This is a genomic window from Cellulomonas sp. NEAU-ZC6, from assembly GCF_056844425.1.
Window position 1 is genome coordinate 1718739 of the sequence record NZ_JBXFYH010000001.1, and the last position, 226041, is coordinate 1944779.

The window sequence follows — 226041 nt, forward strand, 5'->3', positions numbered from 1 at the left end:
CGATCTCGTCCAGCACCCGGGTCTTCAGGTCCCGCAGGGTGCGCACCGGCGCGAGGTCCGGGTCGGCCGGGTCCTCGTGCGCCGCGGGTGCCGTCGGGTCCGCCGGATGCTCCCGGTCGGCCGGCTCAGGGCCGGCTTCCGGGTCGGCCTGCGTCGCCGCCTGCGCGGCCGCCCACGCCGCCCAGCGGGACCGGTAGAACGCGAACGTCGCCCGCTCGGCGGGGTCGTCGTCGGGCAGCGGCCGGACGCGCTCGAAGACCTGCTCCAGCCGGTCGACGGCCGGGCGGCGCATCAGCGTCGCGAGGTAGGCGTTGGCCCGCCCCAGCGTCGGGTCCTGCAGCCACTCCGCCCGGCGCGCGGCCTCCTCGGCCGTCGCCCGCTCGTGCACGAGCGCCGTCAGCTGCGCGGCACGGCCGGACTTCCCGCTCTCCCCCGACGGCGTCGCGAGCAGCGCGACGCTCGGGTCGTCGGGGGCGGTCGCCGCGGACCTTGGCCCGCCGTGCGCCCGGACCCGGTCGACCAGCTGCCGCCGCCGGGTCGGGTCCAGCCGCTCGCGCAGCGCCCGCGCCAGCACCGGTGGCGAGACCGCCAGCACCTCCCCGGATCCCGACGGGTCGTGCCCGACCACGCGGCCGCACTCCTCGAGCTCGGCCAGCACCGCCGGCCCGACCAGGCTCGCGGCGACGTCCGCGGGCACCGGGCCCGTGCTGGCGAGCACCTCGAGCGCCTCGACCAGCGGGCGCGGCATCCCGGACAGGAACACGTACGCGACCGCGCCGACCGGGACGTCGGTCAGCGTGCCGTCCTCCACCCACATCCCGTCCTGCCGGCGCAGCGCCCCCGCCGCCCGGGCCGCGTCGACCAGCGCCACCGCGGCCTTCGGGTTGCCGGCCGTCTGCGCGGTCACCGACGAGGTCAGTCCGGCGTCGGCGGGCGCGCCCAGCACGGAGGCGAGCAGCACGGACACCGCCCGGAAGCCGAACGGCGGCACCCGCAGCTCGGCCGGGGCGCGGTCCACCAGCAGCTCGCGCATCCCCGCGGTCGGGGAGCGCAGGGGGTCGACCGTGCTCGCCGCGACCAGCACGGCCGGGGTGCGGGCGAGGACGCGGCGGACCACGCCGAGGCTGGCGGCGTCCACCCGGTCGACGTCGTCGACCAGCAGGATGCTGCGCCGGGCCCGGAGCTCGTCGGCCAGCCACTCGGTCAGCACCGGCTCGTCGGGAGACCGCACCGACGCCGAGGCGTGCCCGACCAGCGCGGACAGGTCCTGCGAGCCGCAGGACCGCAGCAGCAGCCCGGTCACCCCGCGCCGCGACGCGTCCGCGAGCAGCCGCTCCAGCACCGTCGACTTGCCCGACCCGCGGTCGCCGCGCACCAGCACGTCCCGCCCCAGCGGCAGCCACCGCTGCGCCGCCGCGATGGTGAGCCCGAACCCCTCTGCGTCCACCGATCCTGCCCCGTCCCTCGTCCGCGTCGCCCTGCCGGGTAGGCACTCTGCAGGGCGTGCCAGCACTCAGTGAGCGGCCCGTGACCACCTACGCAGACGCGCGCGAGCGCGAGCACTGTGGTCGCGCGGGCGAGGCCGGGCCACCTACCCAGCGCCGCCCGGCCACCTCCGGCTCACCTGCGGGGCGCCCGCTCGGCCGCACTCCCGCCCGCGCCGCCGCGCACCCGCCCACCGCGCGCCCGCGCCGCCGCGGTGCCACGCTGGGAGACGCCCAGCGGGAGCCTGGCCAGGTCCCCGCGCCCGGGACCGGAGGGACCCGCGATGTCGTACACGATCGGCTACTTCGTCGGCAGCCTGTCCAGCACCTCGATCAACCGCACCCTGGCCGAGGCGCTCATCGCGCTGGCGCCGGACCAGCTCGAGCTCCGGGAGATCCCGATCCGGGACCTGCCGCTGTACAGCCCGGACTACGACACGGACGACCCGCCGCCCGCGCGCGCGCTCAAGGAGGCCATCACCGCGTCGGACGGCATCCTGTTCGTGTCGCCCGAGTACAACCGGTCCATCCCCGGTGCGTTGAAGAACGCCATCGACTGGGGCTCGCGGCCGTGGGGCAGCAACGCGTTCGCCCGCAAACCCACCGGCATCGTCGGTGCGTCCATCGGCGGCATCGGCACGGCGGTGATGCAGTCGTCGATGAGGAGCGTGCTGAGCTTCCTCGACGCCCCGCAGCTCAACGCGCCGGAGGCGTACATCCACTTCCGGCCCGAGGTGTTCGGTCCCGGCGCGCCGTGCGCGACGAGAGCACGGCCAAGTTCCTCGGTCACTACATGGACGAGTACTGCGCGTTCGTGCAGCGGGTGCTCGCGGCGAACGCACCCGGGCACATCGGCGACCCGGACGCGATGCCCACGGCCTGAGGCCGGTCTAGGCCCGGGGCTTGAGCCGCTGCCCCGGGATCACCGGCGCGGGCAGCGGCGGCTGCGGGTGCCCGTCGACGCGGCCGAACCGCGGGCCGCCGCCGTCCGGCGAGGCGATCTCGGCCTGCCACTGCTCGCGCGCGGCGAGCACCTCCTCGTGGTCGCGGCCGATGAAGTTCCACCACATGACGATCTTCTCGCCGAGCGGCAGGCCGCCGATCAGCAGCGCCCGCACCTCGGCGCCGCCGTGCGCGGTCAGGGTCAGGGTCGTGGCTCCCGGCGCGCGGTAGCGGAGGTGGTGCACCGGGGCGGGCTCGCCGTCGACGGTCAGGTCACCGGCGTCGACCAGCACGCCGTGCTCGAAGGCCGGGTCGACCGCGAGCGTCACGGACGCGCCCGGCCGGAGCCGCAGCTCGGCGCCGACCAGGGGCGAGAACGTCGGCACGGGCGACGTCGATCCTGCCAGCGAGCCGAGGAACACCCGGGCCTCGCCGCCGTCCAGGGGCACCACGGGCGGCACGTAGTGGTCGAACGCGGGGTCGACCTCGCGGTCCCGCTCCGGCAGCACGGTCCACAGCTGGACGCCGTGCAGCACCGTGGTCGCCGCGGTGGAGTCCTCGGAGTGGCTGATACCGTGCCCGGCGGTCATGAGGTTGAGCTCCCCCGGCCGCACCAGACAATGCGTGCCGAGGCTGTCGCGGTGCTCGATCTCCCCGGAGAACAGCCAGGACACCGTCTGCAGCCCGGTGTGCGGGTGCGGCGGCACCCGCATGCCGCCGGTCGCGGCGACGTCGTCGGGGCCGTAGTGGTCCAGGAAGCACCAGGCGCCGATGAACGACCGCGCCCGCTGCGGCAGCGTGCGGCGCACCGTCATCGCGCGGATCCCGCCGAGCGGCACGTCGCGTGGCTCCAGCAGCTCGCCCGCGCCGGCGGCGACCGGGGTGCACACCCGCTCGCCGGCCGCGACTTCCAGGTTGGTCATGCGCCCGAGCGTAGTTCGCGCCCGCCCGGGCACGGCGAGAGCGCAGGACACGCCGGTGCGGGGTGCCCGCGCACCGGCGTGTCCTGCGCTCTCGCGGGTCGGCCTAGCGGAGGGCCTTGCGGATCGCCCCGACCGCGATCGCGGCGCCCAGGATCCACGGGCCCGCGACCAGGACCACGTCCAGCGGCTGGTGCCGGACGTCGACGCGACCCCGGCGGGACGCGATCGGGTGCCGGCGCGGCTCGGACAGGATCCCGGTCTCGGTGATCGGGTTGTCCGGCCGGGTCGTCGCGAACGACTTGAGGTGCTCGGTCGTCGACTCGACCCGGTCGGCGGCGATCAGCAGCAGCCAGTGTGCGGCGCGGCCCTCGCTGAACCGGTCGTACGCGTAGCGGCGGATGGCGCCCGCCGGTCCGTGCAGCGGCTGCGCGGTGCCGAACACCGGCGGCAGCATCGTGTGCTCGATCGAGCGCTCGCGCGGGTACGTCTCCGGCTGGCGGTCGGGGAAGTCCCAGTGCGCGCCGGTCGGCAGGTCGCGGCGCTCACGCGGGTAGGACGGCCGGTCGGCCGGGTCCAGGTCGGCGCCCCAGCCGGGGATCCGGGCCCGGAGCTGGTCGGAGGTCTCCGGCAGCGCCGGCTTGTCTGCGCGGTACGGCATGGTCGTGCTCCTCTCAGTCCGCGTCCGGGATGATGACCGGCTTGATCATGCCGTCCAGCTTCGACGACATCATGTGGTAGCCCTCGGCGATGTGCTCCAGCGGGATCCGGTGCGTGATGATGTCCGACGGCTTGAGGTAGCCGTTCCGGATGTGCTCGAGCAGCCGCGGCCACTGCCGGGCCACCGGTGCCTGGTTCATCCGCAGCGTCAGGCCCTTGTTCATCGCGTCGCCGAACTTCACCGCGGAGAAGATCGGCCCGTACGCGCCCATCACGGACACGGTGCCGCCCTTGCGGACGCCGTCGATCGCCCAGTTGAGCGCGACCGGCGACCCACCCTGCAGCTTCAGCTTGGCCGCCGTGACGTGCTGGATCAGGTTGCCGTCCGCCTCCGCGCCGACCGCCTCGATCACGCGGTCGAAGCCCAGGCCGTCGGTGGCGTACTTCATCTCGACGACGATGTCCTGGTACTCGGTGTAGTTGCGGGTCTCGGCGTGCGCGAACTCCTTCGCCTTCTCGAGCCGGTAGTCGAGCTGGTCGATCACGACGACCCGCCCTGCGCCCATGAGCCAGGCCGACCGCGCCGCGAACAGCCCGACCGGGCCCGCCCCCAGCACCGCGACCGTGTCGCCCTCGCGGATGTCCGCGAGCTGGGCGCCGAAGTACCCGGTGGACAGCGCGTCGGTCATGAGCAGCGCGTCCTCGTCGTCCAGCCAGTCCGGGATCCTCTCCGGGCCGACGTCCGCGAACGGCACGCGCACGTACTGCGCCTGACCGCCGTCGTAGCCGCCGGTCGTGTGGGAGTACCCGTAGATGCCGCCGACGGCGGTCGCGTTCGGGTTCACGTTGTGGCAGTTCGAGTACAGGCCCCGGGCGCAGAAGAAGCACGTCCCGCAGTAGATGTTGAACGGGACCATGACGCGGTCGCCGACCTGCAGGTTCTGCACCGACGACCCGACCTCGTGCACCACGCCGATGAACTCGTGGCCGAACGTGTGCCCGATCCGGGTGTCCGGCATCATCCCGTGGTAGAGGTGCAGGTCGGAGCCGCAGATGGCCGCCCGCACCACCTTCACGATCGCGTCGTTGGGATGCTCGATCGCCGGGACGTCCTTCTCCTCCACGCGGACCTTGTACGGCCCGCGGTAGACCATCGCTCGCATGAGGCCTCCCTCGAGGGTGTGCTGGGTTGCATCTAGCCTGCGGACCTCCGGCGGCTCCCGCATCCGGAGGCGGTCCGGCCGCTGCCGCGCAGCCCGGCGGATGCCACCATCGACCCCGTGACCGCTGCTCGTGCTCTCGCCGGCGCGCTCGGTGCCGCACTGCTGGCCGTCCTGGCCTCGGGCTGTGCCGCACCGGCGAACCCCGCACCCCTGCCGCCGACGCCGACCGCGCACGTCTCGGGGCGGTCGGCACCGGACGTCACGGGCGTCGTCGCGGTGCGGGACGGCGGGCCGGTCCTGACCCAGGCCTCCGCCCCGTCCTTCGAGGGCATGGCCCTGTCGACCGACGACCCCGCCGTGGTGTCGGACGCCGGCGCGGTGACCCTCGACGACCTGGCCGACGGGGACGCCGTCGAGGTGTGGCTGGCGCCGGACGCGGCGTGCGCCGAGTCGTCGCCGGTGCAGTGCGCCGTGCTGACGATCCGCGTCACCGGCTGAAGCGGGCCACGGGCGCCGGGTCGCCCCGGGCGGCGTACCCGCCCGCGCCGTAGCATCACCGGCAATGACCAGCGCCCCCGCCACCGAGCCCGGCGCCCCCGCACGGGCCCTGCTCGACCGGCACCGGGCCCTCGCCGCCACGGCGGCGGCCGTCCTGGACCACGTCGACGGCGCCACCGTCCGGATCGCCGCCCTCGTCGAGCAGGACCGCGAGGCGCGGGTCCGCGCCGAGCTCGGCGTCGTCCCCGTCGACCAGCTCGGCGCGATGACCGACCGCAACCTGCGGCTGCGTGCGCTCACCGACGCCGGGTACGCCACGGCCGCGGACCTGCTCGGCGTCGACGCCGCGGTGCTGGACCAGGTGCCGGGCGTCGGCGCGCAGACCGCGCGGAGCGTCGTCGCCGCCGTCGACCAGCTGGCCGACGCCGTGCGCGCCGGCGTCCCGGTGCGGCTGGAGATCGACCGGTCCGGCCGGCCCGACACCGCGACCACCGTCGAGCTGCTGCGGCTGCTCGACCGGCTGCTGCGGCTGCGGCCGGTGGCGGAGCCGCACCGCGCCGCGCTGACCGACTACGCGTCGTCGGTCGGCGTGCACGCCGCGACCGCCGCCCCCGCGGGGAACCGGCTGCGGTTCGCGTTCTCCCGCGGCGCGACGAAGGAGCGCGTCCGCGGCGCCCTGGCGGCGCTCGACGGCTGGTCGACGGTCGTCGACGAGGGCCTCGGTGCCACGGTCGAGCGCCTGGCGGCTGCGTGCGCCCGGCCGGACGCGGACGCGACGGCGCTGTGGGACGCCTTCGAGCGGCGCAGCGCCGAGTTCTACACGGTGCTGGGCAGCATCGTGCCGCTCGCCCAGGACGTGCTCGCCGCCCGCGGCATGCTCACCGCGGAGCTCGCGGAGCGGGTCGCCGCGCGGCCGCTCGACCTGTCGCTGATGCGCGTGCCGCTGCGCGGGTACCAGGAGTTCGGCGCGAAGTTCGTGCTGAACCAGGGCCGTGCCCTGCTCGGCGACGAGATGGGCCTCGGCAAGACCATGCAGGCGCTCGCCGTGATGGCCGACCTCGCCGCCCGGGGGGGACACGCACTTCCTGGTCGTCTGCCCGGCCGGGGTGCTCGTGAACTGGCTGCGGGAGGTCGACGCCCGCACCGCCCTGCGCGGGCACCGGCTGCACGGGCCCGACCGGGACGGCGCCGTCGCGCGGTGGCAGGCGGAGGGCGGCATCGGCGTCACCACGTTCGAGGCGCTGCCGCACGTCCCGCCGGACGGGCCGGCCGTGGCGCTGCTGGTCGTCGACGAGGCGCACTACGTGAAGAACCCCGGCGCCCGGCGGTCGCAGGTCGTGGCCGCGTGGGCCGCGCGGGTCTGGCGGGTGCTGCTGATGACGGGCACCCCGCTCGACAACCGGATCGAGGACTTCGTCGCGCTGGTGCGGCTGCTGGACGCCGACCTCGCCGCGTCGCTGCCCCGGCACCTGGGCCTGGTGGGCGCCGACACGTTCCGGCGCGACGTCGCCCCCGTCTACCTGCGGCGCAACCAGGCCGACGTGCTGGTCGAGCTGCCGGAGCTGGTCGTCGTCGACGAGTGGGAGGACCTGTCCCCGGCGGGCGAGCGCGTCTACGCCGAGGCCGTCGCGAGCGGGAGCTTCATGGCGATGCGCCGCGCCGCGTACATGACCGACGACCCGGCCGACTCCACCAAGCTGGCGCGGCTGGTCGAGCTCGTCGCCGACGCCGGCGCCAACGGGCACCGCACCGTCGTGTTCTCGTACTTCCGCGACGTGCTGGACCGGGTCGTCGCCGCGCTGTCCCGCGAGCCCGGCACCGCCGTCCACGGCCCGCTGACGGGTGACGTCGCGGCGGACGAGCGGCAGGCGGTCATCGACGCGTTCGGTGCCGGCCCGCGGCACGGGGTGCTGGTGGCGCAGATCACCGTCGGCGGCGTCGGCCTCAACCTGCAGGCCGCCTCCGTCGTCGTGCTGTGCGAGCCGCAGCTGACCCCCGCCGCCGAGGCGCAGGCGATCGCGCGGCTGCACCGGATGGGCCAGGTGCGGACCGTCGTGGCGCACCGGCTGCTGACCGAGGACGGCGTCGACGAGCGGATCGTCGAGCTGCTGGCCGGCAAGCAGCGGGTGTTCGACGCCTACGTGCGGGAGTCGTCGGTCGCGGCGGCAGCGGTCGCGGCGGTCGACGTGACCGAGGCCGGGCTGGCGCGCGAGGTCGTCGCGATGGAGCAGGCGCGGCTCGGGTACGGACCGGTCTGGGACGAGCTGGCACGCGGATGAGCACCGCGATCGTCTCCCGTCCGCCCGCAGGTGGCTACGCTCGACGGGTGAACGCGACCGACCGGCACCACGTCCGCGTCTCCGGCGTCCCCGGGGCGCAGCCGATCGTGTTCGCGCACGGGTACGGCTGCGACCAGCACATGTGGCGGCTCGTGGCCCCGCACTTCGAGGACGCGTTCACCGTCGTCACGTTCGACCACCTCGGGGCCGGCGCCTCGGACGCCAGCGCGTACGACCCCGTGCGGCACAGCACGCTGCAGGGCTACGCCGACGACGTCCTGGCGCTCCTCGACGAGCTCGGGCTGAAGGACGTCGTCCTGGTCGGGCACTCCGTGTCGGCGATGATCGCCGTGCTGGCCGCCGTCGCCGAGCCCGAGCGGTTCGCGAAGCTCGTGCTGGTCGGCCCGTCGCCCCGCTACGTCGACGACGACGGCTACACCGGCGGCTTCACCGAGGACGACATCACCGAGCTGCTGGACTCCCTGGACAGCAACTACCTGGGCTGGTCGCGGTCGATGGCCCCCGTCATCATGGGCAACCCGGACCGACCCGAGCTCGGCGCGGAGCTGACGGCGAGCTTCTGCCGCACCGACCCGGACATCGCGCGCCGGTTCGCCCGGGTCACCTTCCTGTCGGACAACCGCGCCGACCTGCCGCACGTCCCGGTGCCGACCCTGGTCCTGCAGTGCATCCAGGACGTCATCGCGCCGGTCGTGGTCGGCGAGTACGTGCGGGACGCGATCCCGGACGCGCGGCTCGTGCTGCTGGACGCCACCGGCCACTGCCCGCAGCTCAGCGCCCCCGAGGCGACGACGGCCGCCATCGCCGCCTTCGTCCGGTGACCGCCCGGCCGGCCGGGACGCCCCCGACCCCCGTGGCGCCCGACGACCCGGCCCAGCTGTACGACCGTGCCCCGTGCGGGCACCTGTCGACGCGCCCCGACGGCACCATCGTCGGGGTCAACGACACCTTCCTCGCGTGGACCGGCTACCGGCGCGAGGACCTGGTCGGGCGCCGGCGGTTCGTCGAGCTGCTGCCCGCCGGGGACCGGATCTACCACGAGACCCACTACGTCCCCACCCTGCACCTGCAAGGCACCGCCCGGGAGATCGCCCTCGACGTGATCGCCGCCGACGGCCGGCGGCTGCCCGTGCTGATCAACTCCGTGCTCGACCGCGACGAGACGGGCCGGCCCACCGGGATCCGGACCGCGGCGTTCGACGTGACCGAGCGGCGCCGCTACGAGCACGAGATGCTCGCCGCCAAGCGCCGCGCCGAGGAGTCCGAGGCCCGCGCCCTCGAGCTCGCGCAGACCCTGCAGCAGACCCTCATCCCGCCGACGCCGCCACAGATCCCCGGCCTCGACGTCGCCGCCGTCTACCGGCCCGCGGGCGACGGCCGGCACGTCGGCGGCGACTTCTACGACGTCTTCCAGGTGGCGGCCGACGACTGGGTCGTCGTGCTCGGCGACGTGCAGGGCAAGGGCGCCGAGGCCGCGGTCGTCACCGCCCTGGCCCGGTACACCGTGCGCGCCGCGTCGGTCGACCACGACGACCCGGGCGCGGTGCTGCGCACCCTCGACCAGGTGCTGCGCCGTGCCGAGACCGACCGGTTCTGCACCGCCGTGGTCGTGCGGCTGCGCCGGTCCGGCGGCACCTGGCGGGCGACCACCGCGTCCGGCGGGCACCCGCTGCCGCTGCTGCGCCGGACCGGGCAGCCGCCCGTCCCCGTCGGCGAGCACGGGCACCTGATCGGCATCCTGCCCAGCGCCGACTTCCCCGACACGGACCTCGAGCTGCAGCCCGGCGACGCCCTCGTGCTGTTCACCGACGGGGTCACCGAGGGGCGGCGCGGCGGCGGCTTCTACGGGACCGAGCGGCTGGTCCAGGTGGTCGACCGGCACCGCGGCGGCGCCGCCGACGTGACCGACGCGATCCTGGCGGACGTCATGGCGTACCAGGCGGACGACGCCCGGGACGACATCGCGGTGGTGACGGTGGCGGTCGCGGCGGGGTAGTCCGGGGGGATGCTCGGGTCGAGTGTCCAGAAACTCGGACGGTGTGTCCCGATATGTCCGCGGGTTTCTGGGCACTCGTCGCGTCGGTGGAACCCTGTGCTCGTCCGATGGCGCAGGGCCGTCAGCTGGCCGCACCGCCGGTCGGAAGCGGTTGCATCGGCCACGGGCCGACGAACTTCCCCGGCACCGCGACCGGGGTGGCGCCCGCCCCCAGTGCCTGCTGCACGAGCCGCACCACGCGGGACGCGAGCTCGTCCAGGGTGTCGCCCCACTCGGTCGGAGCAGGAGTGGTGCCGGACGGGTCGAGCTCCTCGAGCACGAGGAGCGGCGTCCTGAGGCCCGTGACCGACACCTCGATCAGCGGTCGCCAGACAGACCCCGGCCGCACGACCACCTCGCCCTCGCCCGGCTGCGCTGACAGCTCCGCGATGCTGCGGCCGGTGCGGTTCAGCAGGACGAGGACCCGGGCGGCGGTGAAGTTCTCCGAGGCCACCCGCACGTCGCGGGAGGACGCCAGCACCCCGGCCACGACGCCAGGTGCCGCTGGCTCAGGGTCGCCCGCGCCCAGCCCACGGAACGTGATGCCGTTGAACTCCGGGAGCTTGGCGATCGCGTCGAGGAAGTCACCGAGCGCGGTGCTCATCGCTCGTCCTCCCGGCGTCCGCGTGCTCCACGCTCTTCCGGGGTCGAGACGATGCGGGTGATCGTCGGCATCTGCGCCTTGCGCTCGCTGATGTCACCGGGCCCCAGCGTCCCCAGTCGGCGCCGGCTCTCCTCGATCGCCCGCGTGACGAGGCCCTCGATCTCGTTCCGCTGTTCGTCGTCCGTCATGCCCGCAAGGACGTCGGAGTTCCACGTCCGTGCGTCGGGCCGGGGGTCGCGAGGGTCGTCCACCCGGCTCATCGTGCCACCTCGCGCCCGACGAACGCCCAGTAGCTGCCGGCACCCGTCCCGAACTGCTGGGCACCGCGGACCTCGAACACGGTCCCTGGCGGCATCAGGATCTCCGCTTCTCTCCCGTAGTGCGACAGCGGTTGCACGTCGACGCCGCTCCGGCCCTCGACAGTCACGAACGCGTTGCCGTTGGTCCGTCGCCGGAACTCGTCGGCGATCCCGGCGTCGTTGGACGTGCTCCAGAACGCGCGGTCACTGACGTGGTTGCCCGGTTGCTGCCACTGCTGCAACACGTCCGGCGGCATGTTCGTCCCCCGGAACGTCGTGCCGTCGGTCGCTGGCAGCTTGCCCATGCCGGACACCGCGGAATCGACCTCTGCCTGGATCCGGAGTGCTGCGTCATCGGGGTACGACGACGGGTTCCGCAGGAACCCGTTCATCTCCGTGTATCCCTCGTCGGTGGTGTAGCGGTAGATGTTCCGGACCTCGTCCGGCGTCAGCGTGGGGTGTCGCCCGGCGACGGCGTCGGCCCACTGGTCCAGATCGCCCCCGTCCTTGGGGTGAGGGAGGTCGCTGAGGTCCGGCAGCGGGGAACGCGCCGGCGCCGAGGGTGCCCGCGGCGGGGTCGGCGCCGGCCCTGCACCCCCGCCCGGCAGCCGCCCCCGCACGCCCGACGCCAGCTGCGCCAGCGCGTCCTTCATCGCCTCCAGCAGGTTCTTCAGCGACTTCCCGGTCGAGATCACGTCGATGACGGACCGCCCCACCCGGGTCGCGATCGATGACACGCGCGTCGCCACCTGCGACGCCACGTACGGCGTCGCGAGCCCGGCGGTCACTACGAGCGTCGACACCCAGGAGATGATCGAGCCGACCAGCTGCGCGAGGGTGTCCCGCACCAGGTCGTGCACGACCTGGACGACGGTGGAGCAGGTGCGCAGCGCCGACGCCATCGAGGACGCCGACGTCCCCGCGGCCCGCACCCGGTCGGCCAGCCCGTTGGCGTACGCGCCGTAGGCGACGATCGACGCGCCCGACATCGCCTCGAGGTCTGCGGTGACGATCCGGTGCAGCTCGTCGCCCGCGCCGTTCATCGCGGTGGCGACGTTGTCCCACGTGCCGGCGAAGCCGAGCACCGCGCCGGCGTCACCGGTGAGGTCGTTCAGCCAGCCCTTGAGCGGCTCCAGGTGCTCCATCAGCCAGCCCAGCCCCGCCGCGATCAGCGAGCCGAGCGGGTCGACCGCGGTGGCGACGGCGTCCAGCGCGACGCCGACCCCGGACAGGCCGGCAGCGACCCAGTCGCCGGACTCCAGCGACGAGCTCAGCTGGGACAGGGAGTCCAGCAGCATGGCGCCGCCGAACGCCGTCGACGTGTCGACGGGCCCGACGACCAGCGGGTTCGCGGTCACCCGAGCACCCGGGCGATCTGCTGCATCCGCGACTCGACGGCCCGGTCGGTCTCGTCGACGGAGCGTGCCATCGCGCCCAGCTCGGCCACCATGCCGTCGGTCGCCTCGCGCACCGCCGCGATCGCGTCCTTGGCGGCGGCGTCCGTCCCGCCGATGATTCCCGGCAGGAACCCGCACAGGACGCCGAACGCACCGCCGTGCAGGTCGGCCGACCCGGCCGCCGACTCGGCCGTGCCGAGGTCGCCCGCGACCTGCTGCACCCGGGCCGCGTGCTGCCGCAGCACCCCGGTGTCGATCTGGAAGCCCCCGCTCACGCGATCACCGCAGCCGGCTCGCGAGCTCGTCGCGCAGCTGCGCGGTGACGGGTGAGGTCTCGCCGAACGCGTCCGCGGCGACCGCCAGCGCCTGCCGGCCCGCGTCCTGCGCGGCGGCACGGACGGTCTCGACGATGAGCGCCGACAGGTCGCGCGCCACGATGGTGGTCGCGTCGTCCGCCAGGTGCAGGTCGACGAGCTGGCCCGACGGGTCGACCTCGGCGGTGACCTCGCCGCGCGGGCTGCGGGCCCGGCCGCGGAGCCGGTCGAGCGTCTGCTTGACCTCGGCCGCCTTGACGGCGCGCTCCTGGGCTGCGGCGATGTCGGCCTGGACCCGCTCGATGGCAGCGTCCGGGTCGTCGAAGTAGGACGTCACGGACGGCACTGTAACCGGCCCGTCCGGCGCGCTCCCGCCGACTGCCCGAACGCCACCCGGTCGGACCTGGCCTCAGTCTGCGTCCTCCGGCGACGGGTCCGGGATCTCCCCCGGCCGGTACCGCGGCAGCCGGCTCGCCGGCAGGATCGCGGTCGCGCTGATCCCCGCCAGCACCAGCAGCCCGAGCCGCAGCGTGTTGAGCCGCGCCTCCTCGTTCAGCGCCACCGCCGCGTCCACCTGCACGTCGTCGGCGTCCGTGCCGGCCAGCACCTCGCGCAGCTCGTCGTTGCTGACGAAGTTCACCGCGTCCAGGTCGACCTGCTCGACGAGGTCCGCGGGCAGGTCCGGGTGCTCGACGACCGCGCGGCCGACGTTCACCGACAGGATCGTGACCAGCAGCGCGCCGACCAGCGCGGTGCCGACGGCCGACGCGAGGTTCTGCGTGGTGCCGCGGATGGACCCGACGTCGCCGGCCAGGCGCTTCGGGACGGCCGTGACCAGCACGTTGAACACCAGCGTCACCAGGGCGCCCTGCCCGACGCCGAACACGAACAGGCCGAGGATGGTCGGCAGCGTCTCCCAGTTGTTGGTGACGACGAACGCGAGCCACGCGAGCGCGACGGTGGTGAGCGTGAACCCGAAGACGCCGATGGTGCGCGGCGGGAACCGCCCGTAGAACCGCACGACCAGCGTCGCGGTGACGAACACCGTGAGGTTGAACGGCATCATCGCCAGCGCGGTGTCGAACGGCGTCCGGCCCTGCACGATCTGGATGTACAGCGGGACGGTGAAGTTCAGCGCCGCCTCCAGCGCGACGACGATGAACATCGCGTACACCGCGGCGCGCTCGCTCGACGCGCCGAGCACCCGCAGGTCGACCAGCGGCATCTTGCCCGAGGCCGCCCGGCGGCGGGTCCACCAGAAGAACGTCTGGCCCAGCACGATGCCGAGCACCACCAGCACCGGCGCCGGCGACACCCCCGCGATGCTGAACGGCGCGTCCGGCGTCGCGACCAGCGGCCCCCACGCGTTGAGGTTGTTGAACCCGAGGGTCAGCAGCACGACGGCCAGGCCGATCAGCGCGGCGGCGACCAGGTCGATCCGGACCTCGCGGTTGCCGCCGTCGGACCGCAGCCGGGTGCTCAGCACGAGCACCGCGACCGCGAGCGCCAGCACGACGCCGAACACCGGGCGCCAGCCCACCAGCGTCCCCAGCGCGCCCCCGACGAAGAACGCCGTCACCCCGGAGATCGCCCGGGCCGAGCCGAGGGAGCCGATCGCGGTGGCCTGCTGCGCGCCGTGGTAGTTCTCGGCGATCAGGGCCACCAGCGACGGCACGATGATCGCGGCCGACGCCCCGGCGACCGCCTGCCCCGCGATGGCCCAGCCGACGCTCGGGGCGAGGATCATCATCAGCGCCGACCCGGCGAACGCGGCGATCATCACCCGGAACATCACGACCCAGCCGATGCGCTGGCCGAGCTTCGCGCCGGTCATCACCAGCGCGGCGACCGTCAGCCCGTAGACGACGATCGTCGAGCTGACGACCGTCGGCGGGACGCCGAAGTCCTCGACCATCCCGCCGAGCGACACGGGCAGCGCCGCGACGTTGAACGACATGAGGACCTGCGCGAGGAACAGGCCGGCCATCGGCACCCAGGAGCGGCGCTCCTCGGCTGTGGTCGTGGCCGGGGACTGCGTGCTGGTCATGCGCGGGCTCCCGTGCGCTCGGGGACGTGGACGGCCGACGCGAACACGTTCAGGCCGAGGGTGCGGCTCAGGTGGGCCGTGGCCAGCCGGCCGCGGACGCTGTTGCCGGCCGGGTCGAGCGGCGGGGAGAACGTGCCGATCGCGCCCTTGCCCGGCGCGATCGCGACGATGCCGCCGGCGACGCCCGACTTGGCGGGGACGCCGATCTCGAACAGCCACTCCCCCGACCGCTCGTACATACCGGTGGACGCCAGCACCGCCAGGGTGTCCCGGCAGACCTGCGCCGAGACCACCCGCTCGCCGGTCAGCGGGTGCACGCCGCCGTCCGCGAGCGTCGCGCCCATCAGCGCGAGATCCCGGGCGCTGACCCGCAGCGCGCACTGCCGCGTGTAGACGTCGACGATCTCCAGCGGGTCGGACTCGATGCGGCCGTAGCTCTCCAGCAGCCGGGCGATCGCGCGGTTGCGCTGGTTGGTCGCCGACTCCGACTCGTACACGACCTCGTCGACCTCCAGCTCGCGGCCGGCGAAGCGGCTCAGCCCGGCGACCAGGTGCCGCCACTGCTCGTCCGGGGTGCGTCCCGGCAGCAGGGCGGTGGTCGCGATCGCCCCGGCGTTGACCATCGGGTTCATCGGGTGGCCGTCGTTCAGCTCGACCGCGATGACCGAGTTGAACGGCAGCCCGGTGTTGTTCACGCCGACCCGGTCGAGCACCACCTCGTGCCCGTGCACCTCGCACGCCAGCGCGTACACGAACGCCTTGGAGATCGACTGGATCGTGAACCCCACGTCGGCGTCGCCCGCGGCGTGCAGGTCGCCGTCGGTCTGCGCCACGCAGATGCCGAAGAGGGCCGGGTCCACCTCGGCCAGCACCGGGATGTAGTCGGCGACGACGCCCTCGGTCCGGTCCCGGTACCGCACGTGCGCGTCCCGGACGAGCTCCTCGACCCGGTCCCAGCCGGGCAGCGAACCCGTCGAGACCGCCTGCTCCACGCCGCTGATCTCGGTGCTCACGCATCCTCCGCCCGCCGTCGCCCCCGCGGCGATCGTGTCACGCGAGGTGGAGGGCGTACAGGGTCAGTTGGTGCGGTTGGTGCGCCTCCTGCACGAGCGCCGTCGCGTGACGCATGGCACGCGCGCGGTCGTCGGGGGTCAGGATCCGCGCGTGCGCGACGCCGACCGGTTGAGCAGACGCCGCAAGTCGGTTCCCGCCACGGTGAGCGCGTCGTCCCGCCAGGACCCGACCACGGGCTCCGCCCCGGCAACGAGCTCGTCCAGGTGCGCGCGGGTCACCGTGATGGTCTCGAGGCGGTTGCCCGACCAGGCCAGCACCTGCGCCTGGAGCGCCCGCAGCTGGTCCTGCCAGGCGTCGGAGTCCGTCTGCGCGGAGTCCCGCACGACCAGCAGCAGGTCGACGTCGCTCTCCGGCCCGGAGTCCCGCCGGGCGACCGACCCGAAGACCGCGGCGCTGACGACCGCGGGCCGCAGGCTCGCCGTCGCGTCGGCCAGGCGCCGCAGGAAGTCGTGGCGCGCGGCGAGGGCGCTCGTCACGGCGGGGGCCAGCACGTGCTCCCGGTTCAACCGGTACTGGTGGCCGTGGTTCGACGGCTCGGCGACGACCAGCCCCTGCCCCACCAGGCGGTCCAGCGCGAAGGCGAGGCCGCGGCGCGTGCCACGCGGTGCCAGCCGGTGGATCTGGGACTGGCCCAGGGCGCTCTCGGTCCCCGCCAGGACGGTGAGCACAGCCGACTCCATCGACGGGATCAGCGACTGCAGCGGCGAGGACAGGTCCATGCCCCCATGGTGTCGTCGCGCGCTCGGCCTGGCAATATCTTTCCAGGTCGGCATGATCTTTCCAGCAACGGTGCTCATGCGACGACGCTAGGGCCGGCCCCACGCTGTGAGTGCGAGCCGAAGGTCCCGTGCGACCCCTCAGCCGAGGTGGCCGCCGAGCGCCCCGGCGCCGCCGGCCTTCGCGGCGGTCAGCATCCCGGTGGTGATCAGCCGCGCGAGCGGCGAGCCCGCCACCGAGCCGCCGGCCTCCAGGTGCTCGGCCTGCTTCCGCAGCGCGACGGCGACCGAGCGAGCGCCGCCCGCGCGGTGCCGCTCGACGGTGTCCGCGAGCAGGCGCAGCAGCTCGGGCGGCTGCGACTGCTCGATGTGGTCCGTGCGGGAGACCAGGGGCACGAACAACCGTCGTCCCCGGCGCGGCTTCACCGCGAGCAGCAGCGTCCCGCCGCCGTTCGGCACCAGCGCCACGGACGTGCCCGGCTCGAGCCGGAGCTCCCGGCGCCAGAGCCGGCACCGGACCTGCAGCACCGTGCCCGCGGCCGGGTCGAGCCAGGTGGACCGCCAGAGCAGGACGACGAAGAACAGCGCGAGCGCCGCGACCCCCGCCCCGCCGACGACCCGGTTCTGCGGCTGGGTGACCAGGAGGTAGCCGGCGACCCCCAGCGCCACCACGGCTGTCCCGATCAGCCACCACCGGAAGGACCGCGACGACAGCCCCGGGAGGCGCACCAGCCCGGGCGCGGCGGTCACGGCGCCCCGACCGCCGCAGCGACGACCGCGGCCGCCGTGCCGACCGCGCGGTCCGCGAGGTCGCGCACCCGGACGTCGAGCTCCGCGCGGCTGGTCGGGCTCGCGACCACCGCGGAGCCCGACCCGGCACGGGCGTCCAGCACCCACGCGCCGCCCGGCCCGGTGAACAGGCCCAGCAGCTCGGGCTCGCGGTCGTCCGGCGTCCGCACGACGACGTCGCTCCGCACGAGCGCGTGCCCGAGCGCCTCGACGACCTCGACCGGCGGGTCGGAGGGGTCAACGACCTCGATCTCGGGGCCGGCGCCGTCGCCGGTCTCCGGGTGCATCACCGCGTCGAGCAGCAGGTCGCCGAGCGCGTCCGCGGGGGCCAGGGAGAACCGGTGCTGCCCGTCGGTCGACACCTGCTCGACCAGCACGACGTCGCGGACCACGTGGGCGTACCAGAAGTCCTGCCCCACGACGGTGGACCGCGCGACGCACACGACGGCGGACGCACCGCGGCGCAGCGTCACCAGGGACAGCACGTCCTCGCGGACCTGCAGCTCCACGGTCGGCTCGCCCACCGCGGCGGCCAGCGCCTCGACGGTCGGCGGGTCGACCACGCCGCGGGCCAGCAGGCCGCGGTAGGCGGTGCGCAGCGCGACCTCGCGGTCGGCCTCGGCGAGCGTCGCCAGGTACGGGGAGACGACCAGGCCGCCGGGGCCGGCGAGGATCGCCAGCTCCTCGTCGGTCAGCACCTCGACCGGCACGGCCACGGGGGTGTCGGCGTCGCTCATCCGAACAGCCCGAACGACACGACGTCGAGCGCGCCCTTGCCGAAGTCGGACACCGCGTCCTTGGCCTTGTTCACCTGGTCTCCCGCCCAGTCCGCGGCGTCCGACACCGCGTCCTTCGTCCAGTCCACCGCCGTCGCCCCGGCGTTCCACACCGTCTTGCCCGCCGACCCGAGGAAGTCGCCGATCGCCTCGCGGTTGTCCCACACGAGGTTGCCGAGGCTCCACGCGCCGTAGGCGAGCACCGCGCCCCCGGCGACCGCCAGGCCGACCGGCCCGAGGCCGAGCGCACCGGCGGCCAGCAGCGCACCGGCGCCGCCGGCGCCCGCGAGTCCGAACCCGCGCGTGGCCCAGCCGCGGGCGCCCTCGTAGCCGCCGCCGGTGACGACGTCGGCCAGGCCGGTGACGACCGTCAGCGGCAGGAACGCCTTGCCCGCGGTCCGCAGCGCGCCGACGCCCTTCTGGCCGAGCAGCTTGGTCATCCACTCGGCGGCGGGCTTGCCGTTCTTGAACACGTCCATCGCGGCGTCGGCCTTCGCGAAGTTCTCGACCATCGCCGCGTAGTGCGTGATCGGCGCCGACGACGCCTTGAGGAAGTCCAGGAACGCCTTGCTCTTGCCCGCCGACTTCATGACGCCCTTGATCACCTGCGCCAGGGCGATGCCACCGGCACCGACCGAGCCCAGCGCGCCGATCACGTCACCGCTGGCGAACGCGCGCTGCAGGTAGGCGTCGACCGCCGATGCCAGCGTCTGCGGCACCTCGACGGCAGACAGGTTGTCGGCGACCCGCTGGTCGGTGGTGGCGACGTCCTGCAGCGCCGTGGCGATCGCGTCGGCGTGCACCTGCGCGTCGGCGTTCAGCGCCCGCTGCTCGGCGTCCCGCTGCGCACCCGCGCCGTCGGGGTCGCCCGCCGCCGTCATCACCGGCGGCAGCGTCGGCGCGGTGACCCGGCCGTCGCCGTCGACCCGGAACCCGCCCGCGACGGCCGTGTCCACGGTCGACAGCACCGCCGACTTCGCGCGGGACAGGTCGGTGGCCCCCGAGGCGAGCGCGGAGCGCGCCGACTCCAGCGCGTCCGCCAGGGCGAACCCGGTCGTCGCCTCGCTCGCCATCCGCTGCGCTGCTGCCTGGGCGGCGTCGCCCTGCCAGTGGTCGGTCAGCCGGGTCATCGCCGCCTTGGCCGCGCGCACCTGCGCGTCGACCGCCTCCTGCGCCGTCCCGACGCCGGTCGCGGCGTCCGCGAGCGCCTCGGGCCGCCAGCTGCGCACGACGTCCAGGGTCAGGGCCGCCATCAGAAGGCCCCCATCGCACCGAACCGGCTCTGCACCGAGCTCTCGGCCGTGCGGTAGCCGTCCGCCGACCCGGACGCACTGGCCGACATCCCGCGGATGTTCTCGCCGAGCACCTGCACCGCCGCGCCGACCCGGGTGGAGACCCAGACCGCCGCGTCGGGCACGGCCGACCCGGGCAGCGCCGCCTCGATGCCGGCGAAGGCGCCCGCGACGTCCAGCGCCTGCAGCTCGGTGGCCACGGTCTCCAGCTCCGTCGACGCGGTGTCCAGCGCCGCGATCGAGACGTCCACGCTCATGGGTTCCCTGCCTTCGTGATCGTGCCGTGCGGGTTCAGAAGTCGCCGAGCGAGCTGAGGATGCCCCCGCCGCCCAGTCCCATGTACCGCCCCAGCGGCGACGACGCCACCGGACCGCCCGCGTCGAGGTGCTCGGCGTGCGCCCGCAGCGGCGCGATGACCGCCGTGGTCTCCCGCGCCCCGCGGCCCTCGAGCTCGTCCGCGAGCGCCCGCGCCACGTCCGCCGGGATGCCCACGGCCGCGCCGCCGTGCACCTCGATCAGCGGGAGGAACACGCGCTTCCAGCCCCGCTCCGCCATCAGCCCGGTCCGCTTCTTGCTGGACGTCAGCGCGACGAGCACCTTCCGGTCCAGGCTCACCGGCTTGGTGCGGAGCGTGCGGCGCTCGGGGTCCAGCACGCCCGCGGTGCGGTCCAGGCGGGCGACGACGGCGCCGCCGGCCGCCGGGTCGAGCGCGCGGACGAGGACGACCCCGCCCTGTGCTGCGGTGCTGCTCACGTTCGGAACTCCCCTGCTCGACCCCGGGACACGCCGCGTCACGGTATCAAGCGGGGCGGTCGCCGCACGGGCGGGGGTCACGACCCTCGCCCGTCCGGCGGCACCCGCTAGGACGACGCACGCGCGGTGGCGGCGCCGGGCTCTGCGGACGGCATCACGGTCGCGCCGCCCGCCTCGACCGCATGCAGCGTCCGCAGCTGGACACCCTTCCCCACGTGCGCGGACACCCGTCCTGCGCCAGGATCAGCGCACCGCACCACCTCGCCGCAACCCCTCCGCCGAAGGAGTCCCGGATGAGCACCATGCGCTACAAGCCCAGCAAACCCGGAGCGATCCTCACCGTCGTCATGGGGATCGGGATGATCGTGTTCGCCGCGACGCAGTTCGCCGACGCCACCGGGGCGACGCTCGCGTTCTTCATCTTCTGGTGCGTCGCGGCCATCGCGATCATCGGGTTCACCGTGTGGGCGGCGTTCGCGAAGAAGGGGTCGGTCGCCGACATCGTCACCGACGACGAGCCCCGCCGATAACGGTGTCCTGGCGGGCGCTCGTCCGCGGGGGTGGACGGTGCCCGGCCGGGACGGCATCACGAGTCCGCCCGGCGTCCTGACGGGACCCGCGTTCGGAAGCGGACGACCTCGGCGTCGACCGACCGCGCGGCCCGCTTCGCCGTCGACGGTCGCGAGAACGTCCCCCGCAGCACCACCGCACGACCCGACCCCCGCTCGACGACGAGCATCGACAGCATCCGGGAGTCGCTGAACCCGTTGCCGAAGCCCGAGTAGCCCACGACCCGTACCGCCGTCACGCAGTCCAGAGGCACGCGCCGGGTCACCAGCCAGGACACGCACCGCAGCTCCCCGGCGTCCATGTACACGCCCATGACCGACATCCGGAGCACGAGCGCGATCCCGAGCGCCCCGACGACGGCGGACCAGACGGGCAGCTGCTCCGCGGACAGCCCGACGAAGATCGCGCTCATCCCGACCCAGTAGCTCCCGAGCAGCCAGCCCAGGGGGCCGGTGCGCGTGAGACGACGTCGACGCGTCTCCACCACCTCGGTCCTCCCCCCCATCTGTCGTGCCCCGCACCGTAGGGGATGTGCGCGGCTCGGCGGGAGTTCGTCGACTTCCGCTCGTGCGCAGGCGCCTCGACCGCCACCTACGACGAAGCGCCGGAAAGGCCTGGAACCCCGCCCCGACCGGCTGTGAGGATGCGGTGGTGCGATCGTTCGAAGAGCTGGTGGCCGAGGCGGAGGCCGCCGACGTCGGCGGCTGGGGGTTCGGCTGGCTGGACGGCCGCGCGACCGAGGAGCGCCCGCCCTGGGGCTACGCCCGGCTGCTGGCCGCGCGGCTCGGTGAGGTCGACGCGGCGCTCGACCTGGACACCGGTGGCGGCGAGGTCGTCGCGGAGGCACCCACGCTCCCGCCCCGGATGGTCGTCACCGAGGGGTGGCCGCCCAACGCCCGCCGGGCCCGGGAGCTCCTCGGTCCGCGCGGCGTCGAGGTCGTCGAGGTGGCCGGGGGCGAGCGGCTGCCGCTGCCCGACGCGTCGTTCACACTGGTCAGCTCCCGGCACCCCGTCGCACCGGACTGGACGGAGATCCACCGGGTGCTCCGTCCCGGCGGGACCTACCTCGCGCAGCACGTCGGCCCGCGCTCGGCGTTCGAGCTGATCGAGCGGTTCGTCGGACCGGTGCCGGGGCCCGTCGCCCGTGACGCCGACGACGAGGCCGCTGCGGCCGAACGAGCCGGGCTGGTCGTCGAGGACCTGCGGCGCGCGACCTGCCGGATGGTGCTCCTCGACGTCGGCGCCGTCGTCTGGATCCTCCGGAAGTGCGTGTGGTGGGTGCCCGACTTCACGGTCGCCCGGTACGAGGGCGTGCTCCGCGAGCTCGACGCCGAGATGCGCGCCGGCCGGCCGCTCGTGGCGCGCTCGACGCGGCACCTCGTCGAGGCCCGACGTCCCGGGGTGCGCACCGCACGAGCCGATGTGTGCTGATGGGGCTTCCTCACAGTTGTCCCGGAACTGTAAGTAGCGGACTTGCTGGCCAACACGAGTCCTCGCGGCGGAACCGGGCGCTATCCCGGCGGCGCTTCGGTGCCGCTGCTGGTTCACCACGAGGGGGCAGTGCCACGATGACCGGCATGGGATCGCGCAGCAGGACCACGACGCTCGCCGTCCTCGGCGTGGCCGCCGCGGCGCTGCTGCTCGCCGGGTGCGCGGCCGGGGCGAATCCGGCGGTCGGGATGCCGGTCCCCGGATCGGCCGACCCCGCCGGGTTCTGGCTCGGGCTGTGGCACGGGATGATCCTGCCGATCACGTGGATCGTCTCGCTGTTCACCGACACCGTGACGCCGTACGAGGTGTTCAACAACGGCAACTGGTACGACGTCGGGTTCGTGCTCGGGATCTCGATCGTGTTCGGCGGGCCGTTCGGCGCGCGGCGCGCTGCGCGCCGCTGAGCCGTCAGCCCTCGGGCGGGAGCCGGAACGGCGCCAGCTCGACGCGCACACCGGCGTCGTCGGGGAGCACCAGCACCCGCGCGTCCCCCGAGCGCGTCCACCCGGCCGGCAGCAGGAACCACGCCCCGTTGGCGTGCACGAGCGGACGCAGCCCGTCGTAGGCGTACCGGTACGACCCCGGCACCTCCCCGAGGTCGGACACCGTGACACCCGGTCCCGCCAGCCGCAGGTCGCCCTCGCTGTAGACGACGACGGTCGGCTGGGCGGCCAGCGTCTGCTCGACCCGCCGTGCCTGCGCGGTGCCGCTGGCGTACGCCTGGACGGTGACGACCCAGAGCAGTGCGAGCGTCACGAACGCCGCGACGAGGCCCTGGCGCAGCAGCGTCGTCGACCCCACGAGCTCCGCCGTCCGCGGCGGCAGCGTGCCGGACGTCATGCCCATCCACAGGCCGTACTCGACCGCCAGCGCACCGAGCGCCAGCACGACGGGCACGACCAGGTCCCGCACGGACGCGAGCGGCAGCATCGCCAGCCCGACCAGCAGCGCGGCCACCCCGCCCACGACGGTGGCCAGCGCCGACCGCTTGGCGCGCTCCGCCGGCGCACCGCTGAGCGCGCGCGCCACCAGGTGGTGCCCGACCAGGACCACGACCAGCACGACCGGGAGCACGATGAGGCCGCGCGCGTACCGGGGCAGGCTGTTGGCCGCCCGGAGCGTGAAGGTGGTGCTCGACTGGTCCAGCGCGCTGATCGCGACGCCGAAGTACTCGTAGAACGCCTGCGCGCTGACGTAGCCGAAGAACAGGAACAGCGCCGCGAGGACCGGTGTCGGCAGGAGCAGCGGCAGCAGGCTCGTGAGCGAGCGGCGCGTGCGAGCTGGTTCCGTGCTCGACGTGCCGGTCATGGGGCCGGGGTCGGCTCGACCGTCGGCTCCTCGGTGGCCGGCGGGGCGGTGGGCGGCGGAGCGGTGGTCTGCTCGGGCGGCGACGTCGTTCCCGCGGGCTCCGTGACTTCCGGCTCCGCATCCGCGAGCGTCGCCGCCACGTCGGCGGCGCGCAGCGTGACGCCCGCGCACAACGTCGGTGCCCGCTCGCACAGCGTCGGGTCGTCGGCGGTCGGTGTGGCGGTCAGCACGGCGTCGACACCGTTGCGCACGTCGACGGTGATCGGGACGCACCGCTCCTGCGGGCTGCAGGGCTGGACCCGCAGGTACGTCACGCCGCCGCAGGTCGCGCTGAGCTCGTCGTCGCACGCCTCCTCCAGGGCGGGCAGGTCCTCCTCGCTCACCTGCACCTGGTAGACGCCCGGGTCGACCTCCGCGTCACCCAGGTCGTCGCCCGCGCTGCCGCACGCCGCCGCCACCAGGGTGGTCAGCGTCGCGAGCACCACGGCGACGGCCGTCCGGACGATGTCGGCGACCGGCACGACTCGCCGGGCCGCCGCTGCGCCGTCCATCGTGTCCCCCTGTCGACGGTCGGGGTCCAGCGTCCTCCCCCGTGCTCGCAGGGCCGGCTTCCCGTCGGGCCCGTGCCGAGCCTGGCGACGCCGCACGTCCGGCTCGATTTGCCGAGGACCTACGACCCAGTCGTAGGGTCGTCGGCCGTTGGCACGATTCCTCCCGGAGTCGGACTGGACGAACGAGGAGCAGCAGGGTCATGCGCAGGATCGCCGTCGCAGGCATGGTGGGAGTCGTCGCACTCGGGCTGGTGGGGTGCGGGAACCTGACCATCGAGCGCACCGGGTCGGCGCACGCCCGGGAGAGCGCCGAGGAGCGCGCGGCCGCGACCGAGTAGTCCGCGCGCGGCTCTGGAGCGCTCCTCGGCCGATCCGCAGGTCAGCGCGCGGGATCCAGCGACATGCCCCACCAGAGGCAGCCGAGCAGCACGGCGACCGCGAGCAGGCCCCACCCGGCGACGGCCAGGTGACGCCTCGGGCTCGGGTCGTCGACCGATCGCGCATCGGCCCTTCCGAGCGGGAACGACAGCAACCAGCACCCGAGCAGACCGAGCCCCGAAACCACTCCCGGCGCCCGCGCACCGGACAGGGCGGCCACGCCGAACACGGCCGACGGCGACGTCACCACCGGCCAGAACCACGCCTTGCGCAGCAGGGACTTCACAGCACTCCGTTCCCACGACTCAGGTCTCAGGGTCCAGCGACATTCCTAGGGACAGCCGCCGACGATGACGGCCACGGTCAGCAGCGCCCATCCGGCAGCGATCAGCTGGGCATGGGCCTCCGGTCGGCCCGCCAACGCTGCTCCGCCGCACCGAACGGCAGCGTCACGCGTCAGCGGAGGACGAGTGCGCCGCCTGCGACCAACCGGTGCACACCACCACCGACAAGGCCTCGGTGCCTACCGGGCGTCCGCCGACTCCCCGGAACCCGCGTCACCTGGAGCCGACTCCTCGGCGAGCATCGCGAACAGGGCGGCCCGGTGGCCCCGGTAGGCGCGTCCACCGTCACGGGTCATGGCGTACGTCGTGACCGAGCCCGGCCCACGCCCACGCTTGGTGACCTTGACGTAGCCGGCCGACTCCAGCGCAGACATCTGCTTGGACAGGTCCGAATCCGTCACGCCGAGCTGTTCCTTGAGGAACGCGAAGGTGGCGTACTCCGAGTTCGCCAGCACGGCCATCGCCATCAGCCGCTTGGGTGCGTGGATGACCGGGTCGATGTCACCCAGGCTCATGCCAGCCGCCTCCGCACGACGGCGGCCGCGCGCTCGTAGCGCACCTGGTACAGCCGCAGCCCGGCCGTCACCAGGACGAACGCGGTTGCCGAGGCGGCCCCGACGCCGGCCCACCACCACACGCACGCGACCAGCCCGACGATCACCACCGCACCCACGGCGTAGTGCCGGTACTCCCGCCGGATCTCGGACGGCGGTGTGCCGCGACCGGGCATCGGCAGCGCGCCGTACCTCCGGGTCAGCCACCCCAGCAGGCCACCGACGCCCGCAGAGAGCACGATCATCACGACGATGAACGCCAGCTGGCTCTCACGCCAGAACGCGAACGCCGCGACGTACGCGGCGAACCACGCGCCGAAGAACGGCGGCACCCACCAGGGCGCCGGAGGCATCCCGACGTACGGGGCCGCCTCGGCGCGCTGCAGCTCGCGGACACGCTCGGCCGGATCGGGAGAACTTTCCATAGCGGCAACCGTACGGAGTGCTTTCCACTTGTGCAAGTGTCAATTCCATGGATCGGTCAGCGCGCCCGGGTCGAGCACCGCCCTGTCAGACCAGGTCGGAGGCAGCCGGGTTCCGCCTCGGCGGGGGGGGGCGGAGAGGGTCAGCAAGCCGACCCGGTTGCGGCGCCACCCGCGCTCAGCCCAGGTCGACGTCCTCGCGTGCCGCCTCGCGCGGCACGCCGTCGCCGACGTCGAGGCCGTCGCGCTGCCCGGAAGCCCCGCCGATCGGGTTCACCTGGACGTCAGTGACGCCGGCGTCCTCGAGGGCCGCGACGAGGTCGTCGGTGTCCGCCTGGGCACCGGTGGCGATCACGGTGACGGTGTAGCGCCTGCGGTCGACGATGCCGTCGCCGCCCATCTCACGTCGCGTGGGTCCATCCGCCCACCTTCCATCCGGTCCTCGACCACGTCGTCGAGCCGTGCGAAGCGTGGACGAGCTTCGTCTCGGCCTGTCGGACGGGCGCGGCGGCGCGCCGCTCCGCCGCCTACCCACCTCGAGCAGAGCCGAAGGCGCTGCCATCCCTGGGCCAGCCGCGTCGGTCTCGCGTGACGCCGACGCCTGAGACGGTCGTGGCCGCCGCCGGCGTGGAGACGACGCCGGGGTGGGACGTGGTCGTCAACACCCTTCGCCGTCCTCGAGCACGACCGTGGCAGTCCGTGGCGACGACCTGGAGTCCGGGACCCGCGACGACAGACGGCTTGGACCGGGAGCGCGTCACTCGGTCCGGATCGCTCGGCTCACCAGCTCGTCGACGCCCACCTCGCCGGCCCGGTTCGGCTCACATCCGGCCAAGGGCGATCGTGTACGTGACCCCCGCCGAGCGGACCGGCCGCACGACGGTCCACGCCGCGCCGGTACCCATCCCCCATGCCAGCGCGGCGATCCCGGCCAGCACCGCGACGTTCCCCCAGCGGTAGGGCTCCGTCGGGTCGACGGACTCCCACCGGAAAGGCCCCCACGGACTGTGCACGAACGTCGTGCACGCCGCGGCGACCCATGCCGCGACCCAACCGAGAACCAGCACCTGCCATTTGAGCCCGACCCCGCGCAGGCCTACCGCCGCGACCGCCAGCACTGGTGCGCCGACCACCACAGCGGGCATGACGGCGAGCAACGCCACCCACAGCACGACGTACCAGGTCTCCCCCGGTACGCCGACGTCACCGGTCTCCACCGCCCCGGCCACCAGGGTACCGAGCACGGTGCCGGCCACCGATAGCGCGAAGGCCAGCGGCCAGACGGCGAGTACACGCCACCACCGAACGGTCATGTCGCGATGATGGCACCGCGGGCGCGATCCGTACGGGCGCTCGCCGGTGACCGTTCAGCAACGCGGATGGCGGTGGGAAGCCGGCCGTCACGAGATTGTGCAGGTCCGTTGCCGGTTCGACGACTGGCTCGGTGAAGATCTCCGGAGGCGCGGGCGACCCCGGTGAGCCGGGTCGTGCCCGGACTCACCCAGGGCTGGTCACGCACCCTGCCGCAGCCGGTCCAGAACCGTCCCGACGGCGTCAGGGAGAAGCTCGAGGCCGACGTTGTGACCAGGGTTCACGACAATGCCGTGCCCGCGCGGCATGCGGAGCACCAGGTCGCGTCCCGTCATGGTGATCGCGTACTTCGCGAGGTGTGTGACGTGCTTGGCCAGCTCCAGCGACGTGAACACGGCGAGCATGGGTGTGCCGTCTCGGTCGTACAAGACGGGGACGAAGCCCTCGAAGTTCGGGCCGATGTCACCGCCGCTGGGGACGACGATCGGAGTACGGAGCAGCGCCTCGATGACGTCCAGAGATTCGCCGGTCATGGCTCGCGCGATCAGCTGCTCGAGGTCGGTCCCGGGCACCTCGTCACCCTGCGTCATGTGCAGCGTCCCTCTTCCTGTCCGACTCGGTTTCCGTGCGACGACCGTTCACGTCCAGGTACTCCACGACGTAGGGGCCGAGGTCGCACCACCACGGGGAGGCAGGATCGATCAGGACTCGGCGCCGTCCACTGGTCCATCTCAGGCGGCGCGCCACCGAGCCCCACGAGAGCGTCGCGGGATCACGACCATCGGCGACGGCTGCGTCAGCGTCGCTGTAGAGGACCACGGCGCTCGGATGTGACGCGTCTGTGTCCGTACCCAGGAGGTCGTGATGCATGATCGCCAGTCCGAATAGCTCGTCCCCCAGAAGTCCCGCTCGATACTGCTGGAGCAGAACGCGCGCCGTCGTGCTCGCGAGCCAGTGCGCACGCTCCCGCCAGCCCGGCGCCTGCGCGTCCGCATCGGACTCTCCGACCGGAGCCGCGATCCGGTCGCCCTCGATCCACAACGTCCCGCACCGGGAGCAGCGCCACATCCTCGTCCACGTGGGGACGTCGTCGACGAGGAAGGGCTCGTGCCTTCCCTCGCGCGCGGTCCTGAGGCAGACGGCGCACGGAGCCTCCTCCGTCATGGGAACCTCCGCAGCGGTAACCACGACCCTTCCGGCCCGAGCTGGAACACCACGCTGTCCCGGGGGACCAGTGGCGCCCCGTCGAGCACGTACTCCCTCGTCGAGTTCACGACGAACCCGCTAGTCCCGGGTTCACCCGGTAGGTCGTCGTACTTGACCGCGGTGTGGCCTCCTTCGAGGAAGTGCGGGTGCCCGCCCGCGTCGGCGGCCGTGGGGACGCGCGGGGACATGTCGTCCCGGGGGAACGCGATGCCGTAGATCTCGGGCCCCTCGGGTCCAGGACTCGTCAGCACCGCGCGCTCGATGCTCGGCGCGTATCCGGTGTGGACCAGGACTTCGTTGGGCGTCTCCAGCCGCATCGCGTCTTCCGCTGTCATGTGGAAGAAGGCGCCCTTCCCGCTGCCCAGTGTCGAACCATCCCCTGTGTAGAACCTCAGGATCTCTCTGTCGAAGAACGACGCCCCCCAGTCGGGCCCGATCGGGCGATATGTGGGTTCCGGAACGCTCAGCCGCATCGAGAATCCGCGTAGTGCTCGCGACCCTGCGACCGCACCACCCGCAACGGTCAGCGCGATGTCCGGGGCTAGCTGGCCCCACCACTCGGCCGGACGGTCCCGGAGGAGATCGAGCTGGGCGAGCTGCTCCGCCGTCCCGAGGGGATCGTCTACCAACGACGCATAGGTCTCGATGCCGTCTTCCAGCATCACCGCTCCGTCGCGCACCATGCCCTCGGTGTCTACCAACCCGCGGATGGAGTTGAACTTCCAGAGCACGTCGGTGATGCCGGTAACCCACGACCACATCCCCTGCGCGAAGTCGCCGAGGTGCCACCGGCCATCGGGCAGTCCCCTGGACAACTCGTCGAGCATCGCTGCCGCCGCCCGCGCCGACGTGGCGACCTGGTCACGGGCGGACGCCAGGACGCTCTCGGCCAAGTCGCGGTGCCCCGCCCCTGCATCGGCCGCGGCACCTCCTCGGGCTGCCAGGAGGGCACCAGAGTGCCCGAGCTCGGCGTCGCGCAGGCTGCAGCCCCGTGCGTACAGGCGCACGGCGACGTCCGCCCTCGCCTGCCCCCATTCGAGCGTGCCGGCGTGCAGCAGGAGCGCCGAAGCCGCCGTGGCGTGGATCTGCGACACCGTCTCGAGCGTCTGGGCGAACTGCTCGCGGCGAGCCGCCCAGCCGTCAGCTGCCGTACCGGTCCACGTCGCGGGGTGCGCCTCCCTCAGCTCACTGGCCTGCTGAGCAAGCGCTCGCGACTGCTGACCCAGCTGGTCGGCGTCCCCGCGGAGCGCGCTGATCGAGCCGGGGACCAGAACCTGCGGGTCCGAGCAGGTGGCGAGGGTGGCGCCGAGAGCTGCCGCACTCACCACTCGGCTCCGCCGAGGCTGGTGCCGAGCCGACGTGCGCGCGCCTCCGCGGCGACGTCAACCTCGGTGTAGGCGTCTGCCGTCCCGCGCAGCTGGTGCCCTGCGTGCTCGACCTCGTCGGCGAGACCGTCGAGCAGATGCGAGAACCGATCGGCCCAGCCGGTCGCAGCGGCAGGCAGCACGTACCCGTACTCCTGGGCCGCCGCCATCGCGCGGTGCTCTCCGACGGAGTCGACGCGGTCAGCTAGGCCCAGCACGACGTTGGCCGTGGTGCGGAGAGAGTCGATGTTCACCGTGTACCCGCCGGCTGACAGGACGTCTCCGGACGAATCCGCGCCGGAGGACCCACCACCGAACGCCATGTTGCCGCTCATCGCTGCCCCTTCCGCTGAACCCGATGGGATCCTACGGGGCGTTGACCTGCACAGGTGGGCCATCCGTCACCCGTGAGGCATCGGCACTCCCGCCCCCACGTTGTCTCTCACGTCCCCTGCATCACCGCCACCGTCGCCAGGTGGTCCGCCACGTCCGGGTCGGGTTGCTGCCCTCGACAGGCGCCCGAGCAGGTCAGGAAGTAGACCCCGGTCCGGCGCCACCCGCGCTCAGCTCAGGTCGACGTCCTCGCGGGCCGCCTCCCGCGGCACGCTGTCCCCGACCTCGAGGTACGGCCCGCTGACGCTCACGCTCATGTCGCGGCCGCCGGGGTCGGAGCCGCCGACGTCAAGGCCGTCGCGCTGCCCGGAGGCCCCGCCGATCGGGTTCACCTCGACGTCGGTGACGCCGGCGTCCTCGAGGGCCGCGACGAGGTCGTCGGTGTCGGCCTGCGCGCCGGTGGCGATCACGGTGACGGTGTAGCGCCGGCGGTCGACGATGCCGTCGCCGCCCATCTCGAACTCGCCGTAGGCGTCCTGGACCTGCGCGCCGAGGGCGTCGACGACGCCGGGCAGCACCTGCCGGGCGGCGTCGAGCACCTCGTCGCGGCTGGCGTCCAGGTCGTCGGAGCTGGCCCCGCCCTGCCCGCACCCGGACAGGGCGAGCGCGGACAGCACGACGACCACCGCGGCCGCACGCACTCGACGGTTCACCACTCCGGCCTCCTGCCGTCGAACGAGCTCGGGTCGCGGGTCGCCTCGGGGTCCACCGGGCCGTCGTACCAGGGGTCGTACGAGTGCTCGGCGCCGAGGACCTGGTCGTAGTCGCCGACGACGATCTGCCCGATGTTGTAGAGGGACTCGGTGCCCGGGTCGAAGTACTTGGTGTGGTCGCCGAAGTTGCGCACCGAGTCGGCACGGGTGGTGGACTCGGCCTGGAACCGGTTGGCGCCGAAGTCGTCCTCGACGATGTCGTTGCCGAGGCCGGCGCCGCCCAGCATCCAGCCACCGGCCCACCCGTCGTCGGCGAGCGCGGCGACCAGGTCGCGGCTGTTGTTGCCCGCCCAGACGTGGTCGGCGCCGACGCCGAGCTCGGAGGCGTGCTCGACGCCGCCGCCGGCGCCTGGGCTGCCGACGAGCACGATGTCGTCGGCGGCGAGGCCGTGGTCGGTCGCGCCGTGCGCGGTGGTAGTGGAGCCGTAGCTGTGGCCGATCACGGTCAGGTGCGCAGGCTCGCCCTCACGGGACGCGCGCAGGCCGTTGATGTAGCGGGACAGGAGCTCGCCGCCCTCCTCGGCACGACCCTCGGTGGCCACGGTGGCGGAGTCCCAGTCGCTGGGGGCGTCGTAGCCGATCCACATGATCGAGGAGGCGGTCGAGTACGGGTCCGAGAGCCGCGCGGACTCGTAGATGTTGTAGGCCGCGTCGGCGTTCCCGCCGGCCTCGGTGCCGCGGCTCGTCAGGCCGGGGACCATCACGGACACGTGGTCGGCGGTGTCGGGGTCGCCGAACGCGATGGCGACCTTCCCGTCGCCGCCGAACGCGGTCGCGTCGTACAGGTGCAGCAGCGGCACCAGCGGCTCGCCGGTGACGGGGTCGACCCTCTGCGCACCCTCGTCCAGGGCGGCCTGCGCGGCGCGCGCGTTGTCGAGCGCCTGGTAGTCCTCGAACAGCCGCTCGCCACGCTGCTCGCGCAGCTCCATCGCCTCGAGGTCGGTCTCGAGCAGCAGGCGGTTCGCCTGGTCGCGGGCGAGCGCCGGGATCCCGTCGGTGTTGCCGATCAGCTCGGGGCGGGCCGCCAGGACGGCGAACTGCTCCTCCTCGGTCAGCGACGCCCACCACGCGGCGACCTGCTCCGGGGTGCCGCCCTGCGAGGGGGACCCCGGACGACCGAGGGCGTCGTCGGCGAGGTCGATCTGCCCGGACACGGCGGCGCGCGCCTGCGCGAGCGTCGAGTAGGCGGAGAACGCGTCGAGCATGGCGCGCTCGGCGGTCCCGAGGTCGCGCACCAGGGCGTCGACGTCGGCGACCACGCCGTCGCGGCGGGTTGCCAGCGACGCCGCGCGGGCCTGCAGCTCGGCGACCGCGGCGTCGTCGACCTCGCCGGCGTTCCGGATGTCGGCGTCCAGGTCCTCGCGGGCCTCGTGGTACGACGACCGGGCCTCGACGAGGTCGGTCCGCCGCCGGAGCAGGTCGGTGAGCGCGTCGGCGTGGTCGTCGGCGGCGCGGGCGACCTGCCGCAGCGCGACGCCCATCGCCTGGGCGTCGGCGCCGGCGGCTCGGACGTGCCGGCCGTACGCGGTGGCGGCGTCGCCGGTCCAGCCGTCGAGGGTCGCGGAGTCGAGCGCGAACGAGTCAAGGTCGTCCAGGTTGACCGCGCTGGCCAGCAGGTCCTGGGCGAACGCCGCCACGACGGCGGGGTCGCCCTGCACGGCCGGGATCGCGTCGACCGGGGCCGGGATGTCGATGGTCACGGTGGTCACGGAGTACCTCCGAGCCAGCTCTGGAAGGTCTCCTGGGCTGCGATGTCGGTGACGGCGTACGCCTGCTGGGCGTCGCGGAGCTGGGTCCCGATCTCCTCGGCGCGGTCGGCGACGTCGCCGAGGACGGTGCCCCACGCGGACGTCCACGTCGCGGCCGCACCGGACACGGCCGAGGTGAAGCCGGAGGTGGAGGCATCGGCGACGCGGTCCCGCGCGGTGCGCACCCGGGACCCCTGGTCGGTCCAGTCGTCGGCGGACAGCCCGAGGGTGTACGGGTCGACCTGGATCTCGTCGCTCACCGGTCGTCCTCCGTCCCGGAGACCAGCGCGCGGGCGGTCGCGGTCGCGACGGGGAGGTCCCGGCCGCGCACCGTCACCAGGACGGCGTCGTCGAGCCACGCGACGCGTACCGAACGGTCGTCGAGCGCGGCGAGCAGCAGCGGGGTCGCCCCGGTGCGCTCGAGGCGGCCGTCCCAGCCGTCGGCGCGCAGCCGGGCCGAGACGGCCTGGCCGACGGCGATGCCGGCCTCGGGGCCGTCGATCGGCAGCCGCGCCTCGACCACGGGGGCCACGTGCGACGCCGGTGCGCTGCGCCAGGTGGTGCGCGGTGCCGCGTAGGCGCGGTCAGCGCCTGCCGCCGCGAGCAGCTCGGCGACGACGGCTTCCACCCGGGAGCGCTCCGCGTCCAGCGCGGCGTCGGTCACGGGGACCGGCGCGTCGGCGGGCTCGGGCGCCGGCGCCTCGGGCGGCAGGACGACGACGTCGACATCCGGGTGGCGCTCGTGGACCACGCGCAGCAGCGGGGCCTGCGCGAGGGCGTCCTGCGGGTCGGTCACGGCGTCACTCTAGGGGGACTCGGGCGTCGCGGCACGAGACGGGCGCCGTGCATGCGGCGGCCTCCCCGCAGGTCGGGGGCTGCATGTCGTCGAGGCCGCGCCAGCAAGCCGACCGCTCAGGCGGCGTCATCTGCGGTCATCCCGCGCCCCGGGCGGGGCGTTCGCGATCACGCGCGGACTGTCCGGGCCTGAACGCGGGTGGTCACGATCGGTGATCGTCAAAGCACGACGAACGCCGACGGCCCTGATGACCCGCAGCTGCCGCGGTGCGACAGACCGCCGTACCCCAGAGAGCCGACTCCCTAGTGGGTCCTGACCTCCAGACGGTTCTCACTCTTCCGGGGGCCGCGCACGGTGGTCTCCCATCATTGCGGTGCGTTGCCTGCTACTTTCGCCCGGGACGACAGCAGGGGGAACAGTGAGCGACGAGCACGGTGGCACACCAGCGCATCTGCTGGTCGACACAGACGAGCTCCGTCGAGCTGGGAACGCCACGCTGGCCGATTCCGACCACATCGAGACGGCGAGCCACCACGTGCACATGGCCGGTTCGTCCTCGTACGGTTCCGGCTCGTTGAACACCGCAGCGAGGCAGTTCTCCGACCGCTTCTCGTACGCGCTTCGGCAATTGGCCGAGGACACCGACGAAGCCGGCAGGAGCCTGCGCGGGACAGCGCAGGCCTATGACTACATGGACACGTCTGCTGCCGACCAGTTCAGCGAGATGGGCAACTTCGGGTGATCTCGGTATCACTGGGTCAGACCTCGGACCCGGAGGAGCTGCTCCCAGGGTCTGTCTCGACTGTCCAGCGCGATGCCGTGACCTCGTTCGGCAAGCCGAGTCGATCGAGTCGATCGGTATCTCGATCGGCTCCCGCAACGTCCCGCAGTGGGAAGGCAACGCAGCAGACGGGTACACCGGCAGGCGAGACGAGCTCGCGGCTCGCCTTAGCGCCGTTGGGCAGGTGTTCCGTTACGGAGCGGATGCTCTGCTCTCCTACGCGGACGTGCTGTCCTGGGGTCAGGGTCGCGCCTCCTACGCTGCCGAGCTGTGGGCCCGCGGTACGCAGCAGTCCGTGGTGGCGGCGCGGCAAGCCGGTCGACTCGTCCTCGGCGACCGAGTGGTGGGCAACGCGATGCCCACCACGAGCAGCTCTGACCCAGGCCTCGCGACGAAGCAGCTGGCGGAGTCCGTGCTCGCGGACGCCCGCGCGGTCGTCGCCGCCGCCGGCGAAGCGACAGCCTCGGTCCTCGCGCAGATGAGTGAAGGACTTCCCGACGGGAAGTGGCACGCATCGTCATTCGCGAGCGGCGTCTGGTCCTGGCTGACGGGCATCGTCTCGATGGCCTGGGACTTCAACCTGATCCGCGTCGTCGTCGATCCTGACGGGGCCGCGAAGAGCGCTGTCGCGGTCTGGGACTCGGCTACCAGCACGTATCGACTGATCACGGACGACCCCATCGGTGCAGTCGACATCCTGGCGGATGGGCAGACCCGCCGGGACGACCCAGCACGGTGGTGGGGGCAGCTCGCACCCGATATCGCACTCACCGCCGTCGGCGGAGCAGGCGTCGCAGCGCGCGTGGCCGCTGGAGCCCGTGCCGGGTACCGCGTCGAGGGTTCCCTGACCGCCGTCGAGCGCGTGACCGTCGGACGCACCGGCTACACCGCAGACGAGCTCATGACACCCACGCCCGGGGACGGCCCGATGTCGTTCCAGTTCAAGAGCACGTGGGACCCTGACCAGCTCCTCAACGCCTCGGAGCACCTCGATCTGGCCAACGCCGCACGTCTGCGCGGCGAGCTCGCACCGGACGGTCGCGTCTCGACGACCGGAGAACTCCGAGACGCCGCCGACTACGCCGCACGGCAGGAACGCCTGCGCGCTGAGCGCGCCGGTGATCCATACGGCGACCAAGTGGCGGGACACGGCCCGGACACCACGTGGACCGGCCAGCCGGAACCGCCGTTCTGGCAACGTCAGGACTCGTCGGTAAACTCGTCGTTCGGCGCGCAGGCCCGAGGGTTCCCTCTGGGAGCCACGCCCACGATCTTCGAAGGACGCCTTCCGGATGGCACCCTCATCCGCGGAAGCTGGGATTGGAGCCCGCAATGAGCCAGACCCTCTCGTGGGGCGTGCTGGTCGGCGAAATGCTCGCGCGACGGCTGTCGATCTCCCAGAGCGCACCCGCCATGTTCCCCGAGACGCTTCCGGGAGTACGTGCGACGGATGCTGATCTCGCTGACGCGCGGGGACGCCTCGGCTTCGACCTCGATCCCCAGCACGAAGCCGTCCTGCGGGAAGGCAACGGATGGGCGGACGCCTTCGCGTACGGGGACATTCTCGCCACGTCGGACCTGGGCGCGGGGCCGCGCTGGAAGCGAGCGGATGCTCTGCTCGCGAGTTACTACGAGGACGGCCCTGCTGCTGGATTCCCGCCACGTGAGCACGTCTACCCGATCCACGTCGCCGACAACGCGGTCTTCGTGATCGACAGGTCCGGGTCGGTGACAGACGGCGGACAGCCGGTGTTCTGGCTCTCCGACGAGCTGCTGGGGGAATGGCCCAACGTCTACGAGTACTGGCTCGCAGGCCTCACGATGCTCGAGCGGCTGGCTGCGCGAGTCGCAGCGGACGCGCGCGAAGGACGGATCTAGGCCCGTCCCCTCTCTTCGGCCGACGTGGGGACGGCAGCTCCGATCTGGAGGAGGGTCCCGCCCCTGGGCTCCTTTCCCGGCTGCAGACCGGGGTCGCGGTCGTAAAAGCGCACGCCACGGAGGAGCCGCAGCTGCTCTTCGGTGATCGCCTCGGCATGGAGCGCGGCCGCCAGACGCGCGCCGGCCTCGGCTGCGCTCACGGCCGGGCGCACACCCTCGAGCTCGAGGACCGACCGCAACCCATCGCGCTCCACAGCTCCTTGCGGGGTGTTCTTTCCTGCACGCTTACGCACGGAGGACAGTCGCAGGCGGGCTGTGACCAGCAGGGGACTGATCCTGGCGTGCCACCACGCTCTGAATCGTGGCGCCTCCGCGTAGATGAAGATGCCGAGGCGGACCAACATCTCCACCAGCTCGGCGATCTCCTGAGCACTGATCTGCTCGCGACTGTCGCCGGCGCGCTCGTAGACCGGCTGGGTGTAGGCCGCGAACGGTTCGTCGCCAGGCTCCGGATCCCTGAGCGTGGCATGACCCAGCTTCTTGTCGCCGTCCCGGGTGAGCGGGCTGTACGACCCGGGCTTGGTTCGTGACCGGGACAGGTGCGCTTCGTCGTCCCACTCGACCCACATCAGCTTCTCGGGCACTTCAGCGCTCCTCCAGGTCCGTCCGTTGCTCCGGTTTCACCACCGCCGTTGGATGCCGTCACGGGACGAGACCGGCCACCAGACCCGTGCTCGCGTCCTCGATGGTCCCGACCACGGTCACCCTGTCCAGGTACACGTTCCGGTGCTCGCAGCTCGTCTCCGGGAGAAGGAGGCACGCGTGGCACGCGGCGAGGTTCAGACCGTCAGAACCCGACGGTCCCGACTCGGAGCAGACCGGATCGTTCGAGCACCAGCCCGCGCGGCTGACCGCCGCCGTGAAGGCGTGCGCGAAGCGACCGGGCTCTGCCAGTGCGGCGAGCCCTCCGAGGCTGCCCGCCGCGTCCGACGACGCGGTGTAGATCAGGATTCCGGCCTGACCCTCCTCGGCGTACACCCGCTCTCGCAAAGAGCTGACCGGGTAGCCGGCGTCGAGGCTGAGCTCCTGCAACAGCGCGTGGGCGAGTGAGTGGATCGCGAGGAACCGGGCCGTCGGAGGTTCCGGGGCCTCGGCTCCCGACTCTGCCGCGCGTCGCTCCACCGACCGTGCGAGCTCACTTTGCCGCTGTACCGCTGCCGCCGTCCCCTCCCACCGGGCGACCAGGCTCTCGTCCAGACGCATGAAGATGCCTTCGCCCAGCACCTCCGTCGCGGGAAGCCAGTCGCGGTGCTGCAGGCTCAGCCGGGCGGTGCGCGGCGCGGTCTGCTCGGTCGGCATCGAGGAGACTCGGGTGAACCCTTCGAGCGCCCGTACCTCGCGCAGTCGGGTCGCCTTGGAGACCTGGGCCACCTGCCCGCTCAGCGCAGCGTCCACGTCGACCGCTCGGCACTCGAAGTTGTCGTGCGAGCCCTTTTCGTTCCCGGTGATGAGGGCCTGGTACTCCTCGGCCCTCAGCTCGGCGTCCGTCGGAACGTGATCCGGGTCGAGCCCCTTACGTCGTGCGAGGACGTCGAGGACGTCCGCGGCGGTGAGCCCGGGTGCCTTCTGCCCCTTGATCGCCGAGTCCACGACGGCATCGAGCGCGACATCGGGGATGTGCTCGAGCACCGCCCAGTTCTTGGTCACGAATCGGGCGGCGGGGCTCGACCACGGCGGGATCGAGATGCTGGAACGCACCGAGGCGAACCAGACGTTGGACGAACCCCGCTGGAGCACACGCAGCGGCTTCTCGCACGACTCGTCGTCGGCCCCGATGAGCCACGGACGCTTCCCTCCGCAGCTCTTGATCTGGCGGAGGGCTCCGGCAGAGAACGAGCCGTCCATGTCGTGCGGAGCGACCCCGCAGGAGCACGAGATGACGATGTCCGCGAGGGAGGAGGAGGCGCCTCGCGTCGTGAGCTTCATCCGGTGAGTTCCGCCGACGACGCCGCTCCCCCGGTGCACCCACTGGAAGTACGGGAACTCCTCGATGTGCCCGTTCTCGCAGCACGCGACGAACCGCGACGGCGTCAGATCCAGCGAGCAGTCCGTGCACTGCATCTTCTTGGCGTCGAACTTCCAGAAGTAGTCGAGACGCCGGCAGTTCGGACAGTAGTGGTACGCCGGAAAGCGCACGGCAGGTACGTCGCCGGACTTCTTCCCGGTCGCCGGCGCTCGGAACGTGTTCACGGCGAGAGACCGCGCGAGCCTCGGCTCGGCGATCTCCGCGCACGAGTTCTCCTCCCACTCGTCGATCCCGCAGATCATGAAGCTCTGATCACCGGCAGGGAAGAGCGAGCCGACGCCGTAGGTCGTGACGAGCTGGCTCTGCCGGGCCTTGGGCTTGTCAATTGCCGCCATCGTCGGTCCCTGCCTTCGCCTTCTTCGTCGGGATGATCCGGAGCGTGCTCTCTCGGTCCACGTTCCTCAGAGACGTGAGAGTGGGCCACGGGGTGTCGACGGGAGGGAACGACTCCGCCAACGGCTCCCCGGCCTCGTCCGTCCGCGAGGTACCCGCGGGGACCATCAGCGCGTTGACGGACGACAGGCCCTTCCAGTTCGCGTACTGGATCGGTTCCCCGTCCTCCCACGCCTCCCTGAGCTCGCGGAGCGCCTGCTCGACGGCGCGAGCCGTCTCCTGCCCTGCAACGGCGGCGGCACGGTCGGTGATGACACGGGCGACGTCATCGAGGGCATCCGAGTCCACCGGCACCTGAGCCGACTTGTCCGCGGCCGCCCCGGTCGTCGTATGGCGGGCCAGAGCGACGAGCAGGCCGTGAAGGCCCCGGTCGAGCGCACGAGGCGCGAACGGCGTGGCGCCTGTCGCCTCCACCTGCTTGTACAGCGCGCGGTGGTATGACGTGAAGGACTCGAAGTGCGAGAGATCCCGAGACCTCGCCGCGTTGTACAGCGTGAACACGAGACCCGGGTACCGACGGCCGACGCGGCTCGTCGACTGGATGTACTCCGAGGTCGTCTGCGGCTGTCCCATGACGGCCATCAGACCGAGACGGTCGACATCGACGCCGACCGAGATCATGTTGGTCGCGAGGACGACGTCCGGGCTGTCCGAGTCCGGGTACGAGGTCTGGAGACGCTCGAGCTCGAGCGGGATCTCGCTGGAGCGCTTGCGGGACGTGAGCTCCCTGGGGTCGCGTGTCTTCCGCGGCTCACTTCCCAGGCGTTTGGCCACGACTTTGATCCGGTCCGGGACGTCGTCGATGGACTGGATGTACGCGGCACCCAGCACGCGCAGGCTGTTGAAGTACCCGAGCAGGGTCCAGTAGGCGTCCCGGACCTCGTCCGACGCATCGAGGTCGTCCGCCCCCTGGAGCACCGCGGCGTAGGTCCGGACGAGCAACGTCGCGTGGCTGGTGCTGGGCGCCATCAACCCGACATAGCGACGAGTGCCCTTCTCCTCGGCCGACGCGTCGACGGCGAAGAAGGAATCGTCGGCGTCGATTCCCGCTGGGGGGAACTGGTTGGCCACGCGGTTGAACACGGAACCGACCTGCTCGGAGGCGCGGCGGATCGTCGCCGTCGACGCCACCAGCTTCGGGCGCGCGTGGGTGTCGGGATCGGTGGCGAGGGAGTCGATCGCCGTCTCGTACAGCCCGACGAGCGTGCCGAGCGGACCCGAGATCAGGTGCAGCTCGTCCTGGACGATGAGGTCCGGCGTGGCGTCGGTGCTGCTCGCGCTGCCGCGTCCGAAGAGGCGGCCGCTTGCCTCGTTCCATGCGAGCATCGCGAACTTGTCGACGGTGCCGATGATGAGAGACGGACGCTCCCGGTACACATCCTCGTCGACCAGGTGCACCGGCAGGCCCGATCCCTGGTGGAACCGGCACGAGAGGTCGGGGCAGCGGACGGTCATCCGCCCGGCCTTCGTGTCCGCGTCGTAGTCGGCGTGGCCGAGTCGGTGTCCGCACCACGGGCAACGCAGCAGCTGGACCGGGTTGCCGGCGTCTCCGGCGTCCTCGTTCCTCGCGAGCTTGCGCAGAGCCTTGGCCGCGTTGTCGACCGAGTTCGGCGTCGCTCCCTGGCCGACCCAGAGACCGATCGAGAACGGCGCCTTGCGGGCGAGGTCGTCGTCGCGCTCGCGCAGGTCCTCCAGCGCGCAGATGAGCCCGGCCGCGCGCTCGAACTGTTGCAGGGTGAGGAGCCGCAGGGTGTAGCGCATGAGCACGCCGACACCCGCGCCCATGCGGTCGTCGCCGTCCGCGCGCAGCCGTCGGTGCACGAGTGTGAAGGCGATCAGACCGAGGTAGGCCTCCGTCTTGCCTCCTCCGGTGGGGAACCACAGGAGGTCCGCGATGTCGCGGTCCTCGCTCGCGGGATCCACGAGACCCTCGAGGTTGAGCAGGATGAAGGCGAGCTGGAACGGACGCCAGACTCCGATGGCTCCCGGCTTGCCGGTGCGGACGAGCTCCTGCTGCGCACGCTGCTTCTGCATGACGTCGTTCATCGCCTGGAACGACTTCCGCGCCATCGCGTCCGACTCGAGCAGCGCGATCCCGGCGTGCATCCGACCCGCGGCCCTTCGGGCGTCGTCGAGGTGACGTCGTGCGGTCTCGACGTGGTGGGCGGGCATGCCCTCGTCCCGCGGCTTGCGCTCCTGGGTGACTATCCACCCCTCGTAGACGTCGACCAGTTCGCGAAGCGGTCGGACGAGGGAGGGGACGTCCGCGGCACCGGCTAGCTCCCGCATCTCCAGCCCCGGCACGTCGTCGCGCTCGGCCTTCGCCAGTCGGAGGTCGTGCTGCGGGAAGAACGTGGTGGAGACCTGGGTGACCTCCTCGCCCTCGTCCCAGGCGACGGCCACGCCGTGTCCGACGGCGAGGTGGCGCTGCTCCCGGTAGAGCAGCTCGCCGCTGCGCTCGTCGTCGTCGAGGTAAGCGAGCACGTGGTCCGGGCGCCGGTCGGTGAAGGCGCCCTCGACCGTGCGGACGCGGATCTCCGGTCGGAACCAGCAGAGGTGGTCGACGCGTCCCTTCTCGGGTCGAGGCGTCGAGTTCACGAGGACGAGCGTCACGTTCACGACCCTGTCACGGGCGGGGCGGACGACCGATCGGAGGACGAGCCCCTCGGCCACTGGGTGCGTCGTCGATCGACCCGGGAGCACGGGGATCTCGATGTCGATCTGCCCGGTGGGCACGCGGCGCCACCGCCCGATGCGCTGGGTGCGAGCGCGCGTGGCGGGGCCCTCGTTCGAGTCACCGCCCTCCTCCGTCTCCGCCGGCTCGTAGCGATCCGCAGAAACGCCCACACGGAGTGCGTGGGTCGACTCCTGCAGACCGAACGTCAGCCCGATGGTGGACGGATACCGCAGGTGCGCGAAGGCGACGCCGGGGTCGTAGTCGGCGTCGGGCGCGGCACCGGACTCGACCTCCGGCGTGTCATTCGCATCCTCCACCGCCGCACCGGGCCCTGCGCTCGCGCGGGGGTGCAGGATGCCGACGATGAACCGCTCGAGCGGCTCCTCGTTCAGCAGCTCGTCCGCAGCACTGCCGTAGAGGTCGGCTCGCACCGACGCGACCATGTGCTCGCGCGCCTGGTACCAGGGGTCGAGGTCAGCCATCGCTCTCTCCGTTCCAGTCGATCCGCAACATCCCCGCGCACACAGGTGACAACCAGAGGCCGTGACGGCCCGTCCCGCTCGGCTGCAGGTCACCGGAGACGGTGGCGACGCTCTCGACGCGTGCGCCGCTCAGTCCCGGCCACCCGCGCTTCTTCTTCTCCAACGTGCCGACCCGTGCGACGAACGACTCGCCGAACACATCCGAGGTCCGCCCGACGGCCAGCCCTCGGTGCCGGAGCTCCCACACCGGGAGGTGGAGAGTGGACCGGGAGAGATCCAGCACGAGGTCCAACGGGTCGCCCGCGTGCACCGACCCGGCGATGTAGTCCTGAGTGGCCTGTCCGTCGCCCGGAGGAGCCGTGCGATCGAGGTCGTCCACTTGCAGCTCGAACCCGAGGGTCATCCACTTCGACCGCCCGCCCAGGTACCACCGCCGTCGCCCGTCGCCACGCGGAGTGAGACTCCGGAGCCCGCGGTCGTCGGGGCCGCCGGCGCGGGCGAGCACGTCGCGAGCCCTCGACAGAGCGACGAACAGCGTCCGGAGCTCGCCGGCACGGTCGGTGTCGGCGCCCGCTTCGAGCCAGGGCTTGTCCGGGAAGTCGACGTACACGACATTATCGAACTCGAGCCCCTTGGCCCGGTGCACCGTGGAGGCGATGAAGCGCGCGTGCGTGGGCTCGATCAAGTCCGGCGCGATGGGCCGCGGCCGCTTCAACGCCCGGGCGAGCCCGGCGATGTCGACCTCACGGCCCCGTCCCCCGGCGACGGACCGGAGTGCACGCCACAGGACCGCCGGATCGACGTCCGGCGCCCTCTCCGAGGCCAGGCTCTCGAGCTCGTCCGACGTGATGCCCGCGGTCGGGTGGTCGGCGAGCAGCCGCGCGATCCAGCTCGCGAGCACCCGCTGCTGAGCACTGCGCCGCACCTCCACGGGCGCCTCGGCGTCCGCGACGGCACCCGCCACCAGGAGCGCCTGACCGTTGTTGGCGGTGAGGAACGCCGTCGTCCCGGTCCAGGACCGCGCGTGCTCGACGACGTCCACGACCGAGGACACGGAGACGAACCCGGCGAACAGCTCCTCCAGCGGGGACGTCCCGACGGAGGCGAGGACCGAGCTGCGCAGCTCGACGACCTTGCGCGCGTCGCGCGAGCTCGCGCGGTACTGGCCTGTCAACTCCTTGCGCCGCACGTCGTCGAGGTCGGCTGCCCACGCCAGAAGCTGGGAGGACGTGGTTCTCGACGCCGCGGGGCCGTCCACGGCGAGCTGCCAGTCGTAGATCCCCTGGGCCGGGTCCCCCAACAGCGTGAAGCCGGCCTCGGCCGGGAGCCGGCGCAGCAGCTCCATCAGGAAGTCGGCGCGGACGCCGACGACGTCCTGCACCTCGTCCACGACCAGGTGCTCGAGGTCGTCGAGCCGGTCCCACCCCTCGGTGGCCAGCAGCCGGGTCGCGAGGGCGACCCGGCGGTCGAAGCCGAGACTTGCCACGTCCTCGTCCCCGAGGTCGCGGACGATCTCCCCTGCGAGCGAGTCCATGGTCTGCACGCCGACGGGCCCGACACCGTGTGCTCGGAGGCGCCTGTCGGCGGCGAACACGGCCGCGTTGGAGAACGAGATCACGAGGATGCCGTCCGTCGCGTCGACGTCCTGCTCCTCGGCGAGGTGCTCGATCAGACGTGAGACGACCTCCGTCTTGCCCGAGCCGGGGCCGGCGATGACGACCTGGCGCTCACCCGGTTCGATTTCGGCCGCGTCACGCTGCGCGTCGTCCAGCTCGAGGTCGCTCACCGGCGGTTCCAGAGGTACTCGAACTCGTTGAAGGCCAGCAGATCGCCGTACTTCTCGAAGTTGTCGCGCACGTTGACGATCAGCACCTCCTCGGACCCGCCGTTCCTGGGTCCGCGCAGTCCGCGGCCGATCATCTGCTGGTACACGTTCGGGCTAAAGGTCGGTCGTGCGACGAAGACTGCGCGCACCTTCGGCGCGTCGAAGCCCTGAGTCAGCACGTTGTAGTTGGTCAGGACCCGGATCCGGCCGGCCTTGAATTCCTCGATGTAGTGCCGACGCGCCGCCGGCTCGGTGTCGGCGGAGATCGAGACAGCCGGGATGCCCCGGTGCGAGAGCAGCGCCGCGAGGACCCGGGAGTTCTCGACGGAGGGGGCGAACGCCAACGTCGTCCAGTCCTCGGGCAACGCCGCGATCGCGTCGACGACGCGCTCGGTGCGGGCGAGGTCGGCGCCGAGCCGTGCGTTGACCGCGGCGGGCAGGCGTCGGAACTTGTCGATCTCCGCGACGTCCTCGACCGTCAGCTCCACGTCGGTACCGTCGACCACCTGGTGGCGTACCTGGGCGAGGACGCCCATGTCCTGGAGCTCGCCGTACGGGTCGTCCGCGTTCCGGAACGCCCCGCGGTCCAGCCGGTTGCCGTCGTAGCGCCTGACCAGCCGCTCCGTCTCCTCGGACGACGTACCGCGGAAGGGGGTCGCTGTCAGTCCGATCAACGGCTTCGCGCGGGCCGTGTCGCGCGCACGACCACCTCGTCCCATCCACTCCAGGACCTGCGTGTACTTCGGCGCGATGGACGTGTGGGCCTCGTCGATCACGACGACGGACGGGTCACGGAGCCACTCGTACTCGTCGCCGGTGCGCTTGGCGATCGAGTCGAGCTTGTCGATCGTCGCGATGATCAGCTGGAAGACTCCCGGTTCCTCCGGTACCTCGTTGTCGGCCCACAACCTCCCGAGGCGCATCGAGGCCGACCGTCCGATCGCCCTCCACACATAGGTCCAGGTCTCTGCCGCCTGCTCGCACAGCTCGTCCGTCTGAGCGATCCAGATCAGCGGACGCCCGGTGTCCACCGTGTCCGCGTTGATCTCATTCACCAGCGCCTCGACGGTGACGCGGGTCTTCCCGGCGCCGGTGGGCAGCGACACCATCCCCCGATCGCTGCCGACGCCCCGCAGCATCGCCGCGATGTTGCGGGTCACCTGCTCCTGGTAGTCGTGCAGGTCGCCGAGGACGGCCGGCCCGTCGATCACCTCGACGGCGGGCCGGTCGGACGAGGGGAAGCCCGCCCACTCCGCGGGGAAGCCCAGTGACATGACCCACTGGCGTGTCGTCCGACGCCCGCTCCACTCCCGCGGCGGTTCCAGTCGGGCGTCCTCGAGCGCGCTCCGCAACTGCTTGAGGACGGCCACGCCGTGAACGGCCCGCGCCAGAGCCGCGACCTCACGCGGCTCGGTCTCCTGCGGGCGTTTCTCCAACGCCTCCAGTGCCTGGGCGGGCACGATCCGCCGGAGCGGCTCAAGCCCGACCGCGGTCAGGAGCCGCTCGTCGTCGTCACTTGCGATTTTGACCCGGTGTCGGAGCTGGTTGGTTGCGGTCTCGGCCATCTGCTCGAACACGCGCGCGATGTCCTGCCGGGAGAGACCGAGTCCGAGCGCATCCGAGATCTGCTGCAGCTTGCCCGCGGGGTCGCTCGCGGTGACGAGGATCGTGTCCCCCTCGCGACGCGCGGCGATGCTGCGAGCCTTCTGGCCCTGCGGCGTCGCGATCATCCGCTCGAGCCGACTGCACGGCTGGAGCATGACCTCGCGGTCCTCCATCGCCAGTCGCAGCTTCAGCGGCGGGTACAGGTCCGTCAGGTACTCGGCCTCGCCCGAGGTCTCGACGGCGATCTCCTCCTGGAGGAGATCGCGGCCGAGCGGCATCTTCCAGTTCTCGACGAAGATCTGCACGTCTTCGTCGTCCACGACGCGAAGCGCCGGAATCTGCGCCTCGAGCATGGACTCGTAGACGCCGTCGTCGTCGGTGATCCCCACGTTCTTGGGCTCGACCATCACGCGACGATGGCCCACCCGGACCAGGATCGTCTCCGGCCGGAGAGAGTCCGCGGTCCAGACGTAGAACGCGGCCCGGCGACGATCGTCGGACTCACCGTCCGACCAGGTGTCGGCGATGCGCTTGAGCACGTCCCAGTCCTCCGCGGTGACACTCGCAGGGTCCTTCTTCAGGCCGAGAGCGGATGCGAGCTGTGCCGAACCCTCGTACGCGGGGAGGACATCCGCATCCACCTCGTCGCTCGCGACGAGGACGTTCCGGGGCCGCATCGGGCCGAACGAGGTCGGGAGGAGCCCGTACTTGCGGAGGAACCACGTCTCCGGCGAGATCACCTTCTTGACGCCGTAGCTGGCGTTGCTCCGGTGGCGCACCGTCCGCCCCGCAGGAAGCCCTTGCGCGATGATCCGTGCGGTCGCCGCGACTCGAGCCTCGGGGGTCATCTCGGTGAGGATCTGCAGGGGCCAGAGCGGCTCTCCACCCTCGACGACGACGTAGTCGCGATCCGGCTTCGAGCCGGCCTGGTCGGCGATGAACCTGCCCTTGACGTCGTCGCCGTACGCCGAGAACCAGTCCTCGCGCGGCATCTCGACATGACGGAAGGTCGGTGCCTCGACCGCACCGATCTCGCGGAGGATGTCCGAGTCCTCCCGGTGGTAGCCAGGGTCGATCAGGTGGTCCCGGTCACGGGAACCGTCGGCGGGGACGATGTCACCGGCCAGGAAGGCCATACCGGGGTACACCCACCGACCCGACGCCGTTCTCACCCGCATCTTAAGGGTGAGCTCGCGCGAGTCCCGGCAGTTCAGGTCCGCGCGCAGGATCGACAGCGCGGTCTCCTGCGGGATCTCGCGCAGGATCTCCCAGATCTGCGGCCACACCGTCTTCGGCTCCCGAAGCGCCCCGGGCTGCTGCGCTCGTGCGAGGAGCTCATGCAGCTGACCGGTGCGGTCCATCAGGACGACGCCCAGTCGCGCCAGGCCGTCCTTGACCCCCGGCCGGACGACGAGATCGGGGTCGACGAAGTCGACGCCGGGCCGGTCCTCGCCGTCGACCCTGACGAACACCCGGCCGCGGGTCGCTGCCTTCAGGGACCCGTCCTCGAGCCGGACGATCTTCGCGCGCGGGATCGTCCCTCCGATCACGCGCGACGCGTCACGATCCGAGAGGTGCTCCGCCTGGTCGAGGAGCCACGCAGCGAGCTCGATCGCGGCGGCGCACTCGTCGACGGTGCCGTCCTCGACCAGGTCCTCCAGCCACGTGTCGACTCCGGCAGGACGAGGCGCTTCCCGAAGACCCGGCGCGCTCATCAGACGCTGCACCTTCAGGCGGCGCTCCGGGGTCGTGTACACGAGCGGGTGCGCCCAGCGGTCGAGGTGACCGCCGGCCTCGCGCCACCGCTCGAGCCACGCCATCGGCACGGGAGAGTTACGTCCGAGGGTGTCGCCGCCGAGCCATCGCAGCTCGCCGGCGACTCTCAACGCACCCGTGCCGTCCGGGAGCGCCGGCTCCCTGCGCAGGTGGTCGAACACCGGGCGGTTGATGATGTCGTCCGCGTCGCTGCGCGGCTCGTCCCCTCGTGCGGGCATCGCGTCCAGCACCGCCGCGATGCGATCCGTCCCCTGGAACGCCCGGAACGCCCGCGAGACCAGCGTCGGGAGCACCTGCGTCAGCAGCTCCTCGTTGAAGGCCCCTCGCAACAGGTGCTTCCGGTCGTCGGACAGCTTCCACGGAGCATTGACGATGCCGGAGAGCGTGGTGGCATCCGCCGTCGGGAAGTAGGCCCAGAATTGTCCGACGTCGTACCGGTCCGCGGTCAGACAGACCGCATACGACACCTCGACGGTCTCGCGGCCCGCAGCGTAGGAGCCTTCCGCGCGCGCCCGGACACTCGGCGTGTGCGATGTCCGAGCCACGGCCCAGTCGACGGCATCGTCGTTGACCTGCACGCGGTAGACGCCAGGACCCATCTCGCTGACGCCGAGGCGACGCCTCGGCGCGGGCTGCTTGGCCTGCAGGAGCTTCGACTCCTCGGGCGAGAGACCGAGCCCGCGAAGCTGTCGCGCCTCGTCGATCGGGATCTGGTGCTCGTTGCGCAGCGCGGCGCGGGTCACGTGCGGGGAGAACAGGACGAACTCGTCCCGGAACAGGTCCAGACGAGCCGAGAGGAGACGGTGGGCCTCGTCGTCGCGAAGCGGAAGGACCACGATCGTCGAGGCCCAGTCCTTGAGCTCGGCGAGGACCGGGTCCGAGTCGAGCTCGACGGTGGGGTCGAGCACGCTCGCCGTCCGCATCGTGGGGTAGGCCCGGGACTCGAAGCCGGCGGCGCGGAGGATCCCCTCCGACTCGTGCTTGTCGAACCCGAAGGACACCGACGTGCTGTAGATGCGCGGGCTGTCCGACACCGCAAGCACCGACTTGAAGCCGATGCCGAACCGGCCGACCTGCGCCTCGTCCTTGGACGAGATGTCCGACGCCATCAGCGCACGAATGCCCCGCTCGTCGAAGGGCGCGCCGTCGTTCGCGACGTACAGCGCGCTTCGACCGAGGACGACCTCGATGCGGTGACCTCCGGCACGCGCAGCATCGACGGCGTTCTGGACGAGCTCCTCGAGCTGCCGGGTGCTGTAGCCGCCCGACGAGATCTTTGCCTCGTTGTTGGCGTCCTCGAGGATCCGGGCCGGATCCTCGCGGTAGACGTTGAGGCAGGTCTCTGTCTGTCCCTCGACCACAGCGGCCAGGATCGTCCGTCCAGGCATCCAACTCGGCACCGCTGCGCTCCCGATGATCGTCATTGGTCAGACGCCCCGATGAGCGCCGTCGACTGGATCGGACTGTAGGTCTCCCCACCGACACTCATCGGCGACATGCGGGCTTGCTCGAACGGAGCAGCGCTCAACCCGCGTTGATTTCACCCGCTTGGGCTACACCCAAGTCAGAGAACCTGCGCCAGGTGCGTCCCGATCGCTGCTGCCAGACGGACCGGAACCGCGTTCCCAATCTGGCGAGCGATCTGTGCGCGGTCGCCGACCCATCGGTAGTCGTCGGGGAAGCCCTGGAGCCGCGCGGCTTCCCAGTGGGTGATCGCACGGTGCTGGGTCGGGTGGAGGAACCGGCCCTTCTCGGGTTTGAAGAACTCGGTACGGATCGTGACCGACGGCTTGTCCCATTCGAGCCTCCCCATCACGTCGCTGGCGCTTCGAGGGTTATTGCGCCAACAGTCCATGCTCAGGTCGTCAGGGAGATCGAGCCGGCTACCCCCATACGGGACCGACCGAAAGCGCTGCAACGAGAGCTCGCTCCAGGCGCGCGTGATGTGAAGGTCAGCCCCCTTGAATGGCCCGGGGAGCCATCCTCCCCGGAACGTGGTGCGACGCGGCGGGAGAGCGAGGTCTCCCGCGAACGGCCGAATGCCGTCGAGCGCCTCACGCACGGTCCGCCGTGGCCCGATCCGAGCAGGCGGGTGCCCAGGATGCACGACATCTCGGCGCACCCCGATCACGATCACCCGCTTACGCACCTGTGGAGCTCCGAAGTCGGAGGCGTTCAACACCGCCGCCCGGATCTCGAAGTCCGCGAGCTCACCTCCGGCGAAGGTCTCGACGAACGCCGCGTACTCGCCCGACTTGAGGAACGCAGGGACGTTCTCCATCACGAACGCACGCGGCATCGCCCGCCGCACCACCTCGACGTACGGCCGCCACAGTGTGTTCCGGAGGTCCGACGGGTCGCGCTTGCCGATCATCGAGAACCCCTGACATGGGGGCCCGCCAAGAACGACATCGGCCGAGGGCGTCGGCTCCTCGTCGAGCCATCTCTCGATGTCACCTGCGAAGACGACATCGCCGAAGTTCTCCGCGTACGTGGCGGCTGCGGCCCGGTCCAGCTCCACCGCGCGAACGGTGGCGAATCTGTTGCTTCCTTCGTGGAAGCCCTGGGTCAGACCACCGGCGCCGGCAAAGAGATCGAGCACCGAGAGTCGTCTGGCCTCAAGACCGTCCTCATCCTCCGGAACCCTTGAGTCGGCTGGGTGGGCTCTCTGCACGCCGCGATCGTATGAGATGGCAGCCCCATGAACTGGGTCGGACTCGCCGCCAGCGCAAAGCACATCGCCAATCACACGGCCTCGATCTCGGCCACCAGCTCGTCGTAATCGCGAATGCGCCGCTGCTCGACGAGTCGATGGAAGAGATCGCGACCAGCCGTGCGCTTCGGGCCGACGTACACGGTCTCGACCGCAGCCGTCAACGCGGGCAGGTCGAGGTGATAGACGCAGTCGACATCTCCGGACCCGCCGCCCAGCAGGTTGAGCATGTAGGGGCGAGGTTCCATCGTGACGACGCCGAAGTGTGGCATCCGACCTCTCCGGAGCGCCGACATCTTGGCACCTTGCGATCGGCAGTCCTGCGCTCGGTCTGTACGCAAGGACCACTTGAGCGATAGACCGACGGCGAGCTGCGGTCGCCTGGGCTTCTCGACGGCTCGAGAGACGGTCAGGTCGAGCCCGAGCAGGGACTCGTCGCCCACCTGGGCCAGCAGGCTGGTCAGGTGCTCGGCCTCGTTGTCGATCACGGACTCCACGTCTCCGATGAGAGTCTCGATACGTGCCAGCGCGGCGCCGGTCGCGCCCTCCCGCGCCTGCCGTGTCAGTCGACTCCAAGCTCTGACAAACTCCGTCGACCGCCCTGGCTCGAAGCCGCGCAATGCTCCGACGTGTCGGTACTGGTCGAACTCGAAGAGCTTGCGTTCGGGGAGGACAACTGTCCCGGACTCCAGTGGGAACCTCGACGCCAGGTCGGCAGCGACGCAGCGAGCGAACTCACCTCCGGTGGGGACGTCCTTCCCTGCACTGCGAGCGGTGCTCACACCCAGCACTCGGAAGAGCTCCTCGCCCACAGCAACGCTGAGCTTGTCACTAGCGTCCGACGTATTGGGCTTTCCGTTGGCGCGAAACTTGCAAAGGTCTTTCACGAATGACGCGGGCACGTCTCGACCGTAACCCCACAGGCCGTCACGTCTGCCGCTTATGTGTGCTTCGCGCCACTGACGTCACCCGGATGGCTTCCGCCTGCGTCAACGCCGCCTCGACGCGATCGGACGCGTCCGCGGCGGACTCGTGCTCCCAGACACGCACGACTTGCCAGCCCGCGCGGTCCAGGTCCAGATCGGCTTGCCGGTCCCTGGTGACGTTCCGGGCGAGCTTCTCAGCCCACCACTCGGAGTTTGTCTTGGGCCTTGTCGCGTGCTCTGGGCACGAGTGCCAGAAGCACCCATCGACGAAGACGACGACGCGGAGGCGCGGGAAGACGAGATCTGGCCGGCGGCGCCCGGGGAGCACCGCTCGTTGGACGAAGAAGCGGCGACCGCGTCGATGGAGCTCGCGCCGAACCGCCATCTCTGGCGCCGTGTCGCGGTTCCGGACTCGCGCCATCCGGGCGCTCGTCACCGCGTCGGTCTTCATGGTCCCATCGTCTCGCGGTCTCTGTCCGATACGGTCCAGTCGTGACGATCCCGCCGACGCCAAAGGCGCCTCTGGCTGCACCTGGACATGTCTGCACGCCCGACCCGCGGCCGGGAAGGGAACGAGCACCCCACGTTCTCGTGGCACCGGACGAGGACATGCAGCTGCAGCAGGTTCTCGCGTGGCTCGCACCGTCCCCGCTCGAGGGCGCGTTCACCCGTGCCGTCGACGATGCCGTGAAGTACGTGCTGGACGGCTCTCGGACCGGCCGCTTCGACTTGATGAGCCCCGATGTCGACTCCGACGAGCGCGCCTCGGTCGGGACCAAACTCCAGTACCGCGTACTGAACGAGTTGAAGCTCGTCAAGGAGCCGCCGCTCGACACAACGATCGTCGGAGTTCCCGTAGAGCTCAAGGCAACCGTGCGGTCGGGTTGGATGATTCCCACGGAGGGGCAGTGCGAGATCTGCGTGCTGCTCCAGGTCGACGCGGGGAGGGCACGGCATAGGGCGTTCCTCATGCGCACCCATCGAGCCTGGCTTCGAGAGGGAGCGAATAAGGATGGGAAGCGCGGGATCGTCAGCGCGGCGCTCACTCATTACGCGATCCCACTGCTCGGCTGGACGCCACTCCCGCCGGAGCCGCTCAAACGACTGACGCGCTCGCAGCTCGACATCGTCTTCGCCCCGCGGGTTGGTCAGACCGAGCGCTTGACCGAGCTCTTCGGCTTCTTGCCCGACGTCGTCATCCCGCGGTCATCGATCGAGACGGTGTGCTCCGGCAATCGCGATCCCATGCGCCGAGCTCGTCAGGCCAAGCCGCTCGTATCGCAGCGGCACGGCCTCACGCTGCTGTGCGGTACGTGGAAGGAAGACCTCGAGACCGCGGCCGCTCGCGGCTTCGACATCTCTGGTGATGCTTGGGTGGCGCTGACTCCTGCCGCGCTCGCGAACGGCTCAGATCAGGTACGGCTTGATCCGACGAGCGATCGCTCGGGCCAGCCCTCCAGGCACGGCGTTGCCGATCTGCCGCGCGATCTGGATCTTCGTCCCCACCCACTGGTAATCCTTGGGGAAGTCCTGGATCAGTGACGCCTCGTAGTGCGTGATCACGCGGTCCACGCTGCGGGACAGGTCGCCCTTGATCCACCGCGATTCGGGGTCCTGGACCGAGGCCGGCTCCCACTGCGGGTGGAGGTACTGGCCCTTTTCCGGCTTGAAGAACTCGGTCCGGATGGTGACCGACGGAGCGTCCCAGCGCCCGCGCCCCATCACGTCCGTGGTCCCCGTCGGCTTCTCCCTCCAGCAGCGCGGCAGCAGATCCGTCGGCACATCGAAGCGTCCCCCGCCCGGCGGCACGTACGAGTAGCGCTCTCGGCTCTTGGGAAGCGGGTTGCGCTTGATGTGGATGTCGCGCGCCTTGAACGTGCCCGGCATCGGCTCGCCGAAGAACGTCGTCGTCGACGCGGGCAGCTCGGTCGACGCGGGGTCCAGGGGGAGCCCACCGATCACGTCGCGAAGCGTCCGCCACGGAGCGAGCCCGCTGCCGTCGACCGGCTTCTGCGCGTGAGTCGGCGTCGGCATCTCGATCTTGCCGACTCGAGATCCGATGACGATCGTTCGCTTCCGCCTCTGCGCAACCCCGTAGTCCGCCGCGTTGAGCACGGCGTGGGTCAGCTCATAGCCCTGGAGCGCACCGTGGTCCTGCTCGGCGAGCAGCATCTGGAACTCGGGGCTCTTGGAGAAGCGATCGACGTTCTCGATCACGAAGACCTCAGGGTTGGCGGCGGCCACGAAGCGCATGTACTCGCGCCACAGCTGGTTCCGGGGGTCGTTGAGATCCTTCAGCCCTAGGTTGCTGAACCCTTGGCAAGGCGGGCCACCGATGACGACTCGCGCCTCGGGGATCTGCTCGGTCGGCACCTGGGCGATGTCGCCGGCGATCACGTGATCCTCGCCGAAGTTCGCCGCGTACGTGGCCGCAGCTGCTCGGTCCCACTCGACGGCGAGCAGGGGTTCGAACCCCTCATCGACGAACCCCTGAGTCATGCCGCCGCAGCCTGCGAAGAGGTCGATCATGGGGATGCCGGTCATGGTGACGATCGTACGTGGCTCCACCAACACGTAGAGGTGCACACGCGTCGCTCTCCGCCTCCGAAGAGCCAACGGCCCCCGTCGCGACCTGACCTGGATCGCGCTCCCGATCGGGTGGTACGCCGACCCGATGCAGCGAGGGACCTGGTCGGAGAGGGACTGGCGCCACCGCCCAACGGGACGGGCGAGGCGGCGCGATGACCCGTCACGCGATCGAGTGAACATCTGAAGCTGGTGATCGAACTTGCTCGCCGTGCGATTTCCCGCTGGTACACCAACCAGGTGCGCTACCAGAGACCGCCAGCTTGGCGCTACTACCCGCAGCCGAATCGGCCTCGCCCTGAGATGCGGCAGCTTACCGACGCCTTGACGTCGCTCGGTCCTTGGTTGCGTGACGAATGGTGGCCCCGCGAAACCACCGACACCAAGGCGATCACTGCGGCACTAGAACCATTCTTGACACAAGCGCTGGTTAGCGACTCCGTTGAGCGCGCGCGCATACTACGCCCAGGTTGGAACCTCGAAACGCGGGAACAATACGCCGCAATGCCATACCTCTACGGCGAAGGCGACGAGAGCATCAAGAGTGTTCGGCCTGACGCGGTGTACATGGATGACGATGGCCGACTCACTCTCGTTGAGATCGAGGGCGGCGGGGCCGAGACCAACTATCGCGGCATGAAGGATATTGTCGAATCCCTACTCCTGCCAGAAGTGGACTATCTCGCGCTCGTGGTGCCTTTTCGCGCACACCACACGAAGCCGTACGACACTTACAATAATCTTGTCACGTCCATGTATGCTCAGCAAGTAATCCAGGGACACTTGAATGGACTGCTCATCCTCGGATACTAGGCGCGCGATCCCACTCGGCCTACTCCGCGCGATCGAGCCACGCAGGCGCCGACGCGGCCAGGCCCGGAACGCCCCGCTGGAGCGTTCCGGGCCTGACCGCACTGGTCACGGCAGGTTCAGCGCCGCCCGCGCGACAGGTCGAACACCGTCGTCGTGTCGTACGTCTCCCCCGGCCGCAGTGTCGTGCTCGGGAACTGCGGCTGGTTCGGCGAGTCCGGGAAGTGCTGCGTCTCCAGCGCCAGCCCGTCCGACTGCCGGTACACGTGACCACCCGTGCCGACGAGCGTCGCGTCCAGGAAGTTGCCCGAGTAGAACTGGATGCCCGGCTCGGTCGTGTACATCTTCAGCGTCCGCCCGGAGTCCGGGTCACGCAGCTGTGCGGCGAGCGCGAGGCTGCCGTCGTCGGGCCGGTCGAGCACCCAGTTGTGGTCGTAGCCCTGCCCGTACAGCAGCTGCTGGAACGGCTCGCGGATCCGCTCACCGACCGCCGTGGCGCGCCGGAAGTCCATCGGCGTGCCGGAGACGTCGGCGAGCTCGCCCGTCGGGATCAGCGTCTCGTCGACCGGCGTGTAGCGGCTGGCCGGCAGCGTGAGCTGGTGGTCCAGGATCGAGGATGTGCCCTCGCCCTGCAGGTTCCAGTACGTGTGGTTCGTCAGGTTCACGACCGTCGGCGCGTCCGTCGTCGCGGTGTAGTGGATCTCGAGCCGCTGGTCGCGCGTCAGCGTGTAGGTCACCTGGACGTCGAGGTTGCCCGGGTACCCCTCCTCGCCGTTGACGCTCCGGTAGTCGAGCTGCAGCCCCACGCTGCGGTTGCCCTGGATCGGCGTCGCGGTCCAGACCTTGGTGTCGAAGCCCTTGAAGCCGCCGTGCAGGCTGTTCGGGTCGTTGTTGATCGGCAGGTTGTACGTGTTGCCGTCGAGCTCGAACTGCCCGTTCGCGATGCGGTTGCCGAAGCGGCCGATCAGCGCCCCGAAGTACGGGCCGGGGTTGTTGTTGTCGAGGTAGCCCTTCAGGTCGCTGAACCCGAGGACCACGTTGACCGGGTTGTACCGGCGGTCCGGGATCTCGAGCGTCTGGATGATGCCGCCGTACGTGAGGATGCGGACGGTCATGCCCTTGTTGCTGAGCGTGTACCGCTCGACGGCGGTCCCGTCCTCGGTGGTGCCCCACGGCTCCGAGGTGATGGTGGCGCTGTCGTGGTGCCCGCCGCCCTTGTCACCGCCCCAGCGGTCGGTGGTGTCGTCAGCGCCCTGGGCGACAGGGCTCCCGGAGACGAGCAGTGCGGCGACCGCGAGCGGGGCGACTGCCCCTGCGAAGCCGCGACGGAGTGAACGCATGCGCATGTGACTCCCCCAGTCCACGTCGGCCAGCGTCGCCCCCGGGACGTCAGTGTCCCGTGACGCGGCGACCCTGACGCGTGACGTGGATGGGGTCGGAGGCCCGGAGGGGCGATGCGGTCGTGCTCGACGCTATGACCGGGCCCACACCAAGGTCAACAACCCGCACCAAGCCGCGGGCCAGCCCTGTCACTCATCCGCCACGAGTAGGCACCGCAACCACACCGCGATCCTACAGACAGTTGCACGACGGTCGGACGGTGCACACCGTCCGCACGCCACGCTCCCGCCAAGAACCTATGAGCCCCGGCCGATGCCCACGAAGCTGACGACCCTGCAGCCCGTTCACCCCCTGAGGTTCCCCGCCGCGGCGAAGTGTGAGGTGTCGAAGGCAAGCCGAGACCAATATCACGCACCTGTGGCTCGCGAACGGGTGAGGAGACCCAGGAGCAGCCGTGACTGTCCCTGGTGGGAAGTACGCTACGACCGTCTTGGAGCGCCTGGCCGAGGACCGCCCCGGCGCCGCCCGTCCGCCTTGCACGAACCCGCATTACAGAGGAGCACGCTTAGTGGCGACGTACGCCGTCAAGCTCGAACGCTCGACGCCGCTTGTTCTCTCACGGCATCCCGACGCCCCTTCGGACGAGGAGTTCGCCGAGTGGTGTGAGTCGGAGCGCCTATCCGGGCGCCCTCTGGCCATTGATCTCTTTGCCGGAGCCGGCGGGCTCGGAACTGGAATCGAAAGTGCCGGATGGACGATCGTCGCCGCGGCCGATCATGACCCAGCGGCACTCGAAACACATGGTGCGAATTTTCGCGGTCCAGCGCACAAAGTCGACATGTCAGACCCCGATGAAGTGCGCGCGCTCATCGAGCGACTGGGTTCGATCCAGATCGACATGGTTGCAGGCGGGCCGCCGTGTCAACCGTTCAGCAGGGCAGGCTTGGCAAAGATTCGCAATCTAGTCGACAGTGGACAACGCGACGCAGTCGACCCTCGCAAAGAACTTTGGCGATCCTTTGTTGACGTCGTGTTGCAGATAAAGCCTCGCGTGGTCCTGATGGAGAACGTCCCAGACATGGCTATCGGCGACGATCTCGTGGTCATCCGGGAAATTGCCGACACGCTTGAACGCGCCGGATATGCCGTCGACTACCGGCTAGTGGACGCGTGGCGTCACGGAGTTCCCCAGCACCGAAAGCGGTTTATCCTCCAGGCTCGAAATGACGGAATCGCACCTCAGTGGCCCGAGCTAGATTCCTCAAAGCCGACTGTACGGCACGCAATCGAGGACCTTCCCCGCCTGCACGGCACGACGGGTGCCCGCGAACTTCCGTATGAGAGCGAACCGACACACGAGTTGGCGAAACTGCTTCGCGGAGACAAAATCGCTCGAACGATTCATGATCACATGACTCGCCCAGTTCGAGACGACGACCTTGAAGCGTTCGAACTTATGGACGAGACGACACTCTACGCCGACCTTCCGGAACGGCTCAGAAGGTACCGATCCGACACCTTCAATGACAAGTACAAGCGCTTGGGATGGGACGATCTCAGCCGGACAATCACCGCGCACATTGCTAAGGACGGATATTGGTACATCCACCCGAGCGAGCATCGTACATTGACGGTTCGCGAAGCAGCTCGCATCCAGACTTTCCCTGACAACTTCCGATTCGCTGGATCCCGTAGCGACGCGTACCGGCAGATCGGTAACGCGGTTCCTCCTCTGCTCGGATTCGCTATTGCGTCGTCGATGAGGCGCGGTATCGGCCCGGCGATTCTGGCGCATCGACCAACATCAACCCGGCGAACGTTGGAGCAGTGGGCAATTGCCCGACGCGAGGACCAGTGGTGGATGTTCCCTGGGCCGGACATGACGCTCCTCGCGTCGGCGTTGGCCGCGCTACTCGAAGTCCACCGTCTAGGTCCCCTACAAGCTGAGTCCGCTCTGGCGCCAGTCCGCGCCATCACTGCGGTCACAGACCAAGTCGCCGCAGCTATTGACGAGAGCGAGTTCACCCCGGCGCGCGCACGCCTCGTGCGAGCCTTTGTCGAGTCGACGCATGGGAAAGCCGAGCCCGATGCAGTATCGGCCGCGATGAGATTACTTCAGCCCAATCAATCCCAGACCTGCCGCATGCTGCAGGGAGCGGGAGAGCTCATCATCAGTGAACGCACCGCCGACAACGTCGCTCGATTGCTCAACCTCCCCCCGCAGCAGCGCGGCCAGCGCACGGACATCAAAGTAGCAATGGCTCAACTCGTCGGCACGGGGGAGGGCGCAGGCCTGCGAATGGCCGCGATTCGAGCCATGACCTCGGCTGACGCCGACAGGGTCGCTGGCCTCCGCATCAGTCAACGCGATGAAACGAGGGGTGTGCATGCATAGCGAAGAAACACCGGGACCTGGGTTCCGGCCTCGAGCGCGGCTGCTCGAACTTCTCGGCGACCAGTTGATCGGCAGCCCGCGCCTGGCGATCTTTGAACTGGTGAAGAATTCGTACGACGCAGACGCAACGAGTGCGGTCGTGACGATGTCCCGGCTGAAAACGGATACGGCGGCAATCGAGGTCCGAGACGACGGCGACGGGATGTCGCTAGAGACGCTTCGCGATGTCTGGCTCGTACCAGGACATGACCACAAAGCCAAAGCCAGATTGGGCGGCAAGCGCACAGCCAAGGGCCGGATGCCACTTGGTGAAAAAGGGGTCGGTCGCTTCGCGGTACACAAACTGGGGCGCCGAGTCTCGGTCATCACACGCAGAGAACACGGGCCGGAGTTCGAGCTCACTATCGACTGGGACGCGATCGCGGCCAATGAGTTTCTCGACCAGGCTCAAGTCGTAATAGTTCAGCGACCGGCGCCTCTTGTGTTCACAGGCGATTCAAAAGGGACCGTTGTCTCGGTGACCGAGTTGCGGGGCAGCCCCTGGACCCGCGGCGAGGTCCGACGGCTCTTTCGTCAGATCACATCGATCTCATCCCCATTCTCTAAGCGCACCGACGAGTTCGCCGCCTCGCTGCGGCTTCCGGACGATGCTCGATGGCTGGACGACGTACCTGATACAGAGACCCTCCTCGATAGCGCACCTTGGCGATTCACGTTCGAGCTTGTCGACAACAGAATGAAATGGCACTACGAATTCAAAGGATTTAAGGGCGTACTCGCCGGGCGCTCCGCACGCGGCGAGGAGATGGGAGTTCTTCTCGACCTCAAAGACCTCCCCGAAACCGACCAAGAAGTATACGCGACGGGCGCGAAAAAACCTCGAGCTGTCCGGAGCCGTGTCGAATACCAGGAAGGCATCGGGCCGATTCGCGGTACGTTGCTCGTATATGACCGGGACAAGGACGTCATCGAGAAGATCGGCAACAGCGCCTCGCTGCAAGAGTTTCTGAACGAGAGCGGCGGGTTGCGCGTGTATCGCGACGGAATTCGCGTATACAACTATGGGGAGCCGGGAGACGACTGGCTCGGTCTGGATATTCGCCGCGTCAACTCGCCAACCAAGCGAATCAGCAATAACATCGCGGTCGGGGCAATTGACCTGTCCCTTGCATTGAGTCCCGGTCTCGAAGAGAAGACCAATAGAGAGGGATTCGTCGAAGGCTTGCGCCTGGCGCGGCTTCGCGCGCTGATCCGTGGAGTTCTCGCGGTTTTCGAAGCGGAGAGGAATAAGGACAAGCAGCACCTCAGACGGCTTCTGCGCAAGCAGCGAGACTCGCTCTCCGGCGGTATCGAGAAGCCGCTCAAGCAAATCGGTCGACTCGCGAAGAAGCACAACCTGTCGACGCAAATCGACCCGCTGATCGCCAAAGCTCAGAAATCCTATGACGACATGCGGGAAATCATGCTTCGCGCCGGCATATCAGGTATGTCACTAGTCATCGTCTACCACGAGATCGACCATGGCGTCCGCCTTCTGCACACGGCCCTCCGGGCCGGCGCGAACCCGGAAAAGGCAATGCAGCAGGCTCGCGATCTCGTCAGCGTCTTGGACAGTTTTGGAGACCTACTGCGCAAGGGCGAGTCAACGACCCAAGACGTGCGTTCGCTAGCGGAACGTGCTGCCGACTTGAACTCGGTAAGGCTCGGGAATCATGACATTGTTCTGGAACTGCGGGTAGACAGAAGCGCATCAAGCGAGACACCGATTTCGCATTTTCCTTTCGGTCTCGTCCTCGGCGCCGTCACGAACCTGATAGATAACAGCGTGTACTGGCTATCTTCGCGGTGGCCGGACGAGTCAACTGCGCTCGAGCGGAGACTTTTGATTTCTGTCGATACAACAACATACGAGGGCCCTGCGCTGGTGATCGCCGACAACGGTCCCGGGTTCGCCGACGATCTGGAGGACGCCACTGAGCCGTTCTTCACAAGACGTCCCGACGGGATCGGTGTCGGACTCTACTACGTCAATTTGATTATGCAGACCATCGGTGGATCGCTGCGCATGGTCGATCCGGACGATACGTTCGTTGGACCTGAGTATGACGGGGCAGCGCTCGCACTTGTCTTTCCGAGGGGTTGAAGTGTTCACGCCGCCAAGATTCGTTGTCGTCGATGACAACCCGAAGCATCTCGATGCGATCGTCGAGACTGTGCAGTCACTCGGCTCAGTGTGTGCGCGAGTCTTGTACACGCCGGAGGCCGACGTTCCGATCGAGCTATTTAGTAGCGTTCGCGCGATATTCATTGATTTGCAGCTCCAGGATCGCACGGCGAGTAGCGATTTCAACCGACACTTCGCGGAGATCCAGCGGATTCTGACCCGCGTTATTACACGCACTGGGGGTCCGTACTTGTTGGTGCTGTGGACCGACAAGCCCGAACGCGTGTCGGAGCTTGAGGCGTATCTGAGCAGGCGGTTCTATGTCGACACCCCGCACGCTCGCCCCATAGCCATCATGCCACTCTCTAAGAGCGACTTCATCGATGACACCTCCGGTGAACAAACGGGCGGTAATCTGCGCGAGAAGATCCGCGAACACCTTCTCCTGCATCCAACGATGAACACGCTTGTGCAGTGGGAGGCCGAAGTCATGGGTGCCGCTGGGCGCGTGCTCGCTGACGTCACCACAATCGCCTCTGAGATTGAAAGCGCGAACGCCTTACCGACACTGCTCAGGCGACTTGCCGTGGAGTCCGTTGGCGAACCCAACGCTGATGCGGATCGCCGCGCAGCGGTCCAAGCCGCACTACTGCCTCTCCTGCAAGACCACCTCCAGAACGCGCCTTTCGTTCAGGCAGACTGGGCGGGCTCATTCCAGGGCGCCGACACGCCCGCGCCGCCCTTGTCAAAGACGCAAGCGAGCCTGCTGAACACCAAACTGCACATCGCACGGCACGATAGTGATCACCGTGTGGCTCCGACCGAGTGGGGGGCGATCTGCGAGCTCGAGCCATCCTTCGATTGGTCTGAGTTCGGCTTGAAGGATGAAGGCGAGTTTCGTGGTTTCGTTGTCGAGAAGGGCGTGCAAGCCGACTGGAAGAAGTACCGCGCCGGGGTTTCGGTCGCGCAAATTCGGATCGGCGCGGCTTGTGATTACGCGCAGAAGACTTTCGGCCCAATCCCATTCGCGCTTGTCGGAGTCATCCCGTGCAAAGAGGGTGTCAACACGCACAGCCTCACGCCGACCTCCAGTTCATGGATTTCTCCTGACTTGCTAATCAACGGTGAGATCGTTCAGCTTTTCGTCGATCCTCGCTTCGTTCGTGTCCGCGGGGAGGCCGCGGCCGCTGCGTTCACGCCGATCGCGCGAATGAAGGAGCAGCTGTTGCTAGAACTTGTGTCCGCCGTATCGCGGCATGGTTCTCGGGCAGGCATTGTCCGGTTCGCGGCCAAGGGAGATAAACCGATTGGGTGATAGTCCATGGGCGACATGGAACTCGAGCGCATTGGTCCCATCCTGCACGCTCCGCCGTCGGGCAGCGAGCAAGGATGGCTGGCATCACGTCCCGTGCGCTGGCCCTGACGCCCGCGAGCCGCAGCGCCAAGAGCGCAGTCGGACGCGGCCCGGTCCATATCCGCCTGCCACCCACCAGCCGGAGCGTGTGTCGCTTCTTCGCACGTGCGACGTTGTTACGATTGTTGCCGAGCAGAAGACTGTGGATTCGCCAGCAGGTTCCCGGCCTCAGACGAGAGCGAACGGGTCTGCTGTATGACTGGTGACGGATCCTCTCAGGCGACCAGTGTGATGTGAGTGGTCATGATTTGCTCGCACTCGGAGAGGCGTCAGGCGGCGAGGCGGGTCGGCGTTGTCGGTGCGTTCGTTCCACCCCATCATCGAGGACGCGGCGATAGGCCGAGGGCTGCATGTCCAGGTGGCCGACACGATCCCGAGTGGACCGAGCCTCCGGCGACGTCGTCACCTCGGTGGGCGACCGCCAAGGCAAACTCGTCAACCGCGGGCAACGTCGTTCCGGTCGCTGATCGAGTACGCCACGATCCGATCGAATTCCATGTCGTTGATTTGGCAAAGGTGGAGCGTCGCTTCAGTCGCGACGGGTTTTCAGAGATGTCGGTCGACCACTGTTCGTTTGGTCGTGCCGCGCTGAAGTCGCCGCCCACGGGTCGTGGGTCGCTACCAAGGCGCTCGCCGGTCTCGGCGGGTTGCTTGCCGAACGCTCTCCAACACCGGCCGTTCCGTCGGACCGTGAAACCGCACGAGCGCAAGCCCGGTGGCCCCGCTTTTCGGGCCTCGCCGCGAGCAGGGGGGCCGAGCCTCGGCGAGAGCAGCTAGGCGCGGATCGGCGCAGCCTGGCCGTCCGGCACCTGCCGGAAGATCACCTTGAAGATCGGGAAGAACACCCAGAACGACACCGCCGCGTTGATGATCATCGTCACGAAGTCCGCCAGCGTCTCCCCGGTAGTGCCCCACCCCCACGTCTCGATGAACAGCTCGTAGATCGGCGCCTTGTACAGCCCCTGCAGCGCCGCAGCCACCAGCGTGATGACGAGGTAGGCCAGCGCGTACCAGGACGCAGCCCGCAGGATCGACGAGTTCGATTTGAACGTGATCGACCGCTGCGCGAAGAAGTTGATCACCTGCGCGATGAGCAGCGTGATCTGCACGGCGAGGAAGTACGCCAGCCCGCCGCCGCCCGCGGGCAGCGCGCCGGCGGCGTAGTCGAACACGAAGTACTGCGACCCGTCCGGGTTCGACCCGACGGGCCACACCTGGAACGTCGTGTCGATCAGCGAGGTTATCCCGAACAGCCACCGGATCGCGGGCATGAGCGCCAGCTGCAGCACGGTGACGCCGTTGCTGAGGATGAAGAACATGGCGAACTGTGCGAGGCCCGGCCGCGCGGTGGCGAACCGTCCCCAGGCGTCCTTGATGCGGGTGATCATGCGGAGTGCTCTCTTCCAGGGGCGGCATGCAGCTCGCGGGCGGTGCGGCGGTTGGCGCGGCGGTTGCGGACGTACCCACGCAGCACGGTGCCGAGCCCCGCGAAGAAGGACCCGTTGACGATCCGGACGATGCCGTCGACCATCTCGGCGCTGACCGCGCCGCCGGTCATCTTCTGCATGGCGCGGAACGGCATATTGAGCAGGAACAGGGTGTTGAGGTCGGGCTTCCCCCGCCGCTCGGCGCGGTCCCGTCGACGCGCCAGCACCCGGTACAGCAGCCGCCCGACCGGCGACGGCGCGGACGCCAGCCGGCACAGCGCGTCGTTCGGGCCCAGCGGCGCGCGGGTCCACCGCGCGGGCGGCAGCGCCCGGCCGAGCAGCGCCGCGAACTCGGTGTCCGGCACCGCCTGCACGGCGCCGGTCCGGTAGCAGGTCGGCATCGTGCACTCCGAGCCCCCGACCCCCGGCACGTCGACTGACGCCGACAGCGGCAGGTCGTCCACGTCGGAACCGACGAGGACCTCGTACGTCCCGCGCTCCACCACCCACGCCCCGGCCCCGACGTCCCAGTGCCGGAACGCCTCCTGCCCCAGCGGCACCGTGACCGTCTGGGACTCCCCCGGCTCGAGCGACACCCGGACGAACCCGGCCAGCACCCGAGCGGGTCGCGCCACTCCCGGTGACGCCCGGTGCACGTACACCTGCACCACGTCCGCCCCGGCGACCGACCCGGTGTTCGTCACCGTCACGGTCGCCGCGGCCACCGTCGCCGAGAGCCCGCTGTACGCGAACGACGTGTACGACAGCCCGTACCCGAACGGGAACGTCACCGGGACGTCGGCCGTCGTGTAGTACCGGTACCCGACGTACAGCCCCTCCCGGTACTCCGCCGACCGCTCCTGCCCGGGGAAGGAGGCGGCGGAGGGGGTGTCCGCCAGCCGCACCGGGACCGTCTCCGCGAGCCGGCCCGACGGGTTCACCGCGCCGGTCAGCACGTCGAGCAGCCCGCCGGCCCCGGCCTGGCCTGCCAGGTAGCCGTGGACCAGCGCCTTCGTGGACGCGAGCCACGGCATCTCGACGACGCCGCCCGCCGACAGCACCACCACGACGTTCGGGTTCACGGCGGCGACGGCCGCGAGCAGCGCGGTCTGCGACGACGGCAGCGCGAGCGTCGACCGGTCCATGCCCTCCGACTCGGCGATCTCGTCCAGGCCGAGGAACAGCAGCACCACCTCGGCCGACCGCGCGGCCGCCACCGCCTCCGCGTGCAGCCGCGCGTCGGCCGCGCCGCCGCGCTCGAACCCCTGCGCGAACCCCACGACCTCCAGCGCGCAGCCGTCCAGGACGTCCAGCACCGAGTCCAGCCGCGTCGGGTTCACCGCCGACGACCCGGCGCCCTGGTACCGCGGCGTCTGCGCGAAGTCGCCGATCACCGCGACCCGGGTCCCGGCGGCCAGCGGCAGCAGCGCGTCCTCGTTCTTCAGCAGCACCGCCGAGCGCGCCGCGACCCGCCGCGCCAGCGCGTGGTGCGCGTCCGCGTCGACCACCGGCGCCGACCCGGGCTCCCGCGACGCACCGACCAGGGCCAGCATCTCCGCGACCCGGGCGTCCAGGTCCTCGACGGCCAACGCCCCCGACTCGACGGCGGCCACCAGCTGCCGCGCCGACTCCAGCCCCGCGGCCGGCATCTCCAGCGTCCCGCCGGCGGCGGCCGCCGTGACGACGTCGTTCGACCCGCCCCAGTCCGACACGACGACCCCGTCGAACCCCCACTCCTCCCGCAGCACGGATGTCAGCAGGTAGGGGTTCTCGTGCGCGTAGACACCGTTGACCCGGTTGTACGCCGACATCAGCACCCGGGGCTTCGCCGTCCGCACGACGATCTCGAACGCCCGCAGGTAGATCTCGCGCAGCGTCCGCTCGTCGACCACCGAGTCCGACACCATCCGCAGCAGCTCCTGCGAGTTGGCCGCGAAGTGCTTCGGGCACGCCGCGACCCCGGCGGACTGGATGCCGCGCACGTACCCGGCGGCCATCCGGCCCGCGAGCAGCGGGTCCTCGGAGAGGTACTCGAAGTTCCGCCCGCCCAGCGGCGAGCGCTTGATGTTCAAGCCCGGGCCGAGCAGCACGTCGACGTCCTGGGCGGCGGCCTCGGCGCCGAGCGCGCGGCCGACCTCCTCCGCCAGCGCGGGGTCCCACGAGCTCGCCACCGCGGCGGCCGTCGGGAAGCAGGTCGCCGGCTGCGACTCCGCGAGCCCGAGGTGGTCGGCGGAGCCCGTCTGCACCCGCACGCCGTGCGGGCCGTCCGCCAGCCACAGTGAGCGGATGCCGTGCCGCGGCAGGTCGTGCGTCTCCCAGACGGACTTGCCCGTCAGCAGGACGGCCTTCTCCAGCAGGGTCAGGTTCTCGATCATCGACGTCGTCCCTCGGGCGTACGGGCGTGTGGGCAAGCGGGCGTGCGGGACCGCCCGCCGGACCGGTGGTGGTGGGCGCCACCGGTCCGGCGGCTCGGTCGGTGCGGACTACGCGGATCCAGCGCCGGGGCGGTGCCGCAGCACCCGCCGGGTCACGAGCACCGTGCCGGTGAGCACCAGCAGCCCGATGACGGCCGTGCCGATGATCTGCGCGTAGACCCACGTCGGCGGGGTGTAGGCGACCGTCGCGCCGGGGGCGAGCCCGTTCATCGCGTTGGAGTTCGCGACGGTGAACAGGACGTGGTGCGTGGCGTTCCGGATGTCGGTCCGGGCCTTCGCGGACGTGGTGTCCGTGAACGACTTGGACGGCTGGAACGTCAGCGTCAGGTCGGTGCCCGCGTGGATGCCCTCGTTGGGGTTCATGTACGGGTAGAGGTTGAAGTCCGAGATGGCGAAGCCCTCGAACCCCCACTCGTCCCGCAGCACCGTCGTCATCAGCGCCGGCGAGCCGCCGGCCCAGGTGGCGCCGATCCGGTTGAACGAGCTCATGATCCCGCCGGCGCCGATCGTCGTCTCGACGATCGTGCCGTCGTCGTCGGCCACGTACGCGACCGGCATGACGATGTTCTTCACGGCCATCTCGAACGGCTTGAGGTACAGCTCGCGGATGGTCTGCTCGGTCGCCCAGGTGGCGATGCCGTTGTTGACCCGGTTGGTCTCCTGCTCGTTCAGCGCGTAGTGCTTGATGAGCGTGTAGACGCCCTTCTCCGCGACGCCGTTCGCCACCGCGGTGAGCAGCGCGCCGGACAGGTACGGGTCCTCCGAGTAGTACTCGAAGTTCCGGCCGCCGAACGGCGAGCGGTGCAGGTTCACCGCAGGGGCGTACCAGCCGTTGATGTCCTTGTGCAGCGCCTCGTTGCCCAGCATCCGGCCCATCTCCGCGCCGAGCTCGGTGTCCCAGGTCTGCGCGATGAGGTCCTGGGACGGGTAGGCCGTGCCGTTGATCGACGAGTTGATGAACGACGAGAAGCCGGCCGGGCCGTCGGGCTCGGAGGTCTGCGGCTTGGCGATCGAGCCGATCGCGGCCGTCTGGTACGCGCCGTTCAGCAGCATGTCGGTCATGTCGCCGACCGACAGCGAGTCGAGCAGCTCGTCCCACCGCGGGTCGTCCTTCGGCAGGCCGCGCAGGTCGACCAGCGCCAGCTCGGAGCGGGCGTCGGTCGTCGGCATGTCCCCGTCGAACTCGGCGGCCGCCGCGTCGTCGTCCCAGGCGGCGAACCCGGCGATGACAGCGTCGTCGGCGACGTAGAGGTCCGGGGTGGGCGCCGTCGGGAACGTCCCGGCGAAGTCGGCGCGGGACATCGCGAGGATCCTGCCGTCCTCCGGCTCGGCGCTGAACTGCGCCGACACGTCGTCGAACTGGTTGGTCACCTCGGCGCGGTCCGACGCCCGGTGGTCGTCGCCGGCGTAGACGACGTCCGCGTCGACCGTGAACATGATCGGCTCGGTGGCCGGCGCGACGGTGTGCGAGTCGGTGCGGACGCTGAGCAGGTAGTCGCCGGCCTCCAGGACGTACGCCCGGTGGTCCAGGTGGTCGTAGGACGCCAGGTCCTCGACCGCGACCTCCAGCGTCACCGTCTCGCTGGCGCCCGGGGCGAGCAGCGCCGTCTTGGCGAAGTCCGCCAGGACCACCTCGGGCTTCTCGATGCCGCCGGGCGAGTACGGCGCCGTCGAGTACAGCTGGACGACGTCCCGGCCCGCGACATCGCCGGTGTTGGTCACCTCGACGGACACCGCGACGGTGCCGTCGACGTCACCGGCCTCCGTGCCGACGACGTCCCAGGCGAAGGACGTGTAGCTCAGCCCGTACCCGAACGGGTAGACGACCGCCTCGTCGTAGTCGAGGTAGCCCTCGGCCGCGGCGGTCTCGTAGTACCGGTAGCCGATGTACAGGCCCTCGGCGTAGTGCACGAACGGGGCCTCGTCGGTCACGGTGGCGTTGGACGCCGCCCGCTCCACGGCCGGCACCGGGTAGGACACCGCCAGGTCGTCGTACAGGAACGCCCCGAAGTTGACGAAGGTCGGGTCCGCGGCGAAGTCCGCGGCCCACAGGTCGGCGGTGCGGCCGGACGGGTTCACGTCGCCGGCCAGGATGCTGCCGAGCGCGTTCAGCCCGGTCGCGCCGGGGGAGCCCGCGAGCAGCACCGCGTCGATCGCGGGGTCGGCCTGGACGTCGCCCAGCTCGAGGGTGGTCGACGCGTTGACCACGACGACGACCGTGGAGAAGTGCGACGTGGCCAGGTCGAGCAGGTCGCGCTCGTCCTGGTTGAGCTGCAGCTGGTGCTGCCCGGGCACGGCGTGGTCGTCCCAGCCGGTCATGTCCTGCGTGAGGTCGCCGCCCTCGCCCCCGGGCCGGCCGATCACGACCACCGCCGCGTCCGGGTAGTTCGCGAACGACGCGGCCTGGGCGTCGTAGTCGGCGACGGGCAGCTCCCCGATGTCGTAGGTCGACTCCTCGGGGTTGTCCATCTCGATGTAGCCGCGCGGGTGCTCGTCGGCGAACGCCTCGATGACGTCGAGCACCTCGCCGTTGACCTGGAACCCGGCGTTCTCCAGCCCGGCCCGCACAGTCACCGCGGCGTTGGTGTCGACCGAGCCGGAGCCGGAGCCGCCGAACACGGGGTCGGCGGCGGCGCGGCCCAGCAGGGTGACCCGCGCCCCGGTGGCCAGGGGCAGCGCGTCGTCGGTGTTCTTGGCCAGGACGATGCCGCCGGCGGCGATCTGCTCGACCAGGTCCTCGGCCGCCGCGTCGACGTCCTCCAGCGAGGCGAAGTCGGACGTGTAGTAGTCGAGGTCCCAGCCGGCCGACTCCTCGGCGTTGGTGAACTCGTAGGTGCCCGAGCCGAGCTGCGAGGCGACCCAGCCGCCGGCGACGTCGAGCGCGATGTTGCCGACGACCGTCAGCGCGGTGACCGCGCCGAGCACGGGTGCCCAGATCCAGAGGAGCTTCCGGTTGGACAGCGGCGGCCTGGTCGTCCCGCTCACCCCGTCACCTCGGTGATCGTGCCGTCCTGGTCGATCTGCCAGGTCCGGTCGTCGGCGGCGGAGTCGGCCTCGATCGTGTACTCGCCGTCGTCGATCGTGACGGTGCCCTGCACGCGCGACGCGGCGTCGGAGAAGGAGTACGGCACGACCAGCAGGCCGTACTTCACGGTGGGCGAGTCGACGTCGCTGGCCAGCATGATCTGGTCCCAGCTGTCGTCGTCCGCGAGCGCGTCGGCGACGGCCTGCCGGGCGTTCTCCAGGTCCTCCGCGACGTCGACGTCAGCCGTGTCGGTGGCGGACGAGCCGCCGCCCTCGCCGCTCCCGCTGCACGCCGCCAGGCCGAAGGCGCCGGTGAGGGCGACCGCCAGGCCGACGGTCGTGCTGAGGGTCCTGCTGCGCTTCATGTGCTGCTCCTGTCGGTGGTGTCAGGTCGCGGGCCCACCCCGCGACCGGTCGACCGGGTGGCCGGCGGCATGCGCCGGCCACCCGGGGTGCTGCGTGCCGTCAGCCGTCCAGCGGCCCGGTCCAGCCGAGACCGAAGCCGAATGCGTAGGCGTGGCCGGCGGAGTCGACGTACGGCTCCGTGTCCTCGCCGACGTCCTCGAGCTGCGCCTCGACCGCGTCCATGGAGGCGGGGAAGGCGATCGGCAACCGGCCCTGCGGCTCGTGCAGGCCGAGCGCGACCTCCATCAGCGCCTGGTCGCTGGTGCCGAACCCGACGACGACCGCGTCCGCCGCGGCCTCGAACTCGGCCGGGACCGTCGGGTTGGTCGCCTTGAGGACGACGATCACGGGGATGTCCCGGCCGGACGCCTCGACGGCGGCGACGGCCCGCTCGAACGCGTCGAGGTCGGCCTCGTTGGCGATCCGCGAGGTCTGCCCGAGGTAGGACCGGTTCTCCCGGGTGCCGTCGTCCAGCAGGTCGCCGGAGATCGACACCGGACGGACGTGCTCGCCGTCGGCCGTGTACGGGCGGTACTGCAGGGACAGCGGGTACCAGGTGTCCGCGTCGGCGTCGCGTCCGGCCGAGCTGAAGTTGCTCCCGTTGTCCGGGCTGCTCATCCCGACCAGGACCACGTCGACCTCGCTGAGGTCGGGCGCCTGGTAGGAGGTCACGACGCCGTCGGCGTCCTCGGTCGCCTCGTCCGTGACCACCTCGGCGACCAGCTGCTCGGCCGACTCGAGGTCGAGCGACGGGCCCTCGGTGTACTCGGCCTCGCCCCAGGCGCTGGCGAACCCGGTGTTGCTGGTGCGCGGGACGTACGCCGTCTTGTCGGCCCAGTCCGCGGCGTCGGCCGCCGCGATCGTGCCGTCGTTCTTCAGCAGCACGACCGAGTCGAGCTGCGCCTGGTAGCCGGCCTCGACCTTGTCGGTGCTCGCGACGACCGCGCGCGACTCCTCGAGGTCCAGGTACGGGTCCTCGTACAGGCCCGGCTGGATCAGCATCGTCAGCACCCGCCGGCCGGTGTCCCGGAACCGGGTCTCGGCGTCGACGCCGACCTCGCCGGCCTCGTAGTCCGCCTGCCACAGGTCGAAGGCGTCGAGCACCGGGCCGGCGTCGTTGTTGCCGCCGAACATGTCGTGCCCGGTGCGCAGGATCGCGTAGTGCCGCTCGGCCTCGGTCAGGTCCTCGGCGCCCCACGCCATGTTCCCGGTGACGCCCCAGTCGGTGACGATCACGCCGTCGTACCCGTGGGTGTCGCGCAGCAGGCCCATCCGGCCGGTGTCGTACGCCGCGCCCATCCGGTCGCCGAGCAGCGGCTCGCCCTCGCCGTCCAGCGCGATCGAGTACGCCGTCATCGTCGCGGCCGCGTCGAGCGAGCCGAGGAACGCCGCGGTGTGGTCGTCGAACGCGCCGCCCGGGTACACGCCGTACTTGCCGGCGTTGGTGTGCTCCTCGCGGCCGCCCTCGCCCGGGCCGTCCCCGGCCCAGTGCTTGATCATCGCGTTGACGGACTCCGCGCCCCAGCCGTCGGTGCCGGGCGAGCTCTGGAACCCGGCGACGTACCCACTGGCCATCTCGGTGTTGAGGTCGACGTTCTCGCCGAACGTGCCGTTGACCCGCAGCCAGCGCGGGTCGGTCGCGAGGTCGATCTGCGGGCTCAGCGCGGTCGTGATGCCCAGCGCGCGGTACTCCGCCGACACCATCGTGGCGAACGCGTCCATCGTGCCCGGGTCGAACGTCGCGGCGAGGCCCAGGTGCTCCGGCCAGCGCGAGATGTCCGCGCCGTCGGCGTTGTACGAACCGCCGAGCTGCGCGGCCGTGCGCGGGTCCGAGCTGAAGTTCACCGGCACGTACGGCAGCTCGTCGGACGCGAGCGACTCCGCGTACGCCTGCATCGCGTTGGACCAGGTGACGTTCGCGTCGACGTCGTTCGGGCCGGCGTTCAGCACGTTCCGCAGGTGCGACTCCGCCAGGTACTCCTCCTGCGCGGAGGTCAGCCCGTCGGCGGGCGAGCGCTCGTGCGAGCTGAACAGCATCAGGCCGGCGATCTGCTCGATCGTCATTTCCTCGGCCAGCGCCGCCGCCCGGGTCGGCGCGTCCTCGCGCCAGTCCTCCCAGACGTCGAGCTCGCCGTTGCCGTTCATGTCCTTGAAGGCGTGGTCGACGCCGTCGATCTGCTCGGTCAGCAGCTCGACGCCGCTGTCCGGGCTGTACGAGAGCGTGGGGGCGCCGGCGGGGTTCTCGACGACGGTGAACGTCGTGGTGCCGTCGGTGACCTCGCGGGTGGTGAAGCCGCCGGCGGTGTCGTCCTCCTCGTCGCCGCTGGAGCAGCCGGTCAGGACCAGCGCCAGGCCTGCGAGCACCGCGGTTCCCGTCACGGACGCCGACCTGGTGCGGCCTCGTCTGGTGCGTGTCGTCGTCGTCATCGGCCCTTCCTCTGTCGTCCGGCGAAGGCGTCCGGGGCGTGCGACTGCGCCGTCCTGGCGCGGGCCGTCGGAGTCGTGCCGCACGCTGCAGTGCGTGCTGCTGCTACCCCGATCGCGGTGTCGTCACCGCCTCGGTGCTACTGAAAAGTAGCGACGCCGGGCAGGCCTGATCCGGGTCAGGACACGACCCGTCGAATCCTGCGCACGACCGGTCGACGGGCCGCCCGGCGACCGGGTCAGCAGACCCGTCCGCCCAGGTGGTCGGTCATCGCCTCGAGGAAGTCACGCTTGCGGGCCCGGCTGATCGGCACCTCGTACCCGCCCGCGACGACGCAGGCAGACCGGTGCACCGCGACCACGTGCCGGAGGTTGACCAGGAAGCTGCTGCTCGTCCGGAAGAAGTCGTCGCCGGGCAGCATCGCCTGCACCGCCTTGAGCGTGCCGGTGAACGTGTACGCCGCGTCCCCCGCGTGCACGGTGATCCGGTGCTTCGCGCTGCCGACGTGCGTGACGTCGGCCGCGTCGACCCGCACCGAGCCCCGCGCGGCCGGCAGCATCACGTGGGTGCCGGCAGCCCGGCGCACCCGCCTCAGGCAGCGGGTCAGCTCCGGCGCGAAGGCGGCGTAGCCGAGCGGCTTGACCAGGTAGCTCAGCGCCCCGACCTCGTAGCCGCGGATGGCGAGCTGGGCCATGCGCGTGACGAAGACGATGACGACGCGGTCGTCCAGCTCCCGGACGGCGTGCGCGGCCTCGAAGCCGCCCATGCCGGGCATCTCGACGTCGAGGAAGAGGACGTCGAGGTCGGCCGGGTAGTCGCGGACGAGATCGGCGCCGTCGCGGAAGACGCGGACCCTGAACCGCTGGTCGTGCTCGTCCTGGTAGCGGCGGAGGTGGTGCAGCACGAGGTCCCGGCTGCGCTCGTCGTCGTCGACGATGCCGATGTGGAACATGGCCGTCCCTCCGTCGTGAGGCGTCCGGGGCGGGGACCTCCGCAGACATCCAGCGACGATAGGGACGGTGGTGCCGCACCTAGTGGCGCCCGTGCGGACGCCGCGCAGAAGTGAGTGGTGCCTGCGCCCCTAGGGTGCGTGCCAGGACACCCGTCGGCACGGGACAGCGCCTCGGCCGCGTCGAACCCGGTCGTGCACCTGATCCGCAGACACGTCGCGCCGGTGGCCCGGGGGTGCACGAGTCACCCGATCGGCTGCGGATGTCCTGGTAGGAGGCGCGGGCGCCCTAGCATCGGGTGACGCCGGACATCACAGGGGGAACGATGGCAGCAGGCATCGACGTCGACACGAACGAGTTGGACACGGCGGCGATCCTCGTCCGCCGGGCGGTGGAGCACGGTGAGGCCGAGGACGCCTGCTACCAGTGGTCCTTCGACTACGGGCACGACGGGCTCGCCGCGGCAGCTCAGGAGTTCCTGGGCGACTCGGACCGGGCGCTGCAGCAGCAGCTCGCCGTCGGGCGGAGCATCGCGGACGGCCTGTCCGAGCAGGCGGCTGCGTATCGGGCCGTCGACGACGCGGTGCAGCGACGCGTCGCCGGCCTGTCCCAGGTCGCGACGACCGGGTCCCCGTCTCTCGTGAACCGGCCGGTCTGATGGTCTCGCTCGCCGACACGACCGATCCGCGAGCCCTGGTTCCGGGAAACGCGGCGGTGGTCCACGGCTTCGCAGCAGCGTTGTCCGCGCGAGCCACCCGCGCGGAAGAGGCAGCCTCCAGCCTCGCCGGGATCCGCGTCCCGAGCTGGACCGAGGAGTCGGCGGACGCGTTCTGGGAGGTGATGAACGCCCAGCCTCGCTCGTGGCGCATCACCGGGGACGCGTTGAGCTCAGCAGCCGGTGTGCTGACGGGCTACGCCGACGTGCTGGTCGACGCACAGGCCGATGCTGCGACGGCCATCGAGCTGTGGGCCCAGGCGGAGGCAGCGACGCAGGAGGCTCACGAGACGTACCGGAGGGCCGCCCGCGACTTCCAGCAGGCGGTCGCCGCCGGCCGTAGCGCGATCACCCCCGACCCGTTCGTCGACACCGGAGCCCCGTTACGACGTGAGGCGCAGGACCTGCTCGCCGCGGCGCGGACGGCGGTGGAGAACGCGGGCGCGTCGGCGGCGCGTGCCATCCGAGGCTTGCAGGTGACAGACCGCTGGCTGCTCGACGGCGGGACGTCGTCGGAAGCGCTGACCGCTGAAAGCAGCACGTCCGGCTCGGTGTTCTCGTGGGACCCGCGGACGGGCGAGGCACGGTGGGGGCTCGGGACGGCCACGGGGGAGGCGTGGCTGTGGAAGGGCCGCGCCTGGGGCGAGGCCACCAAGGGCGGGACGACCCTCTCCGGTGAGGTCGAGGGCGGCATCGGCGCCACAGGAGAGGCGAAGGCCGGGGTCGAGGACGGGCAGCTCCGGCTCGGGGCGTCCGGGAAGGCAGGCGTGCTCCTGGAAGGCACCGGTCGCATCGCCAACGAGGGCGGGTCCGCCGAGCTGGGCTTCGACGCGCTCGCGGGCCTCTCGGGCGAGACCGGCCTGACCGTAGGAAAGGACGGCGTGAGCGGGAAGGCGGAGGCCTTCGCCGGCGGCAAGATCGGTATCGACGGCGGGGGCACGGTGGGACCTGTGGACGTGACCGGTCGGGTCGAGGCGTGGCGTGGGTACGGCGTCACCGCGGACTACGAGGTGGGGCGTGACGAGGACGGTCGCTGGGTGCTCGGGGGCAAGGCCGGCTACGCACAAGGCACCGGCACGGCGCTGTCGGTCCGCATGACGGTGGACCCTGCCGACCTCTGGCGCGCCGCGCAGGAGATCCTCCCCTTCATCCGCGAGACCTCCGCACGATGACCGCCGGCAACGACGTGGTCGACCTCCGCCTACCCGCCGGCTGGGACCTGATCCCGCTGGATTCCGCCGGCGCGTCCGGGCTCGCGGCGCTCGCCGCCCGGCGCGCCCCGGTGGCGTCCGGTTTCACGCCCACGATCTCGCTGGCGCTGCACCACGACGTCGACGCCGAGCAGGTCGCACGCGTGGGGTCCGAGACGGTGCGCCGGCTCGATTCGCGAGCGGACGACGTCCGCATCCGGCGCCGCGAAGCCATCGGCAGCGGCCGGACGGAAGGGCTGGCGCAGGAGCTGCGTCTCACCACGATGCTGGACGGACGTCCGCTCGAGGTCGCCCAGCTGCTGCTCGTGCTCGTGCTGGCCGAGGGCGGCTCCAACCGCATGATGGCGTGGGCGATCACGGTGACGGCCGCGGCTGAGGAGCTGCCGGAGGTGCTGCCCGACGTCGAAGCCCTCGTGGCGAGCATCGGCACCGATCCGGCGCCTCGCGGCTAGCGGACCAGCAGCGCGACGGCGAGGATCACGACCGACAGGACGGCGCCGGCTGCGCCGGCGACGGCCACGATCGTGGCGGTCCGCTGAACGGTGCCGACGCGCTCCTCCCAGCCGAGGTCCGTGGCCACCTCCCGGACGTGCCGGAGCGCCTCGTGCGAGTCAAAGCGCTGCTCGTCGACCACACGTTTGCCCGGTGGCTCGCTCGGGTCCCAGGTCCGGCGGAACGACACCTCGCGGACGCGCCCACCTCGGCGCTCGACCTGGACGGCGCCGAGCACCGGCTCCCGCGAGCCCGGCACGGCGCCGGCACGCCATGTGACGTCGACCTGCTCATCCGTGACCGTCATGACGCGGAGCCGCTCGTCGAGCACCACATGGTGCTGGACGAGCGTCTGCACCGCACGCTCCCGACGGGGCTCGAACACGTGCTGGTCCGTCAGGTCGGCGCGGACCAGGAACCCGTCCGCCGTGCGCTCGACGACGTAGGCGGACGCGGCGAGCCGCTCGCTCACCGCCGCCACCAGCTCGTCCTCGGGGCTCAGGACGTCGCTCCGTCAGGAAGCAGCTCGTCATCGACCTCGATGCCGAGCACCACGTTCTCGCCCTCCACGGAGTTCACGGTGACGCTGGCGCCGAGCAGACCCTCCGGGATGGTCAGCGTGCACCGCACGGACGCGCCCACCTCGGCCGGCATGCCGTCGGGGCAGTCCACGTCCTGAGGCAGCTGGCCGAGCTCCCGCTCGATCAGGTCGTTGACGCCGCTCTCGACCTCCCCCGGGGTCAGCTCGACGCTGCCCGTGGAGGCGGCACATCCGGCGGTGAGAAGCACGAGGCCGGCGCAGGCCCGTGCGAAAGCTGCTCGCATGCGCGACATCCTGGCACGAAGCACGGTGCCTCCGACGCGCGAGTCCCGAGTGCGCGTCAGCCCCCGGTCCACGTGCCGGACGGTCTGCAGCCTCCGAGCGCCTACCGGTGCTCGTTCTCCGGGTGCTCGGCGTCGTAGTCCAGCCGCGCGGCCCCGATCGCGTCGCGATGCGCCAGCGACCAGTCGGCCAGCGCCTGCACGAGGTGGGTGAGGCTCGCGCCCGTCTCGGTCAGCCGGTAGTCCACCTGCGCCGGAACGGTCGGGTACACGGTGCGCTGCACCAACCCGTCGCGCTCCAGCCGTCGCACGGTGAACGTCAGCATCCGCTGGGAGATGCCGTCGAGCGCCCGCTGCAGCTCGCGGAACCGGCGCGGGCCGCCCGCCAGCTCCACGATCACGAGCACCGACCACTTGTCCCCGATCCGGTCGAGCACGTCGCGGATCCCGCAGTCGGGGTGCTCGGGCTGCCCGCACGGCTCCAGCGGGGCGGGGCCGGCGGTGACATCGGTGTGCGTGAGTGACACGGAACTGCCTTCTTGTGGGCGACCACGGGCCCGCACAGGATCGCACCCGAGAGCTGAGCGGCGACGACGAGGAGATCCACCGACATGATCATGGTCACGGGAGCGAGCGGGATGCTGGCGTCGCTGATCCTGGACGAGCTCGCCGACCGGGGCGCTCCGGCACTCGGCGCGAGCCGGAACCCCGGGAACGGGATGCGGCGGCTCGACTTCGACGACCCGAGCAGCCTGGACCTGCGCGGTGTCTCGACGCTCGTCCTGGTGTCCGCCGGGTACGCCGAGGACGACGTCGTGGTGCACCGCCACGAGACCGCCGTCGCAGCAGCCGCCCGGGACGGGGTGCGGCACGTCATCTACACGAGCCTCACGAGCGCCGGGGACCACCTGGGGTTCGCGCTCGCGCACCGCGCGACCGAGCAGATCGTCCGGAGCAGCGGGATGGCGTGGACGGTCCTGCGCAACGGCCTGTACGCCGAGCTGTTCGGCGGACTGCTGGCCCGGTGTGACGGTGCGCTCGAGTCCGCGTTCGGGACGGGCGCCCTCGCCGCGGTCACCCGGCGGGACCTCGCCGAAGCGGCGGCCGTGGTCGCTGCCGCACCGGCGTCGCACGCGGGCCGGACGTACGAGCTGGTGGGCCACCCGGTGACGGCGCAGGAGGTGGCCGACGTCCTGGGCGTCCAACACCGCACCATCAGTCTGGGCGAGTACCGCGCCCGCCTGCTCGGTGACCCGGACCTGCTGCCGTTCCAGCCGCCGATGCTGGTGTCGATCGCCAGCGGCACCCGCCACGGTCTTCTCGGCTCCACCGCACCGGACCTGGAGGTGCTGCTCGGGCGGCCGGCTTCGGACCCCGTGATGGTCGCCGCCCAGGTCGCGGCGGCCGGCTTCCCGACGTCCTGAGCGCGAGGCGACACGGTCTCGCTCTCCGGCACCGTGCACATGGCGAACCGCGACGGGCACACCGTGGGCGTCCGGGCCACGACGCCGTTCGGCGAGAAGAAGTGGACCGGCGTCGCGGACGGCACGGCGGTGTACCAGGGCTTCGAGTCCGGGGCGCGGTCGATCCCGGCCGGGACGGCGAGCCTCGCGGCGTACGCGTACTACGACGGGGTGGGTCACCACCAGGTGCGGACCGTGCCGTACGAGGCGGTGAGCTGCTGACCATCCAGCGCCCTGCGGTGCGGTGAGCGCGGCGAGCCACCCCGACCCGGTCGGGGTGGCTCGTCCTCCGGCGGATGCTGCGACCTGCCTGCACCGCTGTCGGCCTCGAGGTACGCGGTCGATCGCCACCGGCGGGCGGAGCACGCCTCGTCCAGAGCGGCGCCCGTCAGCAGCCTCGCCGGGCAGCGCACGCCGTCAGCGCGGCGCCCATCGTCGCGAGGCACGCGAGCGCGCCCGCTGCCCGTGCCGTCACAGCAGCGGCTCGGGACGACGCGCCCCGAGCACCAGCATCAGCCCCGCGTCGGACCCCAGACGCGCGGCCACGGCCGGCTCCGCGCACGACCGCAGCAGCCCGACCAGCTCGGTCGGGTCCAGCGGCAGCGCCACAGGCCGGATGGGGATGCCGCGGAGCTGCGCGCGGAGCTCCGCCTCACGGCGCTTGCGGGCGACGACGGTGACGTCGTCGTCGTCCCAGGCCATGACGAACACGGTGCGGCGGGGACCGTCGGCGTCCGGGATCCAGCGCACGTCCTTCCACAGCACCCGGCTGGTCACGTCGCGCTCGCGCACGACCAGAGCGCTCGGGGTCAGCCAGATGCCCGAGCGCAGAGCTCGTCGCAGCTGACCGCCGACGGTCAACCCGACCGGCACGAGCAGTGCGGCGAACAGCAGGACGCCGGCGACGACCTCGCTCGCGCTCGGCTCCGCCGGAATGGTTCCGATCAACAACGCGACGAACGGCGCGGTCGTGTGCGCCGCGACGACTGCTCCGAAGACGTGCCGGATCGGATGCGCATGCAGCACCGTGGCGGGCTCCCCGTCGAGAGCGCGGGTCACGAGACGGCTGCGCGGACCGGTACCCGCGGCCTCGCGGTCGCGCAACACCCGCCCCACCCACATCAGCGGCCCGAAGACGGCGATCCACACCCCGAACAACGCCACGCCCGGGTGCTCGGAGGCGACACCCCCTGCCAGGAGCGCGCCGAACGCCGTCAGGCCGATGATCGTGGGCATCTCACGACGCCTCGCGGCACGTTCGGCGCGCTCCAGCGTGGCCAGTACGTCGGTCTCGGAAGGGGGCACGACCCGAACGGTACCGACCGGGGGTCTCCTACGATGAGCCGCATGGCCGGCCTCGAGGACTCCGTGCTCATCGGCGCGGCCGTGGCCGTGCTGCTGGTGGGCGCCGCTGCGGTGGTCTGGGCACGCACCCGCCGACCGGCAGGCGGGTTCGTCCCGGTGCTCGCGCCGCTGGTCTCGGTCCTGCTGCTCGCACTCGTCCTCGCCGCGGGCGGTGGTGGGGTCTGGATCGCGGTCGCGGCAGCAGCGTTGTGCGCAGCCGTCGCTGGGCTGACCCTGCTCGCGCGCGGCCGCGCCCGCGCTGCCAGCCTGGGCTATGTGGCGCTCGTCGGGCTCGCTCTCGTGGCCACCTGGGGCACAGCGACGGGTCGGCTCGCGTTCGACGCTCCCGGCGCGGCGTCCAGCCTCACGATCGACGACGTGTCTGGCGTCGGGGACGCGCACCACCACCTCGCAGCCCGCCCGCGGTAGTCGGACCTCGCCGCGACGTCGCCGGTGACCTCGTCGAGCGGTGGGTCCGTGCTCAGCGACGCACCGGGGGCGTACGCGTCCGTCGGCGCCGGACCGAGCGACGTGCCGCGAGCACCGCTCCCAGGACGACCCCGGCGCCCACCACCGCTCCGGTGGCGATCGTGACGCCGGTCGACGGCTCGGCCGGGCCGCGCCGGACGCTGACGCTCGCCCGCACCGGAGGGCCGTCCTCCCGTGCAGAGAGCGACACCGTGGCGACCAGCCGCCCGTGCCCCGCCCGGACGTCGCCCGTGACCGCGGCGGGGTCGACGGCCCGGACCTCCCACCCGTCGGCTCGCAGCTCGTCGGCGACGTCGCCGAGCGTGATGACGCTCCAGGAGCTCGCGTCGACGTGCGCGACCCCCCGCGTGAAGGACGGTGCCCACGCGCCGCTGATCACGGGTTCCCCGATCGGGGCGAAGCCGTCCGGCGTGACGACCGCGGCGGCGGCCAGGAGCTCGTCGTCGCCCGGTTCGACGACGTGCCAATGCAGGATCAGCGCGGCGACGATCCCGATGACGGCCCCGAGACCGCCCGCGAGCGTCGGCGTGACCGCGTGCGACAACCGCCCCATGCCGACCTCCGCCCGGATCGTCGTCGCAACCACGCTAGGGCCGGCCGGGACGTCACATTGCTGAACAGCGCGTGGTTCACCCGTCCAGCAGAGGGCGGTGCGGCCCGCACCGCGGCATCGCCGAAGCATGCCGCGACCACCTCGCCGGTGCGGTGCGACCATGCGTCCGTGCGTTCGTTCGAGGAGCTCGCCGCAGAAGCCGTCGCCGCCGACGTCACGGGGTGGGGCTTCGCCTGGCTGGACGGCCGGGCGACCGAAGAGCGCCCACCCTGGGGTTACGCGCGCGGGCCGGCCGTTCGTGGCGCACTCGACGCGGCACCTGAGCATGGCTCGACGGAGTAGGCGGCGCGGCCTAAAGCGCCGGTCAGCCCCGTCGGAGGGTCTCGCCGGTCACTTCCACTGATACGTGTAGTGCCACGCCAGCGCATCGCTCGCAGCCACCGACAGCCCGCCGTGCCGCAGTCGCATCAGGTCCGCCAGCGCCTGCCCGGCCACCGCGAGCGGCGTGGGTCCCTCGGGGTACCCCACGGCGTCGACCTCCTCGACCAGCGCCTGCACCGCCTCGATCCCGGACGCCGGCAGCCCGCCCGAGACGAGCGCGGCGACGGCGGCCTCCCGGTCGCGACCCGGCCACGGCCTTGTCCTGTGCCCGAGGTACGCCACGACCGCCTCCCCGAGCGCCCGCGTCTCCGCCCAGTACTCCGGGACGAACACCGCCTCGGGGTCGTCCTGCGCGCGGATCCGCTCCTGCCACGCCTGCAACGCCCGCTCCGGACGCTCGGCGGGCGGATCCCCGTCCCGCCGGACCCGCACCGGCTCGACGTCCGCCAGCGGGCCGTGGCCGCGTCCGCGGGCGAGACGCGCCACCTCGTGCACGAACACGTCCCGCGCGTCGTCGACGGTCGCGAGGCGGGCGATCACGCGGTCGTGCCCCATGTCGGAGAAGACGACCTCGAACAGCCGGCCCCGCCGGCGCAGGTCGACGTGCTCGCTGCTCAGGCTGGTCGGGAAGCCCTCGACGGCGAACTCCATGCCCTCGGTCAGGCCGAGCGACAGGCACCGCGAGCGGATCGTCGCGAACGCGTCGTGCTCCGGGTGCAGGTCCGGCGCGGGGCGCGGCTCGGCCGCTGCGCGCTGCAGCGCGTCGAGGTCCATCGGCGACCGCAGCGCCCTGGCCCGGCCCGCCTGCGCGAATCCGCGGAGCAGCGCCGCGAGCGCCGGGGCCGGCAGCGCGAGCGAGCGCTGCTCGATCGTCAGGCGGTCGGGCTGGTCGACGGCCCGAGGATCGTCCCCGCCCATCCGCAGCACATGCACCAGGCCCGGGAACGCGGGCCGGACCTCGAGGGTGCTCCTCGGCCCGGACGGCCCCGTGATCTCCCGGACGTCCGTCCACTGGATCGAACGCTCGATGCCTCCCTCCCGCAGGACCAGGTTCACTGCCGTCAGCCAGAGCCCCGCGTCCAGGCGGGTGCGGGCCCACCGGCCGACGAACGCCGCCAGCAGCGCCGCGACGCCGAGCAGCAGCGCGCCGGCCGCGGCCCACCAGCCGTCGTCGAGCAGCAGGACGCCCCAGCCGATCAGCGGCAGGACGGCCGACCCGACGGCGGCGGCCGCCAGCCACGTCTCCGCCGGGTGCTCGCGGAGCACCGTCGCCGGCTGCCCGTACCACCTGCCGGGTTCGACAGATCCACGGGGGCCCGCACCCCGGTCCTGGCGGCGGAGCAGGAGGACGGTCGCGATCAGCGGCGCCCCGAGCAGCGCGAACCACACCCCGAGGACGACGACGCCGGCGTGCTGCCGGAACAGCGCGGCGATCCCGACCCCGGCGGCGATCAGCAGGGAGAGCAGGACGACGCCGGTGACCGCATCACTCCTCGACAGCCCGTGCGCAGCGGGTGGCGGGGCGGCGGGGAGCACGTCGGCGACTGTAGCGAGTGTGCGGACGCGACGAGACCAGGCCTTCCCCGTGCGGGGAAGGCCTGGTCTCGTGAGGTCAGGGGCGCGAGGACCGGCCGGACGAGCCGCCGCGGTTCGCGACCTTGCTCAGCAGCTCCTTGGCCTTGCGCTGGTTCTGCGGCTTGGCCATCTCGCGCTGCGCGATGCGGACCGCCTGCAGGGCGATCCCGCTCTTCAGTGCCTTACCCAGGAATCCCATGGTTCGCCTCCCTCTCGCAGTGCCTCTGATGGTGCAGCGACGGTATAGCGGCGCGGGCGACTGCGCGCGGCGAGGGACGCCGAGACCGACGCCTGGCGTTCTCCCCCGCCTCGGGTCGTCGCACGTGCCGCTACGCGGCCGAGCCCGTCGCCGACCCCACCAGCCACGGCGCGCGGTGCATCACGTCTGCAGCGAACGCCACCCCGAGGAAGTCACCGGCCCTACCCGGCACCGGCAGGTCGAGCACGGGGTAGCGCTCCGAGCCGTCGAGCGGCTGGTAGGCGAGCTCGATCCGTCGGCCGTACCGCTGACCCATGAGCAGTCCGTCCAACCCGAACCACGCCAGCGGACGGCTCTCGGCGCTTCGCTGCAGCGCGTGCGACCCGATCGCCCAGGTGGGGATCGTGGTCTCGACTCCGGTGGCGAGGTCGTGCACCCAGCGGGCGCTGCTGCTGCCGACGAGGGTCCGCGTCCCGTCGGGACTCCAGGCGACCGAGCCCGCGACATCTCTGTCCTCCACCACCCGGCTCTGTCCCGTGGCCACGTCGGTGACGGCGACGTACCTGCTGCTGTCTCGGGGGCGGACGTGGCTGGTCAGCACCCGGTCCCTGCCCGGTGAGAACTGGACGGCCGCCCCGTCGTGGCTCACAGTCAGCGGGTCCTGCAGCGGGAGGACCTGCACGGGTCCGCCGGGCATCAGCGCGAGCTCCAGCCGGCAGATCACCGACCCGCCGGGTGACCGCTCCGGTGCGTAGGCGTAGAGGTAGGGGCCCTGGGGCCCGGCGGCGAAGATCTGCGCCGCGGGCCCGGTCGCCGGCTCGGTCGTGCCGGATCCGAGGTCGTAGTGGATGAGTCCTGGGGGTGGACTCGTCGGCCGGTGCCCGGGGTAGCGCAGGTACCGGACATAGGTGCCGTCCGGGGACAGCGCGTCCATCGCGAAGTGCTGGTGCGCCGGCTCCTCGTCCGCGAGGTCGGGGACTTTGAGCAGCCCCTTCACCGGGTCCCACGCCCAGACCCACCCCGCGGCCAGGAGCACGAACGGCACCGGCGTGCTGGGGCATCCCGTTCCGGTGTGCTCGACCCGGTGGAACGGCGGCAGCCACGCCGGCCGCCCGGTCGACGTCTCGGACGAGAGGTCGACGGCGATCGGCGCCCGGTCGGCAAGGCGGCGTGCGAGCGCGTCGATGTCCGCGCCCTCGTCGTCCGGCACCCGCATCGCGTTGCTCAGCTCCACCGGTGTGCACGCGTGCCGCCGCAGCTCCTCGACCAGGATCCGGAGGCATGTCAGAGAACGGTGCGGGAACGGCTCGTCGTCCTCGCGCCCGTCGAACCCGAGCACGACGACCCCGTCCACGAGGGTCGGGACCCCGACCGGATCGGGGTCGTCGGGAAGCCACTCCGTGTCCGTCTCGACGCCGTCGTCGCCGACGACAGCGAACCGCCGCCACGCGGCGTCGCAGGCCGTCAGCCCGCGGTGCGGATCGGCGCAGCGGACGCCGACCAGCGGTCGCATGACCACTCGATCGTCGAGGGTCCGCACCGGCCCGAGGACGTCGCCCGCGCAGCGCACGTCCTGCGAGGGCGGGAATTCCGCGCGCAGGGCGAGGGCCCACCTCGCCTGCGACAGCCGGAGTGAGGCGCCGTCGGGGTCGTCGGAGACGTGCCTGATCGCCGCGTCCCACCTCTGCTCGGCCTCGGTGTGCCCCACGCGGCGGACGCTAGCGGACCGACGCCCTGACGCGGTGGGTGTGCACGGCATCGGGTCTGAGTGTCTCGCGTCGGGAGTCGGCCCGGACATCCACAACGGCGTGGCCGTCGCTGACGCCGGATCGGAGGACGGTGCGACGACGAGGGGTGGACCTGGGTGGGCCCGCCTCTCGCCGGCTATTCGCCCAGGACCTCGCGCAGCGTCTCCAACCCGTCCGCTGCTCCGTCCACCCGGAGCACCGTCTGCCGGTCTTCCGCCAGAGCGGCGAGCATCCCGTGCAGGTAGCGACGGTCCCGCGGCCCCGCGTCCCCGATCCGGTCCGACGGCGCGAGCACGGTCGTCAGAACGGCGAAGTCAGCGCGGTGCCTCGCGCGGTTCGGGTCGAGCACCACCGTGTGCGCCGCCGCCTTGGCGACGAGGGCGCCGAGCAGGCTCGGTCGCCGTACCCGCCCGCTGATGCCTGCGACCTCCACCTCGACCTCCGCACTCCGGTCGAGTGCCTGCTGAGCGGCCGGTGTCTCGAGCGTCGTGCCGCCGTGCACCCCTCGGCGGGTGGCCGCGCGTTCCCCGAGGCGGCGCGGGATGAGCACGTCGATCTGCGCCGGCCCGCGCGTCCAGCGGTGCTGGTGACCGGCGGGGCTCGTCCCGGCCGAGGTGAACCCGAGCTCGACGAGCGCGCTGGTGAACCGGTGCAGGATCCGGCCGTCGGCTCGCACGTCCAGGACCGCGTCCAGGTCGTCGGTGGGCCGTGCCGGCGCAGCGCCCCGCTCGGCGCAGTACAGGTGCACCATCTGCCCGCCGACCAGCGTCCAGTTGACCGGCAGCCGGTCGTGGAGCTCCAGGAGCGCGTGCCACCCGGCGGTCTGGGCGCCGGTCATGGCGGGCAGCGAGATCACGCGGCGCGCACCACCTGGGCGATCAGCTCGCCGGCGCGAGCGAGCTCCCGCGGGGCGTCGTGCTCGGCGAGGTCGGCGGCGAGCACCAACGGAGGAACCGGATCGGCCGGGAGCTCCGCGACCACGTGCAGGATGACGTCGGGCCGACCGGCCGCGGGTCGCAGGAGATGCCGCCGCCGGACCTCGTCGAGGTGGTCACGGCGGACGTAGCCCTCGGCGAGGTCGCCTGCGCCGATCCCGGAGCGGGGGTCGGAGACCCCGGACCGGACGACAGCAGGGTCCTCCAGCACGCCACGCGGCTCCCGCGTGGTGAAGAGGACCCGGTCCCCCCGCGCCGCGGCCCACGACGCCAGGAGCGACGCCGGGGACGGGTCGCTGAGGAGTCGGCTGCGTCGCTCCCGCCACCGCCCGGGCCGCCCGCCCGACGCCTCCTCCGCGACGAGCAGGAGCCAGGCCTCGGTCGGACTCAGCGGGCGGCTGCGTCGCGGGGAGGCCGGGAGCGAGGCGCCGTCGACGAGCCACTGCGACCCGACGCGGCGGGCGCGGACCCGCCCGGCGGCGATGAGCTGGCGTACGCGGCGGTCGCTGACGCCCATGACGTCGGCTGCTTCGCGTACGGACACGTCCATGCCACAAGCCTACCGGCTTCGGAACGGAAGTGGCAGGGCGGGATCCCGACCCGCCGGCGTCACCCCCCAACGCAGCCCGGTTGCGCGCTCCCCCGCTCTCGCTACGTTCGAGGTGAGGGGCGCGCAACAGCGCCCTTCGCGGTTTCCACCGATCGACCGCGATCGGGCCGACCCGCTGGAGGACCACGGTGATCACGACCTTCACCCGCCCCCGGACCCGCACCCAAGGCGCGTTCGCGCTCGCGCTGGCGACCGGCGCCCTGGTCGTCGGGACGTCGGCGTGCACCAGCGGCGACGCGGAGGCCGAGGGGGCCGTCACCACGCCGGCGCCGGAGCCGGCTACGACCACCACGGACGAGGCCGGTGCCGACGACACGGCGTCGGCGGGGACCTCGACCGACAACCCGCTCGCCGGCACCCGGCAGGTCGACGTCCAGACCTACGGCGGCGAGTGGGTCACCACGACCGTCGAGGGCGGCGTCACCACCGTCGCCGACCCGGCCGAGGCTGGCGGCGTCCCCACCACGTGGGTGTTCGAGCCGAGCGGCGCGACCTTCCAGGTCCGGACCACGGCCACCACCGACGGGCAGCCGTCCTGCCTCAGCCTGCCCGGCGACGACGTCATCACCGTCGCACCCTGCGACCCGGCCGCGCCGGACCAGCAGCTCGAGGTCGCGACGCTGGACCAGCCGGACCAGGTGAACATCTCGTCGGCCGCGGGCGTAGTGGTGGCGGACCAGGAGGGCGGGCTCGCGCTCGAGGCGGATCCGTCGAGCCCGGCGAGCGTGTTCACGCTGGTGGGCCGGGGCGCCGCGGAGGGCTGAGGAGCGCGGCGGGCGCGGGTGCCGCTCCGGTCACGCAGCGTCGCGCGCCCGGGCGTCGACGCGGTTCCCGACGACGGCGTGCCCGACGACGCTGACCCACGGCGTGCACGCCAGCACCACCAGGCACCAGACCAGCGGCACCCCCGCCCAGGCCAGCAGCACGCAGGCGGCCACGACCGCCACCGACCCCGCGGTCAGCGCGAGGTGGCGCGGGTCGGGTGTCCCGCTGAGCGACGTGTACAGCGCGGACACGGTCACGACGTAGACACCCACGGGGATCGCGACGACCAGCGCGCTTCCGACGAGCGAGAGCGTGCTCTCCTCCTGCAGGAAGAACGCCGCGGCGTGCAGGCCGGCTCCCGTCGCGACGATCGCCCCGAACAGCACGATGTGGCCGTACCCCCACACGAACGACCGCTTGCGCCGGGCGTGCAGCAGCTCGCCGCTCGGCATGACGTCGTACGCCCACCAGAGCCCGAAGATCAGCGCGACGCCCGCCAGCCCGAGCACACCGGTCTCCACCGACCAGCCGGTCTCCTCGATGACCGCGGAGAGAGCGAACGTCGTCCCGGTGATGCCCTCGCCGAGCGCGATGATCACCAGCAGGCCGTAGCGCTCCGCGATGTGGTGCGGGTGCCACGGGGTGCCGCCGTGCACGCGGGCGGCTGCCGCGGGCCCGATCAGCTCCAGGGCGACCAGCGGCACGACCAGCAGGAAGGTCGTGACCGTCGGCAGGTCCGCCAGCGCCAGCGCGACCCAGCCGACCTGCGACGCCAGCAGGGTGGCGATGAAGACCGCGACGCTCTGCCGCCGGGCAGGGTCGGCGATCGCTGCCCGGCTCCACTGCAGGACCATCGGCACCCGCATCACGACGTACCCGAGCACGATCACGCGGTTGTCGATGTGCTCGCCGGCGGCCAGCGACTCGAACATCGGCGGGATGCCGAGCGCCAGCACCAGGACGCCGACCATCTGCACCATCGTCGTGAGCCGGAACAGCCAGTCGTCGGTGTCGTACGCCGACGCGAACCAGGTGAAGTTGATCCAGGCCCAGGACACCGCGAACGTCGCGAAGCAGAAGCCGGCGATCGCCGCGCCGGTGTGGCCGTCGGCGAGCAGCTCGGCCAGCTGCTCCGCGGTGCGGCCGAACGCGATGACGAAGGTCAGGTCGAACAGCAGCTCGAGGGGGGTGGCGGTGCGGCGCTCCTCGCCGGGGTCGCGGCCGGCCATGCGGATCCGGAGCGGGGTGGTGCGCACGGGCATGGTCGGGAGTGTAGGAGCGCGACGCCCGGCGGTGTCCGCCCACCGTGCCGCGGACGGCGCCGTGCCGTCACGGGACGCGGAGGACGCGGACCGGGTCCCGGTACGCCGCTGCGACCACGGGGACGACCACCGCAGCCACGGCCACGAGCGTCGCGTCGACGACCAGCGCACCCGCGAAGGCCCAGGAGTTCCGGAACTGGTGCGCGTGCTCGTTCCACAGCTGTGCGGTGAGGGCCCCCGCCGCCGCCCCCAGCACGACGGGTACCAGCACCTGGACCATGAACCCGACGACGACCGCGGAGCGCGACGCCCCGAGCGCCCGCCATCTGCCGACGTCCCGTCGCCGGGTGCCCACGACCATCGTGCCGACCGTCAGGATCAGGACCGCCGACGTGGTCAGGATGAGCGTCGTCGACCTGCGCGCCGAGGCACCGAGCTCTCCGCTGATCACGCGCTGCAGGTCGACAGCGGCGCTCGGCTTCTCGATCCGGACCAGGTCGGGCTCGGTCGCGACGGCGCCCGTCCGCAGCGCGTCCGCGAGGACGTCCACCTGGCCGATCGTCGGGGCCAGGCCGTAGACGTAGCGCAACCGCCCGTCGCCCGCAGCCGCCACCGGCACGGCCAGGGCGACGTCGTTCAGCCGGTCGAGCGGCCCGTCGGCGCCGAAGACCCCGACGACGGGGAGGTCGGTCATGCCGTCGCGCAGCCCACCGACTCCGTCCACCAGGCCGGACGCGACCGCGGCGCGCTCGCCGAGGATGACCTCGCCCGCGCGTGGCCACCGCCCCGAGATCAGCGCGACCGCGTCGGAGACGTCCCCGTGCACCGACCGCACCGCGACCGTCCCGCGGGCGACGTCGGCGCCCAGGCGGTGGTCGACCGCCGTCCCCAGGCCGATGATCCACTCGGCGGCGTCGGTCCGGGAGAGCACGTCGACGGTCTCCTCGCTGATCCCGGCGGCGCCGTCGTGGTCGTAGCCGACGACGACTCGGGAGCCTGCGTCGTCGAGGGAACCGACCACAGCCGCCTCCGTGGCGTAGGCGTTGCCGGTGGTCAGGAGGACCGCGGCGGTCGTGACCGCCGCGATCAGGAGGAGAGCCCCGGTGGCCAGCGGGTGACGCACCGCCGAGCGCAGCCCCTCCGCGACGAGTGCACGAGCCCTGGTCATCGGCGGGCGGCCGGTCGGGCGGTCAGGCCGACGACCGCGTCGCACCGATCGACGACGACCGGGTCGTGCGTCGCGACCACGACGGTGGCACCCTGCGCCGCGTGTGCTCGGAGGGCGTCGAGCACGGCGTCGGCCGTCTCCCGGTCGAGGTTGCCGGTCGGCTCGTCCGCGAAGACCACCGCCGGGTCCCTGAGCAGCGCCCGGCAGAGCGCGACCCGCTGCGCCTGCCCGCCGGAGATCTCACCGGGGCGGTGGTCCCGGCGGTCGTCGACCTGGAAACGCTGCAGGAGGTCGACGGCCCGCGCGACGAGCACCGGCCGGCGGACCCCCGAGAAGAGACCGCCCTCCAGCACGTTGGACAGGACCGTCTGCGCGGGGTCGAGCAGGGCGTCCTGGAAGACGAACCCGGCTCGGGTCCCCCGGAGCAGAGCCCGGTCCCTGTCCGGGAGGTCGCTCACGCGCTCCCCGTCCCACTCGACTGCTCCGGCCGTGGGTCGCAGCATGAGCGCCAGCAGGTACAGGAGGGTCGACTTCCCGCTCCCGGAGGGCCCGGTCAACGCCGTCACCGTCCCTCCCGGGAACACGCCGGTCCAGTCGTCGACGATCCGCTCCGAGCCGTACCGGTACGCGAATCGGAGGTCGCGTGCCGACAGGCGCATCAGGCGCCGCCCTCGGTCGGCTCCCCGGCAGGGGCAGGAAAACCGTCGGCGATCAACCACAGCTCGTCGCCCGCCCGGACGCCGTCGACGACCGCCATGCCGTCCGACGACGCCATGACGACGACAGGCACCTCGCGGCCATCGGTCCGGGTGACCACGTGGTCACCGGTGGCGGTGGTCCCGATCGCGGCCACCGGCACCACCGGTCCCGCCGTGTCGGGGACGATCGTGAAGTCGGCCTGCATCACCACGGAGTCCCCCACGGCCGGTGGCATCACGGCGTCGCACTCGGTTCCGCACACCGGCCCCCCGTCCGCAGCGGTGATGGTGAGCACCAGCGTCGACGCCACCTGCTCGGCGGACGCGATCACGCCGGCCCACGCGTGTCCGGCACCCGTGATCGTCACCGGCCCTTCCGTCGGCACGGCGGCTGCCTGGTCCGCTCCGAGCGTCACGGTGAACGTCGGGACCTGCTCCCTCGCGCCGATCACCGGGGCCTCCGGGCCGGTGCGGTCCCCGAGCCGGACCTCCGTGAGCGACACGCGCACCGGCAGCCCTGGCGCGAAGATGACGTCGCCGAGGCGGACGACGCCGTCCGGATCGACCCCGATCGCGCGCTGCCACCGCCGGACCGCCGCGTGCGTGGCCTGGTCGAACGCGGTGGACGGGCGGGCCGTCCGGAGGTGCCCCTCGGCGTGCAGGTGCGCTCGCAGCTGGGCGACGTCCGGACCGCGGAGCCCCAGCGCCAGGTCACGGAACGCCGGGACGTCCCCCGCGACGATCGTGACGGGTCGGAGGTCGACGGTGTAGAGGATCGTCCCGGAACCCACCGGCTGGCCCTGCGACACCTCGATCGACGTGAGGACGCCCTCGGCCGCACCGGCCGGGAGGTCGGTGACCGGCCAGACCGCTGCGGCGGGGAACCGGATCGACCGACCCACCGACCCCTCGGCGACCGTGTACGACGCGGCAGTGGCCTCGAGGACCGGAGGGGATGCCGGGGCCAGCGTCGCGCGCCCCGCGAGGACACCGGCGGTCGCTGCGAGCCCGATGGCGGACGACCACAGGAGCGCCGTGACACCGCCGCGGCGTCTCGGCGCTCCTGTGCTCGTCCTGCTCACCTGGGTCACAGGCTGCCCGGACCGGGGTCAGGGCACGTGCGCTTGAGGTCAGCAGCGGCCTCTCCGTCGATCGCGAGCTCGTCGTACGGCGTCCAGGTCCCGCCGGTGTCCACGTACGCGTCCTGCGACGGCACGTCGTCGACCACGTGCCCGGCGTGCTCCAAGCAGGCGACGACATCGAGCTGCCGGTCGTAGAGGACGTGCAGGTCGTCCGGGCCCGGTCGCCATCCGTCCAGGTCGCCCAGCGCATCGGCCGTGCACTCCCGGAGCGCCGACGAGAAGGCGCTGACGTCGGTTCCCTCGGACGGACGGAACTGCCCGTCGCCTTGCACCGTGAACACGTAGCCCACGCTCCCCAGGCACGAGGTCTGCCGAGCGATCAGCTCGTCGTTCGCCTGCACCTGTGCGACCATCCACCCGGGCGGTGAGTACGGCGTCAGGGTCGACCCGGTCGACGGTGACCCCGACGAGCACCCTGCGAGCACGATCGGCAAGGCGGCGAGGACGCCGACCACCGGACTCCGGCGGCGCACCGGCTCAGCCACCGTGGCAGTAGCCGAACGAGGATCCCGTGTTGAGGATGCTGTGCGACTCGACGCTCCACGAGCCTCCGCCCGACGCCGTCCCGTTCACGCGGTAGGTCTTGGACGTCCACGTCCCCCAGTCGTAGGCGAACGAGGGTCCCCCTGGCGCGCGGCCCGCGACGTCCCGCTGGGCACTGGCCTGCACGCCGCCCTTCTGGAAGATCTCGCACGAGACCGAGCCGGACTTCACCGCCGCGGCGGCTGAGGCCGGACCCGCTGCCAGACCGACGACCATGACGGACGCGAGCACCGCACTGCTGACGAATCTACGCATGACACTTCCTCTCTCGAGCAAGCCCCCCTGCTCGTGAGAGGAGCGGCGTCCTCCCACGAGCGCCATCATGCTCGGGTCCTCGGCCGCGCGCGGAGGTTCGAACCCGGAGCTATCTCACTTGCAGCGCGGCTGTCAGCCCTGCTAGGCGCTCCGCCGGTCGGCTCACGGTCCGGGTCAGCGGCGACGGACCCGGACCGCACGTCAGGCGGTCCGCTGCGCCCGCACCGCCCGCTCCACCCCGCGCAGCTCCGCCAGCCCCCGCAGCCGCCCGTACAGCGAGTAACCCGGGTTCGTCACCCGCGCCCGGTCGTCGAGCAGCACGTGCCCGTGGTCCGGCCGCATCGGGATCGCCCACCCGCGCCGGTCCTCCTCCTCGACCAGCGCCGCGATCACCGCGACCATGTCGGCGTCCCCGTCCAGGTGCGGCGCCTCGGTGAACGACGCGCCGTCGGCGTCGAGCAGCACCGACCGCAGGTGCGCGAAGTGGATCCGGTCCGCGAACCGCCGCGTCATCTCCACCACGTCGTTGTCCGCCCGCGAGCCGTACGAGCCGACGCACATCGTCAGCCCGTTGAACTCCGACGGCGCCGCGTCGAGCACGCCGGCGGCGTCGGAGGCCGTCGACACCACCCGCGGCAGCCCGAACATCGGCCGCGGCGGGTCGTCGGGGTGGATCGCCATCCGCACGCCGACCTGTTCGGCGACGGGCACGACCGCCTGCAGGAACGCCGCCAGGTTGCCGCGCAGGGTGTCGGCGGAGATGCCGTCGTACGCCGCCAGCGCCGCGCGGAAGCCCGACAGGTCGTAGTGCTCCTCGGCGCCGGGCAGGCCGGCGAGGATCGTGGCCCGCAGCCGGCCGCGCCCCTCGGCGTCGAGCTCGAACCACAGCGCCTCCGCGCGCGCCGCCACGTCGCCGGCCCAGTCGTCGGCGGCGGCGGGCCGCTGCAGGTCGAACAGGTCGAACGCGGCCAGCGCGACCGCGTCGAACCGCAGCGCGAGCGCGCCGTCCGGCATCGGGTACGCGAGGTCGGTGCGGGTCCAGTCGAGGACGGGCATGAAGTTGTAGCAGACGACGTCGAGCCCGCAGGCGGCGAGGTTCCGCAGCGACTCCTGGTAGGCCTCGACCGCCTGGGCAGCCAGCGGTCCCCCGGTCTTGACGTCCTCGTGCACGGGCACGCTCTCGACCACGTCCCACGTCAGCCCGGCGGCCTCGATCTCGGCCTGCCGCGCGCGGATCTCGGCGACCGGCCACGCGACACCGTTCGGGATGTGGTGCAGCGCGGACACGATGCCGGTCGCGCCGGTCTGCCGGACCTCGGCCAGGGCGATCGGGTCGGCGGGGCCGAACCAGCGCCAGGTGTGCTTCATCGCAGATCCTTCCGGGGGGGCTGTCCTAGGGATACACGACGGCCCGGGCCCCAGTGCGGGGACCCGGGCCGTCGTCAGCGTGCGGGTGTCACATGTTCAGCGTCGCCAGCTCGGTGGCCGGGTCGGCGCCGTTGGCGATGTTCTGCAGCACGACGCTCAGGTCGTTCTCCAGGCCGTCGTTCTCGGAGGTGAGCTTGCGCGGGTGGTCGGCGTCGGCCAGCGCGTCGGTGACGACCTGCACGGACTCCAGCGCGGTCGGGTTCTCGTCCGGGGACAGCTCGGCGGAGACGCCGTCGGCCGCCGGGAAGCCCTGCATGGTGTCGACCCAGATCTGCTGGCCCTCGCCGACGGCGAGGAACTCGGCGAACTTCTGCGCGGCCTCCAGCTTGGCGCCCTCGAGCTCGCCGCTCAGCGCGATGGAGTAGTCGACGCCGGAGACGGCCTTGGCCTCGTTGTCGCCGATCTGCGGCATCGGCGCCATGCCGAGCACGTCGTCCGCGACCGCGGAGCCCGGGGTCTCGGCGTTGCCGGACAGCGTCGCGGAGACGTGCCACGAGCCGGTCGGCATGGCCAGGGCCTTGCGTGCCAGCAGGTAGTCGTCGCGCGCCGACGGGTAGATGGTCGTCGACGTCGCGCCCTCCTGGAACACGCCGTTGTCGAACAGCTCGGCCCAGCGCTCGGCCGCGGCCACCAGGTCGTCGGACTCCCACGGCGCGTCGCCGGCGGCGGCGTCGTAGATGGCCTCGCCGTCGCCGAACTGCGTGCTGAGCCAGACGAAGAAGTCGACGGCGTGCCAGGAGTCCGCGGCGCCCATCGCGAACGGGGTGTACCCGGCGGCGCGGGCGGCCTCCGACACGGCCAGCAGCGACTCGTAGTCGGTCGGCAGCTCCAGGCCGAGCTCGGCGAACAGGGTCTCGTTGTACAGGTAGAACTCCGAGCCCGCGGTGAGGATCGGCACGGCCGCGACGACGCCGTCGGAGGTGGTGACGGACTCGAGCAGCTCGGGCTTGATGCCGTCGATCCAGTCGGCCGCGTACTCCTCGGTGTCGAGGGCGTACTCGGCGTAGTCGTCGAACGCGGAGCCGACCTGGATGCCGTAGATGTCGGGCACCTCGCCGGCCAGGATCAGGTTGTCGAGCTCGCCCAGGTAGTCGCCGGCGCCCTCGGCACCCTCGTACTGGATGGTGATGTCGGGGTTCTCGGCCTCGAAGGCGTCGATGATGTCCGCGGCCTGGTCGACCGTGGGGATCCACGACCGGTAGACCAGCGTGACGCTGCCGTCCTCGGCGACGCCGTCGTCGCCGGCGGAGCCGCAGCCGGCGACGAGCAGGGCGATCGAGGCGGTGGCGGCGCCGGCCGCGAGGAAGCGGCGCCGGGCGGGGGTGGTGCGCATCGGGTTTCTCCTGAGGGGTTCGACGTTGAACTGCGAAGGACGGGAGGTCAGCTCTTGACGGCGCCGGCGGTGAGGCCGGACTGCAGGTAGCGCTGGGAGAAGAGGTAGACGATCACCGACGGGATCGTCATGAGGATCAGGCCCGCGTACAGCTGGCCGATCTGCTCCTGCGACATCCGCTCGTACTGCAGGAGCGCGACGGCCGCGGTCACCGGGAACTTCGACTCCGACGACAGCAGCAGGTTCGGGAGCAGGTACTCGTTCCAGCAGTACACGAACGACAGGACGCTGACGTTCGCGAGCACCGGCCCGGACAGCGGCAGGAAGATCTTGGTGAACACGCCGAACGGCCGCGCGCCGTCGATGGTCGCCGCCTCGACCAGCTCGGCGGGGATGCCGTCGAAGTGGTTCTTCATCAGCAGCAGCATCACGAGCACGTTGAACGCGACCAGCGGGATGAGCACGCCGACGTAGGAGTCGCGCAGGCCCAGGTCGTTCATGGTGGCGAACAGCGGGGTGACCACGGACGCCACGGGGATCGCCATGCAGGCGAGCAGCGCGCGGTACAGGAAGTTCCGGCCCCGGAACCGCATCCGCGCGAACGCGAACCCGGCCAGCGAGGACAGGATGACGATCGCGACCGTGGAGCCGCCGGCCAGCAGGAAGCTGTTGCCGATCGCGGACCAGTAGTCGAACCGCGGGTGGTTCAGCACGGCCTCGTAGTTGCCGGCCCCGCCGACCGTGAACGACTCCACGAAGGCGATGACGATCGGGTAGATCCACATCGCGGCGAGGACGCACAGGACGGCGTACATGACCGTCCACATCAGGGTCTTCTGGTGGCGCACGGCTACTTCTCCCTGCTGCTGACGCGGGTCTGGATCAGGGACAGCACGAACGCGGCGACGAGGATGAAGATCCCGATGGCCGACGAGTAGCCCGCGTCCCGGTTGAGCCGCTCCTGGTAGAGGAACGTGCTGAGGAAGTGCGTCGAGACGCCGGGGCCTCCCTGGGTGGTGAGCCAGACGGTGTCGAACGTCTTCAGCGAGCCGACGATGCCCAGCAGGATCAGCACGCCGGTCGTGCCGCGCAGCGAGGGGACGGTGATCGCGAACAGCCGCCGCCACCAGCCGGCCCCGTCCAGCGACGAGGCCTCGTAGAGCTCGTCGGGGATCGACATCAGGCCGCTGAAGTAGACCATCATCGAGAAGCCCATCCAGGCGAACACGTTGATGACGACGATCGACCAGACGCCGAGGTCGGCGCCGAGCCACAGGATCGTGTCGTCCTCGCCCAGCAGGCCGAGCGCGCGCAGCGTCTGGTTCAGCGAGCCGTAGTTGGCCTCGAACATGTACTTGAAGACGGTGGCGATGATCGCCGGCGCCATGGCGATCGGCAGGAAGAAGATCGCCTTGAAGAAGTTGGCCCCGGGCATCCGCTCCTGGGCGATGACCGCGATCAGCAGGCCGAGGACGGTCTGCAGGGCGACGGTCGCCACCATGAACACCAGCGTGTTGCGCAGGGCGATGTAGAACGTGCGGTCCTCGAACAGGCGCGTGTAGTTGTCGACCCCGATGAAGTCCATGCGGGTCAGGCCGTTCCAGTCGGTCAGGCTGGCCCAGACGGCGAAGCCCACCGTGTAGTACAGGAGCGCTCCGGCCAGCACGACGATGGGGGCCACGTACAGGTAAGGGGCCCATCGGCCGCCGAACTGCCGCATCGCGGTTCTCCTAGGTCATCGTTGAACTAAGGCCTTCCGGCCGCAGCCGGGAGGGTGTGGTTCAACGTCGTAGTTCGACGTTGAACGCGGTGGACGCTAGCACAGGTACGATCGGCGCGACGACCCCGGCGGCGGGTGGTCCCGCCAGCCGGGACGCACCGCTCGGGACGGGGTCGCGGTCGACGACGAGGGGATAGAGCGATGGCGCGGGTGCGGCTCGCCGACGTGGCGGAACGGGTGGGGGTCAGCACCAAGACCGTCTCGAACGTCGTGAACGGCACCGGGTGGGTGAGCGCCCCGGTGCGCGAGAAGATCCTCGCCACCATCGACGAGCTCGGGTACCGGCCCAACCTCGCGGCGCGGCAGCTGCGCAGCGGGTCCAGCGGCCTGATCGGGCTGTGCGTGCCGAGCCTGCGCGAGCCGTACTTCGCGGAGTTCGCCTCGGAGTTCGTGTCCGCCGCCGAGGCCCGCGGGTCGACGGTGCTGGTCACGCAGTCGAAGGGCAACCGGCAGGTCGAGCTCTCCATGCTCGAGTGCGAGGACCTGCCCGCCGTCGACGGCATGGTGTTCAGCCCGCTGACGCTGACCCGCGAGGACACCGAGCGCCGGCGCAGCACCGTCCCGCTCGTGCTCATCGGCGAGCACGGGGAGGCGCTCGCCTCCGACACGATCGCGCACGTCGGGCCCGACAACGCCGCCGCCGCCGAGGTCGCCACCCGGCACCTGCTGGCCGACGGCCGGCGCCGGATCGCGGCCATCGGGCTGCAGCAGGGCGACGCGGACTCGACCGGGCAGGTGCGGTTCGAGGGCTACCGGCGGGCGCTGGCCGCCGAGGGCGTCGAGCTGGACCCGGCGCTGCTGATCGAGACGCGGTCCTACAACCGGGCCGAGGGCTCCGACGCGGTCGAGCGGCTGCTCGCCGACGGCGTGGAGTTCGACGGGGTGTTCTGCTTCAACGACTCGCTCGCGTTCGGCGCGCTGTCCACCCTCGCGGCGCACCGGATCGCCGTGCCGGAGTCCGTGGCAGTGGTCGGGTACGACAACATCGAGGAGGGCGGGTACCTGGTGCCGCCGCTCACCACGATCGACCCGGGCCTGACGCACTCGACGGGCCTGATCCTGGACCTGCTGGTCGGCGCGAGGAAGGGCGAGGGCGGCCACATCCCGACCCCGTTCCACCTGGTCGAGCGCTGACCCCGGGCCGGTCCTGCACGCGCCGCTCGCCGAGCGGGCAGTAGACGTCCCCTCCGGGCGCGCTGAGGCGACATCTACTGCCCGCTCGGCGTCTGCGCACGCGCGGTCGCGCTCGGCGAGATGGCAGAACGCGCCTGCGCGGCGGGGCACCGCGACAGGCGCGTCCTGTCATCTCGACGGCGGGTCGGCGCGGGGCAGGCGGCGGGTCACCTCCAGGACGACGCCGCCTGCGCAGACCGCCGCGCCGACGACCGTCACGACGGTGAGCAGGCGGTTGACGCAGGTCACCACGAACGGGTCCATGCCGCCGCCGCGCGACAGGTGCGCCACCAGCAGCAGCTCGGGCACCGCGGTGGAAACCGCGATCGCGAGGCCGACGGCGGCGAGGGCGATGCCGGGCCGCGCCGCTGCTGACGCAGCCACGGCTGCCGGGATGCGGGCCTTCGGGTGCGCGGGCACAGCTGCTCCGATCGTCGACGACAACGGTGCGGCTGTGCGTCGAGACTAGCGCGGCGGACCAGCCGAGGGCGGGCCCGCGTCGACCTCGGCAGCGTCGGGCACCCCGGCCCGCACCGGGCCCGCCCCTAGACCGCCGAGCGGGCAGCAGCTGTCGCCTCCGGGCACCCGGAAGGGACAGCTGCTGCCCGCTCGACGGCGGAGTGGGCCGGGTCAGATCCCGCGGGAGGTCAGGCGCAGCGCGAGCTCGGCCGGGGCCGGGTGCAGCTGGGCGTTCGGGAGCACGCCCGGGCCGCACGCCGCGGAGCCGAGGCCGTGCTGGGCCGCGTCGAGGTGCACGTGCAGCAGCCCGTCGGGCGTCAGCTCGTGCGGGTGCGCGGCGACGTCCAGCGCCGAGTCGGACCACGGACGCAACGACAGCTCGACGCCCGCGCGCGGAACGCCTCCGTAGACGGTCGGCCCCGCGTCCAGCGTGAGCGCCGAGCCGTCGGCGAAGGTCAGCGCCGCGTGCGTGACGCCGCGGCGGGCGCCGTTCTCCTGCGGGTGCGTGTACCGGGTCTGCAGCTCGGCGACCGTGTGCTCGTACGCGCCGCCGACCGCAGCCTTCTTCGAGTCGGCGTAGGACTCGTCCGGGCCGAGCCCGAACCAGCGGACCGCGACGTCGGACGCGGCGGGCTCCTCGAGCGTGAGCAGCAGCCCCAGCCGGGCGATGCTCTGGTCCCAGCGGCCCTCGGGCACGATCCGCACCCGCAGGTCGACCGTGCCGTCGGCGTCGCACGCCCAGGTGTACGTGGTCCGGAAGCCGTTGCGGGTGCGCGGGCCACCGGTGCGGGCGGTCACCACCAGCGCGCCCTCGTCGGAGAGCGCGGCGGAGATCGTGCGCTCGGCCAGCAGGTGCAGGCCGCTCTCCTTCCAGACCTGCTCGTCCGGCGGGTCGATCCACATGCCGGAGCGGCGGTCGTTGTCGGTCGGTGCGCGCCAGGCGTCCACGCGCAGCCCGGCGACCCGGCGGCCGTGCAGCTCGACGAGCGACCCCGTCCGGTCGAACCGCGCGTGCCCGACGGTGAACGACCCGTCGTCCTCGCGCACCGCTCCCCCGGTGGCCGGTGCAGCCAGCGGCACCGCCGGCACCACCGCGAGCTGCCCGGTTGCGACCAGCAGCGGCCCGTCGAACCACGGCGCGTCCAGGGCATCAGCCTCGTGCTGCACGGCGCGCAGCGTCCAGAACGTCGGCGTGTGGTCGGCGGCGGGCAGCGGCAGGTCCGCGGGCGGGGTCACCACGACCGACGCCCCCGGCGCGAGAGCGCCCAGGTCGAGCACGCCCGAGGCGAGCGACGCAGCCCCGTGGGTGAGCGTCCACTCGAACGTCAGGTGCGACGTGTCCCGGAAGGCGTACCGGTTCCGCACCAGCAGCGCCGCGCCGTCCTCGGTCACGTCCAGCCGCACGGGCGCGAACACCGCGGCGGCCTCGCGCAGCGACGGGGACGGCGTGCGGTCCGGCAGCACCAGGCCGTCGGCGACGAAGGTGCCGTCGTGGAACAGCTCGCCGAAGTCGCCGCCGTACGCGGCGAAGGCGGTGCCGTCGGCGTCCCGGCGGGTCAGGCCGTGGTCGATCCACTCCCAGATGAACCCGCCCATCAGCCGCGGGTACCGGTCGAACAGGTCGTCGTAGTCGGTCAGCCCGCCGGGGCCGTTGCCCATGGCGTGCGCGTACTCGCACTGCAGGAACGGCATCAGCCGGCGCTTGGCGTCGGCCTCGGCGCGGGCCAGCGGCGGCTCCGTGCCCTGACCGATCAGCGCCGTGTGCTCGCTGGTCGCGTACATCCGCGAGTAGACGTCGACGTCGTCCGACGACCAGTCGCCCTCGTAGTGGATCGGCCGGGTCGGGTCGAGCGCGCGGATCGCGCCGGCCATCGCCGTGATGTTCACGCCGGCGCCGGCCTCGTTGCCGAGCGACCACAGGACGATGCTCGGGTGGTGCGCGTCGCGGCGGACCATCCGGGTCACGCGGTCGACGAGCACGCCCTCCCACGCGGGGTCGTTCACCGGGTTGCCCTCCCAGCCGCGCTCGTCCTCGAACCCGTGCGTCTCGAGGTCGTTCTCGTCGACGACGTACAGGCCGTGCTCGTCGCACAGGTCCAGGAAGTGCGGGTGCGGCGGGTAGTGGCTGGTCCGGACGGCGTTGACGTGGTGGCGCTTCATCAGCAGCACGTCGGCGAGCATCAGCTCCGGGGAGACGGTGCGGCCGCGCAAGGGATCGAACTCGTGCCGGTTCACGCCGCGCAGCTTCACGGGCGCGTCGTTGACCAGGAACACGCCGTCGCGGATGGCGATGCTGCGGAAGCCGGCGCGCAGCGCGACGCGCTCGCCGGGGGCGGTGACGACGACCTCGTACAGGCGCGGGCGTTCGGCGCTCCACGGCTCGACGGGGGCCGACGCGGTCTCGCCGGGCGCGAGGTCCAGGCCGAGCTCGGGCACGGTCACGCGGGTCCCGGGGGCGGCGTCGGGCACGTCGACGGTCAGCGTGCCGGTGCCGGTCGCGGCGTCGTACTCCGCGACGACGGACGTGTGCGCGATGCCGGCGGCGGGGCGGTGCTCCAGCGCGACGCTGCGGAAGATGCCCGACAGCCACCACTGGTCCTGGTCCTCGACGTACGACATCGCCGACCACTGCGTGACGCGGACGGCGAGCAGGTTCTCGCCCGGCAGCAGCACGTCGGTCAGGTCGATCTCGGTCGGCAGCCGGGAGCCGTGCGAGGTGGCGACGACGGCGCCGTTGACCGCGACCTGGAACCAGGAGTCGACGCCCTCGAACCGCAGGTACGTGCGGCCGTCGGCCGGCCAGTCCGCGGGCAGCGCGATCGTGCGGCGGTACTCACCCGTCGGGTTGTCGTCGGGGACGAACGGCGGCTCGATCGGGAACGGGAACAGCTTGTTGCTGTACGCGGGGGTGCCGTAGGGCCAGGCGTCGGGCGCGCCGGCCAGCTGCCAGTGCCCGGGCACCGCGATCTCGTCCCAGCCGTCGCCCGCGTCCTTCGGGTCCACGCCGGTGTCCGCTGTCGGCGACAGGCGGAACCGCCAGGGGCCGTCGAGGCTGACCGTGCGGGCGGTCGACGCGCCGGTCGGCGGGCGGAACCGGGCGGGGACGACGCCGGTCGGCGGGCTGACGGTCTCGTGGCTGTGCACTGGCATGCCTCCAGGGTCGGATGCGGGGCGGCGGGTCGCCACCGCGCTCCCGCGGCCGGCACCATCACCTAGTTCAACGATGGACTATAGTCGGCGGCGCTGTCGTAGTTCAACGCTGAACGCCTCCGGGACGAAGGGTCTCTCCATGCACTCCGCCACCGTCGTCATCGACCCCGCCTTCACGATCGCCCCCGTGCGCCGCGGCACGTTCGGGACGTTCGTCGAGCACCTGGGCCGGTGCGTCTACACGGGCATCTACGAGCCCGGGCACCCCACCGCCGACGAGAACGGCTTCCGCGGCGACGTCCTCGCCCTCGCCCGCGAGATGGGTATCAGCACCGTCCGCTACCCGGGCGGCAATTTCGTGTCCGGGTACAACTGGGAGGACGGCGTCGGACCCGTCGAGGACCGCCCCGAGCGGCTGGACCTGGCGTGGCACTCCACCGAGACCAACGCGTTCGGCCTGCACGAGTTCATGACCTGGACCAAGGCCGCCGGCGTCGAGCCGATGATGGCGGTGAACCTCGGCACCCGCGGGCTCCCCGAGGCGCTCGACCTGCTCGAGTACGCGAACCAGCGCAAGGGCACCGCGCGCGCCGAGCAGCGCCGCGCCAACGGCGCCGACGAGCCGTTCGGCATCGCGTTCTGGTGCCTCGGCAACGAGATGGACGGCCCCTGGCAGCTCGGGCACAAGACCGCCCGCGAGTACGGCCGGCTCGCCGCCGAGACCGCGCGCGGCATGCGGCAGATGTTCCCCGACCTGACGCTGGTCGCCTGCGGCTCGTCGTCGTCCGGCATGCCGACGTTCGGCGAGTGGGAGCGCGAGGTGCTCGAGGAGGCCTACGACCAGGTCGACATGATCTCGGCGCACGCGTACTACCGCGAGCAGGACGGCGACCTCGGGTCGTTCCTGGCGTCCGCGCAGGACATGGACCACTTCGTCGCCTCGGTGGTCGCCACCGCCGACGCGGTGGGCGCCGCGCGGAAGTCCGCCAAGAAGATCGCGATCTCGTTCGACGAGTGGAACGTCTGGTACCACGAGGACGAGTCCAAGCTGCCGAAGGGCGAGGACTGGCCTGTCGCCCCGCGGATCGAGGAGGACGTCTACACCGTCGCCGACGCGGTCGTCGTGGGGAACCTGCTGATCTCGCTGCTGCGGAACTCCGACCGGGTGCACTCCGCGAGCCAGGCGCAGCTGGTCAACGCGCTCGCGCCGATCATGACCGAGCCCGGCGGCGCGGCGTGGCGGCAGACGACGTTCCACCCGTTCGCACTCACCGCCCGGCACGCACGCGGCCAGGTGCTGCGGGTCGCGATCGACGCCCCGACGTACGCGAACGCGCGGTTCGGGGAGTCCTCCCTGGTGGACGCCGTCGCCACGCACGACGCCGAGACGGGCGAGGTGGCCGTGTTCGCGGTGAACCGCGCGACGGACGCGCCGACCACGCTGCGGGTGGACCTGCGCGGCGCCGGCGCCGTCGAGCTGGTCGAGGCGCTGACCTACGCGCACGACGACGTGCACTGGCGCGCGACCCGGGAGGACGCGACGTCGGTGCTGCCGACGCCGAACGCCTCCGCGCGGGTCGAGGACGGCGTGCTGCTGGTCGAGCTGCCGGCGGTGTCCTGGTCGGTGCTGCGGGTGCGGGGCGCCGCGGCCTGATCGCCGGCTGGTTCTCGCTCCGCCGGCCGGGAGATCGGCCGGCGGAGCGAGAATCCGCTGGGTGCGCGGCCGCTAGCCTGGCGCGATGCTGCCCGGGGACTGGATCGAGCACCGCCGCGCCGACGACCGCGAGCTGCTGGGCTGGATCCGGCCCGTCGACGGCGACTGGGTGCCCGTCGACCGCCTGGGCCGCAGCCTCACCTCACCGGTGGACTGGCTCGACGCCGAGGCGACGCTGGAAGCCCACGGCCTGCGGTGGCTGAGCGACCTGTGGCAGCTGACCCTCGAGGACGGCACCGTCGCGCGGGTGCGGCTCGCCGAGGTGTCGCCGGACCGGGTCGTCGTCGTGGAGGACGTGTTCGGCGCCGCGGTCGCGGGCGCCCGGACGTGGACGCTGCCGTTCCCCGCGCCGGGCACGCTGCGCGAGTTCCAGGGCGACCCGCACGTCCTGGACGGGCCGGCCGGGCTGGAACGGGGCTAGAACCGGAACGGGATCGGGATGCCGCCGCAGCAGCACACCCCGCGCACGTCCGACTGCGCGAGCATCGTGGCCGCCTGGTAGCAGGCGAGCAGCTGCAGCGCGTTCGGCCGGATGGCCCGGACGACCCCGCGGCTGGCGATGTTCCGGCGCACCGCGGCGGAGCACGTGGTGTCGCCGTGCGCGACGCCGTAGGCGCAGTGCCAGGACTTCCGGGGCGACAGGCGGCGCTGGTAGCCGCGGATGAGGCGGTCGGCGATGCGTGCGGCGGGGCTCGTCATCGGACCACGGTAGGAGCGGCGTGCGGGATGCGCGCGGCGAGCGCGGCACCCGGCGAGGACGCCGCCCCGCGCCGGCTCAGCCCACGCCCTCCCCCGCCAGCGCCTCCGTCAGCAGCGCCACCAGCGCCTCCAGCTGCACGTCCGTCGACGACGCGTCCTCGTCCCCCGCACCGTCCAGCGCCCGCGCCGCGAGGCCGGACTTGCTGTCGATCAGCTCGGCGATCTTGGAGTCGATGGTCTGCGCCGCGATGATCCGCCACGCGGTGACGGGCTCGGACTGGCCGATGCGGTGGATCCGGTCGATGGCCTGGGTCTGCTCGGCGTCGGTCCAGGACAGCTCGGCGAGCACCATGTTGGACGCGACCTGCAGGTTGAGCCCCACGCCGGCGGCGGTCAGGGAGCAGACGACGATCTGGACCTCGGGGTCCTCGACGAACGCCGTGATGTTCTTCTCGCGCGCCTTCGGCGTCTGGTCGCCGCGGATCGATGCGTACGTGATGCCGCGCTCGGCGAAGGTCTGCTCGGCGGCGTCCATCACGTCGACGTGCTTCGCGAAGAACACGACCTTGCCGACGTTGCGCGCGAGCTGCGCGGCGTAGTCGGCGGCCGGTCCGGCCTTGGCCTGGCCGATGCGGCGGACCATCGAGAACACGTTCTGGCCCTTGGTCTTGCCGGCGGAGTCCTTGAGCTCGGTCGCGGCGATCCGGCGGGCGAGCTCCACGTCGATGCCGTCGGGGACACCCTCGGCCGCACGGGCCTCGACGGCGAACCGGTAGCGCTCGACCAGGCGCTTCGTCAGCGCGGCCTCGGCCGCCCGGATCGAGCGGCCGGCGGCGCCGTCCAGCTCGACGGGCAGGTCCGCGACGCGGCGGGCGGGGATGTCGTCGACGACGTCGACCTTGCGGCGGCGCACGATGCCCATGTCGATCACGGCGGCGCGAGCGGCGGCCGCGAACCCGCGGTCGGCCGGCGTGAGCCCCGTGGCCTCGAGCGCTTCCAGCAGCGCACCGAGCGGCTTCTTGTCGTCGATCCAGCCGAGGTACTGCCAGATGGCCCGGAAGTCCTCGATGTCGTTGATCAGCGGGGTGCCGGTCAGCGCCATCATCAGCGGCCGCGCGGCACGGGCGCGGATCCGGTCGGCGATCGCGAGCACGTGCTGGGAGCGCTGGGAGCTCTTGTTCTTGATGAAGTGCGCCTCGTCGACGACCATCCCGCGGAAGCCCATGTCCCCGAGCCAGCCGACGTGCCGGTCGAGGATCTCGTAGTTCACGATCACGACGTCCGCGAACCCGTCGACGCGGTCGCCGTCGCCGTGCACGACGGTGGCGCGCCGGAACGGCGTCCACAGGCTCACCTCGTGCGCCCAGTTGGTCTTCACCACGTTGGGCGCGACGACCAGCAGCGGGAAGGCGTCGGCCGCCTGCGCGGCGAGCAGCGCCTGCGCGGTCTTGCCGAGCCCGGGCTCGTCGGCGAGCAGGAAGGTGCGGTGCCCGCCCGCGGCGGCCGCGACGAGCTGCGCCTGGTGGTGCATCAGGTCCCGGCCGAGCGGCCCGCGGACCGTGCTGCCGTCGGGCAGCGGCATGCACGCCGGCGCGCCGGTGGCGGCGACCTCGAAGGACCGGAACAGCGGCTCCAGCAGCTCCCAGTTGGCCAGGCGGCGGGGTCGCGTGGCGACCCGGGCGGCGGCGGCCTCGAAGTCGGGAGCGAGGAACGGGTTGGACCGCTGGCGCTGCAGCACCGAGATCGGGACCACCCGGTTGTCCGTGCCGGGCGTCGGGGCGACCGGCTCGGGGGCCGCGACCTCCTCCGGCGGCTCCAGACCGCCGGCGCGCATCATCGTCGCCTTGAGCTCCCGGGCGGCGTCGGAGACCTTCGCGTCCTCGGCGAGCAGCTCGAGCAGCGAGGTGTCGCGGGCGGCGATCCGGGCCAGCAGCGTCGCCACCCCGTCGAGCCGCTTGAGCTGCTCGGTGCGCTTGGCCGCGGACAGGTCCGCGTCGGCGTTGACGCGGGCGCGCTCCTCGCGGACCAGCAGGGCGACGACCTGGAACTTGGTGCGGGTCGAGGGCCGGATCGGGGTCTTCCGCACGGCGTTCTCCACCTCGCGGGTGGCGTCGGCGAGCACCGGGATCATCCCCTGCTCGGTCCGGCGCGGCGCGCGGCGGCGCTGCGCCCCGGGGTCAGGGCGTGCGCCCCCGGACCGACGTCGACCTGCTCCTGCCACATCTCCTCCTTCGCAGCGTCCGCACCTCGTGCGCACGCGACACACCGTGTGCCGGCCCGACCGGTCGCGGTCGGGCACCCGGGCACGCCGCAGCGTCCCCGTCCGAGCCCCCGAACGGCCCTGCGCCCGCCCTCGCCGACGACGGAACCCGCCTCGCCGGTGCACACCCCGAGCGCCCGCACCGGCGGGACGCCGGCCGCGGACCTCGTCGCCGGCCGCGACCCGCGCGGACGGCCTGTGCGCCTGGGCAGATTCGAACTGCCGACACCCGCTTTAGGAGAGCGGTGCTCTATCCCCTGAGCTACAGGCGCTCGGGGCCGGAGAGGAACGTGGTCGACGACCCGGCGGGATCGTGCCGGACGTGTCCGCGAGCGCCCTCGTCAGCCCCGTGCGTCACCGGTCGGGCCTGGACGGTCCGGACGGCGCGGGTCCAGCCTACCGGCGCGCGGCCCGGGCTCGCGCCGGTCGCCGCTCCGGCGCCTGATGCAGTCCCCGCGACCACGCTCAGCCCGGCGGCGTGCCGGGACCCCCGGCGGCGAGGAGCGCCAGAGCCCGCTCGACGGTCTCGAGCTCGCCGGGCCCCAGGCGGCGGGACCACCGCGCGCGCAGCTCGTCGAACCGCGCCGCGCCGATCGCCGTCATCTCGTGCCCCCGCGGGGTGACGCGCAGGGCCTTGCGCCGGGCGTCACCCGTGTCCCCCGCCCGCTCGACGTAGCCGAGCTGCTCGAGGGTGGCGACCGACTTGGCGGCCGCCTGCCGGGAGACCCCGAGCTGCCGCGCCAGGGCGGACGCGCTGCCGGCGCCCTGCTCGATCGCGTGGACCGCGAACTCGAGGCTGGCGGTGACGCCGGGGTGGCCGCGACGGGCCAGCTCCGCGACCACGTCCTCCACCATCACCTCGAACCCGCCGATCAGGAGCTGCGCCAGCCGCGCGCCCGGGGTGGGTTCCATGCGGCCACCGTAGGGCGCGGGGGCGATGGTTGACAACCTGGTTGACGAGAGTCATTCTGACAACCCCGTTGTCAATCAGGAGGTCCACCATGAGCACGTCCCACCCCGGCGCCTCGATCCCCGAGGTCGAGCACCACCACGCGAGCGTGAACGGCACGACGCTGCACCACGTCACCGCGGGGACCGGCGGCAGCCCCGTGCTGCTCGTCCACGGGTTCCCGGAGTCCTGGTGGGTGTTCCACCGGCTCGTCCCGCTGCTCGCCCGCCGCCACCGGGTCGTCGCCGTCGACCTGCGCGGCTTCGGCGACTCCGCCGTCGCCGACGAGGCGTTCAGCAGCGCCGTCGCCGCGGAGGACCTGCACGGATTGATCGACCTGCTCGGCCTCGGCCCGGTGCACGTCCTCGGGCAGGACATCGCCGGCGGGTCGCTGCTCCGGCTCGCGACGTCGCACCCCGAGGACCTCCTCAGCCTCACGGCGGTGGAGATGGGGCTGCCCGGCTTCGGTCTCGAGGCGTTCGCCGACGTGACGCACGGCGGCTCGTGGCACATCGGGACGATCGCCGCGCCCGGCATCGCGGAGATGCTCCTCGCCGGCCGGGAGCGCGAGCTGCTCGGGCGCTGGGCGTTCCCCTCGATGACGGCGGTGGCCGGCGCCGTCACCGAGGCCGACGTCGCGGAGTTCGCCCGGACCTACGCCCGGGCCGGCGGCTGGCGCGGTGCTGCCGGCATCTACCGCTCCGTCCTCACCGAGGGGCCGGAGCTCGCCCGCCTCGCCGCGGACCGGCCGATCGAGGTCGCCGTCCTGGCCGTCGGGGGCTCCGGCGGCGAGTTCACCGCGGCCACCATGCGGCAGGTCGTCCGGGGCGACGTCCGATCGGTGCTCCTGGCCGGAGTCGGCCACCACGTCGCCCTGGAGGCGCCGGACGACCTCGCCGCGGCCGTCGTCGAGCTCCTGGGCGACGTCGACGGGTGATCGGCCGGGGTGCCGTCGCACGGCGTGTCCCCCGGGAGAGCTACCCGGAACTGTCCACCCTGCGGTGACGCCCCCGGGACAGCGCGATCCCTAGCGTTCCAGGAAGCCGCGACGTCCGGTTCGCGGGTTCTCAGGAAGGCCTCATCGTGCGTCTCGTGAAGCAGCTCGGGGCAGTGGTGCTCGTCGCCGTCGCCGGAAGTCTGGCAGTCCGGGCGGTGGAGCAGAGCTGGCTCCTCACGCTCGTCGTGGGGGTCGCGGCGGCGGTGCTCATGCTGGTCGCCTACCGGTGGGTCGTGCGGCGGACCGAGAACCGCGACGTCGTCGAGGTGGGCGCGGCCGGAGCGGTGCCCGAGCTCTCCCGGGGCGTGGGCATCGGCGTGCTGATGTTCGTGCTCGTGATCGCGTGCCTGACGGGGCTCGGTGCCTACCGGGTCGAGGGCTGGGGATCGGCCACCACGGCGATCGGGTTCGTCGGCTTCACGGCGGCCGCGGTCATGACGGAGGAGCTGATCTTCCGCGGCATCCTGTTCCGGGTGCTCGAGGAGCGCGCCGGCACCTGGATGTCGCTCGTCCTCACTGGGCTGCTGTTCGGTGCCATGCACCTGGTCAACCCCGAGGCGACCGTCTGGGGCGCCCTCGCCATCGCCGTGGAGGCCGGGTTCATGCTCGCCGCGGCCTACGCAGCGACCCGCAGGCTCTGGCTCCCCATCGGGCTCCACCTCGGCTGGAACTTCGCGGCCGCCGGGATCTTCGGCACGGAGGTCTCCGGCAGCGGCGCTCCGCAGGGGGTCCTGTCGGGCGTCACGTCCGGCCCCGTCCTCGTCTCGGGAGGCGCCTTCGGCCCCGAGGGCAGCGTGTTCGCGGTCCTCGCCGGGGTCGTGCTGACCGGCGTGCTGATGACGGTCGCGCACCGGCGTGGCCGCATCGTGTCGCGCCGGCGCCGGGCCACCACGCCCGCCGCGGCCGCTACCGTGGCCCGGTGATCGACCTCCGCTCGGCCCCGGACCTGTGGCGGAGGCTCCCGGTCCTGGTCCGGGACGCGCCGCTGGCCGTCGGGCTCGCGCTGCTGCCGCTGGTGCCGGCGCTGGACGACCAGGGGACGCAGCTGGGCGACCTGCCGCGCCGGCCGATGGACGGGCTGGCCGTCCTGGCGGTGGCGCTGCAGAGCCTGCCCCTCGCCGGACGACGCCGGTGGCCGCTGGCCTGCCTCGCGCTCGTCGCGGCGGGCTTCGCCCTGGACCAGGTCCGGGCGTACCACACGACGGCCGCGATCGGCCTCCCGCTGGCCCTGCTCAGCGCGGGTGCGCACGCCGGGAAGCACCGGCGGACCACCGTGCTGGTGGCCTCGGCGGCCTACGTGGCGCTGGTCGTGGCGCTCGGGCGGCGGGGGTCGACCGAGTCGGTCGTCGACCTCCTCGTCTTCTACCTGCTGCTCGGCGTCGCGTGGGGCGTCGGGGCGTGGCTGCGGCGCACCCGCGCGGCGGAGGCGGAGCGCCGGCGCTACGTCGCGGAGACCACCCGCACCGCGGAGCGCACCCGCATCGCCCGGGAGCTGCACGACGTCGTGACCCACCACGTGACCGCGATGGTCGTGCAGGCGGAGGCAGCGCGGTACCTGACGGCCGACCCGGTGGCGCTGGACCGCACGCTCGACGCGGTCTCGGCCACCGGGCGCCGCGCCGTCGACGACCTGCGGCACGTCCTGGACCTGCTCGACCCGGACCACGGGCCGGAGGAACGCACCCCCGCCGTCGGTGAGCTCCCCGAGCTGGTCGAGCAGGCCCGGCGCGCCGGCCAGCCCGTCGACCTCGTCCACGAGGGCGGGTCCTCGCCGATCACCGGCGGCGCCGAGGTCGTCACGTACCGCGTCGTCCAGGAGGCGTTGACCAACGCGCTCAAGCACGCCCGCGGCCGTCGCACGAGCGTGCGGGTGCAGCAGGCCCGCGACGAGGTGGTCGTCGAGGTGAGCACCGACGGACCGGCCTCGGGGGCGCGGCCGCTGAGCGGGAGCGGGCGCGGGCTCGCCGGCCTGCGTGCCCGCGTCGAGGTGCTCGGCGGGGAGCTCGGTGCGGGCCCCGAGGCCGACGGCCGGTTCGTGGTCCGGGCCCGCATCCCGCTCGGGACCCCGTCGTGACCGCCCCGCTCCGCGTGCTGGTCTGCGACGACCAGCCGCTGATCCGGACCGGGTTCGCCACGATCATCGGCGCGCAGCCCGACCTCGAGGTCGTGGGCGAGTGCGCCGACGGACGCGCCGCGGTGGACACGGCTGCGCGCGTGCGTCCCGACGTCGTCGTGATGGACGTCCGGATGCCCGTCCTGGACGGCATCGAGGCCACGCGCCTCCTGGCCGGGGCCGGCGTCGCGGACCCGGTCAAGGTCCTCGTGGTGACGACGTTCAACCTCGACGAGTACGTGTACGAGGCGCTGCGCGCGGGAGCCAGCGGGTTCCTGCTGAAGGACGCCCCGCCGGCCCGGCTGCTGGACGGGATCCGCACGGTCGCCTCCGGCGCGGCGCTCCTGGCCCCCGAGGTGACGCGCCGGCTCGTGGGGCGCTACGCCGGTCGGATCCGGCCACCCGCCACCTCGCCCGACGACGGCCTACTGACCCCGCGCGAGCTCGAGGTCCTGCGGCTCATCGCGAGCGGCCTGTCGAACGCGGAGATCGCGACCACGCTCGTGATCAGCCCGGAGACGGTCAAGACGTACGTCTCGCGGATCCTGACGAAGCTCGACCTGCGCGACCGCGTCCAGGTCGTCGTCTACGCCTACCGCCACGGCCTGGTCGCCTGATCCCGAGCGGGCGCGGGCGGCTCCTCTGGCCCGTGGGTGCCGGAGAGCAATCGAGCGCCCATCGGGACGGTCACGACATCACGTCGAGGCGCGGCCGCAGAACCGGGTTCGGCGGGCCGATGGGTCGAGGCTCGACCGAGGCGAGGAGTTCTCGGTGCACCTCCAGGAGCTCGGCAGCCTTGTCGGCCACCTGCCGGCCCGCGACGGTGGGCTCGCACCCCTCGGCCGTCCTTCGCAGGAGACGGATCCGGAGCTGCCGCTCCAAATGGGTCACGTGAGAGCTGACTGTGCTGAGCGAATAGGTCAGCGCAATCGCCGCCGTGGTCATGGAGCCATGCTGCACAACGGCCAGGAAGGTCGCCAGGTGAGTGATGGAGAGATGCACTAGCCCCCCGGAGCGCAGGTCAATCCTTTTATTGCTCTGGTCATCGTCGCACGTCATACGACGCGCGATAGGGTCTTCGAAGATCCCGAAGGCCCGTTGTGGGAGCCGCGAGGTGCGTCGGCGAACTCGCGAAGCGGCCCGGGTCCCGGAGCGACGCCAGCGCCTCTATAGCACGGCTGCGCCCTGACGACTGGCACTTCCGCGCACCTTCAGGGAATCCGCACGAGCATTCCCCCGGGGCGGCCGGTACGGCGAGGCTGCCCTGTGTGCGCGCCGCTCCGAGCGCGTGGGACACCACAGGGGAGAAGAACGTGAAGAACCGCAACCGCATCACGGCCGGGATCGTCTCGGCCGCGCTCGCCAGCACCATGGTGCTGGCCTCGGGTCAGGTCGCCACGGCGAACACCTCGACCCCCGCAGCCGCCCCGGTGGCATCCATCTCGGTCTCCTCGATGACGGCTGCGGCGGCGCCCGGGACCACTGCGCCGACTCCTCCGGCGCCGACTCCCGTCCAGCTCCCGGCGCCGGCCCCGGGTCTCTCCGATGGAGGCGGCGCGAGCACCACGGCAGTCCCTATCGCCGTCCGACTTGCGGTGAAGGCGGCTCTCGAGGTCCTCAAGCGCACGAGCACGACCTGGTACAACAACGTCATCCGCTACGTGAACAACGGCAAGACCGCTTTCGTCAACTGGTGGAACACCTCGGTCCCCGGTTGGGTCAAGACGCTGTTCGGCGGAGTTTCCGCCTCGGCGATCTACGACGCGATCCGGTGGATCATCGGGATCTGATTCCTGCCGCTCACTGGTGAGTTCGACGACCGGTCCACCCCGCCGAGCGCGAGGTGGACCGGTCAGCCGCGTGGGCGCCGGAGGTAGTCGGAGACGAACTGCCCTGCGATCCCCGCTGCGGCGAGCGCGACCGCCGGGACCAGCACGAACGGCCCCATCGCCTCGCGGACGTCCCATCCCGCCGCGCGGCCCAGGAGGACGGCGATGAGCCACGCCCCGGCGGCGACCAGTCCCGCGAGCACCAGCGGACCTGCCTTCCTCCTGGTGGGGAGGTCGGGCACCAGCGCTGCTGCGTACTCCTCCGGCGCCCCGAGCTCGTTCTCCAGTGCGTCGTCGCGCATCCGGAGGCTCTCGGCTTCCCGGACGACGTCCGCGATCAGCGCCTCGTCCGCGCCGCGTGACCGCAAGGCGACGACGAGCCTGCGCGTGTAGTTCATGGTGCGTACCCCCCAGCTTGGTCGTGCAACGAGTCGAGCGAGCGGGTCAGGTCGGCCCACGCGACACGTGCGTGGTGGAGCTCCGAAGCGCCGAGCTCCGTGAGCGCGAAGACCTTGCGCGCCGGGCCCGAGGCCGATGTGTCCCACTCATGAGTGATCAGACGCTGCTCCTCCAGGCGGCGGAGCAGCGGGTACAGGGTGCCGCCCTGCAGTCGGGCGAACCCCGCGGCGCGGAGCGTCGAGACGAGCTCGTAGCCGTGACGCGGCCGCGACGCCAACGCCGCGAGGGTCCCGTACGGCAGCGCGCCGCGGGAGAGCTCTGAGCGCCAGTCGAGTAGGGCCACACCTAGATAGTGGCACTACCTAGGTAGTTGTGTCCAGGTCGACCCGCTCACGGCGAGAGCGGTTGGTCCTGAGGAGCAGGTGGGCTCCGACCCCGCTGAGCGCACCGGGCACCCGGTCGAGTGGCGCGACCGTGCCCGGCGTTGCACGGTGAGGCGAGGCTGCAGCGCCGCGGCCGTCCGCCCGCCACCGGGCCACGGGCCCGCGAGGGAGCACCCATGACCGCGCAGGACCCGACCGCCCGACCCGACCCCCGCCGCGTCCTGGTGACCGGTGCCGACTCCGGCATCGGCAAGGCGTGCGCGGTGCGCCTCGCCCGCCCCGGCGGCCACGTCGCGATCACCTGGCACGAGGACGAGGACGGCGCCCGGCGGACCGCCGCCGAGGTGCGCGAGCACGGCGCGGAGGCGCACGTCGCCCGCCTGGACCTGTCCGACCCGGAGACCGCGCCGCCGGTCGTCGACGAGCTCGTCGCGGCGATGGGCGGCCTCGACGCCGCGGTGCTGGCCGCGGGGACCGGCTCGTCCACGCTGCTGCTGGACATGGACTTCGCCGAGTGGCGGCACGTCCTCTCGGTCGACCTGGACGGGGCGTTCCTGTGCCTGCAGACCGCCGCGCGGCACCTGGTCGACGGCGGGCAGGGCGGCAGCATCGTCGCGATCACCAGCGTGCACGAGCACGCGCCGCGGGTGGGCGCCGGGCCGTACTGCGCGGCGAAGGGCGGGCTCGGGCTCCTGGTGAAGGTGGCCGCCCTGGAACTCGCCGAGCACGGCATCACGGTCAACGCGGTCGCGCCGGGCGAGATCGCCACGCCCATGACCGGGCAGGAGGACGAGACCGTGCTGACGGGGCACGAGCGCCCGGGCATCCCGCTGCGCCGGCCCGGTGACGCGCGGGAGATCGCGGCGGTGGTGGAGCTGCTGTGCTCCCCCGACGGCGGCTACACCACCGGCGCGTCCTGGCCCGTCGACGGCGGGATGCTCACGATGGGCCCGATGGCCGGCTCGCACCTGCAGCAGGACGACTGGCGCCGCCCCTGACGTGCCGCAGGGCCGGCGTCAGGGGCGACGGGGAGGGACTCCGCCGGGGGTCAGCGCTCCTGCGTGAAGACGTTCTTGGCGACCGTCATGGCACTCATCCCGTTGGGCCAGCCGGTGTAGAACGCGAGGTGGGTGATCGCCTCCTTCAGCTCGTCCTCCGTCACCCCGTTCTGCCGTGCGAAGTCGAGGTGGAACGTGAGCTGGTCGGTCTTGCCCATCGCGGTGAGCGCGGCCACCGTGACCAGGCTGCGGTCGCGCTTGGACAGGCCGGCGCGCTCCCACACCTCGTCGAACAGGACCTCGTCGGTGTAGTGCACGAGCCCCGGCGCGAAGTCGCCGAACGCCTGCCGGCCTCCGGTCCAGCCCCCGGTGCTCCCGCTGTTCTGGTCGTGGTGCTCGGTCATCGGCACGTCCTTCCTCGTCGGTGATCCGGGGCAGGGCTCATCGGTCGACGAACGCCATGTGCTCCGGGTTGTACCGGTCGCCGCTGACGGCGATCCGGGCGGTGAGCGTGTCGAGGTCGGCCACCTCGTCGGCGGACAGCGCCACCTGCGTGGCGGCGGCGTTCTCCTCGACGCGCTCGATGCGGCGCGTGCCGGGGATGGGCACGATCCACGGCTGCTGGGCCAGCAACCAGGCGAGCGCGACCTGGCCGGGCGTGGCGCCCTTCGCCTCGGCGAGGGCGCGCACGTGCTCGACGAGCGCCGCGTTGGCCTCGCGGTTCTCCGCGGAGAACCGCGGCACCCGCGTGCGGATGTCGCCCGGGCTGAAGGTCGTGCTGGTGTCCACGGTGCCAGTCAGGAACCCCTTGCCGAGCGGGCTGAACGGCACGAAGCCGATGCCGAGCTCCGCGAGCGCCGGCAGCACCTCCGGCTCGGGGTCGCGGGTCCACAGCGAGTACTCCGACTGCACCGCCGTCACCGGGTGCACGGCGTGGGCCCGCCGGATCGTCCCGGCCGCCGCCTCGGAGAGGCCGAAGTGGCGCACCTTGCCCTCGGCGACGAGCTCGCCCACGGTGCCGGCGACGTCCTCGATCGGCACGTCCGGGTCGACGCGGTGCTGGTAGAACAGGTCGATCACGTCGGTCCGCAGCCGCCGCAGCGACGCCTCGGCCACCCGGCGGATCTGCTCGGGGCGGCTGTCCAGCCCGACGGATGCGCCGTCGCGGATGTCCCAGCCGAACTTGGTGGCGATGACGACCCGGTCGCGCACCGGCTCCAGGGCCTCGCCGACCAGCTCCTCGTTGACGTAGGGACCGTAGACCTCGGCGGTGTCGACGAACGTGACGCCACGGTCCACCGCGCCGCGCAGGACGCCGATCATGTCCTCGCGCGAGCCGGGGTTGGGGCCGTAGCTCTGCGACATGCCCATGGCGCCGAGGCCGATCGCCGAGACCTCGAGCCCCTGGCCGAGTGTGCGGGTGTGCATGGTGCGCTCCTTCGGTGCGAGGGGTGCGGGTCACGCCGGGTGGCCCACCGGCCTCCCCGCGGTCGTCCGCTCCGTCGACGGTACGACCGGGCGGGCGGTCCTGGGAGTCCCCGCCAGTACCCCCCAGGGATCACCGCACCGTGCCGTACCGCGCCGCACCGCTCGGGCAGCCGGCGGGCCCGTCAGCCCCCGTCGCTCCCGGCCGCGGTCTTTCGCCGCCGCGGCGCCGCCGACCGCGGCGGGGTCCGGCGCATGTGGTCCCGCGCCCGGCCGAGGACGTCGGCGAGCGTCTCGACGTCTGCTCGCGACAGCGGCGCGAGCAGCAGGTCGTCGACGACACCGACGTGCCCCGTCAGGACCCGGCCGAGCAGCGCGCGCCCCTCGTCGGTGAGGGTGACGGTGATGCTCCGCTCGTCGTCGACCGCCGGCGCGCGGACCACCAGGCCGCGCTTCTCCAGCGCCTGCGCCTGGTAGGTCAGCCCGCTGCGGCTGTACACGACGCCGTCGGCGAGGTCGGTCATCCGCCGGCTGCCGCCGGGGGCGTCGCCGAGCGTCGCCAGGAGCTGGAACTGGACGTAGCTCAGTCCCCCGGCCTCCTGCAGCTGCTGCTCGACGGCGTGCCGGAGCAGGCTGCTCGCCTCGATGAGCGCGAAGTACGCGCCGAGCTCGGTGGCGTCCAGGGATCGCGGGGACGAGGTCATGCGCCGAGTCTACAGGTGCTTCGAACCCGTACTACTTGCTTCTGATTCGAAGCAACGCTACGGTCGTCCTACTTGCTTCGAAACCGAAGCACCTCACGGACGGAGAACGACCATGAAGGCAGTGCGCTTCCACCAGACCGGCGGCCCCGAGGTCCTGCGCTACGAGGACGCCCCCCAGCCCGTGCCCGGCGCCGACGAGATCCGAGTCCGGGTGGCCGGCTCGGCGTTCAACCCCGCGGACGGCGGGATGCGCGGCGGGTTCCTGCCGATCCCGGTGACGCTCCCCCACGTCCCCGGGTACGACGTGTCCGGCACGGTCGACGCGCTCGGGGACGGGGTCGACGGCCTCGCGGTCGGCGACGCCGTCGTCGGGTTCACGCCGATGGCCGCGGACGGCTCGGCCGCGGAGTACGTCGTGGTCCCGGCCGACGCGCTGGTGCCCGCCCCGACCCGCATCCCCCTGGCCGACGCGGCCGGGCTGCCCTCGGTCGGCCTGACCGCCTGGCAGGCGCTGTTCGAGGGCGGCGGGCTCACGGCAGGTCAGCGGCTGCTGGTGAACGGCGCCGGCGGGCCCGTCGGCGGCTACGCGGTGCAGCTGGCCAAGCGCGCGGGTGCCCACGTGATCGCCACCGCCAGCCCGCGCAGCACCGCGAGCGTCCGCGCGGCCGGAGCGGACGAGATCGTCGACCACACCACGACCTCGCTGCTCGAGGCCGTGACCGACCCCGTCGACGTCCTGCTCAACCTGGCGCCGATCACCGCGGAGGCGTTCACCGCGCTGGTGGCGCGGGTGCGGGACGGCGGCGTGGTGGTCTCCACGACCCCCATGGTCGCGACGCCCGGCGACGAGCAGCGCGGGGTCCGCGCCGTGACCGTCTACCTGCACCCGGACGCCGAGGTGCTGTCCCGGCTGGTCGGGCTGGTCGACAGCGGGGACCTGCGCGTCGAGATCGCCCGCCGGGTGCCGCTCGCCGAGCTGCCCGCCCTGCACGCGCAGGCCGAGGCCGGGCAGGTGCACGGCAAGGTCGTCGTCGTCCCGTCTGCGGCGTGACCGGCGCCTGCGCCCACGGATCCTCGCGACGCCCACCGATCTTTCCGGGGGCGTCGCGAGAATCGGTGGGCGATGCGGTGCCGCAGCCGCGGACGTACGGCCGCTAGCGTCGGGGGATGACGAACCAGCCCCGGGTCGCGGTCGTCGGACCCGGCGCGATCGGCACCACGGTCGCCGCCGCGCTCCACGAGCAGGGACGGACCCCGTTCGTCGCCGGCCGCTCGCCGAGAACGGGGCTCACGCTCGACTCCCCGCGCGGGCGGGTGGTCGTCCCGGGGCCGGTGCACACCGACCCGGGTGGCGCGCGGGAGCCGGCCGACCTCGTCCTGCTCGCGGTGAAGGCGACGCAGACCGCGTCGGCGGCGGGCTGGCTCCGCGCGCTCTGCGGTCCGGCCACCGTGGTGTGCGTGCTGCAGAACGGCGTCGAGCAGGGCGAGACCGTGGCTCCGCTCGTCCCCGGCAGCGAGGTGGTGCCGGCCGTCGTGTGGTTCCCGGCCGTGCGGCAGGACGACGGCACCGTCCGCCTCCTCGGCGACGCGCGCCTGACCCTGCCGGACGTGCCCGGCTCCGAGGCGGTCCTGCGGGCACTGCACGGCACGCTGTGCGCAGTCGAGACGTCCCCCGACTTCCCGACCGACGCCTGGCGGAAGCTGCTGCAGAACGCGGCCGCCGGTCTCATGGCGCTCACCGGGCGGCGCTCGGGCGTGTTCGCCCGCGACGACATCGGCGCCCTGACGCTCGCCTACCTCGCCGAGTGCCTCGCAGTCGCGCGGGCCGACGGCGCGCGACTGGACGACGACGAGCCCCGGCGGATCCTCGACGGGTTCCGCGGCGCTCCCGCCGACAGGGGGACCTCGATCCTCGCCGACCGCGAGCACGGACGACCGCTCGAGTGGGACGTCCGCAACGGCGTGGTCCGGCGACGCGGCCGGGCCCACGGCATCGCCACGCCCCTCAGCGACGTCCTCGTGCCGCTGCTCGCCGCCACGAGCGACGGACCGGGCTGACCGAGCCGCCGCCCGGCCGAGCGGCTCAGCTGTACAGCAGGCGGTTGAGCTGGACGAAGAAGTCGTCGCCGCGCTCGGTGTCGCCGTCCATCAGCTCGGTGAGGACGGTCATCGCGAGGTCGCGGCGACGGGGTCCCCGGCCGGGAACCGCAGCCGCGAGCGCGGTGCGCAGCTCGGGGCCGGTCAGGTCGGTGCAGTAGGCGGGCGTGCCGGGCTGCTGGCGCCAGGAGTCCGCGAGGGTGCCGGCATCGAGGCCCTCGAAGCCGGTGTCCTCGACCAGGGCCGTGCCGACCGCGCGGTCCTCGTCGCGGTCGGCGGCGACGGGCACCGCGATCCGGTCGGGGTCGCCGGCAGCCGAGGCGTGGGACCGGAACGACGAGGAGAGGATCGCGTTCCACGCCTTGACGACGCGGCGGCCGCCGAGCTGCTCGGCCACCCACAGGCTCTCGACCTGACCCTCGTCGATCGCGGCGATGTGGCCGTCCCGCGCCGGGTAGTAGTTCGAGGTGTCCAGCACGACCGCGGCGTCCGGCAGGCGGTCGACGAGCGGCCGGAGCTCGGGCACGCGGGCGAGCGGGACGGAGATGATGAGGGCGTCGACGTCGGTGACGACGTCGGTCGCCTCGACGGCCCGGGCGCCGGCGGTCAGCAGCTCGGCGGGGATGGTGTGCGGTCCGCGAGAGTTGGCGACCTTGACGTCGTGGCCGCGCTCGCTGAGGCGCTGGGTGAGGGTGGCGCCGATGTTGCCCACGCCGATGATGCCGATGCGCATGGTGTGTCTCCTTCTGGTCGAGCTGCGAGGTCGTGCGGGATCGGAGGTGACCGGTCCGGTCACCGGGAAGCCGGGGCCTGATCGGTGTCGGCCGTGTCGGTCGGGGCCGGCTTGCCGATGAACAGGGTGCCGACGACGGCGCCGAGCGCGATGACGGCGGCGGCGGTGAAGGCCCCGCGGCCCGCCGCGACCGACTCGTCGACGCTGAGCGCACCGGCGTCCGCCGCGCGGGACGCGATCGTGTAGGCCGAGACGAGCACCGCGCCGCCGGCGGCGCCGGCCAGCTGCTGCGCGGTGGTGAACGCCGCGGTGCCGTGCGGGTAGAGGTCCGCGCGGAGCGAGGACAGCGCGGTGGTGGTCAGCGGCGCCCACATCATCGCCTGAGCGGCGGACATGACCAGGTACGCGACCAGCAGCGTGCCGACGCCGGTGCCGCGGTCCAAGGTGCTGAGGAACCACAGCGCCGCCGTCCAGATCAGCGCACCGGGGATGGTCAGCGGCCGCGGACCCACGCGGTCGTAGACGCGGCCGCCGAGGGCCGACACCAGGGCGATCACCGCGCCGCTGGGGACCAGGAACAACCCGATCGCGAGCGTGCTGAGACCCTGGACGCCGGTGAGGACCAGGGGCAGGACGAGCGCGGTGCCGAACCCGTTCATCGCGACGACGATCATCACGGCCAGCGACAGCGCGAAGGACCGCGAGCGGAAGATCCGCATGTCGAGGAACGGCTCGGCGTGCCGGCGCAGCGCCAGCTGGCGCAGGACGAACGCCGCGACGCCGACCAGGCCGATCACGATCGGCACCAGCGGCGGGACGAGGACGTGACCGGTGACCGACTCGCCGATCGAGGCCAGGCCGAAGACCAGCGCGCCGAACCCGACGGCGGACAGCGCGAGGGAGAGCAGGTCCAGCGTGACCGGCTCCGGCGTGGTGATGTTCCTCAGCTTCGCCGCCCCGAGCACGAGGCCGATCAGCGCGATCGGCAGGACCAGGATGAACAGCCACCGCCAGGACAGCTGCGACAGCACGAGCCCGGAGACGGCCGGCCCGATGGCGGGCGCGAGCGCCGGCACGGCCGAGACCAGCGCCATCGTCGCTCCCCGGCGCGCGGCGGGGACCAGGCGCATGGCGGTCGTCATCAGCAGCGGGAGGAACACGGCGGTGCCCACCGCCTGGACGAGCCGGCCGGCCAGCAGCACGCCGAAGCCCGGGGCGGCCGCGGCGATCGCCGTCCCCACGACGAACAGCGACATCGCACCGAGGAAGATCGTGCGCAGGTGGAAGCGCCGCATGACGAACCCGGTCGCCGGGACCAGCACGGCCAGCGTCAGCAGGTAGCCCGTCGTCAGCCACTGGCCCGTCGCCGGGGTGATGCCCAGGTCCGCGATCAGGGTCGGCAGCGCCACCCCGAGCAGCATCTCGTTGAGCAGGACGATGAACGCCGAAGCCATCAGCAGGCCGATGACCAGGGCGTCGCCGCGGGCGACCCGCGCGCGGGGATCGGCGTCGGGGACCTGCTGGGCGGCCGCTGCGGCCGCGGTCGAGGTCGAGGTGGTGGTCATCGCGGTGGGTCGTCTCTCTGTCGTGGGGGTCGTCCGGGCGGAGGTCGTCAGGTCGGTCGCTGGTCGGGCCGTCCTGGCCGGGTGGCGGCGACCGGCGAGATGGAGATAGCCTCCGGTTAGGTCAGCGACCATACGGAGAGCGTCTCCGGATTGTCAACGGGAGGGCGGCACGGGTGTCCCAGACGACGACCGGCGGGGCCCGCAGGCCGCGCACCGACGCGCAGCGCAACCGCAGCCACATCCTCGACACCGCCGAGCACTACTTCGCCGAGCACGGCGTCGCGGGCTCGCTGGACGCGATCGCCAAGCAGGCGGGGGTCGGGCCCGGAACGCTGTACCGGCACTTCCCGAACCGGGGCGCGCTGCTCGCCGCCCTGCTGGACGCCCGCGCCGACGAGCTGGAGCAGCGGCGCCGGGCCATCGTCGCCGAGCAGACCGACGCGGCCGACGCCCTCGCGCGGTGGCTGGACGCCCTCGCCGCATGGGCGAGCGCCTTCGACGGCCTGCCCGAGCCGCTCCGCGCCGCGCTCGACGAGGAGAGCTCCCCCCTCGCGCTCACCTGCCAGGGCTTCGTCGAGGGGACGGACGAGTTCCTGCGCGCGGCGCAGGCCGAGGGCAGCGCCCGGCCCGACGTCCGCGGGCGCGACCTGTTCCTGGCCGTGCTGGCGATCACCTGGGTCCGGGGCGCGGCGATGGCGGACGAGTCGTCCGGGCCCGGGCTGGCCGCGCTGCTGCAGACCGGGTGGTCGGTGCCGCGGGGCTAGGACTCGCCCCCGAGGCGAGCCGGATGAGCACCCCGCGCGATCGACGCCTGCCCGTTCCATATCGCTCTGGATCTGTCACACTCTGAGCGTTACATTGCCAGCATGCGCACCGCCGGGCTCGTCGCACTCACCGACCTGCACGCCGGGCAGTGGGGCCTCGTGACCACCGCCCAGGCCGAGCAGGCCGGGATCTCGCGCATGCAGCTGACGCGACTCGCCGAGGCCGGCGTCCTCGACCGGGTCGCGCACGGCGTCTACGCCTCGCCCGCGGTGCTCGGGGACGAGCTCCTTGGGCTGCGCGCGGCCTGGATCGCACTGCAGCCACGCCGAGCGGTGGCCGAGCGGCTCGCGGACCCCGTCGCTGCCGGCGTCGTCTCGCACACCTCCGCCGCGCACCTGCACCGCCTCGGCGAGCTGCTCGCCGACGTGCACGAGCTCACCCTCCCCGAGCGTTACCAATCCACCCGCTCCGGAGTCCGGGTGCACCGGCGCACCCTGGCGCCGGGCGAGATCACGCTGGTCGCGGGCCTGCCCGTGACCAGCGCGGCACGCACCACCGCCGATCTCCTCGCTGACGGGCACGACCTCCAGCACGTCGGTCGCGTCGCAGCCGACGCGGTCCGGGCAGGCTCCGCCGACACGCCTGCTCTGGCTCGTGCCCTCGAGCCGCTGGCGCACCGGCACGGTGCAGCCGACGCGACCGAGCTGACCTCGCGGCTGCTGCGAGCCGGGGGCCTGGACCCGCGCGATCTCGGGGACCGCCCCGTCCGCGCTCCTGACGACACCGACGTGTCCGCACTCCCCGGCGCGGACGGACTCCTCGACGACCTCGCGGTGCTGGGCGCGGTGGCGACGACCAGCCCGGACGTGCGAGTCGCCCTCGCCACGCTGGCGGATCACGTGCGGTCGACCGACTCACCGGTCGAGGAGGCGCTGCAGCGGCTGCTGGCGAACCTGCACGCACGGACGTCCTCACCGGACGGACCGTGACCGGGTCGAGGTACCGGGACGGGCTCGCGCTCTGGCGCGCGCTCGCCGACCGCGCGCGTGTCGCAGCCCGGGCCACGGGTCGACCTGCGAACGAGCTGGTCCGGCGGTTCGTCTACGACCGGTTCCTCGCGCGGGTGTTCGTCGATCCGTCCGCTCCCTGGGTCCTCAAGGGCGGGACTGCCGTGCTGGCCCGGGTCGTCGACGCCCGGCACAGCAGGGACATCGACCTCCTGCGCAGCCTCGGCACGATCGAGGAGGCGCTCGACGCGCTGCGCGGGGCCGCGGCCGTCGACCTCCACGACCACTTCCGGTTCGTGATCCGCGGCGTGCGCACCGTCGGCGGCGGCGCGGCGCAGCCCGGCGTCACGGGCTACCGGGTCCAGGTCGACGCCTACTGCGGCACGCGCCTGTGCGAGTCGTTCGGTGTCGACCTGGTGACCGGATCGCTCATGACAACCGACCCCGAGGTCGTGCGCCCCAGCACCCCGATCGACCTTCCGGACGTGCCCGCGCCGACGGTGCGGGCGTACCCGGTGGTCGACCACATCGCCGACAAGCTGGCCGCCACCGAGAGCCGCTACGCCGACGGCGCGCGTTCGACCCGACCGCGCGACCTGGTGGACCTGGTGGTGCTCGCCCGCACGCAGTCCGTCGACGGCGACGACCTGCGCACCGCGATCGTCGCCGAGCGCCTGCACCGGCCGCTGCCCGCCGTCGAGTCGTTCTCCGTCCCGCCCGCGTGGGCGACGACGTACCCACCGCTGGCCGCGCGGACCCCGCACTGCGCGGGGCTGCACGACATCGAGGCAGCCGCCCGCCTCGTGGCGACGTTGCTCGAACCGGCGATGAGCGGCGCCGCCGCCGGGCGCCGCTGGGACCCGGCCGGTGCGACGTGGCTACCGCGGAGCGCCTGAACGGTCGTCTCACCCAGCGCGCTTCGAGCTCCCGTCGCCCGCCGGGCGGGGTTCATCCCCGCCGGGTGATCGCCGTCCACTGCCGCCGTCCTAGCGTCGAGGCACCGCCGACGGGAGGCCGGGGCATGCCGGACGCACGCAGCAGGTCGCGCACGGGCAGCGGGGTGCTGGTCGCCACGTGCCTGTCCACCCTCGTGGTCAACGCGAACACGTCCGCGGTGAGCATCCTGCTGCCGGCGATCAGCGCCGACACCGGGACGTCCGTCGACACGCTGCAGTGGGCGGTGACCGGCTACTCGCTGGTCGGCGCGGCGGTCATCATCACCTCGGGGTCGCTGGGCGACGTGTTCGGCCGCAAGCGGGTGTTCCAGCTGGGCCTGCTGCTGTTCGTGGTGTCCTGCGTGCTGATCGCGCTGTCCCAGAGCGGCACGGGGGTGATCGTGGGCCGGCTGATCCAGGGCGCGGCGGGCGCGACGATCCTGGCGTGCGGGCTCAGCCTGCTGTCGGTGGCGGCGGACGGGGAGACGCAGCTGCGCTGGGTGTCGCTGTGGGGCGCCGCGGCCGCGGTGGGGGCCGCCGCGGGCCCGCTGCTGGGCGGCGTGCTGGTGGACGTGACCGGGTGGCAGGGCCTGTTCTGGATCGACGCCGGCGTCGGCCTGGTCTGCATGGGGATCACGTTCGCGGCGGTGGCGGAGTCGCGCGACCCGGACCGGCCACGCTCCATCGACTACCTCGGCACGGTGCTGGTCGCGCTGACGCTGGTGCCGCTGATCCTCGGCGTGAGCCAGAGCGGCGACTGGGGCTGGCTGTCCGTGCCGACGCTCGGCTGCTTCGCGCTCAGCGTCGTCGCCGGGTGGCTGTTCGTGGTCGTCGAGCAGCGGACCGCCGTCCCGCTGCTGCACCTGGAGCTGCTGCGCAACCGGATCCTGGTCGGGTCCACGCTGGCGATCCTCATCGGGGCGGGCACGATCAACGGGCTGATGTACCTGCTCAGCCTGTACTTCCAGAACCCGGTGGCCCTCGGCTTCAGCCCGCTGCAGGCCGGGCTCGCCACCCTGCCGGCGACCGTCGGCCTGGTGGTGGTCGCACCGCTGGTGCCGCAGCTGGCCAAGCGGCTCGGCGGCCGGCAGACGATCGGCGCGGGGTTTCTCATCACGACGGCCGGGTTCGTCGTCATCGGCCTGACCCAGGCGTCGTGGACCTACCTGTGGTTCCTGCTGCCGCTGATCGCGATCGCGGTCGGGATGGGGCTGTCCAACGGCCCGTCGTCCTCCGCGGCGACGGCCTCGGTGCCCGAGGAGCAGGTGGGCGAGGCGTCCGGGGTGTCGAACATGGCCCGGTACGTCGGCGCGGCCGTCGCGACCGCGCTGGCGGCGACGATCTACTCCTCGGTGGACGCCAACCGCACCGCCGACGGGGCGTCAGAGGCGGACGCCCTGGCCGCGGGCCTCGCCGCGGCGTCCTGGGTGATGGCCGTGTTCAGCGCGCTCGGCATCCTGCTGGCCGTCGTCGCCATCCGGCGGCACCGCGCCGCGACCGGGACGGTGCAGGACGCCGCCGCCGCGGCCGCCGCCCACCTGATGACGCTCCCCACGTCGGCGACGCCGACGCACGCGCCCGCCGCGGGAGGCCGCTCATGACCACCCCGTTCACGCGCGAGGACTACGCAGGCCGGATGGCCCGGGTCGTCGCCGACGCTAGCGCCGCCGGCCTCGACGGGGTGCTGGTGACCCCGGGCCCGGACCTGGTGTGGCTGACCGGCTACCGGCCGACGGCGACGACCGAGCGCCTGACGCTGCTGCTGCTCACCGCCGACCACGAGCCGACCCTGGTGGTGCCGGTGCTCGAGCGGCCGGACGCGGAGGGCGCGGTCGGCGCCGCGGCCGCGACGCTGGTCGACTGGGCCGACGGTGCGGACCCGTACGCGGCCGCGAGCGCCCTGCTGCGTCCCGACGGCCGGTACGCGGTGTCGGACAACGCGTGGGCGCTGCACCTGCTGCACCTGCAGGCGGCGCTCCCCCGCACCACGTACGACTCGGTCACGGGGCGGCTGCCGATGCTGCGGGCGGTCAAGGACGACGCCGAGCTCGCGCGGCTCGCGGCCGCCGGCGCCGCGGCGGACGCGGCGTACGACGAGATCGTGCAGGTGCGGTTCGCCGGCCGCCGGGAGACCGAGGTCGCCGCGGACCTGGCCGCCCTGCTGCGCCGGTTCGGCCACGAGCAGGTCGACTTCACGGTCGTGGGCTCGGGGCCGAACGGGGCGAACCCGCACCACGAGGCGGGCGACCGGGTCATCGAGGACGGTGACTGCGTGGTGCTGGACTTCGGCGGGCTGCTGGACGGCTACGGCTCCGACACCAGCCGCACGGTGTGCGTCGGCGAGCCGAGCGCGGAGATCCGCGCGGTGCACGAGGTCGTCCGGCGGGCCCAGCAGGCCGGGGTGGACGCTGTGCGCCCGGGCGTGGCCTGCCAGGAGGTCGACCGCGCCGCGCGGGCGGTGATCGAGGACGCCGGGTACGGGCCGCAGTTCATCCACCGCACCGGGCACGGCATCGGCGTCACCACCCACGAGCCGCCCTACATGGTCGAGGGCGAGGAGCTGCCGCTGGTCCCCGGGATGTGCTTCTCGGTCGAGCCGGGCGTCTACCTGCCCGGCCGGTTCGGCGTGCGCATCGAGGACATCGTCACGGTGACCGACGACGACGGCCGCCGGCTGAACACGACGGGGCGGGACCTGCGGGTCGTGCACTGATTCACCCACGCGAGGTGAGGTGCCGGGGCGGACGGCTCGCGACCGTGAGCACAGCAGGTCGGGCACGAGGAGGCGGCGATGAGCGCGATGGACCTTCCGGCAGGACGGCCGGTGGCTGCGAGCCGGGCCCAGGCCCGCGCGGCGGCACCCGCGCGGCAGTGGATCTCCTGGATCGCCCTGGCGATGATGACCACCAGCTCGGTGGCCAGCCTGCGGGCGGCGCCCACGATGGCGGTCTACGGGCTGGCCTGCGTGTTCCTCTACCTCGTGCCGGCGATCGTGTTCCTGCTGCCGACGTCGCTGGTGTCGGCGGAGCTCGCGTCCGGGTACAAGGGCGGCATCTTCAACTGGGTGTCCCGCGGCATCTCGAAGCCGATGGGGTTCCTGGCGGTGTGGTGCCAGTTCGCGATGACGATCTTCTACTACCCGAGCCTGCTCGGGTTCGTGGCCAGCACGCTCGCGTACGTGATCAACCCGGCGCTGGCGACCAGCGGCGTCTGGACCGCATGCGTGATCGTGATCGTGTACTGGTCGGGCGTCTGGGTGTCGTCCCGCGGCACGTCGGGCGTCGCCGGGCTGGCCAGCGGCGGCCTGATCATCGGGACCCTCATCCCCGGGGTCGTGCTGGTGGCGCTGGGCGTGCTGTTCCTCGGGCAGGGCAACCCGTCGGCGGCACCGATGGACGCGCAGCACCTGCTGCCGGCGTGGGCCGGGCTGGCGTCCCTGGTGCTGATCGTCAACAACTTCCTGTCGTACTCGGGCATGGAGATGAACGCGGTGCACGTCGGGTCGCTGCGGAACCCGGCCAAGGAGTTCCCCAAGGCGATGTTCCTGGCCATGGGGATGGTGCTGCTGATCTTCATCCTCCCCGCCCTGGTGATCAGCTGGATCGTCCCGGCCGACCAGCTCTCGCTCACCGCCGGCGTGATGCAGGCGTTCGACGCGGTGTTCGCCCAGTTCGGCGTGCAGTGGCTGACACCGGTCTTCGGCGTCATGCTCGTGGCGGCCTCGCTCGGCGGGATGCTGACCTGGCTGGCCGGGCCGTCGAAGGGCCTGCTGCTGATCTCCCGGCAGGAGGGGTACCTGCCGCCCTTCCTGCAGCGGCGGAACAAGCACGGCGTGCAGCAGAACATCCTGGTGACCCAGGGCGTCGTCACCACGGTGATCGCGCTCGGGTACGCGCTGATCCCCGACGTGTCCAGCGCCTACTGGATCTTCTCGGTGATCACCACGCAGGTGTACCTGATCATGTACCTGCTCATGTTCGTCGCCGCGGTGCGGCTGCGGCGGCACGACCCGGACCACCCCCGCGGGTACCGGGCGCCGATGCTCGTCGGGCTGTGCGGCGTCGGGTTCGCGGCCTCGCTGGCCGCGCTGCTGGTCGGGTTCGTCCCGCCGTCGCAGTTCGGCGGCGCCAACACCCTGACCTACCTGCTGATCGTCGGCGGCGGGGCGCTCGGGCTCGGGCTGCTGGTGCCGTTCCTGTTCTACCGGCTGCGCAAGCCGTCGTGGAAGCAGCCGGACGCCGAGGACGCAGCCGACGCCGACGCCGACGACGGCACCGAGGAGGTGGCGGCGTCATGAGCGACACCGGCAGCGTGCGGTCGCCGCGGCGGAACGCGGTGCTCTACTGGGTCTCGGCCGGCCTGCTGGTCGTGCTCGCCGTGATCGGGATCGCGTCCTACCGGGGCGCGCGGGAGACCCAGGTCGCGAACGACAAGGCCGACGAGCTCATCGCCGTGCTCGCGGAGGCGGGGGTCGACCCGCTGCCGTCCCGGCAGCAGGTGGCCGGGGTGCTCGGGGACGACGGCGGGTCGGTCTGCCAGGACCCGGGCGCGGCGCTGCGGCAGGCCACGCTGTTCGGGCTGTACACGAACGGCGCGACCGGGCCGGGCGCGCGCCCGGTCATCGCCGACAGCCGGCTGGTGCGGGGCCAGCTCGCGGTGATGGAGGTGTACTGCCCGGACCAGGTCGACGAGGCCCGGGCCTACCTGGACGACCTCACGACCGACGACGTGGTGCGGGGCTGACGTGGCCGGGACGGACCTCGCCGCGCGCGTGACGGCCCAGATGCCGCGGGTCGAGCAGGAGCTGGCCGAGCTGGTGGCGATCCCGTCCGTCGCCGACCCGCGGCTGTACCCCGCGCAGGAGTGCGCCCGGGCCGCCCGCTGGGTGTGCGACCGGTTCCGGGAGGTCGGGTTCGCCGACGTCGGGCTGCACGAGACCGCCGACGGCAGCCAGGCCGTGGTCGGCTCCCGGCCCGCCGCGGACCCGGACGCGCCGACCGTGCTGCTGTACGCGCACTACGACGTCCAGCCCCCGCTCGACGACTCCGCCTGGCGCACCCCGCCGTTCGCGCTGACCCCCGTGGACGGGCGCTGGTACGGCCGCGGGGCCGCCGACTGCAAGGGCAACGTCGTCATGCTGCTGGCCGCGCTGCGGGCGCTCGGCGACGAGGTCCCGGTGCACCTGCGGCTCGTCGTCGAGGGCTCCGAGGAGCAGGGCACCGGCGGCCTGGAGGACTTCGTCCCGCGGCACCCCGACCTGCTGCGGGCGGACGCGATCCTGGTCTGCGACACCGGGAACGCGGCCGTCGGCACCCCGGCCGTCACCGTCGGCCTGCGCGGCATGGTCAACGTCGTCGTCCGCGTCGAGGCGCTGCCGACCGAGCTGCACTCCGGCATGTTCGGCGGACCGACCCCGGACGCCCTCGCTGCGCTGATCGCGGTGCTCGCGTCCCTGCGCGACGCCCGCGGCGACACCACCGTGGCCGGCCTGGACCACACGCAGACCTGGCCGGGCGCGCCCTACGACCCCGCGACGTTCCGGGCCGACGCCCTGCTGACCGACCGCGAGACGCTGCTCGGCTCCGGCACCGTCTCCGACATGCTCTGGGCCCGGCCCGCGCTGACGGTGCTTGGCATCGACTGCCCGCCCGTGGTCGGCTCGACCGCCGCGATCGTCCCCCGGGCCGCAGCCCGGCTCAACCTGCGGATCCCGCCCGGGACCGAGCCCCGGCAGGCGCTGGACGCGCTCACCGCGCACCTGCGCGACGCCGCGCCGTGGGGCGTCGACCTCACCGTGGAGACCGAGGCCGTGGGGTCCCCGTTCCTCGCCCGCACCGACGGTCCCGCGTACGGCGCCATGCGCGGCGCCATGCACGAGGCGTTCGGGCGGGAGATGGTGCTGCTCGGCCAGGGCGGCTCCATCCCGCTGTGCACCGTGTTCGCGGAGGCCTTCCCGGAGGCCGAGATCCTGCTGCTCGGCGTCGAGGAGCCGCGCGCGCTGATCCACGCGCCCAACGAGAGCGTGGCCCCGGAGGAGATCCGGGACCTGGCGACGGCGGTCGCGCTGTTCCTGCAGCGGTACGCGTCGCGCTGACGCACGGCGCGGAGCCGGGTCGGACTCAGCCCGGGCCGGCGGTCAGCGCGCCCAGCGCCTCCAGCGCCCACCGGGCCGCCTCCGGCAGCGGCACGCCGTGCGTGCGGGCGCTGGTCGTCAGGGTCGCGAGCGCCGTCGCGGCGTCGCACCGGTCGGTGACCATCACCGCGCCCACCGCCTGGTCGACGACGGCCTGCGCGGCGAGCGCGTCCTGCAGCCGACGCTGCACCCGCAGCAGGTCCTCGACGTCCTGGTGCAGGTCGACGACGGCCCCGAGCTGCTGCGCGTACCCGTCGCAGCGCAGCAGGGTGTCCCGGTCCCACGGGTCCGGGCGCTCGCTGTAGACGTTCAGCGCGGCCCGCAGGTCGCCGCGCAGCTGCGCCGGGAAGGCGGCAACCGACCGGAACCCGAGCTCCTGGGCCTGCCGGGTCCACGGCTGCCACCGCTCCTCGACCTGCAGGTCCCGCGCGACGGTCACCTGCAGGTCGTCGACCGCGTCGACGCACGGCCCGGCCTCCAGCGCCAGCTCGAGCTCGTCGCACCGGGCGGACCGCTCGTCGCTGCTGGCGACCCGGCGACCGCCGTGCTGCGAGGTGACGATGATGCTGCACTCCGCGCCCGGGGGCAGCACCGCCCCCGCGTGCACCACGAAGGCCCGCAGCTGCTCGTCCAGCGGCTCGACGGCCGGACTGACCTGCTCGATCGCGTCCATGTCCGTCCCCCCGACGTCGCCGACCGGTACCGCTGAGGCGAGCGTTCCACGGTTCGGCCGCCGGCGTCCAGGGTCCGGGGCATGACGTCCGCGGACCGGGCGTCAGGGCGCGACGGCCGCCAGCGCGTCGAGGCTCGCGGCGACGATCCGCTCCTGCGCCTCCGCCCGCGAGACGGTGGGTGTCCCGTCGCCCGGCTGCGGCCCGTAGTCGGCGAAGAACGCGTGCACCCCGCCGGGGACCTCCACGAACGTCGCGCCGGCCGGCAGGTCCGCGCGCGACGCCTCGACGTCCTCCGCGGTGGTCAGACCGTCCCGCGAGCCCCAGACCGAGGTCACCGCGAGGTCGGCGTCGGCCATGTCACCCAGCGGGTACGAGGCGTGCAGCAGCAGCCCGTCCACCATGTCGTCGTGCACGGCGGCGAACGAGGACGCGGCGACCCCGCCCAGCGAGTGCCCGCCGACCACCCAGTGCTCGACGTCGTCGAAACCGGCGATCGCCGACGCGGACTGGCCCGGCGACGTCAGCGCGATGCCGAGGGGCTCCTTGAGTGCCACGACGACGTAGCCGGCCTCGGCCAGCGGGCGCAGCACCGCGGCCGTCGCGCGGACGTCGACGCGGGCGCCGGGCGAGTAGACCAGGCCGGTGCTGGCGTCGATGTCGCGCGGGACGAACGCGTACCAGCCGGACGCCTCCTGCACCTCGACGGCGTCGTCGCTCGCGAGCGCGTCCAGCGCCGCCGGGGTCGCGGGGAACGGGCGCAGCCACGCGGCGGCGCCGGCCAGCACGACGAGCAGCGCGAGCCCGACCCCGGACGCGACCGCGCGGAGCACGGGGCGGCGGTGGTCCGGGCGGGTGGCGCGGCGACGCCAGGCCAGGACGGTCAGGACCAGCAGGACGACGCCGGCCAGCGCGCTCGCGCCGAGCAGCAGCGCGAGCGTGACGTGCTGGTGCGCGACGGCGTCGCCGGTGCTGAGGACGACCCACGCCGGGACAACGACCAGCGCGAGCCCGACGACGGCGCGCAGGGTGAGCCACGCCTCCCGACGGCGCGGGACGGGTCGGAGGCCGGTCGGGTCGGGGGCGGTGTCCACCCCCCGACCCTACGCGATTCCCTCAGCATGCTGAGGATCGAGCACCCTGACCCCCGCCTCAGACCACGCCCAGCGCCAGCATCGCGTCGGCGACCCGCAGGAACCCCGACACGTTCGCGCCCAGCACGTAGTTGCCCGGCGCGCCGTGCTCCTCGGCGGTGGCCGCGCACCGGTCGTGGATGCCGACCATGATCTCGGTCAGCCGGGCCTCGGCGTGCTCGAACGTCCAGGAGTCGCGGGACGCGTTCTGCTGCATCTCCAGCGCCGACGTCGCGACGCCACCGGCGTTCGCCGCCTTGCCGGGGCCGAACAGCACGCCGGCCTCCTGGAGCAGCGCGACCGCCTCGGGCGAGGTGGGCATGTTCGCGCCCTCCGCCACGGCGAGCACCCCGTTGCGCAGCAGCGTCCGCGCGTCGTCCGCGTGCAGCTCGTTCTGGGTGGCGCACGGCAGCGCGACGTCGGTGGGGACGTCCCACACGCTGCCGCCGACGACGAGCCGTGCCCCGGGCCGCTCGGCCACGTAGTCGGCGGCGCGGCCGCGGCGCACGTCCTTGATCTCCTTGAGCAGCGCCAGGTCGACACCGGCCTCGTCGACCACGTAGCCGGAGGAGTCCGAGAACGTCAGCACCCGGGCACCGAGCTGCTGCGCCTTCTCGACCGCGTGGATCGCGACGTTGCCCGCACCGGAGACCGTCACCCGCAGGCCGTCCAGCTCCCGGCCGGTGGTACGCAGCATCTCCTGCGTGAACAGCACGGTGCCGTAGCCGGTGGCCTCGGTGCGGACCAGCGACCCGCCCCAGGAGACGCCCTTGCCGGTCAGCACCCCGGACTCGTAGCGGTTGGTGATCCGCTTGTACTGGCCGAACAGGTAGCCGATCTCCCGGCCGCCCACGCCGATGTCCCCGGCCGGCACGTCGGTGTGCTCGCCGAGGTGCCGGTACAGCTCGGTCATGAACGACTGGCAGAACCGCATCACCTCGCCCTCCGACCGGCCGCGCGGGTCGAAGTCCGAGCCGCCCTTGCCGCCGCCGATGGGCATGCCGGTGAGCGCGTTCTTGAAGATCTGCTCGAAACCGAGGAACTTCACGATGCCGAGGTACACGGAGGGGTGGAAACGCAGCCCGCCCTTGTACGGGCCGAGCGCGGAGCTGTACTCGACGCGGAAACCGCGGTTGATCCGGACCCGGCCGGCGTCGTCCACCCACGGCACCCGGAAGATGATCTGCCGCTCCGGCTCGCAGAGGCGCTCGAGGATCGCGGCGTCCGCGTACTCGGGGTACTTGCGCACCACGGGGCCGAGCGTGTCGAACACCTCGCGCACCGCCTGGTGGAACTCCTGCTCGCCCGGGTTGCGGCGCAGCACCTGCTCGAACACGGGCTCCAGCGACCGATCCACGTTCCGTCCTCCACACATCCGCTCGTCCCCGGGGGCCTGCTCGCCACCGGACGCGGGGCAGTCCACCACGACCGCGCGGCACGTGCCGCGGGCGCCCAGCCGGTGGTCGGCGAGGGCACGCCGGCCCCGCGCCGCGAGCGCATCGCCGGCCGTTTCTCGCAGCGCCGGCCGATCCATCAGCCGGGGACGGGAGAATCCGCCGGCGATGCGACCGGACCGGCAGGAAAGCGGCGGGTTGACCTTTTTCTTTTCCGGGCTATGGTGCTCGTTCGACCACCGGCACGAGATTGTCGGCGCGTTCTCGCTCCGCGCCGCGGAGAAGGAGACGACATGACCCGCCCGGGCGGCACGGCCACGGCGGACCTGGCGGTCCGCGAGGAGATCGAGCGGTACGGCTGGGCGATGCCGTACGTGGCGGGCGCGACCCTGCCGACGTCGTTCGCGTACACCGCCGGCCTGCAGCTGCGCGGGCTGCCCGAGCTGGTCGTGTCAGGGCTGCCGCCGGAGCAGGCGTGGCTGGTCCTGGACGACGTCGCGGGCCGCGCCACCGCGGGCCTGGAGCTGGCGGACGGCGCCGCGGTGCCCGACCTGCCGCTGGGGCTGCACGCCGTGCTCACCGCGGTGACCGACACGTCGGGGCTGCACCGGGCGCGGGCGCTGACCGGCGCACCGGAGGCGCTGCGCGCGCTGCACCTGGGGCTCGCCCTGGCCTGAGGCGCGCACCACCAGCGGGGTGACGGGTCATCCCGCTGGTGTACGCCGGCGCGCGCGGGATGTGGTCCCGCGGAGGGTCTCGGCGGCCGGGTGCCCGCTCCTACGTTCGAGGAACACCGAACGTAGGAGGACGCATGATCGAGGCCACCGGCCTGACGAAGCGGTACGGGGACAAGGTCGCCGTCGACGACGTCACCTTCACCGTGCGCCCCGGACGGGTCACCGGGTTCCTGGGACCGAACGGCGCGGGCAAGTCCACGACGATGCGGATGATCGTGGGCCTGGACCGGCCGACGTCCGGATGGGTCCGCGTCAACGGCCGGCCGTACGCGCAGCACCGCGCGCCGCTGGGCGAGGTCGGTGCGCTGCTGGACGCGAAGGCCGTCCACGGCGGCCGGTCGGCGCGGAACCACCTGCTGGCCCTCGCCGCCACGCACGGCATCGGCCGCGCCCGGGTCGACGAGGTGATCGAGGCGACCGGCCTGCGGTCCGTCGCCCGCAAGCGCGCCGGGACGTTCTCGCTCGGCATGGGCCAGCGGCTCGGGATCGCCGCGGCACTGCTCGGCGACCCCCGGACGCTGATCCTGGACGAGCCGGTGAACGGCCTGGACCCCGAGGGCGTCATCTGGGTGCGGAACCTGCTGCGCGGCCTGGCCGCCGAGGGCCGGACGGTGTTCCTGTCCTCGCACCTGATGAGCGAGATGGCCCTCACCGCCGACCACCTGATCGTCGTCGGGCGCGGCCGGGTCATCGCGGACGCCCCCGTCGCCGACGTGGTGGCGCGGGCACGGACCAGCACCGTCCGGGTGCGGACGCCGATGCCGGCAGAGCTCCGCGCGGCGCTGGCCGGGCAGCCCGGCACCGACGTCACCCCGGTCGAGCACGACCTGCTGGACGTCACCGGCAGCTCCGCCCCGCAGATCGCTGCAGCGGCCGCTGCCGCCGGCGTGGTGCTGCACGAGATCACCCCGCAGCAGGTGTCGCTGGAGGAGGCGTACCTGCAGCTGACCGGCGGTGACGTCGAGTACCGCTCGGCCGCCGCGCCCGCACCCGCACCCACCTCCGGAGGGACCCGATGACCACCTACGCGCCGCTCGACAGCCTGCCCGCGCCCCGCCGCGCCACCGTGCGGCCCGCGACCTTCCCCCGGCTGGTCGCCGCGGAGTGGGTCAAGCTCCGCACCCTGCGGTCGACCTGGTGGGCGCTGGCGGTCGGCGTCCTGCTGCTGCCGGCCTTCGCGGTGACCCGGGTGTCCAGCATCGCCCAGGTGCCCGAGGCGGTCGGCGACGCGAGCCTGGTCGGGGCCGTCTACGTGACGTCGGGGATCGCGCTGACGCAGCTCGTGTTCTGCACGCTGGGCGTGCTCGCGGTGTCCGGGGAGTACGGCACCGGCCAGATCCGGTCGACGTTCACGGCGGTCCCCACCCGGCTGCCGGCCCTCGCCGCGAAGCTCGGCGTGACCGTCGCGGTCGTCATGGTCGCCTCGCTGGTCGCCGTCGGGCTGTCCTGGGCCGCGAGCACCCCGTGGTTCGACGAGACCGGGATGTCGATCGACCTGAGCCGTGCGGAGGACCTGCGGCTGGTGCTCGGCGTCCCGCTGTACCTGGGGGCGGTGACGGCGCTGGCGTTCGGCATCGGCGCCGTCGTCCGCAGCTCGGCCGCCGGCATCACGGTGGTGCTCGGTGTGCTGCTGGTGGTCGAGAACGGCCTCGCGGTGATCCCGTGGCAGCCGCTGCAGACGCTCGCCGCCTACCTGCCGGCGGGCGCGGGCAGCCGCCTGCTGCAGTCGGACGCGGCCGGGTCCGTCATCACCGCGTCCAGCAGCACGGCCCTGTCGCCGTGGGCGGGCTACGCGGTGCTGCTCGGCTGGGTCGCCGCCGTGCTGGTGGTCGCCGCCGTGCTGCTCCGCCGGCGGGACGCCTGAGGCCGTCCGGGTGGTGGCGGCTGCGGCGGGCGCACGGGCCTGCGAGAGTACGTCCGTGAGCACGGAGGGGGCACCGGAGTTCACCGACCTGTCGGCGCGCCGGCTCGGCCCGGTCCGGCGGCTCCTCGCCCGGCGGCCGGTGGTCGTGGACGTGCTGCTGCTCGTCGTGTTCGCCGGCTGGTCGCTGCTGGTCGGCGTCGGCGCGGACTCGATGTACGTGCTGCACGCGTACCTCGGTGACGACGCGGTGCAGCGGATGCAGGTGTGGTCCGCCGTGCTGACCGCCGCCGGGACGACCGCCCTGGCCTGGCGCCGCCGCCGGCCGGTGACCGTCGCCGCCGTGGTGACCGGGCTCGGCGGGCTGGCGCTCGCGACCACGGGGGCCACCTCCGGGTTCGAGCTGGGGGTGGCGTTCGCGCTGTACGCCGTCGCCACGGCCCGGCGGCCCCTGGTGACCTGGGCGTCGCTCGCCGGGTCGGTCCTCGCGCTGCTGACCGCCGGCCGGCTGCTGGACCTGCCGTCGACGGTCGGCGCGCTCAGCCTGGGCCTCGGGCAGGCCGCCGTGCAGGCCACCCAGAGCGGTGGCGCGAGCACCGTCCTGCTGGACACGGTGTGGTTGCGGACCGTGGCCGCGCCGGTCGCCGGGCTGGCGCTGCTCGCGGTCGCCGTCGGCACCAGCGTCCGCAACCGCCGGCAGCACCTGGCCGGGTTCGTCGCCGCCGCCAACGCCCTGGCGCGGGACCAGGACCAGCGCGCGCGGCTCGCGCAGGCGGCCGAGCGGGCGCGGATCGCGCGCGAGATGCACGACGTGGTGGCGCACAGCGTCTCGGTGATGGTCACCCTCGGCGGCGGTGCCCGGGCCGCGATGGACCAGGCCCCCGACGGCGCGCGGGCGGCGCTGGACGAGCTGGTGCGCACCGGGCAGCACGCGCTCGGCGACATGCGGCGGGTGCTCGACGTGCTGCACGAGGACGGCACGGAGGCCGGCCCGCTGGCGCCGCAACCCGGCGTCGACGACCTGGCCGCGCTGGTCGAGCGGTTCCGCACGGCGGGGCTGCCGGTCCGCGCCCCCGCCCTCGCGGACGGCGCGCTCGGGCGGCTGGACCCCGCCCTCCAGCTCGCCGTGTTCCGCCTGGTGCAGGAGGCGCTCACCAACACCCTGCGGCACGCGCCCGGCACGTCGGACGTCGAGGTCGCCGTGCACGAGACGCCGGACCACGTCGAGGTGCTGGTGGCCGACCGCGGCCCCGCCCCCGACGCCCCCGTGTCGTCCGGGGCAGGCTCCGGGCGCGGGCTGGTCGGGATGCGGGAGCGCGTCGCCGTGTTCGGCGGCACCGTCGAGGCCGGGCCGTCGGGACCGGGCTGGCGGGTGCGCGCCGTGCTGCCCCGACCGGAGGGAACCGCATGATCACCGTCCTGCTCGTCGACGACCACGCCCTGGTGCGGATGGGCTTCCGCCTGATGCTGCAGGCCGCCGACGACGTCGAGGTCGTCGGCGAGGCCGGCGACGGGCGCACCGCGATCGAGCAGGCGGAGGCTCTGCGCCCGCAGGTCGTCGTCATGGACGTCCGGATGCCGGGGACCGACGGCATCGAGGCCACCCGGCGGATCGTCGAGGCGCACCCCGACGTCCGGGTGCTGGTGCTCACCACGTTCGACCTGGACGAGTACGCGTTCGCCGCCCTGCGCGCCGGCGCCAGCGGCTTCCTCGTCAAGGACGCGGCGCCGGGCGAGCTCGTGACCGCCGTCCGGTCGGTGGCGTCCGGCGACGCGGTGGTGTCGCCCCGGGTGACGCGGCGGATGCTCGAGCTGTTCGCCCGGGCGCTGCCCGCCACGCCGCAGGAGGCCACCCCGGACGGGCTGCACCCCCGGCTGGCGCCGCTGACCCCGCGGGAGGTCGAGGTGCTGCGGTGCGTCGCCGAGGGGCAGTCGAACGGCGAGATCGCCGCGCGGCTGTTCCTGTCGGAGGCGACGGTGAAGACGCACCTCGCCCGGATCCTGCCCAAGCTGGGCGTCCGGGACCGGGTGCAGGCGGTGGTGCTCGCGTACGAGACCGGGCTGGTGCGGGCGGGGACGGACTGATCCGCCCCCGGGCCTCAGAGCTCCAGGACGAGCCGCCCGCGCACCCCGCCGGCCGCCAGCCGCCGGTGCGCGTCGGCCGCCTGCGCCGCCGGCAGCACGTCGGCGACGCGCACCGTGAGCCGGCCGTCCGCCGCCATCCGCAGCAGCTCCGCGAGCCGCGCGCCGTCCTCGAGGTAGTCCGCGGGCGTGACCGTGCGGACGTGGATCCCGCGGTCGGCCTCGCCGTCGAACGGGCGCAGCGCCACCACGACCCCGCCGTCGCGCACCGCGCCCAGCGCCGCGGTGCCGAGCAGCGCGGCGTCCAGCAGCCCGTCGACGCCGCCGGGCTCCGCTGCCCGGACCGCGTCGCCGAAGCCGTCGCCGCGCGGCACGACGGTCCGCGCCCCGGCGGCCCGGACGAACGCCTCGTCCTCCGGCTTGGCGTCCGCGACCACCCGGAAGCCGCGGGCGGTGGCGAGCTCGATCACGTACCCGCCGACGGCGCCGGCCGCGCCGGTGACCGCGAGGGTGCCGGCGGGCGGCAGGTCCAGCAGGTCCAGCGCCCGCAGCGCGGTGAGGCCGTTCAGCGGCACGGTGGCCGCCGCCACCAGGTCCAGGTCGTCCGGCACCCGGGCGACGCCGGTCTGCGGCACGACGACCCGCTCGGCGTAGGCGCCGCCCTCGGGCCGGCGCGGGTTCACCACCGCGGCCACCCGGTCGCCCACCGACAGCTCGACTCCCGGCCCGATCGCGTCGACCACGCCGGCGGCGTCCATGCCGGGCACGTACGGCGGGTCCAGGTCGTCGGGGACGCCCAACCCCTCGCGGAAGCCGGTGTCCGTCGGGTTGACCGCCGCCGCCCGCACGGCGATGCGGATCTCCCCCGGTCCGGGCTCGCGCTCCGGCACGTCGAGCTGCTGCAGCCGCTCCGGGCCGCCCGGTTCCGTGACTCCGATGGCGCGCATGCGGCCACGCTACGTGCGGGTCCGGCGGCACGCCGCTCGGGATGCGCGCGGGCCGCCTTGCTGCGCATGCTGGCCCCGCCGGTCCAGAGCGGGGCCCGCATCCGGCACCGTCCCCGCACGAGGAGCCCCGCGATGCGCGCTGCGTCCGACCCCGACCCCGACCCGCACGCCCTGCACGCCACCGACGCCCCGGTCGGCGAGCCCGAGCTGGTGCACGCCTTCGACGGCCCGATGCCCACCGGCGTCGCCGTGTCGGCGAGCGGGCGCGTGTTCGTCAACTACCCGCTGTGGGGCGACGACGTCCCGGCGACGGTGACGGAGCTGCGCGACGGCGAGGCGGTCCCGTACCCGGACCAGGCGTGGAACTCGCCGGACGCGGACGACGACGTGCAGCAGCCGGAGCCCGACGCCGAGGTGCAGCCGGTGGCGATGGGCGCCGACGGCATCGCGATCTCGGCCGACGGCGAGCGGCTCTGGTACTGCCCGCTGGCGTCCCGCCGGTGGTGGAGCGTCTCGGTCGCCGCGCTGGCCGACGAGCAGGCCGACGACGCGCACGTCGCCGGGACGGTCCGCGACGAGGGCGACAAGGGCACCGGCTCGGACGGGCTCGAGACCGACGACCGGGGACGGCTGTACCTGACGGCGTACGAGCACGACGCCGTGCTGTGCCGGGAGCCCGACGGGTCGTTCCGGACCGTGCTGCACCACCCGACGGTGCTGTGGCCGGACACCCTCGCCGTCGCCGACGGCTACCTGTACGTCACGGCGAACCAGCTGCACCGGCAGCCGACGTACCAGCGCGGCGAGGACCTGCGGGAGAAGCCGTACGCCCTGTTCCGGGTGCCGATCGACGCGGGCCCCGTCCGCCTGCGCTGAGCGCGCGCGACCACCGCGTGGGACTGCTCAGCGGACCGGGCGCGCTGCACCCGCCCGCGCGCAACATCTCTTGCGCAATGTCTCTTGCGCAAGAGGTGTTGCACTACCTACGGTGGGTCCATGACCACCACCGAGCAGCCCGCCGACGACGTGACCGCCGCTCCCGCGGGGACCGCGCCGGCGTCGCTGCACGTGAGCGACCCGACCCGGGTCCGCGCGCTCGCCCACCCGGTGCGCCTGGACCTGCTGTCGTTCCTCGACGACGTCGGCGAGGCCACCGCCACCGACTGCGCCGTGCACCTCGGCCAGACGGTCGCGAACTGCTCGTTCCACCTGCGCACCCTGGCCAAGGCCGGCTTCATCGAGCCGGCCGAGCCCCGCGGCCGCGAGCGCCCGTGGCGCGCCGTGTCCCGCGAGCGCACGTTCACCGCCGACCCGCTCGACCCGGCCTCGCGCCGCGCGGTGCTGGAGCTCGGCGAGATCGCGGTCCGGCGCGAGGCCGACCGCTACATCGACCACCTGCGGCACGCCGACCAGAGCGGCGCGACCGACCCGGACCTGATCCCGCTGACCCGGTCGATGTCCTCGGCGTTCTGGGCCACGCCCGAGGAGACGCAGGAGCTGATGACGACGCTGATGGCGCTGTTCGACCGGTTCGAGGGCCGCAGCTCCGATCCCGCGCAGCGGCCGCCGCAGGCCCGCCTGATGCGGCTGTTCTCCGCGATCAACCCCGACATGGCCTTCGAGCCCACCGCCGAGGCCGCTTCCGCAGCACCGCAGCAGCAGGAGGACTGAGCCATGACCACCGTGAGCTTCGACGTCAGCTACGGCACCCGCGCCGTCCCGCTGCGCCTGCCCTACCTGTCGGTCCGTCGCCGCGTCGCCGCGTCGGTCGCCGGCACCCCGCGGCCGCGGCGGGACCCGGACGCGGCCCGCGCCGCAGTGCGGGCCCTGGCGGAGCGCGAGCGCGCAGGAGACCGCGCGCTCGCGGCCCGCGGCCTGGGCATCTGAGCCGGCCGGACCCGGCGGGCTCAGCCCAGGCCGGCGTCGTGCACGAGCCGCGCGATCTGCACGCGGTTCGTGACCCCGAGCTTCGCGAACAGGTGCGCCACGTGCGTCTTGACCGTCGCGAGCCCCAGGAACAGCCGCTCGGCGATCTCCTGGTTGGACAGCCCCTCGGCCACCGCCACGGCGACGTCCCGCTCCCGCGGCGTCAGCGGCTCGAGCGCCCGCACGGCGGCCAGACGCCGGTCCTCGTCGTCCGGCCGGGTCACCGACGCGATGAGCTGCGCGGTGACGGTCGGCGACAGGATCGGCTCGCCGGCGGCGACCCGGTGGATGCCGTCGACCAGCTGCGCGGGCGGCGTGTCCTTGAGCAGGAACCCGGCGGCGCCCTCGCGGAGCGCCCGCAGCACCAGCTCGTCGGCGTCGAAGGTGGTCAGCACGATGACCCGGGCCGTCGACCCGGCGGCGACCAGCGTGCGCAGGGCGGTCAGGCCGTCGACGCGCGGCATCCGCACGTCCATCAGCACCACGTCCGGGCGCAGCCGGCCGACGACGTCGACCGCCTCGGCACCGTCCGCGCACTCGGCGACCACCTCGAACCGGGGGTCGCCGCCCAGGATCATCCGCAGGCTGGCACGGACCAGGGCATCGTCGTCGACCACGACGAGGCGCACGACGTCGGGGGTCAGCTCGGCCACGGCAGCCACACTCTCACGGCGAACCGGCCGTCCGCGTCGACGCCGTGCTCGAGCGAGCCGCCGAGCAGCTGCGCGCGCTCGGCCACGCCGACCAGGCCGAGCCCGGCCCCGGGCGCGCCGTGCGGCACCGTGACGGGCACCGGGTTGCGCGCCTCGAGCAGCAGCCGCTCCCCCGGCGCCCCGGCCAGTCGGATCTGCACCGGCTGACCCGGCGCGTGCTTGCGGGCGTTGGTCAGCGCCTCCTGCAGGATCCGGAAGGCGGTACGGGACGAGGTCTGGGCCAGCGTGCCGAGCGCCGCGCGGTCGCCGCCGGGCAGGCCGGACAGGTCCAGCCGCACGCTGCTGCCGGCCTCGTCCGCGTCGGCGAGCAGGGCGGGCAGCTCGGCGAGCGTCGGCTGCGGCGCCTCGCGCTCGGTCGGCACGGCCTCCTCGTCGGCCCGCAGGACGCCCAGCACCTCGCGCAGCTCGCCCAGCGCCCGGTGCGCGCTGTCCCGGATGGTCTCGGCGGACGCGGTGATCTGCGCGCGGGTCAGGTCCTCCCGGTAGGCGAGGCCGCCGGCCTGCATCGCGACCAGGGAGATCCGGTGCGCCAGCACGTCGTGCATCTCGCGGGCGATCCGCGTGCGCTCGGCCCGGCGCGCCTCGGTGGCGCGGGACTCCTGGGCGCGCTCGGCGGCCTCGGCGCGCTGCTGCAGCGTCGCGATCAGGTCGCGCCGCGCCCCGATGTAGAACCCGGTGGCGACGACCAGCGCCAGGGTCATCAGCCCGACCCCGACCGCGACCGCGACCAGCACCCGGCTCGCCCCCTGCTGGATCGGGGTGCCCGGGTAGGACAGCTCGTAGAGCAGGGACGACACGAGCCAGACCGCGCCGACCGGCAGCACCTCGCGCCAGCGGCGCCGCGTGCTCAGCGAGACCAGGGCCAGCGTGGCCGGGCCGACCGCGAACGCGGACACCGACGTGAGCAGCCCCACCACCACGGCGATCACGACCGGGTGGCGCCGGCGCAGCGGGAGCAGGCCCAGGGCGACGACGCCGACCACTAGGTCGAGCAGCACCATGAACCCGGCCCGCCCAGCCCCGCCCTCGGCCGCCGTGGCGTGCACGTCGACGACGACGAACACCCACAGGACCAGGCCGATCGCGACGGCGAGCAGGTAGCGCCAGGTGCGCGACCACGGGCCCAGGCGCGGCGGTGGCGCGACGACGGGTCGGGCGGGTGGGGGCATGTCGACGAGCGTAGGGGCGCAGGCCACGCGACCGGATCGCCCGTGCGGCTCGACCTCCTCCGCCTTCCGGCGGAGGCCGCTCAGCCCGCGCCCGCGCCGCCCAGGGCCGCCTCCCAGGGGCCCGGTCGGCCGAGCAGGTACCCCTGGCCCAGCAGGATCCCGAGGTCGAGCAGCGCCGCCCGCTCCTGCTCGGTCTCGATCCCCTCGGCCACCAGCCACGCGTCGATCCCGCGGGCGAACTCGCCGACGGCGCGCACCAGGGCCTGGCGCACAGGATCGCCGTCGATGCCGCGCACCAGGTCGAGGTCGAGCTTGATCGCCGTCGGCCGCAGGCGCAGCACGTGCCGCAGGCTCGCGAACCCCGCGCCGGCGTCGTCGACCGCCACCTGCAGCCCCGCCGCCTTCAACCGCTCGGTGACGGCCGTGAGCGCCGCGTAGTCCGGCACCGGCGTGTGCTCGGTGACCTCGACGCCGACCGCCGGCCCGCACGGCAGCAGCAGGTCGGCGGTGCGCGGGTCGGTCAGCGCCTCCGCGGACAGGTTCACCGACAGCGGGACCCCGTCGGGCAGGTCCGGCACCCGGCGCAGCGCGGCGCGCAGGGCCAGCAGCTCCAGGTCGACCGCGACGCCCGCGGCCGACGCGGCGGCGAAGGCGTGCACCGGGCTCGGGAACCGCCGGGGGTCGAACCGCGACAGCGCCTCCACGGCGACGACCCGGCCCGTGTCCAGGCGGACGACGGGCTGGAACACCGTGCGCACGTCGCCGGTCTCCAGCACCGACCGCACCCAGCGCACCCGCTCCGACACCACCGGCCGGTGCGGCAGCCCGGTCCCGCCGATCGTGTCCTCCACCAGGGCCGCCGCCAGGCCGAGCACGCGCAGGGCGTCCTCGTCGAGCAGCGGGTTCGGGCCCCGGCCGAGGCAGCAGAGCATCCCGACCGGCTCGCCGTCCGGGCCGCGCAGCGGGGCACCGACGTAGGACCCGATGCCGAGCTCCGCCGTCGCGGCGAGCTCCCGGGCGACGGGGTGCCGGCGGGCGTCGGGCAGCACCGGCGGCAGCAGGCCCGCCAGCACGCGGACGCAGTAGGTGTCGTCGAGGTCGCGCTCGGCGCCGACCGCCATCTGCATCGACCCGGTCTCGGTGCTCGTCGCCAGCACCACCTCCGCGGACCGGGTCAGCCCGGACAGGAAGGCGATGTCCATGCCCAGGTGCTCCCGGACCCGGTCGAGGATCAGCTGCACGCCCGGCCCCCCGGCCCGCAGCACCGTCGACGTCCCCCGGTCCTCGTCCACGCTCAACCCGGCCCCCTTGCCGCCGCCCCGCACGTCCGGTCAGCCTAGTGAGGCGGTGCCGGTCGGCCACCGGGGCGCCTGGCGCCGCGGTGGTGCCACCCGGACGGAGCAGCCACCGGTTCCGCCGAGGGCGTGCCACCGACTCGTGCCGACACCGGCGGCGCGTGACAGGATCGGGCGCATGGAGAGCCCGACCACCACCGGGACCGACGCGTCCACCACGCCCGCCGTCCCCGCCCCCGCACCCGCCGACCGGCTCTGGGTCGAGCGCACCGGGACCCGCGAGTACACCGGCCGCAACGCCCGCGGCGCCGAGGTCAGCATCGGCCCCGTCGAGTCCGGTGCCGTCTTCACGCCCGGCGAGCTGCTCAAGATCGCCCTGGCCGGCTGCTCCGGCATGAGCGCCGACACCGCGCTGAGCCACCGGCTCGGCGACGACGTCGCGGTCACCGTCGAGGTCGAGGGCGCGAACTACACGCCCGAGGACCGCTACCCCGCACTGACCGAGCGGATGGTCGTCGACCTGTCCGGCCTGGACGAGGCCACCAAGGAGCGGCTGCTGCGCGTCGTGCACCGCGCCGTCGAGCAGCACTGCACCGTCGGCAACACCCTCAAGGCCGGCGCGACCGTCGAGCTGCACGTGGACGGCGAGTGATGGCGCTGCGCCGCACGCCGCTGGTCGACGCCGCGCTCGACCGCGCCGTCACGATCCCGTCGGCCACCATCCACGCGCACGTCGACACCGTCCGGCGCCGGAACCCCGAGGCCACCCCGGCCGAGATCATCGGGGTGCTGGAGCGCGAGTACCTGCTGGTCGTGCAGGGCACCGGCGGTGCCGTCGGCGCCGCGGCGGCGGCCCCCGCGGTCGGCACCGGCGTGGCGATGGCGCTGACCATCGGCGACGTCGCGTCGTTCTTCGGGGCGTCGGCGGCGTTCGCGCTGGCCGTCGCGAGCGTGCACGGCATCGACGTCGAGGACGCCGACCGCCGCCGCGCGCTGCTGCTCGCCACGATCCTCGGCGAGTCCGGCGCCAAGGCGGTCACGGACGTCGGCGCGCTGACCGGCCTGCGCGGGGTGAACGTCGCCCGGCAGCTGCTGACCCGCATGCCGACCGGCACGATCCGCCGGGTCAACGCCCGGCTCACGCGGCAGCTGTTCCGCAAGCAGCTCGCGCGGCAGGGCGGGCTCGCGCTCGGGCGGATGGTGCCGTTCGGCATCGGCGCGGTCATCGGCGTCACCGGGGCGCGCGCGCTCGGTCGCACCGTGGTCGACGGCGCGCGCAAGGCGTTCGGGCCGGCGCCGGCGCGGTTCGGGGACCGGGTGCTGGTCGTCGAGACCGGCGCCGAGCCCCGGCTGCTGCCGCAGGGCTCCCAGGAGACCCCGGCCGACCTCCCGCCGCGCCGCGGCCTCCTGCGCCGCAGGGGCTGACCCCCGCGCCCGCTCGCGCACTCCTCCGCCGAGCGGGCAGCAGACGTCCTCTCCTGAGCGCTCGAAGGGGCACCTTCTGCCCGCTCGGCATGCCCGCCCGGCGCGCGTCGGCGCGCCGGGCGCGTCCGGTCACCAGCGGGTGTGGACGTGCTCGCGGATGCGGTCGTCGTAGATCGCCCGCAGCCGCTCCTGCGTGGCCTCGTCCAGCGGGGTCAGGTCGGCGGCACCGGCGTTCGCCCGGGCCTGCTCGGGGTTGCGCGCGCCGGGGATGACCGTCGACACGCCGGGCTGGTCGACGATCCACCGGAGCGCGAGCTGCGCCGTCGTCGCCCCGGCCGGCGTCAGCGCGGCGACCTCGCGGGCCGCGGCCACGCCGACGTCGTACGGCACGCCGGAGAACGTCTCGCCGACGTCGAAGGCCTCGCCGTGCCGGTTGAACGACCGGTGGTCGGTCGCGGCGAACTCGGTGTGCTCGTCGTACTTGCCGGACAGCAGGCCGCTGGCCAGCGGGACGCGGGCGATGATCCCGACCCCGGCCTCGGCCGCCGCGGGCAGCACCTGCTCCAGCGGCTTGCGGCGGAACGCGTTGAGGATGATCTGCACCGACGCGACGTGCGGGCGGGCGATGGCCGCGAGCGCCTCGTCGACCGTCTCCACGGACACGCCGTAGGCCGCGACCCGGCCCTCGTCGACCAGCGTGTCGAGCGCGTCGTAGGTGGCGTCGGTGCTCAGGACGGCGGTCGGCGGGCAGTGCAGCTGCACCAGGTCCAGGGTGTCCACCCCGAGGTTGCTGCGGGACCGGTCGGTCCAGCCGCGGAACGCGTCCAGCGTGTACGCCTCGGCCACGTGCGGGTCGGCGCGCCGGCCCATCTTGGTCGCCACGGTGATCCGCGGGGCGTCGGCCGCCCGCTCGCGCAGGAACCGCCCGATCAGCGTCTCGCTGCGCCCGTCCCCGTAGACGTCCGCGGTGTCGAAGAACGTCACCCCCGCGTCCGCCGCGGCGGCGAGCACGCCCAGCGCGTCGTCCTCGGCCACCTCGCCCCAGTCCGCGCCGAGCTGCCAGCAGCCCAGCCCCACCACCGACACGTCCCGCCCGGTCCTGCCCAACGTCCTCGTCTGCATGAGCCCGAGGTTACCCGCGCCACCTTCACCCGGCCGCCCTGGGTGCCTGCACCCAGCACCGACCCCCGGAGTGGGACGGGCGTCCCGGTCGGGGAGGAGGATGGTCCTCACGCGCCCGAGGCCGACGCGGGGGCACGGACCGCCCCCGCCCTCGCGCGCGAACAGGGGGCCACCGGTGATCACGCGAGACCGCGACCGCACGCTGTGGGCGCGCGTGTCCCGCGACCTGCCGCTCGACGCCGACGACGCGTGGCGGCTCGTCGCCGACGCGCGGCACCACACGCGGTGGGTGCCGCTGACCCGGGTCGGCATCACCCGCCCCGACCCGGCTGCCCCCGGCGCCGGCTGGGCGGTCTGGCCCGGCGGCGCGGAGCCCGAGGAGGGCGACGAGATCCTCGCCGTGAGCGGCCCGCTCGCCCGCAGGGGCTGGCCGGGCCTGGTGGACCGGATGCGCATCGAGCGGTTCGAGCCGCCGCTGGGCGCGGTGCCCGGGGTGGCCGTGTTCGTGAAGCTGGGCCCGGTGCTGCTGGGCACCGCCCGCATCGAGGTGCAGGCGACCGGGTCGACCTCGCGCGTCACCTGGTCCGAGACGGTGCACCTGCGCGGGCTGCCGGTGGCGGTGACCCGGTGGGCCGGCGTCGCCCTGGTGGACGTGATGCTGCGGCTGGTGCTCGCCCGCGCCGCCCGCGAGGCCGAGCGAGCCGCGGCGCAACGATCCGCCGGCTGACCCCGTCCGGACGCAACGATCTGCTGGTGCCGGCGCAACGTCGCGCCATGATGTGCGCGCGCCGTCCCTCGTAGGCTTGCCGGGACGTGCCCCGACGAGGTGGCCCGACGTCGACGCCACCGCCCGCGCACCTCGAGGAGCACCATGACCACGACCCCGCAGCAGACCCGTCGGCACTACCTGATGTGCGAGCCGACCCACTACACGGTCTCGTACGAGATCAACCCGTGGATGGACTCGACCCGGTACACGGACGCCGGCCTCGCGGTGCAGCAGTGGCAGGTGCTCAAGGAGACCTTCGAGCGGCTCGGCCACGTGGTCGAGACCATCGACCCGATCCCCGGCCTGCCCGACATGGTCTACGCCGCCAACGGCGCCACCGTCGTCGACGGTCTGGTCTACTCCGCGGCGTTCCGCTACCCCGAGCGCCAGCCCGAGGGCCCGGCCTACGAGAAGTGGTTCGCCGACCACGGCTACGTCACCCACACCGCGGAGCAGGTCAACGAGGGCGAGGGCGACATCCTCGGCGTCGGCGACGTGCTGCTGGCCGGCACCGGGTTCCGCACCGACCGCGCCGCGCACGACGAGATCGCCCGGGTCACCGGCCGCGAGGTCGTCAGCCTGGAGCTGGTGGACCCGCACTACTACCACCTGGACACCGCGCTGGCCGTGCTCGACTCGACCGCCGGCCGCGAGCAGGTCGCCTACTACCCGCCGGCCTTCTCGGACGCCTCGCGCGCCGAGCTCGAGCGCCGCTACCCCGACGCGGTCATCGCCTCCGAGGCCGACGCCGCGTGCCTGGGGCTCAACGCCGTCAGCGACGGCCTCAACGTGGTCGTGGCGCCCGGCGCCGTCGACCTCGCCGCGCAGCTCACCGCGCGCGGGTTCCGCCCGCACCCCGTCGACACCAGCGAGCTGCTCAAGGGCGGCGGCGGTGCCAAGTGCTGCACGCTGGAGATCCGCCCCGCCCGCTGACCCTGCCCGCCGCGCCCGCCGGGCGCCCGCCTGCGACGAGGTGCCGCCCATGACGACCGTGATCCCCGCCCGTGACGCCGAGACCGCTGCCGCCGGGCCGCTCGCGCAGAACTACCACCCGCTGCCCGTCACCCTCACCACGGGTGACGGGGCGTGGGTGCGCGACACCGGCGACCGCACCTACCTGGACCTGCTGGCCGGGTACTCGGCGCTGAACTTCGGGCACCGGCACCCCGCGCTGCTGGCCGCCGCGCACACGCAGCTGGACCGGCTCACGCTGTCGTCCCGGGCGTTCGACCACGACCTGCTGCACCCGTTCGCGACCGCGCTGTCCGACCTGGCGCGTCCGGCGGTGGCCGGCGACGCCACCCCGATGGTGCTGCCGATGAACACCGGTGCCGAGGCCGTCGAGACCGCGATCAAGGCCGCGCGGAAGTGGGGCTACGACGTCAAGGGCGTCGCGCCGGACACCGCCACGATCGTGGTCGCGGCGAACAACTTCCACGGCCGGACGACGACCATCGTGTCGTTCTCCACCGACCCGGAGGCCCGCGACGGGTTCGGCCCGCACACCCCGGGCTTCCGGATCGTGCCGTTCGGCGACGCCGACGCCCTGCGGGACGCGATCGACGAGACGACCGTCGCCGTGCTGCTCGAGCCGATCCAGGGCGAGCAGGGCGTCGTCGTCCCGCCCGCCGGCTACTGGCCGGCGGTCCGCGCGATCTGCGACGCCGAGGACGTGCTGCTGGTCGCCGACGAGATCCAGTCCGGCCTCGGCCGCACCGGGACCACGTTCGCGCTGGAGCTCTGGGACGTGCGCGCCGACCTGGTGACGCTGGGCAAGGCGCTCGGCGGCGGCGTGCTGCCGGTGTCCGCGGTCGTCGGCCGGCCCGACGTGCTCGGCGTGCTCACGGCCGGCACCCACGGGTCGACCTTCGGCGGCAACCCGCTGGCGTGCGCCGTCGGGCTGGCCGTCGTCGACCTGCTGCGGCCCGGCACCTTCCAAGAGCGCGCCCGGACGCTCGGCGCCCACCTGCACGAGCGGCTGGCCACGCTGGTCGACACCGGCCTGCTGGTCGGCACCCGGGGCGTCGGGCTGTGGGCCGGCCTCGACGTCGACCCGGCGCGGATGACCGGGCGCGAGCTCTGCGAGCGGCTGCTGCGGCTCGGCGTGCTGGCCAAGGACACCCACGGGTCCACCATCCGGCTCGCGCCGCCGCTGGTGATCGACGCCGACGACCTGGACCTCGCGCTCGACCGGCTGACCCAGGCGCTGCGCTGACGCCACCGCGGTGCCGGCCGGGCGAGGTGCCCGGCCGGCCCGCGCACGTCAGGAGAACCGCATCGCGGTGTACAACCGCCCGCCGATCGTCACGGCGCCGATCGACACCGTCGACCGGCCCGCCTTGAGGATCCACGCGCGGTGGCCCGGGGAGTCCAGGTAGGCCTGGATCATCTGCGCGTCGCCCGCCGGCTGCACCCAGCCGACGATGTGGTCGCCGCCCGAGTGCCAGATGCTGCCCGCGGCCGCCATCGCCGCCGCGTGGTCCGCCAGCGAGGACGACCCGGTGACGGCCAGCGCCGGCAGCCCGTTCGCGGCGCGGGCGGCGTTCACCGCGGCGCCGAGCCCGCCGACGCCGTACGACGCGATCCCCGGCGCCCAGGCCGGTGCCACGGCGGCCGTTCCGGCGGACGCCGCCGGCACGCTGCGCGCGGCGCGTCCGCCACCTGCCGTCGCCCGGGGCGCGGCGGCGGCCCGGCGGGCGGCCTCCGCGGCGGCCTGCTCGGCGGCAGCGCGCTCGGCCGCGACCCGGGCGGCTTCGGCGGCCTGCCAGGCGGCCTCGGCCTGGACCGCGGCCTCCTGCGGCCCCGCGACCGACGCCGTGACTTCCCGCAGCTCCGCGATGCTCGTGCCGGTGCCCAGGGCGGCAGCCGACGTCGTGACCGCGTCGGCCGCGGAGAGCAGGGCGGCGAGGGCCGTCTCCCCCGCGTGCGGGGCGCCGTCGGCCGCCGACCGCGCGGCACCGACGACCCGGTCGGCGCGGGCGACCGCGGCCGCACGGAGGGCGTCGTACCGGGCGGCCACCTCGGCGGCCCTGGACGTGGCGAACACGGCCTCGTCGGCCTCGCGGGCCGCGACGTCCGCCGCGACGCGGGCCTCGGCGTGCGCCCAGGCGGTGGCGCGGGCGTCGGCCCGCAGCTGCACGACGACACCGGTGGCCACGGCGCCGACCAGGGCGACGCAGAGCGCGGTGACGGCGAGGGCCTGGGTGCGGCCTCGGCGCGCGGCGGAGGGCGGGCGCCCGGCGGCGGGCGCGGGGGCGGGGGCGGCGGGTGCGGGGGCGGCGGGTGCGGGGGCGGCGGGGACGTGCGCCTGGGCCGCGGGCGCCTCGACACGGCGGGCGACGGGCACGGCGGCGTCGAGCAGCGCCACGGCGGCACCGAGCGCCACCGTCGGCACCGTCGGCACCGGCTCCGCCACGGCAGGCGGCCGGAGATCCAGCGACGCCCGGCCCGGTGTCGGAGTGGCCGACGCCGGCCGGCGCCCACGTCCGCGCTGCCTCGGGATCGACCCGGGCGCGGCGGTGCTCGCCCGTGGCGTGCTGCTCGCGGGAGCCGCACCCGGGCGCTCGTCGGTGCCGGGAACCGGCATGTCCCTCTCCCCCTCGCGACATCCCCTGTCTCCGGTCCTCATCGACCGGTCCGGGGCGGCGGTGAACGCTTCCGGGCGCGTCCGCACCGGCGTCCGGCGAACGTGGTGGTGACGGCGGTCGACTTCGCCCGCTCGGGGACCGTGGTCGCCCGCCGGCCGCGCCGGTCGCCCGACCCGCGGTCCCCGCGCCCGTGCGGGAGGATGGGCCCGTGCCCACGACGCGTCCCGGCGACCTCGACCCCATCGACGAGGCGATCCTCCGCGAGCTCGCCGCCGACGCCCGCGCGTCCTACGCCGACATCGGCGGCGTCGTCGCCCTCTCCGCGCCCGCGGTGAAGCGCCGGGTCGACCGGCTGCGCGAGCGCGGCGTGGTCCGCGGCTTCACCGTGCTGCTGGACCCCGCGGCGCTCGGCTGGGAGACGGAGGCGTTCATCGAGCTGTTCTGCCAGGGGTCGACCAGCCCCGCGACGATGCGGACGGCCGTGGACCGGTACCCCGAGGTGGTCGCGGCGAGCACCGTCACCGGGGACGTCGACCTGGTCGTCCAGGTGCGCGCGCGGGACATGCGGCACCTCGAGCAGGTGGTCGAGCGACTCGCGGCCGAGCCGTTCGTCGCCCGCACCCGCAGCACGATCGTCCTGTCGGCCCTGGTCCGCCGCCCGGACGTCCCCCCGCCCCCCGCCTGACCCGCGCGCGCCCGCGCCACCCGCGCTCACCCCGCCGAGCGGGCAGTAGACGTCCCCTCAGCGGTCCGGCAGGGGACATCTACTGCCCGCTCGGCGATCTGGGCGCGCGGGAGCGGGGCGCGCGGGAGCGGGGGTCAGCCTGCGGCGGACTCCGCGGCGGGGCCGCCTGCCGGGGCCAGGCGCTCCTGGCAGCGGTTGGTGACGACCATGACCGGGCAGGCGGAGTGGTGCAGCACCGCCTGGCTGGTGGAGCCGAGCAGCAGCCCCGTGAACCCGCCGCGGCCGCGCGAGCCGAGCACGATCAGGTCGGTGGCCGTCGAGAACTCGGTCAGCAGCTCCGCGCCGGTGCCGTCCAGGACGTGCCGCTTGACGGTGAACCCCGGGTGGTCGGCGAGCGCGCGGTCCACGACGACGTTGAGCCCCTCGGTGACGTCCGCGAGCACCTGCGTCTGGTCGACCGTCGCCGGCAGCCAGGCCATCACGCCCGAGCCGCTGCCGACGGGCACGCCGGCGACGGCGGTGAGCTCGGCACCCCAGGACCGCGCCTCGTCGATCGCGTACCGCAGGGCCAGGTCGGCCTGCGGGGACCCATCGACGCCGACGATCATCCGGCGCACCGGCCGCACGACCGGCGCGGACTCGTCCGCGGGGACGACGCCGCCGCGGCGCTGGTCGCGCAGCGGGACGACGACCGTCGGGCAGTAGGCGTGCGCGGGCAGCGTCGAGGACACGGTGCCCAGCAGCCGGTCGGCGAACCCGCCCTTGCCCCGGGTGCCGACGACCGCGAGCGAGGCGTCCCGGGACATCTCGACCAGGACCGCGGCCGCGTCCCCGGTGGCGACCGTGGTGACGACCTCGATGTCCGGGCCCTGCACCCGCTGGCGCGCCTCGGCCAGCACGGCGCGGGCGCCCTGCTGGATGGCGGTGTCGTCGAGGGCGGCGTACCCGCCGTCCAGGGAGGCCGCCGTGAACGACGGCAGCGTGTAGGAGCAGACGACGTGCAGCGGCCGGCGCCGGGTGCGCGCCTCCGCCGCCGCCCAGTCCAGCGCGTGCATGCTCGCCGCCGACCCGTCGACGCCGACCAGGATCTCCGCGTCCCTCTTCATCGCTGCGACCTCCTTCGGTACACACCTCAGTGTGCTCCCGATCATGCCCTGTCCGCAGCCCCGGTCGGGGCAGGACGTGGCAGATCCTTGAAGGAGTCTTTGTCTCAGGCGGCGAGGTAGGCGGACCAGGCGGGCTCGTCGGCCGCGGTGCCGCGCAGGAACGCCGTCGCACCCCGGGGCGGCGACGGCGTGTACCGCAGCTGCCAGCCGATCTCGCCGAGCAGGTGGTCCGCCTTGCGGTGGTTGCACCGGCGGCACGCCGCGACGACGTTGCCCCAGTCGTGCCGCCCGCCGCGCGAGCGCGGGTGCACGTGGTCGACGGTGTCGGCGTGCGAGCCGCAGTACGCGCACCGGTGGTCGTCGCGCTGCAGCACCGTGCGCCGGGTCGGCGGCAGGGGGCGGCGCATCGGCACGTGCACGTAGCGGGTCAGCGACAGCACCACCGGGAGCGGCACCGCGGTGTGCTCGGAGTGCAGCAAGCGGCCGTCGGACTCCAGCACGGTGGCCTTGCCGGTCATGACGAGGGAGACTGCGCGCGGCATCGCGACGACGCAGAGGGGCTCGAGGCTGGCGTTCAGGAGCAGCGTCCTGGGCGCGGGGGCGGTCAGCAGCACGGCGTCACTCCTGGATCCTCGAGGACCCGGACTGGCTGTCCGGGTCCGCTGGTGCAGGCAAGCAGTTGCAGGGTACGCGCACCTGGGCCGGTGCGGCCCGGTCTTTGTGCCCGAGCGCGGCCGCCGCAGGCCCCGGGAACGCCACGACCCCCGCGGCCGGGGGCCGTGGGGGTCGTGGTGAGGAGTGCTGCGGTGCGGTGCTCAGCCGACGCGGAGGAAGACCGGCGAGCTCTGCCAGATGCTGCGGAACTGCACCGTCTTGCCGGGGCGCGGCGAGTCGATCTGCTGGTCGCCGCCGGCGTAGATCGAGATGTGGCCCGGGCTCCAGATCAGGTCGCCGGGCTGGGCCTCGGCGGCGGAGACCACGGTGCCGGCCGCCTTGATGGCGGACGACGTGCGCGGCAGGGAGATGCCGAGCTGGGCGTAGACGTAGGACACGAAGCCCGAGCAGTCGAACCCGGCGGGCGTGGTGCCGCCGGAGACGTACGGGACGCCGACGTAGCGGGCGGCGACCTCGAGCACGGCGTTGCCGGCGACCGACTGCGGGACCGCGGCGGCCGTGGCCTCGACGGGCGCGGTCTCGGCGGCGACGGCGGCGCGCTGGGCGCTGCGCGAGACGACGGGCTCCGGCTCCGGCTCGGGCTCGGGCTCCGGGACGACGGCGGTCGCGGCGGGGGCCTCGAAGGTCCACGCGGCGTCGGCCGGGGCCGTCACGACCGGGGCGGTCTCGAGCACGGTCTTCGCGGACGCGGTCAGCGCGGCGGTGTCCACCGACGGCAGCGCGGCCTGGTCACCGGAGGTGGTGGCCGCGGTGGCGGGGGCGGCGGCGACCACGGAGACCATGAGGCCCGTGGAGGCGGCGACCACGCCGGCGCGGCGACCGGCCAGGGCGAGCGAGCCCGTGGCGGCGGTGGCGAGATCGGTCAAGGGGGTGACGGGGCGACGCGCGGAACGGTGTCGGGCGCGCACAGCACTAACGGTCACGTACAGCCTCTCCTGGCGCCTACGAGGTGAGCTGTCGGGTTCGGGTGGAGTTACCCGGCCTCGCTCGGCGGCCCGGACGGATCCGGATCGTCTCGCGTGGCTTCACCCCAAGGACACCGTGACTGACCGGTGCCCACTTAGTGGTTCCCCCGCCCCTGCCGGCGAAGATCGTTCGGAACCTCGGTCGGCGGCAAGGGCTCGGCGTACCGTCCAAGGGCTCTGACGTAAGGAGGGTTCCGTCGGAGCAGGACTGAACGTACCCGACGCCCCGGCCCATGTCACGTTCCGATCACGATCCGTCTCCCCGCACCACGAGAACGCTCACATCGGCACGAACCAGGCGTCCTGGTCACGGGAACGCAGGAGCCCCGCGCGTGGCGTCGGCCACAGCGCGGGGCTCACCCGTCCGGTCGATCAGGAGGCGGCGGGCGCCGCCGTCCGCGGCACCGTGAGGAACACGTGCCGGGCGATCTCCTGCGGGAGGTCCAGGACCGTCTCCGCGCCCGGGCGCCCGACGCTCACGACCCCGTTGCTCTTCTGGATCGTGACCTCGTTGCCGGGCCGCACGCCGGCCTCGGACAGCCGGGCCAGCAGGTCGACGTCCACCTGCAGCGGCTCGCCGATCCGGGCCACGACGCCGGTGGTCTCGCCGCCCGCGGCGACCACCACGGCCACCAGGGACTCGACGCCGTCGAGGAACCCCACGGGGGTGCGCTCCTCGCCGATCTCGTCGAGGCCCGGGATCGGGTTGCCGTAGGGGTCGAAGTGCGGGTGGTCGAGCAGCCCGGCGAGGCGCCGCTCGACGCGCTCGCTCATGACGTGCTCCCAGCGGCACGCCTCCTCGTGCACGTACTCCCAGTCGAGGCCGATCACGTCCACCAGCAGCCGCTCGGCGAGGCGGTGCTTGCGCATCACGCGCATCGCCTTGCTGCGGCCGGGCTCGGTCAGCTCCAGGTGGCGGTCGCCGGACACGACCAGGAGCCCGTCGCGCTCCATCCGGGCGACGGTCTGCGACACCGTGGGGCCGCTGTGGCCCAGGCGCTCGGCGATGCGGGCGCGCAGCGGGGTGATGCCCTCCTCGGTGAGCTCGTAGATCGTCTTCAGATACATCTCGGTCGTGTCGATCAGGTCACTCACGCCGGTGCCCTCCATGTCGTGCGCGGACGTCCGTCCACAGGCTAGTTGGTCCGGGCCGCGGCCGGAGGCGGGTGGGTATCGTGCGGCGCGTGACCGCGACCACGCCGCCCTCCGTGCAGATCCCCGCGCACCTGCTGCCGTCCGACGGGCGGTTCGGCTCCGGGCCGGCCAAGGTCCGCGACGCGCAGCTGCGCGCGCTCGCCGAGGCGGGGCGCTCCCTGCTCGGCACGTCGCACCGGCAGGCGCCCGTCCGGTCCCTGGTGCGGAGGGTGCGCGCCGGGCTGGCCGAGCTGTTCGACCTGCCCGACGGCTACGAGGTCGCGCTGGGCAACGGCGGGTCGACCGCGTTCTGGGACCTCGCGACGCTCTGCCTGGTCGAGCAGCGGTCGGCGCACGCCGTGTTCGGCGAGTTCGGCGGCAAGTTCGCCGCGGCGGCCCGCCGGGCGCCGTTCCTCGCGGACCCGGTGCTGACCGAGGTCGCGCCCGGGACGTCCGCCGTGCCCACGGCCGTGGACGGCGTGGACGTGTACGCGTGGCCGCACAACGAGACCTCGACCGGCGCGATCGCCCCGGTGCGCCGGGTGCCGGGGTCCGCCGACCAGGGCGCCCTGGTCCTGGTGGACGCGACGTCCGGCGCCGGCGGCCTGGCCGTGGACGTCTCGCAGACCGACGCGTACTACTTCGCGCCGCAGAAGTCGTTCGCCTCCGACGGCGGGCTCTGGCTGGCGGTGCTGTCGCCGGCGGCCGTGGAGCGGGCCGCGCGCGTCGAGTCGTCGGGCCGCTGGGTGCCGGAGTTCCTGTCCCTGACCACGGCCGTGCAGAACTCGCGCGCCGACCAGACGCTGAACACCCCCGCGATCGCCACGCTGGTGCTGCTGGCGGAGCAGGTCGACTGGATGCTGGCCAACGGCGGGCTCGCGTGGTGCGCGCAGCGGACGGCGACCTCGGCCGGCCACCTGTACGGCTGGGCCGAGGCCCGCGACCACACCACCCCGTTCGTCGCGGACCCCGCCCAGCGCTCCCCCGTCGTCGGGACGATCGACCTGGCGCCGGAGATCGAGGCGGCGACGGTCGCGGCCGTGCTGCGCGCGCACGGCGTGGTCGACGTGGACCCGTACCGCAAGCTCGGGCGCAACCAGCTGCGGGTCGCGATGTTCCCGTCCGTCGAGCCGGACGACGTGCTCGCGCTCACCGCCTGCGTCGACTACGTGGTGGACCGCCTCGGCTGAGGAGCCGTCACCGGGACGCGTGCCGGCGCCGGACCGCGGTCGTCAGCAGGGCCGCGCCCAGCAGCACCAGACCGCCCGACGCCGCGAGCAGCGGCCAGGAGTCCGACCCGGTGACCGCGAGCACCTGCGACTGCGTCTCCGCCGCGGCCAGCACGTCGGACGTCACGACCACGCCGGCCACCTGCTCGGTGCGGGTGGGCGGGTTGGCGCAGGCGGCCGTCTCCGGCGGGTACGACACGACGGTCGAGACCTCGGGGTTGACCTCGAAGACCACCTGGACATCGGGCCGCGTGAAGTCGTACGCGTCGTGCAGCGTCCAGGTGCCGTCCTCGGCCTGCATCCAGCCCGGCCAGTCGACGACGACGCCGTTCATGATGACGGTGCCCGGCCAGTACACCCGGCCCGTCAGCGGCAGACCCTCCTGCACCAGGTCCTCGCCGCCCGGGTTCACCCACGTGATCGTCACCGTGCTGTCGGTGGATCCGATCGCCTCGACCGCGTAGTCCAGCACCGGGGCCGACTCGAGGCAGGTGCCGACCGCCCGCACCAGCCGCAGCTCGCACCGGCTCGGCGGGGCGTAGCCGTCGCCCTGGCTCGGGTTCTCGCAGCCGTCCCCCGGGTCGACGACCGCGGGTGCGGCCGGGGCCGCCGGAGCGGCTGGGGCGGCGAGGGCCGGAGCCGCGCCGCCGGCGACCAGGAGGGCCACCGCCAGGATCCCGACGAGCGCCCGTCGTGTGCGTCCCATGTCGCCACCTCCACCTGCTCGGCGCCGTTGCCGAGGTCGTGGTCCGATTCGTACAAATCGGACATTTCGTACATGTTAGGCACGGGTGCGGGCAGGGTGCCGAGGGGTGGACGGGGTGAAACTTCCGCATGATCACGCGGCAGACACGGGGGGCGGCGGAGTTGTCGCGGCAACTCGTGCGGTGACCTGCGCGGGGACCGTCGGGAGGGTCCGACGGCGCCCGCAGGGGGATCAGTCCGCCGCGGGGCACTCCCCGGTGACGACGCCCGGCCCGGTCAGCGTGGGCGTGGTCCACACCGTCAGCGCGCCGCCGGGGGCGGGCACGGTGATGCTCGACGTCTCGCGGGTCCCGGGCGCCAGCCGCGAGGTCAGCACCGCCACGTCGCGGCGCGCCACCCGCTCCTGCTGGCCGCCCACCACGACGTCGTCACGCCGCACCTCGCCGACCCGGCCGTCCCGCGCGGAGTAGAAGGACAGGTTGGTCGCCAGCCAGCCGGCGGGCACCCCGGACCGGCCGTCGCCGAGCACCTGCGCCGGGTACGACGCGACCTCGGCCGGCGGGTGGTAGTCCAGCGCCACGTCCACCCGGGCCCGGGCGTCGTCCGTGCCGCAGCCCGCCATGGTGACCGTGACCGTCGTCGTGAGGTCGTAGCCGAGCTTGCCCGCCGTGGCGTCGTCCAGGAACACGCCCACCGCGCCGCCGACCCGGCCGGTGGGCGTCGCGGCGTCCCCGGTGAGGAACGCGCCGCCGAGCGCGGTGGTGGCGAGCCGGGCCTGCTCGGCCGGCCGGGCCGACCACAGCGCGACCCGGCGCTCCCCCACCGCGGTCAGCGCGGTCGTCGCCGCGACCTTCGCCGCCGCGGGGTCGGCGGCCGCGTCCCGCAGCACCTCGAACGCGGCGGCGGCAACCTGCGCGTAGAACGCGTCGCCCAGCCGCGGGTCCCCGTACGCCAGGTACGCGTCCCGGAGCAGCGCCTGCAGCAGGGTGTCCCCGCTCAGCTCGGCGCCGTCGGCCTGCACCGTGCGGCCCGTCGCCGCGAGCAGGTCGGCCACGACCACGGGGTCGGTGGCGAGCACGCCGTCGACCGGCTGGCCCGTCGACTGCTGCCAGAACGCCGCGGCGACCTCGGCGGCGCGGGGGAAGTCGGGGGTCAGCACGCTGTCCTGCACCCAGCGTCCGAGCCGGTCCCCGTAGAGCGCGAGCTCGGCGTCGGTCAGCGGCACCACCGACGCCGGCAGCTCGGGCAGGTCGGCGGTGCTGCGCTGCCCGGCCAGGCCGACGGCGCCGTCGCTGACCTGCAGCACGGCGACCGCGCCGACGATCCCGCCGGTGGCGCGCAGCTCGGCCGGGTTCAGGGACAGCAGCAGGTAGGTCCGCGGGCCGTCGGCGCCGAGCAGCCCCGGCAGCGCCGCGGCCAGCTCCTGCGCGGCGGCCAGCTCGGGGGCCGACCCGTCGAGCGCGTCCTGCAGCTGCCCGACCGGCCCCGCCACCGGGCCGACCAGCGCGGTCCGGTCCAGGCCCTCGAGGTCCGCCCGCAGGACGTCGACGACCTCGGCCGCCCGGGACGCCGCCGGGGCCGCGTGCACCACCGCCGCCAGGTCCACCCAGCCGGCCGGGACGGACCGCGCCGCGGCCGCCTGCGTGCCCCCGCCGTCCACCACCGCGGACAGCGCGGCGAGCAGCGCGGGTGCGGCGTCGCCGGTCAGGTCCGCCGCGGCGGTGGACACTGCGGCGACGGCGGCCAGGTCGTCACCGACGAGCGGCAGGTGCTGGGCCGCCCGCCAGACCGGGTCGTCCGCGGCATCGGCGGCGCGGGCGGACGCGTCCTGCAGCGCGGGCAGCCGGGCACCGAGCGCGTCGACGTCCAGGGCGTCGACCTCCGGGCGCAGGCCCTCCGACGCCGCCTGCAGGTCGCGCAGGGCGCCGGCGGCCTGCACGACGCGGACGGTCAGCCAGCCGCCGAGGACCAGCACCGCGGCCAGCAGCACCGCCGCCACGATCAGCACCCGTCGTCGGACTGCCATGCCCGATGGTCACATACGGACAAATCGGGCGATAGGGGCACCGCGGGGGAAACCCGGGGGCGGCCCGGCTCAGAGCGCGGTGTCCGCCGCCTCGCGCGCCGCCACCTGGTCCGCGGCGCGACGCGGCTCGGGCACCTCCGGGTGCAGCACCTCGAGGTGCGGGCGCGTCATCATCGAGTACCGGACCTGCAGGTTCCAGTGCTTCTTGGTCCACAGGGCCGCGAGCGCCGACACCAGCAGCGCGGTGATCGACCCGATGCCGATCGACCAGCGCGGGCCGAACGTCTCCCCGATCCAGCCGACGATCGGCGAGCCCACCGGCGTCGCCCCGAGCATCACGATCATGTAGAGCGACATCACCCGGCCGCGGACCTTCGGGTCCGTCGACATCTGGATGGTCGTGTTCGCGGCCGTCAGCATCGTCAGCGACGCCAGCCCGACGGGGATGCACGCGATCGCGTAGGACAGGTAGGTCGGCATCAGCGCCTGCACGCCCGTCGCCACCCCGAACGCGAACGCGCTGCCGATCACCAGCCGCACCCGCGGGCGCTCGCGACGCGCGGCCAGCAGCGCCCCGGCGAGCGACCCGATCGCCAGCACCGAGCCGAGGATGCCGTACTCCCCCGCGCCCTTGCCGAACTCCGCCCGAGCCATCAGCGCGCTGGTCATCTGGAAGTTGAGCCCGAACGTCGACACCACGCAGATGACGGCCATGATCACGAGGATGTCGCTGCGCCCCCGCACGTAGCGGACGCCCTCCCGGATCTGGCCCTTCGCGCGCACCGCCACCGGCATCGGGTGCAGCTCGTCGCGGCGCATGAGCAGCAGCGCCAGGATGGTCGCCGCGAACGACACCCCGTTGATCACGAACACCCAGCCGGTGCCGACCGCCGCGATCAGCAGCCCCGCGAGGCCGGGGCCGATCAGCCGCGCCGCGTTGAACGACGTGCTGTTCAGCCCCACGGCGTTGGACAGCTTGCCGGTCGGCACCAGCTCCGCCACGAAGGTCTGCCGCACCGGCTGGTCGAGCGCCGCCACCGCGCCGAGCGCCGTCGCGAACAGGTAGACGTGCCAGAGCTGCGCGTGCCCGGACAGCACCAGCGCGCCGAGACCGAACGCCAGCAGGCCCTGCGCGCCCTGCGTGATCATCAGCAGCTTGCGCCGGTTCACCCGGTCCGCCAGCACCCCCGCCCACGCGGACAGCAGCAGCGTCGGCGCGAACTGCAGCGCCGTCGTGATGCCGACCGCCAGCCCGGAGTCGTCGGACAGGTCGGTCAGCACCAGCCAGTCCTGGGCGACGCGCTGCATCCAGGTGCCGATGTTGGCCACCAGCGCGCCGGCGAACCAGAGCCGGTAGTTGAAGAACTTCAGCGACGAGAACGTCGTGCTCATGCGGGCCGCCTCATCCTGCCGCGATCCGGCGCAGCAGCTCGGCGGCCTGCGCGAGGGTCCGGCGGTCGTCGTCGGTGAGCACCTGCAGCTGGTCCGCCAGCCACGCGTCGCGGCGGCGGCGGGTCTCGCGGACCTCGGCCTCCCCCGTCGCGGTCAGGCTGACGACCACCTGGCGCCCGTCCGTCGGGTGCTCGGACTTCTGCACGAAGCCGAGCTCGACCAGGGCGTTCACGGTGCGGGTCATGGTGGGCGGCTGCACGTGCTCGGCCTCGGCCAGCGCGCCGGGGCTCAGCGGCCCCTCGCGCAGCAGGATGGCGAGCACGTTGAACTGCGGGTCGGGCAGGTCGGCGGCGCCGCGCCGGGAGCGGATGCGCCGCGTCGACCTGGCGAGCGCCACCCGGAGCTCGCCCGCCAGCGCAGAGGTGTCGGACACGATCCTTACCTTAACTCATTACCCACGCTAACCACCTCCCGCGCCGAGATGACACTTCGCGCCTGTGCCGGAGGGCCCCCGCCCAGGCCTGAAGTGTCATGTCGGCGGAGTGGCGGCGTGGGAGCGGCCGCTCGGCAGAAGAGGGCTCGGGGCGGGAACGGGACGGCGGGTCGTCCACAGGGTCGCGCCGCCTGCCTCGTCCACAGGGTCAGCCGCCGCGGCGGGCCTGGACGCCGTCGACCGCGGCAGCCTGGACCGATGCCCCGCGTCGACCGTCCCCTGCCCGCCGCGCTCCGGCGCGGCCCGTTCACCGTCGGGGCGGCGAGCGCGCTCGGGCTCGACCCGCGCGCCCTGCGCCGGGCCGGCCTGCGGGTGCCGACGCGCGGCGTCCGGAGCGCAGCACCCGGCCCGGCCGCGACGGACCTCCGCGCCCGGTGCGCCGAGCTGGTGCCGGTCCTGCCCGCTGACGCGGTGTTCTGCCACGTCACCGCGCTCGCCCTCCTGGGGGTCGACCTGCCCTTCGGCGTCGACTCGCGCACCGGGCTGCACGTCCAGGTCGGACCGGGCACCTCCTGGCCGCGCCGGGCGAACCTGATCGGCCACCGCCGGTCCGTCCGCGACGTGCCGGTCTTCACGCTGCCCGGCGAGGTCCGCGTGCTCCTGCCCGAGCAGGCGTGGATCCAGCTCGCGGGGAGCGTGCCGCCCCGTGAGCTGGTCGTGGCCGCCGACGCCCTCCTGCGGCGGCGTGCGGCGGTGTGCCGGCTCGATCAGCTGGACGGTGCCGTCGCGGCGCTGCCTCCGGGCACGCGGGGCATCCGGTTGCTGCGCGACGCACTCGTGCGGACACGGGCCGGGACGGACTCGTGCATGGAGACCCGGCTTCGGTGGGTGCTCGTCGAGGCGGGCCTCCCCTGCCCCGTCGTCAACCAGGTGGTCCGCGGGCCCGACGGCACCGTGGTCGCCATGCCCGACCTCTCCTACCCGGAGCAGCGCGTCGCCATCGAGTACGACGGAGACGTCCACCGCACGGACCGCACGACCTGGCGGAGGGACATCACCCGTCGCCAGGAGCTCGAGGCGATCGGCTGGCGTGTGGTCACGTGCACCGCCGACGACGTCCTGCACCACCCGGACCGACCGGTCACCTGGGTGCGCCGGGCGCTCGCCGCTTCGGCCGTGACTCCGCCGAGATGACAGGTTCGACCTGTGCGCGGCACGCGCCGCACAGGCCAGATCTGTCACCTCGGCGTCGCCACGGCGTGGCGCGGCGGCGTCAGCGGCTCAGGCGCGGCGGACGCGCGGTCACCCGCGGCGGACGCGCGGTCACCCGCGGCGGCAGCGGGTCAGGGGCGGCCGAGGGCGCGGTAGGTCCAGCCGGCGGCGCGCCAGCGCTTCGGGTCCAGGACGTTGCGGCCGTCGAGCATGCGGCGGTGCCCGACCAGCGCGCCGAGCTTCTCGGGGTCGAGGGCGCGGTACTCGCGCCACTCGGTGGCCAGCAGCACCACGTCGGCGCCGGCGACGGCCTCCTCGACGGTGTCCGCGAACGCGAGGCCCGGGAACGCCGCGCGCGCGTTCGCCACCGCCTGCGGGTCGGTGACCACCACGTGCGCGCCCTGCAGCTGCATCTGCGCCGCGACGGAGAGGGCCGGCGAGTCGCGGACGTCGTCGGAGTCGGGCTTGAACGCGGCGCCGAGCACGGCGATCCGGCGGCCGACGATCGAGCCGTCGCAGACCTCGCGGGCCAGGTCGACCATGCGGACGCGGCGGCGCATGTTGATCGCGTCGACCTCGCGCAGGAAGGACAGCGCCTGGTCCACGCCGAGCTCGCCCGCGCGGGCCATGAACGCGCGGATGTCCTTGGGCAGGCAGCCGCCGCCGAACCCGAGGCCGGCGTTGAGGAACTTGCGGCCGATGCGGTCGTCGTAGCCGATGGCGTCGGCGAGCCGGGTGACGTCGGCGCCGGTGGCCTCCGCGAGCTCGGCCATCGCGTTGATGAACGAGATCTTGGTGGCGAGGAACGAGTTGGCGGCGACCTTGACCAGCTGGGCGGTCGCGAAGTCGGTCACGACCAGCGGGGTGCCGTCGGCCAGCGGCGCGGCGTACACCTCGTCGAGGAGCGCGCGGGCGGCGACGCCCTCGGCGGTGGGCTCGCCGTCCTCGTCGGTGGGCAGGCCGTAGACCAGGCGGTCGGGGTGCAGCGTGTCCTCGACCGCGAAGCCCTCACGGAGGAACTCGGGGTTCCAGACCAGCGTGGCGCCGGTGCCCTGCAGCCGCTCCGCGAGCGCCTCGGCGGTACCCACGGGGACGGTCGACTTGCCGACGACGAGGTCGCCGGGCCGCACGTGCGGCAGCAGCGCCTCGAAGGCGCTGTCGACGTAGGTCAGGTCGGCGCGGAACTCGCCGTGCTTCTGCGGGGTGCCGACGCACAGGAAGTGCACGCGGGACCCGGCGGCGACCGCCATGTCGGTGGTGAAGGAGAGCCGGCCGGTGGCCTGGGTCTCGGCGAGCAGCTCGGGCAGCCCGGGCTCGTAGAACGGCGCCGTGCCCGAGGCGAGCAGCTCGATCTTGGCGGCGTCCACGTCGATGCCGACGACGGTGTGGCCGAGCTTGGCCATGCTCGCGGCGTGCACCGCGCCCAGGTAGCCGCACCCGATGACCGAGACCTGCATGTTGCTCCTCCTGGGGACGCACGTGACCTGGTGAACCTACCGGAAACGACGGCACCCACCCGGTCGGGTGACCGGGTGGGTGCCGTCGGGCGGCGGTGGGCCGGCTCAGACGTTCAGCAGGTCCTTGATCGGCCCGATGAGGAAGTAGACGACGAACAGCACGCCGGCCACCCACATGAGCGGGTGCACCTGGCGGACCTTGCCGAGCGCGAGCTTGATGACGATGTACGAGATGACGCCCGCGCCGATGCCGACCGTGATCGAGTACGAGAACGGCATCAGGACGATCGTCAGGAACGCGGGGACGGCGACCTCGAAGTTCTTCCAGTCGATGCCGGACACCTGCATGACCATGAGGAAGCCGACGACCACGAGCGCCGGGGTGGCGGCCTCGAACGGCACCATGGCGACGAGCGGGGACAGGAAGGTCGCGAGCAGGAACGCGACGCCGGTGGTGACCGAGGCCAGGCCGGTGCGCGCGCCGTCGCCGACGCCCGCGGCGGACTCGACGTACGACGTGTTCGACGACACCGACGCGGCACCGCCCGCGGCGGCGGCCAGGGAGTCGACGATCAGGATCTGCTTGGTGCGGGGCGGGTTGCCCTCCCCGTCGAGCAGGCCGGCCTCGCCGCCGACCGCGACCATCGTGCCCATCGTGTCGAAGAAGTCGGCGATCAGCACCGAGAACACCAGCAGGACGACCGCGACCAGGCCGATCTTCTCGATCGAGCCGAACAGGGAGAACTGGCCGAGCAGCGAGAAGTCGGGCGCGGCGACGACGGAGTCCGGCACGGCGGGCACGGCGAGCGACCAGCCGCCGGCGTTGTCCTCGCTCTGGGCGCCGATCTTGAACACGGCCTCCACGACCAGCGCGAGCACGGTGGACGTGACGATGGCGATGAGGATCGCGCCGTGCACCTTGCGCGCCATCAGGATGATCGCCAGGAACAGCCCGACGACGAAGATCAGCAGCGGCCACGAGCCGAGCGAGCCGCCGATGCCGAGCTCGACCGGCGTGGCCTGGCTGAACGGGATCCGCACGAACCCGGCGTCGAACAGGCCGATGAACGCGATGAACAGGCCGATGCCGACGCTGATCGCGGTCTTGAGCTCGACGGGGACCGCCTTGAACACGGCCTCCCGGAACCCGGTCAGCACCAGCACCAGGATGATGAGGCCCTCGAGCACCACGATGCCCATGGCGTCGGCCCAGGTCATGTCCGGCAGCGACGCGATCGAGTACGCGACGACGGCGTTCAGGCCGAGCCCGGCGGCGAGCGCCAGCGGGAAGTTCGCGACCAGGCCCATGAGGATCGACACCACGCCGGCGACCAGCGCGGTGGTGGCGGCGATCATCGGGATGTTCGGCTCGCTGCCGCCGCCGAGGAACGCGCCGGTGCCGTCCTGCACGGTGCCGAGGATCAGCGGGTTCAGCACGATGATGTAGCTCATCGTGAAGAAGGTGACGAGACCGCCGCGGATCTCCGTGCCGATGCTGGAGCCGCGCTCCGAGATCTTGAAGAACCGGTCGACGGCGTTCTTCGGTGCCGCGGGCGCCGGCGCGGACGCCCCCGTGGAGGTGGTGGACATGGGGTGGATTCTGGCAGACGGGTGACCCGCCGGTCGCCGCCGTCCGCCAACGTTTACTGGGCCGAAACGCGCGACGGCCCGGCACCCCGCGAGGGGTGCCGGGCCGTCGTGGCGGGGGCGCTCAGATGACCAGCACCGACGCGGTCCCCTTGCCGTAGCCGGAGACCTCGACCTCCAGGTCGAGCCGGCGCACGTAGGCCAGGACCCACTGCGCGACGTCGGCGGGCAGCGGCTCGCGCGGGGCGTACCACTGGTCGAGCTTGAGGTGCGGGGCGTCGCCGACGTTGAACAGCGCGGCGGTGACGTTGAGGATCTCCCCCGCGTTCTCGGCGAGCGCCGGCGGCAGCTGCTCCTCCTCGGCGGCGAGCCGGGACGTCGCGGCGGGGACCAGCGCGATCGACGCACCGAGGTGCGCCGCCAGCGGCAGGTCGAACAGCACCAGCGCCGACAGCTTGAGCAGCTTGTCGACGTAGACGCCGACCAGGGCGCCGCCGTTCAGCACGGGGTCGACCATCGGGCCGCCGGTGACCACGTCGACGTCCCGGCCGATCAGGCCCTCCCAGTGCTCGCGGACCTCCTTGGCGGAGGGCAGGGGCGTCTGCTCGCTCATGCGAGCACCGGGTCGATCGCCTCGCGGAACGTGTCGGCGGTGAACGGCTTCGCGATCAGGAACAGCGCGCCGGCCTCGTCGGCCTGGGTGCGCATCTCCTCGGAGCCCTCCGAGGTCACGAAGCCGAACGGGGTGCCGAGGCCCTCGGCGCGCAGGGCGCGGAGCAGCTCGATGCCGGTCATGTTCGGCATGTTCCAGTCGGACAGGACGACGTCGGGCTCGTCGGCGCGGATCGCCTCCAGCGCCTCGGCGCCGTCGGCGGCCTCGCGGACCTCCCAGTCGTAGCCGGCCTGGCGCAGCGTGCGGATCACGATCTGCCGCATCACCCGGCTGTCGTCGGCGATGAGCACGCGGATCATGCTCGTCACTTCCCTTCGGTGGCGGGTCCCGCGACGGTGGCCGCGGGGGGAACGGGGGTGCTGCCGGCGCGGCTCACTGGAACAGCCAGACCACGACGACGATCGCGCGGCCGCGCCAGTCCAGGCGCAGCTCGTGCGTGAGCGAGGTCCCGGTGACCTCGGGCAGGGCGGTCGCGACCTGCGGCAGCGTCAGCGTGCCCTGCGACGGCAGGAGCGCCTTGACGTTGCCGCCGACCACGTTGGCGACCTCGCCGAACGCGTCGGTGAGGTCCTCGGGGCCGACGGGCTCGTCGGCACCCATCCCGAGCAGGGCCCGGGTGAGCTCGTGCGCGGTCGGGACGTCGGTGCTGACGGCGGCGCGGCCGGCGAGCTCGCCGTGCACGTCCACCCAGGCGACCAGCGGCTCGGCGGGAGCCGGGACCTCGCCCTCCCAGGGGCGCAGGTAGCCGGGCTCGCCGTCGATCATCGCGGCGAACACCTCCTCGGCGATGGCGTACACCTGGTCCTGCTCGACGGCGGCGGCGGTCATACGGTCTCCTCGGCAGGGACGAGCCCGAGCAGGTCGAGCTTGTCGCGGATGGCGTCAGTGGTGAACGGCTTGATCAGGTACTCGTGGGCGCCGGCCGCGAGCGCGCGCACGATCTGGCCGTGCTCGCTCTCCGTGGTGACCATCATCAGCGTGATGTTGCGCCACTGCGGGTTGGCGCGGACCTTCGTCACGAAGGTCAGGCCGTCCATCACCGGCATGTTCCAGTCGATGCAGGCGAGGTCGACCTCCTCGCCCTGCTCGAGCAGGTCCAGGGCCTGCTGACCGTCGCCGGCCTGGACGGTGCTGAAGCCCAGGTTCTCCAGCGCACCCGCGACGATGCGACGCATCGTCCGCGAGTCGTCGATGACCAGTGCTCTCATCGCGTCACTCCTTGTTCGAACGCCGGACCGGCGGGCCGGGTGGGGCGCGGCAGCCCCGTGGGAAGGGTCGTGGCCGGGCGCGTCGGGGCCGGCCGGGTGAAGCTGGGTGCTGCGGGTGCTGCGAAGGCGGGTGCCGTCACGGCTCCGGGCGCCTGCCGCGGGCTGGGGATGGTGCCGCCGTGCACGGGCCGGTAGACCGACCCCCGCTCGACGGGCACGCGCTCCCAGTCGCCGTCGACGCCGATGGTGGTCTCCGCGGCCCCGAGCACCAGGAACCCGCCCGGCCGGAGCACGCGGTGCACCCGGGACAGGATCGAGCGCTTGGTCTCGAGGTCGAAGTAGATGAGCACGTTGCGCAGGAACACGACGTCGAACGGCCCCGCGGGCGGGGAGTCCAGCAGGTTGTGCTTCTGGAACGTGATCGTGCGTCGCAGCTCGTCGGCGACCTGCCACTCGTGCCCGTTGCGCTGGAAGTAGCGCACCATCATCGGCGCGGGCAGGCCGCGGTTGATCTCGAGCTGCGAGTACCGGCCGGACCGGGCCTGGGCGAGCACCCGGTCGGACAGGTCGGTCGCGGTGATGGCGAACCGCGCGCCGACGCCGAGGACGTCGGTGAGCGTCATCGCGAGCGAGTACGGCTCCTGCCCGGTGGAGCAGGCGGCCGACCAGATCCGGAGGGTGTCCAGGACCGGTCGCTCGGCGCGCAGGGCGGGGACGATGTGCGTCCGCAGCGCGCTGAACGGGGTGTTGTCCCGGAACCACGACGTCTCGTTGGTGGTGAGCGCGTCGACGATCTGCGCCAGGTCCTGCTCGCGCTGGGCGGCGCGCACCGCCCGGACGTAGGCGTCGACGCCGGGGTGGCCGGCGTCGCGGGCGAGGGGCAGGAGGCGGCTCTCGACGAGGTACTCCTTGCCGGCCTCCAGCTGGATCGCGCTGCGGCGCCGCACGACGTCGGCGACGAACGCGAAGGTGTCATGGGTCAGGCTCACGGCCGACCTCCGATCGGGGCTGCTGACGGACGTCCGGCACGGGCCAGGACGGACTCGAGAGTGGGGGCTACTTCCCCGAGAGGCAGGATGCGGTGGGCGAGGCCCGCCGCGGCGACCGCGCCGGGCATGCCCCACACGACGGACGTGGGCTCGTCCTGCACGACGACGGTGCCGCCGGCGGCGACGACGTCCTCGCACCCGGTGCGGCCGTCGGCGCCCATGCCGGTCAGGACCACGGCGAGCAGCTGCCCGCCGAGCTCGCGGACCGCGGACCGGAACAGCACGTCCACCGCGGGGCGGCAGAAGTTCACCGGCGGGCCGTCGGTGAGCCGGGTGCGGAGCTGGCCGGCGGACCGGCTGAGCTCCAGGTGGTGGTCGCCGGCCGCGATGTACACGGTGCCGGGCTGCAGCACGTCGCCGTCGGCCGCCTCGACCACGGTGGCCGGGCCGAGCCGGTCCAGCCGCGCCGCGAGCTGCCGGGTGAACACCGGCGGCATGTGCTGCACGACGAGGACCGGCACCGACGGCGGCGCGGACAGGGCGCCGAGCACCTTGGACAGCGCCTCCGGGCCGCCGGTCGACGAGCCGAGCACGACCGCGCTGACGGGGTGCGGCGCGGGCGCCGGGCGGGTGACGACCGGGCTGCGGCCGTGGCCGTGCAGCGGCGTGCCGACCGGGCGGGCCGGCGCCGCGCCGGCCGTCTGGGCCGTCGCGGCCGCCGGGCGTCCCGGGACCGGGGCGGCCGGGGCCGCGGGACCGGAGCCCGCGCGGCGCGGCACCAGCGCCTTGATCTTCGGGATGATCTCGCTCGCGACCCGGTCCAGGGACTCCTGGACGCTGCCGACGTTGGCCGGCTTGGTCACGTAGTCGGTCGCGCCGGCGACGAGGGCGTCCAGCGTTGCCGACGCCCCGCGCTCGGTGAGCGTGGAGAACATGATGATCGGCATGGTGTGCCGGTTGCGGCGCAGCGCGCGCACCGCCTCGATGCCGTTCATCTCCGGCATCTCGATGTCCATGGTGACGAGGTCGGGAGCGAGCTGGTCGACCTTCGCGAGCGCGATGCGCCCGTTGGAGGCGAAGCCCACGACCTCGATGTCGGGGTCGCGCGAGAGCGAGTCCGTCACCAGCCGGCGGATGACGACCGAGTCGTCGACCACCAGCACGCGGATCCTGGTCACGAGATTCCCCTTACGTACGCCACCGGCCGCACCGGCCGGGTTCGTGGTTCTGATCGGTCGGTGCGGCCGGTTCCTGAGTGTCCGGACCCCGCGGGGGCGGTGCGTCAGTAGGTGAAACGCGCGACCCGCTCGTGCAGGTCGGCGGACAGCGTCGCGAGGTCCTCGACCTGGTGCGAGACCCCGTCCAGCACGCTGGCGGAGCGCGCCGCGGCACCGGCGACGCCGGTGATGTTGTGCGCGATCTCACCCGACCCGGTGGCGGCCTCGGCCACGGACCGGGACATCTCGTTGGTGGTGGCGGTCTGCTCCTCCACCGCGCTGGCGATGGTCAGCTGGTAGTCGTTGATGCTCGCGATGATGTGGCTGATCTCCCCGATCGCGATCACGGCGGCGCTGGTGTCGGTCTGGATCGCCTCGACGCGGCGCGCGATGTCCTCCGTCGCGCGCGCGGTCTCCTGGGCCAGCTCCTTGACCTCGCCGGCGACGACCGCGAAGCCCTTGCCCGCCTCGCCGGCGCGCGCCGCCTCGATCGTCGCGTTCAGCGCCAGCAGGTTGGTCTGCTCGGCGATGCTCGTGATGACCTTGACGACGTTGCCGATCTCCTGCGACGAGACCCCGAGCTTGGTGACCTGCTCGTTGGTGGCGGCGGCGACGTCGGTGGCCTGGCTGGCGACCTTGGCCGCCTGCGACGCGTTCTGCGCGATCTCCCGGATGGAGGCGCCCATCTGCTCGGCGCCGGCGGCGACCGCCTGCACGTTGCGGGACACCTGCTCCGCGGCGGCCGCGGCGACCCCCGCCTGGGCGGACGTCTCCTGGGAGCCGGCGACGACGTCGCCGTTGGACGCGGTCAGGGTGGCGGCGGTGGTCTCCACCGATCCCGCCGCGGTGACCACGCCGGCCAGGGTGCTGCGCAGCGACCCCTGCGCCTGGGCCAGCGCGTCCGCCATCCGGCCGGTCTCGTCGTGCCACGGCACCTCGGCGCCGACGGTCAGGTCGCCCTCGGCCATCGCCTCGAGCGAGAGCTGCACGCTCTGCACGGCGCGGGTGATCCGGCGGATGACCAGGACCGCGAGCAGCCCGGACAGCGCGGCGCCGACCACGAACGCGGCGAGCAGCGCGAGGATCGTGCGGTCCACCTCGGCGCGGCTGTCGGCCAGGATCTGGTCCACCTGCGCGTCGACCTGGCCCTGCGCCAGCGCGAGCGCGCGGCCGGCCCAGTCGGGGTCGGCGGCGGCGTCGGCGGCCAGCGCGACGGCCAGGCCGTCGACGTCGCCCGCGTCGACCAGCGGCAGCACGGTGGTGTCGCGGTAGGCGACCCAGGCGTCCCAGCGGGTGACGAAGTCCGCCCACTGCCGGGTGTCGGACTGCGGGTAGGCCTCGATGCGCGCGATCTGCGCGGCGACGTCCCGGTCGTTCCAGTCCGACGACACCAGCAGCTGGGTGCGGACGGCGTCGTCGGGCGCCTCGGCGGCGCGGTGCACCAGCAGGTGGCTGCGGGTCTGCGCGGTGCGCAGCTCCGACATCGCCGACTGGAGGTCGCCGGTCAGGCCGGACATCTCCTCCAGGTTCTGGCCGGCGCGGTACAGCGCGACCGCGCCCACCCCGCCGACCAGCGCGAACGTGCCGCCGAGCACCAGCAGGGACACGGCGATCTTCAGGGCGACGGGGCGGTCCCAGAACCAGGACGCGCGTCGCTTCGTCGTGGTGGCCATCAGCCCAGCTCCTCCGCGGTGTAGTAGCCGCCGTCCACGAGGACCTGGCGGTAGTTCTCGCCGTCGACCACCATCGGGGTCAGCAGGTAGGACGGGACGACCTTGACGCCGTTGTCGTACGACGTGAGGTCGTTGGTCTCCGGCTCGGCGCCGTCCAGCAGCGCGCGGACCATGGAGACGGCGACCTCCGCCAGCTGGCGGGTGTCCTTGTAGACGGTCCCGTACTGCTCGCCGGCGCCGATCGACTTGGCCGAGGCGAGCTCGGCGTCCTGACCGGTCACGACCGGCAGCGGCAGGGCTGCCGAGCCGTAGCCGGCGCCCTTGGCGGCGTCGATGATCGCGATCGAGATGCCGTCGTACGGCGACAGCACGCCGTCGAGGCGCCGGTCGGCGTACGCCGGCAGCAGGGTGGCCATCCGGGCCGACGCGTTCTTCGGGTCCCAGGCGTCGATGGCGATCGTCTCGAAGTCCGTCTCCCCCGACGGGACGACCAGCACCCCGGAGTCGAGGTACGGCTGCAGCACCTGCATCGCGCCCTGGTAGAACACGGTGGCGTTGTTGTCGTCGGTCGAGCCGGCGAACAGCTCCACGTTGAAGGGGCCGGTCTTCCCGGTGGGCTCGCCGGCCGCGTCCACGACGCCGAGGCCCTGCAGCAGCTGCGTGGCCTGCTGCAGGCCGACGCGGGCGTTGTCGAAGGTCGCGTAGTAGTCGACGTCCGGCGACTCGTTGATCAGCCGGTCGTACGCGATCACCGGGATGTCGGCCGCGGCCGCCTCGGCGAGCACGCCCTTGAGCGCCACGCCGTCGATGGACCCGATCACCAGCGCGTCGGCGCCGTCGGCGATCATCGTCTCGAGCTGGGCGACCTGGGTCGGCACGTCGTTCTCGGCGTACTCCAGCGCGACGTCGTACCCGAGCGCCTGCAGCTGGGCCTCGACGTTCTCGCCGTCGCCGATCCAGCGCTCGGACGTCGTGGTGGGCATGGCCACCCCGACCAGCGGACGGTCACCCGTCTCGCTCGCGGCGCCGGCGCCGCCCGCGTCCTGCGACGCCTGTGCCGCCGAGCCGCAGCCCGCCAGTGCTCCGACCGCCACGACCGCGAGGACTGCGGCAACCGCATTCCCCGGGCGGTGACGCTTCCCGTGCCTCATCTCGACTCCCTCGTCCGCACCGGCGCGACGCTCCCTGTCGTGCCGTGCCACCTGGATCGTCCGCGCCGAGGTGGATGTGAGCGCTCGTGCAGGTGAACAGCGGGTGGAAAAGCCACGGACCGCCGCGGGAGGAGCTCCCGGGCGGTCCGTGGGGTGGGTCGAGGTGCTGCGTGCCGCGCTCAGTAGGTGAAGCGGGACACCCGGCCGCGCAGGTCCTCCGACATCCGGGCCAGCTCGCCGATGGAGTCGCCCATCTGGCCGAGGGTCTGCGACGAGGACGCCGTGGCGGACGCGACGCCGGTGATGTTGGTGGCGATCTCGCCCGAGCCCGTGGCGGCCTCGGCCACCGAGCGGGACATCTCCGTGGTGGTCGCGGTCTGCTCCTCCACCGCGCTGGCGATCGTCAGCTGGTAGTCGTTGATGCTCGCGATGATGTGCGAGATCTCGCCGATCGCCGTCACCGCGGCACCGGTGTCCGCCTGGATCGCCTCGACCCGGCGCACGATGTCCTCGGTCGCCTTCGCGGTCTCCTGCGCCAGCTCCTTGACCTCACCGGCCACGACCGCGAAGCCCTTGCCGGCCTCACCGGCGCGCGCGGCCTCGATGGTCGCGTTCAGCGCCAGCAGGTTGGTCTGCTCGGCGATGCTCGTGATCGCCTTGACCACGTTGCCGATCTCCTGCGACGACTCGCCCAGGCGCGTCACCTGGTCGTTCGTCGCCGCCGCCACGTCCGTGGCCTGCGTGGCGACCTTGGCGGCCTGCGAGGCGTTCTGCGCGATCTCCCGGATGGAGGCGCCCATCTGCTCGGCACCGGCCGCGACCGTCTGCACGTTCCGCGACACCTGCTCCGCGGCCGCCGCGACCACACCGGCCTGCGCCGACGTCTCGTCCGAGCCCGTCACGACCTGGGTCGAGGCGGCGGACAGCTCCTCCGCGGCAGCGGCCACCGTCTGGGCGGTCTCGACCACGCCGGACACCAGGCCGCGCAGGCTCTCCTGCGTGCGCTCCAGGTCCACGGCGAGCCGGCCGATCTCGTCCCGTCCGGTGACGCCGGACGGCACCGTCAGGTCACCATCACCGGCTGCGGCGAGGCTGCGGGAGACGCGGCCGATCCGCTGCACGATGCCGCGGGCGACGACGTACGCCAGGCCCGCGGCGGCGAGGGCGCCGAGCGCCGCGACCAGCACGGTGATCAGCACCGAGCGGGCGCCCAGCGCGTCCGTCTCGGCGGCGAGAGCGGCGGCCTGCTCGCCCTGCGAGGCGGTCTCCAGCTGCATCGCGTCCATGACCGCGGTGGTCAGCGGGCGGACGGTCTCGTTGAAGTAGGTGCCGAAGCCCTCGACGTCGCCGGCGTCGGCCATCGGGAACAGGTCGCCCTCCGCCGCGGCGTAGTAGTCGGACAGCGCGGCCTCGAGCGCGGCGACGTCGGCGTCGTTCACCGCGTTCGGCCGGTACGCGTCGATCTGCGCGGTCAGGTCGGCCTGACGCTCCGTCAGCTCGGTCGCCAGCTCGGCGCGGGTCTCGTCGTCGGCGATGCCGTACTGGATGACCCGGGCCCGGTCGCCCTGGAACGCCCGCTGGATCTCGGTGAGCTGCTGCAGCGGCGTGACGTTGCCGGCGTACATCTCGGCGGCGTCGGCGCGCAGCGTGCGCAGCGACCCCACGGCGACGGCCGTGACCACCGCGGTCATCGCCACCATCACGGCGACCGCCGCGAGGATCTTCACCAGCACCGGGCGGTCGGCCCAGAGCCGTCGCGGGGTGCCCTCGTGCTGCACGCTCATCTGCCTCGTCCTTGTCGTCATGGGGGACCTACGTCCCCTCTCATCGACCGCGCGGGTCCGGGACGAAGCGATCCGGGCTGCCGGAGGCGGGTGGAATCGCGCCCCGCCGTCCGGGTGTCCGTGCGGAACGAGGTGCTCGCGCAGGAGGAGGAGTTCTCGTGGGACGACGTGGACACCGGGTACCCCGCGTACCCGGTGTCCACGTCGTCCGGGGACGAGACCTCGCCCGCATGCGGGACACCGTGGGCACTGCAGGTGCAGCAGGCACGACGATCCCCGTGCGCACCGTGGACGCGACGAGGGCGCACCCGTCGCGGGTGCGCCCTCGTCGTGGTGCTGCGGACGGCTCAGTAGCGGAAGTTCGCCACCCGGGCGCGGAGGTCCTCGGACATCCGGGCCAGCTCGGCGATGGAGGCGCCCATCTGGCCGAGCGTCTGGCTCGACTCCGCGGCGGCCGCGGCGACCCCGGTGATGTTGCCCGCGATCTCGCCGGAGCCGGTGGCGGCCTCGGCGACGGACCGGGACATCTCGTTGGTCGTCGCGGTCTGCTCCTCCACCGCGCTGGCGATGGTCAGCTGGTAGTCGTTGATGCTGGCGATGATGTGGCTGATCTCGCCGATCGCCGCGACGGCGCCGGTGGTGTCGCCCTGGATCGCCTCGACCCGGCGGGCGATGTCCTCGGTCGCCTTGGCCGTCTCCTGCGCCAGCTCCTTGACCTCACCGGCGACGACCGCGAAGCCCTTGCCGGCCTCCCCGGCACGCGCGGCCTCGATGGTGGCGTTCAGCGCCAGCAGGTTGGTCTGCTCGGCGATGCTGGTGATGACCTTGACGACGTTGCCGATCTCCTGGCTGGACGCGCCGAGCCGGGCGACCTGCTCGTTGGTCGTCGCGGCGGCGTCCGTGGCCTGACCGGCGACCTTCGCGGCCTGCGAGGAGTTCTGCGCGATCTCCCGGATGCTGGCGCCCATCTGCTCGGCGCCGGCCGCGACCGTCTGCACGTTGCGGGACACCTGCTCGGCGGCCGCGGCGACGACGCCGGCCTGCGCGGACGTCTCGTCCGAGCCGGCGACCACCTGGCTGGAGGCGGCGGACAGCTCCTCGGCCGCGGCGGCGACCGTCTGCGCGGTCTCGACGACGCCCGACACCGTCGCGCGCAGGTTCTCCTGCGCTCGGGTCAGCGAGCGGGCCATCTGGCCGAGCTCGTCGGTGGAGTCGACCTGCGGGGTGACCGTGAGGTCGCCGTCGGCCATCGCCTCGACCGCGCGCTGCACCTCGGCGACCTGGCGGCGAATGATGCCGGCGGTCAGCAGGCCGACCGCGCCGACGAGCAGCACGCCCGCTGCCAGGACCCAGATGAGCACCTGCGTGCCCGAGGCAGCCTCGGCGGCGGCGCCGTCCGCGACCGTCTTCAGGTAGTCGGCGGCCGACTTCTCCGCGGCCTCCAGCGCGGTGACCATCGTGTCGACGGCAGCCTGGCCCTCGTTCTCGGTGATCCGGGCGAACTCCGCGTCGTCGTTGGAGAACGCCGCGGGGACGAGCTGCTCGTCGCGGATCTGCTGCCACTGCGCCCACGCGGCCTTGAAGTCCTCCCAGCCCGGCACGACGACCCCGCCCAGACCGGCCTCGAAGGCGTCGGCCGCGGCCTGCAGGTCGGCGTCGGTCGCGGCGATGGCGTCGAGGTCCTCCTGCTGCTGCGCCTCGGTGTCCGTGACGCTCGCGCCGGACTGGGCGATCAGCATCCGGGCCTTGATCTCCTCCTGGTGCACGACGGCGAGCGGCGCGATCACGTCGGCGCTCACGCCCTGCACCGACGCGGTGCTGGCTGCCAGGTCGTTCATCCGGAGCGCGGCGAACGTGCCCGTCCCCGCGACCACGGCGACCACGAGGGCCAGCAGCAGCAGGATCTTGGTGCGGACGGCACGGTTGGCGAACCAGGCGGTGCCGCGGCGGGTGCCGCGCGCCGGGGTCGCCGGGCGGGCGGGCCGGACGGGACCGGACCCGCCGGGGCCTCGCGGCGTGGGCACGCGGTCCAGTGCCGGCACGCGCGGCAGGGCCTTCGTCGTCGTGGCGCTCATGGCGGGTCCTTCTCTCGGTGTTCTGGTGCTTCCCTGAGCATCCGATCGACTGACGCGGGGGCTGCGTGAGCGGCGGATCCGGGTGAGAAGGCGGGTGAACGACCACGGGCCGCGGCACCCGACCGGTGGGGTCGGGGGCCGCGGCCCGTGGTGGCTGCTCAGTACGTGAAGCGGGACACCCGGCCGCGCAGGTCCTCGGAGAGGCGCGCGAGCTCGCCGATCGAGTCGCCCATCTGCCCGAGCGTCTGCGAGCTGCCGGCCGCCGCCGAGGCGACGCCGGTGATGTTGGTGGCGATCTCGCCCGAACCGGTCGCGGCCTCGGCCACCGAGCGGGACATCTCCGTGGTGGTGGCGGTCTGCTCCTCCACCGCGCTGGCGATGGTCAGCTGGTAGTCGTTGATGCTCGCGATGATGTGGCTGATCTCCCCGATCGCGGTCACCGCGGCACCGGTGTCGGCCTGGATCGCCTCGACCCGGCGCACGATGTCCTCCGTCGCCTTCGCGGTCTCCTGGGCGAGCTCCTTGACCTCACCGGCCACGACCGCGAAGCCCTTGCCGGCCTCCCCGGCACGCGCGGCCTCGATGGTCGCGTTCAGCGCCAGCAGGTTGGTCTGCTCCGCGATGCTCGTGATCGCCTTGACCACGTTGCCGATCTCCTGCGACGACTCGCCCAGGCGCGTCACCTGGTCGTTCGTCGCCGCGGCCACATCGGTGGCCTGGGTGGCGACCTTGGCGGCCTGCGAGGCGTTCTGCGCGATCTCCCGGATGGAGGCGCCCATCTGCTCGGCACCGGCCGCGACCGTCTGCACGTTCCGCGACACCTGCTCCGCGGCCGCGGCGACCACACCCGCCTGCGCCGACGTCTCGTCCGAGCCCGTCACGACCTCGGTCGAGGCGGCCGACAGCTCCTCGGCCGCCGCGGCGACCGTCTGGGCCGTCTCCGCGACCCCGGCGACCACGCCGCGCAGGCTGGTCTGGGCCGAGGCCAGCGAGCGGGCCATGTCGCCGAGCTCGTCGGCGCTGTGCACGTCGGCGCGCACCGTCAGGTCGCCCTCGGCCATCGCCTCGAGCGCGTGCCGCACCTGGCCGGCGCTGCGGGCCAGCCGCCGGGCGACGACGAAGCCGACGGCCAGCACGATCGCCAGGCCGACGACCAGCAGGACGACCACGGTCACCAGGGTGCTGCTCACGGTGGACTCGGCGGCCTCCGTGGTCGCGTCCGCGACCTCGGCGACCGACGCGTTCTCGAGCGCGATCGCGTCGGCGGCGATCGTCGTCTGCGGCAGGATCTGCTCCCGGTAGAACGCCGCGGCACCGGCGATGTCGCCGTCGTCGGCCATCGGCATCAGCTCGTCGGTCGCGAGCCGGACCATCTCGTTCCAGCCGGAGTCGAAGTCGGCCCAGGCCTGGTCGTTGACCGCGAGGTCGTCGTAGGCCGCCTGCTGCTCGGTGATCTTGGCGACGTACTCGTCGAGCTGCGTGCGCAGGTCGGCGCGGACCTCGTCGGAGGCGGCCGGGTACTCCACCATCCGCGCGCGTCCGGCCTGCAGCGCACGCTGCAGGTCGCTGATCTGGCCGAGCTGCGCCACGTAGCCGCTGCTGCGGCCGACGTCGTCCTTGAGCTGGTTCAGGCTCCCCGCCGCGGCGGACACCACGACGACGCCCACCAGGCCCGCGGCCGCGAGCAGGCCGAGCACCTTGCCGGCGATGGACAGCCGCAGGCCCCGTCGGGCACCGGGGGCGCTGCCGGCGGGGGTGGAGGCGGGGTAGGACATGGTCGCTCCTGTGCGTACGGGGCGTCGACGGCCGCACATCCGTGCGCGACCGGACCCGACGCCGTGTCGCCCTCCCTATCGGCCGACGTGGCCGCCGCCTGACGAATCGTGGCCGGCCCCGCTCAGTAGGTGAACCGCGCCACCCGGCCGCGCAGGTCCTCCGACATCCGCGCCAGCTCGCCGATCGCGTCGCCCATCTGGCCGAGGGTCTGCGAGCTGCCGGCCGCCGCGGCTGCGACGCCGGTGATGGTGCCCGCGATCTCGCCCGACCCGGTGGCGGCCTCGGCCACGGACCGGGACATCTCGTTGGTCGTGGCCGTCTGCTCCTCCACCGCGCTGGCGATCGTCAGCTGGTAGTCGTTGATGCTCGCGATGATGTGGCTGATCTCCCCGATCGCGGTCACCGCGGCACCGGTGTCGGCCTGGATCGCCTCGACCCGGCGCACGATGTCCTCCGTGGCCTTGGCCGTCTCCTGGGCGAGCTCCTTGACCTCACCGGCCACGACCGCGAAGCCCTTGCCGGCCTCACCGGCACGGGCCGCCTCGATCGTCGCGTTCAGCGCCAGCAGGTTGGTCTGCTCCGCGATGCTCGTGATCGCCTTGACCACGTTGCCGATCTCCTGCGACGACTCGCCCAACCGCGACACCTGCTCGTTCGCCGCCGCCGCCACGTCGGTGGCCTGGCTCGCGACCTTGGCGGCCTGCGACGCGTTCTGCGCGATCTCCCGGATGGAGGCGCCCATCTCGTCCGCCCCCGCCGCGACGGTCTGCACGTTGCGGGACACCTGCTCGGCGGCGGCCGCGACCACACCGGCCCGGGCCGAGGTGTCGTCCGACCCCGCGACCACCTCGGAGGCGGCCGCGGTCATCTGCTCCGCGGCCGCGGCGACGGTGTGCGCCGTGCCGGCCACACCCGCGACCGTGGCCCGCAGGCTCTCCTGGGTACGGGTCAGGGCGCGCGCCATCTGGCCGATCTCGTCGGCGGAGTCCAGCCGCGGCGCCACCGTCAGGTCGCCCTCGGCCATCGCCTCGACCGACCGCTGCACCTCGGCGACCTGCCGGCGGATCACCCGCGCCGTGAGCAGCCCGACCGCGATCACGACGACCAGGCCGACGCCCTGGACCAGCAGCAGCGACCGCGTGCTCCGCGCCACCTGGTCCTCGGCGGCGTCCGCCACGCCGGCGACGTAGTCGAGCGCCGAGGCGTCGACCTCCGTGAGCGCGGCGTCCACCGCGGCCAGGACCGCGGTGTCGTCGGCGGCGACGCCGGCGAGCAGCTGCTCGTCCCGGATGGTCTGCCACTGCGGCCACGCCGTGCGGAACTCCGCCCAGCCGGGGACCTCGACCCCGGCGGTGCCGGCCTCGAACGCGTCGGCGGCCGCCGCGATCTCGGCGTCCAGCGCCGCGACCCGGTCCTCGACCGCGCGCCGGTCCGCGTCGTCCGTCGCCGCGACGGCCCGGGCGACCAGCAGCTGCGCCTCGACGACGTCCCGCTGGACGACCGCGACCTGGCTGCTGACGCCGGCGCTCACCTGCTGCACCGTCCGCGTGCTCGCCGCGAGCTGGGACATCCGGGTGACGGCCGAGGTGCTCGCGCCGACCACGGAGATCACGACGAGCACCAGCAGGAGCAGCACCTTCGTGCGGATGCTCCGGTCCGCGAACCACCCGCCACGCGGTCGGGCCGTGGTCGTGGTGCGGGTCGTGCTCATCGGGGGGTCCTTCCGGGTGCGGGTGGTGCCATCCCCTCGATCGGTGACCCGGCGCACCGGATGAGACGCGCGCCGGGTGAACCCCTGACATGTCACGAACCCCGCCCGGCTGCTGCCGGACGGGGTTCGTGGGCGTGCGAGGTCAGGCCGCGGTGGCCTGGTCCACGTCGAGGACCAGCAGCAGCCGGCCGTCGAGCTTGTGCGCCCCGAGGATCAGCGGGCGCAGCGCGGCGTCCAGCGTCTCCGGCGGCGCCTCGAACGTCTCCGGGCCGACCTCCATGACGTCGCCGATCTCGTCGACCAGCAGGCTGACGGGCTCGCCCGCGACCTGCACGACGACCATCATCGGCTCCGCGTCCTCGCCGAGCGGCTCGAGGCCGAGGCGGGGGCGCAGGTCGACCGTGAGCACGACCTGCCCGCGCAGGTTGACCAGGCCGGCGACCCCGGGCGGGGCCAGCGGCACGCGGGTGCGGACGTGCGAGCGCAGCGCCTCCTGCACCCGGGTGACGTCGACCCCGTACAGGCTGCCGCCGAGGCTGAACGTGACGTACTGGCTCATCGGGTGGCTCCCACCAGCTCGGACCCGCCGACCTGCGTCGGGAGGTCGTCGTACGTGGAGCGGTGCTCGGGCCGCTCGTCGTAGAAGGCCGCGTCGGCGGCGAGGATCGCGCGGCGCACGTCCAGCAGCTCGGTGACCTTCTCCCCCAGCACCGTGGAGCCGACCAGGCCGGCGTCCTCGATGTCGGAGTGCCGGGCCGAGTCGTCGTCGACGATGTCGACGATCTCCTTGACCACCAGGCCGACGCTGCGGCCGGCGCGGCTGTAGACCACCAGCAGCAGCTCGGAGGTGTCCTCGGACCCGTAGGCGCCGAGGATCCGGTCCAGGCGGGCCAGCGGCAAGATCGTGCCGCGGTACTGCACGACCTCGCGGCCGCCGACGTACTCGACCTGCTCGGCCTGCACGTGCTCCAGGCGGGCGACCGACGCGAGCGGCATCGCGACCTGGCGGCCGCCGCCGATACCGACGACCAGCACCTGCTGCACCTCGTGCGCCTCGGCGTGGCCGGCGTTGGCGTGCGCGTTCCGGGCGGCGACGTCGAGGTCCCCGGCCAGGGCGCGGCGCGCGATCGCCTGCACGTCGAGGATCAGCGCGACGTGGCCGTCGCCCAGGACCGTGGCACCGGCGTACGCGCCGATGGCCTTCAGCCGGGCGGACAGCGGCTTGACCACGATCTCCTCGGTGTTGAGGACCCGGTCCACCAGCAGGCCGAAGCGCTGCTGGTCGGACTGCACGACCGCGATCACCGCGTTGCTCGGGCGCTCCGCGGCGACCTCGAGCACCGAGGACAGCGACACCAGCGGCAGCAGCTCGCCGCGCAGGCGGTACACCGGGGCCTCGTGGATGTGCTCGATGCCGGACTCGGAGCGCTGCGAGTCGAGCGCGACGAGCTCCAGCAGGTTCACCTGCGGGATGGCGTACAGGTCGCCCGCCGACTCGACGGTCAGCGCGGGCATGATCGCCAGCGTCAGCGGGATGCGCAGCCGCCAGGTGGTGCCGCGGCCGACGACCGAGTCGACCTCGACGGCGCCGCCGATGGCCTCGATCTTGGTCCGGACGACGTCCATGCCGACGCCGCGGCCGGACACGTTGGTGACGGCCTCGGCCGTCGAGAAGCCCGGCAGGAACAGCAGCTGCAGCAGCTCGGCCTGGCCCATGGTGGTGACCTGGTCGGCCGTGCGCAGCCCCTTCTGGACCGCCTTGGCGCCGATCTTCTCGGGGTCGATGCCGCGGCCGTCGTCGGCGACCTCCACCACGACCTGGCCGCTGGCGTGGTACGCCCGCAGCGCCAGGACGCCCTTGGTGGCCTTGCCGGCCGCGACGCGGTCCTCGGCCGCCTCGATGCCGTGGTCGACCGCGTTGCGCACCAGGTGCGTCAGCGGGTCCTTCACGGCCTCCAGCAGGCTGCGGTCCAGCTCGGTGTCACCGCCGGAGAGCTCCAGCTGCACCTCGCGGTGGCAGGCGGCCGCGATGTCGCGGACCATGCGCGGCATCTTGGACCACAGGTGCTCGATGGGCTGCATGCGGGTCTTCATGACCCCCTCCTGCAGCTCGCCGGCGATCAGGTTGAGACGCTGCGCGGAGCGGGCGAGGTCGACGTCCTCGGTGCCGCCGGCCAGCCGGCTGATCTGGTTGCGGGCGAGGACCAGCTCGCCGACCTGCCGCATGAGGGCGTCGAGCAGCTCGACGTCCACGCGGATCGACGCGTCGGCGGCGCCACCGCGCAGGGTGCCGAGCTCGTCGGGCGCGGGTGCCGGCGCCGCTGCGGCCGCGGCGGGCGCGGCCGGCGCGGGTGCGGGCGCCGGTGCCGGAGCCGGTGCCGGTGCCGCGGCGACGGGCGCAGCGGCGGGCTCGGCGGCGACCGGGGCCGCGGGCTCCGGGGCGCGCGGGGTCGGCACGTCGGCCGCCAGCGGCGCGACGGCCGCGGGTGCGGCGGGCTCCGGGGTGGCCTCGGCCGCCGGCGCGGCGTCCGGGTCGATGGCCTGGATGGCCTCGATCGCCGCGATCACCGCGTCGATCTCCACCGCGCCCTCGGTCGCGTCCACCTCGATGGCCCGCAGGATCTCGCGGATCGTGTCCACGAGCCGCAGCAGCACGTCGGTGGTCGCGTGGTCCATGGACCGCCGGCCGTCGCGCAGCTCCACCAGCAGGTTCTCGCCCGCGTGGGCCACCCGCTCCAGGCGGGAGAACGCGAGGAACCCGCTGGTCCCCTTGATCGTGTGGATCGTCCGGAACACGCTCGCGATCAGCGAGCGCGATCCTGGTTCGCTCTCCAGGGCCACCAGGTCCTGGTCGAGCTGGTCGAGGTTCTCATGGCTCTCGACCAGGAACTCGCGGACGATCTCGTCCATGTCCTCCACTGCTGCCTCCTACGTGGGCCCCGTCTGAGGTGAGGATCGGCGGCGGCAGCGGCTGCGTGAGCGTTTCGGCGCGCGACCCCGTCCCCGCACCGGGTGAACACCCCCGCCTCACCCGCCCGGGTGAGCCCCGAGCGACCGCGGCCTCGCGCCCGCATCCGCACGCTCCCCCGCGGCGCCCGGGCGCCGAGTGTCCAGAAACCCGGCCCAGAACCGGACATCTCGACCGAGTTCCTGGACACTCGACGCCCTGGCCACGGGTACGCACGCGGTCCGGGCGGGTGCACGAGCAGGAGCCCGAGCGCGTACGCGGACGCGCGGGAACCGGGCTGACCGGGGAGTCCCGACCGCTCTACCTGCGGCGAGTGTCCACGAACGAGCGCTCGACACGGACATACCGACCGGGTTTCTGGACACTCGACGCGCGGCCGCGGGCCGGGCTGGCAGCGCGGGGCGGGCTGGGGCGCCCGGGCAGGGGTCGCGCGGGCCAGGCCGGGGGCGCGGGGCGGGCTGCGGCCGCGGGGCGGGGTCGCGCGGGCGGGAACCGCGCGGGCGAGTCAGCCGGCGGGGCCGTCCTCGTCCGGCTTGGGCTCGTCGGCCGCGGGGGCCAGGAGGCCACGCAGGGAGTCGACGGCGTCGTCGCCGGCGTCGGTGGCGGCCACGTTGGCGGCCCTGACCGCGTCGAGGACCTCGGCGCGGTGCACGGTCACGGAGCGCGGCGCGTCGATGCCGAGGCGCACGCCGTCGCTGCGCACCTCGATCACGGTGACGACGATGTCGTCCCCGATCACGAGCCGCTCTCCGACGCGCCTGCTCAGCACCAGCATGGCGCCGACACTACCTGCCGCGGCCGGGCGCGCCCGCACCCGACACCGCGGGTCTCGCGCCGTGACCGCCCCCGTGCCGCCCCACCCCGTCGAGGTAGAGCCGCCTCGTCGAGGTCGAGCGCCAGGTCGCACCACCTCGCGCGGGTCGCTCTACCTCGGCGAACGCCGGACGCGACGGCGGGCGCCGGGCGCGGGAAGGAGCGGGTCCGGGCGGGTCAGCCCCAGACGGTGCCCTCGGGGAGGTGCTCGCCGAGGGCCGCGGCCCAGGCGACGCGCGAGGCCGGCACGCCGTCGATCCACGCGACCGGGACGCCGAGCCCGAGCACCGTGCCGGGCTCGCTGGTGTCGAACAGCCCGCCGACGGCCAGGGCGTCCAGCCGGCGGCGCGCGCCGACGCCGGCGATCCAGCGCTCGCAGTCGCGGGTCTTGCTGCGGGCGTCGACGACGCCCCAGGCCTGGTCGGGCGCGAGCGCGGCGAGCAGCTCGGCGGCGGCGTCCTCGCGGGCGCGGCCCGGCCGGACGCCGAGCGCGACGACGGTCACGCCGTCGGCGGCGGGCAGCTCGGCGCGCCAGCGGGCGGCGGTCGACGGGGTGGTCAGCCGCCGGGCCGCGGACGAGCCCGGCTCGCCGTCCCCGGCGTGCACGACGTCCGGTGCGCCGACCCGCAGGGCGAGCAGGTCGGCGACCCGGGCCGCGTCCTCGGGCGGGCCGGCGACGACGATCACGGTGCCGGCGTCGCGCGGGACCGGCGGCGCCGCGGGCACGGCGGCGAGCAGCCGGGCGAGCTCGACCGGCCCGTCGCCGCACGCGGCGAGCAGCGCGGGCGGGACACCGAGGTCCGCGAGCGCCGTGCGCGGCACCCCCGTGGTCGAGGCGGCCGCAGCAGGGGCCAGGGCCGTGGCGACCGCAGCCGGCAGCTGCTCCACCGCCGGTGCGGGCACCGGCGCGGGCACGGTGGGCGGCAGCATCGGCTCGAACGTCCGCTCGGCGGCCGGCGCGGGGCCGGACCCGGCGGCGGACCCGTCCTCGTCCGTGGCGACGGCCCCGGTCATGGCCCGCATCTGCTCCAGCACGGAGACGAACGCCTCCTCCCCCGTCGACACCCGCGGCCCGCGGGGCTCGGGGACGTCGGCGGCGGGGATGACGGTGGTGGTGCCGGGCCCCGCGTCCGGCCCGGAGTCGGCGGCGTCGGCGGCTGCGAGCAGCGCGTCGATCCCGCCGGCGCCGCCGGAGGTCGACACCGCGGCGATGCCCCGGCGCTGCAGCAGGCTCTGCGCGGGCCGCGCCGGGGTGTCCGGCACGTCGATGGTCAGCTCGTAGCGCTCCCGGGCGAAGAACCCGGCCAGCCCGCCGGTGCGCACGCGCTCGGCGCGCACGATCCGGGCGGTCGGCCCGAACTCGGCACGGACGTGCACCATGAGCTCGGAGAGGTCGCCGCCCTCAAGCAGCAATCGCGTGGGCACCGCTCACCACCCCGACGGTCTCGATGCGGGCGCCGATGCCGGTGACCTCGGCGTAGGACAGGACGGGCAGCCGCTCCAGCGCGAGGATGACGACCTTGCGCAGCGCGGGCCGCAGCGCCGGGGCGCAGACCAGCACGACGGAGCGGCCGGTGGCCTCGGCGTCGGTCATCGCGACGCGGAGCCGCTCCAGCATGGCCTCGAGCCGGTTCGGGTCGGTGAGGATCTGGGTGCCGGTGTCGGACGGGCGCAGGGCCTCGACCAGCGACTGCTCGAACACCGGGTCCAGGGTGAGCACCCGGAGCACGCCGTCCTGCACGTACTGGGTGGACAGCGCCGGGCCGAGCGCGCCGCGGGCGGCCTCGACCAGGCCCTCGGGGTCGGTGCCGGCCTTGGCCCGCAGGCTGAGCGCCTCGTAGATCCGGCCGAGGTCGCGGATCGGGACCTCCTCGGCGAGCAGCCCCTGCAGCACGCGCTGCACCTCGCCGAGCGACAGCAACCCGGGCACGAGCTCCTCCACGACGGACGGGTTGACCTGCTTGAGGCCCTCGGTGAGCACGCGGACGTCCTCGCGGCCGAGGAGGCGCGGGGCGTTGCGGGTGATGATCGAGCCGAGGTGCGTGATCAGCACGGACACCCGGTCGACGACGGTGGCGCCGGCCATCTCGGCGGCGTGCCGCAGCTCGGCGGCGACCCACTTGCCCGGCAGGCCGAACACCGGCTCGACCACGGACTGGCCGGGCAGCGCCGCGAGGTCGTCGCCGAGCGCGAGGATGCGCCCGGGCGGGACCTCGCCGCGGCCGACCTCGACGCCGGCGATCCGCACGACGTAGGTGGAGCGGGGCAGGTCGACGGAGTCGCGGGTGCGCACGGGCGGCACGACGATGCCGAGCTCCATGGCGATCTTGCGGCGCAGGCCGCGGACGCGGTGCAGCAGGTCCTGGTCGGGGCCGTTGCCGACCATGTCGACCAGGTCCGGCGCGAGCAGGATCTCCAGCGTGTGCACGCGCATCTGCTCGATGAGCGCCTCGGGGGTGTCGTTGGACGTCGGCGCGGCGGTCGCGGTGGACGCGGCGAGGACCTCGGCGTCGCGGGCCTCGGTGGCCTCGCGGGCCTTGATCCGCTGCGCCACGACGATGAGCGTCGCGCCGACCAGGACGAACGGCACCTTGGGCATGCCCGGGAGCAGCGCCAGGGCGAGCGCGCCGCAGCCGGCGATGAGCAGGGCGGTCCGGGACTGCGACAGCTGCTTGGACGCCGCGGTGCCCATGTCGCCCTCGGCCGTGGCCCGGGTGACGACGATGCCGGTGGACACCGACAGCAGCAGCGCGGGGATCTGGGTGACCAGGCCGTCGCCGATGGTCAGGAGGCTGAACTTCTCCAGCGACTCGGTCAGGGACAGCCCCATCTGCATCATGCCGATGACGAAGCCACCGATGAGGTTGATCAGCGTGATGACGATGCCGGCGATCGCGTCGCCCTTGACGAACTTGGAGCCACCGTCCATCGCGCCGTAGAAGTCGGCCTCGGCGGTGACGTCGGCCCGCCGCCTGCGGGCGGTGTCCTCGTCGATCAGGCCGGAGTTCAGGTCGGCGTCGATGGCCATCTGCTTGCCGGGCATCGCGTCGAGGGTGAACCGCGCCCCGACCTCGGCGACGCGGCCCGCACCGTTGGTGATGACCACGAACTGGATGACGACCAGGATCAGGAAGATCACCAGGCCGATGACCAGCGAGCCGCCGACCACGAAGTGCCCGAACGCGTCGATGACCGCGCCGGCGTACCCGTCGCGCAGCACCAGCCGGGTGGAGGCCACGTTCAGGCCGAGCCGGAACAGCGTGAACACGAGGATCAGCGACGGGAAGACGCTGAAGTCGAGCGGCCGCTGCACGTACATGCTGGTCAGCAGGATGACGAGGGACGCCGTGATGTTCACGGCGATCAGGACGTCCAGCAGCACCGCGGGGAGCGGCACGACGAGCAGCAGCACGATGCCGACCACGCCCACCGGGACGGCGAGCTGGGAGATCTGCCGGTTCTTCATCGCAGGTCCTTGTTCGTGGGGTGGAGCGGGGGACGGGAGGCGGTGGTGCGGGCGGGGCTCACGCGGCGGCCCCGGCCTTGTCGGCGCCGGCCTTGTCGGCACGCGCCCGGCGCCGCGCGGCGGCCACCGTGGTGGGGACGTCGTCCGGGGCGACCGAGCCGCCGGGCATCGTGTGCTTGCCCAGCGCGGCGCCGCGGCGCTTCAGCTGCATGACGAAGGCCAGCACCCGGGCGACGCCGGTGAACAGGTAGGCGGGGATCTCCTGGTCGACGGCGCACGCGGCGTGCAGGGCACGGGCGAGCGGGATGTCCTCGACCATCGGGACGCGGTGCTCGGCGGCCTGCTCGCGGATCTTGGCGGCGACCGCGCCGGCGCCCTTGGCGACCAGGCGCGGGGCGCCGGTGCCGGCGACGTACTTGAGGGCGACGGCGACGTGGGTCGGGTTGACGACCACCACGTCGGCGTCGGCCACCGCGGCCATCATGCGGTTGCGGCTCATCGCCATCTGCTTGGACCGGATGTGGCCCTTGACCAGCGGGTCGCCCTCGGTGCGCTTGTTCTCTTCCTTGATCTCGTGGCGCGACATGCGGGTCTGCTTGCGGTTGCGCTTGAGCACGACCATCACGTCGATGATCGCGAGCAGCACGCCCGCCGCGACGCCCCAGACAAGCAGCTGCTTCACGCCCGCGCCGGCCACGCCGAGCATGTGCTCGAGCGGGATCGCGCCGGTGCCCATCAGCTGCGGGACCATGCCCTGGACCGCGATGTAGAGGACGGCGCCGACGACCGCGGTCTTCAGCAGCGTCTTGGCGCCCTCCCACCAGGCGTGCGCGCCGAACAGCTTCTTCACGCCGGAGACCGGGTTGAACTGCTGCACCTGCGGCTTGAACTTCTTCTTGTGCACGCCGCCCTGCGCGACCGCGACGACGATCACGGTGATCGCCACGACGGCGAGCATCGGGCCGATGGTGCCGACGACCGACCAGAGGCCGTCGCCGAGCAGGTTGACCACGGTGCCGGCGTCCGGGGACGCGATCGCCTGGGTGACCGCGGCGAGCTGGTCCTGCGCGGACTCCGAGGCGCGGCTCAGGGTGCTGGGCACCATGATCGCCGCGGCGGTGAGGCCGAGCCACGCGGACAGGTCCTGGGACCGGGAGAGCTTCCCGTCCTCGTGGACCTTCTTCATCCGCTGGGCTGTGGCCTTCTCGGTCTTCTCCCCCGAGTCGCCGCCCCCGCTCACGACGCCACCTGCAGCACGGCCTGGACGGCCCGCTCGGCGAGGGAGCTCACGACGCCCGGCAGCGCGAGGTACGCGAAGCCGGCGAACGTGACGGTCATCAAGATCTTCAGCGGGAAGCCCATCGCGAACGCGTTCAGCGCGGGCGAGACCCGGGTCAGCAGGCCGAGGCCCACGTCGGTGAGGAACAGCACGACCAGCAGCGGGCCGCCGATCTGCAGCGCGGCCAGGAACATGTCGGTGAGCCCGGTGGTGACGGCGGTCGCCATCTTCTCGAGGTCCAGCCCGGCGCCGACCGGCACCGCGTCGAACGAGCGGGCCAGGCCGGCGATGAGCACCTGGTAGGCGCCGGACACGAACAGCAGCACCAGGCAGGTCATGTTGTAGAGCCGGGCGAACTGCGCGCCCGACGTCATGTTCTGCGGGTCGAACGCCTGCGCCAGCTGGAAGCCGCCGAACAGGTCGATCAGGTTGCCCGCGGCCTGCACCGCCGAGAACAGCAGCGACACCAGGAACCCGAGCGCGGCCCCGACGGTGGCCTCCAGCACGAGCGCCCCGACGAACTGCCCCGTCGACTCCGTCACCTGCGCGTCGAGCCGCGGCAGGACGGCCAGGGCCAGCCCCACCGAGAGCATCGCCTTGACGGCGCCGGGGATGCCGCGGTGCGCGAACGGCGGTGCCACCAGGAAGAAGGCGGCGAACCGGACGCCGGCGAGCATCGCCGTCTGCACCGAGGCCAGGGACAGGGTCAGGTCCATCGCGCGTCAGCCGCCCAGCAGCGCGGGGATGCGGTCGAACAGCTGGGTCGTGAACGACACCAGCTCGGCGATCATCCAGTGCCCGCAGACCAGCAGCGCCACGGCGGCGGCGATGGCCTTCGGCACGAACGACAGCGTCACCTCCTGGATCTGGGTCACGGACTGCACCAGGGAGACCGCGAAGCCGACGACCAGCGCGGTGATCAGCACCGGCGCGGAGAGCTTGGCGGCGACGATGAGGGCGTCGAGCCCGATGTCGAGGACGGCCGAGGTGTCCATCAGCCACCCCCCGCCGACGCGGCGCCCACCAGGGCGGTGACGATGAGGCCCCAGCCGTCGACCAGCACGAACAGCAGCAGCTTGAACGGCAGGGAGACCATGACCGGCGGGAGCATCATCATGCCCATGCTCATCAGGACCGAGGACACGACCAGGTCGATGACCAGGAACGGGATGAAGATGACGAACCCGATGATGAACGCCGACCGCAGCTCCGAGAGCATGAACGCGGGGATCAGCGTGAGCATCGGGACGGTCGCGGCGCTCTCCGGGTTGGGCTGGTCGGCCGCGCGGGTGATGAGCGCCAGGTCCTGCTCGCGGGTGTGCCCGAGCATGTACTCGCGCAGCGGGGCCGAGCCGGCGTCGAGCGCCGTCTGGAAGTCCATGCCGCCGTCGAGGTAGGGCTGCACGGCGACGGTGTTCACGTCGGACAGCACCGGCGCCATGACGAACAGGCTGAGGAACAGCGCGAGGCCCGCGATCACCTGGTTGGGCGGCACGGTCGTCAGACCGAGCGCGTTCCGGGTGAGGGACAGCACCACGAAGATCTTGGTGAAACCGGTCATCATCAGCAGCAGCGAGGGCGCGACCGACAGCAGCGTGATGCCGATCAGCACGACGATCGAGCTGCTGGGGGTTCCGTTGACGCCGTTGATGGCGACGGAGACCTCGCCCGAGCCGGGGTCGGCCGGGGCCGCGGGCGCGGCGGGGTCGGTCGGCGGCGTCGGCGCGGCGTGCGCGACGCCCGAGCCGAGCACGACCAGGGCGGTCGCCAGCGCGAGCACGGCGAGCAGCACCATCGGCCAGGTCCGGCGCCGCGGCGCGGGGTCGGGTGCAGCGGGCAGCGCGGTGCGCTGCTGCAGGTCGGCGGTCACCGGCGCACCGTCCGCTCGCGCAGCACGGCGACGGCCTGCTTCCAGGTGGAGGACGCCAGCACGGAGCCGTGCAGCGCACCACCGGCGGCGGGCGCCTCGGGGACGGGGACGGTGACCCGCTCGACGCCGGCGACGGCGGGCTGCGGGCGGGCCGGCTCGACCGGGACGGCGGCCGCGGCGGCCAGCGCCGCGGCGGCGGACACCGAGGCGGCGCGCGCCGCGGAGGCGGCACCCTCGGCCGAGGTGGACGCGGTGGACACGGTGGACGCGGTGCCCACGGTGTCCGACGCGACCGGCTCCCCCTCGCCCGACGCCCCCTGGACGGAGGCGAGCGCGTCCTCGAACGACGCGCCGGTCGCGACCGTGGTGGTGCGCGGGCCCCGCGCGGTGCGCGGCGTCCTCGGGGTACGCGGGCCGCGCGGCGTCGGCAGCACGGCCGCGGCCAGCGCGCCAAGCGTCATCGGGGCGGACCCCGCGTGCTCGTCGTCGGCGGTGGTGAGGGGCGTGACCTCCGCGGGGGCGGGGGCGAGCTCCGTGAGCATCGTGACGTTCTGCTCGCCGTAGCCGAGCAGCAGGCGGCGGTCGCCGACCGCGATCACGGCGACGCCGGCGTGGCGGCCGAGCGCCTGGCGCCCGACGACCTCGACGGCCGGGCCCGCGGGCCGGCGACGGCCCTTGCCCCACCCGGCGCGGCGCGCGAGGACCCAGATCAGGCCGATCACGCACGCGAGCGCCAGGAGGACGCGCAGGCCCAGGACGAGGGTGTCCATCAGATGGTGCCGTCCTCGCCGCGCGCGATCTCGGTGATCCGGATGCCGAACTCCTCGTCGATGACGACGACCTCGCCGCGGGCGATGAGGCGGCCGTTGACCATGACGTCGGCGGGGCTGCCCGCGGCGCGGTCCAGCTCCAGGACGGCGCCCGGGGTCAGCTCGAGCACCTGGCGGACCGGCAGCTTGGTGCGGCCGAGCTCGGCGGTCAGCGTCATCTCGACGTCGTAGAGCACGTTCAGGCTGGCACGCTGCGTGGGGACGCCGGGCGTGGTGGCGCTCGGCTCGCTGCGCAGGCGCAGGCCGAACCAGGCCTGCACGCCGTCGTCGGTCGCCAGGGCGACCAGGTGCGCGTCGGCGGGCAGCGCGGCGGCGACGGTCTCGGTGCGGGCGGCCTCCAGGACGCCGGCGCCGAGCTCGGCCACGGCGGCCTCCAGAGCGGGGCGCAGCGCGGCGGCCAGGTCCAGCGGGCTGCCGTCGGGGGCGCCGGCGGCGAGCGCCTCGCGCACGGCCTCGTCGGCGACCAGCACCACGTCGGCGCTGTTGGGGCCGACGAACGACGCGACGACCGCGAGGGCGTCGGCGTCGGGGCGCTGACCCGCGGGGGCCGGCACGGGCTGGAGCGGGGCGACGGCCGGCAGCAGGCGGGCGGCGGCGGTGGCCGCGGCGAGCGCGACCGCGGCGTCGGTGGTCTCGGTGGTGGGGACGGCGTTCATCAGTGCTTCTCCTCGACGGTGACGACCATGCAGGCGAGACGGGAACCGTTGTTCCCCGCGGCGGCTCGCGCGAGCACGACCCCGTCCACCACCACGTCGAGCGGCTGGGACGACGGGTGGGACAGGGGGACGACGTCGCCGACGGCCAGGCCGACGACGTCGCGGGGGCGGACGACGACCGGCGCGAACCGGACGGCGACCTCGACGGGGACCTCCTCGACGGCGGTCTCCAGGTCGAGGAGCGCGAGCTCGTGGGCCCGCTGGTCCTCGGCGGACCGGCCGTTGACGCCGTCGGTCTGGCGGACGGCGGCGAGCAGGAGCTCGGCGGGGAACATGACGGTCGCGACGTCCTCGCGCTCGCCCACCCGCATCTGGAAGGTCGCGACCAGCACCGCGTCGGAGGCCGGGACGGCCTGCACGAACTGCGGGTTGTACTGGACGGAGCGGAGGGTGACGTCGAGCGGGGTCAGCGACGCGAAGGCGTAGCCGAGGTCGCCGAGGGCCGCCTGCATGACGCCGCGCACGAGCGTGAGCTCGATCTCGGTGAGCTCGCGGTCCTCGCGGACGTCGCCGGTGCCGGGACCGCCGAGCAGGTAGTCGATCCACACCATCGTGGTGCTCACGGGCACCTGCACGACGGCGGTCTGCCGGCTCGGCTCGATGGTGCACAGCATCATCGCCGTGGTGCCGGGCAGGCCGCGCACGTACTCGTCGTACGACTGCAGGGTCAGCCCGTCGAGGGTGACCTGGGCCATGGCGCGCAGCCGCGCCGTCAGCTGGTTGCCCCACTGCCGCGCGAACGTCTCGAAGGCCATCTCGAGCACGCGGGCGTGCTCGCGGGCCATCGTCATGGGCCGGCGGAAGTCGTAGGGCTCGGGTGCGTGGGTGCGCCGGCGCGAGCGCGCCGGGGCCTGACCCGTGGTGTGGACCGTCACGCCCACCCTCATCGGCGCGCGAACGGGTGATGTGAGGGGTCGTCCCCAGAACTTCTCCGCCCTCGGCCCTCCATGGGCCGGCGTGCTGCGGAGCGATGTGACGCCCTCCGTGGCGCCGTGGTCCACCGGGTGGCCGACGGCCCTGGTCAGAGCACCAGGACCGTCACCGCGGCCGGTCGGGCGGGGCGCGCGTCGCCGCGCGCACCGCCGCTACTGCGTGACGTAGTTCGTCAGATAGACGTCCATCACCTCTCCGTGGTACAGCTCCTCGAGCTCGTGCAGGAACTCGCCCTTGAGGGTCTCGCGGGTGGCGGGGTCGCTGATCTCGGCGACCGTGCGGCCGGAGAACAGCGCGATCGCGGCGTCCACCGCCTTGCCCGGGTCGGGCTCGCCGTGGCCGCCGGCCTCGAGCGTCATCTGCAGCGAGAAGCCGAGCCGCAGGTAGTGGCCCTGGGCCAGGTTCAGGCTGATCGGCTCGACCGCGATCACCGCGCCCGGCTCGGGTGCGGGCTCGGCCGCCTCGGCCTCGCCGCCCTTGCCGATGCCCAGCAGGAAGTACGCCGCGGCACCGGCGACGACCAGCACGACCGCGCCGATGACGACCAGCAGCTTCTTCTTGCCCTTCTTGGCCGGTTCCGGCTCGGGCGCGGGCGCCTCCTTGGCGGTCGCGCCGCCGCCGATCTTGCCGCCGCCGATCTTCTGGCCGCCGCCGACCACTCGCTGCTCGATGGGCATGTCCCTAGCTCCCCGTTCCACTGGCTGCCACGGCGGGCAGCAGCGCGCGGACCGCTTCCGGCTCCGCGCTCAAGATGACCATGTCGACCCGCCGGTTGGCGGTCATCGCGTCCTGCCCGCCGCCCGGAACGAGCGGGCGGGTGTCGCCGAAGCCCACCGCCTGGATGCGGGGGCCCGGCATGCCGTCGGACTCCACCAGGTGCCGCAGCACCTGGGTGGCCCGGTCGGACGACAGCTCCCAGTTGGTCGCGTACCGCCCGGAGATCGGGATGGTGTTGGCGTGCCCCTCCACGGAGATCGACTCCTGCAGCCCCACGAGGGTGGGCGCCGCGAGGTCGAGGACCTGCATCGCGGTCGGGGTGAGGGTGGCCGAGCCCTGGGCGAAGAACACGTCGTCCGCCACGAGGCCCAGCACGAGCCCGCGGTCGTCCACGCGGAACCGCACGGCGTCCTGCAGGTTCTGGGTGCGCAGCGCGGCCAGGATGTGCTCCTGCACGTCCTGCAGGTGCGCGACCTCCGCCCGGGCGGCCTCCAGCACCGCGGCGTCCACCGACGAGGGGTTCGACTCGACCTCCGGCGACGGGTTCGACGCCTGCATGCCGAGGCCCTCGTCCGCGTCGACCACGCCGGACGTGCCCGTGTCGGGCGCGTCCGCGGCGGCGCTCGTGCCGTCCAGCACGCCGGCGCTGCCCTCGAGCGCGCCGTTGGTGATGGACCCCTCGCCGAAGCCCTCGGCCAGCGAGGACCGCAGGGCGATGTACTTCTCCTGGTCCACCTGGCTGATGGCGAACAGCACGATGAACAGCGCCATGAGCACGGTGATCATGTCGGAGTAGGACACCAGCCACCGCTCGTGGTTGACGTGCTCCTCCTCGTGGCCCCCGCGACGGCGGCCCCGGCCCCCGGAGCTCACGCCGCTTCCTTGTCCTTCTCGGCGGGCGCGTCCGGCAGCAGCGAGCGCAGGCGCTCGCCGACCAGGCGCGGGTTCGCGCCGGCCTGCACCGCGAGGAGGCCCTCGAGCGTGACCTCCATCTGCGCGCACTCCAGGTCGGAGAACCGCTTGATCCGGGCGCCGATCGGCAGCCAGACCACGTTGGCGGACAGGATGCCCCACAGGGTGGCGACGAACGCCGCGGCGATGGAGTGGCCGAGGGAGGCCGGGTCGGACAGGTTCTCCAGCACGTGCACCAGCGAGATGACCGTGCCGATGATGCCGACGGTCGGCGCGTAGCCGCCCATGTCCGCGAAGTACTTGGACCAGACCTTCTCCTTGGTCCGCTTCGTGGCGATCTTGTCCTCGAGGATCAGCCGCAGGTCGTCGGGGTCCGTGCCGTCGATGGCCGACTGCAGGCCGCCGCGCAGGAACGGGTCGTCGATGTCCTTGGCGGCGTCCTCGAGAGCCAGCAGGCCCTCGCGGCGCGCGCGGTCGGCCAGGTCGACGAGCGTGTCCACGGTCGTGGTCGGGTCCGGGATCTTCTTCATGAAGGCCCGGGGCACCGCCTTGTAGGACTCGATGGCGTCCTTGAGCGTGTGTCCGGCGATGCCGACGCCGATCGTGCCGACCCACACCAGCAGCAGCGGCGCGGGCAGGAAGATCGACATCGGGTCGGCGCCCTCCATGAGGAGAGCACCGAAGATCGCGCCGAAGGCGACGACCAGGCCGATGAAACCGGCGGGATCCATGTCAGCGGCTCCTCGGTCGCAGGGGTACGGGGTCGGCGAGCGGCGCGTCGCCGTCGTCGTCGGTCGGCGTCGGCCCGGAGCCGGGGCTGCCGGCGTCGCGGACCAGCTCGACGGCGGGCGTCGGCGAGGCCTGGATCTCCTGGGCGCGTGCCAGGAGGTGGGCGCGGTGCTCGTTCACCCGCGCGATGACCTCGGCCATCGACTCGCGGACGATGTACTTCGTCCCGTCGATGAGGGTCAGGATGGTGTCGGGCGCGCTGTCGACGCGCTGGAGCAGGTCGGGGTTGACCCCGAACTGGGCCCCGTTCAGGCGCGTCACGATGATCACAGCGGTAGTCCCGTCCCTGGTTATGCGTGTGCGGCTCGCGCCGCCGCGGCCCGTCCGTGGGCCGCTCCCCCCTCCCATCGGCCGCGGGGGCCGGTGGATGAGGCTTTCCGGGGCGGTCCGGTGGTGCTCGCGGGTGAAGCGGCGCGTCCCCGGTGCGCGGCCGTCGGGCCGCGTCTGCGCAGGTCAGCGCGTCGCGGCGGCCGCACGGCAGCGCCCGCCGGCCCGGTGGCCGGCGGGCGCCACGCGCGTCAGCGCTTGAGGTTGACGAGCTCCTGCAGGACCTCGTCGGAGGTGGTGATGACGCGGGAGTTCGCCTGGAAGCCGCGCTGGGCGATGATCAGCTGCGTGAACTCCGTGGACAGGTCCACGTTGCTCATCTCGAGGGAGCCGGCGGACAGCGTGCCGCGGCCGCCGGTGCCGGCGGCGCCGACCTGCGCGTCGCCCGAGTTCACCGTGGTGCTGAACAGCGAGCCGCCGGCCTTCGACAGTCCGGACGGGTTGGTGAACGACGCCAGCGCGATCCGGCCGAGGGCCTGCTTGAGGCCGTTGCTGAACGAGCCGGTGATGGTGCCGTCGGAGCCCAGGGCGAACGACTCGAGGATGCCGGAGGCGTAGCCGTCCTGCTTGCCGGCCGCGACGGTGTCGACGCCGGCCATGCCGGTCACGCCGGACAGGTCGACGGTCACGCCGCCGAGCGCGAAGGTCGCGTTGCCCGAGGTGGCGTCGGTCCAGGTGAGGGCACCGGTCGGGCCGAAGGTCAGCGGGGTCGTCGCGTAGGTCGCGGTGCCGTCGGTGGCGCCCATGGTCCAGCCGGTGGCCGTCTTGGTCATCGTGAGCTCGATCTCGCGCTCGGTGCCGATGGCGTCGTACGCCTTCACCGTGAGGGTCTTGATCGTCCCCTCCTTGGCGTCGGCCTGCAGGTTGCCGGCGAACGGCGCGGTCGTGGTCGCCTTGGCGGGCATCACGGTGCCGACGCCCACGCGGATGTCGCCCACGGGGCGGGCGGTGTCGATGACGCCGTTCTCGGCGGCCCAGCCCTGCACGACGGCGCCGTCGCCCGGCAGCACCATCTGGCCGCTGGAGTCGAAGTCGAACGAGCCGGCGCGCGTGTAGTACTGCTGCGTGCCCTGGCGGACCACGAAGAAGCCGTCGCCCGAGATCATCATGTCGGTGCTGCGGCCGGTCAGCTGCGCGGCGCCCTGCGTGAAGTTGGTGGTGATGCCGGCGACCTGCACGCCGAGGCCGACCTGCGCCGGGTTCTGGCCGCCGACGCCGTCCTGCGGCGCCGCGGCCGCGTTGAGCATCTGGCTCAGCGTGTCCTGGAACTGGATCTGGGACGCCTTGAAACCGGTGGTGTTGACGTTGGCGATGTTGTTGCCGGTCACGTCGAGCATCGTCTGGTGGCTGCGCAGACCGCTGATGCCGGAGAAGAGGGAGCGGAGCATGGTGGATCCCTTTCGAGGGGTGGTGAGGGTGGCGGACCGCGGTCAGGCGGTGGTCGTGGGGGGCGTGGCGGGGGCGTCGGGCGCGGCACCGGCCGGGCGGACGCTCGCGACCGCGTCGAGCGCGATCTTCTCGGTGCCGATCGTCAGCGCGGGCACGCTGCCGGAGTAGTCGACGGACTCGACGACGCCCGACTTCGTGGCGCCGGTGGCGTCGGTCCAGCTGACCTGCTGGCCGACCAGGTCGGCGGAGGCCATGCGCATCTGCAGCGCGAACTGCTCGCGCGAGGAGGCCTGGAGCTCGGTGAGCGACTCCATCATCCCGAGCTGCGTGGTCTGGGCCATCATCTGGCTGGTGTCCATCGGGCTGCTCGGGTCCTGGTTGCCCAGCTGGGCGATCAGCAGCTGCAGGAACGTGTCCTTGTCCAGCTCCTTCTTGGGCGCGGTCCCGGCCGCCGCGTCGGTGCGCGTCTGGCCGATGGTGGACACGGGGACTTCGAGTGACATCGGGGGTCTCCTCTCGGGTCAGACGAGCAGGTCGAGGCCGCCGGCGGAGGCCGGCGTGCGGGTGGCGGCGGGGTCGGCGGACGTCGTGGCCGTGCCGGCGCCGGCGAGGCCGGCCGGGCGGGCGGCGCCCCGGTCGAGCGCCTCGCGGCGGGCGGAGCCGTCGGCCGCGCCGTCGGTCCCGTCGCCGCCGAGGCTGACGTCCGAGGACAGACCGCTCGCCGCGAGGTCGCGGCGCAGGTCCGGCAGGGACTGCCGGAGCGCGTCACGGGCCGCGTCGGTCGCGCCGACCAGCTCGACGCGCACGGACTCGGGCGAGATGTGCGCGACGACCTTGACCGGGCCGTAGTGGTCCGGGTCGACCCGCAGCGTCAGCACGTGCTGGCCGTTGCCGGCGGCGCGCAGGGCGGGCAGCTGCTCCCCGATCTTCCCGGCGAGCTGGTCGGCCAGCGGGGTCCCGGCCGCCTGGGCGGCCGCGGCGACACGGTGCTGGACCGTGCCCACCTGCAGCGTGCCGGGCTGGGCGGCCGGGGCGGCCGGGGTCGCCGGCGCGGCGTCGTCGGCCGGGGCCGCCTCGGTGGGCGCCGCGGCGGCGACGGACTCCGGGGCCACCTCGGCGGCGGTCGCGGTGGCGGTGGCGGTCGCGGCCTCGGCGGGGACCGGCGCGGTCGCGGCAGCGGTGGCGGCGGCGGGGTCGGCGGGAGCGGCGCCGGGGGTGGTCGTCGCGGAGGTGCCGGCTGCCGGGGTGGCGGCCGCGGCGCCCGGCGTGGCGGCGGCCGGGGCGACGGTGCCCGCTGCGGGCGCCGTGCCCGCGGCCGGGTCGGCGGCGGTCGGGGAGACCGCGGCGGCGGGTGCCGCGGCGGGGGCGGCTGCCGGACCGTCGACGGCCACCGCGGCGGCGGTCGCGTCGGTGGCGGTCGCCGTCGCGGTCGTGGTGGGGACCGGCACCGCGACGAGCGCCGCGGCCTGCTGCGCGGCGGCCTCCGTGCCGGGCGCAGCGGCGAGCGGCAGCGCGGGCACGACGACGGCCTCGGCCGCCGCGTCGCCGGAGGGGGCCTGCTCGGTGGTGCCGGCGGGCTCGGTGCTGTCGGTGGCCTCCGTGGCGTCGGCGGCCGGCGCGGTGGGCTGCCCGGTGCCGGGCGTGGTCGACGCCCCCGACGTGCCCGACGCAGCGGCGGTGGCGTCCGGACGGTCGGACGCGGGGCGACCGGCGTGCTCCGGGCGCGGCCGGTCGGCGGCGGGCCGCTCGGTCGCGCGGTCGGCCTGCCGGTCGGCGGCACGGTCGGCAGGACGGTCGACCGGACGGTCGGCGGGCCGGGACGCCGGGGCGGCGGCCAGCTCGCCGGCGAGCACGGCGTCGAAGCCTGTCGCGCCGGTGCGGGCCGCGCCGCCGACGGCGGACGCCGCGGTGGCGTGCCGCGCGGGCACGGCGGAGAGCGTGGTGGTGGTCACGAGGCGGCCCCCCAGAGGGACGAGGTCGGGATGGACGACGAGGAGGTGCTGCCGGTCAGCAGCGCGAGCGCGTTCTGGCCCGCGGCGGTGGCGGCGAGCGCGGCCGACGTCGCGGACGCGGTGGTCGCGGCGGCCTGCGGCAGGACGCGGCGGATGGTGGTGGGCTCCGCGTAGACGTCGCGGATCGTCACGGCCTTGCCGGGCTTGGGGGCGTCGATCATCTTGCCGTCGCCGACGTAGATGCCGATGTGCTTGCCGCCGCTCAGCACCACCAGGTCGCCGGGCAGCGCCTCGTCCAGGGACGCGACCTCCTGCCCGATGGTGGCCTGGTCGCGGGCGACGCGCGGCACCCCGGTGACGCCGAGGTCGGCGAGCGACAGCTGCACCAGGCCGGAGCAGTCCAGGCCGCCCTCGGCGAGGGTCTCGCCGCCCCAGACGTACGGGGTGCCGAGGTACTTCTTCGCGGACTCGACCAGGTCCTGCCCGGTGACCGTGGTGGACAGCGCGCCCGCGGGCACGGTGGCCGGGTCCGCGGCACCGGCGGTGGCGCCGGTCCCGGAGACCTGCGCCAGCGCCGCGGCGAACGCGGAGCCCGACGCCGAGGCGGCGGTCCCGGTGGCGGCGGCGGACGTGCCGGTGGCCGACGACGTGCCGCTCGTGGCGACGACGGCGGGGCTCGCGGCGAGCGGCACGGCGTACGACCGGATCTGCGCGATCCGGGCCTGCACGGCGGCGACGGCGTCGCTCATCGGTCCCCCTCCCCCGCGCCGGCGGTCGCCGGCGTGCGCGCGCCGGCACGACGGCCGGCGATCTCGTCCAGCACGACCTGCTCGGCGCGCTGCTCCTCGATGCGCGCCGCGGCCTCGTGCTTGTCCTGCAGTTTCTCGAGCGTCCGGGTCCGGGTGCGGGCCGCGGCCCACGCGGCGTCGGCCACGTCGACCTCGTCCTGCGCCTGGAGCACCTGCGCGCGGTGGTCGACCAGCAGCCCGGACAGCGCCAGCCGGCTGGCGACGACCGCCTGCATGTTCAGCGAGCTCATGTCGACGCCGAACTGCGCGCCGCCCAGGGCCGCCTCGGTGGCCCGGCTGCGGGCCGCCGCGGCGTCCCGGGTCCGGGTGCTCGCCGCCAGGGTCGCGGCGGCCTGCTCCTCGGCGATCGAGCGCAGCCGCAGCAGCCCGGCCAGGCGGAACGCGCGGCTCACGGCAGGTCCCCCATCGCGGCGACGAGCGCGGCGAGCCGCGCCCACGACTCGGCGGACGGCGCGCGCTCGTCCATGCCCTGCCGCAGGAAGCCGTCGATCGCGGCGCCGTGCGCCACGGCGGCGTCGACCAGCGGGTTGGACCCGGCCACGTACGCGCCGACGTCCAGCAGGTCCTGCGCCTGGCGGCGGGCCGCCATGACGCGACGCAGGCGGGTGGCGAGCTCCTTGTGCTGCGGGGCGGTCACCCGCGACGCGACGCGGGAGATGGAGCCCAGCGCGTCGACGGACGGGAAGTGCCCCTGGACCGCGAGCGAGCGCTCGAGCACGACGTGCCCGTCGAGGATGGACCGGGCGGCGTCGGCGATCGGCTCGTTGTGGTCGTCGCCGTCCACCAGCACGGTGTACAGGCCGGTGACCGAGCCGGTCGCGGCGGTGCCGGCCCGCTCCAGCAGCTGGGCGAGCAGCGCGAACGTGCTCGGCGGGTAGCCGCGGGTGGCCGGGGGCTCGCCGACGGACAGGCCGATCTCGCGCTGCGCCATGGCCACGCGGGTCAGCGAGTCCATCATCAGCACCACGTCGTCGCCCTGGTCGCGGAACCACTCGGCGATCCGGGTGGCGACGAAGGCGGAGCGCAGGCGGACCAGCGGCGGCTCGTCGGAGGTGGCGACCACGACGACGCTGCGGGCCAGGCCCTCGGGGCCGAGGTCGTCCTCGAGGAACTCGCGCACCTCGCGGCCGCGCTCGCCGACCAGCGCGATGACGGACACCTGGGCGTCCGTGCCGCGCGCGATCATCGACAGCAGCGAGGACTTGCCGACGCCGGACCCGGCGAACAGGCCCAGACGCTGGCCGCGGCCGGCGGTGACCAGGGTGTCGAGCACCCGGACGCCGAGGTCCAGCGGCTGGGCGACGCGGGCCCGCGCGAGCGGGTGCGGGGCGTGCCCGGTGACCTCGGCGCGGCCGACGCCGACCAGCGGGCCCTTGCCGTCGATCGGTCGGCCGAGCCCGTCCAGCACGCGGCCGAGCAGGCCGGGGCCGACGGGGGTCGTCAGCGCCGTGCCGCGCGGGCGGACCCGCATGCCGGCACGCAGCCCGTGCGTCGGGCCGAGCGGCATCGCGTGCGCGGTGCCGCGGCCGGTGGCGACCACCTCGGCCGGCACCTCGCCCGCGTCGGTGTCGATGGCGACGAGCTCGCCGACCGCGGCACCGGTGCCCGCGACCTCGACGGTCAGGCCGACGACGCCGCGGACCGAGCCGACGCGCTCGGGGCGCGCGGCGGCCAGGGCCGCACCCCAGACCGGGGAGGCCGGTGCCGGCAGGCCGGGCGCGGCCACGGGCTCGGTGGCGCCCCCGCGGGGCGTCGGCAGCAGCGTGCTCGTCGTGGTGCTCATGCGGGGTCGCCCCCGGCCAGCGCGGCGCGGGCACGGTCCAGGGCGGCGCCGATGCGCGCGTCCAGGTAGCCCTCCGGGTACTCGCCGACCGCGTCCCCGGGCGCGAGCGCCGGGTCCGCGACCAGCTCGACGCCGGTCAGGTCGGGCAGGCCGGCGAGCACGTCGCCGGAGGCCAGGGCGCCGCGGACGGCGGCCAGGTCCCGCGGGTGCAGGCGCACGGTGTGCACCTCGCGCGCCGGGTCCTGCTCCCGCACGCGGCGCAGCGCGGCCCGGGCGGAGGCCGGCGCGTCGGCCAGCTCGGTGCCGAGCACGGCGGCGGCCAGGTCCAGGCCCGCGGCGTGCAGGGTCGCCTCGGACGCGGCGAGCACCGGGGCGCTGCGGTCGGCGGCGGCCCGGGCGGCCCGGGCCAGCACGGCGAGGGCGTCGGCGTGCTCGGCGGCGCGGCGGCCGTCGGCCTCGGCGCGCTCGCGCTGGACGCGGGCGGCCTCGGTCTGCGCGGCGCGGGCGGCCTCGCGGGCGCCGGCGGCGTAGCCCGCCGCGTACCCGGCGGCGAAGCCCTCGGCGCGGTATGCCGGGTCGGCCGTCGCGGTGCCGGCGTAGGCCTGCGTGAACGTGCGGGTGTCAGGAGACATACTCGTCCTCGCCCTCCCGCCGGATCACGATCTGTCCGGACTCCTCGAGGCGGCGGATGGCCTGGACGATGCCGGCGCGCGCCTCCTCCACCTGGGACAGGCGGACCGGGCCGAGCAGCTCGATCTCCTCCTCGAGGTTCTCGCGGGCGCGCTCGGAGAGGTTGCGCAGGATCTTGTCGCGCACCTCGGGAGCGGCGCCCTTGAGGGCGACGGAGAGCTCGTTGGTCTCGACCTGGCGCAGCACCAGCTGCATCGCGCGGTCCTCGAGCAGCACGGTGTCGCCGAAGACGAACATCCGGCTGCGGACCTCGTCGGCCAGCGCCTCGTCGCGGCTCTGCAGCCCCTCGAGGATCAGCTTCTCGGTGGTCGGGTCGGCACGGTTGATGATCTCGACCAGCGGCTGGACGCCGCCCACGGCCGAGAGCTCGTTCGGGGTCAGCACGGTGGACGCCTTGCGCTGCATCGACTCGGCGATGACCGCCACGACGTCCGGCGAGGCGCGCTCCATCAGCGCGATCCGGTGCGCGACCTCGGACTGCTGGTCCGCGGGCAGGCCGGCGAGGATCGCCGACGCGTGCTCGGGCCGCAGGTGCGCGAGCACCAGGGCCACGGCCTGCGGGTGCTCGCCGTTCAGCAGCGACAGCACCTGCCGGGCGTCGGCGTGCTGCAGGAACTCGAACGGCTGGCCGGCCATCGAGGTCTGCAGGCGCTCGATCATGCCCGCGGCCTCGTCCCGGCCCAGCGCGCCCTCGAGCAGCTGGGTGGCGTAGCCGAGGCCGCCGTTGACGCTCGGGCCGATGGCCGAGGCGGCGTAGAACTCCTCGACGACCTCGTCCGCCAGGGCGGCGTCGACGCGGTCGAGCCGCATGATCTCGGCGGTGAGCTCCTCGATCTCGGCGGTCTCGAGCTGGGCCATCACCTTGGCGGCGCGCTCGCGCCCGAGCTGCAGCAGCAGCATGGCGGCCTTCTGGGAGCCGGTCAGCGTCGCGGTGGACATCAGCGCCGCCCGGCGGGGGTCAGCCAGCCGCGCAGGAGGTCGGCGACCTCTTCCGGCTGCTCGTCGGCGAGCGCGGCGATCTCGGCGCGCTTGACGGCGAGGGACTCGGCGACCGGGTCGATCTCGGCCGGCCCGGGCAGCGCCGGCGGGATCTCCGGCAGCTCCTCGAGCACGGCGGTGTCGTCCGGGCCGTCCATCAGGGGCAGCTCGCCGATGTCGAGCGCCTCGCGCTTGCTGCGCCGGGACCGGCGGGCCAGCACGACGGCGACGATGATCGCGACGAGCAGCAGGGCGCCGGCGATGACCAGCTGGCGGAGCATGCTGGCCCGCTCGGCGGCGGCGGCCTCGGCGTCGGCCGCGGCCAGCGCGTCGGCGGCGGCGTCCGCACCCGTGGTGTCGAAGGCCATCGCCTGCACGGCGATGGTGTCGCCCCGGGCGGTGTCGATGCCCGCGGCGGCGGTGAGGGTCGCGGAGAGCTGCGCGAGGTCGATGCCCGCGGCGGCGGTCTGGTCGACCAGCACGGCCAGCGACTGGCGCTGCACGGTGCCCGGGGCGACCGTGGTCACCTCGGTGACCTTGTTGACCGCGTTGGTGACGTCCTCGGTGGTCTTGACGTACTCGCCGTCGGTGCCCGCGGCGCCGCCGGGGACCGCGATGTTGTCCGGGCCCAGCACGCCGGTGGCGTTGCCGCCGCCGGTGCCGGTGTACTCCTCGGACGTGGTGGACGAGGCCAGCGGCGGGGCCTCCGCGGCGGGCGCGAACTCCTCGGAGGTGCGCTGCGTCTGGTCCTGGTTGAGCGCGGCGGTGACGGTGACCGTCGAGTTGCCCGCGCCGACCACCTGGTCGAGCATCGCCTGCACCGCGCCGGTGACCCGCTGCTCGTAGGCGGAGGTCGCCTCGTCGCCGGAGCCGGACGTGATGCCGGTGCCGACCTCGGACAGCACCTTGCCGGTGGAGTCGACCACCGCGACGTCGGTGGCCTTCATGCCCTCGATGCCCGCGGACACCAGGTGCACGATCGCCTCGACCTGCGGCGTGGTGAGGTCCTTGCCGGTCCGCGTGCGCACGAACACCGACGCGGTCGGGTCCTGCTGCTCGGAGACGAACACCGTCTCGGCCGGCAGCGCGAGCTTGACCGAGGCCGTCTCCACGCCCTCCATCGCGCCGATCGTCTTGGCGAGCTCGCCCTCGATCGCGCGCTGGTAGGTGGTCTGCTGCTGGAACTCGCTGGAGGTCATCGACATGCCGTCCAGCAGGGAGTAGCCGTCGCCCTCGGAGTTGGCCGGCAGGCCGGCCGCCGCGAGCGAGAGCCGCAGGTCGTAGAGCTTGTCCTGGGGCACCAGCACGGTGCTGCCGCCGTCGGCGAGCTCGTAGGTCACGCCCTCGGCGGACAGCTGCTCGACGACCGCGGAGGCGTCCGTCGCGGACAGGCCGGAGAACAGCGGGCTGAGCGACGGCTTGCTGGACCAGGAGAACAGCGCGAACCCGCCGAGCAGCAGCGCGGCGAGCGCGATGAGCGCGAAGGTCTTCTGCGGGAGGGAGAACTGCCCCACCGCGCCGCCCATGCGGCCGAACAGGGACTTCACCTGGGCGGGCATCAGGCCTGCATCCTCATGATCTCGGTGAACGCGTCGACGGCCTTGTTCCGCACGGCGGCGGTGAGCTCGAGCGCGAGCTTGGCCTCGGACGACGCGACCGTGTAGTCGTGCACGTCGTCGAGGTCGCCGGTGACGGCCTGGACCGCGAGCGCGTTGCTCGTGGACTGGAGCTGGGTGACGTGGTCGACCGCGCTGAGCGCGGAGGCGAAGCCGCCGTCGCCCGGACCGGTCGTGCCGGTGCTCGCACCGGCGCCGGCGAGGGCGCTCAGGTCCGACAGCTCGGACAGGTAGGACGTGGGGCTGACGCCGGAGACGGGCTGGATGCTCATGCGGTGCGTCCGATCTGCAGGGCCGCCTCGTACGACGCCTTGGCGCGGTCCACGACCGCGGCGTTCGCCTGGTAGCCGCGCTGGGCGATGATCAGCTGGGTCATCTGGCTGGCCATGTCGACGTCGGGGTACCGGACGTACCCGTCCTCGTCGGCCAGCGGGTGGGTGGGCTCGTAGACCATGCGGCCCTCGGCGGAGCCGAGCGCGATGCCGGCCACCTGCACACCGCCGCCGTTCTCGGAGCCGATCTCGGTGGCCACCACGTACTTCGCGCGGTAGGCCTCCTCGCCGGTGCCCGTCACGGTGTTCTGGTTCGCGAGGTTGTCGCTCACGGCGTCGAGCCACTTGCGGTGGACGGTCATGCCGGTGCTGGCGATGCCGATCGCCCCGAAAGTCGTCATCAGTTGGTCCTCATCGCGGTGCGCACGCTGGAGAAGGTGCCGTCGACCGCCTGGGTCGCGAGCTGGTAGCGCAGGTTGGTGTCGACGTTGAGGAGGGTCTCCTCGTCGAGGTTGACGTTGTTCCCGTCGGTGCGGGTGGGCTCCAGGGAGCGGGCCACGGAGGCGGTGGTGGCGCCGGTGCCGTCGTCGACGGCGCGGGCGAGCTCGGCCTCGAACGCGACCTTCTTGGCCTGGTAGCCGGGGGTGTTGATGTTCGCCACGTTCTCGGCGATGGCGCGCTGGCGCAGCGCCAGGCCGTCGAGCGCGCTGTTGAGCGCGACGTAGCTCACGGAGTCGAACATGCCCATGACAGGGTCACCCTCACCGAGGTCGGTCCTGAGGTCGGCCGATCCGTGGCCTGCTGGGTGAGCGATCCGTGCTCAGACCTCCCATCGGCGGGAGGCGGGTGGCGCTGAGGCGCCGGGAAGGACTTTTTCGCCCGTCACCCAGGTGGGGGGTGCGATTCGCGAAGGAATGTCCGACTTCGCCAGGAAATGTCCACGCCGACCTTCTGGGTGGTACCACCCAGGAGGCCGGCGGCGGGTCTCAGCCCTCGATGTCGAGGTACACCGGGGCGGCCGCGGCGCGGGTGCGCAGACCGTCCGAGGTGCGCAGGCGGCGACGGTGGTCGCCCAGCTGGTCGGCGGTGCGCCGGACCAGGTCGCGCTGGCGCTCGACCAGCGCCGCGGCGCGCGGGGCGAGGGCGAGCGGCAGGGGGCCGAGCCCGCGCGGGGTGCGCCAGGGCTCGGTGACGGCGACGTCCGCGCCGGCACCGGCGTCGGCACCGGGCTCGGTCGTGCGGGCGAGGCGCAGCAGGTCCTCGGCGCGGTCGGCCACGCCCTCCATCTCGGCGAGCGCGCGGGTCCAGGCGGCCTCGCGGGCGTCGCGGGCGTCCTGCTCGTGCGCACCCTCGTGCTGCCGGGGCAGCGGGGCGTCGGGGTGCGCGTCCGGGTCGAGCAGCGCCTCCGCGGCCCGGGTCACGGCACCGACGGCGGGCGCCTCAGCCGACACCGAGCACCCCGGCACCGACGCCCAGGCCCTCGGAGGTCGGCGCCGGCCGCGGGGTCGGCACGTCCTGGGCGACCACGACGGCGGCCTCGCGCCACGCCTCGGCGAGCGGCCCGACCACGGTGCGGCAGGCGGCGACCCGGTCGGCGTCCCCGGCCAGGCCGGCGCCGATCAGCTCGGACAGCAGGTACGTGTAGACGGACAGCAGGCGGTCGCCACCGTCCCACTCGCCCACGTTGAGGTTGGCGATGAACTCCGCCACGATCTCCTGGCCGTGCGCCAGGTGCTGCGTGCCCTCGGCGCGCGAGCCCGCGCGGAGCGCGACCTCGGCCCGGTCCAGGTCCAGCAGCAGCCGGTCGTAGAGCATGGTGAGGAGCTTCGCGGGGCCGGCGGTGGCGACCGCGTCGGCGAGGTACCGGGTCCGGACGTCGTACACGACGGTCCTCCGTTGCGTGGTTCGGGGGTGGCGGGTCAGCTCGACGCTTGCGCGTTGAGCTGGGCGAGCTGCTGGGACAGGAAGTTCGAGGTCGACTGCATCTTCGACATCGAGACCTCCATCGCGGTGTAGGTGCGCATCAGCGACTGGCGGCGGGTGGCCAGGCGGTCGTCCCAGTCCGCGATGCGGTCGGCGAGGTCGCTGACCTCGCCCTCGTAGGACTTGATCTGCGTGCTGAGCGTGCCCTTGGTGGGCTCGGACGCCGCCGTCGTGGCGGTCTCGAGCGCAGCGGCGACGGCCTGCACCATCTTCTGCGTGCCGACCGGGTCCTCGTTGTAGGCGGCGGTGAACGCCGCCTCGTCGAACGTGAAGGCGCCCTTGCGGTCCAGGTTGATGCCGACCGAGGACGGGGACTTGCCGTCCACCTCGATCGAGCCCGCCGCGAGCACGTTCTGCTGCAGCATCCGCACCGCGGTGTTGCCCGCGAGCAGGCCGCCCTTGAGGATCGACCCCCCGTCGGCGGCGGTGCTGGTCGTCGGCTTGGTGCGGTCGGCGATGTCGCCGAGCACGGCCGTGAGGTTGGTGACCAGGTTGGACGCGAGCTTGCTCATCGACGCGGCGCTGCGGGCGACGGTGACGGTGACCTCGTCGGCGCCGGCCTTGCTGACCGTCAGGTCCACGCCCGTGAGCAGGCCCTTGAACGCGTTGCTGGACGAGGTGACCTCGGTCTTGCCGGGGGTGCCGGGCCAGAGCGTGACCTTGGCGTCCGCCGCGGCGCGCAGCTCCTGGCCGCTCAGGTCCGTGCCGGCGTTCGGGTTCGTCGCCGTGACCGTGAACGCGTTGTCGGCGCCCGTGGTGGACCCGGTGAGCTGGAGCCTGTACGAGGGCGCGGCGGCGGTCCCGACGTTGACGGCCGAGGCGGTGACGCCGGTGCCCTCGGCGTTGAAGGCGGCGACGACGTCGCCGATGTGCGTGCTGGAGGCGACGATCGTCTTCGCCTCGCCGCCGACGGTCAGCGTGAACGTGGGCTTGTCCGACGTGTACGAGGTCGGCAGCGTGTAGAGGGTCGACTGGGACGAGGCCAGCTTGTCGACGGTCAGCGTGAGGGAGGACGGCGTCGCGTCCTTCGACGTCACGGCGGTGACCGCGGTCGACGAGGCCGTCGCGGTGGTGGTCTGCCAGGACTCGGGCTTGAGCGCCGTCGTCGCGGCGGTGCCGAGGGAGGCGACCTTGGTGTTGAGCGACTGCAGGGCGGTCACGACCGACTGCAGGCCGGTGCGCTTGGACGCCAGCAGCTTCTGCTGGTTGCCCTCGACGGCCAGCAGCGAGTCGATGATCTCGGAGGTCTTCATCCCGCTGATCAGGCCGTCGATGCCGATGCTGCTCACCATGCTGGTGCGGTCCTCCCTGGTGGAACTGGTGGCGTGCGCGGCGGGTGCCGCGCACGCGACAGGCGGTGGGTGGACGGTCGTCCACCCACCGCCTGTCAGGTCGTGCGGCGCCGCCCGCTGTCACCAGCGGGCGGCATCAGCTCACTGGAGGAGCTGGAGAACGCTCTGCGGCAGGTTCTTGGCCTGGGCGAGCATCGCCGTACCGGCCTGCGACAGGATCGAGGCGCGGGTGTAGCTGACCATCTCGGACGCCATGTCGGTGTCGCGGATGCGGCTCTCGGACGCGGTCAGGTTCTCCACCGCGACGTTGAGGTTGTTGATGGTGTGGTCGAAGCGGTTCTGGACCGCACCCAGGCCGGAACGCACCTGGGAGACCGAGGTGATCGCGGCGTCGATCAGGTCGATCGCCTCGTCCGCGCCGGACGCCTGCTTGAAGCTGGCCTCCTTGGCGGCGACCTCGGCCGCCGAGCCGGTGACGGTCGCGGTGGTGATCTCGATGCCGGCACCACCCGAGGCGTCGGCCGTGGCCGCACCCGCACCGAAGGTCGCGGTCAGCGCGGACTGCAGGGCAGTCTGGGCCGAGGCGGCGTCGGTCGCGGCGGAGTAGTCGACCGACGTGAGGTCGAGCGACTTGTCGCCGATCGTGATCGTGCCGTTGAGCTTGCCGAACTCGGCCACCGCGGTGGCGTCGTCGGAGTAGTCCGCGGCCGCACCCACGGTCAGCACACCGGCGGTGCCGGAGGCGGCGGCCGTGGTGTTGGTGCCCGTGGTGGCGTTGGTGGCGATGGCGGTGACGTCGACGCCCGCGAGGCCGAGGCCCTCGGTGCCGAGACCCTTGCCGCCGGCCAGCGCGATCTTGACGCTGATCTTGTCCTGCGCCGAGGTGTTGGCGCCGACCTGGAACGAGCCGTCGTAGTTGCCGTCCAGCAGCTTCTTGCCGTTGAACTGCGTGGTGTCCGCGATACGGGTCAGCTCGGTCTTGAGCTCGCCCAGCTCGTCCTGGATGTTGGACTTCGCGGTGTCGGACAGACCACCCTCGTTGGACGCCTGGACCGACAGCGTACGCATGCGCTGCAGGATCGAGTGCGTCTCGGTCAGGGCGCCTTCAGCGGTCTGGACGACCGAGATGCCGTCCTGGGCGTTGCGGACGGCCTGGGTGGTGCCGCCGATCTGGGCGCGCAGGCCCTCGGAGATCGCCAGGCCGGCAGCGTCGTCCGCCGCGCGGTTGATGCGCAGGCCGCTCGAGAGCTTCTCGAGCGACTTGCCCAGGTCGTTCTGCGTGGAGGACAGGTTGCGGTACGCGTTCAGTGCCGCGATGTTCGTGTTGACGGAGAGCGCCATGGTTCTCTTCTTCCTTGATCGGGGTACTCGTGGCCCATCCGTGGGCTCACCCTTGAACTTCGACCGGGACCCGCCGCCCCTGAGGGATTCGGGGCGGTTCACCCGATAGGGCCAACGCGAGGCCTCCGCAGTCCGCTGACCAGCGGAAACGCCGCAGGCGCCGGCCGCGGTGTCGCGGTCCGGCGCCTGCGGCGCGGTGTGAACGTCTCTGCTGCGGAAACGCTCCGGCGGTCAGACGGCCAGGGCGCGGGCGGTGCGGGTGCCGTCCTCGAACGGCGACGGGACGACGCCGGCGGCGGCCTCGACCTGGTGGCCGGCGGCCGACATCGCGGCGCGCGAGGCGACCGCGGCGAAGTAGGTGCGGCGGCGGCGCTCGGCCACGCCGTCGGGACGCTCGGCGGCGGGGACCAGCTCGGGGTCCAGGCTCGCGTTCAGGCCGTCGCGCATGAGGGCCAGGCCCTCGGTGCGCAGCTGGCTGATGCGCGACTGGGTGACGCCCAGCTCCTCGGCGAGCTCGGCGACGGACCGGTCGTCGAGGAACAGGCCCTCGATCACGGTGCGCAGGCGGTCGGGGAGCGTGTCGACGGCCGCGCGCAGGTAGCGCAGGCGCTCGCCGAGCAGCACGTTCTCCTCCGGGCCGGGCGCCTCGTCGCGGACCAGGTCGGCGACCGGGTGCACGGAGGCGTCCATCGACAGCACCCGGCGCTCGGCGTCCTGCCGGGCCTGGTCGACCGCGGCGACGTCGGTGCCGAGCGCGGCGGCCAGCTCGGTGCGGGTGGGCGTGCGGCCCAGCGTCGCGGTGAGGCGGTCGCTCGTGCTCGACAGCTCGCGGGCCCGGTGCCGGGCGCCGCGGGAGGCCCAGTCCATCGAGCGGAGCTCGTCGATCAGCGCGCCGCGGATGCGCAGCGCGGCGTAGCGGGCGAAGGGCACGCCGGTCTCGGCGTCGTAGGCACGCGACGCGAGGACGAGGGCGAGGTGGCCGGCGGACACGAGGTCCTCGCGGCTGACGGTGGCGGGGACCCGGGCGAGGACCTCGCTCACGTGGTAGCCCACCAGGGGCATGTGCGACACGACGAGGGCGTCGGTGGCGGGGGTGGCTGCAGAGCTGTTCACGATCCGGTTCTCGGTCCGGGTGAAAGCCGCCTTGAGTTTTTTCCACGATGTTCCCGGTGAAGGGAACTATGCGACTCAAGACCCATTTCGGACGTTCCAGACTGACAAATCGGACATCCGTTGACATAGTCCCGGGGTCGCCCACTCGGGTGTGACGCACGACACATTCAGGAAGCCGCTTGCCCGTCCGACGGGTGCCTGGGGCAACCCCCGCGGGACCCCGTGGGCACGCACCGGCACGCACCTGTCCGATTCCGCTCAGGAGTGGGGCGGGCGTCCCGATAGGAGGTGCATGCCCACCGGAGCACCCGGCGGGACCACCGACACACCGCCGCACGGAAAGGGGAGTCCCCCGATGGCCCTGAGCCAGCTGTCCGACGTCCTGTGGTCCGAGCGCCGCCTGCTCGAGCTGCTGCTGTTCAAGCTCGAGGAGGAGCAGCTCGTGCTGACCAGCGGACGCACCCGGTGGCTGGCGCACGCCACGCGTGAGGTCGAGACCGTCCTGGACCAGATCCGCGACGCCGAGCTCGGCCGCTCCGTGGAGGCCGACGCCGTCGCCCTGGAGCTCGGCCTCGAGCCCGGCACCAGCCTGCGGGCCCTCGCCGAGGCCGCCCCCGCGCCGTGGGACGACCTGCTGCACGCGCACCGGGACGCCTTCGTCCAGCTCACCACCGAGATCAGCCAGCTCGCCGACGGCAACCGCGAGCTGCTGGCCATGTCGCACCGGGCCACGCAGGAGACGCTCATGTCCCTGCAGGAGACCGTGCAGACCTACGACCCGACGGGTCACACCACCGCCGAGGCCGACCGCAGCGCCCAGCTGCTCGACCGGTCGTTCTGAACAGGAAGAGGATCCGTGAGCACCTTCTCCGGACTGGGGACCGCCCTCAGCTCCCTGATCGCCCAGCGCCAGGCGCTGGAGGTCTCGGGGCAGAACGTCGCGAACGCCAACACCGTGGGCTACACCCGGCAGCGCGCCGCCATGGCGTCGCTGCCGGCCGCCACCGTCCCCTCGATGTTCTCGAGCACCGACGGCGTCGGTCAGGGTGTCGCGGTGACCGGGTTCGAGCGGCTGGGTGACGTCTTCCTCGACGCCCGCCTGCGCAACGAGACCTCGGGCGCCTCGCGCCTGGCCGCGATCGCCGGCGAGTACAAGACCCTCGAGACCACCATCGGCGAGCCGTCCAAGACGGGGTTCTCCAAGGACCTCTCCGCCTTCTGGTCCGCCTGGTCCGACGTCGCCAAGCAGCCGAACTCCGAGGCGAGCCGCTCGGTGCTGCTGGAGAACGCCAAGGCCGTCGGCAACCGCATCGCCACGATGTACGAGGACACCGGGACCCAGTGGTCCCAGGCGCTGACCACGACGACGTCGCTGGTGACGCAGGTCAACACGACCGCCGCCAACGTCGCCGACCTGAACAACCGGATCCTGTCGATCACGAACGCGGGCGGTGCCGCCAACGAGCTGATGGACCAGCGCGACCTGCTGGTCACGCAGCTCTCCGGCCTGGTCGGCGCCGCCACCCGGACCAACGACGACGGCACCGTCGACGTCATGGTCGCGGGGAACGCGCTGGTGTCCGGGTCGACCGCCAACGCGCTGAAGGTCTCCGCCGGCAGCCCGCAGTCCTTCCAGGGCGCCGTCGACGGGGGCACGGTCTCCATCGTGTGGGCGCGCAACGACAACCCCGTCGGCATGGAGGGCGGCCGGGTCGCCGGCCTGCTGACCACGCTGGCCCCGCCGGCCGGCGGCGGCATCCTCGCCGGCACGGGGGTGTCGCTCAACGACCTCGCGACGAACATCGCGACCAAGGTCAACGCGATCCACGACAAGGGCACCACCGTCGCGAACTACGGCACGGGCGTCACCGGCGGCGACTTCTTCACCTTCACCGCCGGCCAGCCCGCCGCGCTCGGCCTGACGGTCGCGATCACCGACCCGGCCGACGTCGCGGTCGCCGACCCGACCAAGGGCGCGCTGGACGGCAGCATCGGCACCGAGATGGCGAACCTCGCGAACGCGGCCGGCGGCCCCGACTCCCAGTGGTCCGCCTTCGTGGTCGACCTGGGCGTCAAGTCCGCGAGCGCGTCCTCGCGCGCCACGGTCGCCGAGGCCGCGCGGTCCACCGCCGCGGCCGCCCAGCTCGCCCAGACCAGCGTCGACACCGACGAGGAGTCGGTCAACATGCTGGCCTACCAGCGGGCCTACGAGGGCGCGGCCCGCGTCCTGACCGCCATCGACGAGATGCTGGACACGCTGATCAACCGGACGGGGGTGGTGGGCCGATGAGCACGATCGGACGCGTCACGCAGTTCACGGTGCGGAACTCGACGCTCGAGAACCTGCAGAACAACCTGCACAAGATGTCGACCCTCCAGGCGCAGATGTCGTCGGGGTCCAAGATCAACCTCGCCTCGGACGACCCGGCGGCCACCGCCGACGTCCTGCGGCTGCAGGGCGAGCAGCGCGTGCTCGCCCAGTACGGCCGCAACGCCGACGACGGCGAGGCGTGGCTGACCACGGTCGACACCGCGCTGCAGACCTCGCTCGCCTCGGTGCGCAAGGCCCGCCAGCTCACGATCAACGGCGGCGACGGCGCGCTCGGCGCGACCTCGCGCATCGCGCTGGCCCAGGAGATCGAGGGCATCCGCGACGGCCTGCTCGCGCAGGCCAACTCCCAGTACCTCGGACGCTCGGTGTTCGCCGGGACGTCCGACGGGCCGGCGTTCACCGACGCGGCGGGCGGCTACGCCTTCAACGGCGTCGCCGGCAGCTCCGTGGACCGCACGGTCGCGAGCGGCACCACCATCCGCGTCGACTCCGCCGGCTCCGCCGTCTACGGCGAGGGCGACGACTCGATCTTCCGCGTCCTCGACGACATCGCCGCGACCCTGCGTGCCGGTGGCGACCCGACGGACCAGCTCGACGCCATCGACGGGCACGTGAACAACATGCTCGCCGAGATCTCCTCGGTCGGTGCCCGGCAGAACCAGGTCGACTCCGCCCAGAGCGTCATCACCGCGAACCAGCTGACCTCCTCGACCCGCCTCTCGGCGATCCAGGACGTCGACCTCGCGCAGATCATCCTCGACCTCGGGTCGCAGGAGGTCGCGTACAAGGGCGCCCTGAGCGCCGCCGCCAAGGTTCTTCAGCCGACACTCCTGGACTTCCTCCGATGACCGCTGACCTGGTCGACGCCCCGCGTCGCACGCACCTGCCCGAGCACCTGCACCTCACCACGCCCATGCCGGGCCTGGTCGGGTACGAGGACTTCACGCTCACCCCCCTGGACGACGCCGGCGTGCTGTTCTCGCTGCGCTCCGAGCCCGACGGCGCCCGCCCCGTGCGGCTGTTCGTCGTCGCCCCGGACGCGTTCTTCCCCGACTACGACCCCGCGATCGACGGCGCCGTCCTGGCGTCCATCGGCGCGGAGCGCGACCGGGCCGTGCGCCTGGTCGTGGTGCGCCCCGCGGACGGCGCCGAGCCGCCGACCGCCAACCTGCTGGCCCCCCTGGTCCTCGACCCGGCGAGCGGCGCGGCCGTCCAGACCGTCCTGTCGGAGGACTGGCCGCTGCGCGCCCCGCTCGGCCGGGCCGCCTGACACGACGGAGATGTCATGACCTCGACCCTCGGTGCCGACCCGACGCCCGCCACCCCGGGTGCGCGCGCGGCGAGCGGCAGCGCGATCCCGATCGGCGGCGGCGAGACGACCGTGCAGCGGCAGCCGGTCGTGCTGCCGGACCGGTCCGTGTACGGCTACGCCGTGCGCGTTCTGGTCAGCGGGCCCACCGGCGCGCCGCTGCCCGACGAGGCGACGGAGCACGCCGTCGAGACCGCGTACCGGCGGCTCGACCTGACCGGGCTGGCCGGGGACAAGCCCGTGCTGCTGCGGGCCACCTCCGGGCTGCTCGCGGGCACCGCGGCGGTCTGGTACGACGCCGACCGGCTGCTGCTCGAGGTCACGCCCGCGCTCGCGCGGCGCTCCGACATCGACGAGCTGACCGCGGCCGCCACCGCGAGGGGCAGCCGGCTCGCCCTGGCCGACTTCGACGGCTCGCTGCCGCAGGAGCGGCTGCTGGACCGGGTCGCCCTGGTCAAGGTGGACCTGCAGCGCGGCGGCGACCACGTCGCCGAGCTGGTCGCCCGGGCGCACGCCGCCGGCGCGACCGTCGTCACGGAGCACACCGACAGCGCCGCGCGCCTGGAGCTCGCGCAGCAGATCGGCGCCGACCTGCTGCAGGGGCCGATGTTCCAGCGCGACCAGCCGGTCACCCGCCGGTCGTTCTCCGCGGGCGAGCTGCAGTGCCTGGAGCTGCTGCGGGTGCTGTCCGCGGACCAGGTCGACCAGCAGACCGTCGTCCGCACCGTGGCGTCCGACCCCGAGCTGTCGATGCGCGTGCTGCACCTGGTGAACTCGTCCGCCTTCGGGCTCCGGCGCGAGATCGACTCCGTGCTGCAGGCCGTCGTGCTGGTCGGGCCGCGCCAGCTGCACGCGCTCGCCATCGCCTCGCTGATCGACGCCAAGCCCGCCTCGGTCGGCACGCTGTGGTCGATCCTGACCCGCGCGATCACCTGCCACAGCCTGGCCGGGGAGGACGTCGGCTACACCGTCGGCCTGCTCTCCGCCGTCGCGGCCCAGCAGGCCATCGACCTGACGGAGCTGGTCGAGCGCACCGGCGTCTCCGACCAGCTGGCCGGCGCGCTGCTGCGGCACGAGGGCCGGCTGGGCCAGGTGCTCCGCGCCGTGCTCGCGCACGAGGAGAACGACCTGGAGGCCGTCGCGGCGACCGGGCTCGAGCCCTGGGACGTCGCGCACGCCTACCTCGCCGCCGTGCCGAACGCGCTCGCCACCGCGACCGCGCTCGCCTTCGGGGAGTGAGCGGCACCTGATCGCAGCCTGACCGGCACCTGAGCGGTGCGTGGTCGGCGCGTGATCGGCCCGTGATCGGCACGGCCCCTGCCAGGACCTAGGCTGGGGCCGTGCCGTCGTTCATCCAGCTCGCCCTGCGCCCGGAGCGCCGCAAGCCCGCGCCCGACCCGGTGCCGGTGAGCATGCGGCCCGTGTTCCTGGTCGGCATCGGGGCGTGGCTGGCCGCGCTCGTGGTCGCGGTCGTGCTGTGGCTGACCGGCGCCGCCGCCCCGCACGGCGTGTGGACCTGCGCCGTGGGCGCCGCGCTCGGCGTGGCCGGGCTGATCTGGACCCGGCGCCGCCCGGGCCGCTGAGGCGCGCGCTGTCCGGCGCCCGACCGCTCGACCCCACCCGCTCGATGCCCGCCCGGTCGATGCCCGCCCGGTGAGGTCGTCAGACGTCGACGGGGTCGTCAGGTACGTATGACGACCTCGCCGCCGTGTGACGACCTCGCGGTGCCGTCCGGCCCGTCCGGTCAGCTCGGGTCGTACGCGACGGCGACGTCCAGGACCCAGGTCACGCCGAACCGGTCGGTCAGCATGCCGGACAGCGGCGACCAGCCCGACGGCCCGAGGTCCTGCACCACCGTCGCGCCGTCGGAGAGCCCCTGCCAGTACCGCGTGACCTCGTCGGCGTCGGTGCCGCGCACCGAGACGAAGAACGCCCGGTCCCCCGCGGCGAAGGTCTGCTCCTCCCGCACGTCGTACGCCATCACGTGGAACCCGCCGGCGGACCGCACCTCGCCCCACAGCACGCGGTCGGCGTCCGCGGGGTGCTGGACGGCGTGCGCGTCGGCGTTGGTCACGACGGCCAGCTCGCCGCCGAACACGCCCTGGTAGAGCTCGAGCGCGGCCCGCGCCTGGTCCCGGAAGTTCAGGTGGACCGTGGTGGTGATGCTCATGCGAGGCTCCTCATCGTCGCGGCCGGCGTGCTTCGCCGACCGGGTGCCCCGAGCCTCGCGGGGGTAGGTGCCAGGGTGTGTCACCTACTCGCGGCAGACTGCGGGACGTGCCCACGACCTCCGCCCGCCTGCTCGCGCTGCTGTCCCTGCTGCAGTCCCGGCGCGACTGGTCCGGCACCGTGCTGGCCGACCGGCTCGACGTCAGCCTGCGCACGGTGCGCCGGGACGTCGACCGGCTGCGCGAGCTCGGCTACCCGATCGCGGCGGTGAAGGGCCCCGACGGCGGCTACCGGCTGAGCCCCGGCGCCGACCTGCCGCCGCTGCTGTTCGACGACGACCAGGCCGTGGCGCTCGCCGTCGCCCTGCAGGTCGCGGCGTCCGGACCCGACGACGGGCTCGCGGAGCCTGCCGGCCGCGCCCTCGCGACGCTGCGGCAGGTGCTGCCGGCACGGCTGCGGGGCCGGGTCGACGCGGTGCGGGTCTCGGCGGTCGCCCGCCCCACGGAGCGGCCGCCCGCCCCGGTGGACGGCGCGGTGCTGCTCGCCCTCGGTGCCGCGGTGCGCGCGCACGAGACCGTGCGGTTCGACTACGACGCCGGGTCCGCAGCCGGCGACGGGCCGCCGCGCCGCGCCGAACCGCACCACGTGGTCACGTGGGACGGGCGCTGGTACCTGGTCGCCTGGGACCCGGACCGCGACGACTGGCGCACGTTCCGCGTGGACCGGGTCGCGCTCCGCACGCCGAACGGGCCGCGGTTCACGCCGCGGGAGCTGCCCGGCGGCGACGTGGCGGCGTACCTGCTCCGGCGGTTCCGCGGAGCGGTCGACGACGACGGCCGCTGGCCGTGCCGCGGCACCGTGCGGCTCGCGCTGCCCGCCGCGACGGTCGCCCGGTACAGCCGCGAGGGGGTCGTCGAGGCGCTCGGGCCCGACCGGTGCCGGCTCACGCTCGGGTCGTGGTCCTGGACGAGCCTGGCCGCGGAGGTGGCCCGGTTCGACGCGGACGTCGAGGTGGAGGGCCCGCCCGCCCTGGCCGCCGCGTGCACGCGCCTGGCACACCGCTTCGCCGCCGCGACCCTCCCCCGCTGACCCCGCCGACCCCGACCCCGCCGACCCCGCCGAGATGACACTTCCGGCCTGTGCCGCGCCACCGGCGCACAGGCGCGCAGTGTCATCTCGGCGGACGGGACGGCGCGCACGGGGCGGGTGAGGGGGGCGGGTGAGGGGGCGGGTGAGGGTGCGGGGGCGGGTGAGGGGGCGGGGGCGGGCGTGGGCAGGCGGGGCGGGTCAGGCGTCGGCCGACTCCGGGCTGGCCGCCGCGCGGGCGGCCGCCGCACGGGCGCGGGTGCGGGCGTTGGCGTGCTCGGACCACCGGGGCACCCACCGGCCGAGCGCGGCCGCCGCCGCCAGCCCGGCGGCGCCCATCGTGACGATCCCCGCCGCCAGGCTGCCCGCCGCGGCCACCGCCGACACCACCAGCGGACCGGCCGCGGCGCCGGAGTCCTGGAACACCCGCCACACCCCGAGGAACTGCGCGCGGTTCGCCGGCGGCGCCACGTCCGCGCCGAGGGTCATGAGGATGCCGGAGCCGATGCCGTTGCCGAACCCCATGACCATGGCCACGACGGCGACCCCCGTCAGCGTCGACGTCAGCGGCAGCACCGCGATCGCCCCGCCCAGCACCAGCATCGACGGCACCGCCACCCAGAGCCGGCCGCGGCGGTCCATCACCTTGCCCGCCGGGTAGAACAGCAGCATGTCGACGGCCCCCGAGATGCCGAAGACGAGGCTGGTCGTGGCGGGTGCGAACCCGAGGTGCTCGGACCACAGCGGCAGCACCACCTGGCGGGTGGCGCGCACGGCGCCGACCAGCACGACGGCGAGCCCGAGGGTGGCCAGCAGGCGGCGGTGCCGGCGGACGAGCTCGCGCGTCGTCACGGTCGGCCGCGCGCGGGTGGCGGGGTGCCGGTCGTCGATGTCCCGGGCGAGGCCGACGACCACCGCCGCGGCGACGGTGGTGCCGACGGCCAGCCAGAACACGGACTGCAGGTCGCCGACGTGCAGCACGAGCGCCCCGAGGAACGGCCCGATGAAGATGCCGATCCGGGAGATGCCGCCGAGCGTGGACAGCGCCCGGGCGCGGTTCACCACGGGGACGACCTCGGTCAGGTAGGCCTGCCGGGCCAGGTGGAACACCGCCGACGCGACGCCGACCACGAGGACGCCGGCGCCCAGCACCACGAGGTCCGTCGCGAGCGCGCAGGTCGCCATGGCCACGCACGCGAGGGCCGCGGCCACGATCATCGCCCGCCGGTCGCCGATGCGGGCGGCGAGCGCACCCGCCGGGACGTCGCCGAGGATCTGCCCGATGCCGATCAGCGCCACGACCAGCGCGGCCTGGTCCAGACCGGCCCCGAGCCCCGCGGCGACGAGCGCGACCACGGGGGCGATGGCACCCATCCCGATCTCGTACAGGAGCGCGGGCAGGTAGGCCGAGGCGAGCAGGGAGCGGGTCATCGCCCGTCCATCATGCCTCCGGCGTCGGCGACCTGCTCCACGGCGAGCTCGGCGGCCCGGGCGGGCTCCACCAGCGCGAGCTCGACGGCGTGCCGCAGCCGCCACGCGCCGGCCGCCTGCGCGAGCCCCCGTGCCAGGCCGGCCAGGTGCGTGGCGTGCACGGTGGCGGCCGGCCCGGCGCCCTCGACCCACCAGTCGACGGGGACGCCGTCGACCCGCAGCGTCTCGTGCTCGACCCAGGTGGCCGGCACGTCGGCCAGCAGCAGCCCGACGGCCGCCGGGGTCGGTGCGAGCCCGCCGGCGTCGTCGCCGTCGGCCTGGTCCACGGCGCCGTCGGCCAGGTCGCCGGCGAGGGCCACCCCGAGCGCCTCGGCCAGGTCGACCGGGTCGGCGGCGCCGGTGACCGGCACCATCGCGGCGACGTCGGTGCGCTGCCACCACATCGGCGCGGGTGCGACGGCGGCGTCCTCGGCGTGCACCAGCACCACGCGGTCCGGGGCGACGAGCGCGGGCAGCACGTCGAGGTCGGGCAGCGCGTCGGGGTCCGCGACGGCCAGCCGGGACCAGGCCGACCACACCGCGGCGGCGAGCGGCAGGTCGACGGGACCGCCCACGGACGCGGCCGCGCGCAGCAGCCGGTTCCACGCGGCCGCCGGCACGGCGGTCAGGCGGTCGACCCCGCCCAGCGCCGCCTGCAGCTCCGGGTCCAGCCCGGCGACCGCGGGCGGCGCCCCGGGCAGCAGGCGGGCGACCGCGGGCTCGGCACCGGCGACGGCGAACGGCGCCTCGAGGCCGAGGCCGGACCGGTGCCGCAGCCACCAGGCGGTGTAGCCCGGCGCGGTCCCTGGCCCGGACGCCCGGACCGGCTCCAGCAGCGCGCGGCGCAGCGGCCCCGGCTCCGCCAGCCGGGCGAGCACCGCGGGCCACGCGCCCGGGTCGACGGCGTCCAGGTCGGCGACGGCCACCAGCTCCGCGAGCGTCTCGCCCTCCCCCACGACGTCCGCCACCGCCGCGACGTAGTCGTCCCAGCCGTCCAGCGCGTCGGTGACCAGGTCGGTGTCGTCCTCCCCCAGGCCGAGGTCGTCCGCGCCGACCAGCACGTCGGTCAGCAGCAGCGGCACGAGGTCGCGCCGCACGCCGACCGCGACGAGGGTGTCGGCGCCCCAGCGCTCGACGGCCTCGGCGCCGACGGGCGCGAGCACGCGCGGGTCGAGCAGCCGCTCGGCGGGCGAGGCGGGCAGTACCAGGCCGTGGGCGGGAGTCGGCTCGCCGTCCGCGGCGCGCAGGGTCAGCAGCCCCCGGACGGCCCGCGCGACGGGCACCGGTGCGTCGTCGGGCGGCGGGCCGTCGTCGGCCAGGGCGGCCCGGACCAGCGTGAGCACGGCGTCGCTGACCTGCTCGGCCACGTCCACGTCGTCCTCGTCGGCCTGGTCGAGCACGGCCTGCCGGACCCCGGGGTGCGCCAGCAGCGCGGCGGGGTCGGCCGGCGTCGCGCCGAGCCGCTCCAGGACGTCGTGCGCCGCCGCGGGGTGCACGAGCCGCACGCCCCACCGGCCGAGCGTCGCGAGCGCCTGCGCGACCGGCCCGGACGGGTCGAGCGCCCCGGCGACCGGCAGCAGCAGCCCGCGGGCGCCGCGCACCACCCGGCCGTCGGCGAGCGGGACGGGCAGCGCCGCCAGCGACTCGCGGACCAGCGGGTCGGCGACCGCCGGGCCCAGCGCGGCGTACAGCGCGCGCCACCGGGCCGGCGGCAGCCCGGACGCGGCGGGCAGCTCGTCGACCACCTCGGCGACCTCGCGCACCTCGACCCCCAGCGCGCGGGCGGCGGGCAGCCCGCCGTCGGGCAGCACGACGAGCCCGGCGAAGAACGGGGCCAGGGCCCGGGTCAGCCCGGCCGCGGCGGGACCGGCCAGCGCGACCGCGCGGTGCGGCTCGACCAGGTCCGGCGCGCCGGCGGGCACGGGACCCGGCGGCCCGTGGTCCGGGTCCGCGTCGTCCGGCCGCCCCTCGTCCGCGTGCGCGTCGCCCGCGGAGGGGACCAGCAGCGCGGTCCGGGACAGCGCCTCGACCAGCCGCCCGCGCAGCGCGGCGTCCAGGTCGCTCGCGGGCAGGCCGAGCGGCACCAGCCGCAGGGCGTCCTCCCCGTCGGCGGCGCAGGCGGCGGCGAGCCGGGCGTAGACCTCGGCCGCGACGTCGAGCAGCGCGTCCGTCGCACGGCCGCGGGCGACGTGCCGGCGGGTCGGGTCCAGCGGCACGGTGGCGACCAGCAGCGCCGGCAGGTCCAGCGCGTCGTCGGTCGGGGTCGGGGCGTGCAGCACGCGGTCGGCCGCGGTCCGGCCCGCGCCGGCGTCCTCGCGGGGCAGGGCCCAGGTCACGCGCCAGCGGCGGCGGGCGCGCTCCTCGACCGGGCGGTCTGCGACGAGGGCGGGCTCCAGCTCGCCCTCGACGGTCAGCCGCCGCCAGCGCCGGTCGACGTCGGCGACCCGGCGGCGGCGGCCGGTGGTCTCGTCCTCGACGACCACCTCGGCCAGCCCGGGCAGCGCCAGCAGCAGCACGTCGCCGACCTCGGCGAGCATGGCGCGCACCGCGTCGACGGCGACCTCGTCCCGCAGGTCGAGCACCACGGCGGTGTCATACCCCTCGGGTGGCCGGCCGGTGTGCTCCCGGGGCAGCCGCAGCGCGGGCAGCGAGCCCTCGCGCCGCGCGATCTCGTCGGTCAGCCGCGGCACGTCGGCGGCGGCCAGGGCGAGCTCGGACCGGGTGTCCGCCAGGGAGAACCGCACCGCGCCGGTGGTGGACAGCACCTGCACCTCGTCCGCGACGGCGCGCACGGCGGCGAAGCCGACGCCGAACCGGCCCACCAGGCCCGGCCCGCCGGCGGCCTCACCGGGGCCCGCGCCCGGCCAGTCGCGGGACGACGACGCCCGCATCGCGGCCAGCGACGCGACGCCCGCCGCGTCGAGCGGGACGCCGGTGTTCGCGGCGACCAGCACGCCGGACCCGTCGTCGGCGGCGGTCAGCCGGAGCAGCAGCCGCCCCGGGACGCCGGCCCGCACGGCCGCGTCGGCGGCGTTCTGCGCGAGCTCGACGACCACGCGGTCGCGGTAGTACCCGCGGGCGTGGTCCTCCTCGGTGTTGGCGTCCTCGCGCAGGCGCGCGGGATCGGCCCGCCACGTCCCCAGCACCCGCTCGCGCAGCGCGCGCGTGCCGAAGACGTCCGCGGTCACGGCTCCGGCTGCTCGGGCGTCTGCTCGGTCGGCTGATCGGCGACGGGCTCGATGGTCACCTCGACGTCGAGCGTGCTGGTCTCGACGACCACCTGCTCGGCGTCGGCCGGCACGTCCGCCGGGGCCTCGGGCTCCGCGGCGTCGACCACGACCGGGGTGACGACCTCGTCGGCCCGGCGCCCGACCACGTCGGCGGTCGGCACCAGCACCAGGTCGGACGCCACGGGGACGTCGGGCCACTCGGACGGCCGGTCCTCGACGTCGGTCTCGGAGTGCGCGCCGCAGCCGTGCTCCAGGGCGACGACCTTGCCGTCGTCCGGGGACCACTCGTTGACGCACACGCCGAACACGGTGCCGAGCGAGCCCTGCAGCGGCACGAGGAACCCGCACGTCATGCAGGACTGCGCGGACGCCACGGAGCCGGCGCTCGTCGGGCCCTGCTTGCCGCGGTACCAGCGCTCGGCCGCCTCGGAGATGCCGAGGGGCGACAGCACCCGGTTGCGGGCCAGCGCGAGCTCGCCGATCGCGACGTCGTCGAGCTCGGGGTCGCCGGTGGGCGTCCAGCCGGGCTCCAGCCGCGGGTCGTCCGCCTTGAACGGCAGCACGTCGCCGGGGCCGAGGTCGCCCGGGCGCAGGCGCTCCTCCCACGGCAGCCAGGCCGGTGCGAGCACGGCGTCGTCGCCGGGCAGCAGCACGGCCTCGCACACGGTGGCCCTGCGGGCGCGCGGCACCCGGGACAGCGTGACGGTCCACACCCAGCCCCGGTAGCCCTTCATGGTGCAGGCGAAGCGGTGCGAGACGAGCCGGTCGGCCTCGACGGTGTAGCCGAGGTGCTCGCCGACGTCGCCGGGGTGCTCGGCCAGCTCGAGGGCCGCCTCGCGGGCGAGCTCGACGGCGCCGCCGAGCACGGCGTCGGTGGTCGCGGTCGCCATCTCAGGCCTCGAGGTCGTCGGCGACGGCGCGCAGCAGGGTGGCGACCTGCTCGGCGCGGGACTTCTCCGGACGGCGGCCGCGGCGCAGGTCGTTGCCGACCCGGTCGAGCACCTTGATGAGGTCCTCGACGATCACGGCCATGTCGTCGACCGGCTTGCGCACGGCGGCGGCGACGGAGGGCACCGGGTCCAGCAGCTTCACGGCCAGGGCCTGCGGGCCGCGGCGCCCGTCGGCCACGCCGAAGTCCACCCGGGTGCCGGGCTTGGGGGTGCCGATGCCCGCGGGCAGGGCGGACGCGTGCAGGAACACCTCGGTGCCGTCGTCGGCGGCGATGAAGCCGAACCCGCGATCGGTGTCGTACCACTTGACCTTGCCGGTGGGCACTGCGTTCCCCTGGTCTGTCGTCTGGGATCCTTCGACCGTGCGGACCGACCTCGGTCCGCACCCCACCAGGTTACCGGTCCGGCCGGTCACCCGTACGCGACGTCCGCGTCCGTCCCGGCGCCGCCGGGCACCGCCTGCAGGCGCGGGACCGGCTGGTACACGGTGGCCAGCAGCGCCCGCGCCTCGCGGAGCGCCGTGAGGTAGACCAGCGACACGTGCAGCGCGGAGTACGGCGACCGGATGGCGGGCGCGTGCTCCTCGGCGATGGCGTCCAGGTAGGCGTCCAGCACGTCGCACGCCGCGACCACCCGCGCGCTCGGCCGGGACCGGTGCAGCTCGGGGTCCAGGTCGGCGACGGGCACGTCCAACAGCTCGGACACGATCCGCACCAGGGCCTCGGTCGACGCCTCCAGCGGGTCCTGCGGCGCGAGGATCTCGGCGGCCCGGGTGCGCGCGAGGGCCATCAGCGGGATCTCGTCGTCGTGGTGGCCGGCCGTGGCGAGCACCTCGAGGATCAGCATCGCCCGGAACCGCTCGCGGCCCAGCAGGACGAGCGCCTGGTGCAGGTTCCGCACCGTGCGGCCCGCGCCGGAGACGGAGTTGACCACCCGGAAGACCTTGAGCGCGATCGCCGGGTCCGCCGCCGTCAGGCGCGCGAGCCGGCGGTAGGACACCTGGGCGTCGCCGAGCTGCACCAGCAGCCGGCCGGCGACCATGGCGTGGTGCGCCAGCGCGGGCCGGGTCAGCACGGTCGGGCGCCGGAAGTGGTAGCCCTGGAACAGGTCGAACCCGGCCTCCTGCGCGAGCAGGAAGTCGGCCTCGTCCTCGACCCGCTCGCAGACGAGCGCGGCGTGCGGCGCGACGGCCCGCAGCTCCCCCGCGAACCCGGCGAGCCGGTCCCCGACGTCCGCCATGTCGACCTTGACGTAGTCGCACAGCGGCAGCAGGTCCCAGCGCTGGTCCCCGGGCACGAAGTCGTCCAGCGCGATGCCGAACCCGAGCCGGCGCAGGCGCTCGACGCCCGCCACCACCTCGTCGTCGGCCGGCACCTGCTCCAGCACCTCGAGGACCACGCGGTGCGGGTCCAGGGCGAGCGGCAGCTCGTCGACGATGAACGACCGCGGCACGTTGACGAACAGGTCGCCGTTGCCCGCGAGGTCCTCGACGCCGAACTCGGTGAGCGTCGCGACGATGACCGTGGCGGTCGCCCGGTTGTCGTCGATCCCCGCGCGGACGCCCGAGGCCTCGGCGTCGGCACCCGGGCGGAACAGCAGCTCGTGCCCGATCGGGCGGCTGAGCACGTCGTAGATCCCCTGGCGTGCCACGCACACCTCGTGCGTGGCACCGGGCATCTGCCCGGCCGTGATCGGTGTCATGGGCGTCCTCCTGCTCGAGCGCGCACCGCCTCGCCCGTGACGGGCCTGCCGACGTGTTCATCGGCACACCGCCGCGCGACCTGAGCGCTCGTCCGGGTGGAGCCGCTGCTCAGCCGTCCGCGAGCCGGTCCAGCGCCAGGGCGGCGAGCACCGCCGGCCCGACCGCGAGCGCCCCGTCCTCGAACCGGGCCTGCGCGGAGTGGTTGTACGGCGCCGTGCGCGGGTCGGCGTCGGCGGGCGTGGCGCCCACCCCGACGTACGCGCCGGGCACCTGCTGCAGGACGTAGGAGAAGTCCTCGGCCCCGGACAGCGGCTGCGGCGCGGTCGTGTAGGAGCGCTCGCCGAACAGGCCCGCGGTGAGCCGCGCCGCGCGCTCGACCTCCGCCGGGTGGTTCGCCGTCACCGGGTACCCGCGCCGGTAGTCGACCGCCACCGACAGGCCGTGCGCGGCGGCGACCCCCTCGCAGACCCGGGCCAGCCGCTCCGGGACGGCGGCGTGCACGGCCTCGGAGAAGGTCCGGACCGTGGCCTCGATCCGGGCCTCGGCGGCGATCACGTTGTCGGTCGTGCCCGCCTCGATCCGCCCGACGGTCACCACGACGGGGTCGAACACGTCGAACTGCCGCGTGACCATCGCCTGCAGCGCCAGCACGATCTCGGCGGCGACCGGCACCGGGTCCAGCGCGAGGTGCGGCATCGACCCGTGGCCGCCGCGCCCGCGCACCGTCACGTGCACGGTGTCGGCGGCGGCGAGCAGCGTGCCCGGGCGGCTGGTGATCGCACCGGTCGCCAGCAGCGAGGACAGCACGTGCAGCCCGTAGGCCGCGACCACGCGCTCCCCCGCGGCGTCCAGCACGCCCTCCTCGATCATCAGCCGCGCGCCGTGGTCGCCCTCCTCGCCCGGCTGGAACATGAGGACCACGGAGCCGGCGATCTGCTCGCGGCGGGCGGCGAGCAGCCGCGCGGCCCCGACCAGGCCGGCGACGTGCAGGTCGTGGCCGCAGGCGTGCATGACGCCGGGGACCTCGCTGCTGAACGGCTCGCCCGTGTCCTCCGTGACCGGCAGGGCGTCCATGTCGCCGCGCAGCAGCACGGCCGGCCCCGGGCGCGCGCCGCGCAGCACGGCGACGACGGAGCTCAGCCCGGTGCCGGTGCGCACCTCCAGGCCCTCGGGCACCAGCGGCTCGAGCGCCTCCAGGACGAGCGCCTGGGTGCGGGGCAGGTGCAGCCCGATCTCGGGCGTGCGGTGCAGGGCGTGCCGGAGCGCGGCGACGTCGGGCAGCAGCGCCCGGGCGTCGGAGCGCAGGTCCTCGAGGACGGAGCGGTCGAGCGGCATGTCGGACCTCCGTGGGGTCGGGGCGGCCGGTGCCGACGACGGTGTCGAGGGCCGCAGGGCCACGCCCTGCCGAACGTACCGCCTGCCGCCCGCGGCCGGGACGTCGTGCCCGACCCCGTGCTGCCGGGGCGCTGCGGAACGTATCGTGGTGCGGATGGCCACGTTCAGCGAGCACCTGCGCAGCAGGTCGGACGACGAGCTGGTGCGCCTGCTGCTGCGCCGCCCCGACCTGGCGCACCCGTCCCCCGCCACGCTGGCGTCCCTGGCCGCCCGCGCGACCAGCCGGCCGAGCCTGGAGCGCGCGCTCGCCGGGCTGGACGCCGCGGTGCTGCAGACCGTCGAGGCCGTGGTGGCGCTGCTGACCGGGTCCGCGCCCGACGCGGGCGTGCGCGCCAAGGACGTCGTGGCCGCCGTCGGTGCCGACCGCCGGGACGCCCCGGCGGTGCGCGCCGCGCTCGCCACCGCCACCGAGCTGGCCCTGGTGCACCCGGTCGGCGGGCGCGCCGCCGACCCGCTGCTGCGCCCCGCGCCCGGCGTCGCCGAGCTGCTGGGCCCCGGCACCGCCGGGCTGGCGGCCCCCGCCGAGCACGACCCGGCGCCGGCCGACGTCCCCGGCCTGCTGGACCGGGCGCCCGGCGCGGGGCGCGCCGTGCTCGACGCGCTCACCTGGGGACCGCCGGTCGGGGTGCGCCCGCCGTCCGGGCCTGCCGCCGAGGCGGTGACCGAGCTGGTGCGGCTCGGGCTGCTGGTCCGCGCCGACGACCGGCACGTGCTGCTGCCGCGGACCGTCGCGCTGGCGCTGCGGGACGGGCGGACGCACCGCGCGCCGGCCACCCCGCCGCCGGCCGACGACCTGCCCCGCCGCGACGCCGCCCTGGTGGCCGCGGAGCACGCCGCCGCGGCCGAGCGCGCCGTCCGGCTGGTCACCGGGCTGATCCGGCTGTGGGGCGGCACCCCGCCGGCCGTGCTCCGCGCGGGTGGCCTCGGCGTGCGGGACCTGCGCCGCACCGCCGTCGTCCTGGAGCTCACCGAGGCGGAGGCGGCGTTCGTCGTCGAGATCGCCGGCGTCGGCGGGCTGGTCCGCGACGACGGCGACGAGTCCCCGCACTACGTGCCCAGCACCGCGGCCGACGAGTGGCTGGCCCTCGACCTGCCGGCGCGGTGGGCCCGGCTGGCCGCGTGGTGGGCGGCCACGCCCCGGACCCCCGCGCTGGTCGGCACCCGCGACGAGCGGGGCGGCGTCCGGCCGGCGCTCGGCCCCGAGCTGGGCCGGCCGTGGGCCCCGCGGCTGCGGCTCGCCGTGCTGGCCCTGCTGGCCGACGCCGGCCCCGGCGCCGCCCCGGACGGCGAGCAGGTGCACGCCGGCCTGGCCTGGCGCACCCCGCGGTCGGTGCCCCCGCGCGACGCCGTCGACGCCGTGCTGCGCGAGGCCGGCTGGCTGGGCGTGCTGGGCGCGGGCGCCCTGCCGCCCGCCGGGCGCGCGCTGCTCGACCCCGACGCCGACCCGCGGCCCGCGCTCGCCGAGGGGCTGGCCGCTGCGCTGCCCCCGGCGGTCGACGACCTGCTGCTGCAGGCCGACCTCACCGGGATCGTCCCGGGCCGGCCCAGCGAGGACCTGGAGGCGCTGCTGGAGACCTGCGCGCGCGTGGAGTCCCGCGGCGGCGCCGTGACCGTGCGGTTCACCCCGGAGTCCGTGCGCGGCGCGCTGGACGCCGGGACCACCGCCGACGACCTGCTCGCCGCGCTCGCCGCGCACACCCGGGGCGGGGTGCCGCAGCCGCTGGAGTACCTGGTCCGGGACGCCGCGCGCCGGCACGGGCGGCTGCGCACCGGCGCGGCCTCGTCCTACGTGCGCACCGAGGACCCCGCGCTGCTCGCCGGCCTGGCCGAGGACCCGCGGCACGCGGCCCTCGGCCTCGTCCGGCTGGCGCCCACCGTGCTGGCCGCGCAGGCGCCGCTGCACGAGCTGCTCGCCGCGCTGCGCGCGCACGGGCTCGCCCCGGTCGCGGAGACACCCGACGGCCAGGTGCTGCACGCCGCGCCGACGGTCCGGCGGGTGGCGGCGAGCCGGTACCGGCCGACCGAGGTGCCGCGCGGCGCGCTGCCCCCCGCCGAGCGGGCGGCCTCGCTGGTCGGGGTGCTGCGGCGGGCCGACGAGGCGCGCACCGCGGGTGCCCCCGCCACCGGGTCCGGCGCCGTGGGCGGGTCGGGGGCGGCGTCCGGGGCGTCGGGGTCGTCGCTGCGGGACCGGGCGACCGGGGTCGCGGCCGCCACCGCCGCCGCGCGCGGTGCCGGGGGCGCTGGTCACCCGGGCCGGGGAACAGCCGACCCGGTCGAGGCGTTGGGGCTGCTGCGCGAGGCGGCGGCCGGGCACACCGAGGTGTGGCTCGACCTGGTCGGCTCGCGCGGCGCCCTGGAGCGACGGCGCGTGCGGCCCGTCCGGGTGGACGGCGGCCGGGTGCGCGTCGTCGACACCGCGCGCGACGCCGAGATCGTCGTCGCCGCGCACCGCGTCGCCGCCGTGACCCTGATCGAGCCCGAGCCTTCGGAGGACGAGGACACCGCATGACCGACGGACCCCTGATCGTCCAGAGCGACAAGACCCTCCTGCTCGAGGTCGACCACGACCAGGCGGAGGCCTGCCGCCGCGCCATCGCCCCGTTCGCGGAGCTGGAGCGCGCGCCCGAGCACGTGCACACCTACCGGCTCACGCCGCTCGGCCTGTGGAACGCGCGCGCCGCCGGCCACGACGCCGAGCAGGTCGTCGACACCCTGCTCGACTACTCCCGCTACCCCGT

221 protein-coding genes, 1 tRNA gene, 2 pseudogenes and 1 riboswitch (2 of these 225 running past the window's edge) are annotated in these 226041 nt (G+C 73.5%); of the genes and pseudogenes, 69 read left to right on the forward strand and 155 right to left on the reverse strand.

The annotated features are described in order from the left end of the window. Nucleotides 1–1447: the 5' portion of a helix-turn-helix transcriptional regulator gene (locus AC1050_RS07860; RefSeq protein ID WP_482386794.1), read on the reverse strand. It extends 1121 nt beyond the left edge of the window; 1447 of the gene's 2568 nt are visible here — the first part of the coding sequence; its start codon is at nt 1445–1447; its stop codon lies beyond the left edge, outside the window. A gap of 321 nt (nt 1448–1768) precedes the next feature. Between AC1050_RS07860 and AC1050_RS07865 the strand changes: the two are divergent. Then, nucleotides 1769–2367: pseudogene (locus AC1050_RS07865) on the forward strand (NADPH-dependent FMN reductase). A 7-nt stretch (nt 2368–2374) separates the two neighbouring features. On the opposite strand, the gene AC1050_RS07870 reads toward AC1050_RS07865, so the two are convergent. The 3 genes from AC1050_RS07870 to AC1050_RS07880 form a co-directional block, all read right to left on the reverse strand. Then, nucleotides 2375–3349: a pirin family protein gene (locus tag AC1050_RS07870; protein WP_482386795.1), complete on the reverse strand. Its 975-nt coding sequence runs from the start codon at nt 3347–3349 to the stop codon at nt 2375–2377. A gap of 103 nt (nt 3350–3452) precedes the next feature. Further along, on the reverse strand, nt 3453–4007 hold the full coding sequence (locus AC1050_RS07875; protein WP_482386796.1) for a hypothetical protein: 555 nt from the start codon (nt 4005–4007) through the stop codon (nt 3453–3455). A gap of 13 nt (nt 4008–4020) precedes the next feature. Then, entirely contained in the window at nt 4021–5169 is a 1149-nt protein-coding gene (locus AC1050_RS07880) for a zinc-dependent alcohol dehydrogenase (protein ID WP_482386797.1), read from the reverse strand. 117 nt (nt 5170–5286) lie between these two features. On the opposite strand from AC1050_RS07880, the gene AC1050_RS07885 reads away from it, so the two are divergent. Continuing rightward, on the forward strand, nt 5287–5667 hold the full coding sequence (locus AC1050_RS07885; RefSeq protein WP_482386798.1) for a hypothetical protein: 381 nt from the start codon (nt 5287–5289) through the stop codon (nt 5665–5667). 55 nt (nt 5668–5722) lie between these two features. Here AC1050_RS07885 and AC1050_RS07890 read toward each other — a convergent pair whose 3' ends face one another. Then, nucleotides 5723–6745, reverse strand: coding sequence for a hypothetical protein (locus AC1050_RS07890; RefSeq protein ID WP_482386799.1), 1023 nt, complete (start codon nt 6743–6745; stop codon nt 5723–5725). Between the two features lie 34 nt (nt 6746–6779). Between AC1050_RS07890 and AC1050_RS07895 the strand changes: the two genes are divergently transcribed. The 3 genes from AC1050_RS07895 to AC1050_RS07905 are packed head-to-tail and all read left to right on the forward strand — an operon-like array spanning nt 6780 to nt 9963. Then, nucleotides 6780–7946, forward strand: a complete 1167-nt coding sequence (locus tag AC1050_RS07895) for a DEAD/DEAH box helicase (RefSeq protein WP_482386800.1) — start codon at nt 6780–6782, stop codon at nt 7944–7946. A 47-nt stretch (nt 7947–7993) separates the two neighbouring features. Continuing rightward, nucleotides 7994–8788 (forward strand): alpha/beta fold hydrolase, encoded by a 795-nt coding sequence (locus AC1050_RS07900; protein WP_482386801.1) that lies wholly within the window; start codon nt 7994–7996, stop codon nt 8786–8788. Further along, nucleotides 8785–9963 carry a PP2C family protein-serine/threonine phosphatase gene (locus AC1050_RS07905; protein WP_482386802.1) on the forward strand — a complete coding sequence of 393 codons (1179 nt, stop codon included), beginning with the start codon at nt 8785–8787 and terminating at the stop codon, nt 9961–9963. Before AC1050_RS07900 ends, AC1050_RS07905 begins: the two co-directional genes overlap by 4 nt. A 121-nt stretch (nt 9964–10084) precedes the next feature. Here the strand turns inward: AC1050_RS07905 and AC1050_RS07910 are convergent, their stop codons facing one another. The 13 genes from AC1050_RS07910 to AC1050_RS07970 form a co-directional block, all read right to left on the reverse strand. Beyond that, nucleotides 10085–10606, reverse strand: a complete 522-nt coding sequence (locus tag AC1050_RS07910) for a hypothetical protein (RefSeq protein WP_482386803.1) — start codon at nt 10604–10606, stop codon at nt 10085–10087. Continuing rightward, complete coding sequence (locus AC1050_RS07915) at nt 10603–10866, reverse strand: hypothetical protein (protein WP_482386804.1); 264 nt, start codon at nt 10864–10866, stop codon at nt 10603–10605. Before AC1050_RS07915 ends, AC1050_RS07910 begins: the two co-directional genes overlap by 4 nt. Beyond that, a complete protein-coding gene (locus AC1050_RS07920; RefSeq protein WP_482386805.1) occupies nt 10863–12263 on the reverse strand; it encodes an ADP-ribosyltransferase in 1401 nt (466 codons plus the stop codon). Before AC1050_RS07920 ends, AC1050_RS07915 begins: the two co-directional genes overlap by 4 nt. Further along, on the reverse strand, nt 12260–12577 hold the full coding sequence (locus tag AC1050_RS07925; protein ID WP_482386806.1) for a type VII secretion target: 318 nt from the start codon (nt 12575–12577) through the stop codon (nt 12260–12262). Before AC1050_RS07925 ends, AC1050_RS07920 begins: the two co-directional genes overlap by 4 nt. A 4-nt stretch (nt 12578–12581) precedes the next feature. Further along, entirely contained in the window at nt 12582–12953 is a 372-nt protein-coding gene (locus AC1050_RS07930; protein WP_482386807.1) for a YbaB/EbfC family nucleoid-associated protein, read from the reverse strand. Nucleotides 12954–13025: 72 nt separating this feature from the next. Next, the gene (locus tag AC1050_RS07935) at nt 13026–14663 is read right to left on the reverse strand and encodes an MFS transporter (protein WP_482386808.1); all 1638 of its coding nucleotides are present in this window, start codon (nt 14661–14663) and stop codon (nt 13026–13028) included. Beyond that, nucleotides 14660–15676 carry a glutaminase A gene (glsA, locus tag AC1050_RS07940; RefSeq protein ID WP_482386809.1) on the reverse strand — a complete coding sequence of 339 codons (1017 nt, stop codon included), beginning with the start codon at nt 15674–15676 and terminating at the stop codon, nt 14660–14662. Before glsA ends, AC1050_RS07935 begins: the two co-directional genes overlap by 4 nt. Nucleotides 15677–15814: 138 nt before the next feature. Next, the gene (locus AC1050_RS07945) at nt 15815–16534 is read right to left on the reverse strand and encodes a nucleotidyltransferase domain-containing protein (RefSeq protein ID WP_482386810.1); all 720 of its coding nucleotides are present in this window, start codon (nt 16532–16534) and stop codon (nt 15815–15817) included. Nucleotides 16535–16594: 60 nt separating this feature from the next. Next, nucleotides 16595–17203 (reverse strand): AbrB/MazE/SpoVT family DNA-binding domain-containing protein, encoded by a 609-nt coding sequence (locus AC1050_RS07950; protein ID WP_482386811.1) that lies wholly within the window; start codon nt 17201–17203, stop codon nt 16595–16597. Further along, on the reverse strand, nt 17200–17979 hold the full coding sequence (locus tag AC1050_RS07955; RefSeq protein ID WP_482386812.1) for a hypothetical protein: 780 nt from the start codon (nt 17977–17979) through the stop codon (nt 17200–17202). Before AC1050_RS07955 ends, AC1050_RS07950 begins: the two co-directional genes overlap by 4 nt. After that, nucleotides 17976–19271 carry a WXG100 family type VII secretion target gene (locus tag AC1050_RS07960; protein WP_482386813.1) on the reverse strand — a complete coding sequence of 432 codons (1296 nt, stop codon included), beginning with the start codon at nt 19269–19271 and terminating at the stop codon, nt 17976–17978. Before AC1050_RS07960 ends, AC1050_RS07955 begins: the two co-directional genes overlap by 4 nt. After that, complete coding sequence (locus AC1050_RS07965) at nt 19271–19567, reverse strand: hypothetical protein (protein ID WP_482386814.1); 297 nt, start codon at nt 19565–19567, stop codon at nt 19271–19273. Before AC1050_RS07965 ends, AC1050_RS07960 begins: the two co-directional genes overlap by 1 nt. A 34-nt stretch (nt 19568–19601) precedes the next feature. After that, on the reverse strand, nt 19602–20063 hold the full coding sequence (locus tag AC1050_RS07970) for a hypothetical protein (RefSeq protein ID WP_482386815.1): 462 nt from the start codon (nt 20061–20063) through the stop codon (nt 19602–19604). A 293-nt stretch (nt 20064–20356) separates the two neighbouring features. Here AC1050_RS07970 and AC1050_RS07975 point away from each other — a divergent pair, with 293 nt between their 5' ends. Continuing rightward, the gene (locus AC1050_RS07975) at nt 20357–20593 is read left to right on the forward strand and encodes a hypothetical protein (protein WP_482386816.1); all 237 of its coding nucleotides are present in this window, start codon (nt 20357–20359) and stop codon (nt 20591–20593) included. 56 nt (nt 20594–20649) lie between these two features. Here AC1050_RS07975 and AC1050_RS07980 read toward each other — a convergent pair whose 3' ends face one another. After that, the gene (locus AC1050_RS07980; RefSeq protein WP_482386817.1) at nt 20650–21117 is read right to left on the reverse strand and encodes a hypothetical protein; all 468 of its coding nucleotides are present in this window, start codon (nt 21115–21117) and stop codon (nt 20650–20652) included. A gap of 167 nt (nt 21118–21284) precedes the next feature. On the opposite strand from AC1050_RS07980, the gene AC1050_RS07985 reads away from it, so the two are divergent. Both AC1050_RS07985 and AC1050_RS07990 read left to right on the forward strand, forming a co-directional pair. Beyond that, nucleotides 21285–22064, forward strand: a complete 780-nt coding sequence (locus AC1050_RS07985) for a class I SAM-dependent methyltransferase (protein WP_482386818.1) — start codon at nt 21285–21287, stop codon at nt 22062–22064. 146 nt (nt 22065–22210) lie between these two features. After that, complete coding sequence (locus AC1050_RS07990; RefSeq protein WP_482386819.1) at nt 22211–22528, forward strand: hypothetical protein; 318 nt, start codon at nt 22211–22213, stop codon at nt 22526–22528. A gap of 4 nt (nt 22529–22532) precedes the next feature. On the opposite strand, the gene AC1050_RS07995 is transcribed toward AC1050_RS07990, so the two are convergent. Both AC1050_RS07995 and AC1050_RS08000 read right to left on the reverse strand, forming a co-directional pair. After that, complete coding sequence (locus tag AC1050_RS07995) at nt 22533–23432, reverse strand: hypothetical protein (RefSeq protein WP_482386820.1); 900 nt, start codon at nt 23430–23432, stop codon at nt 22533–22535. Beyond that, nucleotides 23429–23983 carry a hypothetical protein gene (locus AC1050_RS08000; protein WP_482386821.1) on the reverse strand — a complete coding sequence of 185 codons (555 nt, stop codon included), beginning with the start codon at nt 23981–23983 and terminating at the stop codon, nt 23429–23431. Before AC1050_RS08000 ends, AC1050_RS07995 begins: the two co-directional genes overlap by 4 nt. A 200-nt stretch (nt 23984–24183) precedes the next feature. Here AC1050_RS08000 and AC1050_RS08005 point away from each other — a divergent pair, with 200 nt between their 5' ends. Then, nucleotides 24184–24321: a hypothetical protein gene (locus tag AC1050_RS08005; protein WP_482386822.1), complete on the forward strand. Its 138-nt coding sequence runs from the start codon at nt 24184–24186 to the stop codon at nt 24319–24321. A 41-nt stretch (nt 24322–24362) separates the two neighbouring features. Here the strand turns inward: AC1050_RS08005 and AC1050_RS08010 are convergent, their stop codons facing one another. The 13 genes from AC1050_RS08010 to AC1050_RS08070 all read right to left on the reverse strand — a co-directional run bounded on the left by AC1050_RS08010 (nt 24363) and on the right by AC1050_RS08070 (nt 33212). Next, a complete protein-coding gene (locus AC1050_RS08010; RefSeq protein ID WP_482386823.1) occupies nt 24363–24647 on the reverse strand; it encodes a hypothetical protein in 285 nt (94 codons plus the stop codon). Nucleotides 24648–24884: 237 nt separating this feature from the next. Further along, nucleotides 24885–25220 (reverse strand): transcriptional regulator, encoded by a 336-nt coding sequence (locus tag AC1050_RS08015; protein ID WP_482386824.1) that lies wholly within the window; start codon nt 25218–25220, stop codon nt 24885–24887. Beyond that, the gene (locus AC1050_RS08020) at nt 25217–25684 is read right to left on the reverse strand and encodes a hypothetical protein (RefSeq protein ID WP_482386825.1); all 468 of its coding nucleotides are present in this window, start codon (nt 25682–25684) and stop codon (nt 25217–25219) included. The genes AC1050_RS08015 and AC1050_RS08020 overlap by 4 nt, the downstream gene beginning before the upstream one ends. Nucleotides 25685–25859: 175 nt before the next feature. Further along, nucleotides 25860–26081: a hypothetical protein gene (locus tag AC1050_RS08025; protein ID WP_482386826.1), complete on the reverse strand. Its 222-nt coding sequence runs from the start codon at nt 26079–26081 to the stop codon at nt 25860–25862. Between the two features lie 421 nt (nt 26082–26502). Next, nucleotides 26503–26994 (reverse strand): hypothetical protein, encoded by a 492-nt coding sequence (locus AC1050_RS08030; RefSeq protein WP_482386827.1) that lies wholly within the window; start codon nt 26992–26994, stop codon nt 26503–26505. Between the two features lie 198 nt (nt 26995–27192). Further along, a complete protein-coding gene (locus AC1050_RS08035; RefSeq protein WP_482386828.1) occupies nt 27193–27582 on the reverse strand; it encodes an SseB family protein in 390 nt (129 codons plus the stop codon). Next, the gene (locus AC1050_RS08040; protein ID WP_482386829.1) at nt 27569–28156 is read right to left on the reverse strand and encodes a hypothetical protein; all 588 of its coding nucleotides are present in this window, start codon (nt 28154–28156) and stop codon (nt 27569–27571) included. The genes AC1050_RS08035 and AC1050_RS08040 overlap by 14 nt, the downstream gene beginning before the upstream one ends. Further along, a complete protein-coding gene (locus tag AC1050_RS08045; protein ID WP_482386830.1) occupies nt 28153–29523 on the reverse strand; it encodes a WXG100 family type VII secretion target in 1371 nt (456 codons plus the stop codon). Before AC1050_RS08045 ends, AC1050_RS08040 begins: the two co-directional genes overlap by 4 nt. Then, a complete protein-coding gene (locus AC1050_RS08050) occupies nt 29520–29897 on the reverse strand; it encodes a hypothetical protein (RefSeq protein WP_482386831.1) in 378 nt (125 codons plus the stop codon). Before AC1050_RS08050 ends, AC1050_RS08045 begins: the two co-directional genes overlap by 4 nt. Nucleotides 29898–30125: 228 nt before the next feature. Continuing rightward, nucleotides 30126–30608 (reverse strand): hypothetical protein, encoded by a 483-nt coding sequence (locus AC1050_RS08055; RefSeq protein WP_482386832.1) that lies wholly within the window; start codon nt 30606–30608, stop codon nt 30126–30128. Continuing rightward, nucleotides 30605–32377 (reverse strand): alpha/beta hydrolase, encoded by a 1773-nt coding sequence (locus AC1050_RS08060; protein WP_482386833.1) that lies wholly within the window; start codon nt 32375–32377, stop codon nt 30605–30607. Before AC1050_RS08060 ends, AC1050_RS08055 begins: the two co-directional genes overlap by 4 nt. Next, the gene (locus AC1050_RS08065) at nt 32374–32676 is read right to left on the reverse strand and encodes a hypothetical protein (protein ID WP_482386834.1); all 303 of its coding nucleotides are present in this window, start codon (nt 32674–32676) and stop codon (nt 32374–32376) included. Before AC1050_RS08065 ends, AC1050_RS08060 begins: the two co-directional genes overlap by 4 nt. Next, on the reverse strand, nt 32673–33212 hold the full coding sequence (locus AC1050_RS08070; RefSeq protein WP_482386835.1) for a hypothetical protein: 540 nt from the start codon (nt 33210–33212) through the stop codon (nt 32673–32675). Before AC1050_RS08070 ends, AC1050_RS08065 begins: the two co-directional genes overlap by 4 nt. Before the next feature lie 418 nt (nt 33213–33630). Here AC1050_RS08070 and AC1050_RS08075 point away from each other — a divergent pair, with 418 nt between their 5' ends. Genes AC1050_RS08075 through AC1050_RS08085 form a run of 3 tightly spaced genes read left to right on the forward strand, consistent with a single transcriptional unit; the run spans nt 33631 to nt 35871 of the window. Next, a complete protein-coding gene (locus AC1050_RS08075; RefSeq protein WP_482386836.1) occupies nt 33631–33954 on the forward strand; it encodes a hypothetical protein in 324 nt (107 codons plus the stop codon). Beyond that, nucleotides 33896–35329, forward strand: coding sequence for a putative T7SS-secreted protein (locus AC1050_RS08080; RefSeq protein WP_482386837.1), 1434 nt, complete (start codon nt 33896–33898; stop codon nt 35327–35329). Before AC1050_RS08075 ends, AC1050_RS08080 begins: the two co-directional genes overlap by 59 nt. Further along, nucleotides 35326–35871: an SMI1/KNR4 family protein gene (locus tag AC1050_RS08085; RefSeq protein WP_482386838.1), complete on the forward strand. Its 546-nt coding sequence runs from the start codon at nt 35326–35328 to the stop codon at nt 35869–35871. Before AC1050_RS08080 ends, AC1050_RS08085 begins: the two co-directional genes overlap by 4 nt. Here AC1050_RS08085 and AC1050_RS08090 read toward each other — a convergent pair. The 8 genes from AC1050_RS08090 to AC1050_RS08125 all read right to left on the reverse strand — a co-directional run bounded on the left by AC1050_RS08090 (nt 35868) and on the right by AC1050_RS08125 (nt 50805). Then, nucleotides 35868–36515 carry a hypothetical protein gene (locus AC1050_RS08090; RefSeq protein ID WP_482386839.1) on the reverse strand — a complete coding sequence of 216 codons (648 nt, stop codon included), beginning with the start codon at nt 36513–36515 and terminating at the stop codon, nt 35868–35870. The two genes, AC1050_RS08085 and AC1050_RS08090, sit on opposite strands and share 4 nt — an antisense overlap. A gap of 58 nt (nt 36516–36573) precedes the next feature. Then, nucleotides 36574–38292 carry a DrmB family protein gene (gene drmB, locus AC1050_RS08095; protein WP_482386840.1) on the reverse strand — a complete coding sequence of 573 codons (1719 nt, stop codon included), beginning with the start codon at nt 38290–38292 and terminating at the stop codon, nt 36574–36576. Beyond that, nucleotides 38279–41509 (reverse strand): helicase-related protein, encoded by a 3231-nt coding sequence (locus AC1050_RS08100; RefSeq protein WP_482386841.1) that lies wholly within the window; start codon nt 41507–41509, stop codon nt 38279–38281. The genes drmB and AC1050_RS08100 overlap by 14 nt, the downstream gene beginning before the upstream one ends. Then, entirely contained in the window at nt 41502–43295 is a 1794-nt protein-coding gene (locus AC1050_RS08105; protein WP_482386842.1) for a UvrD-helicase domain-containing protein, read from the reverse strand. Before AC1050_RS08105 ends, AC1050_RS08100 begins: the two co-directional genes overlap by 8 nt. Beyond that, nucleotides 43292–48076, reverse strand: coding sequence for a sacsin N-terminal ATP-binding-like domain-containing protein (locus tag AC1050_RS08110; protein WP_482386843.1), 4785 nt, complete (start codon nt 48074–48076; stop codon nt 43292–43294). Before AC1050_RS08110 ends, AC1050_RS08105 begins: the two co-directional genes overlap by 4 nt. A gap of 203 nt (nt 48077–48279) precedes the next feature. Then, the gene (locus AC1050_RS08115) at nt 48280–49389 is read right to left on the reverse strand and encodes a DNA cytosine methyltransferase (RefSeq protein ID WP_482386844.1); all 1110 of its coding nucleotides are present in this window, start codon (nt 49387–49389) and stop codon (nt 48280–48282) included. Nucleotides 49390–49460: 71 nt separating this feature from the next. After that, nucleotides 49461–50330 carry an NgoMIV family type II restriction endonuclease gene (locus AC1050_RS08120; RefSeq protein ID WP_482386845.1) on the reverse strand — a complete coding sequence of 290 codons (870 nt, stop codon included), beginning with the start codon at nt 50328–50330 and terminating at the stop codon, nt 49461–49463. 25 nt (nt 50331–50355) lie between these two features. Further along, nucleotides 50356–50805, reverse strand: a complete 450-nt coding sequence (locus AC1050_RS08125; RefSeq protein WP_482386846.1) for a very short patch repair endonuclease — start codon at nt 50803–50805, stop codon at nt 50356–50358. Between the two features lie 158 nt (nt 50806–50963). Between AC1050_RS08125 and AC1050_RS08130 the strand changes: the two are divergent. After that, nucleotides 50964–51686 (forward strand): annotated as a pseudogene (locus tag AC1050_RS08130) (NaeI family type II restriction endonuclease); the annotation flags it as partial. 75 nt (nt 51687–51761) lie between these two features. Here AC1050_RS08130 and AC1050_RS08135 read toward each other — a convergent pair. Continuing rightward, on the reverse strand, nt 51762–52898 hold the full coding sequence (locus AC1050_RS08135; protein ID WP_482386847.1) for a DNA cytosine methyltransferase: 1137 nt from the start codon (nt 52896–52898) through the stop codon (nt 51762–51764). A gap of 234 nt (nt 52899–53132) precedes the next feature. On the opposite strand from AC1050_RS08135, the gene AC1050_RS08140 reads away from it, so the two are divergent. Next, nucleotides 53133–53753, forward strand: coding sequence for a hypothetical protein (locus AC1050_RS08140; protein WP_482386848.1), 621 nt, complete (start codon nt 53133–53135; stop codon nt 53751–53753). A 116-nt stretch (nt 53754–53869) separates the two neighbouring features. Here the strand turns inward: AC1050_RS08140 and AC1050_RS08145 are convergent, their stop codons facing one another. Next, the gene (locus tag AC1050_RS08145; RefSeq protein WP_482386849.1) at nt 53870–55090 is read right to left on the reverse strand and encodes an aldose epimerase family protein; all 1221 of its coding nucleotides are present in this window, start codon (nt 55088–55090) and stop codon (nt 53870–53872) included. Nucleotides 55091–55659: 569 nt separating this feature from the next. On the opposite strand from AC1050_RS08145, the gene AC1050_RS08150 reads away from it, so the two are divergent. From AC1050_RS08150 to AC1050_RS08160, 3 genes are read left to right on the forward strand one after another with little or no spacing between them, the layout of a single operon-like run. After that, nucleotides 55660–57486 carry a DNA cytosine methyltransferase gene (locus tag AC1050_RS08150; protein ID WP_482386850.1) on the forward strand — a complete coding sequence of 609 codons (1827 nt, stop codon included), beginning with the start codon at nt 55660–55662 and terminating at the stop codon, nt 57484–57486. Then, nucleotides 57479–59629, forward strand: a complete 2151-nt coding sequence (locus AC1050_RS08155) for an ATP-binding protein (protein ID WP_482386851.1) — start codon at nt 57479–57481, stop codon at nt 59627–59629. The genes AC1050_RS08150 and AC1050_RS08155 overlap by 8 nt, the downstream gene beginning before the upstream one ends. Beyond that, nucleotides 59589–60965: a hypothetical protein gene (locus tag AC1050_RS08160; RefSeq protein ID WP_482386852.1), complete on the forward strand. Its 1377-nt coding sequence runs from the start codon at nt 59589–59591 to the stop codon at nt 60963–60965. Before AC1050_RS08155 ends, AC1050_RS08160 begins: the two co-directional genes overlap by 41 nt. Before the next feature lie 872 nt (nt 60966–61837). Here the strand turns inward: AC1050_RS08160 and AC1050_RS08165 are convergent. The 6 genes from AC1050_RS08165 to AC1050_RS08190 all read right to left on the reverse strand — a co-directional run bounded on the left by AC1050_RS08165 (nt 61838) and on the right by AC1050_RS08190 (nt 71732). Further along, nucleotides 61838–62452: a hypothetical protein gene (locus AC1050_RS08165; RefSeq protein ID WP_482386853.1), complete on the reverse strand. Its 615-nt coding sequence runs from the start codon at nt 62450–62452 to the stop codon at nt 61838–61840. Beyond that, nucleotides 62449–64866, reverse strand: a complete 2418-nt coding sequence (locus AC1050_RS08170) for a glycoside hydrolase family 3 C-terminal domain-containing protein (RefSeq protein WP_482386854.1) — start codon at nt 64864–64866, stop codon at nt 62449–62451. The genes AC1050_RS08165 and AC1050_RS08170 overlap by 4 nt, the downstream gene beginning before the upstream one ends. Before the next feature lie 108 nt (nt 64867–64974). Further along, nucleotides 64975–67911 (reverse strand): glycoside hydrolase family 3 C-terminal domain-containing protein, encoded by a 2937-nt coding sequence (locus tag AC1050_RS08175; protein ID WP_482386855.1) that lies wholly within the window; start codon nt 67909–67911, stop codon nt 64975–64977. Next, nucleotides 67908–68315 (reverse strand): hypothetical protein, encoded by a 408-nt coding sequence (locus tag AC1050_RS08180; RefSeq protein ID WP_482386856.1) that lies wholly within the window; start codon nt 68313–68315, stop codon nt 67908–67910. Before AC1050_RS08180 ends, AC1050_RS08175 begins: the two co-directional genes overlap by 4 nt. 100 nt (nt 68316–68415) lie before the next feature. Further along, nucleotides 68416–70734, reverse strand: coding sequence for a glycoside hydrolase family 3 N-terminal domain-containing protein (locus tag AC1050_RS08185; protein ID WP_482386857.1), 2319 nt, complete (start codon nt 70732–70734; stop codon nt 68416–68418). 284 nt (nt 70735–71018) lie between these two features. Then, the gene (locus AC1050_RS08190) at nt 71019–71732 is read right to left on the reverse strand and encodes a LytR/AlgR family response regulator transcription factor (protein WP_482386858.1); all 714 of its coding nucleotides are present in this window, start codon (nt 71730–71732) and stop codon (nt 71019–71021) included. A 323-nt stretch (nt 71733–72055) separates the two neighbouring features. Between AC1050_RS08190 and AC1050_RS08195 the strand changes: the two genes are divergently transcribed. The 3 genes from AC1050_RS08195 to AC1050_RS08205 are packed head-to-tail and all read left to right on the forward strand — an operon-like array spanning nt 72056 to nt 74108. Continuing rightward, entirely contained in the window at nt 72056–72388 is a 333-nt protein-coding gene (locus AC1050_RS08195; RefSeq protein WP_482386859.1) for a hypothetical protein, read from the forward strand. Beyond that, nucleotides 72388–73617: a putative T7SS-secreted protein gene (locus AC1050_RS08200; RefSeq protein ID WP_482386860.1), complete on the forward strand. Its 1230-nt coding sequence runs from the start codon at nt 72388–72390 to the stop codon at nt 73615–73617. Before AC1050_RS08195 ends, AC1050_RS08200 begins: the two co-directional genes overlap by 1 nt. Further along, on the forward strand, nt 73614–74108 hold the full coding sequence (locus AC1050_RS08205) for a hypothetical protein (RefSeq protein ID WP_482386861.1): 495 nt from the start codon (nt 73614–73616) through the stop codon (nt 74106–74108). Before AC1050_RS08200 ends, AC1050_RS08205 begins: the two co-directional genes overlap by 4 nt. Here the strand turns inward: AC1050_RS08205 and AC1050_RS08210 are convergent. From AC1050_RS08210 to AC1050_RS08220, 3 genes are all read right to left on the reverse strand, one after another. Continuing rightward, on the reverse strand, nt 74105–74629 hold the full coding sequence (locus tag AC1050_RS08210) for a hypothetical protein (protein WP_482386862.1): 525 nt from the start codon (nt 74627–74629) through the stop codon (nt 74105–74107). The genes AC1050_RS08205 and AC1050_RS08210 overlap by 4 nt on opposite strands. A 17-nt stretch (nt 74630–74646) precedes the next feature. Continuing rightward, on the reverse strand, nt 74647–74973 hold the full coding sequence (locus AC1050_RS08215) for a DUF4333 domain-containing protein (RefSeq protein ID WP_482386863.1): 327 nt from the start codon (nt 74971–74973) through the stop codon (nt 74647–74649). Between the two features lie 101 nt (nt 74974–75074). After that, nucleotides 75075–75497 (reverse strand): winged helix-turn-helix transcriptional regulator, encoded by a 423-nt coding sequence (locus AC1050_RS08220; RefSeq protein ID WP_482386864.1) that lies wholly within the window; start codon nt 75495–75497, stop codon nt 75075–75077. Between the two features lie 84 nt (nt 75498–75581). Between AC1050_RS08220 and AC1050_RS08225 the strand changes: the two genes are divergently transcribed. Both AC1050_RS08225 and AC1050_RS08230 read left to right on the forward strand, forming a co-directional pair. Then, nucleotides 75582–76394 (forward strand): Rossmann-fold NAD(P)-binding domain-containing protein, encoded by an 813-nt coding sequence (locus tag AC1050_RS08225; RefSeq protein WP_482386865.1) that lies wholly within the window; start codon nt 75582–75584, stop codon nt 76392–76394. Nucleotides 76395–76433: 39 nt separating this feature from the next. Then, nucleotides 76434–76655, forward strand: a complete 222-nt coding sequence (locus AC1050_RS08230) for a hypothetical protein (protein WP_482386866.1) — start codon at nt 76434–76436, stop codon at nt 76653–76655. A 249-nt stretch (nt 76656–76904) separates the two neighbouring features. Here AC1050_RS08230 and AC1050_RS08235 read toward each other — a convergent pair whose 3' ends face one another. Further along, nucleotides 76905–77738 (reverse strand): hypothetical protein, encoded by an 834-nt coding sequence (locus AC1050_RS08235; RefSeq protein WP_482386867.1) that lies wholly within the window; start codon nt 77736–77738, stop codon nt 76905–76907. A gap of 42 nt (nt 77739–77780) precedes the next feature. Here AC1050_RS08235 and AC1050_RS08240 point away from each other — a divergent pair, with 42 nt between their 5' ends. Continuing rightward, entirely contained in the window at nt 77781–78206 is a 426-nt protein-coding gene (locus AC1050_RS08240; RefSeq protein WP_482386868.1) for a hypothetical protein, read from the forward strand. Between the two features lie 52 nt (nt 78207–78258). On the opposite strand, the gene AC1050_RS08245 is transcribed toward AC1050_RS08240, so the two are convergent. Then, nucleotides 78259–78819: a hypothetical protein gene (locus AC1050_RS08245; RefSeq protein ID WP_482386869.1), complete on the reverse strand. Its 561-nt coding sequence runs from the start codon at nt 78817–78819 to the stop codon at nt 78259–78261. Nucleotides 78820–78987: 168 nt separating this feature from the next. Between AC1050_RS08245 and AC1050_RS08250 the strand changes: the two genes are divergently transcribed. After that, a complete protein-coding gene (locus AC1050_RS08250; RefSeq protein ID WP_482386870.1) occupies nt 78988–79161 on the forward strand; it encodes a hypothetical protein in 174 nt (57 codons plus the stop codon). 48 nt (nt 79162–79209) lie between these two features. Here AC1050_RS08250 and AC1050_RS08255 read toward each other — a convergent pair whose 3' ends face one another. The 5 genes from AC1050_RS08255 to AC1050_RS08275 all read right to left on the reverse strand — a co-directional run bounded on the left by AC1050_RS08255 (nt 79210) and on the right by AC1050_RS08275 (nt 84207). Then, on the reverse strand, nt 79210–80736 hold the full coding sequence (locus AC1050_RS08255) for a hypothetical protein (RefSeq protein ID WP_482386871.1): 1527 nt from the start codon (nt 80734–80736) through the stop codon (nt 79210–79212). A 76-nt stretch (nt 80737–80812) separates the two neighbouring features. Next, a complete protein-coding gene (locus AC1050_RS08260) occupies nt 80813–80974 on the reverse strand; it encodes a hypothetical protein (RefSeq protein WP_482386872.1) in 162 nt (53 codons plus the stop codon). Nucleotides 80975–81104: 130 nt separating this feature from the next. Continuing rightward, on the reverse strand, nt 81105–82682 hold the full coding sequence (locus AC1050_RS08265) for a hypothetical protein (RefSeq protein WP_482386873.1): 1578 nt from the start codon (nt 82680–82682) through the stop codon (nt 81105–81107). 176 nt (nt 82683–82858) lie between these two features. After that, on the reverse strand, nt 82859–83578 hold the full coding sequence (locus AC1050_RS08270) for a hypothetical protein (RefSeq protein WP_482386874.1): 720 nt from the start codon (nt 83576–83578) through the stop codon (nt 82859–82861). Next, nucleotides 83575–84207 carry an excisionase family DNA-binding protein gene (locus AC1050_RS08275; protein ID WP_482386875.1) on the reverse strand — a complete coding sequence of 211 codons (633 nt, stop codon included), beginning with the start codon at nt 84205–84207 and terminating at the stop codon, nt 83575–83577. The genes AC1050_RS08270 and AC1050_RS08275 overlap by 4 nt, the downstream gene beginning before the upstream one ends. Before the next feature lie 188 nt (nt 84208–84395). Here AC1050_RS08275 and AC1050_RS08280 point away from each other — a divergent pair, with 188 nt between their 5' ends. Continuing rightward, a complete protein-coding gene (locus AC1050_RS08280) occupies nt 84396–85031 on the forward strand; it encodes a hypothetical protein (protein WP_482386876.1) in 636 nt (211 codons plus the stop codon). Between the two features lie 30 nt (nt 85032–85061). Here the strand turns inward: AC1050_RS08280 and AC1050_RS08285 are convergent, their stop codons facing one another. The 10 genes from AC1050_RS08285 to AC1050_RS08330 all read right to left on the reverse strand — a co-directional run bounded on the left by AC1050_RS08285 (nt 85062) and on the right by AC1050_RS08330 (nt 94581). Beyond that, a complete protein-coding gene (locus tag AC1050_RS08285) occupies nt 85062–86294 on the reverse strand; it encodes a low temperature requirement protein A (protein WP_482386877.1) in 1233 nt (410 codons plus the stop codon). Nucleotides 86295–86361: 67 nt separating this feature from the next. After that, on the reverse strand, nt 86362–87462 hold the full coding sequence (locus AC1050_RS08290; protein WP_482386878.1) for an FtsX-like permease family protein: 1101 nt from the start codon (nt 87460–87462) through the stop codon (nt 86362–86364). Further along, a complete protein-coding gene (locus AC1050_RS08295) occupies nt 87459–88121 on the reverse strand; it encodes an ABC transporter ATP-binding protein (protein WP_482386879.1) in 663 nt (220 codons plus the stop codon). Before AC1050_RS08295 ends, AC1050_RS08290 begins: the two co-directional genes overlap by 4 nt. Continuing rightward, nucleotides 88121–89062, reverse strand: a complete 942-nt coding sequence (locus AC1050_RS08300; protein ID WP_482386880.1) for a peptidoglycan-binding protein — start codon at nt 89060–89062, stop codon at nt 88121–88123. Before AC1050_RS08300 ends, AC1050_RS08295 begins: the two co-directional genes overlap by 1 nt. 185 nt (nt 89063–89247) lie before the next feature. Beyond that, a complete protein-coding gene (locus tag AC1050_RS08305) occupies nt 89248–89643 on the reverse strand; it encodes a hypothetical protein (RefSeq protein ID WP_482386881.1) in 396 nt (131 codons plus the stop codon). Between the two features lie 136 nt (nt 89644–89779). Then, a complete protein-coding gene (locus tag AC1050_RS08310) occupies nt 89780–90100 on the reverse strand; it encodes a hypothetical protein (protein ID WP_482386882.1) in 321 nt (106 codons plus the stop codon). A 201-nt stretch (nt 90101–90301) separates the two neighbouring features. Continuing rightward, nucleotides 90302–91468: a mannonate dehydratase gene (gene uxuA, locus AC1050_RS08315; RefSeq protein ID WP_482386883.1), complete on the reverse strand. Its 1167-nt coding sequence runs from the start codon at nt 91466–91468 to the stop codon at nt 90302–90304. A gap of 88 nt (nt 91469–91556) precedes the next feature. Beyond that, entirely contained in the window at nt 91557–92861 is a 1305-nt protein-coding gene (locus AC1050_RS08320) for an ABC transporter substrate-binding protein (protein WP_482386884.1), read from the reverse strand. Between the two features lie 47 nt (nt 92862–92908). Next, nucleotides 92909–93709: a carbohydrate ABC transporter permease gene (locus tag AC1050_RS08325; RefSeq protein ID WP_482386885.1), complete on the reverse strand. Its 801-nt coding sequence runs from the start codon at nt 93707–93709 to the stop codon at nt 92909–92911. Between the two features lie 2 nt (nt 93710–93711). Beyond that, nucleotides 93712–94581 (reverse strand): carbohydrate ABC transporter permease, encoded by an 870-nt coding sequence (locus AC1050_RS08330; protein WP_482386886.1) that lies wholly within the window; start codon nt 94579–94581, stop codon nt 93712–93714. Nucleotides 94582–94782: 201 nt separating this feature from the next. Here AC1050_RS08330 and AC1050_RS08335 point away from each other — a divergent pair, with 201 nt between their 5' ends. Beyond that, nucleotides 94783–95775, forward strand: a complete 993-nt coding sequence (locus AC1050_RS08335; RefSeq protein WP_482386887.1) for a LacI family DNA-binding transcriptional regulator — start codon at nt 94783–94785, stop codon at nt 95773–95775. Between the two features lie 168 nt (nt 95776–95943). On the opposite strand, the gene AC1050_RS08340 is transcribed toward AC1050_RS08335, so the two are convergent. Together AC1050_RS08340 and AC1050_RS08345 are read right to left on the reverse strand one after the other, a co-directional pair. Beyond that, nucleotides 95944–96234 (reverse strand): hypothetical protein, encoded by a 291-nt coding sequence (locus AC1050_RS08340; RefSeq protein ID WP_482386888.1) that lies wholly within the window; start codon nt 96232–96234, stop codon nt 95944–95946. Nucleotides 96235–96444: 210 nt separating this feature from the next. Beyond that, nucleotides 96445–99423: a glycoside hydrolase family 2 TIM barrel-domain containing protein gene (locus tag AC1050_RS08345; RefSeq protein ID WP_482386889.1), complete on the reverse strand. Its 2979-nt coding sequence runs from the start codon at nt 99421–99423 to the stop codon at nt 96445–96447. Nucleotides 99424–99562: 139 nt separating this feature from the next. On the opposite strand from AC1050_RS08345, the gene arfA reads away from it, so the two are divergent. Together arfA and AC1050_RS08355 are read left to right on the forward strand one after the other, a co-directional pair. Then, nucleotides 99563–101077 carry an arabinosylfuranosidase ArfA gene (arfA, locus tag AC1050_RS08350; RefSeq protein ID WP_482386890.1) on the forward strand — a complete coding sequence of 505 codons (1515 nt, stop codon included), beginning with the start codon at nt 99563–99565 and terminating at the stop codon, nt 101075–101077. A gap of 85 nt (nt 101078–101162) precedes the next feature. Next, a complete protein-coding gene (locus tag AC1050_RS08355) occupies nt 101163–101558 on the forward strand; it encodes a hypothetical protein (RefSeq protein ID WP_482386891.1) in 396 nt (131 codons plus the stop codon). On the opposite strand, the gene yidD is transcribed toward AC1050_RS08355, so the two are convergent. From yidD to AC1050_RS08375, 4 genes are all read right to left on the reverse strand, one after another. Then, nucleotides 101555–101836 carry a membrane protein insertion efficiency factor YidD gene (gene yidD / locus AC1050_RS08360; protein ID WP_482386892.1) on the reverse strand — a complete coding sequence of 94 codons (282 nt, stop codon included), beginning with the start codon at nt 101834–101836 and terminating at the stop codon, nt 101555–101557. The genes AC1050_RS08355 and yidD overlap by 4 nt on opposite strands. 76 nt (nt 101837–101912) lie before the next feature. Beyond that, nucleotides 101913–103967, reverse strand: coding sequence for a DEAD/DEAH box helicase (locus tag AC1050_RS08365; RefSeq protein ID WP_482386893.1), 2055 nt, complete (start codon nt 103965–103967; stop codon nt 101913–101915). Between the two features lie 328 nt (nt 103968–104295). After that, nucleotides 104296–104368 (reverse strand) — tRNA-Arg (locus AC1050_RS08370). 193 nt (nt 104369–104561) lie between these two features. Continuing rightward, nucleotides 104562–105008 carry a MarR family winged helix-turn-helix transcriptional regulator gene (locus tag AC1050_RS08375; protein WP_482386894.1) on the reverse strand — a complete coding sequence of 149 codons (447 nt, stop codon included), beginning with the start codon at nt 105006–105008 and terminating at the stop codon, nt 104562–104564. An 89-nt stretch (nt 105009–105097) separates the two neighbouring features. Between AC1050_RS08375 and AC1050_RS08380 the strand changes: the two genes are divergently transcribed. From AC1050_RS08380 to AC1050_RS08395, 4 genes are all read left to right on the forward strand, one after another. Continuing rightward, nucleotides 105098–105982 carry an alpha/beta fold hydrolase gene (locus tag AC1050_RS08380; RefSeq protein WP_482386895.1) on the forward strand — a complete coding sequence of 295 codons (885 nt, stop codon included), beginning with the start codon at nt 105098–105100 and terminating at the stop codon, nt 105980–105982. Between the two features lie 155 nt (nt 105983–106137). Further along, a complete protein-coding gene (locus AC1050_RS08385; RefSeq protein WP_482386896.1) occupies nt 106138–106965 on the forward strand; it encodes a CPBP family intramembrane glutamic endopeptidase in 828 nt (275 codons plus the stop codon). Beyond that, a complete protein-coding gene (locus AC1050_RS08390; protein ID WP_482386897.1) occupies nt 106962–108116 on the forward strand; it encodes a sensor histidine kinase in 1155 nt (384 codons plus the stop codon). Before AC1050_RS08385 ends, AC1050_RS08390 begins: the two co-directional genes overlap by 4 nt. Next, a complete protein-coding gene (locus tag AC1050_RS08395) occupies nt 108113–108772 on the forward strand; it encodes a response regulator (RefSeq protein WP_482386898.1) in 660 nt (219 codons plus the stop codon). The genes AC1050_RS08390 and AC1050_RS08395 overlap by 4 nt, the downstream gene beginning before the upstream one ends. 70 nt (nt 108773–108842) lie before the next feature. Here AC1050_RS08395 and AC1050_RS08400 read toward each other — a convergent pair whose 3' ends face one another. After that, the gene (locus tag AC1050_RS08400; protein ID WP_482386899.1) at nt 108843–109214 is read right to left on the reverse strand and encodes a LysR family transcriptional regulator; all 372 of its coding nucleotides are present in this window, start codon (nt 109212–109214) and stop codon (nt 108843–108845) included. Nucleotides 109215–109468: 254 nt separating this feature from the next. Between AC1050_RS08400 and AC1050_RS08405 the strand changes: the two genes are divergently transcribed. Further along, nucleotides 109469–109945 carry a hypothetical protein gene (locus tag AC1050_RS08405; RefSeq protein WP_482386900.1) on the forward strand — a complete coding sequence of 159 codons (477 nt, stop codon included), beginning with the start codon at nt 109469–109471 and terminating at the stop codon, nt 109943–109945. A 62-nt stretch (nt 109946–110007) separates the two neighbouring features. On the opposite strand, the gene AC1050_RS08410 is transcribed toward AC1050_RS08405, so the two are convergent. Together AC1050_RS08410 and AC1050_RS08415 are read right to left on the reverse strand one after the other, a co-directional pair. Further along, entirely contained in the window at nt 110008–110382 is a 375-nt protein-coding gene (locus tag AC1050_RS08410; protein ID WP_482386901.1) for a hypothetical protein, read from the reverse strand. Next, nucleotides 110379–110726, reverse strand: coding sequence for a PadR family transcriptional regulator (locus AC1050_RS08415; protein ID WP_482386902.1), 348 nt, complete (start codon nt 110724–110726; stop codon nt 110379–110381). The genes AC1050_RS08410 and AC1050_RS08415 overlap by 4 nt, the downstream gene beginning before the upstream one ends. 216 nt (nt 110727–110942) lie before the next feature. On the opposite strand from AC1050_RS08415, the gene AC1050_RS08420 reads away from it, so the two are divergent. After that, nucleotides 110943–111764, forward strand: coding sequence for an SDR family oxidoreductase (locus AC1050_RS08420; protein WP_482386903.1), 822 nt, complete (start codon nt 110943–110945; stop codon nt 111762–111764). A gap of 50 nt (nt 111765–111814) precedes the next feature. On the opposite strand, the gene AC1050_RS08425 is transcribed toward AC1050_RS08420, so the two are convergent. From AC1050_RS08425 to AC1050_RS08435, 3 genes are all read right to left on the reverse strand, one after another. Next, a complete protein-coding gene (locus tag AC1050_RS08425) occupies nt 111815–112168 on the reverse strand; it encodes a carboxymuconolactone decarboxylase family protein (protein ID WP_482386904.1) in 354 nt (117 codons plus the stop codon). A 37-nt stretch (nt 112169–112205) separates the two neighbouring features. Next, nucleotides 112206–113192, reverse strand: a complete 987-nt coding sequence (locus AC1050_RS08430; protein WP_482386905.1) for an aldo/keto reductase — start codon at nt 113190–113192, stop codon at nt 112206–112208. Nucleotides 113193–113374: 182 nt separating this feature from the next. Then, the gene (locus AC1050_RS08435; protein WP_482386906.1) at nt 113375–113893 is read right to left on the reverse strand and encodes a MarR family winged helix-turn-helix transcriptional regulator; all 519 of its coding nucleotides are present in this window, start codon (nt 113891–113893) and stop codon (nt 113375–113377) included. Nucleotides 113894–114005: 112 nt separating this feature from the next. On the opposite strand from AC1050_RS08435, the gene AC1050_RS08440 reads away from it, so the two are divergent. Both AC1050_RS08440 and AC1050_RS08445 read left to right on the forward strand, forming a co-directional pair. Next, nucleotides 114006–114944, forward strand: coding sequence for an NADP-dependent oxidoreductase (locus AC1050_RS08440; RefSeq protein ID WP_482386907.1), 939 nt, complete (start codon nt 114006–114008; stop codon nt 114942–114944). A 116-nt stretch (nt 114945–115060) separates the two neighbouring features. Further along, entirely contained in the window at nt 115061–115951 is an 891-nt protein-coding gene (locus AC1050_RS08445; protein WP_482386908.1) for an oxidoreductase, read from the forward strand. A gap of 25 nt (nt 115952–115976) precedes the next feature. Here the strand turns inward: AC1050_RS08445 and AC1050_RS08450 are convergent, their stop codons facing one another. Together AC1050_RS08450 and AC1050_RS08455 are read right to left on the reverse strand one after the other, a co-directional pair. Continuing rightward, the gene (locus AC1050_RS08450) at nt 115977–116786 is read right to left on the reverse strand and encodes an NADPH-dependent F420 reductase (RefSeq protein WP_482386909.1); all 810 of its coding nucleotides are present in this window, start codon (nt 116784–116786) and stop codon (nt 115977–115979) included. Continuing rightward, a complete protein-coding gene (locus tag AC1050_RS08455; protein ID WP_482386910.1) occupies nt 116783–118288 on the reverse strand; it encodes a DHA2 family efflux MFS transporter permease subunit in 1506 nt (501 codons plus the stop codon). The genes AC1050_RS08450 and AC1050_RS08455 overlap by 4 nt, the downstream gene beginning before the upstream one ends. A 173-nt stretch (nt 118289–118461) precedes the next feature. Between AC1050_RS08455 and AC1050_RS08460 the strand changes: the two genes are divergently transcribed. From AC1050_RS08460 to AC1050_RS08495, 8 genes are all read left to right on the forward strand, one after another. Beyond that, complete coding sequence (locus AC1050_RS08460; protein ID WP_482386911.1) at nt 118462–119052, forward strand: TetR/AcrR family transcriptional regulator; 591 nt, start codon at nt 118462–118464, stop codon at nt 119050–119052. Between the two features lie 102 nt (nt 119053–119154). Next, nucleotides 119155–120042 (forward strand): type IV toxin-antitoxin system AbiEi family antitoxin domain-containing protein, encoded by an 888-nt coding sequence (locus AC1050_RS08465; protein ID WP_482386912.1) that lies wholly within the window; start codon nt 119155–119157, stop codon nt 120040–120042. Further along, nucleotides 120039–120956 (forward strand): nucleotidyl transferase AbiEii/AbiGii toxin family protein, encoded by a 918-nt coding sequence (locus AC1050_RS08470; protein WP_482386913.1) that lies wholly within the window; start codon nt 120039–120041, stop codon nt 120954–120956. Before AC1050_RS08465 ends, AC1050_RS08470 begins: the two co-directional genes overlap by 4 nt. A gap of 125 nt (nt 120957–121081) precedes the next feature. Next, on the forward strand, nt 121082–122596 hold the full coding sequence (locus tag AC1050_RS08475; RefSeq protein ID WP_482386914.1) for an MFS transporter: 1515 nt from the start codon (nt 121082–121084) through the stop codon (nt 122594–122596). After that, nucleotides 122593–123708, forward strand: a complete 1116-nt coding sequence (locus AC1050_RS08480; RefSeq protein ID WP_482386915.1) for a M24 family metallopeptidase — start codon at nt 122593–122595, stop codon at nt 123706–123708. Before AC1050_RS08475 ends, AC1050_RS08480 begins: the two co-directional genes overlap by 4 nt. Before the next feature lie 78 nt (nt 123709–123786). After that, nucleotides 123787–125292 carry a glutamate/gamma-aminobutyrate antiporter GadC gene (gene gadC / locus AC1050_RS08485; protein WP_482386916.1) on the forward strand — a complete coding sequence of 502 codons (1506 nt, stop codon included), beginning with the start codon at nt 123787–123789 and terminating at the stop codon, nt 125290–125292. After that, nucleotides 125289–125738 carry a hypothetical protein gene (locus tag AC1050_RS08490; protein WP_482386917.1) on the forward strand — a complete coding sequence of 150 codons (450 nt, stop codon included), beginning with the start codon at nt 125289–125291 and terminating at the stop codon, nt 125736–125738. The genes gadC and AC1050_RS08490 overlap by 4 nt, the downstream gene beginning before the upstream one ends. A 1-nt stretch (nt 125739) precedes the next feature. Then, entirely contained in the window at nt 125740–127089 is a 1350-nt protein-coding gene (locus AC1050_RS08495) for a M20/M25/M40 family metallo-hydrolase (RefSeq protein ID WP_482386918.1), read from the forward strand. Nucleotides 127090–127114: 25 nt separating this feature from the next. Here AC1050_RS08495 and AC1050_RS08500 read toward each other — a convergent pair whose 3' ends face one another. From AC1050_RS08500 to gdhA, 3 genes are all read right to left on the reverse strand, one after another. Then, the gene (locus AC1050_RS08500; protein ID WP_482386919.1) at nt 127115–127801 is read right to left on the reverse strand and encodes a GAF domain-containing protein; all 687 of its coding nucleotides are present in this window, start codon (nt 127799–127801) and stop codon (nt 127115–127117) included. A 102-nt stretch (nt 127802–127903) separates the two neighbouring features. Continuing rightward, nucleotides 127904–128893, reverse strand: a complete 990-nt coding sequence (locus tag AC1050_RS08505) for an alpha/beta hydrolase (RefSeq protein WP_482386920.1) — start codon at nt 128891–128893, stop codon at nt 127904–127906. 58 nt (nt 128894–128951) lie between these two features. Continuing rightward, the gene (gdhA, locus tag AC1050_RS08510) at nt 128952–130289 is read right to left on the reverse strand and encodes an NADP-specific glutamate dehydrogenase (protein WP_482386921.1); all 1338 of its coding nucleotides are present in this window, start codon (nt 130287–130289) and stop codon (nt 128952–128954) included. Between the two features lie 330 nt (nt 130290–130619). Between gdhA and AC1050_RS08515 the strand changes: the two genes are divergently transcribed. The 5 genes from AC1050_RS08515 (at nt 130620) to AC1050_RS08535 (ending at nt 135009) form a co-directional block, all read left to right on the forward strand. Beyond that, nucleotides 130620–131003: a DUF4262 domain-containing protein gene (locus tag AC1050_RS08515; RefSeq protein WP_482386922.1), complete on the forward strand. Its 384-nt coding sequence runs from the start codon at nt 130620–130622 to the stop codon at nt 131001–131003. A 134-nt stretch (nt 131004–131137) separates the two neighbouring features. After that, complete coding sequence (locus tag AC1050_RS08520) at nt 131138–132082, forward strand: ABC transporter ATP-binding protein (protein ID WP_482386923.1); 945 nt, start codon at nt 131138–131140, stop codon at nt 132080–132082. Next, complete coding sequence (locus tag AC1050_RS08525; RefSeq protein WP_482386924.1) at nt 132079–132927, forward strand: ABC transporter permease subunit; 849 nt, start codon at nt 132079–132081, stop codon at nt 132925–132927. The genes AC1050_RS08520 and AC1050_RS08525 overlap by 4 nt, the downstream gene beginning before the upstream one ends. A 55-nt stretch (nt 132928–132982) precedes the next feature. Further along, on the forward strand, nt 132983–134335 hold the full coding sequence (locus AC1050_RS08530; RefSeq protein WP_482386925.1) for a sensor histidine kinase: 1353 nt from the start codon (nt 132983–132985) through the stop codon (nt 134333–134335). Then, nucleotides 134332–135009: a response regulator gene (locus AC1050_RS08535; protein WP_482386926.1), complete on the forward strand. Its 678-nt coding sequence runs from the start codon at nt 134332–134334 to the stop codon at nt 135007–135009. The genes AC1050_RS08530 and AC1050_RS08535 overlap by 4 nt, the downstream gene beginning before the upstream one ends. 14 nt (nt 135010–135023) lie before the next feature. Here AC1050_RS08535 and AC1050_RS08540 read toward each other — a convergent pair whose 3' ends face one another. Then, nucleotides 135024–135953 (reverse strand): NADP-dependent oxidoreductase, encoded by a 930-nt coding sequence (locus AC1050_RS08540; protein WP_482386927.1) that lies wholly within the window; start codon nt 135951–135953, stop codon nt 135024–135026. A gap of 132 nt (nt 135954–136085) precedes the next feature. Between AC1050_RS08540 and AC1050_RS08545 the strand changes: the two genes are divergently transcribed. The 3 genes from AC1050_RS08545 to AC1050_RS08555 all read left to right on the forward strand — a co-directional run bounded on the left by AC1050_RS08545 (nt 136086) and on the right by AC1050_RS08555 (nt 137840). Then, nucleotides 136086–136829 carry an SMP-30/gluconolactonase/LRE family protein gene (locus AC1050_RS08545; RefSeq protein ID WP_482386928.1) on the forward strand — a complete coding sequence of 248 codons (744 nt, stop codon included), beginning with the start codon at nt 136086–136088 and terminating at the stop codon, nt 136827–136829. A 120-nt stretch (nt 136830–136949) separates the two neighbouring features. Next, nucleotides 136950–137624, forward strand: a complete 675-nt coding sequence (locus tag AC1050_RS08550) for an ArsR/SmtB family transcription factor (protein WP_482386929.1) — start codon at nt 136950–136952, stop codon at nt 137622–137624. A gap of 3 nt (nt 137625–137627) precedes the next feature. Next, the gene (locus AC1050_RS08555; protein ID WP_482386930.1) at nt 137628–137840 is read left to right on the forward strand and encodes a hypothetical protein; all 213 of its coding nucleotides are present in this window, start codon (nt 137628–137630) and stop codon (nt 137838–137840) included. 20 nt (nt 137841–137860) lie between these two features. On the opposite strand, the gene AC1050_RS08560 is transcribed toward AC1050_RS08555, so the two are convergent. The 3 genes from AC1050_RS08560 to AC1050_RS08570 all read right to left on the reverse strand — a co-directional run bounded on the left by AC1050_RS08560 (nt 137861) and on the right by AC1050_RS08570 (nt 141053). Continuing rightward, the gene (locus AC1050_RS08560) at nt 137861–138532 is read right to left on the reverse strand and encodes a response regulator (RefSeq protein ID WP_482386931.1); all 672 of its coding nucleotides are present in this window, start codon (nt 138530–138532) and stop codon (nt 137861–137863) included. After that, the gene (locus AC1050_RS08565) at nt 138520–139761 is read right to left on the reverse strand and encodes a sensor histidine kinase (RefSeq protein WP_482386932.1); all 1242 of its coding nucleotides are present in this window, start codon (nt 139759–139761) and stop codon (nt 138520–138522) included. The genes AC1050_RS08560 and AC1050_RS08565 overlap by 13 nt, the downstream gene beginning before the upstream one ends. Before the next feature lie 80 nt (nt 139762–139841). Then, entirely contained in the window at nt 139842–141053 is a 1212-nt protein-coding gene (locus AC1050_RS08570) for a sensor domain-containing phosphodiesterase (protein WP_482387260.1), read from the reverse strand. Nucleotides 141054–141234: 181 nt separating this feature from the next. Here AC1050_RS08570 and AC1050_RS08575 point away from each other — a divergent pair, with 181 nt between their 5' ends. Continuing rightward, nucleotides 141235–141708 carry an OsmC family protein gene (locus AC1050_RS08575; protein ID WP_482386933.1) on the forward strand — a complete coding sequence of 158 codons (474 nt, stop codon included), beginning with the start codon at nt 141235–141237 and terminating at the stop codon, nt 141706–141708. Beyond that, nucleotides 141708–142481: a hypothetical protein gene (locus AC1050_RS08580; RefSeq protein WP_482386934.1), complete on the forward strand. Its 774-nt coding sequence runs from the start codon at nt 141708–141710 to the stop codon at nt 142479–142481. The genes AC1050_RS08575 and AC1050_RS08580 overlap by 1 nt, the downstream gene beginning before the upstream one ends. A 129-nt stretch (nt 142482–142610) precedes the next feature. Here AC1050_RS08580 and AC1050_RS08585 read toward each other — a convergent pair whose 3' ends face one another. Further along, nucleotides 142611–143603, reverse strand: coding sequence for an aldo/keto reductase (locus AC1050_RS08585; protein WP_482386935.1), 993 nt, complete (start codon nt 143601–143603; stop codon nt 142611–142613). A 175-nt stretch (nt 143604–143778) separates the two neighbouring features. Between AC1050_RS08585 and AC1050_RS08590 the strand changes: the two genes are divergently transcribed. The 3 genes from AC1050_RS08590 (at nt 143779) to rocD (ending at nt 146587) form a co-directional block, all read left to right on the forward strand. Further along, nucleotides 143779–144330, forward strand: coding sequence for a hypothetical protein (locus AC1050_RS08590; protein ID WP_482386936.1), 552 nt, complete (start codon nt 143779–143781; stop codon nt 144328–144330). A gap of 144 nt (nt 144331–144474) precedes the next feature. Then, nucleotides 144475–145305: a dimethylargininase gene (ddaH, locus tag AC1050_RS08595; RefSeq protein ID WP_482386937.1), complete on the forward strand. Its 831-nt coding sequence runs from the start codon at nt 144475–144477 to the stop codon at nt 145303–145305. Between the two features lie 49 nt (nt 145306–145354). Further along, the gene (gene rocD / locus AC1050_RS08600) at nt 145355–146587 is read left to right on the forward strand and encodes an ornithine--oxo-acid transaminase (protein WP_482386938.1); all 1233 of its coding nucleotides are present in this window, start codon (nt 145355–145357) and stop codon (nt 146585–146587) included. A 48-nt stretch (nt 146588–146635) separates the two neighbouring features. Here the strand turns inward: rocD and AC1050_RS08605 are convergent, their stop codons facing one another. After that, on the reverse strand, nt 146636–147775 hold the full coding sequence (locus AC1050_RS08605) for a hypothetical protein (RefSeq protein WP_482386939.1): 1140 nt from the start codon (nt 147773–147775) through the stop codon (nt 146636–146638). Between the two features lie 392 nt (nt 147776–148167). Between AC1050_RS08605 and AC1050_RS08610 the strand changes: the two genes are divergently transcribed. Then, entirely contained in the window at nt 148168–148644 is a 477-nt protein-coding gene (locus tag AC1050_RS08610; protein WP_482386940.1) for an Lrp/AsnC family transcriptional regulator, read from the forward strand. 134 nt (nt 148645–148778) lie between these two features. On the opposite strand, the gene AC1050_RS08615 is transcribed toward AC1050_RS08610, so the two are convergent. The 4 genes from AC1050_RS08615 to AC1050_RS08630 all read right to left on the reverse strand — a co-directional run bounded on the left by AC1050_RS08615 (nt 148779) and on the right by AC1050_RS08630 (nt 152485). Then, the gene (locus AC1050_RS08615) at nt 148779–149750 is read right to left on the reverse strand and encodes a universal stress protein (protein WP_482386941.1); all 972 of its coding nucleotides are present in this window, start codon (nt 149748–149750) and stop codon (nt 148779–148781) included. A gap of 104 nt (nt 149751–149854) precedes the next feature. Continuing rightward, nucleotides 149855–150364: an HNH endonuclease gene (locus AC1050_RS08620; RefSeq protein WP_482386942.1), complete on the reverse strand. Its 510-nt coding sequence runs from the start codon at nt 150362–150364 to the stop codon at nt 149855–149857. A 201-nt stretch (nt 150365–150565) separates the two neighbouring features. After that, on the reverse strand, nt 150566–151348 hold the full coding sequence (locus AC1050_RS08625) for a C40 family peptidase (RefSeq protein ID WP_482386943.1): 783 nt from the start codon (nt 151346–151348) through the stop codon (nt 150566–150568). 2 nt (nt 151349–151350) lie between these two features. Then, nucleotides 151351–151522: riboswitch (cyclic di-AMP (ydaO/yuaA leader) on the reverse strand. Nucleotides 151523–151762: 240 nt separating this feature from the next. After that, on the reverse strand, nt 151763–152485 hold the full coding sequence (locus AC1050_RS08630; protein ID WP_482386944.1) for an iron-dependent transcriptional repressor DtxR: 723 nt from the start codon (nt 152483–152485) through the stop codon (nt 151763–151765). An 89-nt stretch (nt 152486–152574) separates the two neighbouring features. Here AC1050_RS08630 and serC point away from each other — a divergent pair, with 89 nt between their 5' ends. Beyond that, nucleotides 152575–153714, forward strand: coding sequence for a phosphoserine transaminase (serC, locus tag AC1050_RS08635; RefSeq protein WP_482386945.1), 1140 nt, complete (start codon nt 152575–152577; stop codon nt 153712–153714). 7 nt (nt 153715–153721) lie between these two features. Here serC and AC1050_RS08640 read toward each other — a convergent pair whose 3' ends face one another. The 4 genes from AC1050_RS08640 to AC1050_RS08655 form a co-directional block, all read right to left on the reverse strand. Then, the gene (locus AC1050_RS08640; protein WP_482386946.1) at nt 153722–154459 is read right to left on the reverse strand and encodes a peptidase; all 738 of its coding nucleotides are present in this window, start codon (nt 154457–154459) and stop codon (nt 153722–153724) included. A gap of 231 nt (nt 154460–154690) precedes the next feature. Next, nucleotides 154691–156484, reverse strand: coding sequence for a DUF4012 domain-containing protein (locus tag AC1050_RS08645; RefSeq protein WP_482386947.1), 1794 nt, complete (start codon nt 156482–156484; stop codon nt 154691–154693). 69 nt (nt 156485–156553) lie between these two features. Next, nucleotides 156554–157876 (reverse strand): MFS transporter, encoded by a 1323-nt coding sequence (locus tag AC1050_RS08650; protein ID WP_482386948.1) that lies wholly within the window; start codon nt 157874–157876, stop codon nt 156554–156556. A 10-nt stretch (nt 157877–157886) separates the two neighbouring features. Further along, on the reverse strand, nt 157887–158309 hold the full coding sequence (locus tag AC1050_RS08655; protein WP_482386949.1) for a MarR family winged helix-turn-helix transcriptional regulator: 423 nt from the start codon (nt 158307–158309) through the stop codon (nt 157887–157889). Nucleotides 158310–158567: 258 nt separating this feature from the next. Between AC1050_RS08655 and AC1050_RS08660 the strand changes: the two genes are divergently transcribed. Then, on the forward strand, nt 158568–159503 hold the full coding sequence (locus tag AC1050_RS08660; RefSeq protein ID WP_482386950.1) for an endonuclease domain-containing protein: 936 nt from the start codon (nt 158568–158570) through the stop codon (nt 159501–159503). 149 nt (nt 159504–159652) lie between these two features. On the opposite strand, the gene AC1050_RS08665 is transcribed toward AC1050_RS08660, so the two are convergent. The 47 genes from AC1050_RS08665 to AC1050_RS08895 form a co-directional block, all read right to left on the reverse strand. Continuing rightward, nucleotides 159653–160978 carry a UDP-glucose dehydrogenase family protein gene (locus tag AC1050_RS08665; protein WP_482386951.1) on the reverse strand — a complete coding sequence of 442 codons (1326 nt, stop codon included), beginning with the start codon at nt 160976–160978 and terminating at the stop codon, nt 159653–159655. Between the two features lie 105 nt (nt 160979–161083). After that, on the reverse strand, nt 161084–162568 hold the full coding sequence (locus tag AC1050_RS08670; protein ID WP_482386952.1) for an NCS2 family permease: 1485 nt from the start codon (nt 162566–162568) through the stop codon (nt 161084–161086). Between the two features lie 121 nt (nt 162569–162689). Continuing rightward, nucleotides 162690–163178, reverse strand: coding sequence for a hypothetical protein (locus AC1050_RS08675; protein WP_482386953.1), 489 nt, complete (start codon nt 163176–163178; stop codon nt 162690–162692). Then, the gene (locus AC1050_RS08680; RefSeq protein WP_482387261.1) at nt 163175–163537 is read right to left on the reverse strand and encodes a response regulator; all 363 of its coding nucleotides are present in this window, start codon (nt 163535–163537) and stop codon (nt 163175–163177) included. The genes AC1050_RS08675 and AC1050_RS08680 overlap by 4 nt, the downstream gene beginning before the upstream one ends. Nucleotides 163538–163610: 73 nt before the next feature. Next, nucleotides 163611–164066, reverse strand: a complete 456-nt coding sequence (locus AC1050_RS08685; RefSeq protein ID WP_482386954.1) for a chemotaxis protein CheX — start codon at nt 164064–164066, stop codon at nt 163611–163613. Beyond that, the gene (locus AC1050_RS08690; protein ID WP_482386955.1) at nt 164063–164446 is read right to left on the reverse strand and encodes a response regulator; all 384 of its coding nucleotides are present in this window, start codon (nt 164444–164446) and stop codon (nt 164063–164065) included. Before AC1050_RS08690 ends, AC1050_RS08685 begins: the two co-directional genes overlap by 4 nt. Further along, complete coding sequence (locus AC1050_RS08695) at nt 164443–165435, reverse strand: CheR family methyltransferase (RefSeq protein ID WP_482386956.1); 993 nt, start codon at nt 165433–165435, stop codon at nt 164443–164445. The genes AC1050_RS08690 and AC1050_RS08695 overlap by 4 nt, the downstream gene beginning before the upstream one ends. After that, complete coding sequence (locus AC1050_RS08700) at nt 165432–166613, reverse strand: protein-glutamate methylesterase/protein-glutamine glutaminase (RefSeq protein WP_482386957.1); 1182 nt, start codon at nt 166611–166613, stop codon at nt 165432–165434. Before AC1050_RS08700 ends, AC1050_RS08695 begins: the two co-directional genes overlap by 4 nt. A gap of 104 nt (nt 166614–166717) precedes the next feature. Further along, nucleotides 166718–168325 (reverse strand): methyl-accepting chemotaxis protein, encoded by a 1608-nt coding sequence (locus tag AC1050_RS08705; protein ID WP_482386958.1) that lies wholly within the window; start codon nt 168323–168325, stop codon nt 166718–166720. Continuing rightward, nucleotides 168325–169476 carry a multiple monosaccharide ABC transporter substrate-binding protein gene (chvE, locus tag AC1050_RS08710; RefSeq protein WP_482386959.1) on the reverse strand — a complete coding sequence of 384 codons (1152 nt, stop codon included), beginning with the start codon at nt 169474–169476 and terminating at the stop codon, nt 168325–168327. Before chvE ends, AC1050_RS08705 begins: the two co-directional genes overlap by 1 nt. Before the next feature lie 179 nt (nt 169477–169655). Then, on the reverse strand, nt 169656–171260 hold the full coding sequence (locus tag AC1050_RS08715; protein ID WP_482386960.1) for a methyl-accepting chemotaxis protein: 1605 nt from the start codon (nt 171258–171260) through the stop codon (nt 169656–169658). A gap of 347 nt (nt 171261–171607) precedes the next feature. Beyond that, nucleotides 171608–173335 carry a methyl-accepting chemotaxis protein gene (locus AC1050_RS08720; RefSeq protein ID WP_482386961.1) on the reverse strand — a complete coding sequence of 576 codons (1728 nt, stop codon included), beginning with the start codon at nt 173333–173335 and terminating at the stop codon, nt 171608–171610. 158 nt (nt 173336–173493) lie between these two features. Continuing rightward, nucleotides 173494–175110 carry a methyl-accepting chemotaxis protein gene (locus AC1050_RS08725; protein ID WP_482386962.1) on the reverse strand — a complete coding sequence of 539 codons (1617 nt, stop codon included), beginning with the start codon at nt 175108–175110 and terminating at the stop codon, nt 173494–173496. Nucleotides 175111–175232: 122 nt separating this feature from the next. Continuing rightward, the gene (locus AC1050_RS08730; protein WP_482386963.1) at nt 175233–176822 is read right to left on the reverse strand and encodes a methyl-accepting chemotaxis protein; all 1590 of its coding nucleotides are present in this window, start codon (nt 176820–176822) and stop codon (nt 175233–175235) included. Between the two features lie 142 nt (nt 176823–176964). Further along, nucleotides 176965–177381, reverse strand: coding sequence for a chemotaxis protein CheW (locus AC1050_RS08735; RefSeq protein WP_154728810.1), 417 nt, complete (start codon nt 177379–177381; stop codon nt 176965–176967). Then, the gene (locus AC1050_RS08740; RefSeq protein WP_482387262.1) at nt 177378–179732 is read right to left on the reverse strand and encodes a chemotaxis protein CheA; all 2355 of its coding nucleotides are present in this window, start codon (nt 179730–179732) and stop codon (nt 177378–177380) included. Before AC1050_RS08740 ends, AC1050_RS08735 begins: the two co-directional genes overlap by 4 nt. A 563-nt stretch (nt 179733–180295) precedes the next feature. Continuing rightward, nucleotides 180296–180565 carry a carbon storage regulator CsrA gene (gene csrA, locus AC1050_RS08745; protein ID WP_482386964.1) on the reverse strand — a complete coding sequence of 90 codons (270 nt, stop codon included), beginning with the start codon at nt 180563–180565 and terminating at the stop codon, nt 180296–180298. A 215-nt stretch (nt 180566–180780) separates the two neighbouring features. Then, entirely contained in the window at nt 180781–182028 is a 1248-nt protein-coding gene (locus tag AC1050_RS08750) for a hypothetical protein (RefSeq protein ID WP_482386965.1), read from the reverse strand. Then, entirely contained in the window at nt 182006–184069 is a 2064-nt protein-coding gene (locus AC1050_RS08755; protein WP_482386966.1) for a flagellar biosynthesis protein FlhA, read from the reverse strand. Before AC1050_RS08755 ends, AC1050_RS08750 begins: the two co-directional genes overlap by 23 nt. A gap of 58 nt (nt 184070–184127) precedes the next feature. Next, nucleotides 184128–185309 (reverse strand): EscU/YscU/HrcU family type III secretion system export apparatus switch protein, encoded by a 1182-nt coding sequence (locus AC1050_RS08760; RefSeq protein ID WP_482386967.1) that lies wholly within the window; start codon nt 185307–185309, stop codon nt 184128–184130. Then, on the reverse strand, nt 185306–186064 hold the full coding sequence (locus AC1050_RS08765) for a flagellar biosynthetic protein FliR (protein WP_482386968.1): 759 nt from the start codon (nt 186062–186064) through the stop codon (nt 185306–185308). Before AC1050_RS08765 ends, AC1050_RS08760 begins: the two co-directional genes overlap by 4 nt. A gap of 6 nt (nt 186065–186070) precedes the next feature. Then, nucleotides 186071–186343, reverse strand: coding sequence for a flagellar biosynthesis protein FliQ (fliQ, locus tag AC1050_RS08770; RefSeq protein ID WP_454050999.1), 273 nt, complete (start codon nt 186341–186343; stop codon nt 186071–186073). After that, on the reverse strand, nt 186343–187143 hold the full coding sequence (gene fliP / locus AC1050_RS08775; protein WP_482387263.1) for a flagellar type III secretion system pore protein FliP: 801 nt from the start codon (nt 187141–187143) through the stop codon (nt 186343–186345). Before fliP ends, fliQ begins: the two co-directional genes overlap by 1 nt. 71 nt (nt 187144–187214) lie before the next feature. Continuing rightward, complete coding sequence (gene fliO / locus AC1050_RS08780; protein ID WP_482386969.1) at nt 187215–187988, reverse strand: flagellar biosynthetic protein FliO; 774 nt, start codon at nt 187986–187988, stop codon at nt 187215–187217. Next, entirely contained in the window at nt 187988–188704 is a 717-nt protein-coding gene (gene fliN, locus AC1050_RS08785; protein WP_482386970.1) for a flagellar motor switch protein FliN, read from the reverse strand. Before fliN ends, fliO begins: the two co-directional genes overlap by 1 nt. Beyond that, entirely contained in the window at nt 188704–189639 is a 936-nt protein-coding gene (locus tag AC1050_RS08790) for a FliM/FliN family flagellar motor switch protein (RefSeq protein WP_482386971.1), read from the reverse strand. Before AC1050_RS08790 ends, fliN begins: the two co-directional genes overlap by 1 nt. A gap of 210 nt (nt 189640–189849) precedes the next feature. Next, on the reverse strand, nt 189850–190374 hold the full coding sequence (locus AC1050_RS08795) for a flagellar basal body-associated FliL family protein (protein WP_482386972.1): 525 nt from the start codon (nt 190372–190374) through the stop codon (nt 189850–189852). A gap of 4 nt (nt 190375–190378) precedes the next feature. Then, a complete protein-coding gene (locus tag AC1050_RS08800; protein WP_482386973.1) occupies nt 190379–191287 on the reverse strand; it encodes an OmpA/MotB family protein in 909 nt (302 codons plus the stop codon). Further along, the gene (locus AC1050_RS08805; protein ID WP_482386974.1) at nt 191284–192057 is read right to left on the reverse strand and encodes a motility protein A; all 774 of its coding nucleotides are present in this window, start codon (nt 192055–192057) and stop codon (nt 191284–191286) included. Before AC1050_RS08805 ends, AC1050_RS08800 begins: the two co-directional genes overlap by 4 nt. A gap of 1 nt (nt 192058) precedes the next feature. After that, nucleotides 192059–192385, reverse strand: coding sequence for a flagellar FlbD family protein (locus AC1050_RS08810; protein WP_482386975.1), 327 nt, complete (start codon nt 192383–192385; stop codon nt 192059–192061). A gap of 248 nt (nt 192386–192633) precedes the next feature. Further along, the gene (locus AC1050_RS08815) at nt 192634–193830 is read right to left on the reverse strand and encodes a flagellar hook protein FlgE (protein ID WP_482386976.1); all 1197 of its coding nucleotides are present in this window, start codon (nt 193828–193830) and stop codon (nt 192634–192636) included. Nucleotides 193831–193872: 42 nt separating this feature from the next. Next, nucleotides 193873–194334 carry a flagellar hook capping FlgD N-terminal domain-containing protein gene (locus tag AC1050_RS08820; RefSeq protein ID WP_482386977.1) on the reverse strand — a complete coding sequence of 154 codons (462 nt, stop codon included), beginning with the start codon at nt 194332–194334 and terminating at the stop codon, nt 193873–193875. Nucleotides 194335–194352: 18 nt separating this feature from the next. Further along, nucleotides 194353–195783: a flagellar hook-length control protein FliK gene (locus tag AC1050_RS08825; protein ID WP_482386978.1), complete on the reverse strand. Its 1431-nt coding sequence runs from the start codon at nt 195781–195783 to the stop codon at nt 194353–194355. Next, nucleotides 195780–196532, reverse strand: coding sequence for a C40 family peptidase (locus AC1050_RS08830; protein ID WP_482386979.1), 753 nt, complete (start codon nt 196530–196532; stop codon nt 195780–195782). The genes AC1050_RS08825 and AC1050_RS08830 overlap by 4 nt, the downstream gene beginning before the upstream one ends. Further along, complete coding sequence (locus AC1050_RS08835) at nt 196529–196984, reverse strand: flagellar export protein FliJ (RefSeq protein WP_482386980.1); 456 nt, start codon at nt 196982–196984, stop codon at nt 196529–196531. Before AC1050_RS08835 ends, AC1050_RS08830 begins: the two co-directional genes overlap by 4 nt. Further along, nucleotides 196981–198375 carry a FliI/YscN family ATPase gene (locus AC1050_RS08840; protein WP_482386981.1) on the reverse strand — a complete coding sequence of 465 codons (1395 nt, stop codon included), beginning with the start codon at nt 198373–198375 and terminating at the stop codon, nt 196981–196983. The genes AC1050_RS08835 and AC1050_RS08840 overlap by 4 nt, the downstream gene beginning before the upstream one ends. Further along, a complete protein-coding gene (locus AC1050_RS08845; protein WP_482386982.1) occupies nt 198372–199007 on the reverse strand; it encodes a FliH/SctL family protein in 636 nt (211 codons plus the stop codon). Before AC1050_RS08845 ends, AC1050_RS08840 begins: the two co-directional genes overlap by 4 nt. Continuing rightward, a complete protein-coding gene (gene fliG, locus AC1050_RS08850) occupies nt 198997–200004 on the reverse strand; it encodes a flagellar motor switch protein FliG (protein ID WP_482386983.1) in 1008 nt (335 codons plus the stop codon). Before fliG ends, AC1050_RS08845 begins: the two co-directional genes overlap by 11 nt. Beyond that, nucleotides 200004–201602 carry a flagellar basal-body MS-ring/collar protein FliF gene (fliF, locus tag AC1050_RS08855; protein ID WP_482386984.1) on the reverse strand — a complete coding sequence of 533 codons (1599 nt, stop codon included), beginning with the start codon at nt 201600–201602 and terminating at the stop codon, nt 200004–200006. Before fliF ends, fliG begins: the two co-directional genes overlap by 1 nt. Beyond that, on the reverse strand, nt 201602–201931 hold the full coding sequence (gene fliE / locus AC1050_RS08860; RefSeq protein ID WP_482386985.1) for a flagellar hook-basal body complex protein FliE: 330 nt from the start codon (nt 201929–201931) through the stop codon (nt 201602–201604). Before fliE ends, fliF begins: the two co-directional genes overlap by 1 nt. Next, nucleotides 201928–202332, reverse strand: coding sequence for a flagellar basal body rod protein FlgC (gene flgC / locus AC1050_RS08865; RefSeq protein ID WP_482386986.1), 405 nt, complete (start codon nt 202330–202332; stop codon nt 201928–201930). The genes fliE and flgC overlap by 4 nt, the downstream gene beginning before the upstream one ends. After that, entirely contained in the window at nt 202332–202673 is a 342-nt protein-coding gene (locus tag AC1050_RS08870) for a flagellar basal body rod protein FlgB (protein WP_482387264.1), read from the reverse strand. The genes flgC and AC1050_RS08870 overlap by 1 nt, the downstream gene beginning before the upstream one ends. A gap of 244 nt (nt 202674–202917) precedes the next feature. Then, on the reverse strand, nt 202918–203382 hold the full coding sequence (locus AC1050_RS08875; RefSeq protein ID WP_482386987.1) for a hypothetical protein: 465 nt from the start codon (nt 203380–203382) through the stop codon (nt 202918–202920). Continuing rightward, on the reverse strand, nt 203372–203815 hold the full coding sequence (locus AC1050_RS08880) for a flagellar export chaperone FliS (protein ID WP_482386988.1): 444 nt from the start codon (nt 203813–203815) through the stop codon (nt 203372–203374). The genes AC1050_RS08875 and AC1050_RS08880 overlap by 11 nt, the downstream gene beginning before the upstream one ends. A gap of 35 nt (nt 203816–203850) precedes the next feature. Continuing rightward, entirely contained in the window at nt 203851–205206 is a 1356-nt protein-coding gene (gene fliD, locus AC1050_RS08885; protein WP_482386989.1) for a flagellar filament capping protein FliD, read from the reverse strand. A 141-nt stretch (nt 205207–205347) separates the two neighbouring features. Then, entirely contained in the window at nt 205348–206547 is a 1200-nt protein-coding gene (locus tag AC1050_RS08890) for a flagellin N-terminal helical domain-containing protein (RefSeq protein ID WP_482386990.1), read from the reverse strand. 231 nt (nt 206548–206778) lie between these two features. Further along, a complete protein-coding gene (locus tag AC1050_RS08895) occupies nt 206779–207660 on the reverse strand; it encodes a sigma-70 family RNA polymerase sigma factor (protein WP_482386991.1) in 882 nt (293 codons plus the stop codon). A gap of 355 nt (nt 207661–208015) precedes the next feature. Here AC1050_RS08895 and flgN point away from each other — a divergent pair, with 355 nt between their 5' ends. From flgN to AC1050_RS08925, 6 genes are all read left to right on the forward strand, one after another. Further along, nucleotides 208016–208501 carry a flagellar export chaperone FlgN gene (gene flgN, locus AC1050_RS08900; RefSeq protein WP_482386992.1) on the forward strand — a complete coding sequence of 162 codons (486 nt, stop codon included), beginning with the start codon at nt 208016–208018 and terminating at the stop codon, nt 208499–208501. Nucleotides 208502–208516: 15 nt separating this feature from the next. Then, nucleotides 208517–209950 (forward strand): flagellar hook-associated protein FlgK, encoded by a 1434-nt coding sequence (gene flgK / locus AC1050_RS08905; protein WP_482386993.1) that lies wholly within the window; start codon nt 208517–208519, stop codon nt 209948–209950. After that, nucleotides 209947–210840, forward strand: a complete 894-nt coding sequence (gene flgL / locus AC1050_RS08910; RefSeq protein ID WP_482386994.1) for a flagellar hook-associated protein FlgL — start codon at nt 209947–209949, stop codon at nt 210838–210840. The genes flgK and flgL overlap by 4 nt, the downstream gene beginning before the upstream one ends. Continuing rightward, entirely contained in the window at nt 210837–211262 is a 426-nt protein-coding gene (locus AC1050_RS08915) for a flagellar assembly protein FliW (protein WP_482386995.1), read from the forward strand. Before flgL ends, AC1050_RS08915 begins: the two co-directional genes overlap by 4 nt. Nucleotides 211263–211277: 15 nt before the next feature. Next, entirely contained in the window at nt 211278–212540 is a 1263-nt protein-coding gene (locus AC1050_RS08920) for an EAL and HDOD domain-containing protein (RefSeq protein WP_482386996.1), read from the forward strand. Nucleotides 212541–212641: 101 nt separating this feature from the next. Next, complete coding sequence (locus AC1050_RS08925) at nt 212642–212884, forward strand: DUF2530 domain-containing protein (protein ID WP_482386997.1); 243 nt, start codon at nt 212642–212644, stop codon at nt 212882–212884. A gap of 161 nt (nt 212885–213045) precedes the next feature. Here the strand turns inward: AC1050_RS08925 and AC1050_RS08930 are convergent, their stop codons facing one another. Then, complete coding sequence (locus tag AC1050_RS08930; RefSeq protein WP_482386998.1) at nt 213046–213471, reverse strand: VOC family protein; 426 nt, start codon at nt 213469–213471, stop codon at nt 213046–213048. A 107-nt stretch (nt 213472–213578) separates the two neighbouring features. Between AC1050_RS08930 and AC1050_RS08935 the strand changes: the two genes are divergently transcribed. Next, nucleotides 213579–214559, forward strand: a complete 981-nt coding sequence (locus tag AC1050_RS08935; RefSeq protein ID WP_482386999.1) for a helix-turn-helix transcriptional regulator — start codon at nt 213579–213581, stop codon at nt 214557–214559. A 198-nt stretch (nt 214560–214757) separates the two neighbouring features. Here AC1050_RS08935 and AC1050_RS08940 read toward each other — a convergent pair whose 3' ends face one another. The 6 genes from AC1050_RS08940 to AC1050_RS08965 form a co-directional block, all read right to left on the reverse strand. Next, nucleotides 214758–215987 carry an MFS transporter gene (locus AC1050_RS08940; protein ID WP_482387000.1) on the reverse strand — a complete coding sequence of 410 codons (1230 nt, stop codon included), beginning with the start codon at nt 215985–215987 and terminating at the stop codon, nt 214758–214760. After that, nucleotides 215984–219214: a sacsin N-terminal ATP-binding-like domain-containing protein gene (locus AC1050_RS08945; protein ID WP_482387001.1), complete on the reverse strand. Its 3231-nt coding sequence runs from the start codon at nt 219212–219214 to the stop codon at nt 215984–215986. Before AC1050_RS08945 ends, AC1050_RS08940 begins: the two co-directional genes overlap by 4 nt. Further along, on the reverse strand, nt 219211–220146 hold the full coding sequence (locus tag AC1050_RS08950; protein WP_482387002.1) for a DUF3027 domain-containing protein: 936 nt from the start codon (nt 220144–220146) through the stop codon (nt 219211–219213). The genes AC1050_RS08945 and AC1050_RS08950 overlap by 4 nt, the downstream gene beginning before the upstream one ends. Nucleotide 220147: 1 nt before the next feature. Further along, the gene (locus AC1050_RS08955; protein WP_482387003.1) at nt 220148–220531 is read right to left on the reverse strand and encodes a cold-shock protein; all 384 of its coding nucleotides are present in this window, start codon (nt 220529–220531) and stop codon (nt 220148–220150) included. 86 nt (nt 220532–220617) lie between these two features. Beyond that, nucleotides 220618–221907, reverse strand: a complete 1290-nt coding sequence (locus AC1050_RS08960) for an EAL and HDOD domain-containing protein (protein WP_482387004.1) — start codon at nt 221905–221907, stop codon at nt 220618–220620. A gap of 109 nt (nt 221908–222016) precedes the next feature. Continuing rightward, a complete protein-coding gene (locus tag AC1050_RS08965; protein ID WP_482387005.1) occupies nt 222017–223243 on the reverse strand; it encodes a M20 metallopeptidase family protein in 1227 nt (408 codons plus the stop codon). 154 nt (nt 223244–223397) lie between these two features. On the opposite strand from AC1050_RS08965, the gene AC1050_RS08970 reads away from it, so the two are divergent. Further along, the gene (locus AC1050_RS08970; protein ID WP_482387006.1) at nt 223398–225812 is read left to right on the forward strand and encodes a helicase-associated domain-containing protein; all 2415 of its coding nucleotides are present in this window, start codon (nt 223398–223400) and stop codon (nt 225810–225812) included. Further along, nucleotides 225809–226041 carry the beginning of a DNA repair helicase XPB gene (locus AC1050_RS08975; protein WP_482387007.1) on the forward strand. It continues 1468 nt past the right edge of the window, so only the first 233 of its 1701 coding nucleotides appear in the window; its start codon is at nt 225809–225811; its stop codon lies beyond the right edge, outside the window. Before AC1050_RS08970 ends, AC1050_RS08975 begins: the two co-directional genes overlap by 4 nt.

Coding starts and splice junctions, on each gene's coding strand:
- AC1050_RS07870 (WP_482386795.1), bottom strand. CDS start 3,349: ATGACCAACCTGGAAGTCGCGGCCGGCGAGCGGGTGTGCACCCCGGTC.
- AC1050_RS07875 (WP_482386796.1), bottom strand. CDS start 4,007: ATGCCGTACCGCGCAGACAAGCCGGCGCTGCCGGAGACCTCCGACCAG.
- AC1050_RS07880 (WP_482386797.1), bottom strand. CDS start 5,169: ATGCGAGCGATGGTCTACCGCGGGCCGTACAAGGTCCGCGTGGAGGAG.
- AC1050_RS07910 (WP_482386803.1), bottom strand. CDS start 10,606: ATGAGCACCGCGCTCGGTGACTTCCTCGACGCGATCGCCAAGCTCCCG.
- AC1050_RS07915 (WP_482386804.1), bottom strand. CDS start 10,866: ATGAGCCGGGTGGACGACCCTCGCGACCCCCGGCCCGACGCACGGACG.
- AC1050_RS07935 (WP_482386808.1), bottom strand. CDS start 14,663: ATGACCAGCACGCAGTCCCCGGCCACGACCACAGCCGAGGAGCGCCGC.
- AC1050_RS07945 (WP_482386810.1), bottom strand. CDS start 16,534: ATGAGCACCGTTGCTGGAAAGATCATGCCGACCTGGAAAGATATTGCC.
- AC1050_RS07955 (WP_482386812.1), bottom strand. CDS start 17,979: ATGAGCGACGCCGACACCCCCGTGGCCGTGCCGGTCGAGGTGCTGACC.
- AC1050_RS07960 (WP_482386813.1), bottom strand. CDS start 19,271: ATGGCGGCCCTGACCCTGGACGTCGTGCGCAGCTGGCGGCCCGAGGCG.
- AC1050_RS07965 (WP_482386814.1), bottom strand. CDS start 19,567: ATGAGCGTGGACGTCTCGATCGCGGCGCTGGACACCGCGTCGACGGAG.
- AC1050_RS07975 (WP_482386816.1), top strand. CDS start 20,357: ATGAGCACCATGCGCTACAAGCCCAGCAAACCCGGAGCGATCCTCACC.
- AC1050_RS07990 (WP_482386819.1), top strand. CDS start 22,211: ATGGGATCGCGCAGCAGGACCACGACGCTCGCCGTCCTCGGCGTGGCC.
- AC1050_RS07995 (WP_482386820.1), bottom strand. CDS start 23,432: ATGACCGGCACGTCGAGCACGGAACCAGCTCGCACGCGCCGCTCGCTC.
- AC1050_RS08000 (WP_482386821.1), bottom strand. CDS start 23,983: ATGGACGGCGCAGCGGCGGCCCGGCGAGTCGTGCCGGTCGCCGACATC.
- AC1050_RS08005 (WP_482386822.1), top strand. CDS start 24,184: ATGCGCAGGATCGCCGTCGCAGGCATGGTGGGAGTCGTCGCACTCGGG.
- AC1050_RS08015 (WP_482386824.1), bottom strand. CDS start 25,220: ATGAGCCTGGGTGACATCGACCCGGTCATCCACGCACCCAAGCGGCTG.
- AC1050_RS08020 (WP_482386825.1), bottom strand. CDS start 25,684: ATGGAAAGTTCTCCCGATCCGGCCGAGCGTGTCCGCGAGCTGCAGCGC.
- AC1050_RS08025 (WP_482386826.1), bottom strand. CDS start 26,081: ATGGGCGGCGACGGCATCGTCGACCGCAGGCGCTACACCGTCACCGTG.
- AC1050_RS08030 (WP_482386827.1), bottom strand. CDS start 26,994: ATGACCGTTCGGTGGTGGCGTGTACTCGCCGTCTGGCCGCTGGCCTTC.
- AC1050_RS08035 (WP_482386828.1), bottom strand. CDS start 27,582: ATGACGCAGGGTGACGAGGTGCCCGGGACCGACCTCGAGCAGCTGATC.
- AC1050_RS08040 (WP_482386829.1), bottom strand. CDS start 28,156: ATGACGGAGGAGGCTCCGTGCGCCGTCTGCCTCAGGACCGCGCGCGAG.
- AC1050_RS08050 (WP_482386831.1), bottom strand. CDS start 29,897: ATGAGCGGCAACATGGCGTTCGGTGGTGGGTCCTCCGGCGCGGATTCG.
- AC1050_RS08080 (WP_482386837.1), top strand. CDS start 33,896: ATGACTACATGGACACGTCTGCTGCCGACCAGTTCAGCGAGATGGGCA.
- AC1050_RS08085 (WP_482386838.1), top strand. CDS start 35,326: ATGAGCCAGACCCTCTCGTGGGGCGTGCTGGTCGGCGAAATGCTCGCG.
- drmB (WP_482386840.1), bottom strand. CDS start 38,292: ATGGCGGCAATTGACAAGCCCAAGGCCCGGCAGAGCCAGCTCGTCACG.
- AC1050_RS08100 (WP_482386841.1), bottom strand. CDS start 41,509: ATGGCTGACCTCGACCCCTGGTACCAGGCGCGCGAGCACATGGTCGCG.
- AC1050_RS08125 (WP_482386846.1), bottom strand. CDS start 50,805: ATGAAGACCGACGCGGTGACGAGCGCCCGGATGGCGCGAGTCCGGAAC.
- AC1050_RS08135 (WP_482386847.1), bottom strand. CDS start 52,898: ATGACCGGCATCCCCATGATCGACCTCTTCGCAGGCTGCGGCGGCATG.
- AC1050_RS08145 (WP_482386849.1), bottom strand. CDS start 55,090: ATGCGTTCACTCCGTCGCGGCTTCGCAGGGGCAGTCGCCCCGCTCGCG.
- AC1050_RS08155 (WP_482386851.1), top strand. CDS start 57,479: ATGCATAGCGAAGAAACACCGGGACCTGGGTTCCGGCCTCGAGCGCGG.
- AC1050_RS08160 (WP_482386852.1), top strand. CDS start 59,589: ATGACGGGGCAGCGCTCGCACTTGTCTTTCCGAGGGGTTGAAGTGTTC.
- AC1050_RS08165 (WP_482386853.1), bottom strand. CDS start 62,452: ATGATCACCCGCATCAAGGACGCCTGGGGACGGTTCGCCACCGCGCGG.
- AC1050_RS08170 (WP_482386854.1), bottom strand. CDS start 64,866: ATGATCGAGAACCTGACCCTGCTGGAGAAGGCCGTCCTGCTGACGGGC.
- AC1050_RS08180 (WP_482386856.1), bottom strand. CDS start 68,315: ATGAAGCGCAGCAGGACCCTCAGCACGACCGTCGGCCTGGCGGTCGCC.
- AC1050_RS08190 (WP_482386858.1), bottom strand. CDS start 71,732: ATGTTCCACATCGGCATCGTCGACGACGACGAGCGCAGCCGGGACCTC.
- AC1050_RS08195 (WP_482386859.1), top strand. CDS start 72,056: ATGGCAGCAGGCATCGACGTCGACACGAACGAGTTGGACACGGCGGCG.
- AC1050_RS08200 (WP_482386860.1), top strand. CDS start 72,388: ATGGTCTCGCTCGCCGACACGACCGATCCGCGAGCCCTGGTTCCGGGA.
- AC1050_RS08205 (WP_482386861.1), top strand. CDS start 73,614: ATGACCGCCGGCAACGACGTGGTCGACCTCCGCCTACCCGCCGGCTGG.
- AC1050_RS08215 (WP_482386863.1), bottom strand. CDS start 74,973: ATGCGAGCAGCTTTCGCACGGGCCTGCGCCGGCCTCGTGCTTCTCACC.
- AC1050_RS08225 (WP_482386865.1), top strand. CDS start 75,582: ATGATCATGGTCACGGGAGCGAGCGGGATGCTGGCGTCGCTGATCCTG.
- AC1050_RS08230 (WP_482386866.1), top strand. CDS start 76,434: ATGGCGAACCGCGACGGGCACACCGTGGGCGTCCGGGCCACGACGCCG.
- AC1050_RS08240 (WP_482386868.1), top strand. CDS start 77,781: ATGGCCGGCCTCGAGGACTCCGTGCTCATCGGCGCGGCCGTGGCCGTG.
- AC1050_RS08245 (WP_482386869.1), bottom strand. CDS start 78,819: ATGGGGCGGTTGTCGCACGCGGTCACGCCGACGCTCGCGGGCGGTCTC.
- AC1050_RS08260 (WP_482386872.1), bottom strand. CDS start 80,974: ATGGGATTCCTGGGTAAGGCACTGAAGAGCGGGATCGCCCTGCAGGCG.
- AC1050_RS08275 (WP_482386875.1), bottom strand. CDS start 84,207: ATGGACGTGTCCGTACGCGAAGCAGCCGACGTCATGGGCGTCAGCGAC.
- AC1050_RS08285 (WP_482386877.1), bottom strand. CDS start 86,294: ATGCCCGTGCGCACCACCCCGCTCCGGATCCGCATGGCCGGCCGCGAC.
- AC1050_RS08290 (WP_482386878.1), bottom strand. CDS start 87,462: ATGACCAGGGCTCGTGCACTCGTCGCGGAGGGGCTGCGCTCGGCGGTG.
- AC1050_RS08295 (WP_482386879.1), bottom strand. CDS start 88,121: ATGCGCCTGTCGGCACGCGACCTCCGATTCGCGTACCGGTACGGCTCG.
- AC1050_RS08310 (WP_482386882.1), bottom strand. CDS start 90,100: ATGCGTAGATTCGTCAGCAGTGCGGTGCTCGCGTCCGTCATGGTCGTC.
- uxuA (WP_482386883.1), bottom strand. CDS start 91,468: ATGAAGCACACCTGGCGCTGGTTCGGCCCCGCCGACCCGATCGCCCTG.
- AC1050_RS08320 (WP_482386884.1), bottom strand. CDS start 92,861: ATGCGCACCACCCCCGCCCGGCGCCGCTTCCTCGCGGCCGGCGCCGCC.
- AC1050_RS08330 (WP_482386886.1), bottom strand. CDS start 94,581: ATGCGGCAGTTCGGCGGCCGATGGGCCCCTTACCTGTACGTGGCCCCC.
- AC1050_RS08335 (WP_482386887.1), top strand. CDS start 94,783: ATGGCGCGGGTGCGGCTCGCCGACGTGGCGGAACGGGTGGGGGTCAGC.
- AC1050_RS08345 (WP_482386889.1), bottom strand. CDS start 99,423: ATGCCAGTGCACAGCCACGAGACCGTCAGCCCGCCGACCGGCGTCGTC.
- arfA (WP_482386890.1), top strand. CDS start 99,563: ATGCACTCCGCCACCGTCGTCATCGACCCCGCCTTCACGATCGCCCCC.
- AC1050_RS08355 (WP_482386891.1), top strand. CDS start 101,163: ATGCTGCCCGGGGACTGGATCGAGCACCGCCGCGCCGACGACCGCGAG.
- yidD (WP_482386892.1), bottom strand. CDS start 101,836: ATGACGAGCCCCGCCGCACGCATCGCCGACCGCCTCATCCGCGGCTAC.
- AC1050_RS08365 (WP_482386893.1), bottom strand. CDS start 103,967: ATGATCCCGGTGCTCGCCGACGCCACCCGCGAGGTGGAGAACGCCGTG.
- AC1050_RS08375 (WP_482386894.1), bottom strand. CDS start 105,008: ATGGAACCCACCCCGGGCGCGCGGCTGGCGCAGCTCCTGATCGGCGGG.
- AC1050_RS08380 (WP_482386895.1), top strand. CDS start 105,098: ATGAGCACGTCCCACCCCGGCGCCTCGATCCCCGAGGTCGAGCACCAC.
- AC1050_RS08400 (WP_482386899.1), bottom strand. CDS start 109,214: ATGACGTGCGACGATGACCAGAGCAATAAAAGGATTGACCTGCGCTCC.
- AC1050_RS08410 (WP_482386901.1), bottom strand. CDS start 110,382: ATGAACTACACGCGCAGGCTCGTCGTCGCCTTGCGGTCACGCGGCGCG.
- AC1050_RS08420 (WP_482386903.1), top strand. CDS start 110,943: ATGACCGCGCAGGACCCGACCGCCCGACCCGACCCCCGCCGCGTCCTG.
- AC1050_RS08425 (WP_482386904.1), bottom strand. CDS start 112,168: ATGACCGAGCACCACGACCAGAACAGCGGGAGCACCGGGGGCTGGACC.
- AC1050_RS08430 (WP_482386905.1), bottom strand. CDS start 113,192: ATGCACACCCGCACACTCGGCCAGGGGCTCGAGGTCTCGGCGATCGGC.
- AC1050_RS08435 (WP_482386906.1), bottom strand. CDS start 113,893: ATGACCTCGTCCCCGCGATCCCTGGACGCCACCGAGCTCGGCGCGTAC.
- AC1050_RS08440 (WP_482386907.1), top strand. CDS start 114,006: ATGAAGGCAGTGCGCTTCCACCAGACCGGCGGCCCCGAGGTCCTGCGC.
- AC1050_RS08445 (WP_482386908.1), top strand. CDS start 115,061: ATGACGAACCAGCCCCGGGTCGCGGTCGTCGGACCCGGCGCGATCGGC.
- AC1050_RS08455 (WP_482386910.1), bottom strand. CDS start 118,288: ATGACCACCACCTCGACCTCGACCGCGGCCGCAGCGGCCGCCCAGCAG.
- AC1050_RS08465 (WP_482386912.1), top strand. CDS start 119,155: ATGCGCACCGCCGGGCTCGTCGCACTCACCGACCTGCACGCCGGGCAG.
- AC1050_RS08475 (WP_482386914.1), top strand. CDS start 121,082: ATGCCGGACGCACGCAGCAGGTCGCGCACGGGCAGCGGGGTGCTGGTC.
- AC1050_RS08480 (WP_482386915.1), top strand. CDS start 122,593: ATGACCACCCCGTTCACGCGCGAGGACTACGCAGGCCGGATGGCCCGG.
- gadC (WP_482386916.1), top strand. CDS start 123,787: ATGAGCGCGATGGACCTTCCGGCAGGACGGCCGGTGGCTGCGAGCCGG.
- AC1050_RS08490 (WP_482386917.1), top strand. CDS start 125,289: ATGAGCGACACCGGCAGCGTGCGGTCGCCGCGGCGGAACGCGGTGCTC.
- AC1050_RS08500 (WP_482386919.1), bottom strand. CDS start 127,801: ATGGACGCGATCGAGCAGGTCAGTCCGGCCGTCGAGCCGCTGGACGAG.
- AC1050_RS08515 (WP_482386922.1), top strand. CDS start 130,620: ATGACCCGCCCGGGCGGCACGGCCACGGCGGACCTGGCGGTCCGCGAG.
- AC1050_RS08520 (WP_482386923.1), top strand. CDS start 131,138: ATGATCGAGGCCACCGGCCTGACGAAGCGGTACGGGGACAAGGTCGCC.
- AC1050_RS08525 (WP_482386924.1), top strand. CDS start 132,079: ATGACCACCTACGCGCCGCTCGACAGCCTGCCCGCGCCCCGCCGCGCC.
- AC1050_RS08535 (WP_482386926.1), top strand. CDS start 134,332: ATGATCACCGTCCTGCTCGTCGACGACCACGCCCTGGTGCGGATGGGC.
- AC1050_RS08540 (WP_482386927.1), bottom strand. CDS start 135,953: ATGCGCGCCATCGGAGTCACGGAACCGGGCGGCCCGGAGCGGCTGCAG.
- AC1050_RS08545 (WP_482386928.1), top strand. CDS start 136,086: ATGCGCGCTGCGTCCGACCCCGACCCCGACCCGCACGCCCTGCACGCC.
- AC1050_RS08550 (WP_482386929.1), top strand. CDS start 136,950: ATGACCACCACCGAGCAGCCCGCCGACGACGTGACCGCCGCTCCCGCG.
- AC1050_RS08555 (WP_482386930.1), top strand. CDS start 137,628: ATGACCACCGTGAGCTTCGACGTCAGCTACGGCACCCGCGCCGTCCCG.
- AC1050_RS08565 (WP_482386932.1), bottom strand. CDS start 139,761: ATGCCCCCACCCGCCCGACCCGTCGTCGCGCCACCGCCGCGCCTGGGC.
- AC1050_RS08575 (WP_482386933.1), top strand. CDS start 141,235: ATGGAGAGCCCGACCACCACCGGGACCGACGCGTCCACCACGCCCGCC.
- AC1050_RS08580 (WP_482386934.1), top strand. CDS start 141,708: ATGGCGCTGCGCCGCACGCCGCTGGTCGACGCCGCGCTCGACCGCGCC.
- AC1050_RS08585 (WP_482386935.1), bottom strand. CDS start 143,603: ATGCAGACGAGGACGTTGGGCAGGACCGGGCGGGACGTGTCGGTGGTG.
- ddaH (WP_482386937.1), top strand. CDS start 144,475: ATGACCACGACCCCGCAGCAGACCCGTCGGCACTACCTGATGTGCGAG.
- rocD (WP_482386938.1), top strand. CDS start 145,355: ATGACGACCGTGATCCCCGCCCGTGACGCCGAGACCGCTGCCGCCGGG.
- AC1050_RS08615 (WP_482386941.1), bottom strand. CDS start 149,750: ATGAAGAGGGACGCGGAGATCCTGGTCGGCGTCGACGGGTCGGCGGCG.
- AC1050_RS08640 (WP_482386946.1), bottom strand. CDS start 154,459: ATGGGACGCACACGACGGGCGCTCGTCGGGATCCTGGCGGTGGCCCTC.
- AC1050_RS08645 (WP_482386947.1), bottom strand. CDS start 156,484: ATGGCAGTCCGACGACGGGTGCTGATCGTGGCGGCGGTGCTGCTGGCC.
- AC1050_RS08650 (WP_482386948.1), bottom strand. CDS start 157,876: ATGAGCACGACGTTCTCGTCGCTGAAGTTCTTCAACTACCGGCTCTGG.
- AC1050_RS08660 (WP_482386950.1), top strand. CDS start 158,568: ATGCCCCGCGTCGACCGTCCCCTGCCCGCCGCGCTCCGGCGCGGCCCG.
- AC1050_RS08665 (WP_482386951.1), bottom strand. CDS start 160,978: ATGCAGGTCTCGGTCATCGGGTGCGGCTACCTGGGCGCGGTGCACGCC.
- AC1050_RS08670 (WP_482386952.1), bottom strand. CDS start 162,568: ATGTCCACCACCTCCACGGGGGCGTCCGCGCCGGCGCCCGCGGCACCG.
- AC1050_RS08675 (WP_482386953.1), bottom strand. CDS start 163,178: ATGAGCGAGCAGACGCCCCTGCCCTCCGCCAAGGAGGTCCGCGAGCAC.
- AC1050_RS08680 (WP_482387261.1), bottom strand. CDS start 163,537: ATGATCCGCGTGCTCATCGCCGACGACAGCCGGGTGATGCGGCAGATC.
- AC1050_RS08685 (WP_482386954.1), bottom strand. CDS start 164,066: ATGACCGCCGCCGCCGTCGAGCAGGACCAGGTGTACGCCATCGCCGAG.
- AC1050_RS08690 (WP_482386955.1), bottom strand. CDS start 164,446: ATGAGAGCACTGGTCATCGACGACTCGCGGACGATGCGTCGCATCGTC.
- AC1050_RS08705 (WP_482386958.1), bottom strand. CDS start 168,325: ATGGCCACCACGACGAAGCGACGCGCGTCCTGGTTCTGGGACCGCCCC.
- chvE (WP_482386959.1), bottom strand. CDS start 169,476: ATGAGGCACGGGAAGCGTCACCGCCCGGGGAATGCGGTTGCCGCAGTC.
- AC1050_RS08715 (WP_482386960.1), bottom strand. CDS start 171,260: ATGAGCGTGCAGCACGAGGGCACCCCGCGACGGCTCTGGGCCGACCGC.
- AC1050_RS08720 (WP_482386961.1), bottom strand. CDS start 173,335: ATGAGCGCCACGACGACGAAGGCCCTGCCGCGCGTGCCGGCACTGGAC.
- AC1050_RS08725 (WP_482386962.1), bottom strand. CDS start 175,110: ATGTCCTACCCCGCCTCCACCCCCGCCGGCAGCGCCCCCGGTGCCCGA.
- AC1050_RS08730 (WP_482386963.1), bottom strand. CDS start 176,822: ATGAGCACGACCCGCACCACGACCACGGCCCGACCGCGTGGCGGGTGG.
- AC1050_RS08735 (WP_154728810.1), bottom strand. CDS start 177,381: ATGAGCCAGTACGTCACGTTCAGCCTCGGCGGCAGCCTGTACGGGGTC.
- AC1050_RS08740 (WP_482387262.1), bottom strand. CDS start 179,732: ATGGACGAGATCGTCCGCGAGTTCCTGGTCGAGAGCCATGAGAACCTC.
- csrA (WP_482386964.1), bottom strand. CDS start 180,565: ATGCTGGTGCTGAGCAGGCGCGTCGGAGAGCGGCTCGTGATCGGGGAC.
- AC1050_RS08755 (WP_482386966.1), bottom strand. CDS start 184,069: ATGAAGAACCGGCAGATCTCCCAGCTCGCCGTCCCGGTGGGCGTGGTC.
- AC1050_RS08765 (WP_482386968.1), bottom strand. CDS start 186,064: ATGGACCTGACCCTGTCCCTGGCCTCGGTGCAGACGGCGATGCTCGCC.
- fliQ (WP_454050999.1), bottom strand. CDS start 186,343: ATGGACACCTCGGCCGTCCTCGACATCGGGCTCGACGCCCTCATCGTC.
- fliP (WP_482387263.1), bottom strand. CDS start 187,143: ATGGTGCTGCTCGCCGTGCTCGCGCTGGCGACCGCCCTGGTCGTGCTC.
- fliO (WP_482386969.1), bottom strand. CDS start 187,988: ATGGACACCCTCGTCCTGGGCCTGCGCGTCCTCCTGGCGCTCGCGTGC.
- fliN (WP_482386970.1), bottom strand. CDS start 188,704: ATGAACGCCGTCCCCACCACCGAGACCACCGACGCCGCGGTCGCGCTC.
- AC1050_RS08795 (WP_482386972.1), bottom strand. CDS start 190,374: ATGCCCATCGAGCAGCGAGTGGTCGGCGGCGGCCAGAAGATCGGCGGC.
- AC1050_RS08805 (WP_482386974.1), bottom strand. CDS start 192,057: ATGGATCCCGCCGGTTTCATCGGCCTGGTCGTCGCCTTCGGCGCGATC.
- AC1050_RS08815 (WP_482386976.1), bottom strand. CDS start 193,830: ATGCTCCGCTCCCTCTTCTCCGGCATCAGCGGTCTGCGCAGCCACCAG.
- AC1050_RS08820 (WP_482386977.1), bottom strand. CDS start 194,334: ATGTCACTCGAAGTCCCCGTGTCCACCATCGGCCAGACGCGCACCGAC.
- AC1050_RS08830 (WP_482386979.1), bottom strand. CDS start 196,532: ATGAGCGACGCCGTCGCCGCCGTGCAGGCCCGGATCGCGCAGATCCGG.
- AC1050_RS08840 (WP_482386981.1), bottom strand. CDS start 198,375: ATGAGCACCACGACGAGCACGCTGCTGCCGACGCCCCGCGGGGGCGCC.
- AC1050_RS08845 (WP_482386982.1), bottom strand. CDS start 199,007: ATGTCTCCTGACACCCGCACGTTCACGCAGGCCTACGCCGGCACCGCG.
- fliG (WP_482386983.1), bottom strand. CDS start 200,004: ATGTCCACCGCGACGCTGACCGGCTCCCAGAAGGCCGCCATGCTGCTG.
- fliF (WP_482386984.1), bottom strand. CDS start 201,602: ATGCCCGCCCAGGTGAAGTCCCTGTTCGGCCGCATGGGCGGCGCGGTG.
- fliE (WP_482386985.1), bottom strand. CDS start 201,931: ATGAGCATCCAGCCCGTCTCCGGCGTCAGCCCCACGTCCTACCTGTCC.
- flgC (WP_482386986.1), bottom strand. CDS start 202,332: ATGACGACTTTCGGGGCGATCGGCATCGCCAGCACCGGCATGACCGTC.
- AC1050_RS08870 (WP_482387264.1), bottom strand. CDS start 202,673: ATGTTCGACTCCGTGAGCTACGTCGCGCTCAACAGCGCGCTCGACGGC.
- fliD (WP_482386989.1), bottom strand. CDS start 205,206: ATGGTGAGCAGCATCGGCATCGACGGCCTGATCAGCGGGATGAAGACC.
- AC1050_RS08890 (WP_482386990.1), bottom strand. CDS start 206,547: ATGGCGCTCTCCGTCAACACGAACATCGCGGCACTGAACGCGTACCGC.
- flgN (WP_482386992.1), top strand. CDS start 208,016: ATGGCCCTGAGCCAGCTGTCCGACGTCCTGTGGTCCGAGCGCCGCCTG.
- flgL (WP_482386994.1), top strand. CDS start 209,947: ATGAGCACGATCGGACGCGTCACGCAGTTCACGGTGCGGAACTCGACG.
- AC1050_RS08915 (WP_482386995.1), top strand. CDS start 210,837: ATGACCGCTGACCTGGTCGACGCCCCGCGTCGCACGCACCTGCCCGAG.
- AC1050_RS08920 (WP_482386996.1), top strand. CDS start 211,278: ATGACCTCGACCCTCGGTGCCGACCCGACGCCCGCCACCCCGGGTGCG.
- AC1050_RS08930 (WP_482386998.1), bottom strand. CDS start 213,471: ATGAGCATCACCACCACGGTCCACCTGAACTTCCGGGACCAGGCGCGG.
- AC1050_RS08940 (WP_482387000.1), bottom strand. CDS start 215,987: ATGACCCGCTCCCTGCTCGCCTCGGCCTACCTGCCCGCGCTCCTGTAC.
- AC1050_RS08950 (WP_482387002.1), bottom strand. CDS start 220,146: ATGGCGACCGCGACCACCGACGCCGTGCTCGGCGGCGCCGTCGAGCTC.
- AC1050_RS08960 (WP_482387004.1), bottom strand. CDS start 221,907: ATGACACCGATCACGGCCGGGCAGATGCCCGGTGCCACGCACGAGGTG.
- AC1050_RS08965 (WP_482387005.1), bottom strand. CDS start 223,243: ATGCCGCTCGACCGCTCCGTCCTCGAGGACCTGCGCTCCGACGCCCGG.
- AC1050_RS08970 (WP_482387006.1), top strand. CDS start 223,398: ATGGCCACGTTCAGCGAGCACCTGCGCAGCAGGTCGGACGACGAGCTG.